This is a genomic window from Paraburkholderia sp. IMGN_8, from assembly GCF_038050405.1.
In the GTDB taxonomy this organism is placed as follows: Bacteria; Pseudomonadota; Gammaproteobacteria; order Burkholderiales; family Burkholderiaceae; genus Paraburkholderia.
On sequence record NZ_CP150900.1, the window covers coordinates 963,559 to 1,194,244 of the forward strand.

Consider the following 230,686-nt stretch of genomic DNA (forward strand, 5'->3'; position numbering starts at 1 on the left):
CGTCTATCAGGCGCAAGCGGGCGACTTGCCGCCCAACTTCAATTACCGGCAGATGGAAATCGGTACAGCGGCGCCGTTCGCCGCCGCCGCGCTCGGGGTGTGTGGACCGGCGTATACGATCTCGACCGCCTGCACGTCGAGCGCGAAGGCCTTCGTATCGGCGCGCCGGCTGTTGCAATTGCAGCTATGCGATGCGGTGGTGGTGGGCGGTGTCGATTCGTTGTGCGAGCTGACGGTGCAGGGCTTTGCTTCGCTCGAGTCGACCAGCGCGGTGCGCACCAATCCGATGAGCCGCAATCGCTGCGGGATCAATATTGGCGAAGGCGCCGCCGTGTTCCTGATGAGCCGGGACGAAGCCGCGGTGAGACTCGCGGGCGCCGGTGAATCGAGCGACGCGCATCATATTTCCTCACCGGACCCGCGCGGCGTCGGCGGCGAACTCGCGTTGCGCGAGGCGCTGGCTGATGCGGGCGTCGCGCCTTCAGCGATCGGCTATGTGAATCTGCACGCCACCGCCACGCGCAAGAACGACGCAATGGAAGCCAACCTGATGGCGCGTGTCTTCGCCGACGGCGTCGCGACCAGCGGCACCAAGCCGCTGACCGGTCATCAACTCGGCGCAGCGGGGGCGACCGAACTCGGCTTCGCATGGCTGACGCTGGCGCGCGAAGGTGCGGCCTTGCCGCGTCATCTGTGGGACGGCGAAGCCGATCCGGCGCTGCCCGCGCTCGATCTCGTCGTTAGCGAACGGTTTTTGCCGCGCGGCGCAGGCGCGCAGTATGTGATGAGCAATTCGTTTGCCTTCGGCGGCAGCAATGTCAGCTTGATCCTCGGCCGGTGATGCGCGCAATGACTCAGACGCTCTCGATCCAGGACCTCGTGCGGCGACCGATCGAAACGATCCTGCCGCATCGCGGCACCATGTTGCTGATCGACGCGGTGAGCACATTCAGCGAAGAGGCGCTGACCGCGCTCGCCACCGTGCGTGCCGACGCGTGGTATGCGGATGCCGACGGCGCGATGCCCGCATGGATCGGCATCGAACTGATGGCGCAGGCGATCGCCGCGCATGTCGCGCTGCTGGCGATGCGCGCGGGCGGCGGCGCGCGTCCGGGCGTGCTGCTCGGCTCGCGCAGCTACAAAGCGCTCATGCCGGCCTTCACAAGCGGCGCGCAATTGCGGATCGGTGTGACAGAATTGCTGCGCAGCGAAGAAGGCCACGGCGCCTACGAATGCACCATCCACCACGGCGAGGTGTGTTGCGCTGAAGCGGTCGTCAAGGTGTTTCAACCGCCCGATTTTCGGTCATTCATCGAAGGGAGTTTCAGTTCATGAGCCGGCGTGTTCTCGTTACCGGCGCAAGCCGCGGCATCGGCCGCGCGATTGCGTACAAGTTGGCCGCCGACGGTTTCGCGGTGTCCGTGCACTGCCGCACGGGCCGCAGCGAAGCCGAAGCGGTCGCGACGGGCATCGCCGCGCAAGGCGGCGCGGCGCGCGTGCTGCAATTCGACGTGCGCGAGCGCGCGGTGTGCCGCGAAGTGCTCGAAGCGGATGTTGCCGCGAACGGGCCGTATTACGGCATCGTGTGCAGCGCCGGCGTGACCCGCGACGCCGCCTTCCCGGCGCTCACCGAAGAAGACTGGGACATCGTGATCGAAACCGGTCTCGACTCGTTCTACAACGTCGTCCATCCGTTGACCATGCCGATGGTGCGTGCGAAGAAGGGCGGGCGCATCGTCACGATCGCGTCGGTGTCCGGCGTGACCGGCAATCGCGGCCAGGTCAACTACAGCGCCGCGAAGGCCGGCCTGATCGGCGCGACCAAGGCGCTCGCCGTCGAACTGGCGACGCGCAATATCACCGTCAATTGCGTCGCGCCCGGTTTGATCGAAACCGGCATGCTCGACGACGTGCCGCTCGAACACGCATTGAGGACGGTACCGATGAACCGCGTCGGCCAGCCTGCCGAAGTGGCGTCCGTGGTCAGCTTCCTGATGTCGGATGCGGCCTCGTACGTCACGCGCCAGGTGATCGGCGTCAACGGCGGGATGGTGTGATGAAACGCGTCGTCATTACCGGCATGGGCGGCGTCACGGCGTTCGGCGACCGCTGGGACGAAATCGAAGCGCGCCTGAAGAGCGGCGTGAACGCGGTGCGGCGCATGCCCGAGTGGGATTACTTCGAGTCGCTGCATACGCGGCTCGCGTGCCCGCTGCCGGGCTTCACGACACCCGCGCATTATCCGCGCAAGAAAACGCGCTCGATGGGGCCGGTGTCGCTGTACGCGGTGCGCGCGAGCGAACTGGCGTTGGCGGACGCCGGCCTCGCCGACGATGAGCGCATCAAGGACGGCTGCATGGGCGTTGCGTACGGTTCGTCGTCGGGATCGATCCAGCCGATTCGCGCGTTCGGCACAATGCTCGAAACGGGCTCGATGAGCGATGTCACGTCGAACAGCTACGTACAGATGATGCCGCACACCACGGCGGTCAACGTCGGCCTGTTCTGGGATCTCAAAGGGCGCATCGTGCCGACCTCGTGTGCGTGCGCATCGGGCAGCCAGGCGATCGGCTACGCGTTTGAGGCGATTCAGGCGGGCAAGCAGACGTTGATGCTGGCGGGCGGCGCGGAGGAATTGTCGGGCCCGGCGGTCGCCGTGTTCGACACGCTGTACGCGACCAGCACGCGCAACGACGAGCCGCATCTGACGCCGCGTCCGTTCGATGCCGCCCGCGACGGTCTCGTGGTCGGCGAAGGCGCGGCTACGCTGGTGCTCGAAGAATACGAACACGCTGTGGCGCGCGGCGCGCGAATTCACGCGGAAATCGTCGGCTTCGGCTGCAACTCGGACGGCGCGCACATGACACAGCCGACCGCCGAAACCATGGCGCTCGCGATGCAACTCGCGCTCAGCGATGCGCAATTGCAGCCGCAGGCGATCGCCTATGTGAACGCCCACGGCACCTCTACGGATCGCGGCGACGTCGCCGAAAGCCATGCGACCGCGCAAACGTTCGGCGAACGCATGCCGATCAGTTCGTTGAAGAGCTACGTCGGCCATACGCTCGGCGCGTGCGGCGCGCTCGAAGCGTGGTGGACCATCGAGATGATGAAGCGCAACTGGTATGCGCCGACGTTGAATCTGACCGACGTCGATCCGGCCTGTGCGCCGCTCGACTACATCGTCGGCAGCGGACGCACAATCGACGCCGAACACGTGATGAGCAACAACTTCGCGTTCGGCGGCATCAACACGTCGCTGATTTTCAGGCGCGTCCGATGAGCGTGGCGCTGCAACGCGTGGTTGTCACCGGCATGGGCATCGTGTCGTGTCTCGGCAATACGCTCGACGAAGTGTCCGCCGCGTTGCGCGCGGGCCGCTCACGCATCGAACGGATCGACGCGTGGCGCGAGCGCGGTTTCGCGACCCAGGTGGCGGGCGTGGCGTCGGTGGCGCACGAGCCGCCGTTCGAGCGTAAGTTCGAACGCTTCATGGGCGATACGGCGCGCTTCGCGTGCCACGCCGCCCGCAAGGCGATCGACGACGCCGGGCTCGACGCGGCCGCGTTGCGCTCGCCGCTCGCGGGCGCGGTGATCGGTTCGGGCGTCGGCTCTCTGGCGAGCTACGATGCGGCGCTCGCGATCGTCGCCGCGCGCGGCGTCGATAAAGTGCCGCCCTATGCGGTGCCGCAGGCGATGAGCAGCACCGCGTCGGCGAATGTCGCCCAGGTGTTCGGGCTCGAGGGCGCGAGCTATTCGCCCTCGTCCGCGTGCACGAGCTCGGCGCTCGCGATCGGCCAGGCCATGCAGTTGATCCAGACCGGCCGCCAGCAGATCGTGCTGGCCGGCGGCGGCGAAGCGCTGCACGACAACGTGACGCTGCTGTTCGACGCGATGGGTGCGTTGTCGCGGCGTTTCAACGACACGCCGCAGCATGCGTCGCGTCCCTACGATTCGGCGCGCGACGGCTTCGTGATCGCATCGGGCGGCGGCGTGCTGTTGCTCGAGTCGCTCGATCACGCGTTGGCGCGCGGCGCGCGCATTTACGCGGAGCTGACCGGTTTCGGCGACAGCACCGACGGGGCCGGCATGGTCACGCCTCATGCGGCCGGCATCGCTCGCGCGATGCGTGGCGCGTTGAAAGAAGCCGGCAAGCGCCCCGATTACATCAACACGCATGCACCGTCCACGCCGCTTGGCGACGTCGAAGAACTACACGCGTTGAGCGCGGTATTCGGCAGCGACGTGCCGCCGTTTTCTTCGACCAAAGGCCTGAGCGGTCATCCACTGGGGGCATGCGGTGCGCACGAGGCGATCTATACCTTGCTGATGATGCGCGACGGTTTCATCGCCGGGACGGCGGGTATCGAGACGCCGGATGCGAGCCTTGGCGAAATGCCGCTGGTGCGTACATCGCGCGACGCGCGCATCGACACGGCCATGTCGGTTTCATTCGGGTTCGGCGGCAGTTGCGCGAGCCTGGTGTTCGACGCCTGGAAGGGCCTGAAGTGACCATCAAGCGACTCATGACAGGCGGTGCATGCCACCGCCTGAGCACGTCTATTCGGTCTTCATCGCCGCGACATTGACCAGCGTTTCGCGGCGCTTGCCAGGTTGCGGATGGGACAGGCCGATGCGTTCGAGCAGGCCGAAGTCTTTCGCGCGGCTCCACCAGAGATAGGGGAGCGAGACGTTGCGCGGGCCGAACCCGAAACCGGCGCCGCGGATCATGTCGAGGTAGCCGTCAGCGCTCTTTTGCACCTGCATCGGGTGGCGAAACAGCAGGCGGATCACCCATGACTTGATATACGCGTCGGTGGATTCGGCGAACAGCAGGACGCCGCCCGGTTTGAGCACGCGGCGAAACTCGGCGAGCGCGCGGTCCTGCTCGACGAGATGATGGAAGGTTTGATGGCAGAACACGATGTCGGCGCAGGCATCGGGCAGCGGCAGTGTCGCGCAGTCGGCGTGCAGCAGCTCGATATCCGCGACTTTATCGCGGCAGGCATTGGCGGCGTTGGCAGCGAGTTTCAGCGACGGCTCGTGAAAATCGACGCCGACAATGCGGCGCGGCCTGAACGCATCGGCGAGCAGGCGGAATGCAATGCCTTGCCCGCAGCCGACGTCGACGATCACCGGCGCGGTAGGCAACGGCGCATCGATCAGGCGTTTGAGATCGTTGATGGCGACCCGCAGTACATGATGTTCCCAGGTATGGGTGCGCAGGAACCATATCCCGAATGCCGTTTCCGGCACGAAAGGCACGCTGGATGTTTCGGATGGCGACACGCTGGGCTCTCCGGCGGAATATTGTTTTGTTCTTGCAGCGACACGCGTGATTGTAACTAGAAGTAAGCCTGCAGCGTAACGCCGTTACGAGCAAGCAAACGATTGAGGCAAATTTGAGTACATATTCGTCAAAGCGCACCGCCGTCGACGTGGCGATTATCGGCGCGGGTCCGGCGGGCGCCGTTGCGGCGGCCTTATTGCGCAAAGCGGGCCGCTCGGTGCTGGTATTGGAGCGCCAGCATTTCCCGCGCTTTTCGATCGGCGAAAGTTTGTTGCCGCAAAGCATGGCGTACCTCGAAGAGGCCGGCATGCTGCAAGCGGTGGTCGAAGCCGGCTTCCAGTACAAGAACGGCGCGCATTTCGTCTACCGGGATCAATCGTCGGCGTTCGATTTCCGCGACAAACATTCGCAGGGTTGGGGCACCACGTATCAGGTCGAGCGCGCGGTGTTCGACGATCTGCTGATTCGCTGCGCGGCCGGGCAGGGCGCCGATGTGCGTTTCGGCCACACGGTCCGGGCGCTGCAAACGGGTGACAGGCCGGTGCTCGACGTGCTCGACGAAGCGCAGAACGCGTATGAAGTCGAGGCGCGCTTCGTGTTCGATGCGAGCGGTTTCGGCCGTGTGCTGCCGCGTTTGCTGAACCTCGAAGCGCCGACCCGGATGCCGACACGCGCGGCAATTTTCACGCACGTGCGTGACGGTATTCCGACGGGCGCAACCGATCGCAACAAGATTTGCGTGGCCACGCATCCCGAGCGTCGCGACGTGTGGTTCTGGATGATTCCGCTCGCGGGCGGGCGCTCGTCGGTCGGCTGTGTGGCCGAAGCGAGTTTTCTCGAGGTGCCGGAAGCGGAGCGCGAGGAGAAACTGCGCGCGCTGATCCAGCAGGAGCCGACGCTTGGGGCGTTGATCGGCCGTGCGCCGTTTCTGATGCCGGTGCGCCACATCGGCGGTTACGCGGCGAACGTCGAGCGTTTGCATGGGCCGGGCTATGCGCTGCTTGGCAACGCGGGCGAGTTTCTCGATCCAGTGTTCTCGTCCGGTGTGACAATTGCGCTGCGCTCGGCGCATCTGGCGGTGCAGACGTTGAACCGGCAACTTGACGGCGAGCAGGTCGACTGGTCAGGCGCTTACGATGTGCCGTTGCGCAAGGGCATCGATACGTTCCGCGCGTTCGTCGAACGCTGGTACACCGGCGAGTTGCAGGACATCATCTTTTACCCGGATCAGATGCCTTCGATTCGGCGGATGATCAGCGCCGTGCTGGCAGGTTACGCGTGGGACGAGACGAATCCCTATGTCGCCGATCCGGTACGGCGGCTGAACGCGTTGCATGAGGTTTGCATGCAGCCGCGATCGAGCGGCGTGGCATGAGCAAAAAAAACGGCGCTTCGTTTCCGAAGCGCCGTTTTTTATTCATTGCCTGAATCGAATCAGGCCGCGATTTGCGCCGCACGCGGCGCATGCCGGCGCACGTCGTCGCGACGATGCACGCGCTTGCCCGCTGCGTACGTTTCGTAGATCGCGCGATCGTCGCCGAGCAGCGCGAACGCGAACAGCAGTTCTTCGAGCGACTCGGTGCGCGCGGTGCGGCGCGCGAGCAGCGGCGTCGCTTGCGGATCGAGCACGACGAAGTCCGCTTCCGAGTTCGCCTTCAACGTGCCGACCTTGTCCGCCAGATCGAGTGCTTCGGCCGCGCCTGCGGTGGCGAGATAGAACATCCGTGTGGCCGTCAGATGATGGCCGGTCAGACGCGCGACCTTGTGCGCCTCGTTCATCGTTTGCAGCATCGAGAACGACGTGCCGCCGCCGACGTCGGTGGCGAGCGCGATCGGCATGCCGGCTTCGTCGGCCTTGTCGAAGTCGAACAGGCCGCTGCCCAGGAACAGGTTCGAGGTCGGGCAGTGAGATGCCACCGTGCCGGTTTGCGCCATGCGCTTGCGGTCTTCCTCATCGAGGTAGATGCAGTGGCCGTACACCGCGCGGCGGCGCAGCAGGCCGTAATGATCGTAGATGTCCAGATAGCTGCGGTGGCCGGGAAAGAGATCGGCGACCCATTTCACTTCGTCGGTGTTTTCCGCAACGTGGCTCTGGATGAAGATGTCCGGATGCTTGCCAGCCAGCACGCTGCACGCTTCAAGTTGCGCTTCGGTCGAGGTCGGCGCGAAACGCGGCGTGAGCGCGTACATCTGGCGGCCGCGGTTGTGCCAGCGGCCGATCAGTTCGGCGCTGTCGTCATAGCCCGATTGCGCGGTATCGCGCAGAAACTCGGGGCAGTTGCGGTCCATCAGCACCTTGCCGGCCACCATCCGCAGATTGCGCGCTTCGCTTTCGGTAAAGAGCGCATCGGCCGATTCCTTGTGGACCGTGCAATACACCAGCGCGGTAGTCGTGCCGCATGCCAGCAGTTCTTCGACGAAAAAGCTTGCCGTGTCCCGCGCGTAGGCCGGATCGGTGAAGCGGCGCTCGGTCGGAAACGTGTACGTGTCGAGCCACGGCAAGAGCCCCGGCGCCGGCGACGCGATCATGTCGGTCTGCGGATAGTGGATGTGCGTATCGATGAAGCCCGGCACGATCAGCTTGTCGCGCAGCTCCTGCACCTGGGTGCCGGGCGCGAGTTGCGGCGCGAGAGCCGCATAGGCGCCGGCCGCGACGACATGGCCGTCTTCGACGATCAGCAGGCCGTCCTCGTTGAAGACTGCCGCATTGGACGATTGCGCGGGATCGCCGTTGAAAGTCAGCAGTTGCGCGCGGAATGCTGATTGTGCCGATTGAGTCATGGGAAAAACCGTCTCCGTTTTTGTGGGGAGCTAAACAGCGCAGACGGCGGCTTCACCTCAGGTTCTGAAGCGAACCTATGCCGCCGCCGGCTGCCTTTGTCCGGCCCGTCAGTGCGGGCCGCCTGGATGCCAGTGCGCGTCGAGCTTCGCGATCAGTTCGCTGCGTTCCTCGGGCGTGACGAACGACGCTTCGAAGCTGTTGCGGATGATCGTGTAGACCTCGGCATCGTTGAGCTTCAACGCGTCGATGGTGGCGAAATAGTTGGCGTTCACGTAGCCGCCGAAGTAGGCCGGATCGTCGGAATTCACCGTGACGGCGACGCCGCGATCGAGCAGGTCCTTCAGCGTGTGCTTGGTCATGTCGTCGAACACGCAGAGCTTCAGGTTCGACAACGGACACACGGTCAGCGCGACGCGTGTGTCGGCGAGGCGCGTGACCAGCGCCGGATCTTCAATGCTGCGCACGCCGTGGTCGACGCGATCCACTTTCAGCAGATCGAGCGCTTCGTAGATATACGACGGCGGACCTTCCTCGCCCGCATGCGCGACCAGCTTCAGACCGAGCGCGCGCGCCCTGGCGAACACGCGCTCGAACTTCGAAGGCGGATGACCGCGTTCCGACGAATCCAGCCCGACGCCGATCAGACGATGCCTGTATTGCTCGAACAACGGCAATGCTTCTTCGAACGTGGCGAGCGCATCTTCCTCAGACAGATGGCGCAGGAAACACAGAATCAGCTTGCTCGTCATGCCGCGCTTTTCCGCGTCGGCCAACGCGCGTTCGATGCCCGCCACCACGGTGGCAATCGGCACGCCGCGTTCGGTGTGCGTCTGCGGGTCGAAGAAGATTTCGCTGTGAATCACGTTATCGGCGAGGCATCGTTCGACATACGCCGTCGTCATGTCGTAGAAATCCTGCTCGTGCAGCAGCACGCTCGCGCCGGCGTAATAGATGTCGAGAAACGATTGCAGATCGGTGAACGCATACGCGGCACGCAAGGCTTCGATCGAGTCGTAGGCGAGCTTCACGCCGTTGCGTTCGGCGAGCGCGAAGATCAGCTCGGGTTCGAGCGAGCCTTCGATATGGATGTGCAACTCGGCCTTCGGTGCGAGCGCTGTTTTCTCGGCAAGTGGCGTAGCGGTAGTGGTAGTCATAAGCGATTCTTCTGGAGTTCGTTGGAGTCGTTCGCGCCGGAATGCAATAAGCCTCAGGTCAGAGCGGTCAGGCCGTCTGCGCCGCATGCGTGCGCGCGTTCGCCTCGACTGCCTGCAGCACCTGCGCGGCCGCCGAGATCGCGATGATCTCCGGTGACTTGTCGACGATGCCGTCGACGCCGAGCGGGCACTTCATCCGCGCGATCTGCGACGGATCGATGCCGCGCGCGGCGAGCCGATGCTCGAACTGCTTGCGCTTGCTGTGCGAACCGATCATGCCGAAGAACGCGAAGTCGCCGCGCCGCAGGATACGCTCGGCCAACTCGAGATCGAGCGCATGGTTGTGCGTCATCACGATGAAGTACGTGTTCGGCACGGCCTGGTCGATGGCTTCGTCCGGGGCGTCGTTCGGATCGATCTGCACGTTCGGCGCATGCAGCGTTTGCGGGGGCGGAAACTGCGCGTCGCGTTCATCGACCCAGCGCACGCGGCAGGGCAGTGTGGCGAGCACGCGAACCAGCGCCGCGCCCACGTGACCGGCGCCGAACAGCACGACGGGGAAGTCGCCTGGCGCGATGGTCTCGGTGAGCAGCGCGCTGCTGTCGTCGAAGCCGGCGCCGTCCCACAGCAGACAGTCGGCGGCATCGACGCCCGGCTCGGGGTCGGACAGCATCACCGCATCCGGTGCGGGGCCGAATGATACGCTACGTACCGTCGAAAGACCTGCGGCCACGCGTTTCGCGAGCGACGTGATCCAGCCGAGGTCGCCGATGTCGAGGCGCTCGAACGCGAGAATCACCGCGCCGCCGCAGCATTGACCGAGGCTGGGCCCAAGCGCGAAGCGTTCGAGGCGGCGCATATGCGGCGAGCGCATGCCGTCGCGCAGCACCTGGCGTGCCGTCTCGATGGCTTTCCATTCGAGGTGTCCGCCGCCAATCGTGTGCTTGGCCGAATCGCGCGTGACGATCATCTTGGTGCCGGCTTCGCGGGGCGCCGAACCTTCGACGCGCGCGACCGTCACCAGCACGGCGGCGTCGCCGTGCGCGAGCAGTTGTTGCAGATCGGGTAGCCAGGCTTGCATCCGGCGGTTCTCCATACGTGGCCACGCGGGGTGTCCGTGCGGCCGGTTGAGTGTGGCGTGAAGCGTTCGTGTCGCTTCAGGCCGTTGCTTGTTGCTTTGCTCACGTGCTTAAACAGTTGTGTCGGTGGTGGCCGGTTCGGTTGCTGCCGCGGTAGTCGTAGGCGGTTGCAATGCGTCCAGCGCGTCGAGAATCGCTTCCGGCGTGGCGGGCGCGCGTAGCGGCGGCGCGTTGTCCGCGTCCGGCACCGCGGCCGCAACCGCGTCGCGAATCGCGAGAAACACCGAAAACGGCAGCAGCAGAGGCGGCTCGCCCACGGCCTTCGAACGGAACACGGTCGGCTCGGCGTTCTGATTGCGATACAACTGCACGTGGAACGCCGCAGGCGTATCGCTCACGGCAGGAATCTTGTACGTCGACGGCGCGTGCGTCATCAGGCGGCCATCGCGGCTCCACCACAATTCTTCGGTGGTGAGCCAGCCCATGCCCTGAATAAAACCGCCTTCCACCTGACCGATATCGATCGCCGGATTGATCGATTGACCGGCGTCGTGCAGTACGTCTGCGCGCATCAGTTTCCATTCGCCGGTCAGCGTGTCGATCACGACTTCTGACACCGCCGCGCCGTAGGCAAAGTAATAAAACGGGTGACCGGTCAGCGTTTTCGCATCCCAATGCACTTTCGGCGTCGTATAGAAACCGTCGGACCACAACTGCACGCGCGCCAGATACGCGGCGCCCACCAGTTGTTCGAACGGCATCGCACCGCCGTTCACCGACACTTCGCCGTTGGCAAACTCAACCGCGTCCGCGGTGCCGCCGAGTTGCTTCGCGGCCAGTTCGGCGAGACGTCCGCGAATGGTGCGCGCGGCGGCTTCGGCAGCTTTGCCGTTCAGGTCGCTGCCGGTGGAGGCGGCGGTCGCCGAGGTATTCGCGACCTTCGACGTATCGGTCGCCGTCACGCGCACACGCGAGAGCGGCAAGCCGAGTTCGCTCGCCACCACTTGTGCGACCTTCGTGTTGAGCCCCTGGCCCATCTCGGTGCCGCCGTGATTGACGAGCACCGAACCGTCTTTATACACATGCACCAGCGCGCCGGCCTGATTCAGAAACGGCACGTTGAACGAGATGCCGAACTTCACCGGCGAGAACGCGATGCCGCGTTTGAGCACTGGACTCTTCGCGTTGAACGCGGCGATCGCATCGCGGCGCGCGCGATAGTCGCTGGTTTCAAGCAGTTTGTCCGTAAGCGGTGCAATGATGTTGTCTTCGACGGGTTGTCCGTACGGCGTCGTATTGCGTTCGCCGATACCGTAGTAATTCGCAAGCCGCACGTCGAGCGGATCGCACTTCAATTGACGCGCGATGCTGTCGAGCATCACTTCCATCACCAGCGCACCTTGCGGTCCGCCGAAGCCGCGAAACGCGGTGTTCGATTGCGTATTGGTCTTGCAGCACAACGCGACGATATCGACGTCGGACAGGTAGTACGCGTTGTCGAAGTGGCAGACCGCGCGGGTCGCGACCGCGCCGGACAGATCGGCGGAATATCCCGCTCGCAAAGCGATTTCGACGCGCGCGCCGAGAATCCGTCCGCTAGCGTCGAAACCGGCTTCGTACTCGTAGACCGCGTCGTGCCGCTTGCCGGTGATCATGAAATCGTCGTCGCGGTCGGCGCGCAGTTTGACCGGACGGCGCAGCAGTTTCGCCGCCAGCGATGCGACGCACGCGAACAGCGCGGATTGCGATTCCTTGCCGCCGAAGCCGCCGCCCATCCGCCGGCATTCGCACACGACGTTATGCGCCGGCCAGCCGAGCATATGCGCGACCACCTGCTGCATTTCGCTCGGATGCTGCGTCGAACTGTAGACGAGCATGCCGTCCATTTCTTTGGGCACCGCGTACGCGACCTGGCCTTCGAGATAAAACTGTTCCTGGCCGCCTACTTCAAAGGTGCCGCTGATTCGATGCGGCGCGGCGGCGATTTTCGCGTCGGGCTCGCCGCGTTTCAGATGCAGCGGCGGCAGCACGAATTGCTTGTTGGCTTTCGCTTCGGCGGGCGTGAGGATGGCTTCGAGCGGCTCGTAACGAATCACGTCGTCGCTCCTGGCGAGCGCGGCGGCGCGGCGCGCGAGGTCGTGGCTTTCGGCGATCACCGCGAACACCGGCTGACCGAGGTACAGCACTTCGTCGACGGCGAGAATCGGGTCGTCGTGCAGCACCGGGCCGCAATTGTTCTCGCCGGGGATGTCTTCGGCGGTCAGCACGGCGATCACGCCCGGTGCTTTCTTCACCGCCTCCAGATCGATCGATACGATCCGCGCATGCGCATGGCGCGAAAGCCCAAGCGCCGCGTGCAGCGTACCTTGCAGTTCGGGGACGTCGTCGGTGTAGGTGGCCTCGCCGCTCACGTGCAGCGCGGCGGATTCATGCGGCAGCGACGCGCCGATCGCCGTCTCGCTGTCGTCAGCGGCGGCGTGCTTTTCAGCGTGCTTCTCAACGTGTTCGACGAAAGCATCGGTCCGGTTCATCACGACGACTCCTTCGCGACGGCCGCGTCCGGCACGCCGCCTTCGAACGCGAACGCATTCACGTCGAAGAGGGCGAGCGGCGCGTCATCGCGCGTTTCGAGGTGGAAGCGCCACAACAGGTTGCGCGCCACCTTCAGTCGATAGGCGCTCGAGGCGCGCATGTCGGTCAGCGGCTGATAATCGGCGACGAGTGCGTTCATCGCTTGCCGCGCGGTGCTTTCGTTCCACGTCGCGCCATTCAGCACGGCTTCGGTTTGTGCGGCGCGCCTGGGCGTCGCGGCCATGCCGCCGAACGCGATGCGCGCTTGCGCGATCACGCCGTTTTCGCCGATGTGCAGCGCGAACGCGGCGCACACCGACGAGATGTCCTGATCGTAGCGCTTCGAGACCTTGTACGTGCGGAAGCGCAAATCGCGCGCCGGACGCGGCACGCGCAGCGCCGCGACGAATTCGCCGGCCGCGAGCGCGCTCTTCTGATAGCCGAGATAGAACGCGTCGAGCGGCAGGGTGCGGGTTTTCGGGCCGTGCCGCAGCACGACTTCGGCGCCGAGCGCGAGCAGCGCCGGCATCGAGTCGCCGATCGGCGAGCCGTTTGCGACGTTGCCGCCGAGCGTGCCGGCATTGCGGATCGGCAGCGACGCAAAGCGCGTCCACAGTTCGGCCAGTTCCGGGTAATCGACGGCGAGCGCCGCGTAGCCATCCTCGAGCGTGACAGCGGCGCCGATCGTCAGCGTTTGCGCGTCGCGCTCGATCGTTTTCAATTCGGCAACGTTGCCGATGTACAGAATGTCGCCGAGATCGCGGAACTGCTTGGTGACCCACAGGCCGACGTCGGTGCTGCCCGCCAGCAGGCGTGCGTGAGGATGAGCGGCACGCAGTGTGGCGAACGCATCGAGCGTGACCGGCGCGTGGAAGGTGGGTGTGCCGAAGGCGGCGCCGCGCGTATCGGGCGCGGTGTATTCGAAGGTGTCGCGGCGCTGGATCGCGCGCAATTTTTCCACGACGGCTGCCCGGTCCAGCGCGACGCGCGGATATTGCGAATAGTCGAACATCTTCTGCGTCGCGTCGACGATCGGCCGGTAGCCGGTGCAGCGGCACAGATTGCCGGACAAAGCGGCGTTGATTTCATCGCGGGTGGGCAAGCCCGCGGCGGCCGGCTGGTTCTCGTACAGCGCCCACATCGACATCACGAAGCCGGGCGTGCAGAAACCGCATTGCGAGCCGTGGCAATCGACCATGGCCTGTTGCACGGGGTGGAGGATGCCATCGGCGGCGCGCAGGTCTTCGACGGTGAAGAGGGCTTTGCCATCCAGCGTTGGCAGGAACTGGATGCACGCGTTGACCGCTTTCAGCGCGAGGCCGCCTTGCGTGTCCAGCTCGCCGACCACGACGGTGCAGGCGCCGCAGTCGCCTTCCGCGCAGCCTTCCTTGGTGCCGGTGCAATGCAAATCCTCGCGCAGGTGCTGAAGCACGGTGCGCGACGCGGGGACGCCCGCGACCTCACGGACGGACCCCTGGTGATAAAAACGGATGGTTTGCGTTGTCATGGCGAATCCGAAAGACATTGCGGACCGGGCGCGCGTTACGCATGGGGTCGTGCCAAAACCGGCCTCGCGCACGTAGATCGCCATCCATATCCGAAGATATCACCACCTTGTCCCGAAAATATTTCCCGTTTCGCATGAAGCTTATTCGGCAGCGGTCATGAAATAAGTACGATTCGTGACAAGCCGGGGAGTTGCGTGAGGCGGGGCGGATGGCGCAAAGCCATGCGGGGCGGGGTGCGGCGGGGGAATGGAGTTGCCGGGAGGGCTTTGCCGGCCTTCGACCCGCCGCGAACGGGACGGTGCAAAGGCCGGTGCGAATCCAAAGAATCAGGCGATCCGGCCGCGATTGCGGTACAGGCTCAGCGCCAGCGGTACGAAAGCCACCACAAACGCGACCAGCGACCACGCCGGCAGTGAAAGACCGAGAATCGGCGGATACGGTGTTTCGCACAGTCCGGCGACCTTGAACACGCCCGGCAGCCACTGTGCGGGCGGCAAGCTGTCGACCAGCGGTTGCAGCGCGTCGAAGCCGCAGCTGAAGCCCGGATTCGCCTGAACATACACATGCCGCGCGGCGGTTACGATGCCGGCCAGCGCCGACAGCGCTGCCAGCACCTCCAGCAGACGCACGCCGCGCCAGCTATTGAAGCGCGCGCCGAGGAACGCAAAAATCGCGATCAGCAAGAAGAAGTAACGCTGGATGATGCACAGCGGACACGGGTCTTCATGCTTGAAGTACTGCAGATACAGTGCACCGGCCACCAGCCCGATGCAGATCAGGCCAAGCAGAACCAGCAGGGAGCGCTCGCGGCGCAGCATTGCATTGTCGTTATTCATGGATCGTGTGGCTGTCGATGGACGGAAAAAGTCGAGAAAGGGCGGGTGCCCGCGATTCTAGCGCGAACCTCCGCCCTGACGCTTATCGCACTTTTACGCCGTCATCCCGATCAGCGGATCGCGTTGAGCACTGCTTCGGCGCCGCGGCCGATGGCCAGTAAGGCGTCGTCGGCGTGCGGCGCGCCTGCCAGCATCAGGCCGACCGGCGCGTCGCCGCGCAGATGGCAGGGCAGCGACAGCGCGCAGGTATCGAGGAAATTGAAGACGCTCGGGTTGCGCAGGATCAGCGCATTGGTGCGGCCAAAGGCGTCGTCGTCGTGTGCCAGATCGGCCACGCGCGGCGGCACGACCGGCACGGTCGGCGCGACAACCGCGTCGAAACGCTGCCACAGCGTGCGCGCGGCTTCATCGAGCAGCGCCTGGCGTTCGGCGAGCAGGTCCAGATAGTCCGCAGCGCTGGCGGGCTGGCCCTTCAGAATACGGACCAGCACGCGCGGATCGTATTGTTCGCGGTGTTTCTCCAGCAGCGGACGGTGCCATGCGTACGCTTCGATCGGCGCAAAGCCGAAGCGGTTGATCTCGGGCAAACGGTCGAGCGGCGCGAAACGCACTTCGGTGACGATCGCACCGGCCGCTTCCAGATGCTTGAGCGCCGTGTCGATCGCCGCGGCGACTGCCGGTTCTACCCCGTCAGTGACGAAATGGGTGAGCACGCCAAGGCGCACGCCTTCGAGCGGCCGGGCCGCCGGGATGCGCGGCTCGAGGCCGGCCAGCATCCGGTCGACCAGCGCGCAGCACGCCACCGACACGCCGATCGGCCCGAACGAATCGAGCGTCGGCGAAAGCGGCACGCCGCCATGCTTCGGGATGCGCCCGGCGGTCGGCTTGAAGCCGGTCAGGCCGCACAACGCGGCCGGAATGCGGATCGAGCCGCCGGTATCCGTGCCGAGCGCGACCGCGGCCATGCCGTCCGCCACCGAGGCCGCCGCACCGGACGACGAGCCGCCCGAAATCCGCTCGTCGCCTTTCACGCCGCGCTGGTAAGGCGACAGCGGGTGGCCGTAATGCGGGTTCAGGCCCAGTCCGGAAAACGCGAACTCGCTCATATTGGTCCGCCCGACGATCACCGCGCCCGCCCGTTTCAAACGCGCGACGGCGACCGCATCCGCAGTGGCGGCGGGGGCGTCGGCCAGCACGACCGAACCGGCGCGCGTCACCTGCCCCTGAATATCGAACAGGTCTTTGACCGACACCGGAATCCCGGCGAGCGGCGAGAGCACCGTGCCGGCGGCGCGTAGGCGGTCGTGCGCATCGGCGGCGGCGCGGGCGCTGTCGGCATCGACGTGCATGAAGGCAACCGCGCCCTGGCCGGCGGGATCGGCGATCCGTTCGAGCGCGGTTTCGACGAGCGCGCGGCTCGTGGTGCGGCCGGCGGCGAGATCGGCGGCAAGCTGGGCAAGCGGCGGGAAGGGCGTGAATTCAGTGGCCATGATGGTCGTCCGGATCCGGTTAATTCGGTTACATACGGTTGAACAGGGTCGCGCGGAACGCTTCGATATGCTTTTGCACCGATTGGCGGGCGCCTTCTGCATCGCGTTCGCGCAACAGGCGAAACAGTTCGAGATGTTCTTCGTGGACGTCTTCGAGATGATGCGGCTCGGACAGCGAAATGAACCAGAAGCGCAGCGAGCGTTCGTGCAGCCCGCGCAGAATGTCGGCCAGCACCGGATTACGCGAGGCCGCCGAAATCGCCAGATGAAACGCTCGGTCGATATCCATCATGCCTTCGATATCGTGCGCCGCGGCGCAGACCGCCGAGCGCTCCAGCAAGGCCTGCATCGCATCGTAATCGTGCTGCTGCGCGTGGCGCGCGGCCAGTTCGACGCAGTAGCTTTCGTTCACCAGCCGCACGTCGATGATCGCCAGCACGTCGTCGAGCGAGACCGGGCGCACCATGATGCCCTTGCGCGGCATGATGGTCAGCATGCCTTCGTGCACCAGCCGGTGCAATGCCTGATGAACGGGCGTGCGGCCGATGCCGGTCAGCGCCATTAATTCCGCTTCGTTGAGCACCTCGCTCGGCCGCAGGCGCATCGTGATGATCTCGCGCTTGACGAACGCATAGGCCTGTTCAGCGAGGCTCGCGCCGGCGGTCTCGCGGGTGGGGCTGGAAGGGCGGGCAGTCTGCAGAAGCGTCATGTAAAGAGAGAGCGGGCAATGTCGCACGCATTGTAGAACAAGGTTTTGCGCGGACGGCGCGAGTGTGCGTGGATCATGAGTGGACCACGTGCGCCGCCGTTGCATGTCAGGCGCTGCTCGCCGTGACCGCCGCCGCATGCTGCACCTTGACGCGCGGCATCATCAGCGTGACCAGCCCGCCGACGATCAGCGCCCCCGCGATCAGCACCAGCCCGAAGGTCACGCTATGCGTCGCATCCTTGACGATGCCGAGCACATACGGGCTCACATAGCCGGCGAGGTTCGCAATCGAGTTGATCACCGCGATACCCGCGACCGCCGCAGTGCCTTGCAGGAACGTCGTCGACATCGACCAGAAGATGCCGAAGCCCGCCAGAATGCCGATATACGCGATCGACAAACCGGTGACGGCCAGCGGAATCGAGTTCGTCACCGAGGCGCTGCCGAGCAGTCCCACCGCGCCGATGAAGCAGCACACCGCGTAATGCCAGCGGCGTTCGCCCGTGATATCCGACGAGCGGCCGATCAGGATCATGCCGATGCCCGCCGCCAGATAGGGAATCGCGGTGACAAAGCCATTGGTGACGAGGTTCGTGACGCCGAGATCCTTGACAATCTGCGGCAGCCAGAACGAGAAACCCGCGTTGCCGGTGACGAGGCAGAAGTAGATCAGCGTCAGCAGCCAGAAGCGGCCCGAGCGCAATGCGACCGCCAGACTATGCTCGGCGCCGGCCGCCGCCGCGGCGGTGTTTTCGCGCGAGAGGCGGTTGAGGATCACACGCTTTTCGTCGTCGGTGAGCCAGGCGGCTTCGGCAGGCGTGTTGCGCAGCACGGCCAAAGCCCAGAAACCGGCGAGGATCGACGGAATGCCTTCGATCAGGAACATCCATTGCCAGCCGCGCAAGCCGTGCGCTTCATGCAACGCCGACATCAGGAAACCGGACAACGGCGCGCCGATGATCCCCGCTACCGGAATCGCCGCCATGAACACGGCGACCATCCGCGCGCGCCGGTCGGACGGAAACCAGAAGGTCAGATACAGCACCACGCCCGGCACCAGCCCGGCTTCGGCGACGCCGAGGAAGAAGCGCAGCACGTAGAACATCGTTTCCGAGCGCACGAACATCATCAGGCACGACAGCAGGCCCCACAGCATCGTGATGCGGGCGATGGTGGCGCGCGCGCCGAACTTCTTCAGCAGCAGATTGCTCGGCACTTCGAACACGAAATAGCCGAAGAAAAAGATCCCCGCGCCGAGTCCGTACGCCGCGTTCGATAGCCCAAGATCGCCGGTGAACTGCAGCTTCGCGTAACCGATGTTGACGCGGTCCAGGTACGACAGCACGTAGACGAGAAACAGGAACGGCATGATGCGCCAGGTGATCTTGCGCAAGGCGCCGGCCTCGAGCCACGCGTCGGAAGACGCGTCGGCGGTAGCGGATAGCGAAGGGGTGCTCATGGGTGCCTCATTCGACGATGGGTAGCGCTCGCACGCGATAGGCGTGGCGCAGCGTGCGGTTCAGGATGGGGTCGTGGAGTTCGAGTTCGAGCGCGTCGCCGTCGGCCATCCCGACGATACCGCCTTGCACCGCCAGCGTGCCGCAGAACATCGCGGCGCCTTGTGCGAGGGGCGCGCGCTCCAGCAGATCGGCGGCCGGCAGCAGCGATGCGACGCTGCCTTGCTGATAGACGCGCCGCTCGCCGTTCGCAATGGCATACGCGCGCAATTCCAGTTGATCCCAATGTCCGGCGACGTCATCGAAACGCCATGCGTCGCGGGCGACCGGCTTCGGGCAGACCTGCTTGGATACGGTGACGCCATAGGCCTCGACTTCGCGGTCGGTGTGGTCGGAGCCGACGGTGACGAGCAGTCCCGCGTTCGAGCGCACCAACACGCACTCCGCTTCGCCGCTGGACTTCACGCCGACCACGTCGATCTGTTCGGCTTGCGTCAACAGTTCGGCGCCGAGGCGGTAGAAGCATGGTGTGGTCGATGGCCGTTTCACGCCGAGTTCGGCCAGTTCGGCGATGTGATGCTCGATGGCGGCCTGGTCACGCCCGGCCCAACCGGCGATGGTCAGACGATTGACTTCGACAATATCGGCGCTACTGCCGCCGGATCGGTCTACAACATTGAAGGACACCCGCTGCATCACCCGACTCCCAAGAAAATATTCTACAAATATTATTGTGATATTTCACAGGCGTCCAGCGTGTCAAAAACATTCTGCGTGGGTGATTCCCTGTGATTCCCCGCGGTCCTTTTGCATGCCAATCCACGGTCCTCCCGGCGTTTGCGCGTTTTCGGCGCGTCGCTTGGGTGCGGTACACTGCGGTCTTTCTGACATTACTTTTTGTAAGGAACGCATTCATGCATCACGGCATCGGCTTTATTCAGGATCTGGCGGTCGTGATGGCGCTCGCCGGCGTCGTCACCGTGCTGTTCCATCGCCTGAAACAGCCGGTGGTGCTGGGCTACATCGCCGCGGGAGTGATCCTCGGACCGTACACGCCGCCGTTCCAGCTGATCCACGACGAGCAGACCATCCAGACGCTCGGTGAATTGGGCGTGGTATTCCTGATGTTTTCGCTCGGGCTCGAATTCAGTCTGCGCAAGCTTTTCAAGGTCGGCGCGACGGCGATCGTCGCGGCGCTCTCCGAAATCGTGCTGATGCTGTGGATCGGCTACGAAATCGGCAGCGCGTTTGGCTGGAGTTCGATGGATTCGCTGTTTCTCGGCGCGATTCTGGCGATCTCGTCGACCACCATCATCGTCAAGGCACTCTCGGAGCTCGGGTTGAAACGCGAGAGCTTCGCGCAACTGGTGTTCGGGATTCTGATCGTCGAGGACATTCTGGCCATCGCGATGCTGGTGCTGCTGTCCGGCATCGCGCAGACTGGGCAGCTCAGCGCGGGTGTGGCCGTGGTCACGCTCGGCAAGCTGCTGCTGTTCATGACGGTGTCGCTGGTGGTCGGCATTCTGGTGGTGCCGCGTGCGCTCAATTACGTGGCGCGCGCGAGGAGTGACGAAATGCTGCTGGTGTCGGTGCTCGGCTTCTGCTTCGGCTTTTGTCTGCTGGTGGTGAAGCTCAATTACAGCATTGCACTCGGCGCGTTTCTGATCGGCGCGATCATGGCCGAATCGCGCCATCTGCACCGGATCGAGCATTTGATCGCGCCGTTGCGCGACGCGTTCTCGGCGATCTTCTTCGTGACGATCGGCTTGATGCTCAACCCGGCCGTGCTGGTCGACTATGCGTGGCCGATCGCGGTGATTACGGTGGCGGTGATCGTCGGCAAGATCGTCTCGTGCGGGCTGGGCACCTTTCTGGCCGGCAAGGACGGACGCACGGCGATGCGGGTCGGCATGACCGTCTCGCAGATCGGCGAGTTCTCGTTCATCATCGCCTCGCTCGGACTGACGCTGAAAGTGACGAGCGCGTTTCTGTATCCGATCGCGGTCGCCGTTTCCGCATTGACCACGCTCTTCACGCCGTACCTGATTCGCGCCGCCGACCCGCTGACCCAGCGCATTGGCCGCGCGATGCCGCGCACGTTTGCCAACGTGTTCGGCATGTACGGGCAGTGGCTGCGCAGCTTGAGCACCGGGAGCGGCGAGCCGACGCTGTTCAGCATGACGCGGCGGATCATCCTGCAGATTGCGGTGAATCTCGCGCTGGTCGCGGCGATTTTTCTGATCGTGTCGTATAGCGCGCCTTACACCGGCAACCTGCTCGCGCATTGGCTGACCTCCGAGCCGATGCAGCGCGTCGTGCTGTGGAGCATCGCGCTAATCGTTTCGATGCCGTTTCTGGTGGCCGTCTATCGCAAGACCAAGTCGCTTGCGTTGCTGCTCGCCGAGGTGAGCGTGCAGCCCGCGATAGCGGGGCGCTTCACAAGTGCGATCCGCTACGCGATTTCCGACCTCGTCCCGGTGGTTTCGATGGTCGGCGTGTTTCTGCTGGTCGCGGCGCTATCGAGCAGCATCCTGCCGCCGACCGGCCTGCTGACCGCAGTGCTGATCTGCGCCGCACTGCTGCTGGCGCTGCTCTGGCGCTGGTGCGTGAAAATCCATGCGGCGATGCAGATCGCGTTGCGCGAGACCTTCGACGAACAGCCGGATCCCTAAGTCGGACTTGCGCCGTGGCGCCGAACAATGTGAGCAATTGTGTGCAGGTTTGCCGGGCGTGCCCCGCTGGCGGATAATCAGGGCATATTCATTCGTTCGCGTGGAAGGCGCCTGTCTGACTGTCATGAGCGAAAACAAACCTGACAATGCCGGCAAGCCCGGCACCCCCCCGTCGCCATCGGCGTCGCCGTCCGGCGAAACGCCGAGCGCGTCGAAACCCGACATCACGCTGGATGAGCCAGCGGCCTCACTGCCTATCTCCCACGAAGATTCCATCCAATCTCCAATCAAGGACGTGGTGAAGCCGCATGAGACTTCGACCGACGATCCCGATAGCGCGTCAGCAGTCACCCGCGCCGATCCGCAAACGGCGCGGCAACGTGACGCGGCTGAAGCGCGCAGCTCGGCCGCGGCTTCAACGGCGCAACAGGAGGCCGCCGTCCATGAGCGCGAAGCACGCGACGTGCGATATGCCGCTGTGCGTCCCACTACGCTTGTGGGCAGTGAGCCGATTACTGGAGAAGTGACCGTGCCGGCGGATGAGGTCGCCGCGGCGGAAAAGGCGACAGCCTCGTCCGCGCGCCGGGCAGGCTCGCCGCCGCCCGGGTTCGGCGCCGCGCCCGACTTCACCGCGTCGAATCCACCGCCGCCGAACGCTTTGCCGCCGTCGCCGCCGCGTTACCTGAAGCACAACGATTCGGCGTGGACCGTGTTCGGCCGCATCGTCGCGGCGCGCGCGCGTCAATTGTTCGATCGCGCGGGTCAGCGGATCACGCAGCGCACGCTGCGCATCGGCGTGTCGGCGCGTATCTTCCATCCGGAGCCGGGTGCGAAGGGGCTGCGCGGCAAGACGCTGCAATACCTCGAGGAGTCGATTGCGCACTGGGTGATGTCGCGCGATGTGCTGGTGTTCATGATTCCGACGGTCGGGCACCAAGGCATGCTGCACCCGAGCAATATCCGTTTGCGCGACTATGCGAAACATCTCGACGGCCTGCTGCTGCAAGGCGGCGCGGACGTCTCGCCGCAGTCGTACGCTGAAGCCGCGACCAGCCACGAGTGGCCGGGCGACCGGGTGCGCGACATGTACGAACTCGAACTGCTGCACGAGTTCATCGAGTCGGGCAAGCCGGTGCTCGGCGTTTGCCGCGGCTGTCAGCTAATCAACGTGGCGTTCGGCGGCACCTTGTACCAGGACATCGCCACCGAAGTGCCGACTGCCGGCGCGCACGTCAACGAAAACTACGATCAGCATCGGCACGGCATTCACTTCCCGGACGGCTCGACGCTGACGAATATGTTTCCGGGCCAACGCGACGCGATCGTCAACTCGATCCACCACCAGGCGGTCAAGACACTGGGTCGCGATCTGAATATCGAGGCGGTATCGGCGTCGGACGGCATCATCGAAGCCGTGCGCTATCGGCGCGCACCGTTCGTGATGGGCGTGCAGTGGCACCCGGAGTTTCATCGCGCGGGCGGCGCTGAGTTGCTCGATTGCACGCCGTTGCTCGATACGTTCCTGCGGGTAGCGCGCGAAACGCGTTTTTAAAGCCGCGCTGTTAAAGCCGATACACGCGAGGCGCCGCTCTGTTGTTGGGCGCGGCCCCTCGTGCAGCGGTGTTCGTTTCGCTTCTTTCTCGCTGACTTCTCGGACATCTCGCCGGCAGACGTTCGATTTTCCGGTCACTCGCGTCCGCTTTAATAAGATAGTCAGGTATGCGAGATAACGCGCGAATCAATCTATTGCGTTATCTCCAAAATGCGGTTCACGATTGGCGTTGGATTCGTGCGAATTCAACGTGGACGGTGCGCATTCTCAGGAGTCGGATCGTTGCGTTTTTGGTCTGGATGAAAGCGTTTATTGCGCGATTGATGGATTCACTTGGCCAAATCGTTCGCTATCGATTTATCTCGATTTAAAGTGCGGCCACGCGACACTTGAATGCTTCGCTTAACGGCTAATCCGCGCGATAATCCACGGCTATTTTGGATTCGCATGGAGCACGCACGTATGAAGTACCCCTTAATAGTACGTCGCACCATGCTGCTCGCGACCTCGTGTGCGCTGTTGCAGCATGGTGGCCTCGTGCTGGCAGCGTCGAACGGTGAAGCCGCGCCTTTGGTCGACACTCGGCCGGCCATGAATACGCTCACGCCGCAGCCGGTCGCCGCCGTGCTGCGCAGCGCGGCATCGGGCGTACCTGCATCGGGCATACCGGCTTCGGGCATACCGGCATCGGGCGCGTCGGCCACGGCCGGCGATGCACAAGGCAACGTCGCCGAATTGATGCAGATGATTCACGATGCGAAGCTGAGTGAACTGCGCACCACCTATAACGGCAGTTATGGCGCGAGTCTGCTTTTCTATCCGCAGGAGATGACGTATTACGTCGCGTTATTTCAGGATAAGCATTTCTGGCGTGTGATCAATTCGCAAGACGTGGCACGAGCCGAGGCGGTTTACGCCGGCTTTGTCAAGCAAACCGAGCAACTCGCGGATGTGGAGATTCGCCGCACGCAATTGCAGGCGCAGAAGGCTTATATCGAGGACGTCATCGCACTGTCTGAAGATCGCGCGAAACGGCTGCAGGCCGATCTCGACGTCGCTCGTACGCAGCAGGCCAAGGTCAACGACTATCAACGGCAAACGCAGGGTGAAGCGGCGGCGCTGTACGCGGAAAAGGAACGGGCACAAGCGCAGTTGCGTCAGGTGCAAGGCGAGGTGATGCAGTTGCAGCGGCAGACCGAGTTGGGGTTGCCGGCGCAGAAGTAGGCGAGAAGCGCATAAAAAAGCCCGGCAACAGAATTGCCGGGCTTTTTACGCCGCGATCTTGAGATCGCGGAGCGCTTACTTCGCGAATGGATCGGTAACGTCGGTTACGCGACGTTGCGACAGATGGTTCATCCAGTCGGTCCCGCTGAGTCCGGTCTCGCTGGCCGCCGGAGCAGGGCGCGAAGGCGGCGCGATATGGCAAAGGTGTGTGCCGGATCGCATTGTTCTGGACAACGATCAAACCCGGCGCGCTCGTTTTATCGATCCAACCGGTACACATAGCGCAGCGCAGTTATATCCACGCCGCCCATCTGATCCGGTTCAGCGCCGACGAACTGCCAGCCTTGACGTTCATAAAAGCCGATCGCCGCCGTATTGCCTTCGAGCACGTACAGGTAAAGCTGCGTTTCGCCTTGCGCGCGCGCCCAGTCTTTGGCAGCGCGCATCAGCAGTTTGCCCACGCCGATGCCCTGATGTTCCGGTAGCGTATGCAGGTTATCGAGCAGCACGCCCCACGCCGACTCCGGTTGCTGTTCGACGCACACAAAGCCGATCGGCTCGCCAGCGAGTTCAGCGATCAGCACGCTGCGGCGCTCGCCGCCCGGCGCGCTCAGACGCGCTTCCCAATAGGCGGCGCGCTCTCCGTTGACTTCGCCGTCCAGAAACGCATCAGGCAGCAGACCCCGGTAAGTGGCCTGCCAACTGGTGCTGTGGATCGAAGCAATCAGCGCGGCGTCCGCGAGGGTCGCGGGGCGCAACGAAATAGCGTGGGTGGGCTGCATCGGGATGGTAGTCAACGGAAGTGCTCAGTTGCTAAGTGTACTGCGCGGGTCGGAAGGCGGAGCCTGTAATGAAAATGTATGAAATACGCGACAGCACCGGGAACGGAAACATTATGTGCAGCGGGCTCCGTATGTTTCACAACGTTTACCCTGATACGGCGCAATGCATTCGATATAAAATGCAGCGCCCCCGGCGCGTCTCATTTTTGCCGCGGCGGCCGCTTGCCGACCGCAGTGAATCGTTTCAACTGCCTGATCGCCGCTGGTCCCTGTGGCGACAGGCTCATCAGAGAGTGTCATGTCTACTGCGTCACCAGCCACCCTATCTTCGTCCCGAGAATCCAAGGTCAAGACAGTTTTCCGCGTCGTCAGCGGCAACTTTCTTGAAATGTACGACTTCATGGTCTACGGATATTACGCGTCCGCGATCGCCAAGACCTACTTCCCGAGCGGCAACGAGTTCGCCTCGCTGATGCTTTCCCTGTCCGTGTTCGGCGCGGGCTTCCTGATGCGCCCGCTGGGCGCAATCGTGCTCGGCGCGTACATCGACCATCACGGCCGGCGTAAAGGCCTGATCCTCACACTCGGCCTGATGGCGCTCGGCACGCTCACGGTCGCGTCGATTCCAGGTTACGCGACGATCGGTGTGCTCGCGCCGGTGCTCGTGCTCGGCGGCCGGTTGTTGCAGGGCTTCTCCGCCGGGGTCGAACTGGGCGGCGTCTCGGTGTATCTGTCGGAGATCGCTACCAAGGGCAACAAGGGCTTTTATTGCGCCTGGCAGTCGGGCAGCCAGCAGGTCGCCGTGGTGTTCGCCGCGCTGATCGGCGTGGCACTCAACAAATTTTTGCCGGCTGACCAGATGACTGCCTGGGGCTGGCGCGTGCCGTTCCTGATCGGCTGCCTGATCGTGCCGTTCCTGTTCCTGATCCGCCGTTCGCTGCAGGAAACCGAGGAGTTCGCGGCGCGCAAGCATCATCCGGGCATGGGCGAGATCATGAAGACGATGGCCGCGAACTGGGGCATCGTGCTGGGCGGCATGGGCATGGTGATCATGACCACCGTATCGTTCTACATGATCACCGCGTACACGCCGACCTTCGGCAAGGAAGTGCTGAAGCTGTCGTCGATCGATACGCTGGTCGTCACCGTCTGTATCGGCCTGTCGAATCTGGTCTGGCTGCCGCTCGCGGGCGCGCTGTCGGACCGCATCGGCCGCCGTCCGGTGTTGCTGGCGTTCACGATTCTGACGATCCTCACCGCCTATCCGGCGTTGCAATGGCTGGTCGCGGAACCGTCGTTTGCGCGCTTGCTGGCGGTCGAATTGTGGCTGTCGTTCCTGTACGGCAGCTATAACGGCGCGATGGTGGTGGCGCTGACCGAAGTGATGCCGGTCGAGGTGCGCACCGCCGGCTTCTCGCTGGCCTACAGTCTCGCGACGACGATCGGCGGCTTCACGCCGGCCATTTCGACGCTGCTGATTCACACCACCAACAATAAGGCCGCGCCTGGCCTGTTCCTCGGCGTTGCGGCGATCTGCGGCTTGATCGCAACGCTGGCGTTGTATCGCACGCCGGAGTCGCGTAATCAGTACCGGACTGCGTAGCGGCTGCTTGCCTTAGGCCGGTAGAAAAAAACAGAAACCCCGCACTCGTGAGAGCGCGGGGTTTTTTGTCGGGTGTTGCAACGGCGGCGTGTTTTGACCAGCCGCAGCACGCAGGCCGTTAGCCCAGACGCAATTCGTTAGCCACCGCCTCGACCACGTCGCCCCATACGCCTGGCTGCGGCTGGCGCAACAGTGTCGTGCCCGGATACCACGGGCTGAGCGTTTCGCCGACGAACCAGCGCCAATCCGCCGAGAACGGCAGCATCAGCCACAGCGGCTTCTTCAGCGCGCCGGCCAGGTGAGCGATCGACGTATCGATCGACACCACCGCGTCGAGCCGCTCGATGATCGCCGCGGTGTCCGCAAAGTCGCCGATCCGCTCGTCGAAGCGATGAATCGATGTGGCACGCGGATGCGCGTCGAGCGCGGCGCGTTCGTCGGCGCTCAGTGCAGGTTGCAACACGATCCAGTCGATCCCGTCGAGTGTGAAGAGCGGGTCGAGCGCGGCAAGCGGCATCGAACGGCTTTCGTTTTGCTGGATGCGTCCCGACCACGCGATGCCGATCTTGCGTTTCGCGTGGCCGCCGAGCGAGCCGCGCCATTTGCGGCGATAAGCCGGCGGCGCGCTAAGGTAGGGCGTGCGGAAGGGAAGTGTGTCGTAGGTCGTGCCGAGCGCGAGCGGCAAGCTCAGCAACGGACATTGCAGATCCGCGGCCGGGCGCGGTGCGCCCTGGGCGATCAGCGTCACGCGCCAGGCTTGCGCGGCCGGCGCAAGCAGCGGCAGCAACTGCGGCTGCACTTCGAGCACGACGCGCGCCGCGCGTTGCGCGGCCAGCGGCACGAAGCGCACGAACTGCAAGGTATCGCCGAAACCCTGTTCGGCGTGCACGAACAGCGTGCGTTGCTCGATCGGTTCGCCGTGCCAGCGCGGCAGCGTCTGCATGACCGGTTGCGCCATTGTTTGCAGCCGCCATTCGTATTCAGGCAGTCCACGCGCGAAATCACGCAGCGTGAGCCACGCAAGCGCGCGGTTCATGTGCGCGGAGGCGAGGTCGGGGCGCAAGCGCAGCGCCTGATCGAATGCGCGTACAGCCGCGGCGTGTGCACCCAGTGCCTGGTGCGCGGTGCCCAGGCTCAGCCACGCGAGCGCGAATTGGGGATCGAGCCCGACCGCGCGCTCGAGATACGGTAGCGCCTGCGCATGGCGGCCCAATGCCGCGAGCGCGTTGCCGAGGCCGAAGATCGCGGGCGGCAGGTTCGGCTGGAAGGCGAGCGCCGCCTGGAACGAGGTGACCGCTTCCGCGTGGCGGCCGGTGGCGTCGAGCGTATTGGCGAGGTTGAAATGCGCGGCGACGAAGCGCGGCTCGGCGGCCAGCGCGGCGCGAAAGCACGGGATCGCTTCATCCGCGCGGCCGAGCGCGTTCAGCGACATGCCCATGTTGTTGAACGCGCCCGCATGCCCGGGGCGCAATTCGAGCGCGCGCTGGAACGACGCGATCGCTTCCGTGTGACGTCCGAGTGCATGCAACGCATTGCCGAGGTTGTTATGCGACGACGCGTCCTCCGGCTGCAGGCGCAACGATTTCTCGAATGCGTCGGCGGCGTCTTCGTGGCGGCCCGCCGCCGCGTACGCGTTGCCGAGGTTGTAGTGCGCCATCGGGAAGGAAGGCGCGAGCGTCAGCGCATTGCGAAATTGCTCGATCGCGTCGTCCAGTTTGCCGAGCGCCTTCAGCGCGTTGCCGAGGTTCAGTTGCAGCGCGGCGTCTTCCGGGCGCAGGTTCACCGCGCGCCGCACGAGCTCGGCAGCTACGGCGTGCTGGCCCTGCTGGTGGCGCAGTACGCCCAGCAGGTGCAACGCATCGACGTGCGCGGGATTGCCGTCGAGCGTCGCGCGATAGCCGCGCTCGGCGTCGTCGAGCCGGCCGTCACGATGCGCCGCGAAAGCGCGGTCAAATACAGGTTGCATGACGGAGGGATGGTCTTTCGGGTGAGGCGAACGCCGCATTTTCCCACACTCGCCGACGCTGCCCCGGATTTGACCTCGCGCGTCAACATCTATAACATGTGAATACATGTTCATATGTACGTTGACGTACCGCTCGCTATGGCTTCCATCACACTGCCTTTCAGCTTAGAAGACCGTTCGGTAGACACCATCGTGCCGCTGGCCGATCTGTTCCGCTTGCTGGGAGACCCAACGCGCCTGCGCATCGTGCTCGCGTGCGTCGACGAGCGGCGCGCGGTCGGTGCGATTGCCGAGGCGCTGGGCTTGTCGCCGTCGCTGGTGAGCCACCATCTGCGCCTGTTGCGCGCGGCGCGTATCGTGCGCGCGGAGCGCCAGGGCAAGCAGGTGTTCTATCTCGCCGCAGACCGTCACATCAGCGCGATGCTGGCCGGCATGCTCGAGCATGTGGCCGAACCGCTCGCCGAATTACCTCTGGATCCGTCATGAAGAAAACCACCACTCCGAACCCGGCCGCCGAAGAGCGCGACGACGACCACGTACCGGTGTGGCTCGATGGGGCACTTGATGGGGGCGATAGCGAAGATGCGCGAATCGATGGCGAGGCCGGTGCCGACCCCGCTCATGCCGGACATGAGCACGAACACGGTCATGAGCACGGCGCGGCCCGCGCACATCCGGCCGATTCACAGGGGGCGGGCGATCACGCGGAGCCTGGCCATCAGCACAGCCACGGCGGTGAAAGCCACGCCGGTCACCACCACAGTCACTCCGGCCACCATCACCACGCTCACGCACCTGTCGAAGGCCACGGCCGCGCCTTCGCGCTCGCCGTCGCGCTGAACGTCGCGATCGTGGTGATTCAGGGCATCTACGGCGTGATCGCGCATTCCACCGCGCTGCTCGCCGACGCCGGCCACAATCTCTCCGACGTGCTCGGCCTGCTGCTTGCCTGGGGCGCCGTATGGCTCACCACGCGTCGGCCGTCAGCTCGCTATACGTTCGGCTACGGCGGCTCGTCCATCCTCGCGTCGCTCATCAATGCCGGACTGCTGCTGTTCGCGTGCGGCGTGATCGTCGCCGAGGCGGTCGGGCGATTGATGAACCCGGCGCCGGTCGCGGGGCTCACCGTGTTCGTCGTCGCGACGGTCGGCATCGTTGTTAACGGTATCTCCGCGTGGCTTTTCATGCGCGGCCAGAAGGAAGACCTGAACATTCGCGGCGCCTTTCTGCATATGGCGGCGGACGCAGGCATCTCGGCGGCGGTCGCGATCAGCGGTCTGGTGATTCTCTACACCAACTGGACGTGGCTCGATCCGGTGATGAGCCTGCTCGTGGTCGCTGTGGTCGTGTACGGCACCTGGGGCCTGCTGCGTGATTCGGTGCGGCTCGCGCTCGACGGGGTGCCGGCCGGCGTCGATCTGCAACACATCCACGAGTATCTCGCCGGCCAGCCGGGCGTCACCGAGGTACACGACCTGCACGTCTGGGCGCTGTCGACCACCGGCAATGCGCTCAGCGCGCATCTGGTGATGCCGGGGGGACATCCCGGCGACGAGTCGCTCGACGGCATGGTCGTCACGCTGCGCGAACGTTTTTCGATGCAGCATGCGACGCTGCAAGTCGACCTCGGCACCACCGAGCACCGCTGCGCGATGGATCATCCGCCGCACGCGCACTAAAGCCCCGCGGCATCGGCGCCGGCGCCGCGATTGATGCAGCGCACCGTCGATTGGCGTACGGGCGGCGTACACTAGAACGCACTGCTGCCTCCGGAGTTCCGCATGGACGCTGCTCGAAGCGACGCGTCGCCGGTGCTGATCGTCGGCGCGGGTCCGACCGGACTCGCCGCGGCCATGAGTCTGGCGCGTGCGCACATCCCCGTGCGTCTGATCGACAAGGCGATGCGGCCGAACCCGCACTCGCGGGCCATCGGCATTCAGGCGCGCACGCTCGAACTGTTCGAGCAGCATCGGCTGATCGAGCCGTTTCTCGAGCTCGGTCATCGGGCGCGAATCGCCAATCTCTTTTCAAATGGGCAGCGCCTCGCGCGGCTCGATTTCGATCCGCTGCACACGCGCTATCCCTATCTGCTGTTTCTCGATCAGGCGATCACCGAACGTCTGCTGACCGAGCATCTGGCGACGTTCGGCGTGACGATCGAACGGGGCGTCGAGCTGACGATATTCTCGCAAGGCGTGACCGGCATTCAGGCGACGCTGCGTCGCGCGGACGGTCACACGGAGACCCTGCATCCGTCGTACATGATCGCCGCCGACGGCGCGCATAGCGTGATCCGTCACCGGCTCGGTTTGAACTTTACCGGCAAGACTTTCGAGCAAAGTTTCCTGCTCGCCGACTTGCACGCTGAAACCGATTGGCCCGAAGACGAGTTCCATATCTTCGCTTCAAGCGAAGGTCTGGTCGCGCTGTTTCCGATGGGCCACGGCCGCCATCGTCTGATTGCCGATCATCCGGCCGAGCCCGCCGCTACCGCTGCGCCCGCCACGCCCGCAGTGCTCGGCGAGCCGCCGCTCAACATCGTGCCTCCGCCGCCGCTCGACGAATGCCGGGCGTTGATCGCGCGGCGCGTCAATCACCGGGTCGAGGTGTCGGACCTGGCGTGGTCGTCGTACTTCCATCTGAACAGCCGGATGGTGGAGAAGCTGCGCGTCGGGCGCGTATTCCTTGCCGGCGACGCCGCCCATGTGCACAGCCCGGCCGGCGCGCAAGGGATGAACACGGGCATTCAGGAAGCCTTCAACCTCGGCTGGAAGATCGCGCGGGTGCTCAACGGCGCGGCGCCGGACCGCCTGCTCGATACCTACCATCTGGAGCGCTATCCGATCGAGCGTGACGTGCTGCGGCAAACCGGCTTCATCACCCAGATGGCCGAAGCCGATCACGGACCGCTGAAGCTGCTGCGCGAGCGGGTGATGCCGGTGCTGGCCGCGCTCGGTCCGCTACGCGATGCGGCGCGTCTGACGATCAGCGAATTGTCGATCCAGTATCGGCGCAGTCCGCTGACGTTCGAGCGCGTACTCGACGGCGGGCCGCGCGCCGGCGAACGGGCGCCGGATGCGCTGGTGCATGTGGTAGACGGGCCGCTGGGGCGCGCGCCCGGCGTCGGCTGCATTTTCGATCTGCACGACCCGGCGTTCTTTTCGCTGTTCCTGCTGGTGCCGCCGGTCCCCGCCGACGAAACGCCGCTCGATCCGGCCGCCAAACACGAGCCGCCGCCGGATGCGGAACTGGAGCGGCTTGTCGCCGAGGTCGAGAAATTGTTGCCGGGCGCAGTGCGTATCTGGCGCGTGACGGATACGACGGGTGAGGGTGGCCCGCCGCTGGCCGAATCGTATGGCCGCACGCGGCCATCGTTCTATCTGGTGCGGCCGGACGGCTACGTCAGTGCACGCGGCCGCACCGGCTCGGATTTGCAAGGCTTGCTGCGGCACTGCGAGGCGTGGTTTACCGTCGGCGGAGTAGTACCGGAGCAGGCGGCCCTTTGAGCCGGCCGGCTCTGTCGCGCAACGACCGGTAAAGCCGCCGGGACCGCCTTGTGCGTTGCCTTACGCCTTACGCTTACGCGAAAGAAGAAGCCGCCGGCATCAGTTGATCGCGATGTTTGACGAGCGCCTCTCTGACGATGTCCGACATCGCGATGCCGTTCGCATCCGGTTGGTCGAGCGTCGCCAGCAACGCGCGCCGCATGCGCGGCTCCCAGAAGCGGTGAATATGATCGGCGATGCCGGCCAGCGCCTCTTCGCGGTCCGGCATCGACTCGAAGAACTCGCCGATCCGGTTCGCCATGTCGATCAGGTTCTGGTCATCCATGGCTTGCCTCACTTACCCGACGTTGCATTGGCCAACTCACGCTGCTTCAGCAGATCGAGCTGCTCGGTGTTGAAGCGCGAATACTCCTGCTGCCACTGCGACGGCTGTTCGACCGGCATCACCTGCACCGCGGTAACCTTGTATTCCGGGCAGTTGGTGGCCCAGTCCGAGCTATCGGTGGTGATCACGTTCGCACCCGATTCGGGGAAGTGGAACGTCGTGTAGACGACACCCGGCTGCATCCGCTCGGTCACCTTCGCGCGCAACACGGTCTGGCCCGCGCGCGATTCGATGCCGACCCAGTCGTCGGTCTTGATGCCGCGTTCTTCCGCGTCGTGCGGATGCAGTTCCAGACGGTCTTCGTCGTGCCAGCGCGAGTTTTCGGTGCGGCGCGTCTGCGCGCCGACGTTGTACTGCGACAGGATGCGGCCCGTGGTGAGCAGCAGCGGGAACTTGCGCGTGACCTTTTCAGGCGTTGCGATGAACTTCGTAATCACGAACTTGCCCTTGCCGCGCACGAAGGTGTCGATGTGCATGGTCGGCGTGCCGTCGGGCGCGTTCTCGTTGCAGGGCCACTGGATGCTGCCGAGCTCGTCGAGCTTTTTGTACGAAACGCCGTGGAAGGTCGGCGTGAGACGGGCGATCTCGTCCATGATTTCGGACGGGTGCGCATAGTCCATCTCATAGCCGAGCGCGCGCGCGAGCAGCACCGTGACTTCCCAGTCGGCGTAGCCCGGCACCGGCGGCATCACCTTGCGCACGCGCGAGATGCGGCGTTCCGCGTTGGTGAAGGTGCCGTCCTTTTCGAGGAACGACGAACCCGGCAACAGCACGTGCGCATACTTCGCGGTCTCGTTGAGGAAAATGTCCTGCACGACGATGCATTCCATCGACGACAGCGCCGCCGACACATGATGTGTGTTCGGATCGGACTGCACGATATCCTCGCCCTGGCAGTACAGGCCCTTGAAGGTGCCATGCACCGCGGCGTCGAACATGTTGGGAATGCGCAGGCCCGGTTCCGGTTGCAACGTGACGTTCCATGCTTCTTCGAACAGCGCGCGCGTGATCGGATCGCTGATGTGACGATAGCCGGGCAGTTCGTGCGGGAACGAGCCCATGTCGCACGAACCCTGCACGTTGTTCTGGCCGCGCAGCGGATTCACGCCGACGCCTTCGCGCCCGATGTTGCCGGTCGCCATCGCGAGGTTGGCGATGCCCATCACCATCGTCGAACCTTGCGCGTGCTCGGTGACGCCGAGGCCGTAGTAGATCGCGGCGTTGTGGCCGGTGGCGTAAATGCGGGCGGCGGCGCGCACTTCTTCGGCCGGCACGCCGGTGAGCTCCGCGGTGGCTTCCGGCGCATTTTCAGGCAGCGCGACGAATGCCCGCCATTGCTCGAACGCACGCGTTTCGCAGCGCCCGGCGATGAAGGCTTCGTCGAGCAGGCCTTCGGTGACGATCACATGCGCGAGCGCGTTGATGATCGCGACGTTGGTGCCCGGACGCAGTTGCAGATGATGCGACGCCTTCACGTGCGGCGTATCGACGATATCGATGCGGCGCGGATCGACCACGATCAGCTTCGCGCCTTCGCGTATGCGGCGCTTCATCCGCGAGCCGAACACCGGATGGCCGTCGGTCGGATTCGCGCCGATCACCATGATCACGTCGGCTTTATCGACTGACGCGAAAGTCTGCGTGCCGGCCGATTCGCCGAGCGTCGTCTTCAGGCCGTAGCCGGTCGGCGAGTGGCACACGCGCGCGCAGGTGTCGACGTTGTTGTTGCCGAACGCGGCGCGCACGAGCTTCTGCACGAGATACGTTTCTTCGTTCGTGCAACGCGACGACGTAATGCCGCCGATCGAATCGCGGCCGTGCTTCGCCTGGATGCGGCGGAACTCCGAGGCCGCGTAACTGAGCGCTTCTTCCCAGCTGACTTCGCGCCACGGATCGGTGATCTTCGCGCGGATCATCGGCCTGGTGATGCGGTCCTTGTGGGTCGCGTAACCCCATGCGAAGCGGCCCTTCACGCAGGCGTGGCCTTCGTTGGCCCGGCCGTTCTTGTGCGGCACCATCCGCACGACCTGGTTGCCCTTCATCTCCGCCTTGAACGAGCAGCCGACGCCGCAATACGCGCACGTCGTGACCACCGAATGCTCGGACTGGCCGAGCATGATGACGGATTTTTCCTGCAAGGTCGCGGTCGGGCACGCGGCGACGCACGCGCCGCACGACACGCACTCCGATTCCATGAACGGCTGGTTTTCGCTGGCCGCGACGCGCGACTCGAAGCCGCGCCCGGCGATGGTCAGCGCGAACGTGCCTTGTGTCTCTTCACAGGCGCGCACGCAGCGATTGCAGACGATGCACTTCGACGGGTCGTATGTGAAGTACGGATTCGATTCGTCCTTCTTGTCCTTCAGGTGATTTGCGCCATCGAAGCCGTAGCGCACTTCGCGCAAGCCGGTCACGCCCGCCATGTCCTGCAGTTCACAGTCGCCGTTGGCGGGGCAGGTCAGGCAGTCGAGCGGGTGATCGGAGATGTACAGCTCCATCACGTTGCGCCGCAGCGATTGCAGGCGATCGGTTTGCGTGCGCACTTTCATGCCGGCTTCGACCGGCGTCGTGCACGAGGCCGGATAGCCGCGCTTGCCTTCGATTTCGACCAGGCACAAGCGGCATGAACCGAACGGTTCGAGCGAGTCGGTCGCGCAAAGCTTCGGCACGTTCACGCCGGCTTCCACGGCGGCGCGCATCACCGACGTGCCGGCCGGCACCGTCACCGCCTGGCCGTCGATTTCGAGCGTGACGTCGATGTCGGCATGACGGAGCGGCGTGCCGTAGTCGGTGTCGTCGAAGAACGAGCGGGGCGCGCGTTGTTGTTGTGTCTGCAGTGCTTGCGATTTGCACGCGCAGTTGCCGGAACCGCAGCCACCGGCAGGGGAGTTGGGCACGTCGGACATATGAGGCTCCTGGGTCAGGCCGCGGCCGCTTTGGGCGCGTGATCGAGGCCGAAATCTTCGGGGAAATGGTCGAGCGCGGACAGCACCGGGAACGGCGTCATGCCGCCCATCGCGCACAGCGAGCCGGACACCATCGTGTCGCACAGGTCACGCAGCAGCTGCACTTGCCGCGTCGAGGTGTCGCCGTTGCGAATCCGTCCGATGACTTCGACGCCGCGCGTCGAGCCGATCCGGCACGGCGTGCATTTGCCGCACGATTCCAGCGCGCAGAAGTGCATCGCATACTGCGCGAGTTCGGCGAGATTCGAGGTGTCGTCATGCACGACGATGCCGCCGTGGCCGACCACCGCGCCGACGGCCGCATACGCCTCGTAGTCCATCGGAATGTCCCACTGGCTTTCCGGCAGATAGGTGCCAAGCGGACCGCCGACTTGCGCGGCGCGCGCCGGCCGCCCGCTTGCCGTGCCGCCGCCGTAGTCGTAGAGCAGTTCGCGCAGCGTCACGCCGAACGCGAGCTCGACGAGGCCGCCTTGCTTCACATTGCCCGCGAGCTGGAACGGCAGCGTGCCGCGCGAGCGGCCCATGCCGAAGTCCTTGTAGAACGCGGCGCCGCGCGCGAAGATGATCGGCACCGTTGCGAGCGTGATGACGTTGTTGATCACGGTCGGCTGGCCGAACAAGCCGACCAGCGCCGGCACCGGCGGCTTCGCGCGGACGATGCCGCGCTTGCCTTCGAGCGATTCGAGCAGCGCGGTTTCCTCGCCGCATACGTAGGCGCCCGCGCCTTTCGCGACGAACAGCTCGAAGCGGTGCGCCGAGCCGAGCACGCTGTCGCCGAGCCAGCCCGCGGCGCGCGCCTTGGCGATCGCGGCTTCGAGCGTCGCGATCGAGTGCGGATACTCGCTGCGCACGTAGATATAGCCGACCGTCGCGCCGGTCACGACGCCCGCGATGATCATTCCTTCGATCAGCACGTACGGATCGCTCTCCATCACGAGGCGGTCGGAGAAGGTGCCGGAATCGCCTTCGTCCGCATTGCAGACGATGTATTTCTGCGCCGCTTGCGCGCCGCGCACCGTGCGCCATTTGATGCCGGCCGGGAACGCCGCGCCGCCGCGGCCGCGCAGGCCCGATTCGATCAAGGCTTCGCAGGCGGCGTCGCCGTCGGTGTTCAGGGCTCGCTGCAAGCCTTCGAGGCCGCCGTGCGCGACGTAGTCGTCGATGGACAGCGGATCGGTGATGCCGATGCGCGCGAAGGTCAGACGCTGCTGTTTCTTCAGATACGGAATCTCATCGACAACGCCCGCGCGGCGCGCATGCTCGCCGCCTTCGATGAAACCGGCGTCGAACAGCGAGGCGATGTCGGTCTCTTCCACATTCGCATAGCCGATGCGGCCTTCGGCCGTTGCGACTTCGACAAGCGGTTCGAGCCACAACAGGCCGCGCGAACCGTTGCGGACCAATTCGATTTCAATACCGCGGCGCGCGGCTTCGGTTTCGATCGCCTGCGCCAGTGCGTCCGCGCCGAGCGCGAGCGCCGACGAATCACGGGGAACGTAAACGCGCGTCATGCCGTTACCTCCACGCATTTACTGGCGGCGGCGAAGAGCGCGTCGAACTTTTGCGGCGTGACTTTCGCGTGCAGCGTGCCGTTGAGCATCATTGCCGGCGAGAGCGCACATTGGCCGAGGCAATACACCGATTCCAGTTCCACCGTCGCGTCATGCCGATGCTCCGCATCGAAACGGCAGCTGGTGTGCGCCTCGATATGTTGCGCGAGCGCTTCGGTGCCCATGCTGCGGCACGCCTCCGCGCGGCACAACTGCACCGTGACGGGCGCGGCGGGCTGCGTGCGGAAGTAGTGGTAGTAGGTGATGACGCCGTGGACTTCCGCGCGCGACAGGTTCATTGCGCGCGCGAGCGGCGCAACCGTGTCTGGCGGCACGTAGCCGAGTTCATCCTGAATCGCGTGCAGTACCGCAAGCAGCGACATGCCCGGCTGGGCGTGACGTTGCACGAGTTGATCCGGCGCGATGGCGAGGGAATCGTCCAAGTGGGGGCTCCTCCAAAGTCATATATGCACTTGTCATTCATAATGAGTGCACCTATGCTTTGTATATTAGATACGGGATAGCGGAACAATAGGCGTGTGAAACGCCTCGTGCAATAGGAAAGAGAAGATCATATATGATCAGGATCGAGTGCCAGGCGCAGCTGGTCGTGAGAGGTCCGGACGGCCGTGAGGCAAGCCTGTCGGACGTGGTGCCGCTGCTTGCGCTGGTGGACGAGTCCGGCAGCATCGCGCAGGCGGCGACGCTTAAGGGTTTGTCCTACCGGCACGCGTGGGGTTTGCTGCGCAGCATCGAGGAGCGTTTGGGCGGTCCGTTGATCGCGAAGGAGCGTGGCCGCGGCTCGGTGCTGTCCGAACTCGGGCAAGCGGTGCTGCGTGCGCAGCGTCTGTGCGGCGAGCGGCTGGACGGCAATATGCAGGCGCTCGCCAGCGAGGTCGCGAGCGATCTGAACCGCTGGCTGGCACCACCCGCCGACGACGTGCGGATTCACGCGTCGCACGGCTATGCCGTCGCTGCGCTGGTGACGGCGCTGGTCGCGAACGATCTGCCGGTCGACATCAAGTACCGCGATAGCGCGGACGCTGTCAGTGCACTGGCGCGTAGCGAATGCGATCTGGCCGGTTTCCATTTGCCGCTCGGCGAGTTTCGCGCGGCGTGCGCCGACACATATCGACGCTGGCTCGATCCGCAACGCCACGTGCTCGTCCATCTGACGCGGCGCAAGCAGGGCCTGTTTCTCGGTAAGGGCAATCCGAAACGAATCAGTGGTCTGAGCGATCTCGCGCGCGGCGATATCCGCTTCGTCAATCGTCAGCCCGGTTCCGGTACGCGGATGCTGCTCGATCTTGCGTTGAGGCAAGTCGGCGTAGATCCGGATCGGGTCAACGGCTATGCGTCGACGGAGCTGACGCATTCGGCGATCGCCGCGTTTGTGGCGAGCGGCATGGCGGACGTGGGCTTCGGCGTCGAGCCGGCGGCGCATCACTTCGGGCTCGACTTCATTCCGATCGTCGACGAAGACTATTACTTCGCCTGCGACCGCGCGCGGCTGGAGCGCGCGCCGCTCGCGACGGTGATCGAACTGCTGCGCGGCGATGCATTTCGCCACAGCGTCGAACAGCTCGAAGGCTACGATCCGCACGACTGCGGCAAGCTGCTCGATCTCGATGTGGGGCTCGGCGAAGCAGCGCTGTAAGCGGCTGTAAACATCAAGGTGCCTTTGGCGCTGCGTGGGGCGTCCGTTTGGGATACTCTCTCAACTTCCGCTTCCGCCTTAACCGCGCGCTGTGCCGCGCCGAATCCGATATGAAAGTTCTTCTTCACGCGTGTGCTGCCGTTGCGACGGCAGGGGTGCTTCTCGCCACCGTTTCCGTTGCTTTCGCACAGAATGCGCCTGGCGTGCCGGGTGGCATCCTGCAAGACGAGTTCCGTCTTGCCGAACATCCGCAAATGCCGTTTGCTGCGTCAGCGCCTTCGGATAAATATCAGTCTGGCAAAAAATCAGCCATGCGCAAGCGGGGCGATTTGGGCGATCCGAACGGCTGCAATCTGCAGTGTCCTAAAGACTAGTGAGTGGACAAATAAGCAGACGAACAAGCGTTTTCGTTTTTGCTTTCGTTCGCGCGACGCCGGCGTTCTGCCGGCGTCTTCGTTTGGTGTTCCTTGCGTGGCGGCTATCGGTTAGGGCTTCGCCGTATGCCACATGTCCTTGAAGCCGTCCCCTTTCATGTCTCCCGCCTGCTTGTCGGCTGCGTAGCGATACAGCGGATGGCCTTTGTACGCCCATTGCTGTTTGCCGTCGGCGGAAGGGATTAGCGTCCAGTCGCCTGACGGCTTGTCCGAAGGGCTCGCTACCGCAGCAGGCCAGTAGCTCATGCAGCCGCCGGTGCAGGCGCTCGCGCCGGGCGTGGTGTCTTTGTCGAAGGTGTAGAGCGTCATGCCGTCCGCGGTAACGAAACGGCCATCGACGACTTTCGGCGCCTCGGCGAAAGCAGCTTGTTGCAGCGCGAGCAGCGTGAGCGTGGAGAGGCAGAAGAGAGTCTTGCGCATGATGTCGGCTCCTGATTTTGGTGTTGGTCTCGCGCGGCACATGGCGTGCAGGCGCGCGTGGCGAATAAACGATTGAATGTGTGCGTTTATTCCATTCGCGGCCTGGTTCGCCGCGCTGATGCTTGCCAGCAAAAAGACACGCTCGATGAAGCATTGAGCGGGCCTTCTGTTTTATAGGCGTTTTCCGTGCGCCGCGCTGTGCCTGGTGCGGTACCGAGGTGAACCTCGCGCACGCCGTTTGCCGGATGCTGGCATCTGCGCGAGCCTGCGAATCGGACCTGGTGCGCCAGGAAAACGTTGCCGGAGTTTGTATGCTGGATCACTGACGTGAGCCAAATTTACTCAATAAACGGCGCCGCGATGCTATGCTGAGGCGCAAAACCGGCAGGTACCGTTTTCAAAGAATACCTAATTAACCCGGAGTTAGGCATGCTGAGAAAGGTAGTCGATCGCGCAAAACAGATCCGGCGCAGCGAGGGGTTCAAGCATTCCGTGGCCATGCCCAGCCGAATGTCGCTCCATGCCAAACAGCGTTTGAACAAGGGCGTATTTGCAATCGAGATTCGGGAGAATTCCGGTTTTTTCTCCGCGATGCAGATGGTCCTGTTTATTCTGATGTATTGCGACGAAAAAAATCTGACTCCGCGCATTTCAGCCCGCGGGGGAATATATGGTGACCCCGAAGGAAAATTGGACTGGTTCTCAGCTTTCTTCGAGACGGTGCGGACGCCGTCGGGCGCAACGCCGACGCAAAATGTGAGGACGTCGACGGTTCGCGATCTGGTTCAGTTGGGCTTTCGCCAACGGTATGAACACCGGCTTCAACTCAAGAGCGCGAGCGAACTCTTTCACGCGCATTATCGACCGGCCGCGCACATCTTCGCCGAGGTCAACTCCATCTGTGAACGGCTCGAGATCGGCGCATCAACCCTCGGCGCGCATTTCAGAGGCACGGATAAGAACCTGGAAGCCATGCCGGTTTCATGGGGAAACTTTTGCCGGCTGGTGGAATCGACGCTTGCGGAAAATCCGCATTTAACCAGCATCTTCGTATCGAGCGACGAACAGGCGTTTATCGACTATTTCGTCGCGTGGCCATTCAGCAAACCAATCAAGGTAGCGCCCGCAAAATTACTCGCAAACGGCAGCACACCCATTCATTTCAGCGGCTATCCAGGACTTGAAATCGGCCGTGAGGCGCTGGTTTCCAGCCTGCTGCTTTCGAGTTGCGGGTTTCTCGTGAAAACGCCGTCTTATTTGTCCGCATGGTCCAAAATATTCAATCCGTCACTTCCGGTGAGGCTCGCGTCGCCCCCGCGTCCGGATGCGTTCTGGTTTCCCGACAGTCGGCTCTGGATCGAACAGGATGAGCAGAGCAGGGTCCTGTTTGATGGGCAGTAGGTCGAACATCGGCGGGTCGAGCGCACTCTGGCGGTCGATCGTGATGCATGGGAATGACGGGCAGCAAAAAACCCCGCGAAGCGTCGGCCTGGCGGGGTTTTTTGTAAAACATTGCAGCCACTTGCAAGGTGTTTGGTGGAGGCGGCGGGAATCGAACCCGCGTCCAGAAGCACTCTACGACTAGTTCTACATACTTAGTTCTGTCTTTTGATTTAACCACCACGACGCGGACGAACACGCTGCGTGACGGCGATTCACTAGATTTTCGACCCGGGCGTCGTGACGCCGCCAAGGCTTAACTGACGTATATGACCTCTGTCGGTATTGCTACCGGTCTTGCGACTCTAACCCGTCAGTGAGCCAGGCAGAGGACGGCGGCCCTTAGGCTGCCAGTGCGAACGTTTCGTCGTTTGCAGTTACGTTTTTCCCATTGATTAACGAGGTGACGGGTCCTCGGTATGCCCTAGCCGCTTCGCAACCCCTGTCGAAACCAGGTCGCCCCCGCGGTTCGTTGCCCAAAATTCTGGGCCAACGTAGATTTTACAATAGTTTGACAGCGACGTCTTTGCTGATTGCCTGGCCGATCGCGGATTGCTGTGCTGCTGCGGCGGCGGTGTATCAGGCAAGGTTCAGCCGATCTCGCGCAGCAGCTTCTGCAATTCAGCCGGCGACTGCACAACGTGCTGTGCATGCCATTGCGTCGGCGGGATATCGTTGCCGCAGTAGCCGTACGCAGCGGCCACCGTCTTCATGCCGGCCGCGAAGCCCGCCTGCACGTCGCGCAGGTCGTCGCCGACATAGATAATGCGTTCCGGCGCCAGATCCAGCTCGCGCGCGGCGTGCAGCAACGGCGCGGGATGCGGCTTCGAATGCGGTGTCGTATCGCCGCTCACCACGCAGCCTGCGCGTTCTTCGAGGCCCAGTTGCGCCACCAGCGGCTCAGTCAGCCGGGCCGCCTTGTTTGTCACGATGCCCCAGCGCACGCCGCGTTCGTCGAGCTCGTCGAGCAATTCGGGGATGCCGGGAAACAGGGTGGTCTCGATGCACAAGTCCGCTTCGTAATTGGCGAGAAACTCCTCGCGCATCGACGTGAACTCGTGGTTGTCGGGGCCGATGCCGAAGGCGCCGCCGATCAGTCCGCGCGCGCCCGCGGAGGCGAGTGGCCGCAGGTCTTCGAGCGGCACCATCTCGAGGCCGCGGTCGTGGCGCATTTTGTTGACGGCGGCGGCGAGATCGGGCGCCGTGTCGGCCAGGGTGCCGTCAAGGTCGAACAACACAGCCTGGAAAAGGCCGAGGTCGGCGTCGTCATCTTCGCGTTGGGGCAGGGGCGTGGGATCGCTCATTGATTGGAAAGAGGTCGGGGCGGATCAGACGTCGCGGCGGCAAGCGAGAATATAGTTCACGCTCGTGTCGGCGGACAGCGCGAAATGCTTGCTGAGCGGGTTGTACACGATACCTTTGATGTCGACCGTACGCAGGTCGGCGGCGCGCACGAAGCCCGCCAATTCCGAAGGACGGATGAAGCGCGCGTAGTCGTGGGTGCCCTTGGGCAGCATCCGCGCGATATATTCGGCGCCGATCACCGCGAACAGGTAAGACTTCACGTTGCGGTTCAGCGTGGAGAAAAACACCCAGCCACCGGGTTTCACCAATGTCTTGCAGGCGGCGACGATGGCGGCCGGTTCGGGCACGTGCTCGAGCATTTCCATGCAGGTCACGACGTCGTATGTGCCCGGTTCGCGGGTGGCGAGCGCCTCGGCGGCGATTTCCTCGTAACTAACGGTTACACCACTTTCAAGGCTGTGAAGATCTGCCACGCCGAGCGCCTGGCTCGACAGGTCGATTCCCTTCACATGCGCGCCCAGTCCCGCCATCGATTCCGACAGAATGCCGCCGCCGCAGCCGATATCCAGAACGCGTTTGCCGGCCAGATGCGCATGCGTGTCGATCCAGCTAAGGCGGATTGGGTTGAGTTCGTGCAGCGGCTTGAATTCGGCGTTGGGGTCCCACCAACGATGCGCGAGATCGCTAAATTTCTGCAGTTCGTGGGGATCGGCATTGGTCATGGGGAAGCTGCCTCGATGAGAGCGGTGAGCGGGCGCTCGAGGATAAACCCTGAGTATATAGGCCGGCGGACGGGGCGGCAAAATGCCGCGCCGCGCTGCGCGGCCAGCTAGAGCATTCGATTCCATTGCATTGCGCTTTTCGTCGTGCGACGCAGGCGGGAGCCGTGCAACGCAAAGAACAACGGCATAAAAAAAGCCCCGCCGAAGCGGGGCTTTGATACTGCGGTAATTTGTAGCTTACTGCTTCGAAGTACCGACAACTTCGACTTCCACGCGACGATCCGGTGCGAGGCAGGCGACGAGTTGCTTGTGGTTCTTCTGGTTGCAGCCGGTCGTGACCGGGTTACGCTTGCCCTTGCCTTCCGTGTAGATGCGGTTGGCTTCGATGCCCTTGCTGACCAGGTACGACTTCACAGCTTGAGCGCGGCGCAGCGACAGACGGTCGTTGTACTTGTCCGAACCGATGCGGTCCGTGTAACCCGTTGCAACGATAACTTCCAGGTTCAGGCCTTGGACCTTCGATGCGAGGTCGTCCAGCTTTTCCTTGCCAGCCGGCTTCAGGACAGCCTTGTCGAAGTCGAACAGCGCATCAGCTTGATACGTAATCTTTTGGCTCGTGATAGCCGGTGCAGCAGGTGCGACCGGAGCCGGCGGCGTCGGAGCCTGGGCAACCAGGGCGCCATCACACTTAGCGTTGGCCGTTGCCGGCGTCCAGAATGCATCGCGCCAGCAAAGCTCGTTCGTGCCGTTCATCCACACGTATTCGCCGGTGCCATTCACCCAGTTGTCGTTCGTAGCTTGTCGCGACGCCGGCACCGATTGCGCCATGGCGGATGCAGCCATAACTGCGGTAGCTGCAATGAACGCGAGCTTTGAAAGTTTATTCATATTTCTCCTCTCGAAATTGAGATTACCGCAGGTTTACTGCGAGCCTGTTGACGAAGACAAGTCATACATTGCTCGAAGTATAACATCGGTGTAGAACAAAAAACGTGCTGTGTAGACTTCGAGCAGTGTCTAACTCTTTGTGCGTTGGCATTTTGCCATATCGTTCCCTTCCAACGATAAAAAAATCTGCCCCCGATCAAATCGCCCTCCAATTGTGGTGCATGCGCAACAGAAGCAATCCCCGGAAGGCGCCGCCAGTCATGGCTGAGCGGCGGATTGGCCCATGCACAAATCGGGCCTGCCCCGGCTCGATAGCAGGTCGCCCAGGTGCCTTTCGCGTGCGCCTGCTAATAGGTATACGTACCCTCGTCGGGGACGGATGCGCGGCATGTTAGAATCGCGTGATGCGTTGCGCCTGCAATGCTTACGCGAAGGCGCGGTGTTGTCGTCGTCTTCGCACGTAAAAGATACGGATAATGGATCAATTCGCCAAAGAGACTTTGCCAATCTCCCTAGAGGAGGAAATGCGCCGTTCGTATCTCGATTACGCGATGAGCGTGATTGTGGGGCGTGCGCTTCCCGATGTTCGCGATGGCCTGAAGCCGGTGCACCGGCGCGTGCTGTACGCGATGCACGAACTGAACAACGACTGGAACCGGGCTTACAAGAAGTCGGCGCGTATTGTCGGCGATGTCATCGGTAAATATCACCCGCACGGCGACACGGCTGTCTACGACACGATCGTCCGGATGGCGCAGGATTTCTCGCTGCGCTACATGCTGGTGGACGGTCAGGGCAACTTCGGCTCGGTCGACGGCGACAATGCCGCGGCCATGCGGTACACCGAAATCCGCATGGCGAAGATCGGCCACGAACTGCTGGCCGACATCGACAAGGAAACGGTCGACTTCACGCCGAACTACGACGGCAGCGAAAACGAGCCGGCCATTCTGCCGGCGCGCATTCCCAATCTGCTGATCAATGGCTCGTCCGGTATTGCAGTCGGCATGGCGACCAATATCCCGCCGCACAATCTCAACGAAGTCGTCGATGCGTGTCAGCATCTGCTGAAAAACCCGGAAGCGACGATCGACGAGCTGATCGAGATCGTCCCGGCGCCCGATTTCCCGACCGCCGGCATCATCTACGGCGTGGCCGGCGTGCGCGATGGCTATCGCACCGGCCGTGGCCGCGTGGTGATGCGCGCGCTCACGCACTTCGAGGAAATCGACCGCGGCCAGCGCATGGCGATCATCGTGGACGAGTTGCCGTATCAGGTGAACAAGCGCTCGCTGCTGGAGCGTATCGCCGAACTGGTCAACGAGAAGAAGCTCGAAGGCATCTCCGATATCCGCGACGAATCCGACAAGAGCGGTATGCGCGTCGTGATCGAACTCAAGCGCGGCGAGGTGCCTGAGGTCATTCTCAACAATCTGTATAAGGCGACCCAGCTTCAGGATACCTTCGGCATGAACATGGTCGCGCTGGTCGACGGCCAGCCGAAGCTGCTCAACCTGAAGGAAATGCTGTCGTGCTTCCTGTCGCATCGCCGGGAAGTGCTGACGCGGCGCACTGTATACGAACTGCGCAAGGCGCGTGAACGCGGTCATGTGCTCGAAGGTCTGGCGGTCGCACTCGCCAACATCGACGATTTCATCGCGATCATCAAGGCCGCGCCGACTCCGCCGATTGCCAAGCAGGAATTGATGGCGCGTCCGTGGGATTCGTCGCTGGTGCGGGAGATGTTGGCGCGCGCGGAGACGGAAAACGCCTCGGCCGGCGGCCGCGAAGCGTATCGCCCTGATGGTTTGAATCCGGCGTTCGGCATGCAGGCCGACGGCCTCTACCGCTTGTCCGACACCCAGGCTCAGGAAATTTTGCAGATGCGTCTGCAACGCCTGACCGGTCTGGAGCAGGACAAGATCATCGGTGAGTATCGCGAAGTGATGGCGCAAATCGCCGACCTGCTGGACATTCTGGCCCGCCCGGAGCGCATTACCGCGATCATCGTCGACGAACTGACGTCGATCAAGGCCGAATTCGGCGACGCGCGCCGCTCGAAGATCGAGCTGAACGCGACCGAGCTGAATACCGAAGACCTGATCACGCCGCAAGAGATGGTTGTGACCATGTCGCACACCGGCTATGTGAAATCGCAGCCGTTGTCCGAATATCGCGCACAAAAGCGCGGCGGTCGCGGCAAACAGGCGACTTCCATGAAGGAAGACGACTGGATCGACACGCTCTTCATCGCGAACACGCACGATCACATCTTGTGCTTCTCGAACCGCGGCCGCGTGTATTGGGTCAAGGTTTATGAAGTGCCGCAAGGTTCGCGGAACTCTCGTGGCCGTCCGATCGTCAATATGTTCCCGTTGCAGGACGGCGAGAAGATCACGGTCGTGTTGCCGGTCAAGGAATTCTCGGCCGACAAGTTCGTGTTCATGGCCACCGCGTTAGGAACGGTAAAGAAGACGCCGCTGGAAGCCTTCAGCCGGCCGTTGCGCAAGGGTATTATTGCGGTCGGTCTGGATGACGGCGATTATCTGATCGGCGCCGCCATCACTGACGGCCAGCATGACGTGATGTTGTTTTCGGATTCGGGCAAGGCAGTGCGCTTCGACGAGAACGACGTGCGTCCGATGGGCCGCGAGGCGCGCGGTGTGCGCGGTATGCAGCTTGAAGACGGTCAGAACGTCATTGCGCTGCTGGTGGCTGGCGACGAGCAGCAGTCGGTGCTCACCGCAACCGAAAACGGCTTCGGCAAGCGCACGCCGATCACTGAGTACACGCGCCACGGTCGCGGTACGAAGGGGATGATCGCGATCCAGACATCGGAGCGTAACGGCAAGGTGGTCGCCGCCACGCTGGTGGATCCGGAAGCGCAGATCATGCTGATCACCAATACGGGCGTGCTGATCCGCACGCGCGTGTCGGAAATTCGAGAAATGGGGCGCGCAACCCAAGGTGTTACACTCATCAGCCTTGACGAAGGGACCAAGCTTTCAGGTCTGCAACAGGTTGCTGAGGCGGAAGCGGATGTGGATGTCGAAGGTGACGCCGAAGGTCCCGCTGAAAGCGACAACGGCGGTGAAGACGGTGGTGCAGCCTGATCCGCGTCGGCGGCTCTCAGTCTCAGTTATTGGGTGAAAGCTGCGCAGGGAAAAAATGGCGTATCGGGCCGATACGTATCCCGCGCAGCTGGCAGTTCAAGTTAATTTCTCTTAGGGAGTAATGATGCAAAAACGATTCAAACAACTGATGTTGCTGGCTGCACTCGTGCCGACCTTTGCTATGGCTCAAGCGCTTCAGGGCCAGGCTCCGGCGGCTCCGGCTGCTGCCGCGGCACCGGTTGATCCGGCCAAGCAGGCTGCCATCAAGGACCTGCTGGACGCAATCGACGCACAGAAGCTCGTCGGCGCCATCGGCAACAGCGCGCAAATGCAAGCCAAGCAACTGGTTCCGGCCATCCTGTCGGACGCTCTGAGCGAAAACAAGACGATGACGGACAAGCAGAAGCAGGCTTCCGTCCCGACGCTGCAAAAGAACGCAGTGCCGAAGCTGGTTGACGGCGCGGGCCAGGTGTTCGCAACGGACGGTTTCCGTCAAGACGCAATGCAAGCTCAGTACGACGCATACGCGAAGTACTACAGCACGTCGGAAATCAAGGACCTGACCACGTTCTACAAGAGCCCGACCGGCCGCAAGTTCATCCAGGTGCAAGACCAGGTTGGCCGCGACGTCGTGAACGGCTTGATGCAAAAGTACATGCCGCAATCGATCAAGGCAACGCGTGACCAGGCCGACAAGGAAGTCGCGTCGGTCAAGCCGGCTAAGTAAGCTCAGGTCGAAAGGCTGCGCTGACATCGCGCTAGCCGCCGGTCGGCACGCTTCACAGCGTCCGGGTTTGGCGGGTTGGCGGTGACAATGCGATAATGGTCGTTTGCGCACGCGCGCAGACGGCCATTTTCTTTTTGGGTGCGAAATCGTCGTCAAACTCGCGTTGTCAGATTCGCGATGCCACCTTCTCGATGTTGAGCTTCGCGGTTGCCAACTTCGCCGATTTTTACGCGATTTACGTTTTTCGCGCCTGCTTCCGGGGACCCCACGATGCGCGTCTTTAATTTCTCCGCCGGCCCTGCGGCCATGCCAGAAGAAGTGCTGCGCCAGGCAGCCGACGAGATGCTCGATTGGCAAGGCAGCGGCATGAGCGTGATGGAAATGAGCCATCGCGGCAAAGAGTTCATGTCGATCCACGAGGAAGCACTCGTCGATTTGCGCGAGTTACTCTCGGTGCCGGCCAGCCACCGTATCCTGTTCCTGCAAGGCGGCGGTTTGGGCGAAAACGCGATCGTGCCGATGAATCTGCTCGGCGCGAAACCGCGTGCCGACTTTGTCGTAACGGGTTCGTGGTCGCAGAAGTCGTTCAAAGAAGCGCAAAAGTACGGCACCGTGCATCTGGCGGCGAGCGGCCAGACGGCGGACGGCTTCACGCGCGCGCCGGCGCGCTCCGAATGGCAACTGTCGGACGATCCGGCTTACGTGCATCTGTGCACCAACGAGACGATCCACGGTGTCGAGACCTTCGAAATCCCCGATATGGGCGATATTCCGCTGGTCGCGGACGTGTCGTCGCACATCCTGTCGCGCCCGATGGACATCGCCAAATACGGCGTGCTGTACGGCGGCGCGCAGAAGAACATCGGCATGGCGGGCGTGACGGTCGTGATCGTGCGCGAAGATATGCTGGATCGCGCGCAGTCGATCTGCCCGTCGGCGTTCGAATGGAAGACCGTCGCCGAGAACAATTCGATGTACAACACGCCGCCCACCTACGCGATCTACGTCGCCGGGCTGGTGTTCAAGTGGTTGAAGAAGCAGGGCGGCCTTGCCGCGATGGAAGCGCGTAACCTCGAAAAGTCGAAGCTGTTGTACGACGCGATCGATTCGAGCCGCTTCTATCTGAACAAGGTCGAGCGTGGCTCGCGCTCGCGGATGAACGTACCGTTTTTCCTCGTCGACGAGTCGCGCAACGAAGATTTCCTGGCCGGCGCGAAAGCGCGGGGAATGGTGCAGCTAAAGGGCCACAAGTCCGTCGGCGGCATGCGGGCGTCGATTTATAACGCCGTCCCGCTCGAAGGCGTCAAAGCGCTTGTCGAATACATGAAGGAATTCGAACAGCGCAGCGCCTGATGTTTCAGACATTCAGGCGCGCGCATCCTTTCCAGTAGTTTCCCGGCAGGGCCGTTTTCACGCATGGACGACGAACTCAATACCCGACTCAAACCCCTTCGCGAGCGCATCGACGCGCTCGACGCGCAGCTGATCGCGCTGCTCAATCAGCGGGCGGCGGTCGCGCTCGAAGTGGGCGAGGTCAAGAAGTATTTCAACGCGCCGGTGTTCCGCCCTGAGCGCGAACAGCAGGTGATCGCGCGCTTGCAAGACATGAGCGAAGGGCCGCTCGCGAGCGAACATATCAGCGCGATCTGGCGCGAGATCATGGCCGCGAGCCGCGCGCTCGAAAAACCCATCAAGGCCGCGTATCTCGGCCCGGTCGGCACCTATAGCGAGCAGGCGATGCACGAGTACTTCGGTCAGTCGATCGAAGGCCTGCCGTGTCCGTCGATCGACGAAGTGTTTCGCGCGGTCGAAGCAGGCGCCGCGGAATTCGGCGTCGTGCCGGTCGAGAATTCGACCGAAGGCGCAGTGTCGCGCACGCTCGATCTGCTGCTGCAAACGCAGCTCACGATCGGCGGCGAACTGGCGCTGCCGATTCACCACAACCTGTTGACCCTGAACGGCGGCCTCACCGGCGTGACGCGCGTGTGCGCGCATGCGCAGGCGCTCGCTCAATGCCAGCGCTGGCTTTCCACGAACGCGCCGCATCTGGAGCGCCAGGCGGTGTCGAGCAACGCGGAAGCAGCACGCATGGCTGCGGACGATCCGACAGTCGCGGCCATCGCCGGCGATCGCGCCGCGACGCACTACGGTTTGCAGGTCGCATACGCGCTGATCCAGGACGATCCGCATAACCGCACGCGCTTCGTGATGATCGGCAGGGAGCGGACCGGCGTCAGCGGGCACGACCAGACGTCGCTGATCGTTTCGGTGGCGAACGAGCCGGGCGCGGTATTCAAGCTGCTCGAGCCACTCGCGCGCCACAGCGTATCGATGACGCGTTTCGAATCGCGTCCGGCGCGCGTCGGCACGTGGGAGTACTACTTCTACATCGACGTCGAGGGCCATCGCGACGATCCGGCGGTCGCCGCCGCGCTCGCCGAACTCGGCCAGAAGGCCGAGTTCCTGAAGATCCTCGGCTCGTATCCGCGCGCCCGCTAATGCCTCGCTAGTGGCACTCGAGCGCGCCAGCTGCGCATTCATTTACTAAATAGTCGTTCGGAGATTTCATGACAACGTCCTTCGGTCCTTCTTATGTGCGCGCGATTGCGCCTTACATCGCCGGCAAACCGATTTCGGAAGTCGCACGCGAGTTCGGCCTCGACGAAGCGACCATCGTGAAGCTGGCGTCGAATGAAAATCCGCTTGGCATGCCGGAGTCGGCGCAGCGCGCCATGGCGCAGGCCGCCACCGAACTCGGCCGCTATCCGGACGCGAATGCGTTCGAACTGAAGGCCGCGTTGAGCGAGCGCTACGGTGTGCCGGCTGACTGGGTCACGCTTGGCAACGGCAGCAACGATATCCTCGAAATCGCCGCGCACGCGTTGGTGGAGAAGGGTCAGTCGATCGTATACGCGCAGTATTCGTTCGCCGTGTACGCACTGGCCACGCAAGGCGTGGGCGCACGCGCGATCGTCGTGCCGGCCGTCAAGTACGGCCACGACCTCGACGCGATGCTCGCCGCGATTACCGACGATACGCGCCTGATCTTCGTCGCGAACCCGAACAACCCGACCGGCACGTTCATCGAAGGCCCGAAACTCGAAGCGTTTCTCGACAAGGTGCCGCGTAGCGTGGTCGTCGTGCTGGATGAGGCATACACCGAATATCTGCCGGAAGAAAAGCGCTACGACTCGATCGCGTGGGTGCGCCGTTATCCGAATCTGCTGGTGTCGCGCACATTCTCGAAGGCGTTTGGTCTGGCCGGCTTGCGCGTCGGTTTCGCGATCGCCCAGCCCGAATTGACCGATTTGCTGAACCGTCTGCGTCAGCCGTTCAACGTGAACACGCTGGCGCAAGCGGCGGCGATCGCGGCGCTGAACGACAAGGCGTTTCTGGAAAAGAGCGCCGCGTTGAATGCGCAAGGCTACCGTCGCCTGACCGAAGCATTCGACAAGCTCGGCCTCGAATATGTGCCGTCGGACGGCAACTTCGTACTGGTGCGTGTCGGCAACGACGACGCAGCCGGCAATCGCGTCAACCTCGAATTGTTGAAGCAGGGCGTGATCGTCCGACCGGTCGGCAATTACGGTTTGCCGCAATGGCTGCGCATCACGATCGGCCTGCCGGAAGAAAACGAAGCGTTCCTCGCGGCGCTTGAAAAGACGCTCGCCACCGCTTAAGCGGTAGACCTTGACCCGCGCGCCTGGATCGATCTGTGGCGCGCTTTTTTCTGTGATCGACGTGGCCGCGTTCTCTTTTAACAAGCTGGTGATTTTCGGTGTCGGCCTGATCGGCGGATCGCTCGCGCGCGCGTTGCGAGAGCGCGGCGAGGCGGCAGGCGCGCGCACGGTGATCGGTGTCGGGCGTTCGCCCGCGTCGACCGAGCGTGCGCTGGTGTTGGGTGTAATCGACGGTACTGCGGCGCTAAATGACGATGCTGCATTGCGCGCAGCATTGTCCGGCGCGGATCTCGTGCTGCTTGCCGCGCCAGTCGCGCAGACTCAGTCGCTGCTCGAACGAATCGCGCTGTTTCTCGACGCGGACACGATCGTCACGGACGCAGGCAGCACCAAATCCGACGTGGTCGCCGCCGCCCGAGCGGCGCTCGGTGCGCGGATCGGCCAATTCGTTCCGGGCCATCCGATTGCCGGGCGTGAGTCGAGCGGGGTGGATGCCGCCTTGCCCGACCTGTATGTGAACCGCAACGTCGTGTTGTGCGCGCTGCCGGAGAACGCGCCCGAGGCCGTCGCGCGGGTTGCCGCGATGTGGGCTGCCACCGGCGCCGCTGTGCACGAGATGACGCCGGAGCAGCATGACCGCGTGTTCGCGTCGGTCAGCCATTTGCCGCACGTGTTGTCGTTCGCGCTGGTCGAGCAGATTCTCAACTCGCCTGACGCTGCGCTGAAATTTTCATTTGCTGCCGGCGGCTTCCGCGATTTCACGCGGATCGCAGCGTCGAGCCCGGAAATGTGGCGCGACGTGTGCGTCGCGAATCGCGTCGCGCTGCTCGACGAACTCGATGCTTACACGACGGTGCTTGCGCGCTTGCGGGCGGCGATCGAGGCAGCCGACGGCGCCGCGCTCGAAGCCGTGTTCGCGCGCTCGCGTGTCGCGCGCACCGAGTGGCAGGAGCAGCGCGGTGCGGCTGTCGCGCCCAGCGACGCCTCGAAATAACCGGAAACTGGACTCAATCATGGAATTCCTCGATCTCGGACCATTTTCCCGTGCGTCCGGCACGGTTCGCCTGCCAGGCTCGAAGAGCATTTCGAACCGGGTGCTGCTGCTCGCAGCGCTCGCCGAAGGCGAAACGACCATTACGAATCTGCTCGATTCGGACGACACGCGCGTGATGCTCGACGCGCTCGAAAAGCTCGGCGTGCGCCTGAAGCGCGACGGCGACACCTGCGTCGTAACCGGCACGCGTGGCGCGTTCACCGCTCGTACCGCCGACCTGTTCCTCGGCAACGCGGGCACGGCGGTGCGCCCGTTGACGGCGGCGCTCGCGGTCAATGGCGGCGACTATCGCGTGCACGGCGTGCCGCGCATGCACGAGCGGCCGATCGGCGATCTGGTCGACGGCCTGCGTCAGATCGGCGCGAAGATCGACTACGAAGCGAATGAAGGCTATCCGCCGCTGCGGATTCGCCCAGCGCAGATTTCTGCGGACGCGCCGATCCGCGTGCGCGGCGACGTGTCGAGCCAGTTCCTCACCTCGCTGTTGATGACGCTGCCGCTGTTGCGCACCGAAAGCGGCGTAACGACCGTGCAGGTTGACGGCGAACTGATCTCGAAGCCGTACATCGAGATCACGATCAAGCTGATGGAGCGCTTCGGCATCAAGGTCGAGCGCAACGGCTGGCATCAATTCGTGGTGCCGGCCGGCCAGCGCTATCAGTCGCCGGGCACGATCATGGTGGAAGGCGATGCGTCGTCGGCGTCGTATTTTCTGGCGGCCGGCGCGCTCGGCGGCGGGCCGCTGCGGGTGGAAGGTGTCGGCCGGGCCAGCATCCAGGGCGACGTCGGTTTTGCCGATGCGCTGATCAAGATGGGTGCGAACCTGCAGATGGGCGACGACTGGATCGAAGTGCGCGGCGTCGGCCATGACAGCGGCAAGCTCGAGCCGATCGACATGGACTTCAACCTGATTCCCGACGCAGCGATGACCATCGCCGTCGCCGCGCTGTTCGCCGACGGCACGACCACGTTGCGCAACATTGCCAGCTGGCGCGTGAAGGAAACCGACCGGATCGCCGCGATGGCAACGGAACTGCGCAAGGTCGGCGCGAAGGTGCAGGAGGGCGAGGATTTCCTCGTCGTCACGCCGCCTGAAAAATTGATTCCGAACGCCTCGATCGACACTTACGACGATCACCGCATGGCGATGTGCTTCTCGTTGGTGAGTCTCGGCGGCGTGCCGATCCGGATCAACGACCCCAAATGCGTCGGCAAGACGTTCCCCGATTATTTCGAGCGCTTTATCGCGCTCGCTCAACCCTGATTCGTCCCCGAATCGACTGACGTGCGACTTTTTCGATGAAACCGACCCGTCCCTTTCACCAGACGCCCGTCATTACGATCGACGGCCCGAGTGCCTCCGGCAAAGGCACCGTGGCCGCGCTGGTTGCCGCGAGCCTCGGTTTTCACTTGCTGGATAGCGGCGCGCTGTACCGGCTCGCCGCGCTCGCCAGCATGCGCTACGACATTGCGCCGGACGATGCCGATGCGCTCGCAGCACTGATCGACGACCTGCACATCACGTTTCGCGAGGGCCTCGCGCAGCTTGACGGCGTCGACGTATCCGCCGAGATTCGCGCGGAGGAGGTCGGCAGTCGCGCCTCGGCGATCGCCGTGCACGCGCCCGTGCGCGCCGCGCTGGTGGCGCGTCAGCGGGCTTTCCGCAAGGAACCGGGGCTGGTCGCCGACGGCCGCGACATGGGCACTGTGATCTTCCAGGACGCGATTCTGAAGGTGTTCCTCACGGCCAGCGTCGAGGCCCGTGCCGCGCGCCGGCATAAGCAATTGATCCAAAAAGGATTTTCTGCTAATATACATGACTTGCTCCGGGATTTGCGTGAGCGCGATGAGCGTGACAGTCAGCGCGCAGCCGCGCCGCTCAAGCCCGCGGCAGATGCAAAGCTGCTTGATACCTCCGCATTGTCGGTCGACCAGGCGGTCGAACAGGTGGTGCAGTGGTATGAAGCTTTAGTCCCGCATGCTTGATGAATGTACGAATTGTGCATAAGCCGCGGGCGCAGTAGAAGTAGTGTTGTCAGTAGGTGCTCCGCGTGTGTCGTGGAGCGTGTATTAACCCCTTAACCCCGCGTGGCATTCGCATTCTTGGCCGTTGCTGACCGTCCGGCCAGCCGGGCACCGCGAGAACCGTGCAAATTTTGATTTTTATGTCCGACCTGCAAACCTCTACCCCGAATACCGAATCTTTTGCGGCTCTGTTCGAAGAGTCGCTGACCAAGCAAGACATGCGCGCCGGCGAAGTGATCTCCGCCGAAGTCGTGCGTGTTGACCACAACTTCGTGGTCGTCAACGCTGGTCTCAAGTCCGAAGCCTACATCCCGCTCGAAGAGTTCCTGAACGACGCGGGCGAGGTAGAAGTGCAGGCGGGCGACTTCGTTTCCGTCGCGATCGACGCGCTGGAAAACGGCTATGGCGACACCATCCTGTCGCGCGACAAGGCGAAGCGTCTGGCTTCGTGGCTGTCGCTGGAAAAGGCGCTCGACAACAACGAACTCGTGACCGGCACGATCACGGGCAAGGTCAAGGGCGGCATGACCGTCATGGTCAACGGCATCCGCGCGTTCCTGCCGGGTTCGCTGGTTGACACGCGTCCGGTCAAGGACACGACCCCGTACGAAGGCAAGACCCTCGAATTCCGCGTCATCAAGCTCGACCGCAAGCGTAACAACGTCGTGCTGTCGCGCCGCGCTGTGATCGAAGCGACCCAGGGCGAAGAGCGCGCAAAGCTGCTCGAAACGCTGAAGGAAGGCGCGATCGTCGAAGGCGTGGTGAAGAACATCACCGATTACGGCGCATTCGTGGACCTCGGCGGTATCGACGGCCTGCTGCACATCACCGACATCGCATGGCGTCGTGTGCGTCACCCGAGCGAAGTGTTGTCGGTTGGCCAGGAAGTCACCGCGAAGATTCTCAAGTTCGATCAAGAGAAGAACCGCGTTTCGCTGGGCATCAAGCAACTGGGCGACGATCCGTGGGAAGGCATTTCCCGCCGCTACCCGTCGGGCACGCGCCTGTTCGGTAAGGTCACCAACATCACCGACTACGGCGCATTCGTCGAAGTGGAATCGGGCATCGAAGGCCTCGTCCACGTGTCGGAAATGGACTGGACGAACAAGAACGTTGCACCGTCGAAGGTTGTTCAGCTGGGCGACGAAGTCGAAGTCATGGTTCTTGAAATCGACGAAGACCGTCGCCGTATCAGCCTCGGCATGAAGCAATGCAAGCCGAACCCGTGGGACGACTTCAGCCGCAACTTCAAGAAGGGCGACAAGCTGCAAGGCGCAATCAAGTCGATCACCGACTTCGGCGTCTTCATCGGTCTGCCGGGCGGCATCGACGGTCTGGTTCACCTGTCGGACCTGTCGTGGAGCGAAACGGGCGAAGAAGCGGTTCGCAAGTACAAGAAGGGCGACGAAGTGGAAGCAATCGTTCTCGGCATCGACGTCGAGAAGGAACGCATTTCGCTGGGCATCAAGCAGCTCGAAGGCGACCCGTTCAGCAACTTCGTTGCAATGAACGACAAGGGCGCGATCGTCGACGGCGTGGTCAAGACGGTGGACGCGAAGGGTGCGGTGGTTCAGCTGTCGGCGGAAGTCGAAGGCTACCTGCGCGCTTCGGAAATCGCCCAGGACCGCGTGGAAGATGCTCGCAACGTGCTGAAGGAAGGCGACAAGGTCAACGCGATGATCATCAACATCGATCGCAAGTCGCGCGGCATCAACCTGTCGATCAAGGCCAAGGACTCGGCCGAACAGCAGGAAGCGATTCGTGGCCTCGCGTCGGACAACAGCTCGGCTGCAACCGGCACGACGAACCTCGGCGCGCTGTTGAAGGCCAAGCTCGACGGCCAGAACCAGTAAGCTCTGAGAGGTCTGCTGCAGTATGACCAAATCGGAATTGGTCGCCCAGCTGGCTACGCGATTTCCGCAACTTGTCCTCAAGGATGCGGATTTCGCGGTGAAGACGATGCTTGATGCGATGTCGGAGGCGCTTGCCAACGGTCATCGCATCGAAATTCGCGGCTTCGGCAGCTTCGGCCTCAATCGTCGTCCTTCCCGCGTCGGTCGTAATCCGAAGTCGGGCGAGAAGGTGCTGGTACCCGAGAAGTACGTACCGCACTTCAAGCCTGGCAAGGAATTGCGCGAGCGGGTCGATCGGCGTGCGGGCGAGCCGTTGAAGGCCGAAGAGCCGGATGACGATCTGTAAAACCTCGCTGTGCGGTTCGTAGCGTGGCATCGGTAGCGTCAGCGGCCAAAGCCAGACGGCAAAAGACCAGAAAAAGCGCCTTCGGGCGCTTTTTTTTTCCGTACTGCGTTTGTACGCTGGATACGGCATGTAGAGGCGCGTGGCGCATCCTGAAATCAAACGCACTGGCCAATACATTCGCCGGCGGCAAAATAAAACTCGCGTAAGTCCGCAATCAGCCAGTTCCTGCCCAGCCGCGAGGGCTTCAATTACAATACGGGTCACTTCGGCGCGGGCAACACCGTGGCGCGACGCGTCATCAAGCCGGCGTCACCCCGCAACTGCCGTCAAGAGACCTATTCATGAAATTTATCGTCTGGCTGATCCGTGTACTGGTGTTCGTGCTGCTGCTGGTGCTCGCGCTCTCCAATACGCAACCTGCTACGCTGAATTTCCTCGCTGGCTACGCCTGGTCGGCTCCGTTGATCCTGATCGGCCTTGCCTTCTTTGTGGCTGGGCTGCTGGCCGGGCTGGTGTCGTGGATGCCGGCCATGGTGCGCTTGCGCATGGAGAACGGCCGGCTCAAGCGCGAGTTGCGGGTAGCGCGCGAAACTCCGGTGGTGGTCGAACAACCGCCGATGCCGCCGCTGATCTAAGTTTTCTTCCGCCTCGCGTGCTGACCGTGCGCGCGGCTTTCCGTTTTTGCCTTCCCGCTCGTTTGCATTAATCGCATGGATCTAGACTTCTGGTGGCTGCTTGCCGTACCCGTCGCTTTCGCGTTCGGCTGGATGGCCGCGCGCTACGACCTCAAGACGCTGCTGTCTGAAAGCGCCAACCTCCCGCGTTCGTATTTCCGTGGCCTGAATTTCCTGCTCAATGAGCAGCCGGATCAGGCGATCGATGCGTTCATCGAAGTGGTCAAGCTCGACCCCGAAACGGTCGAGTTGCACTTCGCGTTGGGCAATCTGTTCCGGCGCCGCGGCGAGACCGACCGCGCGATTCGCGTGCATCAGAACCTGCTGAGCCGAGCCGATCTGCCTGTCACCGAGCGCGATCACGCGCTGTACGAATTAGGCCAGGACTTCCTGAAGGCGGGCTTGCTCGATCGCGCGGAGGAAACCTTCCGCGCGCTCGAAACGGGCGACTATGCGTTGGGCGCGCAACGCGCGCTGCTGACGATCTACGAAATCGAGAAAGACTGGGTCAAGTCGATCGACACCGCGCGCCATCTGGAAACGATGGGCGCTGAATCGCTCGATAAGGAAATCGCGCAATTCCATTGCGAACTGGCCCAGGAAGCGCTGCAACAGAAGAACCCGGATGAAGCGCGCCGTCAGCTTGGTTTTGCGTTGAAAGCCAACCCGACTAACGTGCGCGCCACGATCCTGTTCGGCGACGTCGATGCGGCAGGCGATGCGCAAGAGGCCGCCATTACCCAATGGCGGCGCGTCGAGGAACAGAATCCGGCGTATCTGCCGCTCGTCGCCGAAAAGCTGATGAAGGCCTACGAAACGCTCGGCCGCCCGCAAGAGGGTGCCGATCTGCTGACCACGTGGGTGGATCGCTATCCGTCGAACGATCTGCTCGACGTCGCGTATCAGCACGTCGCGGTGTTGCGCGGTCCCGACGCCGCGCATGCACTGGCGCGTTCGCAGATGCAGAAGTCACCTAATCTGGCAGGTATGACGCGTCTTCTGGAAGCGCAGCAAGCCGTCGCGGAAGAGCCGCGGCGCAGCGAGCTCGAACTGATGCGCACGCTGATCCGTCAGCGCACCAAAAATCTGCCACGGTATACGTGCCAGAATTGCGGTTTTCGGGCGCGGCTTTTCTATTGGCAGTGCCCGGGTTGCAGCGGTTGGGAAACCTATGCGCCGCGTCGCGTCGAACCGATCGCGGCGTCGAATTGACGCCACTGCGACCGCGCCGGCACCGGCCGCGCGGCTGCCTCGCCACGCGGATGGCAACAGCGCATGCGTGGGCGGACCTCGCAACGTGTTCATAACCGGCTTCATCACCGGGAATCATCACCGGAACCCTCTACCGGAAAGCGTATGAAAATCACCATTATCGGCACAGGCTATGTCGGCCTCGTCACTGGCGCGTGTCTCGCCGAAATCGGCCACGACGTCTTCTGTCTCGACGTCGATCCGCGCAAGATCGAAATCCTCAACAACGGCGGCGTGCCGATTCACGAGCCGGGTTTGCAGGAGATCATCGCTCGCACGCGCGCGGCTCGCCGCATCACGTTTTCGACGGATATCGAAGCGAGCGTCGCGCACGGCGACGTGCAGTTCATCGCCGTCGGCACGCCGCCCGACGAAGACGGCTCGGCCGATCTGCAATACGTGCTTGAAGCTGCGCGCAGTATCGGCCGCACAATGAACGGCTTCAAGGTGATCGTCGACAAATCGACGGTGCCGGTCGGCACCGCGCAGCGCGTGCGCGCGGTGGTCGAAGAGGAACTGGCCCGGCGTGGTCTCGCCAACAGCGAGAAGCACCGCTTCTCGGTAGTCTCCAATCCTGAGTTTCTGAAAGAAGGCGCAGCGGTGGACGATTTCATGCGCCCCGATCGCATCGTGATCGGCAGCGACGAAGACGAAGCCGGCCTGCGCGCGCGCGAACTGATGAAGCGTCTGTACGCGCCGTTCAACCGCAATCACGAACGCACGCTGTATATGGACGTGCGCTCGGCCGAGTTCACGAAATACGCAGCCAATGCGATGCTCGCCACGCGCATTTCGTTCATGAACGAGATGTCGAATCTGGCGGATCGCGTCGGCGCGGATATTGAAGCAGTGCGTCGCGGTATCGGTTCGGATCCGCGTATCGGCTATCACTTCCTGTATGCCGGTTGCGGCTACGGCGGATCGTGCTTCCCGAAGGACGTGCAGGCGCTGATTCGTACCGCGAGTGAAAGCGGCCACAACCTGCGCATCCTCGAAGCCGTCGAGGAAGTGAACTACAAGCAGAAGGACGTGCTTGTGCGCAAGATCACGCACAAGCTCGGCGAAGATCTGAGCGGCCGCACCTTCGCCGTTTGGGGGCTCGCGTTCAAGCCGAATACCGACGACATGCGCGAAGCGCCGAGCCGCCGCGTGATCGCCGAGTTGCTGGCGCGCGGCGCGCAGGTGCGCGCGTACGATCCGGTCGCTGTGACCGAAGCGCGCCGCGTGTTCGCGATCGATTTGCACGAAGCGCCGGAGCAGCTCACGCGTCTGCATTTCGCCAGCACCCAGGACGAAACGCTCACCGGCGCCGACGCGCTTGTGATCGTCACCGAATGGAAGGAATTCAAGAGCCCGGATTTCGTGCATCTGAAATCGGTGCTGAAGTCACCGCTGATTTTCGACGGCCGTAACCTGTACGAACCGGACGCGATGACCGAGCTCGGCTTCGACTATCACTCGATTGGACGACCTTATGCCCAACCCTTCGAACTTCCGGCCGATGCCGCAAACCATGCCTGAGGCCGCTCAGTCCAGGTCCACGGCCGAGCTCACCGTGGTACCGCGTGCGCAGCTCGGCGCCGCGCGTGTGCTGGTGGTCGGCGATGTGATGCTCGATCGCTACTGGTTCGGCGATGTGAACCGCATCTCGCCGGAAGCGCCGGTGCCGGTCGTGCACGTGCAGCGCCAGGAAGACCGGCTCGGTGGCGCCGCAAACGTGGCACGCAATGCGGTTGCGCTGGGCGCGCAAGCGGGTTTGTTGTGTGTAGTCGGCCATGACGAACCCGGCGAGCGTATCGTGCAGTTGCTCAGCGAAAGCGGTGTGACGCCGCATCTCGAACGTGACCCCGCGCTGCTCACCACGATCAAGTTGCGCGTACTGTCGCGTCAGCAACAGCTGCTGCGTGTCGACTTCGAAAACACGCCGACGCACGAAGTGCTGCTCGCGGGTCTCGCCCGTTTCGACGACTTGCTGCCGTCGCATGACGTGATCCTGATGTCGGACTACGCGAAGGGCGGCCTCACGCACGTTACGCAGATGATCGCGAAGGCGCATGCGGCGGGCAAGCCGGTGCTGGTCGATCCGAAGGGCGACGACTGGGAGCGCTATCGCGGGGCGACGCTGATCACGCCGAATCGCGCCGAGTTGCGCGAAGTGGTCGGCCAATGGAAATCCGAAGAAGATCTGATCGCGCGCGTGACCAGACTGCGCGCCGATCTCGACTTCAAGGCGCTGCTGTTGACGCGTTCGGAAGAGGGTATGACGCTCTTCTCCGACGACGGCATCCTGCACGCTTCGGCCGTAGCACGCGAAGTGTATGATGTATCGGGCGCGGGCGACACCGTGATCGCCACACTCGCCGCGATGCTCGGCGCGGGCCTGACGCTGGTCGAGGCGGTTGGGCTCGCGAACCGCGCGGCCGGCATCGTGGTCGGCAAACTCGGCACTGCTACCGTCGACTACGACGAACTCTTTCATTGATGCGGCCCGCCCGGCCTCCAGTTTTACGCCCGGTTGCGGCGCGAAACAGGTGAGCCGCGGGGCGTCAACTGAACCTGTCAATTGGAGTTAACGCTTTAGCGCTTACTCCGATCCCATGCAAAGCTCACTAGCGCAGGACCATCATGACCCTCATCGTCACCGGCGCGGCCGGCTTTATCGGCAGCAATCTCGTGAAGGCGCTCAACGATCGCGGCGAGCAACGCATCATCGCGGTCGACAACCTCACGCGCGCGGACAAATTCAAGAATCTCGTCGACTGCGAAATCGACGACTATCTCGACAAGACCGAATTCGTCGAACGCTTCAGGCGCGGCGACTTCGGCAAGGTGCGCGCGATTTTCCACGAAGGCGCCTGCTCGGACACGATGGAAACCGACGGCCGCTACATGATGGACAATAACTTCCGCTATAGCCGCGACGTGCTCGACGTGTGTCTCGCGCAGAACATTCAGTTTCTGTATGCGTCTTCGGCGGCGACGTATGGCGGTTCGAGCCGTTTCGTCGAAGAGCGCGAAGTCGAGCAGCCGCTGAACGTATACGGCTATTCGAAGTTCCTGTTCGACCAGGTGATCCGCCGCGTGCTGCCTACCGCGAAGAGCCAGATCGCGGGCTTCCGTTACTTCAACGTGTACGGTCCGCGCGAAACGCATAAGGCGCGCATGGCGTCGGTGGCATTCCACAACTTCAACCAGTTCCGCGCCGAAGGCAAGGTCAAGCTGTTCGGCGAGTACAACGGTTATGCCGCGGGCGAACAGACGCGCGATTTCGTTTCCGTCGAAGACGTGGCGAAGGTCAACCTGTTCTTCTTCGACAACCCGGACAAGTCGGGCATCTTCAACCTGGGCAGCGGCCGCGCGCAGCCATTCAACGACATCGCGAGCACGGTGGTCAACACGCTGCGCTCGCTGAACAACGAAGCGCCGTTGTCGCTCGCTGATCAGGTGCAGCGCGGGCTGATCGAATACATTCCGTTCCCCGATGCATTGCGTGGCAAGTACCAATGCTTCACGCAAGCGGACCAGTCGAAGCTGCGCTCGGCGGGCTACGACGCGCCGTTTTTGAGCGTGCAGGAAGGCGTCGATCGTTACGTACGTTGGCTATTCGGCCAGGTGTAAATCTTTCGCATCCCTCTTTAAACTGGAATCTCCCGGTTGGTGATGGTCGCCAACCGGTTGTACGAGGGAGATTCCATATGTTTCGAAAAACTCTGGTTACCGCGGCCATGCTCGCCGCTTTCGGCCACGCGTATGCGGCGGTCGACGTCAACACGGCTAACGAGGATGCGCTGCGCGGCATCAAGGGCATCGGTGCTGCCAAAGCGAAAGCCATTCTCGAAGAGCGTTCAGCGCATGGTCCATTCAAGGACCCGGCCGATCTCGGCAAGCGCGTCAAAGGCATGGGCGGGCATACCGTCGAGCGCCTGCAGGCGGAGGGTCTCGCTGTCGGTCCGGCTGGCGCGGCTGCTGGCGCGCAGGCTGCGGCGCCTCTCCAGACCAAAGGCGCGGCCGTTGCGGGCAATACGCAAAAGAGCGATGCCACTGTCGCGGTGAAGAAATAGCCTGACGCGGGCCTTGCGCGCGGGGCGGGTCATCTGCGCGCAGCGTCTGCTAACGTAGTTTCCCTTTATGGTCGGAGTTGGCAGGAACACTCCTTCAGCTGTCATGCAGATGACTGGCTCCCGCGGTTCTCAGCCGCGGGCTTTTTGCGTGGTTCTCTGCGCTGTTTTTGCGTGCCCGACGAGCGTCGAATGAGCGCGATGCACCAGCCGCCCGGCATCGCTGCATCCATGCGGGCAGAAGGGCCGCGCGGCAGCCGCGCACACGGTGGTTTAGAATTGATGGATTAAAGACTCCACGCATCGACAGCACTAGAACCGATATGGCTTACAAAACGATTGAAGACACGATCGGCAATACGCCGCTCGTGCAACTCGTCCGCCTCCCTGACGACGATATCCGCAACCGCAACAATGTGATCCTCGCGAAACTCGAGGGCAACAACCCTGCGGGTTCGGTGAAAGACCGTCCGGCGCTGTCGATGATCAAGAAAGCGGAAGCGCGCGGCCGCATCAAACCGGGTGACACGCTGATCGAACCGACCAGCGGCAACACCGGCATCGCGTTGGCGATGGCAGCGGCGATCCGCGGCTACAAGATGGTGCTGATCATGCCGGAAGATCTGTCGGTGGAGCGGCGTCAGAGCATGGCCGCCTACGGCGCGCAGATCGTGCTGACGCCGGTGACGGGCGGCATGGAATACGCCCGTGATCTCGCCGAGCAGATGCAGCGCGAAGGCAAGGGCATCATCCTCGACCAGTTCGCGAACCCGGACAATCCGGCCGCGCACGTCGAAGGAACCGGGCCGGAAATCTGGCGAGACACCGAAGGGCGCATCACGCACTTCGTGTCGTCGATGGGCACCACCGGCACGATCATGGGCGTGTCGGCGTATTTGAAGGAAAAGAATCAGGCGATCGAAATCATCGGTGCGCAACCGGAGGAGGGCTCGCGCATTCCCGGCATCCGCAAGTGGCCGGAAGCGTATCTGCCGAAGATTTTCGATCGCAGCCGCGTGGACCGCGTCGAGAACGTGAGTCAGGCCGCAGCCGAAGCGATGGCGCGGCGTATGGCGTCGGTTGAAGGGATCTTCGCCGGCATTTCGTCAGGCGGGGCGTGCGAAGTGGCGCTGCGGGTCGCGCGCCAGGTCGAAAACGCGACGATCGTGTTTATCGTCTGCGATCGCGGCGACCGTTACCTGTCGACCGGTGTGTTTCCGGCTTGAGCGCGCGTAGCTGGCGTTAAGTCGTTTTAGCCATAAAAAAGCGCCGGTCCAGCCGGCGCTTTTTGTTTCACTTTTTCCAGGTGTCGCGGCGCAGCTTACTGCGAAGCCGCACTTGGCGCCGCCGCATTGTTGCCGTTCACCGCATCGCTTGTCGCCATCTGCGCTTTGACCCGCTCGCCTAACTGATAAACCGCGAGCGCATAAAAGAAGCTGCGGTTATAGCGCGTCAATACATAGAAGTTCTTCAAGCCCAGCATGTACTCGGTGCCCCGCCCCGGCGAGGGCAGATCGACCACCGTCACCGGCGTACCCGCTTCCGACGCGATGTCGATCCCCGGCTCGTTCACAAGCAGCCCGGCGCGCAGCAGTTGCTGCAACGGCCAGTGCGGTTCCGGCTGACCGTCGGCGGCGGCTTGTGCAACGCCGAGGCTGCCCGCGTCCGTGCCGATCTTCCACACCACGGGCCGGCCGTTTTCCCAACCGTTCTGACGCAGATAGTTCGCCACGCTGCCGATCGCATCCGCCTGGCTCGTGCGCAGATCGATCTGCTTGTTGCCGTCGTAGCTCACCGCGTATTGCACGATGCTGCTCGGCAGGAATTGCGGAATGCCGATCGCGCCGGTGTACGAGCCGAGTACCGTGGTCGGATCGATCTGCGATTCGCGCGTCCACACCAGATAGTCTTCGAGATTCTTGCGGAAGGTCGCCTGGCGATCCGCGCGATTGGCGGTGTTCGGGTAGTCGAAGCTGAGCGTGGTCAGCGCGTCGAGCACGCGGAAGTTGCCCATGAAGCGGCCGTAGATCGTCTCCACACCGATAATGCCGACGACCACCTCCGGCGGCACGCCGAACTCTTCATAAGCACGTTGCAGCGTTGCCTGGTTGGCGCGCCAGAAGCGCACGCCGGCGTTGATGCGAATCTGGTCGAGAAAGCGCGACTGATACACGCGCCAGTTCTTGACCGACGGCGAGGGCGACGGCGTGACGAGCTTGACCGCGGTCGCCGAATAGCTCACGCGTGCGAACAGCGCGTGCAGCGCGGCCTGGTCGAAGTCGTAGCGCGCTGACATGTCGTTGATGAACGCATCGACATTCGGATTATTCGCATAGCGCTGCGGGATGATTTCTTCTTCGAAGGTTTGCTCCTGCGGCACCGCCTGTTGCGGCTGGCTTTGCGTGACCTGCAGCGGCGGCTTTGGCGCGGTGCTTTGCGCCATTGCCGGACTGGCTGCTGTGAACACGCACCATGCGACGGACAGTGCGGTGGCGACGCGCGTTGTGCGTAGCCGGTTTCGTGCAGACAGAGCAAGCTTGACGGTCATAGTGAGCTAGGGCGCAGTGCAAAAAAGACAGGGGAAAAACGGATCGGGGCAGTATACCCGACGCCTTCTGCAAAACTGCGCCCAGCACGCGTCACAGCCGCATCGTGTGGTAACTTGACGATAGTTGGCGCGCCGAGGGCGCGCGCCCTTGGACGGAGACACGCCGCGCACGCCTCGAAGGCGCCGCGCCGCAGAAGAGAATCATGGCAACAGGCTTTTATACTCACGCCGACTGTCTGCTGCACGATATGGGGCAATGGCATCCCGAATGCCCGGCGCGCCTGCAGGCAATCGAAGATCAACTGATCGCAAGCCGCATCGACTCGCTGATCGAACGCGAGTCGCCGCCGCTGGCTGACGAAGCCTCGTTATTGCGCGTGCATACCCAGGCGCACATCGATTACATCCGCAGCCGCTCGCCCGCCGAAGGCCTTGCCGAAATCGACCCCGACACGTCGATGAACCCGCACACCTTGCAGGCCGCGTTGCGTGCCGCGGGCGCCGCGGTAGCCGCCACCGACGCCGTCATCGAAGGCCGTTACGACAACGCGTTTTGCAGCGTGCGCCCGCCCGGCCACCATGCCGAGCCGGCGCGTGCGATGGGCTTCTGTTTCTTCAACAACGTTGCGATTGCCGCACGCCATGCGCTCGACGTGCACGGCATGCAGCGCGTCGCGATCGTCGACTTCGACGTCCATCACGGCAACGGCACCGAGGCCGCATTCTCGGGCGATTCGCGCGTGCTGATGTGCAGCATCTTCCAGCATCCGTTCTACCCGTTCACCGGCGCCGACAATCAGGCGCCCAACATGTGCAACGTGCCGATGCCGGCGCGTTCGAAGGGCATGGCGGTGCGCGAGGCGGTCGATATGCTGTGGCTGCCGCGTCTGCACGAATTCAAGCCGGAGATGATCTTCATCTCGGCCGGCTTCGACGCGCATCGCGAGGACGATCTCGGCAACATGGGCCTCGTCGAGGACGACTACGCGTGGATCACCGATCAGGTGCGCGGGATCGCGAACCGCTATGCGCGCGGGCGTATCGTCAGTTGCCTGGAAGGCGGGTACAACCTGTCGGCGCTCGGGCGCAGCGTGGTCGCGCATGTGCGCGCGCTGGCCGGGATCTGAGGCGCGGCGCGAAAGCGAACTTCAATGAGGAGTAAGCCATGAATGCGGATGTTCGCAACGCTTCACTGCTGCAGATCGAACACGACGCTTATGGTGTGGCGGGCGTCGTGCTGGTGACGATGAACCGGCCGGACGCGTTCAATGCGCTGTCGGAGGCCTTGCTCGACGAACTGCAGACCGTATTGGCGGAACTCGCGCAATCCGAAGCACGGGTGGTCGTCATCGCCGGTGCTGGCCGCGCCTTCTGCGCAGGGCACGATCTGAAGGAAATGCGCGCGGCGCCATCGCTTGCGTATTACCAGGCATTGTTCGCACGCTGTACGAAGCTGATGCTGACGATTCAGCGCTTACCGCAACCGGTCATCGCGCGCGTGCACGGCATTGCCACGGCAGCCGGTTGCCAGCTTGTCGCAATGTGCGATCTCGCGATCGCCGCCGATACGGCGCGGTTTGCCGTCTCGGGCGTCAACCTGGGCCTGTTTTGCGCGACGCCTTCGGTGCCGCTGTCGCGCAACCTGTCGCGCAAAGCGGCGCTCGAAATGCTGCTGACTGGCGATTTCATCGACGCACCTGAGGCGAAGCGTCAGGGGCTTGTGAACCGCGTCGTGCCGGCGGACGCGCTCGACGCCGAGGTCGCGAAGCTCGCCACCAGCATCTGCGCGAAACAGGTCGAAGCAGTCAGCGCCGGCAAGGGCCTGTTCTACCGTCAGCTCGAAATGGGCATTGAAGCGGCTTATCAGCTCGCTGGCCAGACAATGGCCTGCAACATGATGGACGACTCCGCGCTCGAAGGCGTGCAGGCATTCATCGACAAACGGCCGCCCGACTGGCAGCGCTAGGCGCGCGCCGCCGTTCGTGCCGGGCCTTCGCCGGAGCGCTCAGACTTTAGAAGCCCGCGCCTCGATCCACGCAATCAACTCTCCGATCACGCGGTCGCGGTCCAGATCGTTCATTGTCTCGTGATAGCTGTCCTCGTACAGCGTGAGCGTCTTGTCCGGCGAGCCGGCGTGCTGGCCGAAATCGCGGCTGCCATCGGGTTCGGTGAGCTTGTCCGCGGTGCCGTGGTACACCAGCAGCGGCACACGCAAGCCCGCGCGGCCGCGTTCGATGCGCGCCATCGCCTGCAGAAGCTCCGCGCCGGTGCGCGCGGGGATCGCACCGTGATGAACCAGCGGGTCATTGCGATTGGCGTTCACCACTGATGGAAGGCGCGACAGCAAAGCCGCGTCGATCTTCATTGCCGGGAAGCTCGGCCAGAGGCGGCTGATCACCTGGCTCAGCTTGAGCATCCAGCGCGGCACGTCGTGGCCGGGCGCGAGTGCGGGGCTCGACAGGATCAGACCGCTCAGTCGCCGGCCAGTCGCGTCAAGGCGCTCGATCGCGTAGAGCGCGGCCACTGCGCCGCCCATGCTGTGCCCCATCAGGAAGAGCGGGGCGCAACTCTGCGCCGCGGCGTCGAGCAAGGCTTGCGCATCCAGCAGATAGTCGTCGAAACGCCTCACGTAGGCGCGTTTGCCGGGCGCATGCCCATGCCCGCGCAAATCGATCGCGACCAGTTCGATGCCGGCCGCATTCAGACGCGCGGCCAGCGCGGCGTAGCGCCCCGCGTGCTCCACGAGCCCGTGCACCAGCGCAACCGTGGCGCGCAGCGGCGCGGTTGCGGCCCAGCGATATAAGGGCAGTTCGAAGCCGTCGCTCGTCGTGACTGTCGCGAGCAGCGGGGCGCCGCTGCGGATGCCTTTGGCGGGACGCGCATTGCCGGGTTGGGTTGTCTCCATAGCCGCCATTTGTCCTGTTTTTGATCCGCCCGATCATAGTCGCAGCGGTTGAGCGTACGCGAGAATTGCTTACCGGGTGCGCCTCTAATTCTCTTTGGTTATGAAAAGATCGTAATTGATTATTAAAGGGTATGTCGACGCTGCGGTAGAATTGCGGGCTCAAATCCCAATAAAAGCAACGGCGGCCGCTTGTCGGGAGCGCGAAACGCTCGCTGGCAAACTCCGCCGTTTCGTTTTTCCATGATCGAAATACGCAATATTTCTCAGCGCTTCGCGGGGCCCCGGGGCTGGGTCGAGGCGCTGCACAACGTCAATCTGTCGATTCCGGCGGGTGAGGTGTTCGGCATTATCGGCCGCAGCGGCGCGGGCAAGAGTACGCTCGTGCGCACCCTCAACCTGCTGACGCGCCCGACCGAAGGCAACATCGTCGTCAACGGCCGCGATCTGACGACGCTGCCCGCCGCGCAATTGCGCGAGGCGCGCCGCGAGATCGGCATGATCTTCCAGCACTTCAACCTGCTGTCGTCGCGCACGGTGTTCGACAACGTCGCGTTGCCGCTCGAACTGGCCGGCATGAAGCGCGACGAGATCGAGGCGAACGTGCTGCCTTTGCTCGATCTGGTCGGGTTGTCGGCGCAGAAGGATCGCTATCCGGCGCAGATCAGCGGCGGGCAGAAGCAGCGCGTCGGCATCGCGCGTGCGCTGGCGAGCAAACCGAAGGTGTTGCTCTCCGACGAGGCAACCTCCGCGCTCGATCCCGAGACGACCCGCGCGATTCTCGATCTGCTCAAGCGCATCAATCGCGAGCTCAACCTCACCGTCGTGCTGATCACGCACCAGATGGACGTGATCAAGCAGGTCTGCGACCGCGTCGCGGTGCTGGACGCGGGCCGTGTCGTCGAGCAGGGCAAGGTCATCGACGTGTTCCTGCAACCGCATCACGAAGTCACGCGCGCGCTGATCGGCGACGTGATCGCGCAAGAGCTGCCGCCCGCGATGAAAGCGCGCGTCGCAGAGCGCCTGAAGACCGGCAGCGGCCACTTGCTGCGTCTCGCATTTACTGGCTCGGGCGTCGATCAGCCGATTCTGTCCGAGACGATTCGCCGCTATGAACTCGACTTCAACATCCTGCATGGCCAGATCGACGAGATCCAGGGGCAGGCGTTCGGCTCGCTCGCCGTGCTCGCGGGCGGCGAACCGACCAAAGTCGCACAGGCGCTGACGTATCTGCGTGAACAGGGTGTGGTGGTAGAGGAGCTGTCATATGTTGAGTGAAATGTTCGATATGTTCGTCCAGTCGTTCTGGGAAACGCTCGTGATGGTGGGCATTTCCGGACTGGTCGGCGCGGCGGTCGGTTTGCCGCTCGGCGTGCTGTTGTATTTGACGGACCATCAGGGCGTGTTGCAGAACATCGCCGTGAACCGCGTAATGGGCGTGGTCGTCAACGCCGTGCGTTCGACGCCGTTCATCATCTTGCTGGTCGCGGTGATTCCGTTTACGCGGCTGGTGGTGGGTTCGTCGATCGGTACCGCCGCGGCCGTGGTGCCGCTGACGATCGCCGCCGCGCCGTTCATCGCGCGTCTGGTCGAGACCGCTTTGCGTGAAGTCGATCGCGGTCTGATCGAAGCCGCGCAGGCGATGGGCGCGACCACCAGTCAGATCGTCTTCAAGGTGCTGTTGCCGGAGTCGTTGCCGGGCGTGGTGGCCGGTTTGACGATTACATTCGTGTCGCTGGTTGGCTATTCGGCGATGGCCGGTGCGATCGGCGGCGGCGGGCTCGGCGATCTGGGCATCCGTTATGGATATCAGCGTTTCTTGCCGGAAGTGATGTTGACGGTCGTGGTGATTCTGATCGTCTTCGTACAACTGGTGCAGTCGTTCGGGGATTGGCTCGTACGTCGTTTGAGTCACAAGTAAACAAGGGTCATCGGAACCCCTCGAGAAAACGCCGGGCCGCCCCAAGTTTTCCGCTCCGCGGGGAGTCCTCCGCCCCGAAGGAAGTCCCCTTGGGGGATTGGGGGATCGCCCCCTCGCGGGGCCTGGCGCGAAGCGGCAGGTCTGGGGACGCTCTCAACAGAATCAATAAATTCGGAAAAGGTCGATCATGCAACGTCGTTTCATTCTCAAGCTGGCCGCCACGCTCGGCGCCGCGTCGCTGTTCGCTGTTGCTTCGGCTGCTCAGGCGGACGATTCGATCAAGGTCGGCGTGACCGGCGGTCCGCACGCGCAGATCATGGAAGTCGTGAAGACGGTCGCGGCGAAGAACGGTCTGAACATCAAGATCGTCGAGTTCTCCGACTACGTGCAGCCGAACGCGGCACTGGCCGGCGGCGACCTGGATGCCAACAGCTACCAGCATGACCCGTACTTGCAGGCGCAGGTGAAGGATCGCGGCTACAAGCTGATCCGCGTCGCCGACACGGTCACATACCCGATGGGCATCTATTCGAAGAAGGTGAAGTCGCTGGCCGAGTTGCAGCCGGGCGCGAAGATCGCCGTGCCGAACGATCCGACCAATGGCGGCCGCGCACTGTTGCTGCTGCAAAAGCAGGGTCTGCTAAAACTGAAGGCGGATGCCGGCCTGAAGGCGACGCCGCTCGACATCGTCGACAACCCGAAGAAGCTGAAGATCGTCGAACTCGACGCCGCGCAAATCCCGCGCTCGCTGAACGACGTGGACGCCGCCGCGATCAACACCAACTTCGCGATGGAAGCGGGCCTGAAGCCGAAGCAGGACGCCATCGCGATCGAGGACCCGAAGGGCCCGTACGTGAACATCATCGCGATCCGCGAAGCCGACCGGAACAAGCCGTGGGTCGCCAAGCTGGTCGCGGCGTATCACTCGCCGGAAGTGAAGCAGTTTGTCGAAAGCAAATTCGGCGGGTCGGTGATCGCCGCCTGGTGATCTGACGGCCATTCGACGTAGCAAGACATGGCGGCAAAGCAAAATTAGAGTCGTAAGTCTTAACCCGGGGTTGCCGCCCGGGTTTTTTAGAGATTAAAATAGAACGATCGTTCGATATTGCCGTCACGCCGCTGAGGAGCGATATCCTCCTGCTAAAGCGCCCGCGACGCGGCTGCCGTAAGGGCAGTCGCTATAATGTTCGTTGGGTTGACGTATTCGTAACTTTGGAGCGTGTGCATGAAAATCCTGGTGCCAGTCAAGAGAGTGGTCGATTACAACGTGAAAGTCCGGGTCAAGTCGGACGGCACGGGCGTCGACATCGCGAACGTGAAGATGTCGATGAATCCGTTCGACGAAATCGCGGTTGAAGAAGCCGTTCGTCTGAAGGAAGCGGGCGTGGCGACCGAAGTGATCGCCGTGTCGGCAGGCGTGACGCAATCGCAGGAAACGCTGCGCACGGCGCTGGCGATCGGCGCGGACCGCGCGATCCTGATCGAATCGAACGAAGAGCTGCAGCCGCTGGCGGTCGCCAAGCTGCTGAAGGCGCTGGTCGACAGGGAACAGCCGCAGCTGATCATCCTCGGCAAGCAGGCCATCGACGACGATTCGAACCAGACCGGCCAGATGCTCGCCGCGTTGGCTGGCCTGCCGCAAGCGACGTTTGCTTCCAGGGTCGTGGTGGCTGACGGTAAGGCGACGGTGTCGCGTGAAGTTGACGGTGGCGCGGAAACGCTGTCTTTGAACCTGCCCGCCGTGGTCACGACCGACCTGCGTCTGAACGAGCCGCGCTATGTGACGCTGCCGAACATCATGAAGGCGAAGAAGAAGCCGCTGGAAACGATCAAGCCGGAAGACCTGGGCGTTGACGTGACGCCGCGCCTGAAGACGCTGAAAGTCGCCGAGCCGCCGAAGCGCTCCGCCGGTGTGATGGTGCCGGATGTGAAGACGCTGGTCGAGAAGCTGAAGACCGAAGCCAAGGTGCTGTGAGGGAGACAGAGCAAATGACGAATCTGGTAATTGCTGAACACGACAACGCGTCGATCAAGGCCGCGACGCTGAACACGATTGCAGCCGCGCAGAAGATTGGCGGTGATATTCACGTGCTGGTGGCGGGTCACAACGCGCAAGCGGCGGCCGATGCTGCGGCGAAGATTGCAGGTGTTTCGAAGGTGCTGCTCGCTGACGCGCCGCAACTCGAAGCGGGCCTCGCAGAAAACGTCGAAGCGACGGTGCTGAACATTGCGAAGGACTATTCGCACATCCTCGCGCCGGCCACCGCCTACGGCAAGAACATCGCGCCGCGTATCGCCGCGAAGCTGGACGTCGCCCAGATCAGCGACATCACGGCAGTGGACAGCGCCGACACGTTCGAGCGCCCGATCTACGCAGGTAACGCCATCGCAACGGTTCAATCCGCTGATCCGATCAAGGTCATCACGGTTCGTTCGACCGGCTTCGACCCGGTTGCGGCCGTTGGTGGCAGCGCATCGGTCGAGAAGATCGAAGCGGCAGCCGACAGCGGCCTGTCGCAATTCGTGAGCCGTGAAGTGACGAAGCTGGACCGTCCGGAACTGACCTCGGCGAAGATCATCGTGTCGGGTGGCCGGGGGCTCGGCAACGGCGAGAACTACACCAAGGTTCTGGAGCCGCTGGCGGACAAGCTGGGCGCAGCGCTCGGCGCATCGCGCGCGGCAGTGGACGCGGGCTTCGTGCCGAACGACTATCAGGTGGGCCAGACCGGCAAGATCGTCGCGCCGCAACTGTATGTTGCAGTCGGCATCTCGGGTGCGATCCAGCATCTGGCCGGCATGAAGGACTCGAAGGTGATCGTGGCGATCAACAAGGACCCGGAAGCGCCGATTTTCAGCGTCGCCGATTATGGTCTGGTGGGCGACCTGTTCACGGTCGTGCCGGAACTCGTTAGCGAGCTCGGCTAACCACCGCGGCGTCCTGTAAAAAGGCGTCTGGCAGCGAATGAAGGGCGCAGGACCTATCAAGTCCAGCGCCCTTTTTATATCAAGGCAGGAGGAGAACTGACATGTATAACGCGCCCATCAAGGACATGCTGTTCGCGATGAAAGAGCTGGCCGGTCTCGAAGAGATCGCTAAATTGCCCGGCTTCGAAGACGCGAATCTCGACACGGCTCAAGCCGTCCTCGAAGAGTCGGCGAAACTGTGCGGCGAAGTGCTGGCGCCGCTGAACGTCGAAGGCGACCGCAACCCGAGCAGTTGGAAGGATGGCGTGGTGACAGCGACGCCCGGGTTCAAGGACGCGTTCCGCCAGTTCGCGGAAGGCGGCTGGCAAGGCGTGCAACACCCGGTCGACTATGAGGGCCAGGGGCTGCCGAAGCTGATCGCCACGCCGTGCGTCGAGATGCTCAATGCGTCGAACCTGTCGTTCGCGCTGTGTCCGCTGCTGACCGACGGCGCGATCGAAGCGCTGCTCACCGCCGGCACTGAAGCGCAAAAACAAACCTATGTGCCCAAGCTGATTTCCGGCGAGTGGACCGGCACGATGAACCTGACCGAGCCGCAGGCCGGCTCCGATCTCGCGCTGGTGCGCACGCGCGCCGAGCCGCAAGGAGACGGTTCGTTCAAGCTGTTCGGCACGAAGATTTTCATCACGTGGGGCGAGCACGATATGGCGAAGAACATTGCCCATCTCGTGCTGGCGCGCACGCCGAACGCGCCGGAAGGCGTGAAGGGCATTTCGCTTTTCATCGTGCCGAAGTTTCTCGTCAACGAAGACGGCTCGCTCGGTGAGCGCAATGACGTGCATTGCGTGTCGATCGAGCACAAGCTCGGCATCAAGGCGAGCCCGACCGCGGTGCTGCAATTCGGCGATCACGGCGGCGCGATCGGTCACCTGATCGGCGAAGAAAATCGCGGCCTCGAATACATGTTCATCATGATGAACGCGGCACGTTTCGCCGTGGGCATGCAGGGCGTCGGCGTGTCGGACCGCGCGTATCAGAAGGCCGTCGCGTACGCGAAGGATCGCGTGCAGAGCCGTCCAGTGGATGGCTCCGCGAAGCAATCTGTTGCGATCATTCAGCACCCGGACGTGCGCCGCATGCTGTCGACGATGCGTGGCCTGACCGAAGCGTCGCGTGCATTGGCCTACGTTGCCGCCGCCCACTGCGATATCGCGCATCGTCATCCGGACGAAGCAAAACGCGCCGAGCATCAGGCGATCTACGAATACCTCGTGCCGATCGTGAAGGGGTGGAGCACAGAGTTGTCGATCGACGTGACGAGTCTTGGCGTGCAGGTGCACGGCGGCATGGGTTTCATCGAGGAAACGGGCGCTGCGCAGTACTACCGCGACGCGCGCATCCTGCCGATCTACGAAGGCACGACCGCGATCCAGGCGAATGATCTGATCGGCCGCAAGACGGTGCGAGACGGTGGCGCGGTGGCGAAGTCGCTGCTGGCTGACGTAGCTGAAACCGTCGACGCGCTCGGCGCACAGCAAGGCCCTGCGTTTGAATCGATGAAGAAGTATCTGGCGCAAGGACATCGGTCGCTGAGCGCCGCGGTCGATTTCGTTGTCGCTCACACGAAATCGGATCCCAATGCGGTGTTCGCCGGCGGCGTGCCGTATCTGAAGCTCGCGGGCATCGTGCTGGGCGGTTGGCAGATGGCGCGCGCGTTGCTCGTGGCTGCTGAAAAGCGCGCCGAAGATCCGTCGTTCTACGGCGCTAAGATCGCCACCGCGCAGTTCTATGCCGAGCACGTGTTACCGCAAGCGTCGGCACTTGAAGCTTCTATCGTTAGCGCTAAGGGCGGCGAGGGTGTGCTGGCGTTGTCGGAAGATCAGTTCTGATGCTTCACCTATCTCGAGCGACGTAGCGAAAGCTCGGGCGTAAAAAAACAAACGGCGCCTTGTGAGGCGCCGTTTGTTTTTGTCAGGCTGGTCCGTCTGCAATAACAATCCTGCGCAGACCGGCTCAACCGCTCGCGAAGCGTTAAAGCTTAAGCATAAGCCGGACGATGCGCTTCGGCGCTCTCGCCGAGATAGCGGTGCGCCGACAGGTCGTCCGCCTTGATCGCCGGTTGCTTGCCCGACATCACGTCGGCCAGCAACTGACCCGAGCCGCACGACATCGTCCAGCCGAGCGTGCCGTGGCCCGTGTTCAGGAACAGGTTCGGCACGGGCGTGCGGCCGACGATCGGCGTGCCGTCCGGCGTCATCGGGCGCAGGCCGGTCCAGAAGGTGGCCTTCGACGTATCGCCGCCGCCCGGGAACAGATCGTTCACGCAGAGCTCAAGCGTTTCGCGGCGCGCCTGGCGCAACGACTTGTCGAAGCCGACGATCTCCGCCATGCCGCCGACGCGAATCCGGTCGTCGAAACGCGTGATCGCGATCTTGTAGGTTTCGTCGAGCACGGTCGACACCGGCGCCGCCGCCGCGTTGACGATCGGCGCGGTGATCGAATAACCCTTGAGCGGATAGACCGGAATCTTCACGAGGCCGGACAGGAATTGGGTCGAGTACGAACCGAGCGCGACGACGAACGAATCCGCGCGCACCAGTTCGCTACCGCATTGCACGCCGGCGATGCGGTCGCCCGCCATCGCGAGTGCATCGATCGGCGTGTTGTAGCGGAATTTGACGCCCAGTCGCTCGGCCAGCGCGGCGAGGCGCGTGGTGAACATCTGGCAGTCGCCGGTTTCGTCGCCCGGCAGACGCAGGCCGCCCGTCAGCTTGTGCGAGACCGCGGCGAGCGCCGGTTCGGCTTGAGCGAGTTCGGCGGCCGACAGCAGTTCGTACGGCACATTGGCGTCTTTCAGCACCGCGATATCTTTCGCGGCGCCGTCGAATTGTTGTTGCGTGCGGAACACCTGCAACGTGCCGCCGGTGCGGCCTTCGTACTGGATACCGGTGTCGGCGCGCAGCGCCTGCAGACAATCGCGGCTGTATTCGGCAAGGCGGACCATGCGGCCCTTGTTCACCGCATAACGCGACTCCGTGCAGTTCTGCAGCATCTGCCACATCCACTGCAGCTGGAATTGCGTGCCGTCGAGGCGGATCGCCAGCGGGGCATGCTTCTGGAACATCCACTTGACCGCCTTCAGCGGCACGCCAGGCGCCGCCCACGGTGATGCATACCCCGGTGAAATCTGGCCGGCGTTGGCAAAACTGGTTTCGAGCGCCGGGCCGGCCTCGCGATCGATCACGGTCACGTCATGACCCGCACGCGCCAGATAATAAGCACTCGTCACCCCGACGACGCCACTGCCCAAAACGACGACTCGCATAGTTGCTCCGAAAAGATTTGAGGGCGGTGTGTTCGTCGATTCGTTTGGATTCGTTCGATTCACGAGGTGTAATGCGGTTCGCCCAGTGTTAACCGCTATACTATTAACAGTCAGGTAGGTTTTGTTATTGTATTTTCAGGATTTTCAGAAAAAACATCATGCGTACACAGCGCCACCCGGTTCGCGCCCTCGACAAACTCGATCACAGGATCCTGCGGCTGCTGCAGGAGGACGGCCGCATGGCGATGAAAGACCTCGCCGAGCAGGTCGGGCTGTCGGTAACGCCGTGCATTGAGCGTGTCAAGCGCATGGAGCGTGACGGCGTGATCACCGGCTATCACGCGCGCGTGAATCCGGCGGAATTGGGCGCGGCGTTGCTGGTGTTCGTCGAAATCACGCTCGATCACAAAAGCGGCAACATGTTCGACCAGTTCCGCCGCGAGGTGCAGAAGATCCCAGAGGTGCTGGAGTGCCACCTCGTCTCGGGCGATTTCGACTATCTGATCAAGGCGCGTATCGGCGAAATGGCCGACTACCGGAAGCTGCTGGGCGACATCCTGCTGCAACTGCCCGGCGCGGTGCAGTCGAAGAGCTATGTGGTGATGGAAGAGATCAAGGAAACGCTGACCATCGCGGTCGGTGATCAAGCGGCGCGGTAGGGTGAGGCTGGGCTCGACAAACGGCGTAAACACTGTATATTTATACAGGTGTTCTGCGACGTTTTTGTTTGCCGTCTTTGTTTTTGCCCGCTCGAGCCGTGACCCATCCCGACACCGAATTTCCGATCGCTCCGCCCGCGCCTCGCAAAGGGCGCGGTGCGGTGACGAACCTGCAGGGCCGCTATGAAGTCGACCAGCGCGAAGCGGTGGACGACGGCTGGCTGCCGTCCAGCGAGGATGACGAGGGGTCGAAGGTCTTGCGTACCCAGGTATTCGAAGAGCAGGCCAAGACCATTCTCACCCGCAATGCGTCGCCGGATATCCCGTTTAGCGTGTCGCTGAATCCGTATCGCGGCTGTGAACACGGCTGTATATATTGTTTCGCGCGGCCCACGCATAGTTATTTAGGTCTGTCGCCCGGGCTCGATTTCGAAAGCCGTATCTATGCGAAGGTCAATGCGCCGGAATTGCTCGAGCGCGAACTGTCGAAGAAGTCCTATGTGCCGGAGCCGATTGCTCTAGGCGTTAATACAGACGCATGGCAGCCCACCGAACGCGACTTGCGCCTCACGCGGCGGGTGATCGAGGTGCTCAGCGAGCGCGGCCAACCGTTTGCGGCGATCACCAAATCATCGCTGATCGAGCGCGATATCGATCTGCTCGCGCCGATGGCGGCGCGCGGGCAGTTCATGGCGGCGATCACGATCACCACGCTGGACGCGGACGTCGCCCGCACGCTCGAACCGCGAGCGGCCACGCCGTCGCGCCGCCTGCGCACGATTCGTACTTTGAGCGAGGCAGGGATTCCGGTGGGCGTGAGCATCGCGCCGGTGATTCCGTTCGTCACCGAACCGGACATGGAGCGCGTGCTGGAAGCCTGTGCGGAGGCTGGAGCAAGCAATGCGAGCTATATCGTGCTGCGCTTGCCGTGGGAAGTCGCGCCGCTATTCAAGGATTGGCTTGCGGCGCATTTTCCCGATCGTGCGGATCGGGTGATGAGTCGCGTGCGCGATATGCGGGGCGGGAAGGACTACGACTCGTCGTTCGCGCATCGAATGAAGGGCGAGGGCTTGTGGGCGGATCTGCTCAAGCAGCGGTTCCACAAAGCGGTGCGCCGTCTTGGTCTGAACGAGCGAGATCGTGGGATCCTGGATATGTCGCACTTTCGCCGTATGGAGCCGTCGCGCCCGGCCCACCCGGCGCGCGACGATCCGCAACTCGATCTTTTTTAGCGCAGCGGCGCCGCGTTATTGCGACAGCGCTTTGGCCGCTTGCACCTGGCTTTCGAAGTATGTCTGGAACAAGATTGCGAGGCCCGTCATCAGCAGGAACGCGCCGATCAGCAGCGAAAAGATCACGACGAAAATGACCGTCCAGCCAGAGCGGCTCTTGCGCTGGGTTTGCGCGTTGAACTGCGCGTCCCATTTTTCGTCAGGACGCAGGCCATAGACGATCGCGGCGAGAAACGCCGCAAGCAGCGAAACTGCACCGGGAAATGCCAGCACCCAGCCGAGCATCGAGGTCCGCTCGCTTGCCACCACCAGCATGGCGCCCGGAATGCCGATCAGTGTGCCGATCAGATGTGCCCAGCCGTAGATGTCGCGCAGTCCATAGAGATAGAAGCGATGTGCGCCGAGGCTGCCGAAGAAGAACGCCAGCGCGGCTGTAATCGTCTTGGATCTGAAGCGCGGGGAAGTCGAAGCAAGGGTGGACATGTAGGCAAGAGCAGAGTGACAGGCGGTCGAAAGGAGCGGCGCGCTGGTGGACGCGGACCGACGCGCATTCTACGCCCGCCGCGCGTCGGCGGTCACGCGACGTGCGGCCACATCCGCGGCGCGGGTGATTGGTCGGCGCCTATTGGTGCCTGCTTCGGCGCTTGTCTGCCCGGCGAGGAGGTCAGGGCACGGCTCACGGTGCTTTATACGTAACGCGATAGACCGCGCCCGCGTAATCGTCGCTGATCAGAAGCGACCCGTCTGGCATCGGCAGTACGTCAACAGGGCGGCCCCAGACTGCTTCGCCTGGTTGAAGCCAGCCTTCGGCAAATACTTCCTGGCGCGCGTTGCTGCCGTCCGGACTGGTGATCACCCGCACGACGCGGTAACCGACCTTCGTGCTGCGATTCCACGAACCGTGCTCGGCGATGAAAATATTGTCGCGATAAGCGGCCGGAAACATTGGACCGCTGTAAAACCGCATGCCGAGCGAAGCGACGTGGGCGCCGAGTTTGACCACTGGCGGGGTAAATGAGCTGCACGGGTGGTCTTTGCCGAATTCGGGGTCGGGCGTGTCGCCGCCGTGGCAGAACGGAAAGCCGAAATCCATGCCGGCGCGCGGCGCGTGGTTCAGCTTGTCGTCCGGCACGTCGTCGCCCATCAGGTCGCGGCCGTTGTCGGTGAACCACAGCTCGTGTGTGACCGGGTGCCACGCGAAGCCGACCGTATTGCGTACGCCGCGCGCTACCACCTCATAATGGCTGCCGTCCGGGTCCATTCGTCCGATCATTGCGAAGCGATTGCGATCTTTCAGGCAGACGTTGCAGGGTGCGCCTTGCGGCACGTACAGTTTGCCGTCGGGCCCGAAAGCGATGAATTTCCAGCCATGATGAGTCTCTGTAGGCAATTTGTCGGTGACGACGACCGGCGTCGGCGGATCGTTCAGGTGGGTATCGATTGCGTCGAAGCGTAGAATTTTCGACACCGCGGACACATACAGCGCGCCGTCCCGCCACGCGACGCCTGCCGGCGTCTGCAGCCCGGAAGCGATCACATGGCGAGCCGTTACGCGCCCGTTCTGCAATTCGAGCGCGTAGACATGGCCGTCGAGGCTACCTATATAGAGCGTGCCCTTCGGCGAGAGCGCCATCCCTCGCGCGCTCGGCACAGCGTCCGACAATACCTCGATGTGGAAGCCGGGCGGCAGTTTGATGCGCTCGACCGGCAACGCGGCCAGCGCCGGCAGGGCGGTGGCGGCAAACCACAGCGCTGCCACGGTGCGTAGGGATCGCACGCTCGCGGCGCGTGTGAAGCCGGTCGGCGGAGCTAATAGGGTAAAAACGGCAAAAGGGGTGAACAGCGCAAACAGCGCAAGCGCAGCGAACAAAAACGCAGGCAGTAGCAGGAGTTCCACGGGCGTTCCGTCAGGTAATTCGGGCGTTTCCACGTTGCCTGGCGCGCCCGTCTGTATGGCCGGCGCAACCCCGCCGCTCAGTTTATCCCGGTAAGTGTTTGTTATGGCGTCGGTTTCCCGCTATAATCGCGTGTTTCAGTCGTTCCGCACCCCGGTTTTCAAGGATTCTAATATGGTCATCATCCGCTTGGCTCGTGGCGGCTCCAAGAAGCGCCCGTTCTACAACATCGTCGCAACTGATTCGCGTAACCGTCGTGACGGCCGCTTCATCGAGCGCGTTGGCTTCTACAACCCCGTCGCTACCAAGGGTGAGTCGCTGCGTATCGCTCAAGACCGCCTGACGTACTGGCAAGGCGTTGGCGCACAACTGTCGCCGACCGTCGAGCGTCTCGTGAAAGAAGCGCAAAAGGCGCAGCCGGCTGCTTAATGGTAGCTAGCGTGCGTATCGTCGTCGGTTCGGCCGGCGGCTCGCGCAGCTTGCGTGAGCAGTCCGATGCGCGAGTTATTTTGCAGTTCGTGCTGAAGCAGGCGTCGAAGTTGGCAGCGAGGTTCTCTTATGTCTGAGCGTGATTCCGGCAGTTCAGGTCGCGCCAGGACGGCACCGCGCGCGAAGACGTCTGATCAGGCGCCATTCGGTGCATTCGTCCGCAAGTCGGTCGAACGGGCCGAGGGCAAGGCGAAAGCCAATGTTGCAAGCGCCGGTTCCAACGCAGCAGAAATGCGCGCGGAAACAGCGGAAAGCTGGCCGGCCGATGCGATCGAGGTCGGCGCAATCGTCGACGCTTATGGCCTCAAAGGCTGGGTCAAGGTAGTCGCGCATGCGGATGCCGGCCACGGCGGCGATGCGTTGCTGAGCGCGAAGCGCTGGTGGCTCATGAAAGGCCACGAGCGCAAGTCGGCGCCGTCTCTGCAGGCGAAAAAGCATAGCGACAGTGTGGTTGCACATCTGGGTGGCGTCGCTGACCGCGATGTGGCGCTGGCACTGCGTGGCTCCCGCGTCTATATCAGCCGCAGCGAATTCCCAGTCCTCGAGGCCGACGAATTCTATTGGGTCGACCTGCTCGGTCTGGATGTGGTGAACGTTGCCGGGGTCGCACTCGGCAAGGTTGCAGACATGATCGACAACGGCGCGCACTCGGTGTTGCGCATCGAATACCCGGCCACCGATAAAAGCGGTAAGCCGGTCACCGGCGAGCGTTTGATCCCGTTCGTCGGCGTCTTTGTCAAAACGGTGGATCAGGCGGCGAAGCAGATCATCGTCGACTGGGAAGCCGATTACTAAATGAGTCGCTGACCGGAGAGAGCGATGCAGTTCGATGTCGTTACGCTCTTTCCTGATATGTTTCGTGCGCTGACCGACTGGGGTATCACCAGCCGTGCGGCGAAGCAGGAGCGCTACGGGTTGCGTACGTGGAATCCACGTGATTTCACTACGGATAACTACCGCACAATCGACGATCGCCCGTACGGCGGCGGCCCCGGCATGGTGATGCTGGCCAAGCCACTGGAAGACGCGATCGGCGCGGCGAAAGCGGCGCAGGCGGAGCAGGGCATCGGCGCCTCGCGCGTCGTGATGATGTCACCGCAAGGCGCTACGCTGAATCACGATCGTGTCATGCAGTTTGCTGCCGAGCCCGGACTGATTCTGTTGTGCGGGCGCTATGAAGCGATCGATCAGCGTTTGCTCGACCGCGCCGTCGACGAAGAAGTCAGCCTCGGCGACTTCGTGCTGTCAGGCGGCGAGTTGCCTGCCATGGCGTTGATGGACGCCGTCGTGCGCCAGTTGCCCGGCGTGTTGAACGACTCGCAATCGGCGGTGCAGGACAGTTTCGTCGACGGGCTGCTGGATTGCCCGCATTACACGCGCCCTGAAGAATATGCTGGCGTGCGTGTGCCCGATGTGCTGCTCGGCGGCCATCATGCGGAAATCGAAGCGTGGCGCCGACGTGAAGCCTTGCGCAACACGTTGAACAAACGGCCCGATCTGATCGTGAAGGCCAGAAAGAACAAGATGTTGAGCCGTGCCGACGAGGCATGGCTTGCGAGTCTCGCGAAGGAAGAGTCGAAGGCGTAAAGCCTTGGTCTTTCGAGCGGACATAGGCGGCGCCGCACATGCGTGTACGGCGCCTGATGTGAACCCATCCTCTATCGGGGCCGTAGCCGCAAGGCAGGTACGAACGCCGACAAGATGGACTTAGGAGTCAGTGATGAATCTGATTGCAAAACTCGAGCAGGAAGAAATCGCGCGCGCCCTCGGCGAGAAGACCATCCCCGAATTCGCCCCCGGCGACACGGTGATCGTCAGCGTGAATGTGGTTGAAGGTACGCGTAAGCGTGTTCAGGCCTACGAAGGCGTCGTGATCGCCAAGCGTAACCGTGGTCTGAATTCGTCGTTCATCGTCCGCAAGATCTCGTCGGGCGAAGGCGTCGAGCGTACGTTCCAGACGTACTCGCCGCTGCTGGCAAGCATCGTCGTGAAGCGTCGTGGCGATGTGCGTCGTGCGAAGCTGTACTACCTGCGCGACCGTTCGGGCAAGTCGGCCCGGATCAAGGAAAAGCTGGTCTCGAAAGACCGCGCTGCTTCCCAAGCGTAAATGCCGTAAGAAAAAGCACCCCTCGCGGGTGCTTTTTTGTTTGCCAGGTCAAAATAGAGGCATGTCCCCTATCCGCTCGTTCCGAGAGACCCGTTGACCCGCCCTGTCTTTGAGCCTGAAACTTTGCCTGTCGAAGCGACGGGCGCCGATCTGCCACCGGTGGCTGCCGGGCGTCTGACGCCCGATGGCCTGCGCGCGCGGTTCGAGCAGCGTCTCTCCTGGACGCCCGAGCCGGTTATCGAAGTGCCCTGGCGCGATATTCATGCCGATCCGCGAGTCGCCGCGGTACTGGTGCCGTTGGTAGTCCGCGATAACGGCTTGACCGTGCTGCTGACGCAGCGCGCCGACCATCTGAACGATCACGCGGGCCAGGTGAGTTTTCCAGGCGGCCGCCACGAACCATTCGATGCCGACGCCATCGCCACCGCGCTGCGCGAAGCACAGGAAGAGGTCGGTCTCGATCCTTCGCGCGTCGAGATTCTCGGTGCGTTGCCTGACTATCTGACGGGCACCGGTTTTCGCGTGACGCCTGTGATTGGCCTCGTGCATCCGCCGTTCACTTTGAAAGCCGATTCGTTCGAAGTGGCCGAAGTCTTCGAAGTACCGCTTGGTTTTCTGATGGACCCCGCGCATCACGAAGAGCGCGTGTTCCGTTGGGAAGGCGGCGAGCGCCGCTTTTTCGCGATGCCGTATCCGCGTACGGCATCGGCGGATCTTGAGAATCAGGCGGGTGGCCATCATTTCATCTGGGGCGCGACAGCCGCGATGCTGCGCAACTTCTATCGTTTCCTCGCGGCTTGATTCACGCCTGAGCCGCACTAGGGGCTGTGCAGTTGTTGGCTGTTTGTCAACGTCTGCGCTCAGTCTCATCCGACCCTGTGCTATCGTTATAAAATAATCGTAAAAACTCGAAAAGCACGGCGCATCGCATGACTTTTTTCTCCGTATTGCTGGCTTTGATCATCGAACAGGTGCGCGCGCTGTCGCCGAACAATCCGGCGTCGGCGTTGCTTCAATACCATGCGGAGTCTGCGGCGCACGGATTCGATGCCGGCAAGCCCAAGCATGGCTTGCTCGCATGGCTGGTGGTGGTGGTGCCGTGGACGCTGGCCGTCGCGCTCGTCTACTACGTGCTGTACCACATTCACTTTGCGCTGGCGTTCCTGTGGAACGTTGCGGTTCTCTACTTCACGCTCGGCTTCCGGCAGTTCAGCCACTACTTCACCGATATCCACCTCGCGTTGAATAACGACGATGTGCCGCGCGCGCGTGAAATTCTCAACGAATGGACCGGCCTCGATACGGTTGATATGCCGGTCAGCGAGATCGTGCGTCATACGCTGATCCATGCAGTCGTCGCATCACATCGGCATGTGTTCGGTGTGTTCTTCTGGTTCCTGATTCCGGTTGGGCCGGCGGGCGCGGTGCTGTATCGGATCGCCGAATATCTGGCGCGCACGTGGGCACGGCCGGTCGAGGACCGTACCGTCGCGTTTTCGAGCTTTGCGCAGCGGGCGTTCTTCGTGATCGACTGGGTGCCTTCGCGGCTGACGTCGCTTGGTTTTGCGATCGTCGGCAATTTCGAAGACGCGATTTATGCATGGCGCAACCACGCGCGTCAGTGGCCGGATGTGAACGACGGTGTGTTGCTCGCCGCGGGCAGCGGGGCGCTGGGTGCGCGTCTGAGCGGCCCGCTGGCCGAGCCGTCGAGTCTCGATGCGCTCGCCACCGGCGACGGCGGCCCGATGCAGGTCGGCGACGACTGCACGCCGCGCACGCTGCAATCTGCAGTCGGCTTGGTGTGGCGCGCGGTGGTGCTGTGGATGATCTTGCTGTTGATGCTGACGATCGCGGTGTGGCTCGCTTGAGCGCAAGCCAACGCTCGCGCTGCCGCAAAAAGAAAGGCCGGGCAAAAGCCCGGCCTTTCTTTTTGTCACCTCGGTAACTCTGCTTCACCCATCTAACGGGTCGCGCGCCGTCCCACATTGCCAGCACACCGTGAACTGCGCTTCGAGCGTCTCGCCACAATGACCGCAGCGCCAGGTTGGCGAACCCGCCGCCGGTCCATGCGAAGCTGCTTCGATCAACTGCCGGGCCAGCGCCTCATCGCGCTCGTCGACGAGCCACAACTCCGGCGCGCACTGATCCGCTGGGATATCGCCGAGCGCACCGTTCAGATAACGGTTGTGCAACTCGCAGGCGATGCCCGCCGCCGCCAGCACGTTGACCCAATGCTGTCCGATGATCAGATTCGGCGCGCGCATCAATTTCATTTCAGCGCACGATCTGATTGGCTTCGTGCACGAGTTGCGCGTAAAGCGCATGCCGTTCGCGCCGGATGCGGCCATCGGCGACCGCTTCAAGAATCGCGCAGCCCGGCTCGTGCAAGTGATGGCAGTTGTAGAAGCGGCAGTTCGCCAGCAGCGGACGAAACTCGAGAAACGCGCGTTCGAGCCGGCCTTCGGTCAGGTGATGCAGGCCGAATTCCTGGAAACCCGGCGAGTCGATCAACGCGCCGCCATCGCCGTCTGGACCGTCCGGCAACGGATAGAGCCGCGTGAAGGTCGTGGTATGACGCCCGCTGTTCAACGCGGTCGAAATTTCGCGGGTCGCGACTTCGGCGTCTGGAATCAGTAGATTCACCAGCGTCGATTTGCCCATCCCGGACTGGCCGAGCAGCAGCGTGGAGTGGCCATGCAGATGCTCGATCAAAGCGGCACGGGCGGCGTCAGGCTGCGTCTTGATCGACACTTCGACCACTGTATAGCCCAGCGCGCGATAGCGTTCGAGCCGCGCCCGCGCGCCTTCCAGTTCCGCGACAACATCGATCTTGTTCAGCACGATCAACGGCTTCAGTTCGTTCGCTTCGGCGGCGACTAGGGCGCGGCCGAGCAGGTCTTCGCTGAAATGCGGTTCGGTCGCGAGCACGATCAGCAACTGATCGAGATTCGCGGCGAATAGCTTCGACTTGTACTGATCCGAGCGATACAGCAGATTGCGCCGTTCGCCGATCTCGACGATCACGCCTTGGTCCGCCGAGGTCGGCTCGTAGATCACGCGATCGCCGACTGCCACTTCGCTGCGCTTGCCGCGCGGGAAGCATTGAAGCATCGCGCCGCCGTCTTCGGGGGCGACCAGGTAGTGTCGCCCGTGGGCGGCGACCACCAGGCCGCCTACACGCGTGCTGGACGGCGCGCGCGGCGCTTTCGGGGAGCGGCCGCTCATGCGTGCCGCAGCAGACGGTCGATCCGCTGCGACGCCGGCGGATGCGAATAGTAGAACGCGGTGTAAAGCGGATCCGGCGTCAGGGTGGACGCGTTGTCCTCGTACAGCTTCACGAGCGCGTTGACGAGATCTTGCGCATCGGTTTGCGTCGCGGCGAAGGCGTCGGCTTCGAACTCGTGCTTGCGCGAGCTGAGGCTGCCGAGCGGCGTGACGAAGAACACGAACACCGGCAGGGCGAGGAAGAACAGCACCAGCGCAAGGCCGCTATTGCCGCCGATCAGCGACGGCCGCACGCCCAGCCCTTCGTAGAACCAGACGCTTTCGTTGAGCCAGCCGAGCAGGGCGAGCGTCACGAGGCTGAGCGCAAACGTCACGAGCATCCGCTTGATCACGTGACGGCGCTTGAAGTGCCCGAGTTCGTGCGCGAGCACCGCTTCGATCTCGTTGCCAGACAGGCGCGCCAGCAGCGTATCGAAGAACACGATCCGCTTGGCCGCGCCGAAGCCGGTGAAATACGCGTTGCCGTGCGCCGAACGGCGGCTGCCGTCCATGACGAACAGGCCCTTCGCGGCGAAACCGCAGCGCTGCATCAGCGCTTCGATACGGCTTTTCAGCGCTTCGTCCTTGAGCGGCTCGAACTTGTTGAAAAGCGGCGCGATAAAGGTCGGATACAGCACCAGCACGAGCATCTGGAACGCGACCCACACGATCCACGTCCACAGCCACCACAGGCTGCCGGCCTGGTTCATCAGCCACAGCACGACAAACAGCAGCGGCAGGCCGAACGCGGCGCCGAGCAGCACGCCTTTGATGCGGTCGAGGAAGAAAATGCCCTTGCTCATCCGGTTGAAGCCGAAGCGTTGCTCGATCACGAACTGACGGTAGTAGTCGAACGGCAGGTCGATTACGCTGGTGATCGCGATCACCGAGGCGACCAGCGCGATCTGGCCGGCGTAGCCGCGGCCGAGCCAGTCGGAGATCGCCAGGTCGAGCGCCTGCACGCCGCCAAGCAGCGTCAGGCCGATCAGCACGGCGGCGCTGACGACGATCTCGATCATCGTCAGTCGCGTGCGTTCGACGGTGTAGTCCGCGGCGCGCTGGTGCGCGGTGAGCGCGATGGTGCCGGCAAACTGGCTCGGCACCTGCTCGCGGTGGCCGGCGACGAAGCGGATCTGCCGCGACGCGAGCCACAGTTTGGTGCCGACCATCGCCACGACGGCGACGACGAACAGAACGGTGAAGTACAGGGTAGGCATCCGGGGATTCCGTGGTATCTATGCGAGAATTATATGTTTCTTCCCGCCTGCCGGCGGGGACACTCTCAAACCAATCTCAAACGAACATTCGCCGTGGCGCCAGTGCTTCCAGCAAGCCTGTTGCCCGGCCATCAAGGTTGCTTTCATGACTGACATCCTCGCTTCCACCGAACAGCCGCCGCTCGTGCGCAGCGACATGAACCTCATCTGGCTGGACATGGAAATGACCGGGCTCGAACCCGACACCGACCGCATCATCGAAATCGCGGTGGTGGTGACGAATTCGACGCTCGACAGGATGGTCGAAGGTCCCGTGCTGGCGATTCATCAGGCCGACGAGACGCTCGCCAAAATGGACCAGTGGAACCAGAACACGCATGGCCGCTCGGGCCTGATCGACCGCGTGAAGGCGTCGACCGTCAGCGAGGCCGACGCTACCGAACAGATTCGCGATTTTCTGAGCGTCTATGTACCGCCGGGCAAATCGCCGATGTGCGGCAACTCGATCTGCCAGGACCGCCGTTTCATGGCGCGCTGGATGCCGGACCTCGAGCGCTTCTTCCACTACCGCAATCTCGACGTCAGCACCTTGAAGGAACTGTGCCGCCGCTGGCAGCCGGCCATCTACAAGGGCTTCCAGAAGCGCGCGATGCACACCGCGCTGGCCGACATTCATGAATCGATCGACGAACTGAAGTACTACCGCGAGCACTTCCTGATTCCGTCGGCGCCGGAAGCACCGGCCCCCGAAGCGCCGGCAGTGGAATAAATCGTCTGCGGTTTCGGATTCAATCCTGCCGGGGTGCGCGCTGCGCGTTCTTCGGCCGGAACGCCTTCACCACGTCGGCGTTGGTTTCCACGTACGGGCCGCCGATCAGGTCGATGCAATAGGGCACCGCGGCGAAAATGCCCGGCACTTTCACCGTGCCGCTTTCGCCGTCGCGCAGACCTTCCAGCGTTTCCCTGATCGACTTCGGCTGACCCGGCAAGTTGACGATCAGCGCCGCGTGCTCCGCCGTTTCGCGGATCACCGCCACCTGGCGCGACAGAATCGCCGTCGGCACGAAATTCAGGCTGATCTGCCGCATTTGCTCACCGAAACCCGGCATTTCCTTCGTGGCCACCGCCAAAGTCGCTTCGGGCGTCACGTCGCGGCGCGACGGGCCGGTGCCGCCGGTCGTCAGCACCAGATCGCAGCCCACTTCGTCCACTAGTTCGATCAGCGTCGCGGAAATGGTCGGCGCGTCGTCCTGAATCAGGCGCGTGACGACCTGCCACGGCGAGGTCAGCGCCGCGCCGAGCCACTCCTGCAAGGCCGGAATGCCTTTGTCCTCGTAGACGCCGGTGGATGCGCGGTCGCTGATCGACACGAGGCCGATCAGGATTTCGTCGGGGTGCTGATGCGTCGGCTTATGCGTCGCGGTCGTCATCGTCGTCTTCCAGGCCTTCTTCAGCGTCGGAATCGGTGTCGGCGGACGGGCCGTCCGCATTCTTGATCCACTGGAACAGCTCGCGGAAGTAGCGCGGCGGCTTGCTTTGCTGCGCTTCCTTGCGGGCGTTGCGGATCAGCGTGCGGCCCTGCTGCGGGTCGGCGTTGGGGTGCTGGCGGATGAACTCGGTCAGCGCGGCGTCGTCGGCGAGCAGTTTTTCGCGGGTGCGCTCGATCCAGTGCAGCTTGGCGGTTTCCGCCTTGTTGACGCCGTTGTAAGTGTCGAGCGCGGTGCGCAGCGCGGCGGTTTCCTCGTCGAGGAGCGAGCGCATTACGCGGCCGACGTACTGCACCTGGCGGCGCTTGCCTTCGTGGTCGGTGATGCGGCGTGCTTCGCGCACCGCGTCGTCGAGCTTTTCGGGCATCGGCATGCGCTTGAGCGCGTCTTTCGGCAGCGCGATCAGCGCTGAGCCGAGTTCCTGCAACTCGTGCATTTCGCGCTTGAGCTGGGACTTGCTGGGACGGTCGTAGCCGTTCTCGTCGACTTCGGGCTCGACGGGTTCAATGGGTTGAATGCGGGTTTTGCGTGTCATACCGATATTGTAGCGTGCCGCGCCCGCCGAACCCGAGGTGCTGCCGTGCACAAGGCATCGCACGTTGCGAAGCCGCGGCCATCCGCAGTCCAGCGAATGCCAGGTACGGCGTCGCGTACCTTGCTATGATCGCGGGATGCGTCACTACGTAAATGAGCACGCAGGTGCGCAGCATGTGCGAACACACAGGGCCGCTCGGCCCCGAACAGGACGGCAACGACAATGGCAGCAGACATGGACGTCAAGCAGCGCTTTTTTCCGCACACCCAGGATGAACTGAAGGAAATCGCCTCGGACATCCTTCGTCACGCGAAGTCGCTCGGCGGCACCGACGCCGCGACCGAAATCTCCGAAGGCGACGGCCTGTCCGTCTCCGTGCGGCGCGGCGAAGTCGAGACGATCGAACATAACCGCGACAAGATGGTCGGCGTGACGGTGTTCATCGGCAACAAGCGCGGCAACGCGAGTACTTCGGACTTTTCGTCGCAAGCCTTGAAGGACACGGTCGCGGCGGCGTACAACATCGCGCGCTTTACCGCCGAAGACGACTGCGCGGGTCTCGCCGAAGCCGAGTTGCTCGAAACCGCGCCGCGCGATCTCGATCTGTATCACCCGTGGAACCTTTCTGCCGACGAGGCGGTGGAAATCGCCCGTCGCGCGGAAGATGCCGCATTCGCGACCGATCCGCAGATCAGGAACTCGGAAGGCGCGAGCGTCTCGGCGCAGCACTCGCAGTTCGTGCTGGCCACCTCGCGCGGTTTCCTCGCGGGCTATCCGTATTCGCGCCACTACATCGCGTGCGCACCGATCGCCGGCAGCGCCCGCAACATGCAGCGCGACGACTGGTACACGTCGACCCGCAGCGCGGATGAGCTCGCCGATCCGGAAGCGGTCGGCCGTTACGCGGCGCAACGCGCGCTGGCGCGCATCGGTGCGCGCGGTCTCGACACCCGCAAGGTGCCGGTGCTGTTCGAAGCGCCGCTCGCCGCCGGTATTCTCGGCGCGTTCGTGCAGGCGACCAGTGGCGGCGCGTTGTACCGCAAGACCTCGTTCCTCGTCGACAGCCTCGGCAAGCCGGTGTTCGCGCCGCACGTGCAGGTGGTCGAAGATCCGCACGTCGCGCGTGCGATGGGCAGCGCGCCGTTCGACGAAGAGGGCGTGCGCACCAAACAGCGCCCGGTGGTGAAAGACGGCGTGGTGCAAGGCTATTTCCTGTCCACCTACTCGGCGCGCAAGCTCGGCATGCAGACCACCGGCAACGCAGGCGGTTCGCACAACCTGTCGCTGCGCAGCTCGAACACGCGTCCTGAAGACGACTTCGAGGAAATGCTGAGGAAGCTCGGCACGGGCCTGTTGCTGACCGAGCTGATGGGGCAGGGCGTGAACTACGTGACGGGCGACTATTCGCGCGGCGCGTCGGGCTTCTGGGTCGAGAACGGCAAAATCCAGTATCCGGTCGAGGAAATCACGGTGGCGAGCACATTGCAGGAAATGTTCCGCCATATCGTCGCGATCGGTGCGGATACGATTACGCGCGGCACCAAGCAGACCGGTTCGGTGCTGATCGAACGGATGACGATCGCTGGGCAGTAAGCGCCGGTTTTAGCCGCTGGTTTTAACCGCGGGCTCCACAAACAAAACGCCACGCAAGCCATCGCGTGGCGTTTTCTCATCCGTGTGCGAGTCGTGCTCGATGCGTCAAACGCTGGCCAACAACCTCAAGCGCCCTTGCGCCGATAGGTGACGAACGCGTAATCGAAATCGTTCGGTGCGTGCGCGCGATGCGTTTCGTGCGCAACTTCTTCCCATTCGTTTTCGTCGAGTTCGGGGAAAGTGGCGTCGCCCTCGAAGTCCGCCGAAATCTCGGTGATGATCAGCTTGTCCGCCTGACGCAGACCCTCGGTATATAACTGCGCGCCGCCGATCAGAAACGCTTCCGGCGCCTGATCCTGCGCGGCCAGCTTGAGCGCGTCTTTCAGGGTGGTTGCGGTATCGCAGCCCTGAAAACGCCGCGTGGCATCCCGTGTCACGACGATGTTGCGGCGTCCCGGCAGCGGCCGGCCGATCGATTCATGCGTCTTACGGCCCATGATGATGGGCGCGCCCATCGTGGTGCGCTTGAAGAACGCGAGGTCTTCGGGAAGTCGCCAGGGCAACTGGTTGTCGCGGCCGATCACGCCGTTATTGGCGCGAGCGACGATCAGGGTGAGCGTCGTCATCGAATGGAAAGGGGAACGTAACCGGACTGATTCTACCTGACGCGCAAGCCGGGTCCGCTGCTTCTGCCGGACTGCGAGCAGCAACGCCGCGCCGGGAGGCGGACGAACCCTGACCGGCGCGGCGTCATTCCTGCGTGGGCTCGTCGGGCGCGCTCATCTCGCGCAACCCGTGGTGGCCCATCAAGCGGTACAGCGTGACGCGCGAAATATTCAGATCCACCGCCGCCTCGTTCAGGCGGTGACGATGGCGCAGCAGCGCCGCTTCGATCGCGCGCTTCTCGGCGGCATCGCGCGCTTGCGACAGGCTCATGGTCTGCTGCTCGGTGAAGTGGGCGAGGTCGAGGTCGTTTGCGGAAATCAGCTTGTCCTCCGCCATCACGATCGCGCGGCGCACGCGGTTGATCAGTTCGCGCACATTGCCCGGCCAGTTGTAGTTGTACATCGCTTCGATCGCCGACGGCGCGAAGCCGCGAATCTTGCGCGCACTGTCGACCTTGAACTTGCGCAGAATGTGGTGCGCGAGGATTTCGATGTCTTTGCCGCGCGCGCGCAACGGCGGTTCGTCGACGCGCAACACGCACAGACGGTGGAACAGGTCGGCGCGGAACTGTCCGTCGCGCATCGCGTTTTCCAGATCGACGTGCGTGGCCGAAATGATCCGCACGTCGACCGGAATCGACTCGCGGCCGCCGAGCCGCTCGATCTTGCCTTCCTGCAGGAAGCGCAACAGGCTCGCCTGGCTTTCGAGCGGCAGATCGCCGATTTCGTCGAGCAGCAGCGTGCCGCCGTCCGCCGCTTCGACCCGGCCGATCTTGCGCTGATTGGCGCCCGTGAATGCGCCGCGCTCGTAGCCGAATAGTTCGGACTGCAACAGATGGTGCGGGATCGCGCCGCAATTGATCGCGATGAACGGTGCCTTGCGGCGCGGCGAGCGTTCGTGGATCGCCAGCGCGGTGAGCTCCTTGCCGGTGCCCGACTCGCCGGAGATGAACACGCTCGCATCGGTGTTCGCTACCTTGCGGATGGTGCGAAAGAGCTGCTGCATCGCTTCGCAGGTGCCGACCATTTCGTCGTCGCCTGACTCGGCGACGGGCAGGGTGAGTTCCGGCTCGCACAACGTCACCATGCCGAACGCGTGGCTCACCAGATAGTCGATTGTTGCGTTCGCCACTGGCATCTTCACGTAGTCGAAACAGTAGTGGCGCACGAGCCGCCGCACCTCCGGATCGGTCAGGCGTTCGCTGGTGGCGAGCGCGACCCAGCCGACCTGCTGCTGGCGCAAACTCGCTTCGAGTCCGCCGAGATCGCGTAGCGGAAAGCTCGCCAGATCGGCGATGCCGGCACACGCCACGTCCGGTTTCACGAGCCTGCTGAGCTCGTGCGCCGAACGCGCCACGGCGACGTGCCAGCCACGGCTTTTCAGATGCGCGGTGAGGGTTTCGTCCGGCGTACGTGCGACGTACAGCAGCATGCGTTCCGTTTGTGCACGGGCAGCCGTCGCGCCGGCAATCGCCGTAACCGCAGTAGCCGGCGTAACCGGTGCAACAGCGGCACGGTTCGTCACGGCTTCGACAGGACGGCCCACAGGCATGTCCTTCGGCAGGGCAAGCGTCATATGCGATCCCGCTCCCGCTCCGGCACCCGGCGTCACACTAGTCAGATGAGGTGATTCACGCACGTTCGACCTCGTATCGTTGACACGTCAGAAGGTATAGGGAAACCGCAGGCCGACCACGAAGTTCGGCGCATCGGGCGTCAAGCCGACCGACACCGAGCCGTTGATGGTCAAGTGCTTGTTCACGACGTGGTTCAGGCCAAAATTCAGCGCCGCGGCTGTGGTTTCGCTGCCCGGCACTTTTTCGTATGAGCCGCCCGGTGCACGGGTCTTCGATTCGGGTTCCAGCGCCATCGTGTACGAGATGCTGGCCGAGTCCTTATCGGAGAACGCCAGCGCTACGCCGCCCCCGAACTGCACGATGTCGCCGAGCTTGACTGTCGCCGGCTGGGTTTGCCCCTGCACCGATGAAATGTCCGCAAACGACCGCGCGACGTTGTAGGTGTACGAAAGACTGCCGAACAGCACCACCGGGTCATAGGTTTTCAACAGCGAGACGCCGGCCGTAATGTTCCAGAAGCCGGTGCCGGTGGGCAGCTTGGTGGGCGCAACGAGGTTGGTGTTGTTGCTGTCGAGCTGCACCAGCTTCTCGCCGAACGGCGACGTGCCGGTCGGCGCCTTGACGCGCAGACTGCCCACTACGTCAGGCAGGCTGTTGGTCTCTTTCAGGAACTGGTAGTAGATCCCGAAGTTGACGTCGCCGATATTGCTGCCGTTCAGCGACGCGTCCGACAGCGTATTCGCTGCGCCGCCCGCCCCGCCGACGATAAAGTTGCTATGCCGGTAGATGTACGGCACGTCCACGTCGATACTGATGCGGTCGGTCAGGCCGTAGCGCGTATCGAGATCGGCCATCACCTGGTGCGATTTGGTCTCGCCCAGGTTGATGTTGCCGAGGAAAATCGCGTCGAGCGCGAGGAAGCCCGACAGCTGCAACTGGCGGCGATCGTAGTAAGTGTCGCTGATGCCCCAGTCCATCGTCAGCTTGTGATCGAAGAGCGGCGCATGTTCGCGCTGCACGACCGCTTGCTCGGCTTGCGTGCGCACCGGTTCGGCGGCCTTCTGGGTCTGGCCGATCGCGCCGCTGCCGTCGGTGGCGGCCGGCAAGCCACCCGCGGTATTGCCCTCGGGTACCGGCGGATAGACCGGCACGCCGGTCGCCGTGCCGGTGTTGCCGCCCGTCGCGGGCGTGCCCGGATTGATCTGCGCGAGCGGCGGCAGCGGCATGGGCAGGCCGTCGGCGCCGGGTTGCTCGGCCACGGCTTCGCTGCCCGCGGGCGCACCGTAGCCCGGCGCGCCGCGGCCGCGTTGCGCCATTTCGAGGTTGGTAACCTGTCGTTCGAGTGAGCGAATCTGCCGCTGCTGCTCGTCGACCACACGCATCAGCGTGTTCAGCCGTTCTTCAACCGACTGCCCGGCGAGTGCTTGCGCCCCCGCCCCTTGCGACAGTGCGAATAACATGACGGCGGCCGGAATGGCCGCGAGTGCCATTCGCGGCACCTTTGTCGATCTCATGTTGTTCATTTTGTGTTCCCCCGGTGTTCCGGTAGCGCGCCGCCTGTCTGCTGGCATTGCGCCGCCGTATCAGTACTGCATTTGCTGCAATAGCGGGTGGCGGCCCGCATCGTTATCTCCTGCCGTTTTGCAGGGCTTGTAGTACGCCAAGCTGACGGATCATTGCGGCCGACATTTGCTGCGTCTGCAAATGCAACTGCAACTGGTTGGCGACTTGCTGGTTATTGCCTGCAATCTGGAGCAACTGGGCGATTTGCCCGTTGCTCGTCGTGATGGTCTGGGTGGCGAGCCCTGCGGGTGTTTGCAGCGCGACGCTTACGCCGTTGCTGCCGAAGGAAATGCCGGCTTTGATCGAGCCGGCCGAATTGCCGGCCGCCGCTGACGGTGCGTTGGCGGTGCTTGCCGGCGACACGGCGTTATTGTTGAAATCGATGAGTGCCGAGTTGGCGCCGATGTTTCGATCGCCTGCCACTTGGGTCACTTGCGAGACGCCGTTGACCGATATGCTCTGTCCGCCGCTCGCTTGAGCATTGGGATTGGCCCCCGAGTTGGCTCCTGCATTGCCGAAGCCGCCGTCGGTCACGCGCGCAAGCGTGTTGACGGTGCTGGCTAACTGGCCGGCCGCGTTCTGCACGGCAGTCAGCGTGCCTTGGGCGAGGGCGTTCGCGCCGTTGGGCAGTTGCCATTGCGAAATCACATTCAGAACGAAGCCGGAAATCATGGTGCCGCCGGCATATTTGCCGGTCTGATTGGCGAGGACCTCGTCGTCCACCATCTGCACCTTGATAGCGGCGGAGTCGATATCGCGCGACGCGAGAAATTCGGGCACCGGTGGCAAGCCGGCGCTTTGTGACGCGTAGGCGCTGCTGGTCAGGCCGCACATTATGGTGCAGATCGCCAGGCCTAACTGTGAGAGACGCTTCATGGTTGGGTCAGAACAGGTCTGCCTTGATCAAGCCGTACTCGACAAAGGGCGTCGCCGCGGTGCCGTTGGCAAGCGCGCTTGCGCGCAGCTTGAGAGCGAGCGACTCGTTGTCCTGCAACAGCGGTGAATCCTCCCTGAAGGGTTTGCCGAGGACTGCGAACACAAGGCCGTTCCAGGTCCTGGCGAAGTCCTCACCGAGCACGATGCGATTGCCGAGCGCCGGGTCCGCAATGAACACGCGGCCATCCTGGACATGCTTGACGATCACGAAATGCTCATACCCGTCGATGTTCATCAGAACCATCACGGGGATTTGAAGGTGTTGGAGCGCTTCGGCGTTGACCCGGAAGCCGCGGCCGCGCAAGCCGATGGTCTCGACGAATTTCTTCATGTCGAGCATCGAGAAGCCGTTCTTGACAACGACTTCGGGCGTGGAGAACACCATCATCCGGCGGATCAGTTCGGTTTCCGGAATATCGATGCCGTAGCCGAACTTGAGGAGGGTCGCGAGCGCCGCTGCACCACAGCTGTAGTCGAATTGCTGATTGACGATGTGGTTGTAACGGATGTCCTTCATCGAACGAACCGTCTTGGTCAGCGGAACGCCCGCCAGCGTGGACGTGTCGATGCTCGCCTGCGCGTAGCCATTGCCCGCGCCTAGAGCACACCCTGCCAGCGCCACGGCGAACCGTAGCGCCGGGAACCCCTTGAACCCGGACATGCTGGTCTCCTGCTTTTATTGGCGCCGGCGGCCGCAAGGCCGCCGGCGCTACCCTCCCCGATACGCCTGCTTATCTGCTCACGTTCAACGCCGCGATCGCCAAGCCGTTGTGCTGCAGGTTGCCCGCGCCGCCGGCGATGTTCACGCCGATGTTGCCGCTCGAGTATTGCAGCGTGTTGTTGCCCAGCATCGCGGTGCCTTCGAACGAGCCGTTAAAGCTCAGGTTAGCCATCTGGCTGCTCTGGTCGGTCGCAACCATCGCGACATCCGACGAGTGATACGCCTCGACGGTTGTCGTGGAAGCGGCAAGGCTGTTGTTCTGTGCATTGCCGATGCCGGCTGCCACGTTCACGCCGATGTTGCCTGACGCGCCTTGCAACGAATTGTCGCCAATCGATGCGTTGACCATGAAGTTGTTGATCTTGGCAGTACCGGCCGACGTCTGGGAGTTGAAGACTTGCGCATTGCCGAACACGTTGCCCACATCGACCGATGCGAGCGATGCGTCGTTGCTTTGCGCGTTGTCGACCCCTTCCGCGATGTTGATACCGACGTTGCCCGATACGCCGTTACCGACACCGGTGCCCGTGGTCGCCGTCAGGTGGCCGGCTTTTTGCGTGTTGATGTGTTCCGTGACCCTGCCGGTCACATCCACGTCGGTTTTGTTCAGATAGGCGTCGACGCCCCATGCGGCGGAAACGCTGTCGGTCTCGGTCGACGAATGGTTGCTATAGCCGCCTTCCTGTTCGGCAAAGGCGTGGTAGCCCGAACCCTGGTCGGCATGGAAGTTCCAGGCCGCGCCCTGACCCGAGCCGGACGCCGCTTCGAATTCGCCGGACAGGTTTTTCGAGTTGCTGTAGCTGGACGCGTGGTAGCCGGCAGAGTAGCCGCCTTGTGCGTGGAACGAGCCTTGCCCGTGACTCGGATCGTTGTCGACGGAATAGTTGTAGCTGCCGCCGATCTGGCCGCCGGCCGAGATATGGCCGCCCTGGTTCTGGCTGCTGTGGCTGAAGCTGCCTTCGATTGCCGCGCTCTTCTGGCTGTACTCATAGCCGCCGCCCGAAATCGAGCTGCTTTGATGGCCATACGCGTAGCCGGACGTTTCGCCGAATCCTTCGGAGAACGACGAGGACGACGAACTCGAGCGCGTGGCCGTCGCGAACGCAGTGCCGCCGCCCTTGACCGAATCGTAGCTATTGTTGATGGTGGTCGTGATGTGGCCCGACGTGTAGGTCTGTGCGTTCGGGTTGAGCGTCGCGTTCGTCATCACGTTTTGCGTGTTGTTGACGACGGCGCCGGCCGTGCCCGAGACCTGCACGCAGCCAAACAGCGTGACAAAGCCTTCGATGCCGACTTCTTCTCCGACCAGCGTGGCGTTGAAGATGAACGGGTTGTACGAGACATCGAACCCCTGTGCGAATACGCTGCCCGATGCTGCTGCGAGTACGGCTGCGGCGATAAGAGTGCGCTTCATGATTTCGCTCCGATACTTTAAGTGTGGTCAGTTAAAAAGAGTGCCCGCCGGGGGACGGAGCACAAAACTGTTTGCCGTGGCGTTACCGGCGCCGGCTGTCTGGTTGATCTGTACGATCCCATTGACGTTCCTGAAGGCATCGCTGGAGATGTTTGCCTCGCGTACGCTATGAACCGCGATGGATTGACCCGGACCTCCGTTTTTCGGGGCCGTCGCGGATAGCTCTCCATCCGAGACGATCTCGACTCCGAGCGCCGCGGTACCCAGCTGGGCGCTGTTGCGCTGCAGATTTCCTGCTCCGGCGGACTGGTTCACCAGCACCGCACCGGATGAATTCGAAAATGCATTGGCCTCGATCGACGCACGCGCGTTCGTGACCCTTGCCGCCACCGAGGCGCTTTGCACGCTGGCGTTGTCGTTGGCGACCGCGTTGCCGGTCGAGATCGTGATCTGATTGAGCTGCGCGTTATTGACACCGGCGGTTTCATTGACCGTGAGCGCGCCGGTGACGCCGGCTGCCGCACCGTTGCCGATCGTCGAGTCGGCGCCGATCCTGGGCACCGATTGCGCGTGGGCCGCGCCGGCTACGAGCGCCGCACCGCTCAGGCAGGCGAGCAGGGCCGCGCGCAGCCGCAGAGATTGGGCCGGATTCATTTCAGACCCCCGAGCGTGCCGCTCAGAGCGTTCGACAGCGGTGCCAACGCGCCCGTCACCGATGTGGTGATGGTGCCGCCGATGCCCGGAGCCGGCATGCCGATGGTGCCGGCGTTCAGCGCGACGTTGTTGCCGGTCGCCTTGCCGCTCAAAATCTGTGCGACTGCCTGCATGCCGCTGCTGCCGAGCACGCCGCCGTCGGCGACGCCGCTCGAGCCATGCGCATTCGTCAGATCTGTATCGCCGACTACCTGGGCCATGGCCGGATTGAATGAGGTGGCCGGGAAGGTGGTGGCTTGCACCGCGACCGGATCCTGGCTCTTCGGCACCGGCACGAAAGCGTCGCGCGGGGTGATCGTGCGCTCGACGATGATGTCGCCCGGGTTGGTGACCTGTTGCGCGGCGGCATCGACGCTGAAACCGGCGGTGAGCAGGACGACGACGGCTGCCAATGTGGCCGGCAGCAGGGCAGGTAGCGCCGCCACCGGGCTGCATGCGCGCGACGTCTGGGTTGGGGGGATCATGTCCGTCCTTGCTTTGTCGAATGAGCGGTCGGGAACGCGCCGGCCGCTGAATTGCGTTGCTGGTTTTGTCCGGCTACTTTCTTTGGTAACTGGCGACGTTGCCTTGCGCAGCACGCGCGGCGTCGATCGGAATCGGCAGCGGCGAGGGTGGGGCGATCTCGTCCCAGAGCGTCACGCTGTTGCCGCCGCTGTTGCCGTTGCCGCCCATCAGCTGCGGCGTCGCCGCCACCATCACCATGCCGACCGCGCCGCCGCGTTGCCGCGACAGCACCTGGTCGTCGAGCGAAATATCGTTCACGGATGTAGCATCGGCCGGAACATTCAGTACCTCGCCGGCAAGCTGACGGCTTTCAAGCACCGTAGCGGCGATGGCAGCCGTTGCGTCCGGCGAGCCCGCCGCTGCGGGCATCGTGCTCGCGAGGGTGACGGGGCCGGCATCGGCGGTATCGGGCGTATTGACGGATTGAGCTAGTACGGATTCCTGGGCATTGACGCCTGCGGGCAGTGCAATAAGCGCCCCAGCGGTGCAAAGCGCTGCGCAAAGTGCGGCGCAAGGCGCAATTCGGCTCATCTCGATGCGGAAAGCGAGGCGCATGATGTGTCTCCTTGGTGCATGGCATTTAGCGAAACGTGTGCCATGGGTCGCAATCCATTGATGCGTCAGGATGCGACCCGCAAACCGTGGAGTAACAATTGAGAAATCGAACCAAAACGTTTCAGTGCTGAAACGGCAGGCAGAAAATACCTGTGATTCGTAAATCGCATAGGTACGTACTACCTCGGGGTGAACGCCAGGAAAAGCGCTTCCACAGGCTTTTATTCGTAAGCTTAATACCTGTGTATTACCCGCTCAGCCTTGTGGGGTAAGGAGTCCCCGATTAAATTCGCATAATTGTTTTCCAGGCGGCGCGCGTATAGTAAGCTCTCGAAAAAGAGCTATACATTTAAAAAAGCCCGCTAACGGGCCGTCTCAAACACACACGCCGCTTTCTTGGGGATCAGCTGTCCGCACGGAATGGAATGGCCGTTCGGTTTTTGCGATTCGCGAATCCCGGATGAGTCAGCGTGTCTGAACCTGGGTTCAGGTGCGTGCGTCATCCTTAACGTTCGTTGACGAGAGGATCTGAATAATGGAACCCGCAACGCGGCAACTAATTTACGTTTCACGCGATCCGAGCGCGGAACTGAATACTTGCTTTCATCAGCGCGGCTGGCATGTCGAAGTCGTTGGGTCCGCACGCGATGTGCGCCGCGCCGTTCGCGCCGGAATGGCAGCGGGCGGACTGCTCGATCTGTCCAGCCATTTTCAGTCACACGAAATCGCCGCATTCGAGTCTTGCCTGACCATGCCGAACGTCGGCTGGGTCGCGGCCACCATGCCGGGACAACTGCAGGACGCCGCCTTGCGCCGGCTTGTGCGCGACTATTGTTTCGACTATGTAACGGTGCCGTATTCGGGCGACAGAATCGTCGATTCGGTCGGTCACGCGTACGGCATGATCTCGCTGGGCGAACCGGCTTCGAACGACGGGTCGCAAGGCGCCGAAGGCGAAATGGTCGGCTCGTGCGATGCAATGCTCGCGCTGTTCCGCTCAATCCGCAAAGTGGCGATGACCGACGCGCCGGTGTTTATCTCGGGCGAATCGGGCACTGGCAAGGAATTGACCGCGGTAGCGATCCACGAACGCTCGGCGCGCCGCAGCGCGCCTTTCGTGCCGATCAATTGCGGCGCGATTCCGCCGCATCTATTGCAATCCGAACTGTTCGGCTATGAGCGCGGCGCGTTTACCGGCGCCAATCAGCGCAAGATCGGCCGCGTGGAAGCGGCCAACGGTGGCACGCTGTTTCTCGACGAAATCGGCGACTTGCCGCTCGAAAGCCAGGCGAGCCTGTTGCGTTTCTTGCAGGAACGCAAGGTGGAGCGGCTAGGCGGCCATGGTTCGATCGACGTCGACGTGCGCATCATTTCGGCCACTCACGTGGATATGACCGCCGCGATGATCGAAGGGCGGTTCCGTTCCGACCTGTATCACCGCCTGTGCGTGCTGCAAATCGATGAGCCGCCGCTGCGCGCACGTGGCAAGGATATCGAATTGCTTGCGCGGCACATGCTGGAACGTTTCAAGAAAGATGCAAGCCGCCGTTTGCGCGGCTTCGCGCCCGATGCGATCGCGGCGCTGCATAACTACGGCTGGCCGGGCAATGTGCGCGAATTGATCAACCGGGTGCGGCGCGCGATCGTGATGTCGGAAGGGCGCGCGATCACGGCACGCGATCTGGAACTGGCAGAGTATGTCGAGATCGTGCCCGTATCGCTCGCGCAGGCGCGCGAAGCGGCCGAGCGTCAGGCGATCGAGTTGGCGCTGCTGCGTCATCGCGGGCGTCTGGGCGATGCCGCGCAGGAACTGGGCATCTCGCGCGTGACCTTGTACCGCCTGCTCTGCGCACACGGCATGCGCCATATGGAAGGCGAGCCGCTGGTCACGCCGCACGGCGAATTGCCGGCTTCGGTGCCGCATCTCTGACAGGGCCGCGCAAGTCCCGCTCGCCGGGCTTTGCCACCGGCATTTCCGCTTTCCGCAAGCCGCGACCGGGCGCGGCCCGGCTACGCTTGTTAAAATCGGGTTTTCCGCTCATCTCCGCGGCGCGCTTACGCGCCGGCTGAAGGAACCCGCATGAAACAATACCTCGACCTCGTCCGCACGATTCTCGACACCGGCACGTGGCAGGAGAACCGCACCGGCATCCGCACCATCAGCATGCCGGGCGCGATGTTGCGCTTCGACCTCCAGCAGGGCTTCCCCGCGGTCACGACCAAGAAGCTGGCGTTCAAGTCGGCGGTGGGCGAGCTGGTCGGATTTCTGCGCGCGTCGCGCAGCGCGGCGGATTTTCGCGATCTCGGCTGCAAGGTGTGGGACGCCAATGCCAACCAGAATCCGCAATGGCTCGCGAATCCGTATCGCGAAGGCCCGGACGACCTCGGCGACGTGTACGGCGTGCAGTGGCGCCAATGGCCCGCCTACAAGGTACTGGACGCCACCGCGAGCGCGCAGCTGGCCGACGCCACCGCGCGCGGCTTTCAGGTGGTCACCGAATTCGACGAAAACGGCAGCCGCAAAGTGCTGCTGTACAAAGCGATCGACCAGTTGCGCCAGTGTCTCGACACGATCATGCAGAATCCCGCCGACCGGCGCATCCTGTTTCATGCGTGGAACCCCGCTGTGCTGGACCAGATCGCGTTGCCGGCTTGCCATCTGCTTTATCAGTTCCTGCCGAACGTGGCGCGCCGTGAAATTTCGCTGTGTCTGTACATTCGCAGCAACGATGTCGGGCTCGGCACGCCGTTCAATCTGACCGAAGGCGCCGCTTTGCTGCATCTGGTTGGCCGGTTGACGGGCTATACGCCGCGCTGGTTTACCTACTTCATCGGCGATGCGCACATCTACGAGAATCAGCTCGATATGTTGCAGCAACAGCTCACGCGCGAGCCGTACGAGAGCCCGGCCTTCGCGATCGCGGACCGGGTGCCGGACTACGCGCAAACCGGCGTGTACGCGCCGGAATGGCTCGAGAAGATCGAGCCGTCGGATTTCTCGCTGGTCGGTTACCGCCATCACGAGCCGCTGACGGCGCCGATGGCGATCTAAGCGTCTGCCGCCTGTCGCAAAGAAAAACCCCCGCGATGTGAATCGCGGGGGTTTTTTCTTGCTGCCGTCAAACGATGAGGTTCGACCGCGCTTAGCCCTTGTGATGCTCGTCACGGTTGCCGCCACCCGAATGCTGCTGCACCTGCTGCGGCGCCGGTTGCGGGTGCGGTTGCTGCTGCACCTGCTGCGGACGCGGCTGCGGCTGTGGCGCCGGCTGCGGATGGAATTCCGGACGCGGTTGCTGCTGCACCTGTTGCACCGGCTGCGGACGCGGTTGCTGCACCGGTTGAGGGCGCGGCTGCGGCGCCGGTTGCGGATGGAACTCCTGACGCGGTTGGGGCTGCTGCACCTGTTGTACCGGTTGCGGACGGAACTCCTGTTGCCGCGGCGCTTGCGGCTGGGCGTGGACTTCCGGCGGGCGCGGTGCCTGCGGCTGCGGCTGACGCTGTACCTGCTGCGGTTGCGGTTGCGACTGTGGACGGACTTCCGGCTGGCGCGCTTGCTGTGCAACTGCAGGGTTGTCCGCTGGGCGCGGCTGGCCGTGCTGTTGCTGGGTCGTCATGGCAGGGTTCTCCGGCGGACGCGGCGCGCCACGCTGTTGCATCCCCGCGTTAGCTTGCGCGCCGGGTTGCGGCGCGAAACCCGGCTGTCCTGCCTGCTGCTGCGGGCCGCCATGCTGCTGCGCCTGCTGAGCCATCGGCGTGTGCGGCTGCGTCCATGCCGGCTCGTGACGCACGTTCGGCACGTTCGCGCCGGGCTGCTGGGCGGCTGGCAGGTTCGCTTGACCCGGCATCCCGTGTTGCTGCTGCTGCTGCTGCGCAAAGCCGTTCGGATTGCCGCCGCCCGCTTGCGGCGGACGCGGCACGCCGTTGGACGGATGAATGGCCTGGCCGGGTTGTGGCCGCTCATTAGCCATTTGCGGCGGCATGCCAGGCCGCGCTTGCGCTTCGCCGCCATGCTGCGGCTGACCGTTGAACGGCGCCTCACCCGGCCGCTGTCCAGCCTGTTGCATTGCGTTAGGCGCGCCCGGCGTACCAGGTGTACCGGGCACACCCGGCGCACCCGGCGCCGCGCCCGGCGTCCGGCCGGCGATATGCGACTGCACGACCCGCACGTTCTGCACCGGCATCACGCCCGGACCGCCCGCGAAGTGCGCCGGCACGGAAGTCCGCACGATCGGCTCACCCGCGCCCGGCACCCGTCCGCCGCTCTGCGCAAAACGTTGCGCGAGGTTATCGTGGTACGCCGCCGGTATCGCCGGATTGCGCGTCGCCACTACCGCGCGCGACGCCACTTCAGCAGGCGGCCGGTAGTTCGCATTACGCAGCCCCGGCCCGAAGCTTTGCCGCACCGGCGCGATCCCCGGGGCCCCCGGATTGATCTGCGCGTTGCGCCATTGCTGCGGATCGACCTTCTGCGCAAAGCGCGCAACCGGCTGACCGTGCACGAAAGCGGTCGCCGGCACCGCGGTCACGGCACCCGGCGCGCGATAGTTGATGTACGTGTTGTGAATGTTGTTCACATTCACGTTCGTCACGTTGACGTTGTGGTTGTAGTTGTTGACGATCGTCGTCTGATTGACGCGATCGTAGTAACGCGGGCTCCAGTGATCGTGATCGCCCCAGTGCGGATGCCACGGCTCGCCTGGGCCGAGCGGGAACCATGCGCAGCCGGCCGCAACCGCGCCGCCGATCGCGAGGCTCACGCCCCAGTTGACTCCGTCGCCACGGCCGCCCACGAAGGCGACCAACGCCGGCGCGTACACGGGCGGTTCGCTGACCACGATCGGGCCCGGCACCCATGCCCACTCGTCGTCTTCATAGGCCCAGCGGCCATAGTGGTAGGGCGCGAAGCCCCACGGTGCGTCGTCGACCCAGGTCCAGCCCCACGGCGCCTGCCATACCCAGTGACCGTCGTGATACGGCGCCCAGCCGGCGGGCGTTGCACGCGGCACCCACACCTCGCCGTATTGCGGACTGCTGCGCCACGTGCCGTTGGCATCGAGATCCTGGTAGCCCGGGATCTCGCGCGACACGTAGCGCGCCGACACCGAGCGGTCTTCCGCGGCGTTGCGGCTCGCGGCCCATTGATCGAAGCCGTCGAGTCCGGGCGCGCCGTTGTCGGCGACCTGTTGCAGGTTGGTGCCGGCAAAGCTGATTTGCTGGCCGGCGGCGATCGGCACCTGGCCGCTGTCGCCGTACACGGTTGCGTTGCCGCTGCGTACGGTGACGGTGGTGGTGCTGCCGTCCGGCGCGACGTCGACGCGATAGTCGCCGGGGCCGTTCAGGCCGAGCGCCAGATTCGGTGTGTCGATTTCATACGACGAGCCCGGTGCGAGTTCGCGCACCCGGGCCGACAACGTACCCTGCGCGACTTTCAGTTGCGCGCTGTTGTCGTCGAGATTCAGCAGGTTGAGGCTCGTGGACTGGCCGAGGCGTACCGCGGTCGAGCCGATGTGCAATTCGGAGCGCGCGTTCTGGTCGTTCCACAACTGGTCGCCGGTCGTGAGCGGGCGATTGATCTGCGCATACGACCAGTCGGTCGCGCCGGCCGGTTCGGTGGTTACGGTGCCGGCCGTGTAGTTCAGCCGCGCGACGCGTCCGGGCGGATCGGTGTTCTGGCTGGCAGCCACCTGTGCCGCGGCACCCGGCGGCGCCTGCTGGATTTCCTGCGCGAGCGTGGCTTGCGCCGCGAACATGAAGGCGGCGGCAGCGATCAGCGTGTAGCCGGTGACGCGCGGCGTGGAATGGGGGTGTGCGGTGACTGTTCTCATGAGTTATCTCCAGCGGACGCCGCATTTTGCTGCATCCGTGAATTAACTCTACCCGTCCGGTTTGTTTCAAGGCCCCCAGTTTTGTAAGGCCACCTCACCAGCGTGTAACAAAAGGTCTCAATGCCTTTATTTGTAAGGCAACTGAGGCATTTCTGTAATTGAAACGAGCTCGATATGCTGCTTTAGGCGGCCAAAAACGCATCGAAATGCCGATGACCGGCTGGTGTGATGCGCAAAATGCGCGGCCGCTCCGTACGCTCGACCCAGCCGTGGGCCGACCACGAGTCGAGCAGCGCCGCGCCGAGTGCACCGCCCAGATGCGGACGCCGCTCGCTCCAGTCGGGGCAGGTGCAGGCAAAGCGGCGCCGACGGGTCCGTTGGGCGCCTATGTCGATACCCCATTCGGCGAAGCGGGCGGCGCCCTCGGCGGTCGCCTCGAGCGACGTGCCGTGCAGCGTCAACAAGCCACGCTCGACCAGCCGTTCGAACACGCGCACCGACAATTCGCCCGCCATATGGTCGTAGCAGGTGCGCGCATAGCGCATGTCGACCGGCACGGTCCGAATCGGGCGCGGCACGGGCCGCTGCTGCGCGCTGACTTGCGCGACATTGGCGAGCGCTTCGATCGACGCCGCGATATCCGGCGACGCGATCCGGAAATAGCGATGCCGGCCGCGCACTTCGAGCGCGAGCAGGCCGCCGTCGGTCAAGCGCGCAAGATGGGCGCTGGCCGCCGACGGCGACAGTCCGGCGATCATCGTCAGCTCGCCGGCCGGGCGGGCGCTGCCGTCCATCAGCGCCCATAGCATCGCGGCGCGGCCCGGGTCGCCGAGCAACGCGCCGATCCGGCTCAAGCCCGGAAAGTGATTCTGTTCATCTGCGAGGGGGGCGGGCATCGGGTGTCTCCGGTGGGCGGCGCGGGCACGGCGCCATGTAGTCCACTGTATCTGTCTGCGGTATTCGATGTTTCAGCTTAGCGTGAATGATGGAATGCAGCAGCTACGAAAAGACGGTGGGCGCGGGCAGCCAGGGCGGCCTGCTGAGCGGCGCCGGGCCGCCAGGCTAGAATCGAAGCCTGTCTTTGCAGGAACACGCTGTCATGAAACTTCTTCTTGCTTTCGTTGCCGCGGCCTTGCTGCTCAGTGCGTGCGCGCAGGGCGGTTCGGGTTCGCCGGGTGCGGGTTCGGGCAGCATCACCATGTACGGCACCATCGACGAAGGCGTCACCTTCCATAAGTAAGCGCTACGGCCGCGATCGCGGTTTGCGGTTTGCGGCGGGTCATGGGGATGGCTGGCTGGAATTGATGCATCATTGTCATTTCTGCCACCACCGGCCGTGTGACGATTCAGGCATCGCCACTTCCGCCGCCCGAGGCTCGACCGATGCCGCCATCCGCTGCCACTTTTTTCGCCGCTGACGCCGGCTCCCGTCATTCCGATCCGCACGGCCGGCGCGCCGCGCGCGTGCTGGCGGTTTGCCAGGCGCTGTACACCTCATCCGTTTCAATCGATCTGACCTTGACCGGCCTCGTCGGCTATACGCTCGCCGACGACAAGGCGTTCGCGACGCTGCCGTTTTCGCTGATCACCGTCGCCGCCGCGCTGACCACGATCTTCGCGTCGTTCCTGATGGCGCGTATTGGCCGGCGCGCGGGCTTCATGCTTGGCGCGGGCGTCGGCGCGCTGGGCGGCATGGTTTCGGTGTGGGCGATCTTTCATCACAGTTTCTGGGCGTTCTGCGCCGGTACGGCAACGGTCGGCGTGTTTCAGGCGTTCGCGCAGTACTACCGGCTGGCGGCCGCCGATGCCGTCGGCATCGACGGTAAAAGCCGTGCGATTTCGACGGTGCTCACCGGCGGCGTGGTGGCCGCCGTCTGCGGGCCGCTGCTGGCGGCGTGGAGTAAGGACTGGCTTGCGCCAGTCGCGTTCGCAGGCTCCTATGCGCTCGTCACCGGCTTCGGCCTTGCGTCGATTGTGTTGCTGGCGCTGCTATATCGCGACGCCGCGCCGTCCGTGAGTGCGACGATGACTCACGAGCCCGCGCGGCCGCTCCGCGAGATCGTCCGTCAGCCGATCTTCGCCGCAGCGCTCGCCAACAATGCGCTCGGCTACGCGGTCATGATGTTCGTGATGACCGCGACGCCGATTGCCGCGGTCGCGTGTGGCCACACGATCGGCGACGGCGCGGCGATCATTCAATGGCATCTGGTCGGCATGTTCGCGCCGTCGCTGTTTTCCGCGCGACTGATCAAGCGCTTCGGCGTGCTGCCGGTGATCGGCGCGGGGATCGCGCTGTCGGCGCTGTGCGGGGTGTTCGCGTTGCGTTCGACCGATCTGCCGCACTTCTATGTGGCACTCGCGTGCCTCGGCGTGGGCTGGAATTTCATGTTTGTCGGCGGCACGACGCTGCTCGCCCAATCGTATCGTCCGTCCGAGCGCGCCAAGACGCAGGCGACCAGCGAATTCACGACCTTTGCGTTTTCCGCGCTGGGTTCGCTATCCGCCGGGCAATTGCTCGCGCACTTCGGCTGGGCGACGATCAACGCGGCGATTTTTCCGCTACTGGGTCTGGCGGCGCTCGCGACGCTTGGGTATGCGTGGTCGTGTAAGCGCTCGGCGGCGGTGCTTTCATGATGCCCGTTCGCCACATTGTCTTTGCGGTCGCGCCTGAGCTCGTGCTGCTCGACGCGAGCGGACCGCTCGAAGCGTTCTGCCGCGCCGAACTGACCGTTGCCGCAGCCGTCTCTGCCGAATCGGGCGGCAAGCCCGCGGCGCCGGTGGCCTACCGCACCACCGTCGCGTCGATCGACGGCGGCGTGCTGCAAACCTTTCCCGGCTTGCCGGTCGTCACCGAGCGCCTCGACTCGCTCGACGACCAGGTTATCGACACGCTGATCGTCCCCGGCATCCCGATCGACGAACACAGCACCTTGCAACCGGAACTCGTCGCGTGGATCAAGCGCCGCGCGCCGCAGGTGCGCCGCGTCTGCTCGGTGTGCACCGGCGCCTTCTATCTCGCGGCAGCGGGCCTGCTCGACGGCCGCCGCGCGACCACCCATTGGCGCAACGCGGCAAACCTCGCGCGCCGCTTCCCCAAAGTTCACGTCGATGCCGATCCGATCTTCATTCGCGACGAGCGTGAAAGCACGGATCAGGGTGTGGGCGGCGTGATCTGGACGTCGGCGGGCGTCACGGCAGGCATCGATCTGGCTCTCGCGCTGATCGAAGAAGACGTGGGCCATGCGGTCGCGATGCAGGCGGCGCGGCGTCTCGTCGTGTTCATGAAGCGGCCTGGCGGCCAGTCGCAATTCAGCGCGGCGCTGGCGGCGCAGGCATCGGCGGGCGGCCCGTTCGAGGCGCTGCATAGCTGGATGGCGGCGCATTTGCGCGATGATCTGTCGGTCGAGCGGCTGGCCGATCTCGCGCAGATGAGTCCGCGCACTTTCGCGCGGCGCTACGTCGACGAGGTCGGCCGCACGCCGGCCAAAACCGTGTCAGCGCTGCGGCTGGAGGCGGCCTCGCAAGCGCTGGCGGAGTCGCGCCGGCCGCTCAAGCGGATCGCGCTCGACTGTGGCTTCGGCAGCGAACAGAACTTGCGGCGCGCGTTTGTGCGGCGTTTCGGCGTGCTGCCGCTCGATTACCGGGAGCGCTTTGCGTCGGTGGTCGTGCCGCCGCGCGCGCAGGCTTCGGCGGCGATGCGAACGACGAGTTGAGCGGCGATGCGGGTGACGATTCAGGCCGCAACGTGAGCCGGATCAGGCGAAAGCTGACCGAAAGCATCGCGTCGAAGAGGCAGGACCCAAAGCAGCCACCCACGCGCAGCAAGTCCGCCCATCTCGCGACGAAGTCAATATTGCGCTCGTATAATCGGCTCCTTTCAATGCATCCGATTGACCGGAGTCAAGATGAGCACCCCTGCCTTAGCGCCGTTGGACCGTTCCGAAACCACCTTCCGCTTTCTCGCCGAGCCCAGCTCGGTTAACTTCGGCGGCAAGGTGCACGGCGGCGCCTTGATGAAGTGGATCGACGAGACTGCGTATGCGTGCTCGGCGGTGTGGTCGGGGCGCTATTGCGTGACGGTCAGCGTCGGCAACATCCGGTTTCGCCGACCGATTCTGGTCGGCAATCTGGTCGAACTGCGCGCCCGGGTTGTCGCGACGGGCCGCACCAGCATGCATATCCACGTGTCCGTGCAAGCGGGCGATCCGAAGGGCGGCGAGCTGCTGCAAACCACGGATTGCCTCGTCGTCATGGTCGCCGTCAACGAAAACGGCCACCCCGTGCCGGTGCCCGCGTTCGTGCCGGAGACAGATGAACAGAAGCGTCTGGCGAAGTACGCGATGGACGTGAAGGAAGCGCTCGACGCGATCGTCGAACTCAAGCCGGAAGAAGTGGCACAGGGGAAGGTTTAAGCGTCGCTTCGGATATCACAGGCATTACAGGCGTCACGGGCAGGCCGCGCGATGAGTCTGTTCGCGCAGCCCGCCAGCAAGCTCACAGCGGCATTCGACTCGATCAGGCCGCCGGGTGCCCGACCATATCTTTCGGCCGCACCCATTCGTCGAACTGCTGCTCGGTGACGAAGCCGAGCGCAAGCGCCGCCGCCTTCAGCGTCGTGCCTTCCTTGTGCGCTTTCTTTGCAATCTTCGCGGCTTTGTCGTAGCCGATGTGCGGATTGAGCGCCGTCACCAGCATCAGCGATTCGTTAAGCAAAGTATCGATACGCTCGCGATTCGGCTCGATCCCCACCGCGCAGTTGTCGTTGAAACTGTGTGCGCCGTCGGCAAGCAAACGGATCGATTGCAGCACGTTGTGCGCGATCATCGGCCTGAATACGTTCAACTCGAAGTTGCCGCTCGCGCCGCCGATATTCACCGCGACGTCGTTGCCGAACACTTGCGCGCATAGCATCGTCAATGCTTCGGACTGGGTCGGATTGACCTTGCCAGGCATGATCGAGCTGCCCGGTTCGTTCTCCGGAATCGACAGCTCGCCGAGGCCGCAACGCGGGCCGCTCGAGAGCCAGCGGATATCGTTGGCGATCTTGTTCAGGCTCGTGGCCACCGTTTTCAACGCGCCGTGCGCGAACACCAGCGCGTCGGCTGCGGCCATCACTTCGAATTTGTTCGCCGCCGATATGAACGGCACGCCGGTCAGCCTGGCGATCGCTGCGGCGACCTTGTCCGCGAACTGCGGATGCGCGTTCAAACCGGTGCCGACCGCCGTGCCGCCCTGCGCGAGTTCGTACAGATGCGGCAATGCCGATTCGACATGACGGATGCCCTGATCGAGTTGCGCGACATACCCTGAAAACTCCTGGCCGAGCGTGAGCGGCGTCGCGTCCTGCAAGTGGGTGCGGCCGATCTTGACGATGTCGGCGAACGCGTTCGCTTTACCGTCGAGCGTGTCGCGCAGGACTTTAAGCGCGGGCAGCAGATGTTTGACGATTCCATAGGCGGCGGCCACGTGCATGGCGGTTGGAAACACGTCGTTCGACGACTGGCCGCGATTCACGTCGTCGTTCGGATGCACTTTGCGCGCTTCGCCGCGCTCGCCGCCGAGCAGCTCACTCGCGCGATTCGCGATCACCTCGTTGAGGTTCATGTTGGTCTGCGTGCCGGAGCCGGTTTGCCAGACCGCGAGCGGGAATTCGTCCGGATGCTTGCCGTCGATGATTTCGTCGGCGGCCTGCATGATCGCCTTTGCTTTGCTCTCGTCGAGCACGCCGAGGTCCAGGTTCACTTCGGCGGCGGCGCGCTTGATCACGGCCAGAGCGGTGATCAGTTCGGGGGATTGCTTCTCGGTCGAAATGCGGAAATTCTGCAACGAGCGCTGCGTTTGTGCGCCCCAAAGCCGAGCGTTTGGTACGGCGATTTCGCCGAACGTGTCGCGCTCCAATCGTACGTCTTCAGTCATGGTTCAACTCCGCTTCTCAAAGTTGTGCGTTGACAGGCAATAAGGAGAATAGTCCCGTTGGCGCATTCCCGTAAAAACCCGCTGTGGTGCTGCGTTGTTTGGTTTTGGTTTTGATGCTGCGGCACGATGGGGGCTTCCTTGTTTGCCTTCGCGGCGCTCTATTTGTTTGTGTGCCTGCGGCGTTGGCCTTTCCTTGATTTCTTAGTCGTCTATTAGCGTCGCCCCTGTGCGGGGCAGGCACTTACTTTCTTTGCCGCCGCAAAGAAAGTAAGCAAAGAAAGCGGCTTCACACCGCTAATTCTTAAGCGGGTCCCTCGGCTTGGAGGAGGTAGTGGAGCATCTGGAATCAGTGTTCTCGCACATTTTGCGTGAGTGACAAGGCAGTCATACTTCCGGCGGCGCTGCGCGCGCCGTAGCGGTACTTCCCAACACCGATGGGGCGTGTGCGCCTTCGGCATCATCCTTCCCGCCTCGCACTGCGTGCTCGCGGGAACTGTCTGCAAGGGAAACCAGTGACTTCGTTTGCGGGCGGTGGGGGCCATCGGCTTCGCCTCGGCGAAGTACGCGAATGTGCGAGTGTGGGCCATCTGACGGAGCGAGGAGCCGGTGCGACAGTGAGGATTGGCGTTGCAACGGTGGGTCACCGCGCCAGACAAAACGCGAGCGCCTCGGCGAGGCATGGGGGGACGCAAGGGCGAGCCACCGCGCCGCGCAAAACGTTGACGCGAAATTGGCGAGCGGTTTGATGAAGTACCGCGTCGGCGCGCGCAGCGCCGCCGGAAGAATGACTGCCTTGTCACCAGCGCCGAATGTGCGAGAACACCGATTCCAGATGCTCCACTGCCTCCTCCAAGCCAGGGGACCCGCTTAAGGGTTAGCGGTGTGAAGCCGCTTTCTTTGCTTACTTTCTTTGCGGCGGCGCCCCGAAGGAAGTCCACTTGGTGGGCAAAGAAAGTAAGTGCCTGCCCCGCACAGGGGCGAAGCTAATAGACCACTAACAAATCAAGGAAAGGCCAACACCGCAGGCACACAGACACAACCCGCCGGGAGGGCAAAAAAACCTTCCCCCATCACCCGCATTCAGCGTTCAACCTCCCAGAGCGGAAATAAACGGATAACGCGGGCAAGCACGACGGGTGGCTCCCTGGTTCTGTTAGCTCACGCAGACTGGGCGGGCGGCGCGGCAGGCGTGGCCGGCACGCGCCGCAAGCTCAGCTTGTGAAAGCGCAGCGTCATCAATAGCGCGACACTGGCGAGGCCCGCCGCGAGTCCCCACCACAGGCCGCGTGCGCCGAGGCCGAAGTGAAACGCCAGCGTGTAGCCGGTCGGAAAGCCGATCACCCAATAACCGAACGACGCGGCGATCATCGGCACGCGCGTGTCCTTCAAGCCGCGCAGGCAGCCGGAGCCGACCGTCTGCATGCCGTCGACGATCTGGAAGATCGCAGCCACGCCGAGCAGCGAACTGGCAAGTGCGACCGTCGCGGCGTTGGCCGGGTCGTCGAGATGCAGATACAGGCCGACGATCCAGTGCGGCGCTGCGATCAGCACGATGCCCGACAGCGTCATGAAGCCGACGCCGAGCGCCAGCGCGACAAAACCCGCATGCCGCGCGGCGAGCGGCTGGCCGGCGCCGGACCAGAAACCGACCCGCACATTGGCCGCCTGGCCGATCGCGAGCGGCACCATGAAGGCCACGGAGGCAACGTTCAACGCGATCTGATGCGCGGCCAGTTGCGATTCGCCGAGCAACCCGACCATCAAGCCGGTTGCGAGGAACAACGTCGATTCGACACCGTAGGTGATCGCCACCGGCCAGCCGATGCCGAATAGTTCGCCCATCAACGGCACGTTCGGCCGCGTCGCGACGACGAAATGTTTATAGCGTGGCCGCAGATGCAGCAGCGCCATCAACACCAGCGCGCTCAGCCAGACCGTGATCGTGGTGGCCGCCGCCGAGCCAAGAAAGCCGAGGCGCGGCAGGCCATAGGCGCCGTGGATCAGCCCGTAGTTGAGAAAGCCGTTCACGAATACGCTCGCGAGCGACACCCCCAGCAGCCGCCTGGCCGCGCCGATCGCAGGCAGGAACGAGCGCATCAAGCCGACGCCGATCAGACTGCCGAGCGAGCCCCAGCGCAGGACCGCCGCGTATTCGCCGACGTTGTGCGCGAGCAGCGCGGGCTCGCCGAACGCCAGCAGGATCGGCTTGGCGAACGACAGCAGGAAGAACGCCGGCACCGACAACAGCACCGACAGTACGAAGCCGGTCCAGTAGATATGCGGTACGCGGCCCTCGTCCTGCGCGCCGCGCGCGTGCGACACGCTCACGCTGACCGAGGTCAGCACGCCTTGCAGCAGTGTGACCACGACAAAGAAGAGGTTGGCGCCGAGGCCGCCGGCGGCGAGCGCGTCGGGACCGAGCGAGCCGAGCAGGATCGTGTCGGTCACGCCCATCGCCATTTGCGAGAGCTGTGCGATGGCGAGCGGTGCGGCGAGACGGGCGGTGTCGGCGGCGTGACGGGTCAGGGTCGGCGGCCGGGCGGCCACCCGGGAGAAGCCGGATTGATTCATTGAGCGCTTAACGGCGGAAGTGGCGACGGACCGACGGTGAGCGCGACCGGGGCGATGACCGCGGCGCCACACGGGATGGTCACCGGGCGCGCAGGGTCGCTGTCAGCTAACTGTTTGTCTGTCGAAACCCACAGCTTATTGCCTGAGCGCGGCAATGTCGATGGAGCAGGCACGATTTTGGTGCGCACGCGGACTCCGGATTCTCGGGGTGCCGCGCTCCCCACGCATCAAGCTTCGTGCACCGCGATCCGCGTATCGCCGAGCAGCACCACCTGACCCGCGCGAATTTTGCAGGTTTTACGCGTTTCGACCCGGCCGTCGACGGTCACCGCGCCATCCGCGACCATCATTTTTGCCGAGCCGCCGCTGTCCGCAAGGCCCGTTATCTTCAGGAGACTGTGCAGTTCGACGTAGTCGCCGGTCAGTGTGAAATCGAGGTTGGGCATGGCGTTTGCGCCTTCAGGCAAAGGGTTCGCATCATAAGCCAGAAGCTTGCCCTGGATCGAAGTCCATGCGCACATCCAGTCGCGCGCAGGCAATTGCAAGCAGATGTTATGCACCTGTCAGAAAATGAAACGTTCCGTAACACTGGGTGTTTTTCACGAACTTCACTCTGAAAGGGCAGGTCTGTAGAAAAACCTGCTGGATTTTTCCCGCATTTTTCCAGTGGCCAGCAGACCGGGCGAGGCATGCATCGACGCGTCACGCCAGACACGACGCCCGTGTCCTGACAACCTTAGAGAGGAATAATCATGACCCAGATTCGTACGCTCCTGATCGGTACCGCCCTCACTGCCTTTGCCGCGACCGCCGCTGTCGCGCAAACCGCCGCGCAACCGGCCGCCGGCATGTCCGGCCAGGCACAGGTCCAGACCCAAGGCGCCGATCTCGCGCCCGCAGCGCCTGCCGCGCAGGGCGTGCAGCCGGCAACGCCGGCGCCCACCCGTGTGACGGCGCCGGGTTCGACCGATCCGCTGGTTCAGAAGCGCGACGCCGATGCGCAGGCTAATGCCGAATACCGGGCGCAGAAGAAGTCGTCGAAGGCCGAGCTGAAGGAACAGCAAAAGGCTGCCAGGTCGCAATACAACCAACAGGTGCGTAATGCCAAGATCAACCAGAAGGCGGACAAGCAGGCCGCCAACAACGAAATGAAGATGAACATGCAAGGCCAGGCAGCCGATCAGGATAACGGCGCAGATGTGAAGCACTAACGAAGCGCCAGGCACGCTGTGCTGAGGCTCTGACGGTCTGGCGCCGCGCCTCAAGAAGACGCTTGCGCCGCAGAAGCGATAGGCATCAGTCGAAGGGGGCGAGCGTCTTGTACCCTCGCTGCAAAAAATGGTCCGGTGCGCGCCCGCGCCCGGGCCATTTTTTTGCGCCGTCCCTTGCGTTCTAGCGCGGCGCCGCGGCCGAGGAGTAGCCGCAAAAAAAGGGTCGCTTGCCGGCCTGGGTTGTATGGATATACAGTATGCGTCGCCTGTTCTTTAACTGGTTTCACGCCACCACACCTGCGCCCAATCCACTGTGCCCACCGTCGCCGAATCCCCGCCGCCGTTCGATGCCGCCGCCTGGCTGGCCAAGCTCAACGACGCGCAACGCGAAGCAGTCGAGTACGGCGCCGGCACGCCCAACGAGCCGCCGGGCGCGTTGCTGGTGATAGCGGGCGCGGGCTCGGGCAAGACCAATACGCTGGCGCACCGGGTCGCCAATCTGGTGGTCAAGGGCGCCGATCCGCGCCGCATCCTCCTGCTGACGTTCTCACGCCGCGCCGCGCTCGAAATGACCCGCCGCGTTACGCGCATCGCCGGTGCGGCGCTTGGCACGCGCGCCGCGCTGGCGCAGGGGCTGACGTGGTCCGGCACCTTTCACAGCGTCGGCGCGCGGCTGTTGCGCGAGTACGCGGATCTGATCGGCCTCGCGCCGGCCTTCACGATCAACGACCGCGAGGATTCAGCCGACCTGATGAATCTCGTGCGCCACGAACTCGGCTTGTCGGCGAAAGAGCGGCGCTTCCCGGCGAAGGGCACGTGCTTCGCGATCTACTCGCGCGTCGTGAACACCGGCGCGTCGCTCAGCGACGTGCTCAACCACGCGTTTGCCTGGTGCCGGGAGTGGGAAGCCGATCTGCGCATGCTGTTCGCCGCCTACGTCGATGCCAAGCAGAAGCAGAGCGTGCTCGACTACGACGATTTGCTGCTCTACTGGTCGCATATGGCCGCCGAGCCGTCGATCGCGGCGGATCTGTCGGCGCGCTTCGATCACGTGCTGGTCGACGAGTATCAGGACACCAACCGCTTGCAGGCGTCGATCCTGCTCGCCTTGAAGCCCGATGGCCGCGGGCTGACGGTGGTCGGCGACGACGCCCAGTCGATCTATTCGTTTCGCGGCGCGACGGTACGCAACATTCTCGATTTCCCCGCGCACTTCAATCCGCCCGCCAAACAGGTCACGCTCGAGCGCAATTACCGTTCGACCGGGCCGATTCTGGCGGCGTCGAACGCGGTGATCGAACTCGCCAGCGAGCGCTACACGAAGAATCTTTGGACCGACAAGGCCTCGGCTCAGCGCCCGCGTCTGGTGACGGTCGCCGACGAAGCGGATCAGGCCCGCTACATCGTCGAACAGGTGCTCGAAGCGCGCGAGCAGGGCATGAAGCTCAAGACGCAGGCGGTGCTGTTTCGTGCCGCGCATCACAGCGCCGCGCTCGAAATCGAACTGACCCGGCGTAATATTCCGTTCGTGAAATTCGGCGGCCTGAAGTTTCTCGATTCGGTGCACGTCAAGGATGTGCTGGCGGTGCTGCGCTGGGCGGAGAATCCGCGCGACCGCGTCGCTGGTTTTCGCGTCGTGCAATTGCTGCCGGGCGTCGGGCCGGCCACTGCGGCGAAGGTGCTCGACGAGGTTGTCGCGCGCGCCGGCGCCGGCAATCCGGTGGATACCGCCGGCGGTGCGCTGGCTGCGTTCGCGCCGCCCGCTCGCGCGCAGGAAGACTGGCATTCGTTCGTGAAGCTCATGTCGAGCGTGTACGGTCGGCAGACACCCTGGCCGGCCGAGTTCGACATGGTGCGGCGCTGGTACGAGCCGCATCTCGAGCGCAACCACGAGGACGCGGCGATCCGTCACGCGGACGTGTTGCAGATGGAAAGCATCGCGGGCACGTACCCGTCGCGCGAACGCTTTCTGACCGAATTGACGCTCGATCCGCCCGATGCCACCAGCGACGAATCCGGCGTGCCGCTGATCGACGAGGACTACCTGATCCTGTCGACAATCCATTCGGCGAAGGGGCAGGAGTGGCGCAACGTGTTCGTGCTGAACGGCGTCGACGGTTGCATTCCGTCCGATCTCGGCACCGGCAGCGAAGAGGAAATCGACGAGGAGCGTCGCCTGTTATACGTGGCGATGACGCGCGCGAAGGAAGACCTGCATATCGTCGTGCCGCAGCGTTTTTACGTGCACAACCAGACGCATATGGGTGACCGTCATGTGTGGGCATCGCGTACACGCTTTATTCCGGCGCATTTGATGCCGCTGTTCGACGCCTACGCATGGCCGCGTGTGCCGGTGCCGAGCGCGCCGACAGCGGCGGGGCTGGCCGCGGCTGCGCAGGCGAAGATCGAGATTGGGGCGAAACTCAGGAAGATGTGGGACTGACGCGGTTCGGCGGCGTTCGAAGCCGCACGTTGTGCGGCCTCCCGGCTGCTAAAGCCACTCCGGCCACCCTGGCGGCCGTTAGCGCGACTGCCTTTGCTGCTGCTGTTGCGGCGCCGGATGCGGCGGCACGAAGAAATTGCGCAGCCATGCGGCGAGGCGCGAGAACACGTCGTACGGCTCTTCGACGAAGATTTCCGGCTTCAGCAAACGCAGATACTCCATGATCTGCTGCGCTTCCTGCTTCTGGAACGAGCCGTGTGAAATGCCCAGGCGCAGCAGCCCGCGCAGTTCGCCGAGCTTTTCGCGCGCAGTGCTGCCCACGCTCGTTTCGCACGCCACCTTGGCTTCGTACACGCGCTGCCGCAGCGATTCCACCAGCCGCCAGGCCGGCGTCTGCATGATTTCCTCGAGCGCCTGAATGTCCTGCGCGGCGCTCTTGATCTGCGCCGCCAGCGGATCGATCAGCACGGCGTCGCCTTCCGCTTCCTTGACGATCGCGGCCGCCCAGTCGCGGCACTGCTTTGCCAGCTCTTCCGGCGTCCATTCCGAACGTGCCGCAAAGCCGAAGCCGAACTCGCCCGCCTGCCGCATCAGGATCGCGACGACGTCCGGGAATTCCTTGTCGAGCGTGCGTTTTGCCCACGCGTACTGTCCACCCTGCAACATCCGCTGCACCGCGTGTTCGGTCAGCGGCACCATATTGTCGAGCAGCTTGGCGCGCAAAAAGTCCTCAAACGACGGCGTCGCGAACTGCGGATCGAGCTTTAGCGACACCCGCAGAAAAGCGTCGAAGTCCTTGCGCAGCGTCGCAATGGTCTCGTCTTTGAGTGTGAGGGTGATTTGACCCATGTGTTATCCCGTTTGGTCCTGCCGCGCTGCATCGTCATGCCGTCCGTTCGCACACGGACCCCGTGAGACGCGACGCCAATGCCGGCGCGGTTGATTCCTGCCTGTTGCCGCGTAACCAGCGGGACGCATCCCGACGAGCGGACCTCGACTTTATAACGGCGGATTCAGGGAAAACTTAAGGGTGCGGGGACGATCGGCGGCGGCTTTAGAGGGATGCGTCGCTACCGCGCGCGGGGCGCTGGCGCCTATGCCGCCTTCGACGCCCTGTGCGCTTATTTAAGCACGACGCACTGCCAGACAAAAAAGACCGTCAGGCCGACTGCGATGGTCAGAAGCGGCCGCCGCGTCAGCGCGCTGACGATGATGGCGGCCAGCGCCCCGACCAGTTGCGGATTGCGCCAGGTCAACTCGGCGCCGTTGGCGTGCGGCGAGACGGCCATCGGCACGATGATCGCCGTCAGCACGGTGACCGGCACGAAACCGAGCGCGGTGCGCAGGAGCGGCGGAAACACCAGCCGGTCGCCGAGCACGAAGACGGCGGCGCGGATCACCCACGTGATGACCGCCATACCGAGGATCAGAACGACGTAGTTCATTGCGACGCCTCCGCGGTTTCCTGCGAGGCTCCTTGCGAGATTTTCCGCGGGACTTCCCGCGAGGTTTCGCGCGGATTTTCGCGATTACCCCGCGTGCCTCGCACAAGTCGCGGCGCCGACAGCAAGACACCGATTGCCACGCCCGCGAACACCGCGCCGAGCAAGCCGAGCTTGTACGGCCACGCTTGCCAGAAGAAGGCCAGCGTGCCGGCAGTAACGGCCGCCGCGATATAGCGCAGCGCGACGAGTTGCGGCACGACGATTGCGATGAAAGTGGCGACCATCGCGAAATCGAGCCCGAGCGATTGCAAGCCCGGAAAGGCCGCGCCGAACAGCAGGCCGGCGACGGTCCAGAGCTGCCAGTTCAGATACATGGCCAGACCCGCGCCAAAGAAATAGTGCGGGCCGACCGTGCCCGGCGTGCGATGCCGGTAGTGCTCCCACGCGACCGCAAAGACTTCGTCGGTGAGCAGCGCGCCGAGCGCCCAGCGCCAGCGTACCGGCAGATGCGCGACGTGCGGCGCGAGCGTCGCGCTGTACAGTACATGACGCAAATTGACGACCAGGGTGGTCGCCCAGATCACCGCAAAGCTGGCGTGGCCGGCGATCAGGCCGAGCGCGATGAACTGGGCGGAGCCGGCAAACACGACCAGCGACATCAACTGGCCATGCCATAGATGTAGCGGGCCGGATGCGACCAGTGTGCCGAAGATCACGCCGAACGGCGCCGCGCCGACCATCATCGGGATGATGTCGCGCGCGCCGGCGGAGAATTCTTTTAAGTGGCCTGCGCTCGAGGGCTGGCCTGGGTTGGGATGGGTCAATCTTGCCTCCTTGATTCGGGAAGCATAGCGAGCGGTTCCGATCCGGGCTTGTACGTTCTTGCGGTAAGGCAGTCAGAAGCGAAGACGCACGGTAGGGGAGCCAGAAGCGCGTCCAAAGCTAACGGTGGCTACGCGGGTCGACGGCATGGCAAACCAGCTGTGACAGGCATTTCGCCGCGCCAGCCGGTGTTGCCTCAAGTTCCCTGCCAGCGTCCGGGCGGCACGCCGAACATGCGCCGGAAATGCCGCGTGAAATGGCTCTGGTCCGTGAAGCCGCTGGCCGCGGCGACATCCGTGACGGAAACGCCGGCGCGCAACGGCGCCAGCGCACGTTGCAAGCGCACCTGGTTGCGCCACGCATGCGGCGGCAGGCCGGTAGTCTGCGCAAAAAGGCGCGCCGCGTGAAATGGCGAGAGTCCCGCCGCCTGCGCGACTTCGGCGAGTGTGACCGGTACCGCAAGGTCGCCGGTCAAGCACTCTTTCATGGTCGCCACGCGGGCGTCGTCCGTAGCGACGCGCGACGGTTCCGGCTGCGTTTGCGAGTAGCGGACCAGCAGCGTGGACAAAGCGTCGAGCATCGCGGCTTCGGCGGCAAGCGGATCGTCGCCGGCCTCCAGCAAACGATGTGCGCGCGCCAGCCGCTGCGCCAGATCGGGATCGCGGATCACGCCCGGCGCAAACCACGGCAAGGCTTGCGGCCGGCCGGCAACTTCATTGGCGAGCGCGTGAATGAACTCGACCGGCGCGTACATCACGCGATATCGCCAGCCCGCCTCGACCGCCTTCGAACCGGTGTGCAACTCGCCAGGATTGATGATCGGCACGCTGCCCGCTTCGGCGACATAATCCGCGCCGCGATATCGATAGCCCTCGGCACCCGCGACGATCACCGGAATCGTGTATGCGTCGTGCCAATGCGGCGTGAACTCGTGATCGTGATATTCGGCCGTGAGCAGGTCCGCGCCGGGCAAAAGCGGCGTGCGCCAGTAGCGTGCGGAATCCTGGAAGCGATGGGCGGTCATGATCGAAGTCCAACGGGACCAGTCAGTTTAGCGCGCTGTGGCCGCTGCCGGTGCGTTTGCCAATGCGTCCGCCCGGTGCGCTTTGCCGTAGAGCGGCGATCACTTCAGCGGAATCGTGGTGCCGGCCGGCATCGGCACGGCGGTCACGCTGTTTTTCGCGCTGCCGGTAGCGATACGATCGCTGTAGGTCAGATAGACAAGCGTATTGCGCTTCGCGTCGACCACGCGCACCACGTGCAGCGACTTGAAAATCAGCGACATGCTCACGGAGAACACATCGGATTGCTGCTTCACGGGTCCGGTAAAGCGAATCGTGCCGACCTGCCGGCAGGCGATCGACGCTTCGGTCGGATCTTCGGCGATGCCAAGCGTGCCCTTGATGCCGCCGGTGCGCGCCCGCGACACATAGCAGGTCACGCCGGTCACGACCGGGTCGTCATAGGCTTCGACGACCACGCGATCTGAGCCCGTCACGCGAAAGTTGGTATTGACGCTGCCGACTTCTTCGCTGTGTGCGAGCGGCAATAACAGGGCGCAGGCGGTGGCCGCAAGCGAGACACGCAACAAGGTGGATTTCATCGGATTGCCAGGAATGAACGCGAGAGTTAGGTGCGCGGGCTAGACACGAGACGCGCACGGAGAAACGCCATCGTATAACGGCGTGCCGGTCAGAGGGCGGGGGCGAACGATATAGGCCGTTCGCCGCCCTTGCATCAAGACTTAAGCGAGTAACCGTCCTCCCGGGACATTCGATCCGGCGAACCAAAATAAAAAGGCCCGCACGGATGCGGGCCTTCGAAATTTTGGCTCCTCGACCTGGGCTCGAACCAGGGACCTACGGATTAACAGTCCGGCGCTCTACCGACTGAGCTATCGAGGAACAGCAGTACAACTTGATCTACATAAAAAAGCCCGTCTTGGTTAACGGGCTTTTGCAATTCTTGGCTCCTCGACCTGGGCTCGAACCAGGGACCTACGGATTAACAGTCCGGCGCTCTACCGACTGAGCTATCGAGGAACAGAACAACAACAGCAGAGAAGCGAAATTGTAGGAGGTGACAAAGCGCCTGTCAATACCCTGCGTTCATCTCGATTTGATTCGAATGCAACGGCGGGGGGACGGGCCGCGCCGCTCAGCGTGCGAGCAGGGCGAGCTTTTCCTTCACGTCCTTGAATTCGTCGGCTTCCGGCAGTGGCGCCTTGGTCTTGGTGATGCTCGGCCAGTTCTTCGCCAGATCGGCATTCAGCTCGATGAAATTCTGCTGGTCGCCCGGCACGTCTTCTTCGGCATAAATGGCGTTCACCGGGCATTCGGCAACGCACACAGCGCAGTCGATGCATTCGTCGGGGTCAATCGCGAGGAAGTTGGGACCTTCGCGAAAGCAGTCCACCGGGCACACATCGACGCAGTCGGTATAGCGGCACTTGATGCAGCTTTCGGTCACAACGTGAGTCATTCAAGCAGCTCCTGCATGCGGAATCAGGGAAGGCGGAAACGCCAAAAGCGATATTGTAACGTAACGTCAAGAGGCGCATACGGCATCGAGCAATGGCGTTTATATGTTTTCGTGATTAGTTTATGGCGTCCGGCGCAACGGCCCGCCGGCGCGCTGAATCCGGGCGCATTCGGGTAACATGCGTCAGGTCGGTGCGCACGGGGTGCGCCGCACGGGCGTGGGGTTGAGTCAGGCCTTCCGTTTTTTCTGCAGTCCAGTTCGCACCATCATGATTATTACTTCGTTGCTCGATACCGATCTGTACAAGTTCACGATGATGCAAGTGGTGTTGCATCACTTTCCCGCGGCGAACGTGGAGTATCGGTTCCGCTGCCGCACGCCGAACGTCGACCTCGTACCGTATATCGGCGAGATTCGCGATGAAGTGAGCAAGCTCTGCGAACTGCGCTTTACCGACGACGAGCTCGATTACCTGCGGCGCATGCGCTTCATCAAGGGTGACTTCATCGAGTTTCTCGCGCTGTTTCATCTGAACGAGAAATACATTTCGATCGAACCGTCGCCGAAGGGTAATGGTGAAATCGACATCGAGATCAAGGGGCCGTGGCTGCACACGATCCTGTTCGAGATCCCGATGCTCGCGATCGTCAACGAGGTCTATTTCCGCAACACGCAGCAAAAGCCAGACTACAGCGAAGGGCGTGGCCGTCTCGTCGAAAAGATCAAGCTGCTGGGCGCGCGCCCGGAATTCGCCGACTGCAAGATCGCCGACTACGGCACGCGCCGCCGCTTCTCCAAGCAGTGGCACGAAGAAGTGATCCTCACGCTGAAAGACGGTTTGGGCGAGCAATTCGCCGGTACCAGCAACGTCTTCTATGCGATGAAGCACGGCCTCACGCCGCTCGGCACGATGGCGCATGAATACCTGCAGGCGTGCCAGGCACTTGGACCGCGGCTGCGCGATTCGCAGACCTTCGGCTTCGAAATGTGGGCGAAGGAGTATCGCGGCGACCTGGGGATTGCGCTCTCGGACGTGTACGGTATGCAGGCCTTTCTGCGCGACTTCGACATGTACTTCTGCAAGCTGTTCGACGGCGCGCGCCACGATTCCGGCGATCCGTTCGACTGGGGCGAGCGCCTGCTCAAGCACTACGAGGCGAACCGGTGCGACCCGCGCACCAAGATCCTCGTGTTCTCCGACGCGCTCGACATTCCTAAGGTGTTGCAACTGTACGAGCGTTTTCGTGGCCGCTGCAAGCTGGCATTCGGCGTAGGAACCAATCTTACCAACGACCTTGGCTATAACCCTTTGCAGATCGTCATCAAGATGGTCCGTTGCAATGGTCAGCCGGTGGCCAAGCTGTCGGATTCGCCGGGCAAGAACATGTGCGACGACAAGGCGTATCTCGCGTATTTGCGTCAGGTGTTCGGCATTGCGCAGCCTGACGAAGAGGCCGCGAAGTAACACGGCTAACAGCGTGACTAACGCATGCGATACGCTGGGATTGGCCGCTCGGCCAGGGTGTTCGCGCGCAGGGCGGCCGGTATAATCCTCGTCACATCGCACGGCTGTCGACACGAGGATCTCGCATATGGACACATCGATTGCCCGCCGCAACATCCTGGCGCGTATCCGCGCGGCGCAAGGGCGTGAGCCTGAACCGTCTGCGTCCGAGCGCGAGGCGGCCGCCGATTATCTCGCGCGGCATCCGCAAGGCCCGCGTCCGGAGATGCCGGCCGATCTGACCGAGCGCTTCATCGAAGAAGCGCAGAAGATGGCGACCACCGTCGATACGGTCGAAACACTGAGCGAGGTGCCCGCCGCCGCGCATCGCTACCTCACGCAACACGCATTGCCCACGCAGGCGATTGCATGGCAAACGCTGCAAGACCTGCTATGGACCGAAGCCGGTCTCACCGTCGAATTTCGCAAGCCGAAAGACGGCGACGTGGTCGGCCTCACCGGCTGCTTCTGTGCAACCGCCGAGACCGGCACGCTGGTCCTGTTGTCCGGGCCGCAAACCTATGCTTCGGCAGGTTTGCTGCCCGAAACGCACATTGCGATCGTGCCGGCTTCGCGGATCGTCTCAGGACATGAAGAGGCGTTCAACCTGATTCGCAGCGAGCGCGGCGAACTGCCGCGTGCGGTCAATTTCGTCTCGGGGCCGTCGCGCACCGGCGATATCGAACAGACCATCGTGCTCGGTGCGCATGGACCTTATCGGGTGCATGTGATCGTCGTACGTGGCGCCTGAGCGGCGCGAGCGTCGGCGTCTCACGCTTCACTGTCGTTGCGCGCGCGGCCGCCATCAATAACAAGGACTTGCTGATATGAAACGACATGCCGTGTGGGCGAGCATGGTGCTCGCCGCTGCACTGGCGCTGGCGGGGTGGCCTCAACTGGCGTCGGCGGCTACGCTCGACGGCGCGACGTTGTCGGCGCTGTGGGGTTTGCCGTTTGCCGGCGTGCTGCTGTCGATCGCGGTGTTTCCGCTGATCGTGCCGGCCTTCTGGCATCACCATTTCGGCAAGATCGCGGCGGCGTGGGCGCTGGTGTTTCTGGTGCCGTTTGCGCTGACGTTCGGCGCGGGCGTCGCATTTGGCACGCTGGTGCACGCGCTTCTCGAAGAATACGTGCCGTTCATCGTGCTGCTGGCCGCGCTCTACACGGTGGCGGGCGGTATCTGCGTGCGCGGCAATCTGCATGGCACGCCGCGTTTGAACACGGCGATTCTCGCGCTCGGCACCGTGCTCGCCAGCATCATGGGCACGACCGGCGCGGCGATGCTGCTGATCCGCCCATTGCTGCGCGCCAACGACAACCGCAAGCACGTCGTGCACGTGGTGGTGTTCTTCATCTTTCTGGTGGCGAACGCGGGCGGCTCGCTATCGCCGCTCGGCGACCCGCCGCTCTTTCTCGGCTTCCTGCAGGGCGTCAGCTTCTTCTGGACCACCACGCATCTGGCGTTGCCAATGCTGTTCGTTTGCGCCGTGCTGCTCGTGGCGTTCTATGCGCTCGACTCGTACTATTTTCATCGGGTCGAGGAAGAGCGTTCACGCTTTCTCGACCCGACGCCTGATTCGCCGCCTCTCGGCATAGACGGCAAGGTCAATTTCCTGCTTCTCGCCGCGGTGATCGCGTTGGTGCTGATGAGCGGGCTCTGGAAGCCGGGCGTCGAGTTCGACGTGTTCGGCACGCACGTCGCCTTGCAGAATGCCGTGCGCGACGCCGCGCTGATCGGCATCACCTTGCTCTCGCTGGCGTTGACACCGCGTGCGGCGCGCGCGGGCAATGACTTCAATTGGGCGCCGATCAAAGAGGTCGCCAAACTGTTCGCCGGCATCTTCGTGACGATCGCGCCGGTCATCACGATTTTGCGTGCCGGCGAGGCGGGCGCGTTCGCGGGCATCGTCCATCTGCTCAACGATTCCGCCGGCCAGCCACACGACGCGATGTACTTCTGGGCGACCGGCCTGCTATCGTCGTTTCTCGACAATGCGCCGACCTACCTGGTGTTCTTCAACCTGGCCGGCGGCGACGCGCAGACGTTGATGACCACCGGCGCCACGACGCTCGCGGCGATTTCGGCCGGCGCGGTGTTCATGGGTGCGAACAGCTATATCGGCAACGCGCCGAACTTCATGGTGAAAGCGATTGCGGAATCGCGCGGCGTTCGCATGCCGAGTTTTTTTGCGTATCTTGGCTGGTCCGGCGCGGTGCTGATGCCGCTCTTTCTCGTCACCGGCTGGCTGTTTTTCTGACGTTGTTTTTGACGCCGAGGCAATTGAACTCGACGCGCTATTCGGAGAATTGCAATGCAGAAGATCCTTGTCGCCCGTCCGATCTTTCCCGATGTGATCGAACGGCTCAAACAGTATTTCGACGTCGACTGGAACCAGGGCGACGTGTTGTCCGCCGACGAGTTGACGCGCCGTCTCGCGGATAAAGACGGCGCGCTGACTGCAGGCGATCCGGTCGGCCCGGCAGAACTCGCTGCGGCGCCGCGTCTGCGGGCGGTGTCGAACATGGCGGTGGGCTACAACAACTTCGACATGGCGGCGTTCAACGCGGCCAACGTGCTCGGCACCAACACGCCGGACGTGCTGAACGAATCGACCGCCGATTTCGGCTGGGCGCTGATGATGGCGGCGGCGCGCCGCATCGCCGAATCGGAACACTGGTTGCGCGCGGGCAAATGGCAGAAGTGGGCGTACGACGGCTTTCTCGGCACGGATCTGTACGGCTCGACGCTCGGCGTGGTCGGTATGGGCCGGATCGGCCAGGCGCTGGCCCGTCGCGCGAAAGGCTTCAACATGCAGGTGATCTACCACAACCGTTCGCGTGTCGCGCCGGAGATCGAAGCGGAGTTGAGCGCGGAATACGTGTCCAAGCAAGACCTGCTGCGGCGCGCCGATCACGTGGTGCTCGTATTGCCCTATACGAAGGAAAACCATCACACCATCGGCGCGGCCGAACTCGCGCAGATGAAGCCGACTGCAACGCTCACCAACATCGCGCGCGGCGGCATTGTCGACGACGCGGCGCTGGTCGAGGCGCTACGCACCAGGCAGATTGCTGCGGCTGGTCTGGATGTCTATGAAGGCGAGCCGAATCTGAATCCCGCTTTGCTGACCGTGCCGAATGTCGTGCTGACGCCGCACATTGCCAGCGCGACCGAAGCGACGCGCCGCGCCATGGCGAACCTCGCCGCCGACAACCTGATCGCGGCGCTGGGTGAGGGCCCGCGCGCCGGACGTCCGCCGAATCCGATCAACCCCGAGGTGATCGGCAAGGCGCGTTCATGACAATGATTCTGGCGGCGGCCGTGGCAGTGCTGGCGGTCGCATTGGTCATCGCGTTGGCGTTGCTGATGCGCGGCAATAGCCGCGCTGATGAAAATGAGCAGTTCGAGGTGCTCGGCGAGCGCATCGACGCCGCGGCAGCAACGCAGTCGCACGCTTACGAGCGGCTCGAACGGCAACTGCGCAATGACATCACCGAGACGGCGCGCGTGTCGCGTACCGAGTTGGGCAGCGGCTTCGCGCAGTTTCAACAAACGCTGGCGTCGCAGTTCAGCAGTATGACGACGGTGCAAGGCAGCAAGATCGACGGCTTCGCGCAGCAGCTCGACGCGGTGCGTCACAGCCTGCAACAGCAGGCGCAACAGGCGCGCGACGAACAAGGCCGAACGCTCAAGCAGTTCGGCGAGACACTGACCTTGCAATTGGGTCAGCTCACGGAGGCAAACGATCGCCGCTTCGCCGAAGTGCGCGCCACCATCGAGCAGCGGCTGAAAGACATCGAGGCGAACAATTCGACCAAGCTCGAAGAAATGCGCCGCACCGTCGACGAAAAGTTGCACGCAACGCTGGAGCAGCGCCTCGGCGAATCGTTCAAGCAGGTGTCCGACCGGTTGGAGCAGGTGCATCGCGGCCTGGGTGAAATGCAGACGCTGGCTGCCGGCGTCGGCGATCTGAAGAAGGTGCTGACCAACGTCAAGACGCGCGGCACATGGGGCGAGGTGCAGCTCGAAGCGTTGCTCGAACAACTGCTCACCGCGGATCAATACGCGAAGAATGTCGCGACCGTGCCGAAGAGCGCCGATCGCGTCGAATTCGCGATCAAGTTGCCGGGCCGCGCTGAGACGGGCGGCGCGGCCACGCCGGTCTGGTTGCCGATCGACGCCAAGTTCCCACGCGAAGACTACGAGCGCTTGATCGAAGCGCAGGAACGCGCCGATCCGGTCGCGGTGGAGGATGCGTCGCGCGCGCTCGAAGCACGGATTCGCGCCGAGGCGCGCACGATTGCGGAGAAGTATGTGTCGCCGCCGCACACCACCGATTTCGCGCTGCTGTTCCTGCCAACCGAAGGCCTATACGCGGAAATCCTGCGGCGGCCGGGCCTGACCGACCTGCTGCAACGCGACTATCGCGTGACGATTGCCGGTCCGACCACGCTGACCGCGTTGCTCAACAGCTTGCAGATGGGCTTCCGCACGCTCGCGATCGAGAAGCGTTCGAGCGAGGTGTGGCAGGTGCTCGGCGCGGTCAAGACGGAGTTCGGCAAATTCGGCGACGTGCTGGCAAAGACCAAGGCGCAGCTGGAAACCGTCACCCGTTCGATTGAAGCCGCGGAAACGCGTACCCGTGCGATGAACCGCAAGCTGCGCGACGTCGAGGCGTTGCCGGGTGAAGAGGCGAGCGGGGTGCTCGGCGATGCGCTGTCAGGCGTGGATCCCGACGAGCAGTAGAGTGGCTTGGTTCAGTGACTTAGTTCGAGGCAGTGCCGGTGCCTGCCGCAGAGGTGGCGGCCAATTGTTCGAGCGCATCGCCCGCCAGCCGTACGACGCGCCAATCCGGCATGACCATCGCACCCATCTTCTCGTAGAAGCTGATGGCCTGCTGGTTCCAGTCGAGCACGGTCCATTCAAAGCGTCCGCACTGCCGCTCGACTGCCAGCGCTGCCAGCCGGGCGAGCAGCGCAGTGCCGAGGCCGCTGCCGCGTTGGCTCGGTTGCACGTAGAGGTCCTCGAGATACAGGCCACGCTTGCCGACGAAACTCGAGTAATTGTGGAAGAACAGCGCATAGCCGACGATGCGTCCTTCGTCTTCCGCAACCAGCGCTTCGATCGATGGCCGCACGCCGAATAGCGCATCGCGCAGACCGTCTTCGGTCGCGACAAATACGTGCGTGAGGCTTTCGAATTCTGCCAGCTCGTACGTCAGCGCGAAGATCGCGCCGGCGTCCGCTGGCGTCGCGCTGCGAATCGTCGCGGTCATTACGCTTCTTCCGGCGCGTCGGTCAGCTGGATTTCAATGCCACCGAAGCGCGATGCGACCCAGTTGTACGCGTGGCACGCAATCCACAACAGGATGAAACCGAGGATCGCGTTCAGCAGCAGCGCGCTGAACACCGTGCTCAGTTCAACCTTGCCGTAGCGCACGAACGCGACCAGCACGCCGAGCAGCACGATCGGCACCGAGAACGTCAGGTACACGAGGATGAGTGCTTTGGCCGTCTGTCCCGGTGCAATGAACGAGATCTGTTTTTTCATGTATGTCAAACCCGTATGTCGTAGTAGTGGTGGGTAATGTGGCTAATGCGAGGCAAATCAGGCGTTAGATAAGACCATCGAACAGCATGATATCGACGCGTTCACCCTCGGCAATATCCGCTTCGTCGTGCCCAAGTACGATGAAACAATTCGCTTCGCTCATCGAGCTCAGCACGCCGGAGCTTTGCGAGCCGGTCGGCGTGACGTGCCATTGACCGTTCGCGCCCTGTTCGGCCACGCCGCGCTGGTATTCAGTGCGGCCCGCGCGTTTACGGATTGCCCGGCGGCTCGCAGCATGAATGAGCGGCAGCGCTTGCGGCGTCGCGCCGGACATCCGCAGCAGCGCCTCGCGCACGATTTGATAGAACGTCACCATGACCGCGACCGGATTGCCCGGTAAGCCGAAGAATAGCGCAGGCAGCCCGAGACCCGGATGCGCGCCGGACCAGACGCGGCCGAAAGCGAGCGGCCGGCCCGGACGCATCGCCAGACTCCAGAAGGCGACATCGCCGAATGTCTGCAGCAACTGCTTGGTGAAATCCGCTTCGCCGACCGAGACGCCGCCGGAGGTCAGCACCACGTCCGCGCTGGCAGCGGCGCTGCGTAACGCGGCTTCGAGCGCGGCAGGCTGGTCGCGCACCACGCCCAGATCGAGCGTGTCCACGTTCAGGCGCCGGAGCATCGCATACAGCGTGTAGCGATTGCTGTCGTACACCGAGCCCGGGTCGAGCGGCTCGCCGAGCGAGCGCAATTCGTCGCCGGTCGAGAAGAAGGCGACACGCAAACGCCGCCGCACGCTGAGCTCGCCGATACCGAGCGACGCCAGCAAGCCGAGATCCGATGCGCGCATGATACGGCCGGCTCGCAGCGCCGCATGACCGCGAGCAAGGTCTTCACCTGCGAGGCGCCGGTTGGCGCCGGCTGACAGGGCGTTCGCAGCGAAACGGATGGTCGCGGTGCCGCTGCCGCGCTCGACGAGCTCCTGCGGCACGACGGTATCGCAATCGGCCGGCATGCAGGCGCCTGTCATCACGTGCACGCATTGCGCCGCCTCGACGCGGCCCGCGAACGGATGGCCCGCCAAGGCCTTGCCAACGATGGTCAGGTCGACCGTGGACGCACCGGTTGCCAGCGCCGCGCGGTTGAACGCGTAGCCGTCCATTGCCGAGTTGTCGTGCGCGGGGACGTTGATCGGCGACACGATGTCGGCGGCCAGCACGCGGTCGAGTGCGTCGCGCAGCGGCACGCGTTCGATTGCCGTGACCGGCGTGGCCCACTCGCGGACGATCGCCTGGGCGGCCGAAACGGGTAGCGCGTGGGGATCGTACTGCGCGACGCAGCGGGAAAATTCGTTAAGCGTAGTCATGAAGAGCTAGACGTCGCGACCGGAGGCGGGACCGGTATTTGCCATACGGCCGGAGCAGGATTTCAACCGGGGCCTCAACAACGTTCGAGGTCGGCGAGTTCTTGTAACGAATTGATATTGTAAAACGCGCGCTCGTCGGTAAAGGCGACTTCCACCGTCTTGTGGCGCGCGTACCACGCGCGAACCTTCCGTTCACCGGCTTCCAGAAAGGCCGACAGGTCGTCGGCCAGACTCGTGCGCAACAACGCGAACACCGGATGGAGCGAGACGTTGCCCTCGGCATCCGCGGTGGTGACGGTGGCCAGGTCGGCCTGGTTGGTGTCGAGGGCGTGCGCGAGGCGGGCGGCGAGGTCGGCGGGCAACCCCGGCGTGTCGCACGGTGCGCTCAGAACATACGGAGTGTTGGCCGCGCGCAACCCGGCGAGCAGGCCTGCCAGGGGTCCCGGAAAGCCGGGCAGGGTATCGGCAACGACCTTGGCGCCGAACGCTGCACCGAGTGCGGTGTAGGCGTCGGCGTGGCGATTGGCGCTGATGAGCAGGGCGCCAGTCTGCGGCGCGATTCGTTTCAGCACATGAGAAGCGAGCGGCTCGCCGTGCAGCAGTTGCAGCCCCTTGTCGACGCCGCCCATACGCATGCCGCGTCCGCCCGCGAGGACCAGACCGGTGATGTGTTCGCGCGCTGGACTCATGCGTCCGGCCGCTTAGCCGCCGATGTACGACATTTCGACACGGCGGCCATCCTGCGCGTGCGCCTCTGCTGTATTACTGCCGCGCAATTCCGAATAGCGGTCGGTGCGGCCTTGCCAGATTTCGGCGACGGCGGTGGCGATAGCCGCATCGCTCGCGCCGCCGCGCAACAGTGCGCGCAGATCATGGCCCGACGACGCGAACAGGCACAGATACAGCTTGCCCTCAGTCGACAGCCGCGCTCGCGTGCAACTGCCGCAAAACGCGCGCGTGACACTCGAAATCACGCCGATCTCGCCGCCACCGTCCACGTAACCCCAGCGCTGTGCGGTCTCGCCGGCGCTATGCGCTTCGAGCGGCACGAGTGGGAAATACTCGGCGACACGCGTCACGACGTCGGCGGACGGCAGCACTTCAGCCATGTTCCAGCCATTTGACGTGCCGACGTCCATGTATTCGATAAAGCGCAGCACCGCGCCGGAGCCTTTGAAGTGGCGCGCCATCGGCACGATTTCGCTGTCGTTGGTGCCGCGCTTGACGACCATGTTGATCTTGATCGGCGCAAGCCCGACTGTCTGGGCTGCGGCGATGCCGTCCAGCACGTCGCCGACTGCGAAGTCGGCGTCGTTCATGCGGCGAAACAGGTTGTCGTCCAGTGCGTCGAGGCTGACCGTGACACGGGTCAAGCCGGCATCTTTCAGGCTGCGCGCCTTGCGTTCCAGTAGCGAGCCGTTGGTGGTCAGCGTCAGATCGAGCGGGCGACCCTCTGGCGTGGTCAGTTGCGCGAGCCGCTCGATCAGGAATTCCAGATTCTTGCGCAGCAGCGGCTCGCCGCCTGTCAGCCGGATTTTCTCAACGCCATGTGCGACGAAGAGCCGCGTCAGGCGCTCGATTTCCTCGAAGCTCAACAGCGCGCTATGCGGCAAAAAGGCATAGTCCTTGTCGAACACCGCGCGCGGCATACAGTAGACGCAGCGGAAATTGCAGCGATCCGTCACCGAGATGCGCAGGTCACGCAGCGGGCGCGCCAGCGTGTCGTGCAGTACACCGCTGGGCGCTTGCGCAGGGCCGGAGATGACCGGCACCGCACTGAAATCGGCAACAGGGATGATGCGTCGGGACATGAATTGCTTCGATTGGAGCTTGGTTTGGAACCTGGATCTTCATTCTAGCGGAAATGCATTGAGCCGCCGCCGCACCCCGGGCGCTCTTCGGGTATACCGGGGCGGACATAAAGCGTCCAATGCATGGTGTTCCGGCCCCATAAACAAAAAGCCCGCCGGTTAGGGCGGGCCTTTCGCATGGCGACGGGCAGCTTACTGCGAGTGCTTACCTGTTTCCACTTGTTGCATCGGCGCGCTGTCGAGCGGCGGCAACGGTTTGCGCTCGCGCACGACGCGAGCCGGCTTGGTGGTTTGCGCAGCAGCTTCTTGCGCGGCCCGCAGCTTGTTGGCGTCCGTGTTCACCCAAACGAGGCCGGCCTGTTCCAGCACCGGTTGCAGGGACTCCTCGGATACATAGCTCTTGCGCGGCGCTTGCGGCGCTGCGGCAACAGGCGCAGGCTCAACGACTGCCGGCTCTGCTGCCGGTGCAACCGCTGCAACGACCGGCTGCGGCTCTACGATCTCCGCTTGCGGCGCCGGCTGAACTGCCGGTGCTTCGACTGCTTCGACGACAGCAGCCGGGGCCGGTGCAACGACCGGCGCCGGTGCGGCTTGAGCCTCGACGACCGGAGCCGCGACCGGCGCTTCAACGCGGGTTTCGACCGGCGCTGCAACGGGCGCGTCAACATGGGCCGGTTCGACCAGCGAAACGGTCTCGCTGGCGACTTGCGTGGCCTGCGCTGCTTCGACAGGCGCGACAGCCGCCGCCTGCACAACCGGCTCGACTGCAGCCGATGCCACCGGCGCTTCAGCGACCGGCGCAACCGTTTCCGCCTTCGCAGCCGCCTCGACGGCCGGAGCCGGCGTTTCAGTTGCAGCGTGCAGCTCGGTGACGACAGCGGTTTCAGTCGCTACAGCCGCGACCGCCACTTCCGCCGGGGTCACTGCCTTCACTTCATTGACCTCGACCTTGCGCTCGACCAGTTGATGCGGCGTACGTACCGGCGCTTCGTCGGCCACGTTGCCGCCTTCGGCTTCCGCGACGTCCGCAGCCAGATTGCCGTTCACGCCATCTTCTTCACGCTCGCGACGGCCACCGCGACGGCCGCGACGGCGGCGACGGCGCTCTTCACCTTCACGCGCCACCGCTTCCTGATCGACCGGCGCACCGTTTTCGCCCAACGCGGCCTGGTTTTGCGCCAGTTCTTCCGCCGCTTGCGCTTCGTTTTGCGTCAGTGCATCAGCGGTTTCCGGTTGCTGCTTGCGGCGCTCGCCGCGTTCACCACGCTCACGGCGTTCGCCACGTTCCTGACGTTCGCCACGCGCTGCGCTTTCCACGGTTTCGGCACGCTCAATGCCGCGATTGTCACGGCTTTCGCGACCCTCGCGGCCTTCACGCGGCTCGCGGCTCTCGCGCGGTTCGCGGCCTTCACGTGCTTCGCGCGGCTCACGATTACCACGCGGTTCACGGCCTTCGCGTGTCTCACGACCTTCACGCGGTTCGCGTTCTTCGCGACGCTGCGACGGCTGCTGACCTTGAGCCTGACGGCCACCCGTCGCGCCTTCGCCGCGGCCCGCTGCATCGCGGCCGCCTGCGCCGCCACGGCGATTGCGGTTGCGATCGCCGCCGCGTTCGCCGGTGCGCTCACCGCGCTCCGTGCGTTCGCCGCGCTGCGGACGTGCCTGCTTTTCGGTCGTAGCCGGTACGACAGGCGCCGGCGCTGCCGGCTGCATGCCGAACAGATTCTTCAACCAGCCGATGAAGCCGCCGCCAGCCGGCGTGACCGCCACCGGAGCCGGGGTTGTTGCCGGACGAACCGGTGCGCTCGGCGCCGGTTTTTCAGGCGTGATGCCCTTGACCGCCGCTTCCTGCTTCGGCTTCACTTCTTCGGTGCGCTTGCTGTAACCGGTTTCCGATTCCAGTTCGCGGGCCGCTTCTTCGGCCATCTTCCACGATGCACGCGGTTCGTCGAGGCGCGCGTCGTCGTGACGCAGGCGCTCGAGCTTGTAATGCGGCGTGTCGAGGTGCTTGTTCGGGATCAGAACGACGTTGACCTTGAAACGCGATTCGATCTTGTTGATTTCCGCGCGCTTTTCGTTCAACAGGAAGGCGGTCACTTCGACCGGCACCTGGCAGTGGATCGCCGCGGTGTTTTCCTTCATCGCTTCTTCCTGAATGATCCGCAGCACTTGCAGCGCGGACGATTCTGTATCGCGGATGTGGCCCGTGCCGTTGCAGCGCGGGCAGGTCACGTGGCTGCCTTCCGACAGAGCCGGACGCAGACGTTGACGCGACAGTTCCATCAGGCCGAAACGCGAGATCTTGCCCATCTGGACGCGCGCACGGTCGTGCTTCAAAGCGTCTTTCAGGCGCTGTTCGACTTCGCGCTGGCTCTTGGCCGATTCCATGTCGATGAAGTCGATCACGATCAGACCGCCCAGGTCGCGCAGGCGCAACTGGCGGGCCACTTCGTCAGCGGCTTCGAGGTTGGTGCGTGCAGCCGTTTCCTCGATGTCGGCGCCCTTGGTGGCGCGCGCCGAGTTCACGTCGATCGCGACCAGTGCTTCCGTGTGGTCGATCACGATGGCGCCGCCGGATGGCAGCGGAACCGTGCGCGAGTACGCGGTTTCGATCTGGTGCTCGATCTGGAAGCGCGAGAACAGCGGCACGTCGTCGTGGTAGCGCTTCACCTTGCCGACGTTGTCCGGCATCACGATATCCATGAAGGCGCGGGCCTGGTCATGGATTTCAGTGGTGTCGATCAGGATTTCGCCGATGTCCGGCTGGAAATAGTCGCGAATCGCGCGGATCACCAGGCTCGATTCGAGATAAATCAGCATCGGCTGGCCGGCCGAACCGCTTTGCGACGCCGCTTCGATCGCGCGCCACAGTTGCATCAGGTAGTTCAGGTCCCACTGCAGCTCTTCGGCGGAACGGCCGATGCCGGCCGTGCGCGCGATGATGCTCATGCCTTCCGGCAGTTGCAGTTGCGCCATGGTTTCGCGCAATTCCTGACGGTCGTCGCCTTCGATCCGGCGCGACACGCCGCCGCCGCGCGGGTTGTTCGGCATCAAAACGAGATACCGGCCTGCCAGCGAAATGAAAGTGGTGAGGGCCGCGCCCTTGTTGCCGCGCTCTTCCTTTTCGACCTGAACGATCAGTTCCTGACCTTCTTTCAGGGCGTCCTGGATGCGCGCGGAGCGCATGTCGACGCCGTCACGGAAATACTGGCGGGCGACTTCCTTGAACGGCAGAAAACCGTGGCGATCTTCGCCGTAGTTGACGAAACAGGCTTCGAGCGACGGCTCGATGCGGGTAATGATGCCCTTGTAAATATTGCCTTTGCGCTGTTCGCGCCCGGCGGTTTCGATGTCGATATCGATGAGTTTTTGCCCATCGACGATGGCGACGCGCAGTTCTTCCTGCTGCGTCGCATTAAACAACATGCGTTTCATTGAACGGCTCCAGAGCGGCTTTGCCTGCCCCTGGCTGCGCGGTTGTCAGTCGCGAGAGCGTAGAGGGCAGCGGCATGCCGCGCTTTATTGTGTTTTCACAAGCACGCTGGAGCGGGAAAAATGGCGGGAGAATTGCCTGAGAGGGCCCGGTCCGATCAAAAGGACACGGTGCCGCAGGGCACATGCGAACACGGCTTCAAATAACGGCCCGACACGCCGCGGGTTCTGCCGGCAGACCTTCATACGCCTTCATCCACTCGCGCCGGTGCGCCAACTGGGCGCGTGACCGGAGGGTCGAAGGCTGCGGTCGTGCCGCAGCGAGAAGTTCGCGCAGGAGGCGCGTCTTTTCTCGCCGGGGGTGTCTCGCCTCATTTTGACGTCGCCATGTCTTGTACTTTCTACAAGACGCCTCGGGCGCACGCCGTATTTTCGCAACCGGCAGCTTCGGACAACAAGCGTCAGACCGCCCGACACCGAAGCTGAAAGTTAAATTCTTTTTTACCAAAATTCCGTTACCGTCGAAGCCGACCTTGACCGAACGCGCCTGTGGGCGCCGTCCCTGCCGGGCACTGACTTCGTGCGTGCAACTTGTTGCATCTCATTTTCAGGGTGAGCAACCAGACCCCGGCGCAAGTAAAATAACGGTTTATCGCTTGCACCTGCGCAATCCGCCCGAATTCCGGACACTGCGCCGGCCGCCGCAGACTGCTGGGCAAATTATATTCAGAATGAAAGAGTTAGGCAAAATATCCCAGAAATCGGTCGCAAGTGACCAGGTCTCGATCATCGAGATCGACGACAGTGCGGCCGGACAGCGCATTGATAACTTCCTGTTGCGCGTCTGTAAGGGCGTGCCGAAAAGCCATATTTACCGTATCCTGCGCAGCGGGGAAGTGCGGGTAAATAAGGGCCGGGTCGATGCGCAGCATCGTCTCGAACTCGGCGATCTGGTGCGCGTGCCGCCGATCCGCGTCGCTCAACCGAACGAAGCGATCGCTCAGACACCGGTGCCGGCCGCCCATTTCAAGATTATTTTTGAAGATGAGCACCTGCTCGTCATCGACAAACCGGCCGGCGTCGCGGTCCATGGCGGCAGCGGGGTCGCGTTCGGCGTGATCGAGCAGATGCGCGAAGCGCGGCCGCAGGCGAAATTCCTCGAATTGGTGCACCGGCTCGACCGCGAGACCTCCGGCATCCTGATGCTGGCGAAGAAGCGCGCCGCGCTGGTCGGCCTGCATGAGCAGATTCGCGAGAACAAGATGGATAAGCGCTACTATGCGTGCGTCCACGGCGAATGGGCGAGCGACTGGGGCCGCCGCCGGGCGGTCAAGGAACCGCTGCACAAGTATCTGACCGCCGACGGCGAACGGCGTGTGCGCGTGCAGCCGGACGGACTGGCTTCGCATACGGTATTCAATCTGATCGACCGCTGGCCGGAGTACGCGCTGCTCGAAGCGGAACTGAAGACCGGCCGCACGCATCAGATTCGCGTCCATTTGCAGCATCTGGAACTGCCGATCGTCGGCGATGCCAAATACGGCGACTTCGCGCTGAACAAGGCGCTGGCGCGTGCCAACGCGAAGCCGGGCCTCAAGCGCATGTTCCTGCATGCGTACCGGCTCAAGCTGACGCACCCGGCAACCGGTGCGCCGCTGCAGTTCGAGGCGCCGTTGCCGGCCGAATGCCGCAGTTTCATCGCGCAGCTCAACGAATTACGAAATGGGTCACACCCGGAGACGACACCGCATGGCTAGAGAGCAGTTTGATCTGATCGTCTTCGATTGGGACGGGACGCTGATGGATTCGACCGCGCACATTACGCGCAGCATCCAGGCGGCGTGCCGCGACCTCGGCCTGCCGGTGCCCGCCGACGAGGCCGCCAGTTATGTTATCGGACTCGGCCTGCGCGACGCCCTGCAAATCGCCGCGCCGACGCTTGATCCAGCCGACTACCCGCGTCTGGCCGAGCGCTACCGCTTCCACTATTTAGTGAAGGATCAGACCACCGAACTGTTCGCCGGCGTGCGCGAGATGCTGCAGGAATTGCGCGATCAGGGTTATCTGCTGGCGGTGGCAACGGGCAAAAGCCGCGTTGGTCTGAACCGTGCGCTCGACCAGTCGCGTCTGACGAGCCTGTTCGACGGCACCCGCTGTGCGGACGAGACGTTCTCGAAGCCCCATCCGGCCATGCTGCACGAACTCACGCGCGAACTGGGGCAGGATCTCGCGCGCACCGTGATGGTCGGCGATACGACGCACGATCTGCAGATGGCGATCAATGCGGGTGTCGCCGGCATTGGCGTGACATATGGCGCGCATCCGGCGGGCTCGTTGACCGCGCTGGCGCCGAAATTCGTCGCTTCGAGCGTTGGCGCGCTGTCCGGCTGGCTGCGCGAGAACGCATGAGTGGGCGCATGAGTGAGCACATGAACGAGCGCCTGTGCGGCGCGGCCGTGGAACCGGTGCGGATTTGCGCGGCCGGGGAACTGATCGACGGCGGCGCCGGCGTGCGGCACGCGGCTACCCTCGGCGGCTCGGAAGTGGTGGTGTTTTTTGTTCGCTATGATGGCCGTGCGTACGGCTATCTGAACCGCTGTGCCCACGTGCCGATGGAACTGGACTGGGCCGAGGGGCGGTTCTTCGAGTCCTCCGGTTTATACTTGATGTGCGCCACGCACGGCGCGATTTACGCGCCGGATACGGGTAAATGTGTCGGTGGTCCATGCCGTGGCGGCAGGCTGCGCCCCGTTCAGGTGGACGAGCGGGATACGCCCGAAGGCCGCGCCGTATTCTGGCTGCCGGACGGCGAACTGCGCCCGGTTGGTCTCTGACCTTTCTTCTTCGATTTTTCCACTTCAACGCATGTCCGACAACTTGACTCCCGAACCGAAAGAACCGTCCCTGACAGGCCGCTCCCGCACGCCTGCCGATGAGCCGGGCTGGGAGCGCGCAGCGCTCGAGCGCATCGCGCTCGCGGCCATTAACGAACAGCGCGCGGCGCGGCGGTGGAAAATCTTCTTCCGCTTTCTGTTCCTGATCGTATTTCTGCTGGCGTTGTGGGCCGCATTCGATTTCTCCGGCGACAAGGTCGCGGCCACCGGCCGCCATACGGCAGTGATTACGCTTAACGGCGAGATCGCCGCCGATACGAACGCGAACGCTGAAGATATCAACACGGCGCTGCAAAGCGCGTTCGACGACTCCGGTACCGCCGGTGTGATCCTGCGTTGCAATAGCCCCGGTGGCAGCCCGGTGCAGGCGGGCATTATCTATAACGAGATTCACCGTTTTCGGGCCAAGTACCCGTCGATTCCGTTGTACGTCGTGGTCGGCGATATGTGCGCATCAGGCGGCTATTACGCGGCCGCGGCCGCCGACAAGATCTACGTGGACAAGGCGAGCATCGTCGGTTCGATTGGCGTGCTGATGGACAGTTTTGGTTTTACCGGCCTGATGGACAAACTGGGCGTACAGCGCCGCTTGCACACGTCGGGTGAGAACAAGGGCTTTTTCGATCCTTTCTCGCCGGAAACGCCGAAGATGGACGAACATGCGCAAGACATGCTCGACCAGATCCACGCGCAGTTCATCGAGGCGGTTCGTCAAGGCCGTGGCAAACGGCTGCACGAAACGCCGGATATGTTCTCCGGCCTGTTCTGGACTGGCCAGAAGAGTGTGGAACTCGGTCTGGCCGACGGTTTCGGCGATGCGGATTACGTCGCGCGCGACATCATCAAGGCGCCGGATATCGTCGATTACACGGTGAAGGAGAGCATTACGGAGCGTGTTGCGCGCAAGTTCGGCGCGGCGGTCGGCAGTGGCGCCGTGCGCGCGATGGCGCTTGGCGGGAAGTTTAATTTGCGTTGATTGGTTGCAAAAAGCCCCGCGTGGTCGTTGCTCGACCGCGCGGGGCTTTTTCGTTCCGCGAGGCGGGGATCAGACGGCGAGTATCAGGAAAATCGCTGGCCGTTTGTGCAGATCGATAGCCGGTTTCTTCTTCCAGTCGGCCACAGTGCGGCTCGCGATGGTCTCCGTTTCCAGTGTCAGATCCACTGCGACGCACACTAGCGTCGATGGCGCGCAGGTCGCCAGCAACGTGTCGAGCAACGCGCGATTCCGATAAGGCGTCTCGATAAAAATCTGCGTCTGCCTGGCCTTGCGCGATTGCTGTTCCAGATCCCGTAGGCGCTTGGCCCGTTCGGTGGCGTCCACCGGCAGATAGCCGTGGAAAGCAAAGCTCTGGCCATTCAGGCCGGAAGCCATCAACGCCAGCAATATTGAACTCGGTCCGACAAACGGCACGACCTTGACGCCGCGCTCATGTGCGCGGCGCACCAGCAGGGCGCCCGGATCGGCGACCGCGGGGCAACCGGCTTCGGATACCAGGCCGGCGTCGGTGCCGGCCAGCAACGGCGCGAGCAGTTTATCGATCTCGCCCGCCGGTGTGTTGACGTTAAGTTCGCGAATCTCGATTTCCTGGATCGGCCGTTCGGTGCCGACTTTTTTCAGAAATGCACGCGTGGTTTTCGCGTTTTCGCCGATGTAATAGTGCAGCGAGGCCGCACGGGCGCGTACTGGCGCGGGCAGGACGGCGTCGAGCGCGTCGGCATCGCCTTCACCTAGCGTATTGGGGATCAGATACAGTGTGCCGCTCATTGCGCCCCCAATAGTGGATACCCAGCCGCCAACAGCATGCGCGACAGGGCGATCAACGGCAGCCCGACCAGCGCGGTCGGATCGTCCGAGTGGATGGCCTCGAGCAACGCGATGCCGAGGCCTTCGGATTTGGCGCTGCCCGCGACGTCGTAGGGCGTTTCGGCGCGCAGATAGGCTTCCAGTGCTGCGTCCGGCAGATTGCGGAACAGCACGCGCGTAATCACGTCGACGGATTGCGCCGTGCCCGAGCGGCTGTCGAACAGGCACAATGCACTATGAAACAGCACTTCGCGGCCGCGCATCGCCTGCAACTGGGCGAGCGCCTTGTCATGCGAGCCGGGCTTGCCGATCTGCAGGCCGTCATAAGTGGCGACCTGATCGGAACCGATCACGAGCACGGGTTCACCGGCGCCGAGGCCTGCGGCCACCGCGCGGGCTTTCGCTTCGGCGAGCCGCAGCGCGGTCACTTCCGGCGTTTCGCCGATAAGGCGCGTCTCGTCGATCGCGGGCACGACGACATCGAACGGCGTGCGCAGGCGCTCGAGCAACTCGCGGCGATAAGGCGAACTCGACGCCAGAATCAGGCGTGGCGGGCGATTGGGGGAGTCTGGCATGGTCGACCAACGGCTAGAGAGGCGGGGCGTACGGGCTTGCGCGGGCAGCGCGCGCGTACGGGCTTAAGTGTTTGACTCGAAAAGACAAAACGGATATGATTTCGGGCTTTTCATCGGTATGCTATTGCGCAAGCGGATCCCTTAAAGGATTTCGCGGGCTGCAGTACAGATCGATTTATCCCCGGCGAAATCCTTGCCGACGCAGGAGCGCACATGACTCAACATCCTGGCAACCCTGCTGGTCTGACCGACCCGCATGAGCTCGATCTATTCGAATTTGCGCGGAGTGGGCGTCAGGCCGCGGGTGTCGTGCGCGTCTCGCAACTGCCGCGCATGTTAAACGAAGTCCCGGCAGAAGCGCCAGACCGCGATACCGCGTTCACCTGGCAAGCCGAAGGGGCGACGCAGCCGGAATTGCAGGACGACGGCACCGAGGGTCCGCAGCCTTATCTGAGGCTCGCGATTCACGGCGCTGCATGGCTCGAATGTCAGCGGTGCATGGCGCCGTATTCGCAGGCGTTCAACGTCGACGCAACTTACCGGATCGTCAACACTGAGGCGGAAGCCGAAGAGTTTCCGCTCGACGAGGATGAAGTCGAAGTGATCGTGGGCTCGCGCCAGTTCGATCTCGTCGGCTTGATCGAAGAAGAGTTGCTGCTTTCCTTGCCGCTCGTGCCCAAGCACGAGGTTTGTCCCGAAGTGCACGAGAGTCTCGTCTCTGGCGTGGCAGGTACAGAGGGCGAGGGCGACGAGGGCGCACCGGATGAAGCTGGTGAGGGCGGCGAGCCCGAGCGGCCCAATCCGTTTGCGGCGCTCGAAAGTCTCAAGCGCGGTGAGCCGGACGACAAGAAGCGCTGAACAGTTGCATGGGAGCGCGATGCGGGCGCATTGGCCATCCGGTCAGTGGCGATTGCGGTATCGGGCTGTGTTAGAATTCGGAAAATTTTTAGGAGTTAGTCATGGCAGTTCAACAAAATAAGAAGTCGCCGTCGAAGCGCGGCATGCACCGTTCGCACGATTTCCTGACGGCGGCGCCGCTGGCCGTGGAACCGAGCACGGGCGAAGTGCATCTGCGTCACCACGTTAGCCCGAACGGCTACTATCGCGGCAAGAAAGTCGTCAAGACGAAGAACGACTAATCGTTTCACTGCGTTGCGCCCCTTGGCGTTTCGCGTGACGATCGGCTCGCTTGACATTTTCCCGGCTCGGCAAAAAGGCGGCATTCAATTGCCGCTTTTTTGTGTCGATCGCAGTTGGCGCTATAGCGCTTACAGCGATCCCATGCAGGGCGCCTGAAATTCGTCGCACTCCATGACAGTAAAGCTCACGATAGATTGCATGGGAGGCGACCACGGCCCGTCCGTGACCGTTCCCGCTGCCGTCAACTTCGTTCGTTCGCATCCCGATGCTGAGCTGCTGCTCGTCGGCATTGAAAGTGCGATTCGTGCGCAGCTGAAGAAGTTGAAGGCTCAGACTTTGCCGGCGCTGACCGTCGTACCCGCTTCCGAGATCGTCGCCATGGACGATCCGGTCGAAGTCGCGCTACGCAAGAAAAAAGATTCGTCCATGCGCGTGGCGCTGAACCGTGTCAAGGAAGGCGAGGCGCAAGCCTGCATTTCCGCCGGCAACACCGGCGCGCTGATGGCGGTCTCGCGGTACGTGCTGAAAACGCTGTCGGGCATCGAACGCCCGGCCATCGCGTCCGCACTGCCCAATCCCAATGGCTATACGATGATGCTCGACCTGGGCGCCAACGTCGATTGCGAACCGCAGCATCTGCTGCAGTTCGCGGAGATGGGGCACGCGCTCGTGTCCGCGCTCGAAGGCCGCGAGCGGCCTACCATCGGCCTGCTCAACATCGGCGAAGAAGTCATCAAGGGTAACGACACCATCAAACGTGCCGGCGAACTGCTGCGCGCGAGTACACTTAACTTTCACGGCAACGTTGAAGGCAACGACATTTTCAAGGGCACGGTCGACGTGATCGTCTGCGACGGTTTTGTCGGTAATGTTGCGCTGAAGACGTCAGAAGGCCTCGCGCAGATGCTCTCCAACATCATAAGGGACGAGTTCGGCCGTTCGTGGCTCACCAAGGTGATGGCGGTGCTCGCCTTGCCGGTATTGATGCGCTTCAAGAAACGCGTCGATCATCGGCAATATAACGGCGCGGCGCTGCTCGGCCTGCGCGGACTGGTGATCAAAAGCCACGGTTCGGCGGATGCCTACGCGTTTGAGTGGGCTATCAAACGCGGGTATGATGCCGTCAAAAACGGCGTGCTGGAGCGCCTTGCGCGAGCGATGGAAGAGAACGCGGGTTCTCTCGAACAGGCAGCGCGCGACGCAAGCGGCGCGGGTCACGCAAGCCCGCTCGCAGGCCAGCCGGCCGAGCCCTACGCTGCGCAATCCTCGAAGGCATAATGGCTCAATCGACAATTTATTCCCGCGTGCTGGGCACCGGCAGCTATCTGCCGCCCGGGCGCGTCACCAATCAGGATCTGGCTGATCGTCTCGCCAGGCAGGGCGTCGAGACGAGCGACGAATGGATCGTCGCCCGCACGGGCATCCATGCGCGCCACTTCGCCGAACCTGATGTCACTACCAGCGATCTGGCGTTGATCGCTTCGCAACGCGCGATCGAAGCGGCCGATATCGATCCGCAATCCATCGATCTGATCATCGTTGCAACCTCCACGCCGGACTTCGTGTTTCCGAGTACCGCGTGCCTGTTGCAGAACAAGCTCGGCATCAAGAACAACGGCGCGGCGTTCGACGTGCAGGCCGTCTGTTCCGGCTTTGCTTACGCGGTGGCGATGGCGGACAGCCTGATTCGCGGCGGCCAGCATCGCACAGCGCTCGTGATCGGCGCAGAAACCTTCTCACGCATTCTCGATTTCAATGACCGCACCACCTGCGTGCTGTTCGGCGACGGCGCGGGCGCGGTGATCCTGTCGGCGTCCGAAGAACCGGGCGTGCTGGCAAGCGCATTGCACGCCGACGGCAGCCATTCGAACATTTTGTGCACGCCGGGCAATGTGAACGGCGGCGTGGTCGCCGGCAGCGCATTCCTGCATATGGACGGGCAAGCCGTGTTCAAGCTCGCCGTCAACGTGCTCGAAAAGGTCGCGGTCGAAGCACTCGCGAAGGCCGATCTGTCGGCCGGGCAGATCGACTGGCTGATCCCGCACCAGGCCAATATCCGCATCATGCAGAGCACCTGCCGCAAGCTCGGTTTGCCGCAGGAGCGCATGGTCGTCACAGTGGGTGAGCACGGCAATACGTCGGCTGCGTCCATTCCGCTCGCATTTGACGTCGCGGTGCGCGACGGCCGCATCAAGCGCGGCCAGAACGTGCTGATCGAAGGCGTCGGCGGCGGCTTCACGTGGGGCGCCTCGGTTATCCGCTACTGATAGCGCATAGCCGCCAGGAGCGGCGACGGTACAACGGGCGCTGCTTGCGGCGCTCGAGCGCGCTGGAGAGTGGTCGAAAGCGCGCCACCCACATCTGACTACATCGAATTTGGGGACGATATGAAATTTGCGTTCGTTTTTCCTGGGCAAGGCTCGCAGTCGGTCGGCATGCTCAATGCATTGGCCGATCATGCTGTCGTGCGTGAGACGGTTCAGGAAGCGTCCGACGCGCTCAATCAGGACCTCGCCAAGTTGATCGCCGAAGGCCCTGTCGAAGATCTGAACCTCACCACCAACACCCAGCCGGTCATGCTGACCGCCGCGTACGCGATCTATCGCGCGTGGCAGGCAACGGGCGGCCCGAAGCCGGCGGTCGTCGCCGGTCATAGCCTCGGCGAATACACCGCGCTGGTCGCGGCCGGCGCGCTCGCGTTTCGCGATGCCGTGCCACTTGTGCGTTTTCGCGCGCAGGCGATGCAAACGGCGGTGCCGGTAGGCGTTGGCGGCATGGCCGCGATTCTCGGCCTGGACGACGACACCGTGCGCGCGGTTTGCGCGGAAGCGTCGGTTGCGGGTGTCGTCGAAGCGGTGAATTTCAATGCGCCGGCGCAAGTCGTGATCGCCGGCCACAAGGCCGCGGTCGAAAAGGCTTGCGAAGTCGCAAAGGCGAAGGGCGCGAAGCGCGCGTTGCCGCTGCCGGTGTCGGCGCCGTTCCACTCGTCGCTGCTCAAGCCCGCGTCAGATCAATTGCGCGAATACCTGGCTAGCGTCGACGTGCAGGTGCCTTCCATTCCGGTGATCAACAACGTCGATGTTGCCGTGGTCAACGAACCCGCGCGGATCAAGGATGCGCTGGTGCGTCAGGCGGCCGGCGCGGTGCGCTGGGTCGAAAGCGTACAGGCGATGGCGGGGCAGGGCGTCACGCACGTGATCGAATGCGGGCCGGGCAAGGTCCTCGCGGGTTTGACCAAGCGTATCGACGGCAATCTGATCGGTGCCTCGGTGTTCGATCCGGCTTCGCTCGAAGAAGTGCTCAAGCTCGTGACGACGGCGTGAGGGCCGCGTGATAGGCATCAAGGCGCGGCATCAGGACGCGGCACCAAGTGTCGTTTCAAGAATCAATCAACCCTCCGAAGGGCATCCGGACTGACAGATGGAAAAGACTCTCGATAAGCAGATCGCAATCGTGACGGGCGCCTCGCGCGGCATCGGCCGTGCGATCGCGCTGGAACTGGCGCGCCAGGGCGCGACAGTGATCGGCACGGCGACCAGCGAAAGCGGTGCAACCGCGATCACTGAAGCGTTTGGCGCGGCAGGCGTGACCGGCCGCGGCGCGGTGCTCAACGTCAACGACGCTGCCGCAGCGGAAGCGCTGATCGACGGCACGGTGAAGGAATTCGGCGCGCTGCACGTGCTCGTGAACAACGCCGGCATCACGCAAGACCAACTGGCCATGCGCATGAAGGACGACGACTGGGACGCGGTGATCGACACCAACCTCAAGTCGGTGTTTCGTCTGTCGCGCGCCGTGCTTCGTCCGATGATGAAGGCGAAGGGCGGCCGCATCATCAATATCACGTCGGTGGTCGGCTCGGCCGGCAACCCGGGGCAGGTCAACTACGCCGCCGCGAAAGCGGGCGTGGCGGGTATGACGCGGGCGCTCGCGCGTGAGATCGGCAGCCGCGGCATCACCGTCAATTGCGTCGCGCCGGGCTTCATCGATACCGACATGACCAAGACCCTGCCGGAAGAGCAGCAGACGGCGCTGAAGACGCAGATTCCGCTCGGCCGCCTCGGCAGCCCGGAAGATATCGCGCACGCCGTCGCGTTCCTCGCGTCGCCGCACGCGGGTTATATCACCGGCACGACACTGCATGTGAACGGCGGAATGTACATGTCGTAACCAAATTCGGTTACTATCCGCGCCTTGATGCGTTTGCAAAAGCGTAAGACGCATGCCTTGACAGCAACCCGATGCGCCGCTTTTTTGCCGGGTCAAACCTGATAAAATGCGCGCACCTGTATTTTTGAACTTCTTTTCCCTTGGAGGGGTAATGGACAATATCGAACAGCGCGTCAAGAAGATCGTCGCAGAACAACTGGGCGTTGCCGAAGCGGAAATCAAGAACGAAGCTTCGTTCGTGAACGACCTCGGCGCTGACTCGCTCGACACCGTCGAACTCGTGATGGCCCTCGAAGACGAATTCGGCATGGAAATTCCGGATGAAGAAGCCGAGAAGATCACGACCGTTCAGCAAGCGATCGACTACGCTCGCGCGAACGTCAAGGCCTAACGTCATTCGCGCCTGCGTTTCTGCGTTGGCGGCGTATGACGCCCTGCCGTGTCGATTGCCGACGCCAGCGGGGCTGGCGCTTTTTGCCGTGCAGGAGCCAGCGATGTTGACAGCGCAGTTGTCCGCGCGATTGCCGACTTAACAGCCACAGGGCACACAGGGCAAGTTCCTGTGGCCGCTGTGGCTTTTGCTTTTGTCATCTATGAAAAAGGGGTTACCGTGAGCCGCCGTCGTGTTGTTGTTACAGGCCTGGGGCTGATTTCGCCTGTTGGCAATAATGTTGCCGACGGCTGGGCCAATCTGGTCGCGGGCAAGTCGGGTATTGCCAATATCACGAAGTTCGATGCATCGAACTTCTCGACTCGCTTCGCCGGCGAGGTGAAGGGCTTCAATATCGAGGACTACATCCCCGGTAAAGAAGCGCGCCACATGGATACGTTCATCCATTACGGCGTCGCGGCCGGCATCCAGGCGATGCAGGACAGTGGCCTCGAAGTCACCGATGAGAATTCGGAGCGCATCGGCGTGGTGGTCGGTTCCGGCATCGGCGGCTTGCCGATGATCGAAGCGACGCAAACCGAGCTTCTCAATCGCGGCCCGCGCCGTATTTCGCCGTTCTTCGTGCCTGCATCGATCATCAACATGATCGCCGGCCATCTGTCGATCAAGTTCGGCATCAAGGGTCCGAATCTCGCCATCGTTACCGCGTGTACGACGGGTTTGCATTGTATCGGCGAGGCTTCGCGCCTGATCGAATACGGCGACGCCGACGTGATGATCGCTGGCGGCGCCGAATCGACCGTGTCGCCGCTCGGTGTCGGCGGTTTTGCGGCGGCGCGTGCGCTGTCGCAACGCAATGACGATCCGGCCACGGCGAGCCGTCCGTGGGACAAGGATCGCGATGGTTTCGTGCTGGGCGAGGGCGCCGGTGTCATGGTGCTCGAAGAGTACGAACACGCGAAGGCGCGCGGCGCGAAGATTTACGCCGAAGTCGCGGGCTATGGGATGAGCGGGGACGCCTATCACATGACCGCTCCGCTGGAAGATGGCGACGGCGCGCGCCGCTGCATGCTGGCCGCCATGAAGAACGCGGGCATCAATTCAGATCAGGTGAACTACCTGAACGCGCATGGCACGTCCACGCCGCTCGGCGACCTGGCCGAAACCACCGGCATCAAGCGCGCTTTTGGCGACCACGCCAAAGACATGGTCGTGAATTCGACCAAGTCGATGACGGGTCACCTGCTGGGCGGCGCCGGCGGTCTGGAGTCCGTGTTTACGGTGCTGGCCGTGCATCATCAGGTGTCGCCGCCGACGATCAACATCTTCAATCAGGATCCGGCCTGCGATCTCGATTACTGCGCGAACACGGCGCGGGAGATGAAGATCGACGTCGCGCTGAAGAACTCGTTCGGGTTCGGTGGCACGAACGGCACGCTGGTTTTCAAGCGCGCCTGAGCGCTTGACCGCTTGGTGACGCGCCAGTCGACGACGCCGGCTCAGCCGGCGGCTTCCCTCGAACCGGCAACGCCCGACGGAGCGTCGCAACGGATTACGTTGCGGCGCTCCGTCGCCATGCGCGCCGCGTTGGGGCTTTTCGTCCTGATCGCCACATTGGCTGTCTATACCTGCTTTGCGTCGCATCTGGGCGCCTGGCAGGCTCTTCCGTTGACGTTCGCCGTATTGGCGTTGCTGACGCTGTGCGCGGCGAAGCACGAGCGTGCGCAGCCTGTCGCGCTCAAACTCGGGCCGGACGGGTTGTCGGCGTGGGGGCGTGCAGGGAATCTGCTGGCACAGGGCCGCATTGCCGGCTGTTCGCAATGGAGCGACCGCTTGCTTGTTCTGGCCCTCGCGCCGGATCATGGGTGCTCCCGCACGCTATTGGTCGCCGCCGACGCATTCCCTGAGCCGGTCTTCCGGGAACTGGCCGTGCTGGGCCGGCGCGGCGCAGGCGCGTGACTGTAACGACTGTAACCGCGGTTACCGTAGTAACGTGCCGCAATGGTGGGGACGCTACAATGGTGCCCCGCCATGCGCCCTATAGTTAACGGATTTATCAGGTGAGCGAAAAAGAAATTGATCAGGTGCTGGTCGAGCGCGTCCAGAAGGGCGACAAGGCCGCGTTCGAGCTTCTGGTCTCCAAATACCACCGCAAGATTCTCCGGCTGATCTCGCGCCTCGTGCGCGACCCCGCCGAAGTGGAAGACGTCGCCCAGGACGCCTTTATCAAGGCGTACCGGGCATTGCCGCAATTTCGCGGGGAATCGGCGTTTTATACGTGGTTGTACCGGATTGCGGTCAATACGGCAAAGAACTACCTTGCGACCCAAGGGCGGCGCGCACCGACTTCGACCGAAGCAGATGCTGAAGAAGCTGAAACTTTCTCGGACGCTGACCAACTAAGGGATATCAACACGCCTGAGTCGATGTTGATGAGCAAGCAGATCGCTGAGACGGTCAATGCTGCGATGGCGGTTTTACCGGAAGAGTTGCGCACCGCCATTACTCTTCGTGAAATAGAAGGTTTGAGCTACGAGGAAATCGCTGAGATGATGGGTTGCCCAATTGGCACAGTCAGATCACGAATTTTCCGCGCTCGCGAAGCCATTGCGGCAAAATTGCGTCCGTTGCTTGACACACCTGAAGGCAAGCGCTGGTAATCGACCAGCCGGCAGGACGGGAGCACGGGTGCAATATCTGGATTAGCGGTGTCACTACGGGGTGTTTGTAAGATGGGGAGCATCATGGGGTCGGTCTCGATGCAATCGCAAGCCAGCTCGCGCAGCGAGCGTCTGTCCGCTTTTGTCGACGGTGAGCTGTTCGGCGAAGAGCATCCGAACAAGTTTCTTTCCGAGCTGGACGGCGAAGATCGTGCCGCCTGGTCGAGCTATCACCTGATCGGCGACGCGCTGCGTTCCGACGATCTGGCGGTCAGCCCGGCGGCGAGCAGCGCGTTCCTGAGCGGTTTCGCCGCGCGCTTCGAAAATGAGCCGCACGTGCTCGCGCCTGCCGCGATGCCGGTCGCGCGCCGTCTGCTGGCGTTGCGCCGCCGTGTCGTGCCGGCATTTGCCGTCGCGGCCGCCGCTGCCACGCTCACCTGGATCGTCGTGCCGCAACTGCAAGGCGTGCCGGGCATGACGCAGGTCGCATCGGTCCAGTCGCACGGCGATTCGCTGCAGCGCGTGGCAATGGCTTCGGTGCCCGCCGCTACCGTTGTGCCGGTTGCACAAGACGCCAATATCATTCGTGACGCGAGTCTCGATCAGTATCTGGAGGCCCATCAGCAATTCGCGCAACAACCGGTCATGCCGGGTTCGATGCCGCTGATTCGCGCTGCCGCCGTCTCTACGCAAGGCCAATAGTTTGATGCAGACTCCGCGGTTGAATAAAACGACTATCTGGGGGCGGCTGCCGGCTTTTCTGTTCTGCGCAGCTGTGTTGTTGTCCGCTACGCCGCGGGTCTTTGCACAAACCGACGATCCGCTCGTCGCCCGTCGCACGGCCGCGGATCTGCTCGACCGGATCCATCAGGCCGCGCAGCAGCAGAATTACGAGGGCGCCTTCGTCTATCAGCGCGGCAATTACGTTCAGACGTCGCGGATCGTGCACTACGCGACCCGCACGGACGGCGAATACGAGCAACTCGAAAGCCTCGACGGCAAGCCGCGCAAAATGCTGCGTCACAACGAAGAGCTCTACACATTCGTGCCGGAGCGGCATCTGTGCGTGGTCGAGAAGCGCCAGAACAAAGACTCGTTCCCGGCGTTGCTGGCGGTCAGTGGCGAGCAGGTGCTGGCGGTGTACGAGCCGAAGCTGCTCGGCGACGACCGCGTCGCGGGCGTCGACAGCCAGGTGATCGAACTCGATCCGAAAGACGCCTATCGCTTCGCGTACAAACTGTGGGCCGACAAGAAGACCGGCTTGCTGCTGCGTGCGCAGACGCTCGACCCGAATGGCCAGGTGCTCGAGCAATTGTCGTTTTCTCAGGTTCGCGTCGGTGTGCCGGTCGACAAGTCCGCCATCGTCAACGGTATTCGTAATACGGCGGGTTGGACCGTCGTGCGTCCGCCGGTCGAGCCTGTCGATATGCAAGCGCAAGGTTGGCAGATCACGCCGACGGTGCCCGGCTTCCGCAAGATCCGCGAACTACGCCGCCCAATGGCTGCGCGCGAGGCCGGTCAGCCTACCATTCCGGTCGACCAGGCGGTGTTCTCGGACGGTCTCGCGGCCATTTCGGTATTCGTCGAGCCGGTCGAAAATAACACCCGCAAGGAAGGCGCAGGCAGTAGCGGCGCGACGCACGTGCTGGTCAAGCGGCGCGGCGACTTCTGGATTACTCTGCTTGGTGAAGTGCCCCAGACCACATTGCAGCAATTTGCGTCTGCCATAGAATACAAAGCTCCGAAGTAATCTTCCGAATCCCTCGAATCCCTCGGCTTGGTACGATATGACGACTTTCTCGGTGCGCAAATTCCTCGCGGCCGCGGTGGTAGTGGCGTGTTTGCCGCTTTTGCCGCATACGGCGTCGGCGGCTCCCGCCGCCAATCTGCCCGACTTCACCGATCTGGTCGACAAAGTCGGCCCGGCCGTCGTCAACATTCGCACCACTACGCGCGTGTCGAGCGGCGGCGCGCGCGGCGGTCTGCCTCCGGGCATGGACGACGGCGACATGTCGGAGTTTTTCCGTCGCTTCTTCGGCATCCCTTTGCCGCAATCGCCTCAATCGCCTGGTTCGCCGCGTGGCGGCGATAACGGTGGCAGCGGCGGCAGCCAGGACACACCGGATAGCAATGATGCCGAACAGAACAGCGGCGTCGGCTCCGGTTTCATCCTGTCGGCGGACGGCTACGTGATGACCAACGCGCACGTCGTCGACGACGCGGACACCATTTACGTCACCCTGACCGACAAGCGCGAATTCAAGGCGAAGCTCATTGGTGTCGACGACCGGACCGACGTTGCCGTCGTCAAGATCAGCGCGGCCAATCTGCCGACCATCACGATCGGCGACTCCAACAAGGTCCGCGTAGGCGAGTGGGTGGTCGCGATCGGCTCGCCGTTCGGTCTCGAGAACACCGTGACCGCCGGTATCGTCAGCGCCAAGGGGCGCGATACGGGCGATTACCTGCCGTTCATCCAGACCGACGTGGCCGTCAATCCGGGCAATTCGGGTGGTCCGCTGATCAATATGCAAGGCGAAGTGATCGGCATCAACTCGCAGATCTACAGCCGTACAGGCGGGTTCATGGGTATTTCGTTCGCGATTCCGATCGACGAAGCGATGCGCGTGGCCGACCAGTTGAAGGCCTCGGGCAAGGTCGTACGCGGCCGGATTGCCGTGGCGATCGGCGAAGTGACGAAGGACGTGGCCGATTCGCTCGGTTTGCCAAAGGCGCAGGGTGCGCTCGTGAGCAGCGTCGAACCGGGCGGTCCGGCTGATAAGGCCGGCGTGCAGCCGGGCGACATCATCCTGAAGTTCAACGGTCACTCGGTCGACACTGCAACGGACTTGCCGCGCATGGTCGGCGACACGAAGCCGGGCACCAAATCGACGATTACGATCTGGCGCAAGGGTCAGACGCGCGATCTGCCGGTCACGATTGCAGAGATGCAGCCGGACAAGATCACCAAGGCGGATCAGAAGAAGGCGCCGGTGCCTAAACAGCGTGCGACGAACATGCTGGGTCTCGCGGTCAGCGATATTCCCGCCGATCAGCTGAAGGCGCTGAAACTGCGCAACGGCGTGCAGATCGATGCGGTTGACGGTCCGGCGGTGCGCGTGGGGCTGCAAAAGGGCGACATCGTACTGCGTGTCGGCGACACGGATATCACGAGCGCGAAGCAGTTCGACGATGTGGTCTCGCACCTCGATCCGCAGAAAATGGTTGCGCTGCTGGTTCGCCGCGGCGAGAACACGCAGTTCGTGCCGATTCGCCCGCGCAGCGGCGGCGCGAAATAAAAGTGGCGCCGCCGCTTACGCTCTACGGGCGCGCGTGGTGCCACTTGTGCGACGACATGCGCGCCGCACTCGAGCCGCTGCTGGCCGAATTCGGCGTGCAGGTAGAGGTGGTCGACGTCGACGCCGATCCCTTGCTGGAAGCGCGTTACAACGAGTTGGTGCCGGTTTTGGTCTGCGACGGCGTTGAGCTGTGTCACTATCACCTGGACGCGGCGCGGGTTCGTAACGCGCTCGCCGCACGCGCTGCATGTATTGCGGCGGCGCCTTAGGCGCCTTGGATGCATAAACGCGCGCGCTTTTCACCTCAAGTTTTACACCTCTCCTGAGCCGTCTTTTCCGCCCGGACCTCGCAAGATGCGCCGGGCGATAGCCTTTTCGGCTAAAATAGACAGGTTTTTCACCTACTTACAAGGCGTGCTCCGCTATTGTCCGAGCGCGCCTTTTTCGCTTGATCGGCACTGAATGGATCATATTCGTAACTTTTCGATCATTGCGCACATCGACCATGGCAAGTCGACGCTCGCCGATCGCATCATCCAGATCTGCGGCGGCTTGTCCGACCGCGAGATGGAAGCTCAAGTGCTCGACTCGATGGATCTCGAGCGCGAGCGCGGCATCACCATCAAGGCACAAACCGCCGCACTGACGTATAAGGCCCGTGACGGGCAGATCTACAACCTGAACATGATCGACACGCCGGGTCACGTCGACTTCTCGTACGAAGTCAGCCGCTCGCTGTCCGCGTGTGAAGGCGCGTTGCTGGTCGTCGACGCAAGCCAGGGCGTGGAAGCACAAACCGTCGCCAACTGCTACACGGCGATCGAGCTCGGCGTCGACGTGATTCCGGTGCTCAACAAGATCGACTTGCCGGCTGCGAACCCGGAAAACGCGATTTCCGAAATCGAAGACGTGATCGGCATCGACGCAACCGACGCCACGCATTGCAGCGCGAAGACCGGCCTCGGCGTGGAAGACGTGCTCGAAGCGCTGATTGCCAAGGTGCCGCCGCCCAAGGGCGATCCGGAAGCACCGCTGCAAGCGCTGATCATCGACTCGTGGTTCGACAACTACGTGGGTGTCGTGATGCTGGTGCGTATCGTCAATGGCACGGTGCGTCCGAAAGACAAGATCCGCATGATGGCGACCGGCGCACAGTACCCGGTCGAGCATATCGGCGTATTCACGCCGAAGTCGAAGAACCTCGAATCGCTGTCCGCTGGGCAGGTGGGCTTCATCATCGCCGGCATCAAGGAATTGGCCGCCGCGAAGGTGGGTGACACCGTCACGCTGGTGAATCGTCCCGCTACCGAGCCGCTGCCGGGCTTCAAGGAAGTGAAGCCGCAGGTGTTCGCCGGTCTCTATCCGGTCGAAGCGAACCAGTACGACGCGCTGCGTGACTCGCTGGAAAAGCTGAAGCTGAACGACGCCTCGCTGCAGTACGAGCCTGAAGTCTCGCAGGCGCTCGGCTTCGGTTTCCGTTGCGGCTTCCTCGGTCTGCTGCACATGGAGATCGTGCAGGAGCGTCTTGAACGCGAGTTCGACATGGATCTGATCACCACGGCGCCGACCGTGGTGTACGAGGTCCTGCAGCGCGACGGCACGACCATCATGGTCGAGAATCCGGCCAAGATGCCGGAGCCCTCGAAGATCGAAGAAGTGCGCGAGCCGATCGTCACCGTCAATCTGTACATGCCGCAAGACTACGTCGGCTCGGTGATCACGCTGTGCACGCAAAAGCGCGGCACGCAGATCAACATGCAATATCACGGTCGTCAGGTGCAATTGACCTACGAAATTCCGATGGGCGAAGTCGTGCTCGATTTCTTCGATCGTCTGAAGTCGATCTCGCGCGGCTACGCGTCGATGGATTACGAGTTCAAGGAGTATCGCGCGGCTGATGTCGTGAAGGTCGACATGCTGATCAACGGCGACAAGGTGGATGCATTGTCCGTGATCGTGCACCGTTCGCAAAGCCAGTATCGCGGCCGCGAAGTGGCGGCGAAAATGCGTGAGCTGATTCCGCGTCAAATGTACGACGTTGCGATTCAGGCCACCATCGGCTCGAACATTATTGCGCGCGAAAACATTAAAGCGTTGCGTAAGAACGTGCTGGCAAAATGCTACGGCGGCGATATTAGCCGTAAGAAGAAACTGCTCGAGAAGCAAAAGGCAGGCAAGAAGCGAATGAAGCAGGTCGGATCGGTCGAGATTCCACAAGAGGCTTTCCTCGCGATCCTGCGTGTCGAAGACAAATAAGACGAACATCGGAACCCTATGAATTTTGCGCTGATTCTTTTTGTGCTCGTCATTTTGACGGGCGTCGCATGGGTCGCAGACAAACTGGTTTTTATGCCGCAACGGCGGCTCGCGGCGGAATCTGCGGTCGCTGAGTTCGACCGTCAGCAAGCACGTATCGGCGAGCGTTTCGCCGACGAAAACGCGGCACAAACGCGCGCCCGTCTGCGTGACGACAAGCTGCGTCAACCGTGGTGGCTCGAGTATTCGGCGAGCTTCTTCCCGGTGATTCTGGTGGTGTTCGTGGTGCGCTCGTTTGTGGTCGAGCCGTTCAAGATTCCGTCGGGTTCGATGGTGCCGACGCTGCTGGTGGGCGACTTCATCCTCGTCAATAAATTCGACTACGGCATCCGTCTGCCGATCAGCAATACGAAGATCACTGAAGGCCGTCCGCTCGAACGCGGCGACGTGGTGGTGTTCCGCTACCCGAAAGACGAATCGGTCGACTACATCAAGCGCGTGATCGGTCTGCCGGGCGACACCGTCGCCTATCAGGACAAGCAACTGACGATCAACGGCAAGCCGGTGCCGGAAACGCCGCTGCCTGATTACCTCGACGAAGAGCGCCTCGGTTACGCGAAGCAGTTCGAAGAAGATCTTGGTGACCGCAAGAATGCGATTCTGAACAATCCGGCCGTGCCGCCGTTCATCGTCGGCGCGGAAGATTATCCGTATCGCGATAACTGCACGTACAACGCACGGGGCGTGATCTGCAAAGTGCCGCCGGGCAATTACTTCATGATGGGCGACAACCGCGATAACAGCGCCGATAGCCGTTACTGGGGTTTTGCGCCGGACAAGAATATCGTCGGCCGCGCGTTTTTCATCTGGATGAACTTCAGCAATCTGAAACGCATCGGCTCATTCAACTGAGCGCGTATGCATTGATTGCTCGACACGCCGCGCAGATGCCACGCATCGGCCGCGGCGTGTTATCACGCTACTTTAAGAACCTGCGGTAACGTCGCTTCACTACGCTTTTTCCGCTGGCCGTCCCGCGTTTTCGCCGGGGCAGGCGCCCGCGTTATACTCTGCCCATGCCCCTATCTCCGTTGGAAAGCCGTTTGCGCTACGAATTTCGCAATGCGGAATTGTTGCGCCAGGCTTTAACGCACCGCAGTCATAGCGCCACGCATAACGAACGGCTCGAGTTTCTCGGCGACTCCGTTCTGAATTGCGCGGTGGCTGCGCTTTTGTTCCAACGTTTCGGCAAGCTGGACGAAGGCGATCTGTCGCGCGTCCGTGCCAATCTGGTCAAACAGCAATCGCTTTACGAAATTGCTCAGGCCCTGAATATTTCAGAAGGCCTGCGCCTCGGCGAGGGCGAACTGCGCAGCGGCGGCTTCCGGCGGCCCTCAATCCTTGCTGACACGCTCGAAGCGGTGTTGGGTGCAGTGTTCCTCGACGGTGGCTTCGATGCCGCCCAAACGGTCATTAAGCGCCTCTATGTGCCGATTCTCGATCACATCGACCCGCGCACGCTTGGCAAAGACGCGAAGACCCTATTGCAGGAATATTTACAGGGTCACAAGATCGCGTTGCCCACCTACACGGTCGTTGCAACTCATGGTGCGGCGCACAATCAGCAGTTCGAAGTCGAATGCACGGTGCCGAAACTGGATGTGAAAGTGTCCGGTTCGGGTGCAAGCCGTCGCGCGGCCGAACAGGCCGCGGCCAAGAAGGCGCTCGACGAAGTGATGGCCGCGGCGCCTGCCGTGGTCGCCAAGCCGAAGCGTTCGAAGGGTGCCCGTGCGGCGAAGCATGCCGAGCCGGAGATCGTGCCCGGCGTGACCGGTGTGCAGACCGCGCTCGATTTGCGCAGCCCGGATCGCAAGAATGAACGTGGGGTGGGGCGCGGTGAGAGCCGTGCCGCTGCAGCAGCGGCAGCTGAATCCACAGCTGAGCGGCCCACGCTGACGGCCACGCCCGCGCCCGCACCGCTGGCGGTGATTCGCGCGGCGCACGTCGAGTACAGCGGGCAGGACAGATCCGAGCGCGCCGACAAGGCGGAAAAGGCGGATAAAGCGGTCGCCCACGCGAGCGAAAAGTCTGCTGATAAGGCCGCGGCGGATAAACCCGCCGAGAAATTAGACGCAAAACCGGCGGATGCAAAACCCGCCGACGCCAAGCCTGAAAGCGCCACCGTCCGCAGCGCCGACAAACACCGCAGCCGCGAAACCACACCCGGCGCAGCCGTGCCCACGCCCAGTGCGCCGGCACCAACCGACCACGAACCCGGTGTAGCCGACGCGGTGCAAACGCGCGTCGCCGACGCGGGCCATTGATTGCCATCGGCGCGCGGCTTCCGCGTGTCGATCTGAACTTGCCGTAGCCCGAATATGAACGCTCCCACTCCCACTGGTTTTCGCTGCGGCATGGTCGCGATCGTCGGCCGCCCGAACGTAGGCAAGTCCACGCTGATGAACGCGCTGGTCGGCCAGAAAGTCAGTATCACGTCGCGCAAGGCGCAGACTACGCGTCACCGCATCACCGGCATTCACACGCTCGAAGACGCGCAGTACATCTTCGTCGATACGCCGGGGTTCCAGACCAAGCACAGCGGCGCGCTAAACCGTTCGCTCAACCGCGCGGTCACGTCCACACTGACTTCGGTCGACGCGATCCTGTTCGTGATCGAGGCCGGCCGCTTCGGCGTGGACGATCAGAAGGTGCTCGACCTGATCCCGCCGTCGGTGCCCACGCTGCTGATCGCGAACAAGCTCGATCGCGTGTCGGATAAGGATTCGCTGTTCCCGTTCATGCAGCAGGTGAGCGCGCTGCGCCAGTTCAACGAGATCGTGCCGCTGTCGGCGAAAAATCCGGACGACATCAAGCGTTTGATGGCGACCGTCAAGCCGTTCCTGCCGGAAGGCGCGCCGATCTACGGCGAAGACGACCTGACCGATCGCAGCGAGCGCTTCCTTGCCGCCGAAATCCTGCGCGAAAAGGTGTTCCGCTGGACCGGCGACGAACTGCCGTACACGAGCACCGTACTGATCGACAAGTTCGAAACCGAAGGGCGTCTGCGCCGCATTTTCGCGACCATCATGGTCGAGCGCGATACGCACAAGGCGATGATCATCGGCCAGAAGGGCGCGAAGCTGAAGCAGATTAGCACCGAAGCGCGCCTCGACATGGAAAAGCTGTTCGACGGCCCGGTGTATCTGGAAACCTTTATCAAGGTGAAGAGTGGCTGGGCCGACAATGAAGCCGGACTCCGTGCGTATGGGTACGAATGACGCATGGATGACGCTGAATTCCGACGCTGACCCGGACGAACCGGAGCCGGCCGCGCCGGCGCGTGAGCCGTCCAAACCCGCCCGCACCGCCAAAAAATCTTCCTCGAGCGCTAAAGGCGCTCAGGGCGCCGAAGGCGAGCCGCGCAAAGCGCCGGCACGCCGTGCCCCCCGCACCTCCGCGTCCGAGTACCGGATCGCGGAGCAACCCGCTTTTGTCCTGCACAGCTATCCGTATCGAGAGACCAGTCTGATCATCGACGTGCTCTCGCGCGATCACGGCCGTCTCGCGCTCGTCGCGAAGGGCGCGAAGCGTCCCCACTCCGCACTGCGCGGCGTGCTGCAGACCTTCCAGCCGCTCGCGTTGTCGTGGTCGGGCAAATCCGAAGTGCGCACGCTGACCGGCGCCGAATGGGTCGGCGGCATGTTGCCGCTGGCCGGCGACGCGCTGCTCTGCGGCTTCTACGTCAATGAACTGTTGGTCAAATTCTGCGCGCGCGAAGATCCGCATCCGCAACTGTTCCATCACTACGTCGTCACCATGACGCGTCTCGCGCACGATGAGCCGCCCGTGCAGGTGCTGCGTTCGTTCGAGCGCGTGCTGTTGCGCGAAACCGGTTACGCGATGGCGCTCGACCGCACTGTCGCGCGTAAAGCCGTGCAAGCGGACGGTCGCTACGTGTTCGATCCGGAGCGTGGCGTACGCGAGGCCTCCGACGATCTGCCCGTGCAATGGCCGGTGGTTTCCGGACAAACCTTGCTCGATATGGAGCAGGACGATTACCATCGAGCGCAGACGGTGGCGCAAAGCAAAACGCTGATGCGCTTTCTGCTCAACACCTACCTTGGCGGCACGCCGCTCGCGACGCGCCAGATCCTGATCGACTTGCAGAACTTATGAGCTTCTTTCTTACGTCGTCGAATGTGATTGACCTGGGCGTGAACATCGATCACGTCGCCACGCTGCGCAACGCGCGCGGCACGACTTATCCCGATCCGATCCGCGCCGCGTTGCAGGCCGAAGAGGCCGGCGCCGATGTGATCACGCTGCACTTGCGTGAAGACCGCCGCCATATCGTCGACGCCGACGTGCGCGCGCTGCGTCCGCTGCTCAAGACGCGGATGAATCTGGAATGCGCGGTTACGCAAGAGATGCTCGACATCGCGTGCGAAGTGCAGCCTCACGACGTTTGCCTCGTGCCGGAAAAGCGCCAGGAACTGACGACCGAAGGCGGCCTCGACGTCGCCGGCCAGTTCGAAGCCGTGCGCGCCGCGTGCAAGCAGCTCGCCGCCGTGAACTCGCGCGTGTCGCTGTTCATCGATCCGGACGAAACGCAGATCCGCGCCGCGCACGAAGCCGGCGCGCCGGTGATCGAGCTGCACACGGGCCGTTACGCCGAAGCGCACGATCCCGCAGAACAGCAACGCGAATACGAGCGGGTGGTGCGCGCCGTCGAATTCGGCGCAACGCTCGGCATCAAGGTGAATGCGGGCCACGGTCTGCACTACACCAACGTCCAGCAGATCGCCGCGATCGAAGGCATCGTCGAGCTGAATATCGGCCACGCGATCGTCGCGCATGCGATCTTCGCCGGCTGGGACAACGCAGTGCGCGAGATGAAGGCGATCATGGTCGCCGCGCGTCTCGCCGCACGCGCTTAACGCCGCGGCGCCGCGCATGGCGATCTACGGTATCGGCACGGACATCGTTCAGGTCAGCCGCGTGGCCGCGGTGATGACGCGCACCAATGGCCGCTTCGCCGAGAAGGTGCTCGGCCCGGACGAACTGCGCATCTATCACGCGCGCCAGGCCCGTTCGGCGGCGCGTGGTTTAGCGTTTCTCGCCACGCGTTTCTCGGCCAAAGAAGCGTTCTCGAAGGCGATTGGCCTGGGCATGCACTGGCCGATGACCTGGCGCGCGCTGCAAACGCTCAACAAGCCGAGCGGCGAGCCGATGGTGGTGGCTTCCGGCGAACTGGCCGAATGGCTCGACGCGCGCGGAATCACGGCACGCGTGACGATCAGCGACGAACGCGACTACGCGGTGTCGTTCGTGATCGCGGAAACAGTGCAAGCGGAGGACGCAACGAGCGCGCCGGATTCTGACGTCCGTTAAATACTTTGAACGCGGCGCACGCCGGCCGCGTTTCTCTTTGTCCTAGCTTTTCTTCTAGCGGAATTCGATGAAAACCATTCCCGGACCGGTGATGCTCGACGTGGTCGGCACAACGCTGAACGACGACGACAAGCGCCGCCTTGCCCATCCGATGACCGGCGGCGTGATCCTGTTCGCGCGCCACTACGAAAGCCGCGCGCAACTGATCGCGCTGATCGATTCGATCCGCGCGATTCGCGAAGATCTGCTGATCGCTGTCGATCACGAAGGCGGCCGCGTGCAGCGCTTTCGCACCGACGGCTTCACCGTGCTGCCGGCAATGGGCAAGCTCGGCGCGTTGTGGGACAGCGACGTGCTGCATGCCACCAAAGTGACGACGGCGGTCGGTTATATCCTCGCCACGGAGTTGCGCGCGTGCGGCATCGATATGAGTTTCACGCCGGTGCTCGATCTGAACTATGGCCAGTCGCAGGTGATCGGCGATCGCTCGTTTCATCGCGATCCGCGCGTCGTGACCTTGCTGGCGAAGAGTCTCAATCACGGTCTCGCGCTGGCGGGCATGAGCAATTGCGGCAAGCACTTCCCTGGGCATGGCTTCGCGCATGCGGACTCGCACGTCGCCATGCCGGTCGACGATCGAACGCTGGACGAGATCCTGCGCGACGACGTGGCGCCGTATGACTGGCTCGATTTGTCGCTCGGTTCGGTGCTTCCGGCGCACGTGGTCTACCCGCAAGTCGACTCGAAGCCAGCCGGTTTCTCGCGCGTCTGGCTGCAGGACATTTTGCGTAAGAAGCTGCGCTTCGAAGGCGCGATTTTCAGCGACGATTTGTCGATGGAAGCCGCGCGTCAAGGCGGTACGTTGACTGAAGGCGCGAGCGCCGCATTGCAGGCCGGTTGCGACATGGTGCTGATCTGCAATCAGCCGGACGAAGCGGAGAAGGTGCTCGACGCGCTGCGCTTCACGCCGTCGAAGGAATCGCAGCGGCGTCTCGCGCGCATGCGGCCGCGCGGCAAGGCGCTCAAGTGGAGCAAGCTGGTGGCCGATCCGCAATATCTGCAAGCGCAGGCATTGCTGCGTAGCGCGTTTGCCTAAATTTATATAATGAGCTGAGCGGAAACAGAGTCAGACAAAAAACGGCGCCTTCGAGGCGCCGTTTTCTATTCAAGTTTTTCAAGCTCTCCGGCGAGACCGGCAGAATTCAGTTCAACCGCATCCGTTGCAGCTTGTTGTAAAGCGTCTTCGGACTGATCCCCAGCAGCGACGCCGCGCGATGGCGCGTACCGCCGACCGCATCGAGCGTCGCGCGAATCAGCATTTCCTCGACGTCGGCGAGCGGTGTGCCGACCGTCACCTGCACGCGGCTGCCGCTCAGATCGCGGCCGTTGACCGAACCGGCTTCGTCGGCGCGCAACGATTCCAGCACATCGCCCGACGCGTGATAAGCACGCCGCACGCGGTCCTGCAATTCGCGCACATTGCCCGGCCATTCATAGGCGAGACACTCGCGCAGGAAATTCGGTCCGACCTGCTTGGCGACTTCCACGGTGCCGCGCGCGGTCGCTTCCTGATTCAACTCGTCGACGACGGCTTGCGCGATCAGCGCCGCGTCGTCGGCGCGTTCGCGCAGCGGCGGCAGCGTCACCGCAGCGGCTTCGAGGCGCAACGCGAGGTCTGCGTGCAGGCTGCCGTCGGCGACTGCCGCACGCGGCATCTTGCGCGTCGACGCGATCAGCCGGAAGTCCGTCACCACCTGATGCGTACCGCCGACCCGCATGAAGGTTTGCGAATCGAGCGCGCGGAGCAGCGCTTCCTGTTGTGCACGCGGCAGTTCGGCGATTTCGTCGATGAACAGCGTGCCGCCGCTCGCCTGCTCGAACAGACCCGGCTCGCGCTGCTCTGCGCCACCGCTGAATGCACCATGCTCGTGGCCGAACATCAGGCTGTCGAGCGAACGGTGCGCTGCGACGCTGGTCGCGGCACGGCAATCGAACGTCACGAACGGGCCTTTGCGGCGCCGGCTCATGTCGTGCAGCGTGCGCGCGGCGACCTGCTTGCCGGTGCCGGTTTCGCCGGCGATCAGCACGGCGGCTTCGGTCGGCGCGATATGTTCGATCGTGTCGTACACGTGCTGAATCGCACCGCTTCTGCCAAGCATCGCGCCGAAACGCCCAAGCTGACGCAGCGAAGCGCGCAGCGTCTGTACTTCCTCGGTCAGTTCGTACGGACGCGGAATCCGCGCGAGCAGGCTGCGCAGGCGCGGAATGTTGACCGGTTTGAGCAGGTAGTCCCAGATACCGTGCCGTAAGCCCTCGATCGCGCTCTCGACCGTCGCATTGCCGGTCATCACGATCACGGGCAAGGCGCCACCGGGCGGATGCGCGGGCAGGTGCTGCAGCAGATCGAGCCCGCTGCCGTCCGGCAGATTCAGGTCGACCAGCACGACGTCGGGAATGAAGCGCGTCAGCGCGGCCCGGGCCTCGGCGATCGTAGTCGCGGTGTCGACGGAGAAGCCGTCGGCAGCGAGGATGGCGGACAGGCCTGACAGGCTATTGGGATCGTCTTCAACAATCAGTGCATGTGGCATAGCGAGCGCAATTTTTAGATGGACGGAATACCCGCTTCGCACAGCCGATACTCCGGCGTGCGGCACAGGCGCGATGGCTGGCCGGTACTGTCGGTCGAACGGTCGGTCGAACGCCGCGCCGCGCGAGCAGTGTCTGCCAGGGCGGCACAATTGCGGCCGACCGGCGGGCATGGGCGTGGCGTGATACGTGCGACGGCGATTCGACTCATGTAGTTTTGGTCCTTTGCAATTTGGTCAGGTGCCTGGCTTTCGACAACGCATGGGCAGGGCGCCTGTACTTCTTTCATTCGGCCGGTCAGATATCCCGGCTTTTGTCGTTATTCATACCGCATCTCCGGAGTTGAGGAAAATAAATCCGGGTAGGTCTGTAACTCCAAGGTAGCAGGGACTGTGCCACAGTCATTTACTTAAGCTTATCAATGGTCTGAGGGATGCGAGGCGGGAAGACGAGATCAGCGAACAGGCATTTTCGAGAAGGTTACCGGTAAAGTTTTCCTCAACCATACACGGCGGCGCAAAAAAGAAAAAGCGCCCAAAGTGGGCGCTTTTTTTTGTCGCATTTTTTTATCGCCACGCCGGCGTGGCGCCGGCGCAGGATTCAGCCGTCTGACCGCGTTCAGGCGCGGCTGCGGTACTCGTGCGTACGCGTGTCGATTTCGATCTTGTCGCCGATGTTGCAGAAGAGCGGCACTTGCAATTCGAAACCGGTGTTCAGCTTGGCGTTCTTCAACACCTTGCCCGACGACGTATCGCCCTTGACAGCCGGTTCCGTGTAGATGATTTCGCGGACCAACGTGGTCGGCAGTTCGACCGAAATGGCTTTCTCGTTGTAGAACACGACTTCGCAAGCCATGCCGTCTTCGAGGTAATGAAGGGCGTCGCCCATCATTTCGCCTTCGACTTCGAACTGGTTGTAGTCAGCGTCCATGAACACGTACATCGGGTCAGCGAAGTACGAGTACGTCACTTCCTTGCGTTCCAGCACGACGACGTCGAACTTGTCGTCTGCCTTGTACACGCTTTCCATACCTGCGCCGGTCAGCAGGTTTTTGAATTTCATCTTCACGACGGCGGAGTTGCGGCCCGATTTGTTGTATTCGGCCTTTTGCACGACCATCGCGTCTGCGCCGATCATCACTACGTTGCCGGTGCGGAGTTCCTGTGCGGTCTTCATAAAACAGTCCTGTACGAAATAAGTAGCTTCAACTTTTGCTCAACGGCATACGGCGCAAGCGGCTTCGGCGTTTCTCGCACTTCGGCGCCGCGCCCGTTAGGAGCGGCTGGGCCGGGAGTAGTGCGTGAAGCGTGGCCGGCTTGCCGCGGTTGCCCGCGGCGGTTCTTCTATCCTGCAATCCGTTACCTGCTTTTACCCTGTGCGGGCGTGCACACGAGTGGCGCCGATACGCAGCATGCGTCCCTTTTTGACATTTCTGCCGCTTCTCTGTCACTCATCTGCCGCTCAATTAGCCAGCCAAGTGCAGATGATGCATCGTCCGATGCCGGAGTTCGCCGGGTTTTGCTGCTGCGATCGGGCCGAGCTTGCGTCGTCGGCCGTTGGATAACCGCTTATTTTAACTGACTTTTTGCGAACAAGGCCAGATTTCCGGCGAGGTCGCCCACCTGCGCCAATTCACGCGCCCATTCGGCCGCGCGTTGCTTCAGGACGGCACGGTGGCGCTGGAAATCCGCCCAGTCCGGCTGACCGGCGCCGTTCCATGCGTGCCAGAAGCGCGCGAGCGCGTTGCGCGCGTCGGCGGGCAGGGTGCGGGCGTAATGGGCGAGCGCGGCGTCGAGCTTCGGCAGATGGGCGTCGTCGGCTTGCGGGTAGATGTGCCACACGAAAGGCTTCGCGGCCCATTGTGCGCGCACGAACGAATCCTCGCCGCGGACGAAATTAACGTCGCTGGCCCATAGCAGCGCGTCGTAGCCGGCTTGCTCGGTAAAAGCAAGCGCGCGTGCGGTGAGGCTGCCACGCTCGGCGTGCGCGCCGGCGGCAAACGACGGCAGCCCGAAAAAGTGCGCGACCGCGCCCGAGATACGGCCTTCCGGCACCAGCAGCACGACCGGTTCGGCGCTATCTCGCCATTGTTCGAGCAGGCTGTCGACGGCGGGGTTCTCATAGGCGAACAGGGAGACGACTGTGGCCGCGGCGGGTGGCGGCGCACAGCCGGTGGCTGTCAGCCACCAGGCTTCGCGGGCGGGTTGCGATGCATCGAAGGCCGCCCGCGTGGCGTCGAGATGCCGTTCCTTCAGCACGCCGCCGGTGCCGGGGCCCAGTCCCGGGAAAAAGAACGTTTTCGTCAGTGGGTAGCGTGGATGCGGCGATGGCCGCAGATGAAAATCCGCGACCCAATCTTCCGCGCTCAGGTATTCGAGGTTGAGCCACACCGGCGTGTTCTCGCGCCGCGCCATCGCGGCGACGTAGATCGGCGGCAGCTCGCATGCGAACGCCTCGATCACGACATCGGCCACGTCGAGCGTCTCGCCTGCGTGCGTCGGCGCGTGCCAGTGTTCGATGACAATGCCGCTGATCACCTGGCGCGCGCGATCGAGCGAGAGCGACGGGCAGAGCTTGTGAAACGCGTGCAGGTCGTCGACGAACACGCGCACTTGCCAGCCGTGCTCGCTCGCCAGTTGACGCGCGAGGCGCCAGCACACGCCGATGTCGCCGAAATTGTCGATCACCGCGCAAAAGATATCGCAGGCGATCGCAGTCGGCGCGGTGGTCGATTGTTCGGGAAGGGACGTAGCGGAGGACATGGTGGCCTGGGTCGCGGGTTCGAACGGGCGAGCGCGCGGTTCGCGGTTTAGTCGTGCGGTTTAATCGTGCGATCGAGCAGCGCGGCTGGCTTCGGCCATCGGCTTATGCCGAAGCGTTGCGCCATTCGATGCAGCGGGGTTCGAACGCACGCGGAATGTTCTAAACTGGCGATTCTAAAGCACTCGTCCGCGGTTCCGCGCCTAAGTGACCACTAAGTGGCCACTAAGTGACCCCTAAGCACGCAGCACCCGGACCAAGGCTTCGCGACACTGTCCCATCCAACCGATTCTGCATGACCGAACCCGAAGTCACCGACGCTTTCGAGCCGAAAAAAGTGCTCGCCCAATTGCCGCATCTGCCCGGCGTCTATCGCTATTACGATACGCACGGCGCGGTGCTCTACGTGGGCAAGGCACGCGACCTCAAAAAGCGCGTCTCGAGCTACTTCACGAAGACGCAACTGTCGCCGCGCATCGCGATGATGGTGACGCGCATTGCGCGCATCGAGACCACAGTGACGCGCTCCGAGGCCGAAGCGCTGCTGCTCGAAAACAATCTGATCAAGGCGCTGACGCCGCGCTACAACATCCTGTTTCGCGACGACAAGTCGTATCCGTATCTGAAGCTAACCGGCCATCAGTTTCCGCGCATGGCGTATTACCGCGGCTCGGTGGATCGCAAGAATCAGTACTTCGGACCCTTCCCGAGCGCGTGGGCAGTGCGCGAGAGCATCCAGATCCTGCAACGCGTATTCCAGCTGCGCACATGCGAAGACTCGGTGTTCAACAACCGCACGCGGCCCTGTCTGCTGCATCAGATCGGCCGCTGCACGGCGCCGTGCGTCCGAGCGATCAGCGAAGAGGATTACGCACGCGATGTGACCAATGCGTCGCGCTTCCTGCTCGGTCGGCAGGGCGAGGTGATGAACGAGCTCGAGCAGAAAATGCACGCATTCGCGAGCGAGTTGAAGTTCGAGCAGGCGGCGGCGGTGCGTAACCAGATGAGTTCGCTGTCGACGGTGTTGCATCAGCAGGCGATCGAAGTCGGCAGCAATAGCGACGTCGATATTCTCGCGGTGGTCGCGCTCGGCGGACGCGTGTGCGTGAATCTCGCGATGGTGCGCGGTGGGCGGCACCTGGGCGACAAGGCGTACTTTCCGGCGCATGTGGAAAGCGCGTTGACTGCGGACGAGGGCGGTCTCGAAACAGGCGCCGAAATACTGGCCGTTGCCGCCGGCGGCGCGGGCTCGACGTCGGACGAGGCGCAAGCCGGCGCTGAAACCCGCGCGGTTGATTCTTCAGACGCCGCCGACGCCCTCGCTATCGCGCAAGAGATGCCGTCGGAAGATGATGAAGAAGATACAGTCGTGCAAGCCGGCGTCGACGCGGACGACGCAGATCTTCCCTCGAAGCCACGCAAAGGCCGCGCCGCCGGCGGCATCGAATCCGAAGTTCTCGAAGCATTCATCGCGCAGCATTACCTGGGCAATCGCGTGCCGCCGGTGCTGGTGGTCAGCCACGCGCCGGCCACGCGCGAGCTGGTCGATGTGCTGATCGAGCAGGCCGGCCACAAGGTGACTGTGTTGCGCCAGCCGCAAGGTCAACGGCGAGCATGGCTCGCGATGGCCGAGCAGAACGCACGGCTCGCGCTCGCACGCCTGCTGTCGGAACAAGGTTCGCAGCAGGCCCGCACGCGCGCGCTCACGGACACGCTCGGCGTGGAGTGCGACGATCTCGCGCATTTGCGTATCGAATGCTTCGACATCAGCCACACGATGGGCGAGGCGACGCAGGCGTCGTGCGTGGTGTATCACCACCACAAGATGCAGTCCTCCGAGTACCGGCGCTACAACATCGCCGGCATCACACCCGGCGACGACTACGCGGCGATGCGTCAGGTGCTCACCCGCCGCTACGAAAAGATGGTCGCGCAAGCCGCCGCGAATGCCGCCGACGAAGCGGCCGAGTTGCCAACCGACGCGACAGGCGACCCGGCGGCCGGCGACCCGGCGCTCATGCCCGATGCAGCCGAGCCGGTCGCGGCAGGCGGCATCTTGCCGACCATCGTGCTGATCGACGGCGGCAAGGGCCAGGTCGAAATCGCGCGCCAGGTGTTCACGGAACTGGGTCTCGATACGGGCATGCTGGTCGGCGTCGCGAAAGGCGAGGGGCGCAAAGTCGGTCTCGAGACACTGATTTTCGCGGACGGCCGCGCGCCGCTCGAACTCGGTAAGGAGAGCGCGGCGCTGATGCTGGTCGCGCAAATCCGCGACGAGGCGCATCGCTTTGCCATCACTGGCATGCGCGCGAAGCGCGCCAGGACGCGGCAGACCTCGCGGCTAGAAGAACTCGAAGGCGTGGGCGCGAAGCGCCGTCAGCGGCTGCTCGCGCGCTTCGGCGGACTGCGAGGCGTGGTCGCGGCAAGTGTCGAAGATCTCGCGAGCGTCGAGGGGATTTCGCAGGCGCTCGCCGAGCAAATCTATCGGCAATTGCACTGATCCTGATGCGGTTGGCTGCCCATAAAGCCGCCGCGAAGCAGCACGACGGCGGCGCGCGTGGCAAGCCCAGCGCGCCGCTTTGCTTGTGGCAGGCCTTGTGACACGGCACAATTGCATCTCCCTTGTCAGACGCTGCGCCTGCCCATGCCGTTTAACTTTCCGATTTTCCTGACTTGGCTGCGAATCGTCCTGATTCCGCTCGTCGTCGGGGTGTTTTATCTGCCCGACATGATGATGAGCCTTGCGCACCGCAATATGGCGGCCGCGACGATCTTCATTCTGGCGGCCCTGACTGACTGGTTCGACGGCTTCCTGGCGCGCAAATGGAATCAGACCTCGGCATTCGGCGCTTTTCTCGATCCCGTCGCCGACAAGCTGATGGTGACCGCCGCGCTGCTGGTGCTGGTGCAACTCGCGCGGATCGACTCGGCGATCGCGCTGGTGATCGTCGGACGAGAAATCGCAATCTCGGCGCTGCGCGAATGGATGGCGCAGATCGGCGCGTCGAAGAGCGTCGCGGTGAATTCGCTCGGCAAGTTCAAGACCGCGTGCCAGATGGTCGCGATTCCGATGCTGCTGTTCTACGGTCCGCTGCCGTTCGGCGGCGTCTCTGTCGACACGCGTGTGTGGGGGCTGTGGCTGATCTATCTGGCCGCCTTCCTGACGATCTGGTCGATGCTCTACTACATGAAGCTCGCGTGGCCGCAGATTCGCGAGCGGGGCGGTGCTACCTGAGTGAATGGCGACGGATCAGCAATCGAACGGCAACCGGAGCGTGAGTGAAATCTGTTCAGTTAAAGACATTCGCAAAAGGGGTTGACACGTTTCGGTCGTTTCTCCATAATCTCGTTTCTCCGATGCACGCAGTTCGAAACGTCGGTGGCAGCAAGGTAGTAGTTGCAGTAAGTAGGCGGTAGTTAAGTAGTAATACGCGGGAGTAGCTCAGTTGGTAGAGCGCAACCTTGCCAAGGTTGAGGTCGCGAGTTCGAGCCTCGTCTCCCGCTCCAGTTTTCGAAGCAACGCATTGTTTGGCGAAGTAAAAATGCAAGGCGTTGTGAAGCAGTACCATGCGGGAGTAGCTCAGTTGGTAGAGCGCAACCTTGCCAAGGTTGAGGTCGCGAGTTCGAGCCTCGTCTCCCGCTCCACACATTAGGGGAAGCAACGCTTCCCTTTTTGTTTGGTGGCCCGGTTGTCCCGGTCGGCCACCAGACTAACCTGAGAATCTGTAGCTAGGTTCCAGTCCGCTTGCGGCGCGATAGCAAAGCGGTTATGCAGCGGCCTGCAAAGCCGTTTAGGCCGGTTCGACTCCGGCTCGCGCCTCCAGTAGTTGATGAAAAGAAAAGCCCCGACTTGTCGGGGCTTTTCTTTTTTGTGCGCCCAGCATGGGCGCACTCTAGTGGGTGCAAGTCCCACCGCAAGTTGATCACAGCGAGCGAAGCGAAGCGCAGCTGCGTGAGGGTGACCGAGCGTGGGGAGGAAGCGCGGAGCGAAACTGCGAGCCGATGAACAAGAACCGGATAGAAGGCGTTACCGACCAGGGCGAGCGGGCAAGAAGCCGCAAAGCTCTCGTGATCAAGGGGCGGTGACGTAGTCCGTCCTGAACAATTCGTTTTGCCGACCACCGGCGTTACGGCGATGGGACCGCAGCATTGCGGCGGTTAAGCATGGCAGCCAGAATAAAGACGCAAAGAAGCCGTAGCTTCCTCAGGATCATCCGGAGGTTGTGGCCAGCGCCGCACAGCACCGCGTGCATCGCGTCGCCCAGCGCACCTTTGAGCCAGTTCCGATCGAGTTTTCCGTCTGTCTTCATGTGACCGATGGCTGGCTCGATTGCGCTGCGCCGTCTGATCATCGCGCGTAGTCCGCGTGTGATACCCCGCCGCAGGCCCGGGTGGTAGATCTTCACGCCGTCGACGGCGACACCCTTGTATCCACGGTCGACGATGGCGACTTCCGGCGTGACGTCGCTCAGGATTGCCGCCTGCTCCAGCGCTTCAGCCAGCGTATGACCGTCATACGGATTGCCCGGCATCGAGCGCATGCCAACTACCAGTCCTTCCCTGTGAGTCGTCGTGATCGACACCTTCACGCCGAATTCGTATGGCTTGCGCGCCTTGCCTTTGGCCAGACACTCGACTTCCGGCGCATGCAGCGCGTACAGCTTGTTCTTGTCCTTCGGCTTCTGCGCCAGGATGCGCTTCGTGCGGCCAATCAGCTCCATCAATGCAGCACGGCCGGGGTCTGCCACCTGGGCGACCTGTCGCTCCACATCGCGCATCACCCGTCCAACGCGTGAACGCAGCGTGCGCAGTGCTTTCCTCATGCGCTTGTACTGCTTCGCGTGAGCGTAGCGGCCAATCTGCAGCCCCAGACGCGGCGCCTCGCGGTTGTAGTTCTGCCGCAGCTTCAGGCCATGCCGCGCGGCCGCCTTCACCAGATGTTCGCGACACCGCTCGAGCAGGCGTGAATCGGTTGGATGGGAGATCGCCTTTTCCATCACCGTGGTGTCGACGATCACCCGCTTCACGCTCGCGGCCTTGATCACACCGGCACGTTTGGCCGCCTCGATCGTCTCGGCCAGCAGCTCTTCAACGCCGGCTTCGCCCAGTCGTTTGCGCCAGCGCGTCAGGCTCGACGGGTCGATCGGCGGTTCGGTCTGCAAATAGGTCTCACCGGTGAACACCTGCCAGTACGGGTTCTCCACCCATTGCCAGACGACCTCTTCGTCGGACAGATCGAATGTGTGCTGCAAATACAGCAGCCCCGCAATCAGGCGCGGCGAGCTCGCCGGTCGACCTTTGCCCGACACGAAGCTCTCGCTCATTAACGCGCCCAGCCGCTCCCAGTTGATCAGCTCGGCCAACCGCACCAGCGGATGCTTCAGGTTGATCTGTTCGCGCAGCGGATGCCGGAAGAAATCTTGTTCCGGCATAGGTGTCTTCGGGCCCATCTGCACCTCGTCGAAAAATGCAGGATTCTCGCGTTAATGTGCCAGGTTCCTGCAAATCTCACAACACCATTTCGGCCTAAAAGCTCCGTCGCACGAGGCTCTCCGGGTTATTCAGGGCGGACGACGTAGATCCGGCGGTTGTGCAGTGAAGGATCTGGTGACGGCGTGGCCTGTGATCCGTGAACAACTGCTGAAGGGGACGTACCGGCCCAGTCCGGTACGTCGGGTGACGATTCCGAAACCGGACGGTGGCGAGCGCGAGCTTGGCATCACGACGGTGACTTCATAGCGCACACCTTACAGTTTAGCTTCGCAAAGATGGTTCTTGAAGTGCACGGAATTGCGGATTTGATCGTGGAGATTGCTGCGCTGCTGGGCATTAATGGTGATCCACCAAGGGCCGCGGCCGTCGATCTGACGGGCGGCGATCTTCCCCTGCTTGATCCAGTAGTGAACGAAATGGATGCTCACGCCGAGCTCGCCGGCGAGTTGCTTGACGGTGACTTCGTCGAGCCGTTGCAGGCGAGCGGCAGGTATGGCGTAGCGATAACGAATCCACTTGACCATGGTTGCTGTGAACGGCTTGCCCCTGGAGCTCGGAACACCTTGCGTGTTTAACGTCTGGGCAATCTGTTCGTCCGGCAGGGTATGCGACAGCGCTCGAACACGCTCGACAGTTTCGGCAGGATAGCGCAAGCGATCGGCGATGGGGACGCACCGCGTGACCGTGACGTCGCTGCAGGTGCCACCGTGCCAGCGGATATGCAAAACGACCTGCCGCAACGCGCGTAGGTCCTCGACGGTGATGTCGGCGATGAGCAGTCGCAGCATGCGCTTGCGATCCTTCGTCTCGGTGGTGGGTGCGCGCCACAGGCGCGGCAGGTCGCGCGCCAAGGCCAGGACCTTGCTTCGTTGCTCCGCCGTCAGGACGCGAGTCTTCTGTGCCTGGAACTTCGCCGCCTCGGCCCTGACCTCGTCGACGCGAGTCAGAGCCTCGTTCCATCGGCGTTCGAGGCTGGCGGCCACGAGACGGTTGGCGGGATCGACCTCCTCATAGCGGCGCTCGGCCAGGGCACACTCGTATTCGGCGCGCTCGATGCGCATTTGCCACTGGCGCATTACGGCCTGGTCGCGCTGCTCGAGTTCATCGACGGCGGCCAAGGCCAGCTCGAGTTCCGCGGGCTTCAGTGCCTTGAACATCTCCTCGCAGATCGCCTCGTCCAGCGAGTCTGTGCGGACGCTGAAGCAGCTCACGCTGGCCAGCGCCTCACGATGCGCCCAGTTGCACTCGTAGATTGGATAGAGGCCGCCGTTGCCACGATAGCGTACGGTCAGCGCGCGGCCGCAACTGCCGCAGATCAGCAGCCCTTGCAGCAGGGCAAGACCCTCGCGTGCGGCGCCGCTGAGCACGGTGCCCTCGCCGTTTGTACGGTTGCGCGCGAGGCGTTGCTGGTTCTGCTCGAATTCCTCCACGGTGATGTAGCCCTCGTGGTGGTCAGGCAAGTGGACACGCCAGTCCGGCGTGGGCATGGCCCGCATGTTCTTGCGCACCTCGCCGTCGGCGGTGATGCTCTTGGTGTACTGGTAGCGGCCGAAGACATAGGTGCCGGCGTACGAGGGATTCTTCAGCAGCCCAAGTACGCGCGAATGCGTCAGTCGGCCCCAGATGAGCTTGCCGGCCCAGGCGCCGCCGTAGGCACGCCTGGGAAAGCGAAGTCCGGACTGCGCAAAGCGCCTGACTACGGCATAGGCACTACCCGTTTCGCGAAACAACGTGAACACTAGCTGAACAGCCCCGCGAACTTCATCATCGGCATCGGGGACAATGCGGCCCTGGTCATCGTAGCAAAAACCCACGGGCAACGGGAACCGCAGTTCACCCTTGCGTGCCTTGTTCAGCTTGCCGCCCTGGAGGCGCCCGCGCAGGAAATGCAGCTCGGCCTGCGCCATCGTGCCCTTGAGCCCCAGGAGCAACCCATCGTTGAAGTCGCCAGGGTCGTACATGCCATCCGCATCGATGACCAACGTGTGGGTCAACGCGCACAGTTCGAGCAGGCGGTGCCAGTCCAGATTCGAGCGCGCCAGGCGCGACACCTCCAGTGCAAACACCGCGCCCACCTGGCCCATCGCCACATCCGATACCAGGGTCTTGAAGTCCTCGCGCCCGCTCGTCTGCGCACCCGATTGGCCCAGATCCCGGTCCAGCACGCGCACCGATCTCTGCGGCCAGCCCAGGGCCAAGGCCTTGTCCCGCAAGGCGTATTGTCGTTCGGTGCTCTCCTGGTTGTGCCGTACCTGCGCCAGGGTCGACTGGCGCACATAGATGTACGCCGGCTTGTTCAAGTGTGCGTCGGTGATCAGGGTGCTCATCGGTGGTCTCCATGGTCACGAGTGCGGAATCGTTGTCGACCAGGGCGATGAGCATGTTCGCGAGCAAGGTGGCGCCGTCGCGTATGTCGAAGTGGGCAGTGAGCGAAGCGGAGGGCTGGCTCACCGCTGTGCCTCACAGCGGCTGCCGCCGGCGCAACAGCTCGTGGTTGATTTGCGAGATCTCTTCCAGAATCTCGCGCACGCGAGCGTAGTTGGCTAGGTATTCGCTGACCACGGCAAGCTCTGCCTGGGGAACGTACTCCATATGCGGCGACTCGCCAGGGTGGCTGACCGACAGGTAAAACTTGGGCCCATGCCCCGGGCCGTTGGCGCATCGGCAGCGCGGGTTGCCACAGCGTTTGTAGCGCTCGATCAATGAACCGCGCAGCACCGTCTCCAGCGGCGGCAGCTTGCGCAGCAGCTGTTTGCGGCGACGCCTGAGTGAGGCGGGGGAGAGTTCTGTCATCTGGGGCGGACCACACAAATAACTGGTCCGAAGATAGTACATGAAAGGTCACCTGGCAAGTCCTCATCGAGAATGCCCCGAGAGCAGCTCAATCAACTCGATCAGGTCGCACAGCGTATCCAGGTTCAGCCGCCTCGGCGTGCCGAGCCGCTCATAGGCTTCAGGCGTTGCGCGATCGGTCCACTGCACGGGCACAGCAAAGCTCCCGCGGGAGGCTTCGCGCAGGATTAGCGTGTCAATGCCGCCGACACGCCGCTGCTTGAGGACTCGAAAGCGTTGCCCCCTGAGCGGATGGAACGGGTGTCGAATCTCTACCCATCCCGATGCTTCGTTGGGGGACTGTGCTGTTCGGATTGACCGTGACGACGGTGACGGACCGGCTGATCCAGCAGGCACTGCTGCAGGTGCTGCAGCCAGTTCTGGACCCGACCTTCAGCGAGCACAGCTACGGCTTCCGGCCCGGACGGCGTGCACATGACGCGGTACTTGCCGCGCAGTCGTACGTGCAGTCGGGACGGCGGGTCGTGGTGGACGTTGATCTGGAGAAGTTCTTTGACCGGGTCAACCACGACATCCTGATCGACCGTGTGCAGAAACGCATTGGCGACACCGGCGTGATCCGGCTGATCCGGGCGTATCTGAACAGCGGCATCATGGATGGCGGGGTGGTCCAGCAGCGGGATCAGGGCACGCCGCAGGGCGGGCCGCTATCCCCACTGCTGGCCAACGTGCTGCTCGATGAGGTGGACAGGGAACTGGAGCGGCGCGGTCATTGCTTCGTGCGCTATCCCGACGATGCGAATGTTTATGTTCGTAGCCGTCGCGCGGGCGAGCGGGTGATGGCGCTGCTGCGACGCCTGTACGGGCGACTGCAGCTGAAGGTCAACGAGACCAAAAGCGCAGTGGCCAGTGTGTTTGGTCGCAAGTTTCTGGGCTATAGCCTGTGGGTGGCTGCGGGCGGTGCGGTCAAGCGCAAGGTGGCGGCCAAACCGCTGCTGGCGTTCAAGCATCGCATTCGTGAACTGACCCGTCGTTCTGGCGGGCGCAGCATGCCCGAAGTGGTGGAACGGTTACGGTCTTATGTGCAGGGCTGGAAGGCGTACTTCCGTCTGGCGCAAACGCCTCGTGTCTGGCTGGAACTGGACAAGTGGCTGCGTCACCGGTTGCGTGCGATCCAGCTTGAACACTGGCGCCGTGGCACCACCATCTACCGGGAACAGCGCTGGGTGCACCCGATGACGTTGCGCGACAGGTGGCGGCCAACAGCCGCTGCTGGTGGCGCAATAGTGACCGGTTACTCAAGAGCGTGTTGACCATCGCCTACTTCGACCGGCTGGGTGTACCCCGACTCTCATAACCTCAACTTCCCGAACCGCCCGGTGCGGACCCGCATGCCGGGTGGTGTGGCAGGGGTACGGCCTCATGGCCGTCCCCTATGCCGATCTACATCTTTCCATGTGTGGAAATGTGCTGTCCAAAGCGGTACAAAGCCCTCTCTAACCACTCGAAAAAAACGCGAAACCACTCGCATACTGGCTCATTGGCCGTTTGCGTCAGTTTCGCGACGGGGTTATGTCTACAAAAAGAATGCGTCCGTCCGGGACGTGGGAATACATCATCCGGCGCAAAGGCACTCTGCCAAAGCCACTTTCTCTGACCGTCGATACAGAGGAGGAGGGCGACGCGTACGTCAGGAGGCTTGAGCAGATGCTCGACGCCGGCATATATCCGGACGACCTCGTTACTCGCCGTAGCGATCTGGTGACGGTTGACGATGTAATCCGCTCTTACATGACCAAGGTATCGCTGCCCGATTCGAATGTCTCATTGCTCAACACGCTGATAGGCCGATGGACGGGGCAGGCATTGACGGGCATCGACTATTAGTGGGCTGAGAGCTGAGTCAAGAGCATGAAGCGCAAAGACGTGATGGCGCCGTCGACCATCCGTCATTGCGTCGCTCGCACGATGCTTCGATTGCGGCGAGCGATCCGGCACGCCGGCACTGGCGACCAATCTATTGCGCTTTCCAATACGTTCGTTGAGCACCTGGACTGGAAAACGTGTGTGGACCCATATGATCGAACCCGCACGCTGTTTTTTCTGGATCCGCCGTATTGGAAGACGGAAGGCTCCGGCGTCCCGTTCCCCTATGAAGAATTCGTTGCCATGGCGGCCCGGTTGCGCAGCTTGAAAGGTAAAGCAATCACCAGCCTGAACGATCATCTGGCGATTCGGCAGGCATTCGAGGATTTTCACATTGAGACGATCGACATCAAAGTACACAGTGGGCGGTGGCGGCAGGGAGACGTCTCGCAGGGAAGTGATTATTTTTAGCTGGGATGATGCTGCGCAACCGTCCGGGCTCTTTTAACCGCGACGTCGGAGCTCTCGATTGAGGGCCCCGATCATCGAAGGCAAGTCCCATAGTTACCTCGGATGCCGGCGACGCTCACGAACCCAGAATCAGTCGGACCACGAGAAGCGGCGAGGAAGGATTGAGCGGCGTTGGCTGCATGCCCTGAATGGGCGAACTATCGCCTGAACCCTCACGGCAGCAAGGACAAATAGGAGAAGCCCAGAATTTACAGTGACCGATAGAGATGCGGCATCTTAAAGATCTCGGAAGCTAGGGATAGTGTTCAAAACACGCTCGGCGACACCGACCTGACAACGTAAGTATCGCCAAGTGAAATCAATGAGACGAAACGTGCGAATTCCGTGTTCTATTCAGCATAGATGGAGTCGCGCGGTCTGTGCTTCGGCTCGTCTGAGCCGAATCCGGACGCACTCATACCACGAATTCCTGCAGAATTCGGCGGCGTACCATCCAAAGATTGCTCAAGGCGAACAGCGTTTGCAATTGCTGCGTGTTCTTCGCCAATCCACGATAACGCACCTTGAGATGGCCGAACTGGCGCTTGATAACGCGAAACGGATGCTCCACCTTGGCACGAATACGTGCCTTCAGCCTTTCGCGTTCGTCAAGCAGTTGGCCCAGCGGTGTGTCCTTGTTCAAGGCACGACGCTTACCTGGACGCATGGCGATGTGCCAGTTGACCTTGACGTCTTGCATTTCCTCGCGCTTTTGCACGCCTTGGTAACCCGCATCGCCAAACACCTCGCGTTCGTCACCATGCACGAGCGCATGCGCTTGCGTCACATCGTTGACGTTGGCAGCCGTCCCCACTACCGTGTGCACGAGACCCGAGTCGGCGTCCACGCCGATATGACACTTCATGCCAAAGTGCCATTCATTTCCCTTCTTGGTCTGATGCATTTCGGGATCGCGCTCACCGCCCTTGTTCTTGGTCGAACTCGGCGCGGCAATCAGTGTGGCATCAACCGCCGTCCCTTCCTTAAGCATGTAGCCCTTCGCACTGAGCTGGGCGTTGACGGTCACCAGAAATTGCTCGGCCAACCGGTGTTGTTCCAGCAGATGCCGAAAGCGCAGGATACTGACCCGATCCGGCAATCGGCTCATGCCGCCCAGCTCGGCAAATTCGCGATACAGCGGTACGTCGTACAGCGCCTCTTCCATCGCGACATCGCTCAGGCCAAACCATTGTTGCAGGAAGTGGATGCGCAACATTGCTTCAATCGGAAATGGCCGGCGACCCGTCGCCTTGGTCGGCGCGTGCGGTTCTATCAGCGCCACGAATTCGTTCCATGGCACCACGCGCTCCATCTCATCCAGGAGCGCGCGCTTGCGCGTGCGCCGGTTCGTCAGGTCAAGATTCAGGTCGGTCTGTTTCATGCGCTCATTGTGCCAGGCAACCTCAGTCCTGAACATTCCACGTTGACTGAGTTTTGAACACCATCCCTAGGCTTGCAATAAATTTAGATAGTTCTTGGGTAAATATTTCGGCTTCTTCCGATTCCGGATTGTGCCCAGCATTCTGGATGATTTTGATTTGAGCATTCGGAATGAGTCTTGCGATTTCGAAGCTTTCTTCCGGGAGTGAAACGATATCATGTGAGCCGACCAGAACAAGCGTCGGAACCCTTATCTCAGAGATCCAAGGGCGTGAATCAAAATTCAGCATGGCAGCGCATTGACCATGATAGCCCTGCTCTGTTTGATAATGAGGGTTTTCGAGGTGTGCTCTCATAATGGCTTGGTACATGCCCGGCCGAGAAAGATGTTTGGATCCGAATGCCCACGGAATAATGCTTTCGGCCAAGAGATGTCGTGGCTCATCTAATTTATAAAGCGATTTTCTTACTTGTGAGAAATGCGAAAATGCCGTATTGATCTTGAAGAATGAGCTGCTAATCACGCCTGCCCGGATTTTTCAGGAAAGTTTCGCATAATATGCTGCGCGATGCATCCGCCCAATGAATGGCCCACAATTATGGGATATTTTATGGACAGATGCTCCATAAGGTTCAGAACATCTTGTGCCATCTGTTCCACGGAGTAGTCCCCTAGTGGCGCGTCGCTCTGTCCGGTCCCCCTATTATCGAGTGTGATTGTGTGGTATTTCTCCGACAAAACCGGCAGGACGGCTCGCCAAGCATTGTGGTCTGCAATTAGTCCATTTATTAAAATGACTGGCTGTCCTTTTCCGTGTGTTTCGTAATATATTCTGCAATCGTTGGAGATAAAGGAAGGCATTTTAAATTTCTAGTCCTGTATTGTAATGAATTTGGTCGGTTGAAAATAATGGATCATCGACGGTTAATTGGTCATATAGGATATCTGCCTGTATTGAATTGGAAAACACTGTTTATATTGATGACTAACTGGATAGTTAACAATTTGTTGGGTGATTGTAATCTTGTGGGCGGGCGCTGTCTAGCCTATTGGTGGGAGCGAAAGTTTTTTGGCATGAATATGCCATTTGCATATGGACGTCTTGAAAAACCTTCTAGGCTGCGAATCGCACTATCGCGAGAGGCACACGTATAATACTCAAACCTCCTCCCTTTCAGTATTCCTAAGATATGCAGGTGATCGTCGTCGGTTCTGGAAAACTCGCAACCGAGCTGCTGAACTCGCACAAGCTGGACAGTAGCTATGAAGTAAAACCGTGGTTCGACAAGGAACGCATTGATGTCAAGTCAGTTGTGGTCCATGCAGGATCGGGCCGAGAACTTGCTCGCGTGGCCGATTTCTGTCAGATTACGGCGTCGCCACTTATCGAGTTGTCCACAGGTTCTGAGATAGGGGAAAAGTCGCACAGCTTTCCGGTTGTCCTATGCTCGAACGCCAATATCCTGATGCTCAAGTTTATGTGCATGCTGGAGATGAGTGGCCATCTTTTCCGAGATTGCCAAATCAGCTTGGTCGAGTCGCACCAGGGAACAAAAACCTCAGTGCCGGGCACTGCTGTCGAAATCGCTCAGTCCATAGGCTTTCCGACTAACGGAATTCGTTCTGTGCGAGATCCAGACGTCCAACGAAATGAGCTCCAGATTCCTGACGGCCAGCTTGCTCGTCATGCGTATCATCGGATCACCATAGAGGACGGCGAATGCAGCCTCCACTTGGAATCCCGAGTCTACGGTTCGTCACCCTACGCGGATGGTGTGTCGCGAATTATTGAGACAATTAATCGCCGCAATCTTGAAAATCGGCTTTATTCGACTATGGAACTTGTGCGCAATGGTTGGCTATAAGCACCCAAATGACCGGGGGCTAACGCGAATCGTTGAGCAGATATTGGGCCGGCTACTGCAAGCTCTTCGTTAGTTGTCTGCGCAATGCATCAGCTATCTGCTGCAAGATGTCCGTAGCAATACCTGCGCATCAAGAGGGCCGATCACCGAATATCCGGACCCAGCCGCGCGGTCGACAACGATCACGGCTGCGCAGCGTGCTTGAGTTATGTCGCGGACGGTGTTGCATGCAGCATCAAACAGTCCCGCTGATTCACCACCCGGTACGACATTCGGTTCGAAGTTGTCGCTTATAGTCTCTTGTGTACAGTTGATAACTTCCTGGTGAATTTAACCAGAGTCGGGAGCTAAGCCGATGAAACGAGCATTCGCCCGCAGCAGCTCGTACTGTCATCGCTGTCGGCTTCTGCATCCGTGGCATAGTCCATCCTACATCCAGATATATCGCTGGATCGTGATCCTGACCAACACCTAATGACGCTGATCGACGAATTTTTGCCCCGTTACGATTTCCGGGAGCAACACGCCACGCTCATACACGCGCCAGCAAACGTCATTCTGGATTGCGTCACCCGCCAACGGGCGCAGGACGACCCAATCGTGCGGCTGGCCATCAGTTTGCGGGAGCTGCCATCGCGGCTCATGAATCGGTCGCACCGACGCCTCCTGGATTTCGGCGATTTCACGTTTCTCGGCCGCGACGGAGACCGCGGACTGGCGTTCGGGTTGACCGGCGCCTTCTGGCAGCCGGATTACGGTTTGCTCGACATCGGGTCGCCCGGAGCGTTCAAGGCGAATGACAGGACGGATGTCTGCCAGCTTGTCATGGGCTTCGCAGTCGAAACCACCTCGTCCGGCAGATCTGTCTTGAGTACCGAGACTCGCGTGTTTTGTCCGACTCCGGCAGTTCGTCGCAGATTTGCCCCTTACTGGTACGTCATCCTTCCGGTCAGTGGTCACATCCGGCAGCGTATGCTTGCCCGGATTCGGCAACAGGCCGAAAGTCTGGCTGGAGCACGGTGAGACTGGACCGGCACAAGGCAGCGATAAAATCCGACGTGTCGGGGCTTTTCTTTTTTCTACGCCTCATCGCTCATCGTGCCTCTCGCCTTCATCGCGCTTCCCGTTCAAGGTCGCCGGTCACGGCATTGCCTTGCACGTGTCCGCACGCTTTGCTGCTCACGCCGCTATAGTGCGCAGACGCCCAAGCCCGGCACTCCGACACCGACATGCGCATCCACGATACTGAACGCCGCTCTTTCTACCTGCGCGTGATCTACGCTTTATGCCTCGTCGGCGCCACCTGGACGCACCTGCAAGTGGCCTTGGCCCACGGCCTCTGGTGGGACTACGGCGGCGTCGCGTCCGGCACGCGAATCTACTGGACCTCGCTGCTGTTCATCGATCCATTGACGGCGCTGCTCCTGCTGCTAATCCCGCGAGCCGGACTGATCCTCTGCGTGGCTGTCATCGTGACGGACGTGGTGCACAATTCGTGGTTCGCACTACATCATCCGATCCGGATCGACCTGTACCTTTCGCAGATCGTGTTTCTGCTGTTCGTTGCACTCACGGTGCGTACAGCGTGGCGTGGCGCCGTTCGCCGACGCACCGCGCCGCGCATTGCCGATTGAATTGTCCAACTGTCCAATCGCCTGCTTGCCCGCCAATACCGAGACCGCATGTATCTACAACTCACCGGCACCGACGTACGCCTGCTTGGCTCGATGCATCTATTCCCTGCAACGAACCGCCGGACGCCGCCATGGATTGCCGAGGCCTATGACTGGGCCGAGGAACTGGTCTTCGAATCCGATCCGCCGACCATCCTGCCGTTTCTGAAAGCGCATTCGCGAAGCGATGCGGATCAACTGCGTCCTTTGCTCTCCGCCGACGTCTGGAATCAGCTCCAGGCCGTATGGCCCGTCGACGGCCCGCTGGCGCCGCTCACCGATTTGCGGCCGTGGGCCGCGCTGATTGTCGCGCCGACGCTGTTTCAGCAGGTCGTCGAAGGCGTCGAGCCGCGCATGCTGCGTTCGGCGATCGTGCAAGGCAAACCGTATCGGTATCTCGAGACTGCGGAGGAAGTGGCGGCGTCGCTCGAGTCGATTCCGCTGGAAGCCGTCTCAGCCGCGCTCGGCTTGCTGATCTCCGATCCGAAGGAGCCGCAACGCACGCTCGAACGCATGCACGCGGCCTGGCTGCATGGCGATCTGCAAGCCGTGCACGAGATCGCGATCGAGTCACCGATGTTCAACCTGCCCGGCATTCGCCACGCGATTCTCGATGCGCGCAATCACGCGTGGGCGGCGCGTGTGACGGCAATGCTCGAGCGGCCGGAGCGGACGCTGGTGGTCGTCGGCGCGCTGCATTTGTGCGGTCCAGGAAATCTGATCGAGCGTCTCGCGCGCCCCGTCGAGCCTGTTTTCCTCGGCGCATAGTGAGTTTGCTACGGGCGGGCGCACGAGCCGAACGTGGCGAAAAGCACACGGAATACACGCGACGTGTGAGAACCGGGCGCGCTCCGGCCGTGGCGGCTGAGCGCCACCGAAGCCAGGCCGCGCGTGCAAGCGATGCACCGCGTAATTCCGCGAGATTGGCGCGGCGTAGCCTGACCCACGAGATTTGCGCGGCATAGCCTAAGCCCGCCTGGCGCGGCATAATTCCGCATCGCCGCCGCCGCCCCGGTGCGCCCCCTTTTTGAAGCCTTTTCATGACCGAACCGCAGCACACCGCCGCCACGCCGCTGGCGCAACTCGAATGGCACTGGAAAGCCTTCGACGACCTTACCACCGCCGAGGTCTATGCAATGCTGGCCGCTCGCAGCGCGGTGTTCGTCGTCGAGCAGAACTGCCTTTATGCCGATATCGACGGGCTCGACACGGAGGCCTGGCACCTGTTCGCCTTCGGTCCCGGCGAGCGCCGTCCGCCGCTGGCAGGTTATCTCCGCGTGCTGCTGCCGGACGCGGGAGATACCGATATCCGCATCGGCCGCGTATTGACGACGGCGGAGTTCCGCGGCATCGGACTCGGCAACGCGATGCTCGAACGCGCGCTGGCTCACATCCGCGCGCAGTGGCCCGGCACGCCGATCCGTTTGCATGCGCAGGCGCATCTGCAGGCTTTCTATGGCGCTTTCGGCTTTGCGCCAATCTCGGACATTCACGAAGAGGACGGCATCCCGCACGTGTGGATGCGTTCGCTCTAAGCTTCGACGAAGCCCGGCGCAGGCGCGCCGGCCGCATTCAACGCTTTGAACGTTTCAGCGTCAGCGTCGCGCGCTCGCGGCCACCGAGGGAGCTTGCGTCAGGCGTGGCGCGCCGGCGCCGCGTTCGCCACGCAGGCGTCCGCGCGCCGATAGCCGCATCCAGTGACGCAATGCCAGCAGGGCGCCGATTACGCTCATCATCGAACCCGGAATCCACAGCAGCAGTCCGCCGATCTGCTGATCGCGCATCGGGCTCAGCCACGTGAAGGCGCGTCCGCAGATCGAATAGATCGGATACAACTCGCGCGGCGAAAAGAAAATGAATGCGCCGAGGATGATCTGCGGCGGAATCGCGGCGATCACCACCAGCACGCGCTTGCCGGGCGACAGCCGCGCCGGCGGCGCCGGGCGCGGATCGAGCACGAGCCACCAGAACAGCAGGCCGTCGATCACCATGCTCCAGTTCATCACGCGGTAGAGCCGCCAGTCGAGCATCGCCACGAAATGAATCGGCGACATCAGCCAGAAATAAATCAGCCCAACGAACAATGTGACTGCAACCACCGGATGCATCACCACGTCGAGCACTTTGCGCACCACGCGGGTTTGCAACGCGGGCCGCACGAAGCCTTGGCGCCAGCTGAACGGAATGCCCGCACGCAATGCGGCGCCCGGATACGACAGCGCGATGAAGAAGGGCCCAAGATGATGCAGCACCAGATGCTGCGCGCGATGCATGAAGAACTCATGCTCGAAGAAGTAATCGAGCCGCGTATGCAGCGCGACATACAACGCGGCCAGCCCGAGCCAGAAGGAAATGCGCCGGGCGATCGATACCTTCGCCTTGCGTGCGCCACGCACAAACAGGATCGCGGGCACCAGCAATGCGATCACGACGGTCGGCGAGAACTCCCAGGGATCGAGCCAGTAGAGCAGGTTCATCGTGCGTCGTTGTGGTTGTTACTTGGTCTGTGCGGGCGATTTGACGGTGAACGGCGTGTCGAGCGTTTCGCCGTCGGAGAACTTCAGCGTCAGATGCACGGTGTCGCCCGGCTTCACCGTGTGCTTCGCGTCTTCGAGCATCACGTGGTAGCCGCCCGGCGCAATCGCGACCTGGCCGTGCGCGGGCACCGTCAGCTTGTCGACCATCACCATCTTTTGCGTCGAGCCGTTCGACACGGTTTGATGCAGCATCGCGTCGCCATAGTCGTTACTGGAAATATCGACGAGGTCGATCGGCTTGTCGCTCGCGTTCACCAGCGTCACGTAGCCCGCGGCGGGCAGATTGTTCGGCAGCCAGCGAACCCACGCCTCCCTGGCGCTGATCGCTTGAGCGCCGCCCGCTTGCGCGCCTGGGGCGAAACCGAACGAAAGGGCGAGGGCACAACTCAATGCGGCAAACGTCTTGATCTTGATCGACATGGGTGGACTCGGGAAAGGTCAGGAGCGGTCTTCAATGATACGGCGCAGGTCCTGCGCGATCGCGTCGGGCGTGTCGTAATCGGTGGCCAGCAGGCGCGCATGGCCTTGCGGGTCGAACACGTAGACGGCGGAGCTATGCGTGACTTCATAGTTGTCGTTGGGGTCGCGCTTTTCCATCTGATAGGCGACCCGGTAACGCTTGGCGAGCGATTCGATTTGCCAGTCGGTGCCGGTCAGCCCTTCGGCGTGTTGCGAGTCGAAGGCGCCGACGTAATCGTGCAATGCCTTGGCCGTGTCGCGCGCCGGATCGACGGTGATGAACAGGATGCGCGCTTTTTGCGCGTCCGGGCCCAGCTTGCCCAGCACCTGCATCAGACGGGCCATGGTCTCGGGACAGACATCCGGACAATGCGTGTAGCCGAAGTAGACGAGCGACGTGCGGCCTTTGAATGAATCGCCGGTGACGGGGCGCCCTTCGTCGCCGGTCAGCGAGAAATCCAGATCCGGCAAGTGGCCGGTCACGTCGGTCAACTGCCACGGCTCGGCGCGATGCGTGCAGCCGGCTAGCGTAGCCAGCGCGCCCACCATGACGGTCAGCGCGAACAGGCGCCTGGACCACGCCCGGCGTGGTGATGCAAGGTTCGGTTGCTGGCGTCGAGATGAGATGTTCGGGAACAAAGCAGGGTTCAATGACTCGATTGAAGGGTGACACATGAGGTGGCACACGAGCCGATACCTCAGCGGACACAGTGCGCTTCGCACAAAGCGCGCGGCCCTTCATAGTGTGCAAATATGGCCGTAACCGGAGTGGTCTGCGTGGCTGCGACTGTATCGCAAATTAGCCGGCGGCGTGGCGCAGCGCCCGTTGGCGCGCGGCTTGCGAGGCAATTTGACGCAGGCGGCTGAAAGCTGGATGAAGCCGGATTGTTCTCTTTTTGAACGCAATCCACGCTGGCGTCGGCTCGCACGCCGCGGCCGGGCTTGTGTCCTGGCTTACTTTCTCGAAAAATGGTTGGATGCGCGGTAAGATGCGCACACTTTTCCGGCCGCAGAAGGCTGAAAGGCAAAACTAACCGATGCAAGCACTTCCGGCAGTTCTGTCTCCGAGCGAGACGGCATTTTTCTTCGACTTCGACGGCACGCTCGTCGAACTCGCGCCCACGCCGGACGGCGTGCTGGTGCAACCCGAGGTCATCGTTCTGTTGACCGAGTTGCGGCGTCTGACGAATGGCGCAGTGGCGATCGTGTCGGGTCGCGGCATCGATAGTATCGACGCTTTTCTTGGCATGCCCGATCTGCCGATCGCCGGTCTGCACGGCGCCGAGCGGCGCGACGCGAATGGCGACACGCAGCGTATCGGCTTTCACGACGAGCGCCTGTTGCGCATGGAGCAGGTGCTCGCGCAGGTCGTCAACTCGAATCCCGGCATGCTGCTCGAGATCAAGGGCGCGGCGCTCGCGCTGCACTATCGCAATGCGCCGGATCGCGAGCCGGCGGCGCGTGCGGCAACCGAGCGGCTGGTCGCCGATTACGCCGGCTCCTATGTATTGCAGCCCGGCAAAATGGTCTATGAGATCAAGCCGAAAGACGTCGACAAAGGCCGCGCGCTGCGCGCGTTTCTCGACGAGCCGCCGTTCGTCGGCCGTTTTCCGGTATTTGCCGGCGACGATCTGACCGACGAGAAAGGCTTTGCTGTCGTCAATGAGCGCGGCGGCCTGTCGATCAAGGTCGGTGCGGGCGATACGATGGCGCATACGCGCCTCGAGTCGGTGGCGGCATTGCTCGAATGGCTGGCGTCGATTGTCGCGGCGGTGCGCGGAGCATGATGACCGCGCTGCATCGCTCAACGTACATAACGTATTTCAAGTACTGCATCGGGAATCGCGCTTCATGAGCCGACTGATCATCGTATCGAACCGGGTCGCGCCGATCTCGGAGGGAGGGCCGGCGGCAGGGGGCCTGGCGGTCGGCGTGTACGACGCGCTGAAGGAAACCGGCGGCATGTGGTTCGGCTGGAGCGGCGACGTGCTCAGCTCGGGCCAGCCGCAGATCAAGGTCGAAGAGCGCGGGCCGGTGACCTTCGCGACTATCGCGCTGATGCGCCGCGACTACGACCAGTACTACCGCGGTTTCTCGAACGCGACGCTGTGGCCCGCGTTCCACTATCGCGCCGATCTGCTGCAATACGATCGGCACGATTTCGAGGGCTATTGCCGCGTCAATGCATGGCTCGCGCAGCAACTCGTGCCACTGTTGCGCGAGGACGATGTGATCTGGGTCCACGACTATCACCTGATTCCGTTTGCGCAAGCGTTGCGCGCGGCCGGCGTGAAGAATCGCATCGGGTTTTTTCTGCATATTCCGTTTCCGGCTTCACAGGTCCTGCTTGCGGTGCCGCCGCATCGCGAACTGGTCGAAGCGTTGTGTTCGTTCGATCTGCTCGGGTTCCAGACCGCACCGGATCTGCGCGCGTTCTGCGACTACATCGTCAACGAGGCGAACGGCACGATCGATGTATCAACTACGGGCCCGCTGACCATCCACGCGTTCGGCCGCACGCTGCGTGCGGCGGCTTACCCGATCGGTGTCTATCCGGACGAGATCGCCGAGCTCGCGAAAGCGGGCGAGCGCGGCAAACCGGTGCGCACGATGAAGGCGACGCTGCATTCGCGCAAGCTGATCATGAGCGTGGACCGGCTCGATTATTCGAAGGGGCTGGTCGAGCGTTTCCGCGCGTTCGAGCGGCTGCTCGAACATGCGACGGCGCAGCGCAACAAGGTTTCGTTCCTGCAAATCGCCCCGCCGACGCGTGCCGACATGAACGCGTACCAGGACATCCGCCTGCAGCTCGAAGGCGAGTCGGGCCGTATCAACGGCCGCTTTGCCGAGCTGGACTGGACGCCGATTCTCTACATCCATAAGCAGTACGAGCGCTCGGTGCTGGCCGCGCTGTTTCGCACCGCGCACGTCGGCTACGTTACGCCGTTGCGCGATGGCATGAACCTCGTCGCCAAGGAGTACGTGTCGGCGCAGGATCCCGAAAATCCCGGCGTGCTGGTGCTGTCGCGCTTTGCCGGCGCGGCGCAGGAGCTGGACGGCGCGCTGATCGTCAATCCGGTCGATATCGACGGCATGGCCGACGCGCTGGCCAGGGCGCTGCAGATGCCGCTCGCGGAACGCCAGGCGCGTCACCGCGACATGATGGTGCAGTTGCGCGAGAACAATGTGTCGGTGTGGCGCGATAACTTCATGCGCGATCTGCAGAGCGTCGATGGTGCAAAGAGCACCAGGAGCGTGAAAGCGCGTGCAGCTTCGGGCAAGCGGGCAGCGCGCGAAACATTGGCCGAATAGGCCGCTATAAAGGCCGTTCGCGGCTGGTCCGGAAAACAAAAAAGCCGCTCGAAAGCGGCTTTTTGGTTGCTTTTTGATTGCTTCTTTCTGGGTAGCGCCGGGCGCTACGCACTTCAAGCCACGTGCTGTTCGTCGACCTTCTTGCCGCCGACATGCAGCGTGGTGCCCTTGCCATATTGCTTCGAAAGCAGGTCGCGATATAAGCCCGGACGCGAGCGCAGTTCTTCTGGACTGCCGTCATCAATAACTTTGCCCGTGCTCATCACAATGATCCGGTCGAAGTTGTTCAGCGTCGACAGCCGGTGCGCGATCGCAATTACCGTGCGACCCACCATCAGCCGGTCGAGCGCCTTCTGGATCGCTTCCTCCGACGCGCTGTCGAGTGCCGAGGTGGCTTCGTCGAGCAAGAGGATCGGCGCGTTCTTCAGAATCGCCCGTGCAATCGCGATCCGCTGACGCTGACCGCCGGACAGCTTTACACCGCGATCGCCGACGATCGTATCGAAACCTTCCGGCATCGCCTCGATGAAATCCGTGCAGCGCGCCTCGCGCGCGGCGGCGAGCACTTCTTCGCGGGTCGCCTCAGGCCGGCCGTACGCGATATTCTCGTACACCGTGCGATGGAACAGCGAGATATCCTGCGGCACCAGTGCGATCGCGTGGCGCAGGCTGTCCTGGGTGATCGCGGCGATGTCCTGGCCGTCGATCCTGATCGCGCCGCCTTGCGTTTCGTAGAAGCGCTGCAGCAGCGCGAGCACGGTGGATTTGCCCGCGCCCGACTTGCCGATCAGGCCGACCCGTTGGCCCGGTTCGATATGCAGATCGAAGTGATCGAGAATCGGCCGGCGGTGCGGATAGGCGAACGTCACGCCTTCGAAATGGACCCGGCCGCCTTGCGGCACGAGCTCGGTCGCGTCGCCGCGGTCCGGCATGCCGTGCGGTTCGAGCAGCGTGCGCACCGCTTCCGCGAGCCGCGCGACGTGCTGCGTCACGTCGACGAGCGCCACGGCCAGATCGCGCGTGCCGTGCAGGATCGTGAAGCCGAGCGAGCTGACCAGCACGATGTCGCCGGAGGTCGCCTTGCCTTGATCCCACAGCCACAGCGCCCAGCCCAGCAAGCCGGCCGACAGCAGCGCGGTGATCACCGCGTGCAGCAGGCGCAGCTTTTCCAGATACAGCAGGCTCTGCTGGCGGGCATCCATTTCCGCTTTGACCGTCGCGCCGAAACGCTGCTGTTCGCGAAACGTCATGCCGAAGGCGCGCACGAGGCCCATGTTGCTGATTACGTCGACCAGCTCGCCGTCCACCGACGCCGCTTTGGTCGCGAAGTGGTGATGCCGTGCCGAACCGCGGCCGGCAAGTTTGTAAAGCACGACCGACAGAATTGCCGAGCACAGCATCAGGCCGGCTGCCATCAGCGGATTCACCGCGATGATCATCACGATCGCGCCGAGCACCGCTATACAGGGCGGCAGCACGTTCCACGCGGTGGTGTTCTCGGCGGTGTAAACCGCGTTCGAGGTTGCCGTGATGCGGCTCGCGAGCATGCCGGGCTGTTTCTCGGCGTAGTAGGTGGGCGAATGGCCGCTCAGATACTGGAACAGGTCGCGCCGCAAGTCGCCGGTAACAGCAACGAAGGTATGCGCGGCGACCCAGCCGCCGACCCGCCACAGCAGGTTGTCGGCGGCGATCAAACCGACGAGGATGGCAAATGCCCCCCACAGCGGGCCGGGATGATGCCGGCCTTCGCCGAGCACGTCGATCAGATGTTTGATCGCGTATTGCGAAGCGAGCGCACAGCCGACGGCCGCGATCACGCTGCACAGGACGATCGCATGCGCGAGCGGGTGGCGGCGGATAAAGCGGAAGAGAAACGCAAGCGGCCGATGCGCATAGCTCGCGAGCTTTGCGTTGTGGGCATTACGCTGGGCGACGGTTGAGTGTTCCAATTGATCGTGAGGTCGGAGTGTTTCAGGTTGTGCATGCAAGGCACGGGCCACGGCAAGTTGCTCGCCGCGAAGCCGATGCTTCGCATTGTAAACATGCAAAAGCGATTGCGCCCTGTGTATCCGGCGCGTTGACGCGACTGATTTCGCGATAGACATCCGCGACCTACCATTGCTCGACCAGCCGACGGGGCGCTGGTTCACGCAGGCTGCGGAATATTTCGGGATATAATTACAAATTGCATTCAATTTTGCCGGTGCGTTTCTTCAACGGATGCCGGCAAAGTTCGCGGTGGCTCTGCATGCGCCGCGTTCGATCTGCGCGCCGCGAGCCAGTCGCTAATGTAGAACTGTCTTAGAAAACAAGGGTTTGCAAAGTGTTTCGCGTTTGTAACAACGTAAAGACTTTGAAATGTTGTGCTGCAGCGCAAATTCCGGCACCGATAATGCAGCCTCTGTTGGCCCAGCGAAATATCTGACAGTTTGTCAACGTAGGTGTTGCGTGTGCGTTTACCGGCACATGCGCAGACGGTGACGACATCGATCTGGGCTCACTACCCAAGCGATCCATCGCAGGATTTCTCGAAAGAAACAGGCCCGTGCCGGGATCAACCGGCAAGACTGCCCTGGCGAGCAAGCGAGTCGCTTTTAACCAAACGCAGTACTTTTGCCTGATTTTTTACGAGGAGTTCTCCATTATGCGAATCGCTCAAATCGCTCCGTTGCACGAGGCGGTTCCTCCCAAGCTGTATGGCGGCACGGAACGTGTGGTGTCCTACCTGACCGAAGCACTGGTCGAACAGGGCCATGACGTGACGCTTTTTGCGAGCGGCGATTCGCAGACCTCGGCGAAACTCGAAGCTTTCTGGCCGCAGGCGCTACGCCTCGACCCGACGATTCGCGACGTGATGGCGCCGCACATGCTGCTTCTCGAAGAAGTGCGCCGCCGTGCGGATGAATTCGACGTGCTGCATTTCCACATCGATTACTACCCGTTCTCGCTGTTCGCCCGTCAGCCGGTGCCGTTCCTGACCACGCTGCATGGCCGTCTCGATCTGCCGGAATTGCAACCCATCTTCAATACGTTCAGCGACGTGCCGGTGGTGTCGATTTCGGACAACCAGCGCATCCCGCTGCAACAGGCGAACTGGCTGCAAACCGTCTATCACGGTCTGCCGGAAAACCTGCTCACGCCGATCAAGGACGTCGAGCCGGGCTACCTCGCGTTCCTCGGCCGCATCTCGCCGGAAAAGCGCCTGGACACGGCGATCCGTATCGCTGAACAGGCTGGCATGAAGATCAAGGTTGCTGCCAAGCTCGACAAGGCTGACCGCGCGTATTACGACGAAGTGATCAAGCCGCTGATGGCGCTGCCGCACGTCGAATACATCGGCGAAATCAGCGAAGCCGAAAAAACCGAATTCCTCGGCAATGCGCACGCGCTGCTGTTCCCGATCGACTGGCCGGAGCCCTTCGGTCTGGTGATGATCGAGGCAATGGCTTGCGGTACGCCGGTGATCGCGTTCAATCGCGGTTCGGTGCCGGAAGTGATCGAAAACGGCGTGTCGGGCTTTGTCGTCGAAGACGAAATCAGCGCGGTCGCTGCCGTGAAGCGTCTGCACACGCTGCCGCGCGCCACGGTGCGCAAGGCGTTCGAATCGCGCTTCTCGTCGAAGGTGATGGCGCAGAACTACGTCGCCACTTACGAGGAGCTGCTGCGTCAGAAGCACCGTACGGTGCTGCGCGAAGTCAACGCCGGCTAATACCTGGTTGGTCAAGGCGTGGTAAAAACACGGTAAAAAGCAGTAGAAGCCGGCTTGCGGAGTGCTTCCGCCAGCTGCCAGCAACGCCCCGCGTGCGTCATGCCCGCGGGGCGTTGTTGCATGCGCGCCGCGTTTTTTCGCGCCAGCGGCAGAAAGTACGGTTTTCGGGCCGGCAAGCGTGAGTCTCCCTCCGTAATATCCCTATAATGGCCGAGCCGCAAATTTGGCTGCGGCGCGCTGACGAAAAGGAGGATGCCTTGGCGAGAACGAAAGAGACGCGTGCGAACGCGGCGCCCGGCGCCGGAACGATTTTCGCGTTGCGCGCCATCGGTCTCGTGCTTCTGACTCGCTGGCTTTTTTCGATGGCGCAGATGGATCTGGGCGCCTCGCTGGCGGCGATGGTGTCGTCGCCGTGGGCGTGCATCAATCTTGTCTTCCTGTTCCTGCTGATTTTTCTGCCGGGCGCCCGCGCGTTGGCCGAGCGGCCGTTTCATCCGTTGCCGCAATGGCTGCGGCAGGCGCTGCGTCTGTTTGCTTTCCTCGGGTTCCTGTTCGCAGCGTGGTCGGTCGGCGCCTTTGCGGCAAGCGCGGGTTGGCGGCGCGCCGCGCAAGCGGTGGCGGCCACCAATGGCTGGCTACTGGCCGCGCCGGCGTTGTACGCGGCCGTCATGTGGATCTGCCGGCCGCGCGCGCTGTGGCGCACCAATATTGCCGCACGACGCTTCGCAATTGGCCGCTACGCGGTCGCGCTCGATCCGGCGACGCGTACCGTGGTCGTGTGGGCCGAGCGTCGTAAGGTCGGTCAGTACGATGCACGTGAGTTGTCCGTGCGTTGGCCGGCAGGGCAGGGTATGACGAGCCCGCCGACGCCAACGCCTGCAGTGGCTTTCGGCGGCACTGTCGGTGAGCCGGGCGTGACTTCGGCGCCGGTTAGGGCGGCTGCTACGGCTTCGCTTGCTCGCGACGGCTTCGGCCGGCGGCCGAAAATCGAATTGCTATGGGATTCGCCGGCTGCGGCGGGTCACAACCGGCAAACCGTGTTCCGCGCCGCGCTCGCTACTGAAGGCGATCGGGTCGCCGCTCGGGCGCTCGATATGTCGTTGCGGCAAGTTTGAATCGGGCAGTTCGAGCAAATCGACGGCGCCTGCGGTCCGAAGCATGCATAGCGTAGAAAGCCCATACTGAGCATCAATGAGGCAACGCCGCCCGGCGCGTCCAGCGCGAATGCGGGCGAGTGAGAAATACATCGATCGTGTCGCGTCCTTTTACAGGAGTCGCTATGCTGGTTCGCTGGTTGTTTGCCGCCGTTCACCTGCTTGCTTATGGCTTTGCGCTCGCGTCGATTCTCCGGCGCACCTGGGCGCTGCGCCGCGCCACTGTCCCTGCCGCGTTACGGTCCGTTTTCCGTGCCGACACTGGGTGGGGCATCTCGGCACTGTTCCTGATCGTAACCGGTTTGATGCGCGCCTTCGGCGGCTTCGAAAAGGGCGCCGACTACTATCTTCATGAGCCGCTGTTTCACGTCAAGATGACGCTGCTCGTGCTGATTCTCATCCTCGAAGTCCCGCCGATGCTCGCCCTAATGCGTTGGCGTGCCGCACTTCGCAAAGGCAGTCCGCCGGATCTGCGGCGAGCGCGCAGGTTCGCCCATATCAGCGTGATCCAGACGGTGTTGCTGATCGCGATGGTGTTCGCCGCATCGGGGATGGCGCGCGGCATCGGGTTGCCGGTGGGCGTGGTCTAATCTCGGGCACGCTTGTTGTTAGAGCATTAGTGGATGAGGATGCAGATACGACCGACGCGAGTCTCAAAGCGGGAGCGCCGGCGTGCAAAGCGTGTCGTAGCCTGCTGCTCACCGGCGCCTCCGTCTCGCACAACTAAAGCAATTTACTTCCCCACCAGCAACGTCGAATCGTCCGTCCGATTTGCCTTCGCGCCAGTGGTTTTGTGCATGACCTCCGAATCGGCCAGTCCCTTGATCAGCTCCAGCGCCTGACGTTCGAACAAGCGGCGGTACAGGCCGTTCTCGAGCTTGATCAGCGTCTCGTGGTCGCCTTCCTCGATGATCTTGCCCTTGTCCAGCACCAGCAGCCTGTCGAGCGCTCGCACAGTGGAAAGACGGTGCGCCACCACCAGCGTCGTGCGGCCCGTCATCAGCCGCTCCATCGCCTGCTGGATCAGTACTTCGCTTTCGCTGTCGAGGCTCGACGTCGCTTCGTCCAGAATCAGGATCGGCGCGTCAGCAAGGAACGCCCGCGCGATAGCGACCCGCTGACGTTCGCCGCCCGAGAGTTTGATGCCACGCTCACCCACCAGCGTGTCGTACCCGTCGGGCAGCGCCGCGATGAAGCCATGAGCGCTGGCGAGCCTTGCCGCGCGTTCGATCTCGGCACGGCTCGCGCCGGGCCGCGCATACGCGATGTTCTCGGCAAGCGACCGATGAAACAGCACGGGCTCCTGCTGAACGATTGCAATCTGGCTGCGCAACGATGCTTGCTGCACACGGGCGATGTCCTGGCCGTCGATCGTGATCCGGCCTTCCGAGATGTCGTATAGCCGCTGGATCAGCTTGATGAACGTCGTCTTGCCGGACCCTGAATGCCCGACCAGCCCCACGCGTTCGCCCGGGGCAATGCGCACGGAGAAATCGTCATAGAGCGGCGTCGCGTTCGCGCCATAGTGGAAGGCGACATGTTCGAAGCGGATCTCGCCCCGGCCGATCGAGATCGGACCCGCGCCGGGTCGGTCTTCGATGCCGAGCGGTTGGCTCTCCAGCGACACCAGTTCTTCCATGTCGTTGACCGAGCGCTGAAGGTTGCGGATATGCATGCCCACTTCGCGCAGATAGCCCTGCAGCATGAAGAACATCGTTAGCGCGAACGTGATGTCGCCGACGCTTGCCTCGCCACGCGCCCACAGCAGCAGCGCCGCGCCGAGGATCGCGGATTGAATTGCCACCAGCATGCCGCCCTGTACGCCGCCATTGATCGTGCCGCGCATCCACGTGCGGCGCGTGCGATGACGCCATTTGCCGATCACACGGGCAAGCAGGCGTTCTTCGCGGTCTTCGGCGCCGAATGCCTTCACCACGCCGTTGCAACTGACCGCATCGGCGAGCGCGCCGCCCATGCGCGTATCCCATGCGTTCGCAAGGCGCGCGGCGGGCGCGACGAAGCCGAGCGACAGCGCAACCGTCACCGCGATATACAAGACAGAGCCGACACCGACGACCGCGCCCATCAAGGGCCAGCGCATGCCCAGCAACACCGTCGCGCCGACCAGCATGACCAGCGACGGGAACAGTGCGATCAGCAGCGTGTCGTTGAGCAAATCGAGCGCCCACATACCGCGCGTGATTTTGCGCACCGTGGATCCGGCGAAGCTGTTGGCGTGCCAGTCGGTCGAAAAGCGCTGCACCCGATGAAACGCATTCGCGGCGATCTCGCTCATCATCTTGAGCGTCAGCTTGATGATGTTGAAGAAAACGCCCTGACGAAGCAGGGTGGCGCCGAGCCCGAGTGCGCTCAGCACGCAGAAGTCCGTGAGCGCCGCGTGCCAGACGTTGTCGTTGCCGGCCGAGCCTGACGCGATCGCGTCGACGAGCCGCCCGGCGAACATCGGCGTGAGCACGTCGGCCAATGCCGAGAACAGCACCAGCACCGTAATGGCGAAGATGCGCCAAGGCTGCCGGACCCAGTGACGGAAGGTGAAGCCGAGGACGTCCTTGAAGGCTTGTCCGCGAAAGTCGAGTTTTTTTCTGGTCATTTGCCACGACCCGGTGGCGCATGAGCGCACCGAGGTTCCAGTCAGAAGCGAAAGGACGAGACAGTCGGAGGGCGCCAGAAAGTACTGGCAAAAAGACTGCGGACTGTCTGGGAATTGCGCGGGAGCCTGTTCAGGCAGAACCGCGTGTGCGGCGATTTAACGTCGCGAGAATGGCCACGAGACGACCATGCCAGGGACGGCGATATGCACTGCGAACATGTGACGCCTCCCTGTAGTCGATGAGGTGAAGAGGATGTAAGACGGGGCGAGTGCCCGAAAGCTGACTATAGCAGCACTCTTAAGCGGTCGCAATCGTACGAAGATTCGCTGTTGACTTCGAACTGGGACAGTGCTCTCGCGTTGCTATGTGCTGACGTGATCACCGCGGCATAGGATGCGAAATCCCGCAAAAAGAAAAGGGCTCACGTATTTCTACGTAAGCCCTTTATTCTTCGGTGATCGACACACCAAGATTCTGGTGGGTAGTACTGGGATCGAACCAGTGACCCCTGCCGTGTGAAGGCAGTGCTCTACCGCTGAGCTAACCACCCGAAGAGAGCCGAATTATGTCAGGGATTTACCCACTCGTAAAGTACTTTTTAAGTAGTTTGCTCATCCGCGGCCGGCGCGGGTTCCAGCCTCCACACGCTCTTACCCTTGACCGCCTTGTCGAGGCCGTCGAGCACGGCCTGATGCGCGGCGAGTTCGTCGTCGCTGGCGGCGATCACCACCAGCTCCAGCGAGTCGAGCGCGACGCGCGGCGCGTGCGCATCGCCGCCGGCGTGCGCGTCGCCGAGCATGTCGATGACGAGGCTTTCCTGGCCACGCGTCATCGCCAGATAGACTTCCGCGAGCAGTTCCGAGTCGAGCAGGGCGCCGTGCAGCGTACGGTGCGCATTGCTGATGCCGAAGCGGTCGCACAGCGCATCGAGTGAATTGCGCTTGCCCGGGAACATCTGCTTGGCGCGCGCCAGCGTGTCGATGATCTCGCCGCAGTAGGTGCTGACCGGCGGCAAACCGAGCAGCGCGAATTCGACGTCGAGAAAGCCGATGTCGAACGGCGCGTTGTGAATGATCAGGTCCGCGCCTTGAATGAAGTCGCGAAACTGGTCGGCGATCTCGGCGAACTTCGGTTTGTCGCTGAGGAACTCAGTGGTCAGCCCGTGGACGGCCAATGCGCCTGGATCGCTGTCGCGTTCCGGGTTGATGTAGAAGTGCAGGTTGTTGCCTGTGAGCCGGCGGTTCAGCAGTTCGACGCAACCGAGTTCGAGAATCCGGTCGCCGGTGCGTGGATTCAGGCCGGTGGTCTCGGTATCGAGGATGAGTTGACGCATGTCGGATTAGCCTGCGCGAAAAAAATCAGCAAAAAAGAAGGGCGCGCGTGCGTGTGGCGCCGCGGGCATCGAGGCGGGCATCACATCTCTGCAAGTGACGCGACGCCGCGATTGGCCAGTTGATCGGCGCGCTCGTTTTCCGGGTGGCCGTTGTGACCGCGCACCCAGCGCCATTCGATTTCGTGTTGCGCGACCAGCGCATCGAGCCGCTTCCACAGATCGGCGTTCTTCACCGGCGTTTTCGCCGCGGTCATCCAGCCTTTCTTTTTCCAGCCGTGAATCCACTCGCTGATGCCTTTCTGCACGTATTGCGAGTCGGTGTGCACGACCGCTTTGCATGGGCGCTTCAGCGCTTCGAGCGCGGCGATCACGCCCATCAGTTCCATGCGGTTGTTGGTGGTATTGGCTTCGCCGCCGAACAGCTCTTTTTCCTGGTCGCCGAAGCGCAGCAGCGCGCCCCAGCCGCCGGGGCCAGGGTTGCCCTTGCAGGCGCCGTCGGTATAAATGTCGATGAGATCGGAAGTCATTGGGTGTGGTTACGTGTGTTCGGTGTGGCGGCGGGCGCGAGGCCCGCGGCGAGGACGGGTTTTTTCACTTTCAGCGGGCCGACGAGGCGCATGCCGCGCACGCGCTTGATCGCCTTGATCATGTATGTAGCGCCGAAAATCGGCCACCAGCGGTCGCCAGCGGCTTCCATGAAGCCGTAGCGCGAGAGCCACTGATCGCTCGCAAGCGGCGGACGATAACAGCCGAAGCGCCCGCGTTCAAGGTCGAAGCCAAGCAGCTTGATCCAGTCTTTCAGGCGCGTGAACGCAATCAGATCGACTGCAGCGGGTACGAACGGCCGGCCGGTCATCTTGCCGACCGACTGCCGCGCGCCCCACAGCGACAGCGAATTGAAGCCGAGAATGATCAGTTGCCCTTCGGGCATCAGCACGCGCTCGGCTTCGCGCAATAGCCGGTGCGGGTCACTGGTGAATTCCAGCGTGTGCGGCATCACGATCAGATCGACGCTTTGTGCTTCGAACGGCAAGTCGAGCAGATCGCACCACACAGCGCTGCGCCCGGCCGGCGCGGGCAAACCTTGCGGGGCGCCGCTGCCAAAGCCGTTGCGCCCTACGCCGCGCGGAAAAGTGTAGGGCGCGCTGGCGCCGCTCGCGGCGTCGAGCACAAGGCCGCGGCACGGCATGCGGTTTTCGCGCAAGGCATCGAGCTGCGGCAGGCCGAGTTGCAGCGCATGGTAACCGAACACGTCCGACACCACCCGGTCGAGCTGGGTTTGTTCCCAGTCGAGCACGTAGCGTCCGGGGGGCGAATCGGTCCACGCGGGCCAGTCTATAATCGATCGGTCAGTCATATCAAAGAATGCGTCGCCTATGAATGCGCTCGAGTACGTACCGGTCCCGGCGTTTGAAGACAATTACATCTGGCTCGTGTCCGACGGGCACCATGCGGTGGTCGTCGATCCGGGTGAGGCCGCGCCCATTCGCGCTTATCTGGCGAAAAGGGGGTGGCAGCTGAGCGCTATTTTACTCACCCACCATCATCAAGACCACGTCGGCGGGGTGGCCGATCTGCTGAACGGCCAGGTGGTGCCCGTGTACGGCCCCGCCGGTGAAGCGATCGAGCATCTCACGCATCGTCTCAAAAATGGCGATCGCGTGAATATTGAGGCGCCCGCGCTCGAATTCAGCGTACTCGAGGTGCCGGGGCATACGAGCGGTCACATTGCGTATTTTCAGGCCGCCGACCCGCGCGGCACGCCGCACGTGTTTTGCGGCGACACGCTGTTCGCCTGCGGCTGCGGCCGGCTGTTCGAAGGTACGCCTGCGCAGATGCTTGCGTCGCTGGATTCGCTGGCCGCGCTGCCCGGCGCCACCGAGGTCCACTGCGCTCACGAGTACACGCTATCGAACATTCGCTTCGCGCTGGCGTGCGAGCCGGGCAACGCCGAACTGCAAGCCTGGCGTGACGAAGCGAGCGCACTGCGGGCGCGTCACGTGCCGACGCTGCCGACCACCATCGCCCACGAGCGCGCGGTGAACCCGTTTTTGCGCGCCGGCCATCCGGCCATTCAAACGACCTTGCAGGAGCAGTTGCACGAAAAAGTGTCCGATCGGTTGACGGCATTCACGCTAATGCGCGAATGGAAAAACCGCTTCCGTTAACCAGTTTGGCATCAGGGTGTTCCTCACGCGAAGAATCGCGAAAATTCGCCAAGCCTAAGATTTGCTTGGTTTTTTCGTCATTTACCGATTGACGTAAACGTTGCCGTTTCGTACTATCGGCTGCAAATTCCAGCCCTTGTGGAAGCCGAGACGTTCATGCGATTTATCTTAAGTGCGTTGTTGGTTCTGACGCTCGCCGCCTGCGCGAGTCAGGGACCAGCGACGAATAGCCCGACCACCGCAACAAACCCCGCCAGTCAGGAAGCCGTAGCCGACGCCCTTCGCAAGACAGCCACCGCTAAAGAGACCATCAACGTCGACCAAGGCTCGGTCACTCAACTGACAAGCGCGGACGCCGATCTTTGGGGCCGTATTCGCCGTGGTTTTCAAATGCCGGATCTGCAAACCGACCTCGTCGACATGCAGGTCAACTGGTACGCGCAGCGCCCCGACTACGTGCAGCGCATGACGGAGCGGTCGCAGAAATACCTGTATCACATTGTCGAAGAGCTCGAGGCGCGCCATATGCCGACCGAGCTCGCGCTGCTGCCGTTCATCGAATCGGCGTATAGCCCGCAAGCGTTGTCGGTGGCGAAGGCGGCCGGCATGTGGCAGTTCATGCCGGGCACCGGCCGCACCTACAACCTCAAGCAGAACATGTGGCAGGACGAGCGTCGCGACGTGCTGGCCTCGACCAGCGCCGCGCTCGATTATCTGTCGCGTCTGCATGACATGTTCGGGGACTGGCAACTGGCGCTCGCCGCGTACAACTGGGGTGAGGGCAACGTACAGCGCGCGATCGCGCGCAACGAAGCGGCGGGTCTGCCCACCGACTACCTCAGCCTGCGCATGCCGAACGAGACGCGTAACTACGTGCCGAAGCTGCAGGCAGTAAAGAACATCGTGACGAACCCGCAGATGTACGGGCTCGCGCTGCCGTCGATTCCGAACCACCCGTATTTCGTGACGGTGACCACCTCGCACGATATCGACGTGGAAATGGCGGCGAAACTCGCGAATCTTTCTCTCGATGAATTCCGTTCGCTGAATCCGTCGTTCAGAAAGCCGGTGATTCTCGGCGCGACACAGCCGCAAATTCTGCTGCCGTTCGACAACGCCAGCGCCTTCGAGCGCAATCTGAAAGCCTACTCCGGTTCGCTGTCATCCTGGACCACCTACACGGTCACGGAGCGTTCCGCGCCGGCGGCAATTGCGCAAAAGATCGGCGTCGATGCCGACACGTTGATGGAAGTGAACAAGATTCCGGCCGGCATGCGGTTGAAGCCTGGCTCGACGATCGTCGTGCCGCGCGGCTCGGACGACGACGAGGACATCAGCGCGGACGTCGCCGAAAGCGCCGTGCTGGCAATGGAGCCCGACGTCCCCGATACCCGCAAGATGCTGATCCGCGTGCGCCGCAATCAGACGATGGCGGCCATCGCCGTGCGCTACGGCGTCTCGATCGGCCAGCTGAAGGCATGGAATCGTACGCATCGCGATCAGGTCTCGCGTGGCCAGGTAATCGTTCTGCACGTGCCGGTCGGCAAGGCGATGCCGAGCGAACCCGGTCCGGAACGCATCTCCACCGACGTGCAAGGCGGCGGTGTCGAGAAGATCGGCACCCGTGTCGCAGACACGAAGAACGATTCACGCTACGATAGGAAGAAGGGTCGTGGCCGCTCCAGCGTAGTGAAAGTATCGGAACCGGTAGGCAAAGCCAGCAAGCCGACAGCGTCCGGCGCCAGCAAGGGCAAAGTGACGAAGGTGTCGGCTTCCACGTCCGGCAAGGCGTCGAAGGCCGCGGCAGACAGCCGCCCGAAGACCGCGGCCAACGCGAAGAAGGGAAAGTAGACCAAAAAGCGGCTCCCACGGGAGTGACCACATGCGCTGCGGGGGCAGCGCGTGAATTGCGCTCCGATCACACCGTGTTGTTTCCAGCGCCGTCACCAGTGGTGACGGCGTTTTTCATTCTGCAGACTATTGCGAGTGAACCCGGCTCACGCCTGCTCGCCATCTCGGATTTGGAGGGAGGGGCAGTTTCAAGCTATAATTTCAAGGTTTGAGCTTATCAACCCGCACCCTAGCGCCTACCTCTCCCATACCGTTCATCCGCCGCGCGCCGCCAACGTAGCAAAGGGCCCCGCACCCAGCCGATCCGTCCATACGATGGACCCATCGCGCCCCTTGCAACCTTGGCAGCAGACCGCGAGCGAGCCTGCGCGCGCATCTTCGCCGATGCGCCTTGCTGCGGCTCGCAGTCGGATAGACAGGTCGGCAACAGGGTGTTCCCCAAGGAGTCTCCCGTGTTGCCGTCATTTTCTCCCGCTCTGCTCGCGCTCGCCGACGGCACGGTCTTTCGTGGTTACTCGATCGGCGCCCCCGGGCATACGATCGGCGAAGTCGTGTTCAACACTGCTATCACCGGCTATCAGGAAATCCTGACTGACCCGAGCTACGCGCGCCAGATCGTGACCCTCACGTATCCGCACATCGGTAACGTCGGTGTGAATGCCGAAGACGTCGAAGCCACCAAAGTCCATGCCGCTGGCCTGATCATTCGCGATCTGCCGGTTCTCGCGTCGAACTTCCGCATGGAGCGCACGCTCCCGCAATACCTGCAGGACGAAGGCGTGGTCGCCATCGCCGGCCTCGATACCCGCAAGCTGACCCGCGTTCTGCGCGACAAGGGCGCGCAGAACGGCGCCATTCTGGCCGGCTCTGATGACGAAGCGAAGGCAATCGAACTCGCGCGCTCGTTCCCGGGTTTGTCGGGCATGGACCTCGCGAAGGTCGTGTCGACGAAAGAAACCTACGAATGGACCCAGACCGAATGGCGTCTGGGCACCGGCTACGGCAATCAGAGCGCACCGAAGTACCGCGTGGTCGCATTCGATTACGGCGTTAAATACAACATCCTGCGCATGCTGGCTGAACGTGGCTGCCACGTCACCGTGCTGCCCGCACAAGCCAGCGCGGCCGACGCGCTCGCGCTTAACCCCGACGGCATCTTCCTGTCGAATGGCCCGGGCGACCCGGAACCGTGCGACTACGCGATCGCGGCTACCAGGGAACTGATCGAGCGCGGCATCCCGACCTTCGGCATCTGCCTTGGCCACCAGATCATGGGCCTCGCGGTCGGTGCAAAGACCATGAAGATGAAGACGGGCCACCACGGCGCGAACCATCCGGTGAAGGATCTCGGCGACGGCCGCGTGGTCATCACGTCGCAGAATCACGGCTTCGCGGTCGATGCCGACACGCTGCCGGCCAACGCCCGCGTCACGCACATTTCGCTGTTCGACGGCACGCTGCAAGGCTTCGCGCTGACCGACAAGCCGGCCTTCTGCTTCCAGGGTCACCCGGAAGCGTCGCCCGGCCCGCATGACATCGCCTATCTGTTCGACCGCTTCACCGCGTTGATGGACGCGAAGAAGGGCGACAAGACCGCAGCGGCATAAGCATGGGTGCGGCTCTGCTCGCCATGCGCGAGCAGAGCCGCCAGGAACAGAGCGCGCGCAACGTAGAAATGACGCGCGCCGACGGAAAGAATTCAGGAATACATTAGCGAGAGCGTTATGCCCAAGCGGACAGACATCAAGAGCATCCTCATCATCGGCGCGGGTCCGATCATCATCGGCCAGGCGTGTGAGTTCGATTACTCGGGCGCGCAGGCATGCAAGGCGCTACGTGAGGAAGGCTACAAGGTCATTCTCGTCAACAGCAATCCGGCGACGATCATGACCGACCCGAACACGGCCGACGTGACCTACATCGAGCCGATCACGTGGGAAGTGGTTGAGCGCATCATCGCCAAGGAGCGCCCGGACGCGATCCTGCCGACGATGGGCGGCCAGACCGCGCTGAACTGCGCGCTGGATCTCCACGCGCACGGCGTGCTGGACAAGTACAAGGTCGAGCTGATCGGCGCGTCGCCGGAAGCGATCGACAAGGCGGAAGATCGCCAGAAGTTCAAGGACGCGATGACCAGGATCGGCCTCGGTTCGGCCAAGTCGGGCACCGCGCATTCGATGGAAGAAGCGCTGCAGGTGCAGGCGCGTATTGCCGGGGAAACCGGCAGCGGCGGTTATCCGGTCGTGATCCGTCCGTCGTTCACGCTGGGCGGCTCGGGTGGTGGCATCGCCTACAACCGCGACGAATTCGAAGAGATCTGCAAGCGCGGTCTCGATCTGTCGCCCACGCGCGAATTGCTGATCGAAGAATCGCTGCTCGGCTGGAAAGAGTACGAGATGGAAGTGGTCCGCGATAAGAAGGACAACTGCATCATCGTCTGCTCGATCGAAAACCTGGACCCGATGGGCATCCACACCGGCGACTCGATCACCGTCGCGCCGGCGCAAACGCTCACCGATAAGGAATATCAGATCCTGCGTAACGCGTCGCTCGCGGTGCTGCGCGAGATCGGCGTCGATACCGGCGGGTCGAACGTGCAGTTCTCGATCAATCCGAAAGACGGCCGGATGATCGTGATCGAAATGAATCCGCGTGTGTCGCGTTCGTCGGCGCTGGCGTCGAAGGCCACCGGCTTCCCGATCGCCAAGGTCGCGGCGAAGCTCGCCGTCGGCTACACGCTCGACGAGCTGAAGAACGAAATCACCGGCGGCCAGACTCCGGCCTCGTTCGAACCGACGATCGACTACGTCGTCACGAAGATCCCGCGTTTCGCGTTCGAAAAATTCCGCGAAGCCGATTCGCGTCTGACCACGCAGATGAAGTCGGTCGGCGAAGTGATGGCAATTGGCCGCACCTTTCAGGAGTCGTTCCAGAAGGCGCTGCGCGGTCTGGAAGTCGGCGTCGACGGTCTGGATGAAAAGACCGATAACCGCGACGAGATCATCCGCGAGATCGGCGAAGCCGGTCCGGATCGCATCTGGTATGTCGGCGACGCGTTCCGTGTCGGCATGACGGCGCAGGAAATCTTCGAAGAGACTGCGATCGATCCGTGGTTCCTCGCGCAGATCGAACAGATCATCCTGAAGGAAAAGGCGCTGCAAGGCCGCACGCTGGCAAGCCTCTCCTATGACGAACTGCGTTACCTGAAGCAAAGCGGTTTCTCGGATCGCCGCCTCGCCAAACTGCTCGGCGCGAAGCCGGCGGAAGTGCGTCAACGTCGTATCGAGTTGAACGTGCGCCCGGTGTACAAGCGCGTCGACACCTGCGCCGCGGAGTTCGCAACGAAAACCGCGTACATGTACTCCACGTACGAAGACGAGTGCGAAGCGAACCCGACCAGCAACAAGAAGATCATGGTGCTGGGCGGCGGTCCGAACCGGATCGGCCAGGGTATCGAGTTCGACTACTGCTGCGTGCACGCTGCGCTTGCGATGCGCGAAGACGGCTACGAAACGATCATGGTCAACTGCAACCCTGAAACCGTTTCGACCGACTACGACACATCCGATCGTTTGTACTTCGAATCGCTGACGCTCGAAGACGTGCTCGAAATCGTCGACAAGGAAAAGCCGGTTGGCGTGATCGTTCAGTATGGCGGTCAAACGCCGCTGAAGCTCGCGCTCGATCTCGAAGCGAACGGTGTGCCGATCATCGGTACGTCGCCGGACATGATCGACGCCGCAGAAGACCGCGAGCGTTTCCAGAAGCTGCTGCAGGACCTCGGTCTGCGTCAGCCGCCGAACCGCACCGCGCGCGCCGAAGACGAAGCGCTGAAGCTTGCCGACGAAATCGGCTATCCGCTGGTGGTGCGTCCGTCGTATGTGCTCGGCGGCCGCGCGATGGAAATTGTCCACGAGCCGCGCGACCTCGAGCGCTATATGCGCGAGGCCGTGAAGGTGTCGAACGATTCGCCGGTGCTGCTCGACCGCTTCCTGAACGACGCGATCGAATGCGACGTGGATTGCATCTCCGATGGCGAAGCCGTCTTCATCGGCGGCGTGATGGAGCACATCGAACAGGCGGGTGTGCACTCAGGCGACTCCGCTTGCTCGCTGCCGCCGTACTCGCTGTCGAAGGAAACCGTTGCCGAGCTGAAGCGCCAGACCGGTGCAATGGCGAAGGCATTGAACGTGATCGGCCTGATGAACGTGCAATTCGCGATCCAGCAAGTGCCGCAGCCGGACGGTTCGAAAGAGGACGTGATCTACGTGCTCGAAGTGAACCCGCGTGCATCGCGTACGGTGCCGTACGTGTCAAAGGCGACCAGCCTGCCGCTCGCGAAGATCGCAGCACGTGCGATGGTCGGCCAGAAGCTCGCCGCGCAGGGCGTGACCAAGGAAATCGATCCGCCGTACTTCAGCGTGAAGGAAGCGGTGTTCCCGTTCGTCAAGTTCCCGGCAGTCGATCCGGTGCTCGGACCGGAAATGCGTTCGACCGGCGAAGTGATGGGCGTGGGCGAGACTTTCGGCGAAGCGCTGTTTAAATCGCAGCTTGCTGCAGGTTCGCGTCTGCCGGAGTCGGGCACGGTGCTGTTGACCGTGATGGACGCCGACAAGCCGAAGGCCGTCGAAGTCGCGCACATGTTGCACGAGCTCGGTTATCCGATCGTCGCGACCAAGGGTACGGCTGCCGCGATCGAAGCGGCGGGCGTGCCGGTCAAGGTCGTCAACAAGGTGAAGGACGGTCGTCCGCACATCGTCGACATGATCAAGAACGGCGAGATTGCGCTGGTCTTCACGACGGTCGACGAAACCCGTGCCGCGATCGCCGATTCGCGTTCGATTCGCATGAGCGCGCAGGCGAACAAGGTCACGTACTACACGACGATGTCCGGCGCACGGGCCGCAGTGGAAGGTTTGCGCTATTTGAAGGACCTGGAAGTCTATGATTTACAAGGTCTTCACGCTCGCCTAAACTAAGGCTCGAATACCTGTCCAGGATGTAAGTGCCGCGGTTAAGCGGCGTTTCGCAGGTGCTTTGGGCCCGGGTTTTCCCCGGTGCTCCGGCCCTCGCGAAATGCACTTAACCGCGGTGATTTTTTTTACGGATGTTTTTTGCATAGAGTTGTTTATGAGCACTGTTCCATTGACGAAGCGCGGCGCGGAAATGTTGCGCGATGAACTGCAGCGCCTTAAATCGGTTGAGCGTCCCTCGGTGATCAATTCGATCGCGGAAGCGCGTGCCCAGGGCGATCTGTCGGAAAACGCGGAATACGACGCTGCGAAGGAAAAGCAAGGCTTCATCGAGGGCCGTATTGCCGAAATCGAATCGAAGCTGGCGGGTGCGCAGGTCATCGACCCGTCCAAGGTGGACGCGGACGGCCGCGTGGTGTTCGGCGCGACGCTCGACCTCGAAGACCTCGATTCGGGTGCAAAGGTCAAATACCAGATCGTCGGCGACGACGAAGCGGACATCGACCACGGCCTGATCTCGATCAGCTCGCCGATCGCGCGCGCCTTGATCGGCAAGTCGGAAGGCGACGTTGCATCGGTGCAGGCACCGGGCGGCGTGCGCGAATACGAAATCATCGCGGTTAGCTACGTTTGAAGGCGGCTCCGGTGTCCTTGATGCCGCATCGACTGTTCCGTCTGTTGACGGTGGTCTGGGTCGGTAGTCTGTTGACTATCGGCTATGCCGTCGCGCCCGTACTGTTCACATCGCTCGACCGGATGACGGCGGGCGCAGTCGCGGCGCAACTGTTTCGCATCGAAGGCGTGCTGGGCGCGGTGTGCGGCATCTTGCTGCTGGGGTTGGCCAATGTGCTGATTCGCCGCGGGAGCGATGCCTATCGCCGTTTGCGCTGGCTGATCGCCGGAATGCTGGTGTGCGTGCTGGTCGGTTACTTCGCGTTGCAGCCGTTCATGAATGCCATGCGCGTTGCCGCGCTCGAAGCGGGCAGCGATGTCGGGCATTCGGCTTATGCGGCGCGCTTCGGCATCCTGCATGGTGTGTCGAGTCTGTTCTATCTGATCGAAAGCCTGCTGGGCGTGGCGCTGGTGTGGAAGCTGCCGGCAAGCGTCGGCTTAACGGCGGCGGAGCAGGGTGCTCGTGGTACTGCGGGGAAAGCAGCCGGCTGAGTGGAGTGCGGCTCCGGCTTACCTTACTTAAGGGATTTGCCCAGGCAGCACACGCCAAGGTGCGGGACCTCGCCCACACCATCATCATTCGCTTACTTCGACGACTGATACGAGCGCTTCGCGCTGGTCTGGCGTTTCTTGGCCCGCTTGATGTTGCCGCCTTGGGTCACGCGTTCATTGCCGCGCACCACGACAGCTTTCGCCTTCGGCTTACGCATCGGGATCTCGCTGGGCTTCACGACCGTCACCACGCGAGGCGCGCGGCCTTTACCCGGTTTGGCGTCGACAGCTGCTTCGCGGGCGCTCGGCAGGGCGCCGCGCCTGGTTTTCACGGCCGGTTGCGATGCTTCCGGCTTCCAGATCACCAGCAGCTTGCCGATATGCTGAATTGGCGCGGCGTTCAGCTTGTCGCAGATTTGTTCGTAGATGGCGATGCGCTCTTCGCGTTCGTCGCCGAACACGCGGATTTTGATCAGCTGATGAGCGCCAAGGTGGACCTTGATTTCGGCGAGCACAGCGTCGGTCAACCCTTCGGCGCCGACGAGCACGACCGGTTTGAGCGCATGTGCCTGGGAGCGCAATTCGGCGCGTTGATCGGAAGAGACTTTAAGGGCTGGCATGGAAAGTGGGAGACTCGACTAAAATGGCGGCACCTGCATTTCCGATGGATTCGGCCAATTGCGCAGGGCGGCGCGTCAGAACAACAGAATCGCGGATGACCGCCAGTTTTGGCGGTGCCCGCGCGAATTAACCGCGTATTATCCCCTAAAGCGCAACATAACGCAGCAAGAGTTCAACGTTTAATGGCAAAAAACAAGTTCAACACGGCGTGGTTGCACGATCACATCAACGACCCGTACGTAAAAATGGCGCAGCGGGAGGGCTATCGCGCCCGCGCAGCCTACAAGCTCAAGGAAATCGATGAGCAGGACAAGCTGATCCGGCCAGGCCAGGTGATCGTCGACCTCGGCTCGGTGCCGGGCAGCTGGAGCCAGTACGTCCGCAACAAACTGGCCAAGGGCTCGCAGCGCGACGCGGAACGCGAGGGCGGCATCGACGGCACAATCATCGCGCTGGACATCCTGCCGATGGAGCCGATCGCCGACGTCCACTTCATCCAGGGCGACTTCCGCGAAGATACTGTTCTCGCCCAACTCGAAGAATTAGTCGGAGAGCGTCAGGTTGATCTTGTAATTTCGGATATGGCGCCCAACCTGTCGGGAGTGGCGGTGGCGGATGCCGCGCGAATCGAGCATCTATGCGATCTCGCGCTGGAATTCTCGCAGAATCACCTGAAGCCGGATGGTGCCCTTTTAGTCAAATGTTTTCACGGCAGCGGTTACAGCCAGATTGTCGAAAAGTTCAAGCATCAGTTCAAGGTGGTGGCGGCCCGCAAGCCGAAAGCGTCGCGGGACAAATCGTCAGAAACGTTTATTTTGGGTAAGCATCTGAAGCGGCCTGCATAAAAAGGGGCGCAGCAGCATAGAGTTCCGCATGAGCCGATAAAGGCCCGGTGGCGCCGGAAAACGGCGCTACGACTGCCCACTACGCTATTTCTGTGGTAGTGAAACCTTATGGCAGGGGTCTGCGGACTGGATTAGAATGCTTTCGTGGTGCCGCAAGGCAAATGTAGGCGCCCGTCTAAGTGAAGGAGTGGTGCTTTGAACAACAATATGTTTTCGAAGGCAGCAGTGTGGCTGGTTATCGCACTGGTGCTGTTTACGGTGTTCAAGCAGTTCGACAAGCCCCGTGTCCAGGAAGGCGTTTCCTATTCGCAGTTCATGGACGACGCAAAGAACGGCAAAGTCAAGACTGTCATCGTTCAGGGGCGGAACCTCACGGTCACTCCAGCAGACGGCCAGAAGTACCAGATCGTGTCGCCGGGCGACATCTGGATGGTCGGCGATCTGATGAAGTATGGCGTTCAGGTGAGCGGCAAGGCTGATGACGAACCGAATGCGCTGGTGTCCGCGCTGTACTACCTCGGGCCGACGATCCTGATCATCGGTTTCTGGTTCTACATGATGCGACAGATGCAGGGGGGCGGGAAAGGCGGTGCGTTCTCGTTCGGTAAATCCCGTGCACGTCTGATCGACGAAAACAACAACGCAATCAATTTCACCGACGTCGCCGGTTGCGACGAAGCCAAGGAAGAAGTTTCCGAACTGGTCGACTTCCTGCGCGATCCGCAGAAGTTCCAGAAGCTGGGTGGCCGTATTCCCCGCGGCGTGCTGCTGGTCGGCCCGCCGGGAACCGGTAAGACGCTGCTGGCTCGTGCCATTGCCGGCGAAGCGAAGGTGCCGTTCTTCAGCATCTCGGGTTCGGACTTCGTCGAAATGTTCGTCGGTGTCGGCGCGGCTCGTGTGCGCGACATGTTCGAACAGGCGAAGAAGCATGCGCCGTGTATCGTGTTCATCGACGAAATCGACGCGGTCGGCCGTCATCGCGGCGCCGGCATGGGCGGCGGTAACGACGAACGCGAACAGACCTTGAATCAGATGCTGGTCGAGATGGACGGCTTCGAGGCGAACTCGGGTGTGATCGTGATCGCTGCAACGAACCGTTCGGACGTGCTCGACAAGGCGCTGCTGCGTCCGGGCCGTTTCGACCGTCAGGTGTATGTCGGTCTGCCGGACATCCGCGGCCGCGAGCACATCATGAAGGTTCACTTGCGCAAGGTGCCGATTTCGAACGACGTGGACGCTGCGGTCATCGCACGCGGCACGCCGGGCTTCTCGGGCGCCGATCTGGCGAACCTCGTGAACGAAGCAGCGCTGTTCGCGGCTCGCCGCGGCAAGCGCATCGTCGAAATGGTCGATTTCGAAGACGCGAAAGACAAGATCTTCATGGGCCCGGAGCGCAAGTCGGCCGTGATCCGCGAAGAATCGAAGCGTGCCACCGCGTATCACGAGTCGGGTCACGCCGTGATCGCCAAGCTGTTGCCGAAGGCCGATCCGGTGCACAAGGTCACGATCATTCCGCGTGGCCGTGCGCTGGGCGTCACGTGGCAGTTGCCGGAGCATGACAACGAAACGTATTCGAAAGACTACCTGCTGGATCGCCTGGCGATCCTGTTCGGTGGCCGTGTCGCGGAAGAGCTGTTCCTGAACCTGATCAGCACCGGCGCATCGGACGACTTCAACAAGGCAACGGCTACGGCCCGCGCCATGGTGGCTCGCTTCGGTATGACGGACGCGCTCGGACCGATGGTCTACGTCGACGACGAAAACGACGCTACGCCGTTTGGCCGCGGCTTCACGCGGACCATTTCGGAAGCGACGCAGCAGAAGGTCGATGCGGAAATCCGCCGCGTGCTGGATGAACAGTACACTCTCGCGAAGCGCTTGCTGGACGAGAACCGCGACAAGGTCGAAGCCATGACCGCCGCGCTGATGGAGTGGGAAACGATCGACGCCGATCAGATCAACGACATCATGGCAGGCCGTCCGCCGCGCTCGCCGAAGAGCTCGACGCCGTCGGCAAGCGACGCATCGTCGGGCGGCAGCCCGGGCACCGAGGTCAAGCCGGGCAGCGCGACCGCGCCGGCCTGATAGGCGACAAGAGGAAAGTGCGGGCCGGTGTGATTCACACCGGCCCGTTTTGCATTTATCCGTTTTATATGAATGACCGCTACGTGTCGAAAGTCGAATTCCCTTCTCTTCCCATTCCCGAGCCGCTGCAGTGCGGCCGCTTCAAACTGACCTTTGAGCGCCCCCTGGTGATGGGCATCCTGAACGTCACGCCCGATTCCTTCTCCGACGGTGGCAAGTACGCAATGCGCGGCGACGCGCTGCGCCAGGCCGAGCGCATGCTACTCGATGGCGCGGACATCATCGACATCGGTGGCGAGTCGACCCGCCCCGGAGCGCCGCCGGTGCCGCTCGACGAAGAACTGGAGCGGGTCATCCCGCTGGTCGAGCAACTGCGCGGCGCGAATATGCCGCTGTCGGTCGATACGTACAAGCCGGAAGTCATGCGTCACGCACTGGCAGCGGGTGCCGATCTGATCAACGACATCTGGGGCTTCCGGATGCCCGGCGCGATCGACGCCGTGCGCGACAGTCAATGCGGTCTGTGCGTGATGCATATGCTCGGTGAGCCGCAGACCATGCAGCTCGGCGAGCCAGCCTATGGCGATGTGGTCGCCGAGGTCCGCAGCTTTCTCGAAGAGCGCGTAGCGACGCTGATGCAAGCGGGCGTCGCCCGTGCGCGGATCAGCGTCGATCCGGGTTTTGGCTTCGGCAAGGCGGTGGTCGAACATAATTACGCGATGCTCGCGCATCTGCCGGACACAGCGCCGCGTGCGGAACCGCCGTTCCCGATCCTTGCAGGTATGTCGCGCAAGTCGATGGTCGGCGCGGTGGTCGGGCGTCCGGCGCCTGAGCGTGTCGCGGGCAGCATAGCCGCAGCGGTGTGCGCTGCCGAACGCGGCGCCGCAATCCTGCGCGTGCATGATGTCGCGCAAACAATAGATGCATTGAAAGTATGGGCAGCCATGCGCGACGCGGCGAATCGCAGCCGCGCGCGTGGCTGAGCCCAAAAGCCAAGGAGGAACATAAAAGATGGCACGTCGTTATTTCGGAACGGACGGGATTCGGGGCAAGGTCGGCGAAGGGCCCATCACGCCGGAATTTGTATTGCGGCTCGGCTATGCGGCCGGCAAGGTGCTCGCGGGCGCGGACCGCTGGGCCAGGACGGGCGCGCGACCCACGGTGCTGATCGGCAAAGACACCCGCGTCTCGGGTTATATGCTCGAAGCCGCGCTCGAATCGGGATTTTCCGCCGCCGGTGTCGACGTGATGCTGGCCGGCCCGATGCCGACGCCGGGCATCGCCTATCTGACGCGCGCGCTGCGGCTCGCCGCGGGCGTGGTGATCAGCGCGTCGCACAACCCGTACTACGACAACGGCATCAAGTTCTTTTCCGCCGACGGCAACAAGTTGCCGGATGAGGTGGAATTGCAGATCGAAGAGCAACTCGATCTGCCGCTCGCGTGCGCGGCCTCCGAGCAGCTCGGCAAGGCCCGGCGGCTGGATGACGCAGCTGGCCGCTACATCGAGTTTTGCAAGAGCACCTTTCCGGCTGCGTTTGACCTGCGCGGCCTGAAGCTGGTCGTCGATTGCGCACACGGCGCCGCGTATGACATCGCGCCGCACGTGTTCCATGAACTCGGCGCCGAGGTGATCCCGATCGGCGTCGCGCCGAATGGCTTCAATATCAACGACGGTGTCGGCGCGACCGCACCGGACGCGCTGGTGCGCGCCGTGCGGGCGAACCACGCGGACCTCGGCATCGCACTCGACGGCGACGCCGACCGCTTGCAAGTCGTGGACGCGGCCGGCCGTCTGTATAACGGCGACGAGCTGCTGTACGTGCTGGTGAAGGACCGGATCATGACCGACGGCAAGGTGGAAGGCGCGGTCGGCACCTTGATGACCAATATGGCGGTCGAAGTCGCGTTGCAGGAAGCCGGCGTGAAGTTCGTCCGCGCGGCAGTGGGCGACCGCTACGTGCTCGAGCAGTTGCGCGAGCACGGCTGGCAGCTGGGTGCAGAAGGCTCCGGCCATATTCTCTCCCTTGACCGCCATTCGACCGGTGACGGTATCGTGTCGGCGCTGCTCGTGCTGGCGGCGATGAAGCGCAGCGACAAAAAGCTCGCCGAATTGCTCGACGGCGTCACGCTGTTCCCGCAGAAGCTGATCAACGTCCGGATACAGCCGGGCGCGGACTGGAAGGGTAGCGACGCGATCCGTCGCGCGATCAGTCACGCCGAGGGTGCGCTGAATGGTCGCGGCCGCGTGCTGATCCGTGCATCGGGCACTGAGCCGGTGCTGCGTGTGATGGTCGAGGCGGAACACGTCAACGACGCGGTCCACCATGCCGAAGTGATCGCCAACGCCGTGAAGCTGGCTACGGCTTAAGCGAACACTTCCATCAGGTAGCGTCGGTAAGGGACGACAACCCGCTCGTCCTTCGCCGGTGCCCGGCAAGCCCGAAAATCACACGCCACATGCCGCTCGCTATACGCAAACGTTCGCGCCCCATCTTTTTCGCCTAATCTCTATAGCTACGGCAGTAGCGTCGTAAAAGTCCAGATTCAACCGCCGAAACGCCTTTCAGCGTAGTAATCAGACTGTCACATACGTTTCACGGTTAGTCACGTTACTGTCACAAAGAGACCCTAAGCTTCGCGGTGTTCGTGTTACTTGCTCACACCGCTCACACCCTTGGAGGTCTCATGAAATTGATGCAAACCGTGTTCGCTGGCGTCGCTGGCGCGCTTTTCGCGATCGCAGCGCAAGCCGCAGACATCACCGGCGCGGGCAGCACCTTCGCAGCACCGATCTACACGAAGTGGGCCGACGCCTATCAGAAATCCGGCGGCGGTAAGGTTAACTACCAGGGTATCGGTTCGTCGGGCGGTATCAAGCAGATCGTCGCCAAGACGGTCGACTTCGCCGGTTCGGACGCTCCGATGAAGGACGAGGAGCTCGCCAAGGAAGGCCTGTTCCAGTTCCCGACGGTGGTCGGCGGCGTGGTGCCGGTCGTCAACGTGCCGGGCGTGAAGCCGGCTGAACTGACGCTGTCGGGCGAAGTGCTGGGCGACATCTATCTGGGCAAGATCAAGAAGTGGAACGATCCGGCGATCGTTGCGTTGAACCCGAAGGTCAAGCTGCCGGATACCGACATCGCTGTGGTTCGCCGCGCCGATGGTTCGGGTACCAGCTTCATCTGGACGAACTACCTGTCGAAGGTCAACGCAGACTGGAAGTCGAAGGTTGGTGAAGGTTCGACGGTCAACTGGCCGACGGGTACGGGCGGCAAGGGCAACGACGGCGTCGCAGCCTTCGTGCAACGTCTGCCGGGCGCAATCGGCTACGTGGAATGGGCGTACGCGAAGCAGAACCACATGACGTACGTGGCGCTGAAGAATTCGACGGGCACGGTAGTCGAGCCGAAGACGGAAACGTTCAAGGCAGCGGCAGCGGGCGCGGACTGGTCGAAGTCGTTCTACCAGATTCTGACGAACGAACCGGGCAAGAACGCATGGCCGATCGTCGGCGCAACGTTCGTGCTGCTGCACACGACGCAAGAAAAGGCTCCGCAAGGCGCCGAAACGCTGAAGTTCTTCGACTGGGCATTCAAGAACGGCACGCAAGCTGCAAACGATCTGGACTACATCTCGCTGCCGGATTCGGTTGTGTCGGAAATCCGTACGCAATGGAAGTCGAAGGTGAAGGACGCTTCGGGCAAGGCGCTCGCCGAGTAAGCCTGGCTTTAAGCATCACGTAACACGTTGGCCGTCCTCATGTGAGGACGGCCATCGGCATTACCGGCCGCACGACACATGTCATACGGCAACTGGAAACAGGTCCATCAGGCTCTCATGTCCGACATCCATTTAGCGTCTGGCGCGACCAGGTCGACACCTCCCGGTAGCTCGGCGCAGCAAAAAGCGCCCAGCCGCGCCGGCGACATTATTTTTGGCGGCCTCGCGCGCCTCGCTGCCATCGTTACACTGCTGCTGCTCGGCGGCATCATCGTCTCGCTGATCTTCGCGTCCATGCCGTCGATCAAGCAATTCGGTCTCAGTTTCCTGTGGACCGCCGACTGGGATCCACCCAGCAAGCAATTCGGCGCACTGGTGCCGATCTACGGCACGATCGCCACTTCGATCATTGCACTCATCATCGCGGTGCCGGTCAGCTTCGGCATCGCGCTCTTCCTCACCGAACTCTCACCCGCGTGGCTGCGCCGGCCGCTCGGTATCGCGATCGAGCTGCTCGCCGCGATTCCGTCGATCGTTTACGGCATGTGGGGCCTGCTGGTGTTCGCGCCGATCTTCGCGACGTGGTTCGAAAAGCCGCTCGGCGCGGTCCTCGGCGGCATTCCCTTCGTCGGTGCGTTGTTTCAGGGCGCGCCGATCGGTATCGGCATCCTCTGCGCGGGTGTGATTCTCGCGATCATGATCATTCCGTACATCGCCTCGGTGATGCGCGACGTGTTCGAAGTCACGCCGGTGCTGCTGAAAGAATCGGCGTATGGCATCGGTTGCACGACCTGGGAAGTGATGTGGAAGATCGTATTGCCCTTCACGAAGAGCGGTGTGATCGGCGGCGTGATGCTCGGCCTCGGCCGCGCGCTTGGTGAAACGATGGCCGTCACCTTCGTGATCGGCAACACCAATCTGCTCGACAACGTGTCGCTGTTTTCGCCGGGCAATAGCATTACCTCGGCGCTCGCCAACGAATTCGCCGAAGCGGATCCGGGCTTGCATACGTCGGCGTTGATGGAACTTGGCCTGATTCTGTTTGTGATTACGTTCGTTGTGCTGGCGATCTCGAAGGTCATGCTGCTTCGCCTCGAAAAAGGGGAGGGCGCGAAATGAGTCAGCCCACTTTGAAAATGCCGGGTTCGAACGACGCCGCCGCACTCGAAGCGATGCGCGTGCGTCTGCAAGGCCGCCGTCGCATGAAGAACGCCGTTGCGCTGACACTGTCGCTCGGGGCGATGGCGTTCGGCCTGGTGTGGCTCGTGTGGATTCTCTATACGACGCTGCGTCTGGGTATCGGCGGCTTGTCGGTGGAGTTGTTCACGCAATCGACGCCGCCGCCGAACACCGATGGCGGTGGTCTCGCCAACGCGATTATCGGCAGCCTGATGCTGGTCGGACTCGCGACTTTCGTCGGCACGCCGATCGGCATCCTCGCCGGCGTGTATCTGGCTGAGTACGGTCAGAAGGGCTGGCTCGCGAGCGTCACGCGGTTTATCAACGACATTCTGTTGTCGGCGCCGTCGATTGTCGTGGGCCTCTTTGTCTACGCTCTGGTCGTCGCGAAGATGGGTCACTTTAGCGGCTGGGCAGGCGTGTTCGCGCTTGCGCTGTTGCAGATTCCGATCGTGATCCGCACCACCGAGAACATGCTGAAGCTGGTGCCGAATGCGCTGCGTGAAGCCGCTTTCGCGATCGGCACGCCGAAGTGGAAGATGGTGCTGTCGATCACGCTGAAGGCGTCGACTGCCGGCGTCGTCACTGGCGTGCTGCTCGGCGTCGCACGGATTGCCGGCGAAACGGCGCCGCTGCTCTTCACGGCGCTGTCGAACCAGTTTTTCTCGTTCGACATGGGCCAGCCGGTCGCGAACCTGCCGGTCACGATCTACAAGTTCGCGATGAGCCCGTTTGCGCAATGGCAATCGCTCGCGTGGGCCGGCGTTTTCCTGATCACGCTCGCGGTGCTGGGACTGAACATCCTCGCGCGCACGATCTTTTCGAATAAGTAAGGGCGGAGTGTAATCCGATGAATATGGCAGAAACTCAACTCAATCCGATGGGGCGCCCCACCGCGCCCGCCGGTTTCGATCCCGCCCAAAGCGGCCAGGCGCAAACGCCGTCGCGTCCGAAGATCGAGGTCAACGACCTCAATTTCTTCTACGGCAAGTATCACGCGCTGAAAAACATCAATCTGCACATTCCCGAAGGCAAGGTGACCGCGTTCATCGGCCCGTCGGGCTGCGGCAAGTCCACGCTGCTGCGCACCTTCAACAAGATGTACGCGCTCTATCCGGAGCAACGCGCCGAAGGCGAGATCCTGATGGACGGCGAAAACCTGCTGACCTCCAAGCGCGATATTTCGCTGCTGCGCGCGCGGATCGGCATGGTGTTCCAGAAACCGACCCCGTTCCCGATGTCGATTTACGACAACATCGCGTTCGGCGTGAAGATGTTCGAAACGCTGCCGCGCTCGGAAATGGACGACCGCGTTGAATGGGCGTTGACCAAGGCCGCGCTGTGGAACGAAGTGAAGGACAAGCTGGGCCAGAGCGGCTACGGATTGTCGGGCGGCCAGCAGCAGCGCCTGTGTATCGCACGCGGCATCGCGATCCGTCCTGAAGTGCTGTTGCTCGACGAACCGTGCTCCGCACTCGACCCGATCTCGACGGGTCGAATCGAAGAACTGATCGCCGAATTGAAGAGCGATTACACGGTGGTGATCGTGACCCATAACATGCAGCAGGCGGCGCGCTGTTCGGACTACACTGCCTATATGTACCTCGGCGAATTGATCGAATTCGGCGACACCGAAAAGATTTTCATCAAGCCGGTCCGCAAGGAAACCGAGGATTACATCACCGGCCGCTTCGGCTAAGCCGACGAGCAAAAATACCGGAGTACGACATGTCCGATAAACACCTGTCCAGCCAGTTCGATGCCGACCTGAATCTCGTTTCGTCGAAGGTCCTCGAAATGGGCGGTCTCGTCGAATCGCAGATCGTCAACGCGATGATCGCGCTCAACAACTTCGACCTCGATGTCGCCGAACAGGTGATCGCAGCCGAAGAACGCCTGAACACGATGGAAGTCGAAATCGACGAAGAGTGCAGCAACATCATCGCGCGCCGCCAGCCGGCCGCGCGTGACCTGCGCCTCCTGATCGCGATTTCGAAGACCATCACGAATCTCGAGCGCGCCGGCGATGAAGCCGAAAAGATCGCCAAGCGCACCAAGCGTTTGATGGAAGACGGCGCGTCGCGCACCATCAATATCGCCGAGATCAAGTTGTCGGGCGAAATGGCCGTGTCGATTCTGCGTCGCGCACTCGACGCGTTCGCCCGTCTCGATACGGTGGCCGCCGCGCAGATCGTACGCGACGACAAGGCGATCGACGAGGAATTCCGCGCGTTCGTGCGCAAGCTGATTTCGTACATGACTGAAGATCCGCGCTCGATTTCGGTGGGCCTCGACTTCCTGTTCATCGCCAAGGCGATCGAGCGGATCGGCGACCACGCGAAGAACATCGCTGAATTCATCATCTACATCGTCAAGGGCACGGACGTGCGCCACAAGTCGCGCGACGCGCTCGAGCGCGAAGCCCTCAGTTAACTCAGCATAAAGGTCAAAGAGGTGCCGATGCCCAGCAGCATTCTCGTCATTGAAGATGAGCCCGCCATTTCCGAACTGATTTCGGTCAATCTTCAACACGCCGGACACTGCCCGATTCGCGCGTACAACGCGGAGCAGGCGCAGAACCTGATCAGCGATGTGTTGCCCGACCTCGTCCTGCTCGACTGGATGTTGCCGGGTAAGTCTGGCATCGCGTTCGCACGCGATCTGCGTAACAACGAACGCACCAAGCACATTCCGATCATCATGCTGACCGCGCGTGGCGACGAGCAGGACAAGGTGCTTGGCCTCGAAATCGGCGCCGACGACTACGTCACCAAGCCGTTCTCGCCGAAGGAGCTGATGGCGCGCATCAAGGCGGTGTTGCGCCGCCGCGCGCCGCAGTTGACCGAAGACGTCGTTGCGATCAACGGTCTGAAACTCGATCCGGCGACGCACCGGGTGGCCGCGCATGCCGAAGGCAGCGAGATCAAGCTCGATCTCGGCCCGACCGAGTTCCGTCTGCTGCACTTTTTCATGACCCATCCGGAGCGTGTGCACAGCCGTACGCAACTGCTCGATCAGGTGTGGGGCGATCATGTGTTCGTCGAAGAACGCACGGTGGACGTGCACATCAAGCGTCTGCGCGCGGCGCTCAAGCCGGCCGGGTGCGATGCTATGATTGAGACGGTGCGCGGCAGCGGTTACCGGCTCGCGAAGAGCGCTTAACTTCTTCGGTGGCGCCGAAAGCGTTGAAGGCGCAGGTAATGGCGCTTACACCACCTAAGTCACGCACGTGACGAATAGGCGTCGCGGTCCCGGATCACGGCGCGTACGGTTTTCTCTTCGATCGCTAGAACATGAACATCATCTGGGCGCGCTCCCTCGTGTCGGTCGTGCTGCTGGCTGTTCTGTGCGCGGTGGTCGGCGCACTGGTGAACGTCAAGGCAGGACTGGCCCTCGCGATCGTTTTGCTGCTCGCGCAGAGCATCTTCAGCACCTTTCACAAGCAGCGCTTATGGCGCCTGCTCGACGCGCCGGTCTATGGCGAAGTGCCGAGCGCTCCCGGCATCTGGGGCGAAATCTATTACCGTCTGCATAAGCTCGCGAAGCGCTGGCATGCACAGGTGCGGCAGGTCGAGCAGCAGCACTCGCGTTTCATCCAGGCGATCCAGGCGTCGCCGAACGGTGTCGCGATGCTCGACGATCACGACCAGATCGAGTGGTGCAACGCGATCTCCGAAGTCCATTTCGGACTCGACGCGAAACGCGATCTGCGCCAGCACATCACCCATCTGGTGCGCCAGCCCGACTTCGTCCGCTATCTGAATTCGCACCGGTACGAAGAAATGCTGATCATGCGCGGGATGGGCGACAAGCGCCAGAACGTCCTGTCGGTGCAGGTGTTTCCGTACGGCGAGAATCGCAAGCTGGTGCTCTCGCAAGACATCACGGAACTGGAGCGTACGGACGCGATGCGCCGTGACTTCGTCGCCAACGTCTCGCATGAACTGAAGACGCCGCTCACCGTGCTATCGGGCTTTCTGGAGACGATGCGCGAGTTGCCGTTGAGCGAAGCCGAACGCTCGCGCTACCTCGAACTGATGGAGCAGCAGGCGTCGCGCATGCGTCACATCGTCAACGATCTGCTGGTGCTGGCCAAACTGGAAGGCGACAACAAGCCGCCAAGCGATCAGATGATCGATATGCGCGCGGTGTTGCGGCATCTGCAGGAGGACGCGGAGAGTCTGTCGAGCGACCATCACAAGATTGTGTTCGACACCGACGAAGGGCTCACGGTCACCGGCGTCGAAACAGAAATTCTCAGCGCGTTGGGCAACCTCGTGATCAACGCAATCCGCTACACACCGGATGGCGGCGCGATTCAGGTGAGCTGGCAAGCGAGCGGCGGCAGTGCGGTGTTTTCGGTCACCGATAGCGGCCTGGGGATTCCGGCTGCGGACATTCCACGGCTGACTGAGCGCTTCTATCGCGTCGACCGTAGCCGTTCGCGCGATACCGGCGGTACGGGTCTCGGGCTCGCGATCGTCAAGCATGTGCTGCAACGGCACGATGCACTGCTCGAGGTGAAGAGTGAAGAGGGGCGTGGCAGCACGTTCGCCGTGCGCTTCCCGGTGTATCGCACGGCACGCAGGCACCCGGCGCCGGTTTGACGACGTTGACCGGCAAAAAAAAGCCCGCCTGGAAACAAGGCGGGCTTTTTTACGGGCCTGGTTCGCTTGCTGATTCGCTCACGAACAGAATTTGGTCAGCAAACTCATTTGCGCATTGCGCGACGACTTGCCGGGCCGCCGCCGGCGATAATGGCCGTCGCTTTGCATCAGCCACGCGGACTGGTTGTCGCCGAGAAACGCCGACAAGCCTTCAGCAATCACGCGCCGTTTCAAACGACGGTTGTTGACCGGGAACGCCACTTCGACGCGACGGTAGAAGTTGCGGTCCATCCAGTCGGCGCTGGACAGATACACCTGTTCCTTGCCGCCGTCGTAGAAGTAGAAGATGCGATGATGTTCCAGAAAGCGCCCGACAATCGAGCGTACCGTAATGTTCTCCGACAGGCCAGGCACGCCGGGCTGCAACGAACACACGCCGCGCACGATCAGATCGATCTTCACGCCCGCCTTCGACGCTTCGTACAACTCGCCGATCACGGTCGGCTCGAGCAGCGCATTCATCTTCGCGACGATGCGCGCTTTCTTGCCGGCGCGCGCATGCTCGGCTTCCGCGCGGATCGCTTCGACCAGTTTCGGGTGCAGCGTGAACGGCGATTGCCACAACTCGTGCAGCCGCAATTCGCCGCCAATGCCAGTCAGTTGCTGGAATACGTGATGGACGTCTTCGCAGATTTTCTGATCGGCGGTCAGCACGGCGAAGTCGGTGTAAAGCCGTGCGGTGCGCGGGTGATAGTTGCCGGTGCCGAGGTGAACATAACGCTTGAGCGACGTCTTGCCGCCCACCGATACGCGCCGCACGATCAGCATCATCTTCGCGTGGCACTTATGGCCCACCACGCCGTAGACGACGTGCGCACCCACCGCTTCGAGTTGCGACGCCCAGTTGATGTTGGTTTCTTCGTCGAAGCGCGCGAGCAGTTCGACCACCACCGTGACTTCCTTGCCGTTGCGGGCGGCTTGCATCAGCGCGTCCATGAGCGGCGAATCGGTGCCGGTACGATAGATCGTCTGCTTGATTGCCACCACGTTCGGATCTTTGGCCGCCTGCAACAGCAGTTCGAGCACAGGCTGAAAGCTCTCGTACGGATGATGCAGCAGCACGTCTTCCTGATCGATCACGTCGAACAGACTGGCGCTGTTGGCGATCCGCGGCGGTATGGCGGGGATGTGCGGCACGAACTTCAGGTCGGGCCGGTCCACCATCTCCGGCAATTGCATCAGCCGTACCAGATTGACGGGGCCGTTGGCGTAGTAACAATCCTTGTCCGACAGACTGCTTTCGTCGAGCAGACGCCGCACGACGTGCGTGGGCGTTTCCGCCGACACTTCCAGCCGCACCGCATTGCCCAGGTGCCGCGCCGGCAATTCGCCCTGCAACGCGACACGCAGATTGGTGATTTCGTCTTCGTCGACGAATAGTTCGCTATTGCGTGTGATGCGAAACTGATTGCAGCTACGCACCACCAGATTCGGAAACAGTTCGCCCACAAAGCGTTGCAATAGCGAGCTGAGCAGCACGAAGCCATGCGGATAGCCCGACAGCTCCTGCGGCATCCGCACGAGGCGCGGCAACGCTCGCGGCGCCTGGACGATGCCCATCATCGCCTGGCGGCCGAAGGCATCCTTGCCTTCCAGTTCGACGACGAAGTTCAGGCTCTTGTTGAGCACGCGCGGGAAGGGATGCGCCGGGTCGAGTCCGATCGGCGTGAGCACCGGCAGCAGTTCGTCGAAGAAGTAGTTGCGCGCCCATTCGGTCTGCGCTTCGTTCCACGCTTCGGTGCCGTGAAAGTAGATGCCTTCTGCTTCGAGCGCGGTGAACACGGTGTCGTGCAGCATCGTGTACTGACGATGAACGAGCCTCTGCGCGCGTTCGACCACGAGGTCGTACACGTGCTGCAGCGACATGCCGTCGGGCGACAGCCCACCCGGATTGTCGCGCATCTGTTCCTGCAATCCGGCCATCCGGACTTCGAAGAATTCGTCGAGGTTGCTACTGGTGATGCAGATGAAGCGCAGGCGTTCGAGCAAAGGGACGGCGGGGTCGGCAGCTTGTGCCAACACACGCTCGTTGAAACCCAGAATGCCCAGCTCGCGATTCAATAAGGGGTAGCGGATGGACATCGGCAGCGAGAATGGAGTGTCGGGAAGAGAGGCGGAAAGTCGCTCGGAAATTCTCACAGTATGATTACGTAGTTATGACATTCTCGATGTCTCAAATTCTACGCTGTATTCTTCACGTGTCGTCAATATGACGCAGTGTATATGGGACCATGGCGCACACCCAACACTGCGAGGTGACAACGTGAGGTCCGGTACGCTTAAAATGGCGTCTTTGAACAGCGCGGCCGGCTACAAGACGCATACGGCGTCTTCTGCATCCTCGGCTGCCGCGCTCGCGCGTATGGAGTCCGCTCAATCGATGGTCAATACTCCACAACTCCTTGCTGCCGTCGATCTCGGCTCCAACAGCTTCCGGCTGATCGTGGGCCGGGTCGAGGAAACCGACGCTGGCAGCCAGATTTATCAGGTCGACGCGTTGCGCGAACCGGTGCGCCTTGCCGCCGGCCTGTCGCGCGACAAGATGCTCGATCGCGCGTCGCAAGTGCGCGGCTGGGATGCGCTGAAGCGCTTCGGTGAACGGCTGCGCGATTTTCATCCCGATCATGTTCGCGCGGTCGCCACCAACACGCTACGCATCGCCAAGAACGCCAACGAGTTTCTCGGCGAGGCGCAAGCCGCGCTTGGCTTCCCAATTGAAGTGATCGCCGGCCGGGAGGAAGCGCGTCTGATCTATGCCGGCGCCGCACACTCGGTGCCCGCGAGCTCGGGCAAGCGGCTGGTGGTCGATATCGGCGGCGGCTCGACGGAATTCATCATCGGTTCGCACTACACGCCGATCAAGATGGAAAGCCTGTATATCGGCTGCGTGAGCCATAGCCGCGCGTTCTTTCCGGCGGGCAATGTCGACGAATACACGATGCGCCAGGCCGAACTCGCCGCGAGCCGCGAAATCCAGATCATTTCCGCCGAGTACAAAAAAACCGGCTGGGAGCAGGCGATCGGCTCGTCGGGCACTGCGCGCGCGCTGGCCGAACTGGTCGAGGCGAACGGCTTCAACGATCCGGGCATCACGCACGGCATATCGCGCGGCGGGCTCGAACGGCTCAAGCGCGCGTTGATCAAGGCGGAGAACGTCAATCGCCTGAAGCTTGTCGCGTTGAAAGCCGATCGGATTCCGGTGCTGGCGGGCGGTCTGTCGATCATGCTGGCGGTGTTCGATGAACTCGGCGTCGATTACGTCGATACAACGGACGGCGCGTTGCGTCTGGGCGTGCTGTACGACCTGCTGGGCCGCGCGCAGCACGAAGACATGCGTACGGTGACCGCCGGCGGCTTCATGCGGCGCTATGGCGTCGATCGGGCGCAGGCGGGACGTATCGGCGATCTGGCGGTGAGTTTCTACGATCAGTTCTCGGAGCCGGATGACGAGCGTCGCGTGGAAAACCGGATGTTCCTCGGTTGGGCCGCCGCTTTGCATGAAATCGGTTTGTCGATTTCGCACAGCGCGTATCACAAGCATTCGGCCTATATCGCGAGCAATGCGGACATGCCGGGTTTTTCGCGCACCGATCAGGCGCGGCTCGCCGCGCTGGTGCTCGGCCACGCGGGTAAGCTCGGCAAGCTGTCGCAAACGCGCGAAGTGGAATGGCCGCTGTTGTTCTGCTTGAGGCTCGCGGCGTTGCTGTGCCGCCGGCGTGCCGATGTCGGTTTGCCCGGCATTGCGGTCGCTCAGGCGAACGGCGGCTACGAAGTGCGCTTGCCGAACGAATGGGTTGCGAACAATCCGCTCACGGATTACAGCCTGATTCAGGAGGCTGCGGAGTGGGAGAAGGTTGGCATCCCGTATCGCGTGGTCTACACGGACGAGTAAACAGCGGTGGTTGAAAAAAAAGCCCGGCAGAATTCGCCGGGCTTTTTTTATTCGCATCGCAGATGCGTCGAGCGTCTCCGGGTCAATCAACGCGGCAGCGTATCGCCCAAAAAGTGCCTTGCATAACGTGCATTGATTTCGGAAAGACGGAGCAGCGTCAGAAAGTCCGCCGTGTTGAAGTCGGGATCCCAGGCCGGTGCGCCGCAAATTTTCGCGCCAAGACGCAGATAGCCCTTCACCAGCGGCGGCGGTGCGACGTCCGCGCCTGTTTGCAGTTCGTCGACCGGCAGCGGGGTATGCGGAAACGCGCGATATTCCGGCGTCGTCAGCGCGTTGTCGCGCAGCGAGCAATACAGATTCGCCGCGTAGTGACCGCCGTCGACCATCGCGACGCTCGCGCAGCCGAGCATCGTTTCATAGCCGTTGTGCTTCATGTACGCGGCGAGGCCCGCCCACAGCGACATGATCACCGAGCCGCTGCGGTAGTCCGGGTGCACGCACGAACGGCCGACTTCGACCATCTTGGCGCGCAGGTGCGTGAGACGCGATACGTCGAACTCGCTTTCCGCATACAGACGGCCGATACGCGCGGCCTGATGCGGCGGCAACGCGCGATATGTACCGACAACTTTCAGCGTGTCGAGATCGCGCACCAGCAGATGATCGCAATACGAATCGAACGAATCGACGTCGAGACCGGCGGGGCCCGTCAGGCGGGCACCCATTTCATCGGCGAACACCCGGTAGCGCAGCCGCTGGGCCTCGCGCAGTTCTTCATCGGTGCGTGCCCATGTGACTTGCAGGCGATGCTGGGCGGTGACCGTTTCTTCGGCGCGCGGCAGACGGCGCAACTCGAAGATCGAAGCGAGGGGCAGGGTGGGCGTCGGCAGTTCTCGCATGTGGCGTCCTGGTCGAAAAAAGGGAGATTTCTTTTTTCGCCAATGTAGTAACGCCTGGTGACGATCGCATGGCAAAGCCGTGACGATTGGATGACTGCCCGTAAGCTGTGGGCTCGCAGCTTGTCATGTCACGCGGATGTGTTGTGCCGGCGCGACCGTGTGTGGCAGCGCCGGGGTGGCGTTCGAGGCCGCGCCGCGCAGGCTCAGATCAAATCGGGACTCATCGCCGCGCGCAGTACGGCTTGTTCGTCGCCGTTGCGTTCACGGTTGGAGATCCACCAGACGCCTGCCTTCTTCAGCGGCCAGCTCGCTTCGCTGTTGGCGAGCAGCAGGGCTGCGACGTGGCCGAGGGTCGGCTGGTGGCCGACGATCACAACGGTTTGGGCGATGCCTTCGGGCCAGCCGGCGGCGGTGAGCACATCGTTGGCGCTGGCGTTGGGGGCGAGCTCACGCACCACGCGATACTGGTCGCTCAAGGTTTCGGCGGTCTGGATGGTGCGCACCGCGGGGCTCGCGAGAACCACCGCGTCCTCGGGCAGGCGGGCGCGCAGCCATTTGGCCACGTTCTGTGCCTGTTTGCGGCCCTTAGTGGTCAGCGCGCGGGCGAGATCGCTCGGGGCGAAATCTTCGGCTTCGGCGTGACGCCAGAGGATCAGATTCATGCGTGTCTCCTTGACTCTGGTTGCGGCGGGGAAAGCAGCGCCGGTGGTTCGATCACTGTCGCATGCGGACTTGCGATGCCGCAAGGCAATGGCCCGGGCGGGTTGTATAAGCGAGAGCGTATATCGAAGAAGTCCGCAGGACTTCGCCACACGTCAAACGCTGCCCGACGGGGCGCTCGAACGTCTAGGCAGACGCTCCAAATGCCGCAAAATGCCGCCCAAAAGCAAAAACCCGCGAAGCCGGAGGCGACGCGGGTTTCGTCATGCTTTCGTGGTCGGAGCGATAGGATTCGAACCTACGACCCTCTGATCCCAAATCAGATGCGCTACCAGGCTGCGCTACGCTCCGACGAATCCGAGATTCTACGTGGCATTCGGTGCCAGAGTCAATGGTGAATTGCGTCGGGCTGATAAAGGAGCGCAAAGGCGCATGTCCGCATGCCTATGTATGCGTGTCATCAACGGCAACCCGATCACGATAATCGACACGACGCCGGTCGCGCCGAAGGGCATCGCGTGGCGACGCCGGCGAGACCGTATCAATGCGCGGTCGCGGTGTTTGTTTGCTGTCTGTTGGAGAGATTGAAACCCGTGCGCCACAACAGCGCTGCGGCGTGCATGAGCGCGCGACGGTCGACGGCCGGCAGATCGTCGCGGCGGTTAAGACAGTCGGCGAGCGCGAGGATCGCACTGTCGACCGTCAGCGCGTCGCCTTCGTGAAGCGCGACGTGCCGGATTTCCCAAACGATCTTATCGAGGCTGCTGCCGTTCATCCTGCTCATGGCTACCCCATCCCTTGCGCGTCGCTGTCAGTGTTCTTTCGAGTGTGCGAGCGCAGTGTATCGATGGCTTAATAGGCGGAATGTGCACAAGGGCACAAACGCACGAGCGGGCGGTTCTTCCTCAATGCCGGCGATGCATCCAGTCCGGCAGGTGCTGATGAGTCAGCCAGTGGTGCAGCATGCCTTCGCCGTCGTGTTCGCGCCGGTAGGTTCTCATTTCGAAAATCGACAAGGCGAGCAGCACGAGTAGACCAATTCCGAGTCCGACCAGACCCGCGATCGATTCAGCGTCCATGGCAGTCTCCTTTGATGATGCAGCCATGCCTCCATAGTAGGACACGTATAACGAAATGGGAGGGGGTGGCTGTGTGCCGGGGAGCCGTGGATTACGCTTTGCAGGTAGACTCTTGGCGCTTTGCTGCCGCTATGTTCATTCTGTCTTGAGAGTCTATGAATCGCGTTCTACTGATTGCGCTGTTGCTGGCTGCCGGCCTGACCGGCTGTGCCGATAATCCATCCGATCATCATGGCGGGCCACCGCCGAAAGATCCGGCCGACTATCACGGTGTGCCAACCGACGACCGGCCGCCTTCGATGATGCCCGCGCCCGCCGCGCCTTGATGGGTTGTGGTCGGCGTGACGCGACCTGTTTGACAGGCCGCGTCGGAAGCCGCGCTGCGCCGTCCGGCCGGGCTCGCTGCTTCAACGAGAAAAAGGAAAGACGAAGCACCGGCGCGGGCACGCCGGCGCTTCTGACCCGCGCAGACTGTTCGCGCGGAGAGCGCGGGCTGCAAGCATTCTAGGGCGAGCGGTGTGCCGCATATGTATGCGCTTGTTTCAACCCGTAACCGCATACTGCACAAACGTTAAATGGGCACCCTTGGCACCTTGGGCAGGGCGCGCACGACGCCCGGCAAAAAGCGCGCGAGCGTCACGCCGCGCGCGGCCATGAAGATCAGCATCGCGGCCCATAAGCCGTGATTGCCGTACAGCGTCAGCAACGCCCACGACGCCGCGACGAACACCGCAAACGACACCACCATCGACATCATCAATTCACGCGTGCGGGTCGCGCCGATGAACACGCCGTCGAGCAGAAAGCCCCATACGGAAATCACAGGCGACAGCGCGGCCCACGGCAAGTAGGTTTCAGCAGTGGCGCGCACCGCAACCTGATCGGTCAGGCGTTCGACGATCCACGCCCCCGCGCCCCAGTACACCAGCGAGAAACCGACGGCACCGAGCGCGGACCACAGCGCCGTCACCTTGACCGCCTGACGGAGCGCGTGCCGGTCGCGTGCGCCGATCGCGGCGCCGGCCAGCGCTTCGGCGGCGTGCGCGAAGCCATCGAGTCCATAGGCCATGAAGGTCTGAAAATTGAGCAGCAGCGCGTTGGCGGCGAGCGTGGCGTCGCCCTGTCTCGCGCCGAGATGCGCGAACCAGCCGAACGATGCAAGCAGACACAGCGTGCGCACGAAGATCTCGCGATTCAACGCCACCAGACGCTTAATCGCCGCCGCGTCGAACAATGCGGCGCGGTTCAGCGCGGGCAGGCCGCGCGGCCGCCCGTGCCACAACAAAGCGGCACCGAGCACGAAGCCGAGCGCGTCGGCCGTGGCCGTGGCCGCGCCGATGCCGGCTACGCCCCAATCGAACACGTACACATACAGCAGCACTGCCACGATGTTCACGCTGTTGATGAACACTTGCGACAGCAGCGCGAGCCGCACCCGCTGCGTGCCGAGCAGCCAGCCGAGCACGACGTAGTTGGCGAGGGCGAGCGGCGCGGCCCAAATGCGCGCGTGGCAGTAGATCTGTGCGTGACGCTGTACCGCGTCGCTGCCGCCGAACGCGCGCAACGCGTAGCCGATCAGCGGTGCTTGCAGCAGGAGCAGCGCCGCGCCGATCGCCGTCGCCAGCAACAGCGCGCGCACGACGTTGTTGCGCAACTCGGCCTGGTCGCCCGCGCCATGTGCTTGTGCGACGAGCCCCGTGGTGCCCATGCGCAGGAAGCCGAAGCCCCAGAACACGAAGTTGAAGAACAGGCCGCCGAGCGCGACGCCGCCGAGATACGACGCGCCGTCAAGATGTCCGGCGACCGCCGTATCGACCGCGCCGAGGATCGGTTGTGTCAGATTGGCGAGTACGATCGGAAACGCCAGCGTCAGCACGCGCCGATGCCAGTGTATTGGCACAGCGGGCACGGCGGGCGCTGCCGCGCCGGGCGCGGTCTCGCTCAACTGCGTTCCTGCACACAGACCCACGGCGACACGACCACCGCCCACAGGTCGGGATCGCGCGCGGCGAAATCGGCGGCGGTCTCTGCCTGGACGCGTTCGACGAGGCCGGACGACAGCCATTGCGTGACTTGCGTGGTGTCGTCGCTGGCGATTGCTTCGGCGACGCTGACCAGATCGAGGTCGCGCGCGACGCGCAGCAGCATGCCGCGCGCAAAAAAGCGTTCGAGTTCGGTCCAGCCGATTTTGGCGGTTTCCGCGAGCAGCTTGGCGTACAGCGGGCTATGGGAGGCGTCGTTGGAAGTCATTGTGGGCGGGGTTTCTGACGGGCCGTTACTATAAACCATCGGCGACGACCGCCACGGCGGCGCGCGTTCCGGTACGCTTAAGTCCTTTCGATTTTTATTCTCCAACTTCATGTCACAGGATTCAACGGCGCCGGTTTCGGGCGCGCAAGCTCACGTGGTAACCGACGCGACGCTCACGCGAGCCGACGTGGAGCGCCTCGTCGCGCTCAGCAAGGAGCCACTGCATTTCACCGACTGCGATTTCGAAGGCGCCGATCTGTCGCGGCTCGATCTGCGCGGCGCCGAGTTTCATCGCTGCACGATCATCGAGACTTCGTTTTTCGGCGCGACGTTGTCGCATAGCCGCTGGGTCCGGTGCCGCGGCCGCGAGGCGGATTTTGCGTCGGCTGATCTGGTCGATGCGGCGTTCCAGTCGAGCGATCTGAACAACACCAGCTGGCGGCGCGCGAAGCTCGCATCGGCGTCGTTTCACAGATGCAAGCTGACCGGAGCGAATTTCGAAGGTTGCGCGGCACTGGGCTTGAGCTTTGTTGAGACCTTGCTGGTGGGGGCGCATTTACGCGGGCTGTCGTTTCGCAAGGCGACGCTGCAACAACTCGATTTCTCCGACGCCGATCTCGCCGGGGTCGATTTTCGCGAAGCGGTTTTCGACGGCGGCAGTCTGAAGGACGCGCATCTGAAGGGCGCGCGCTTTGAGGGCGCCGACCTGCGCGAGGCCGATCTGAGCGGCGTGCGGCTCGTCGATGCCGCGCTCTTCAAGGGCGCGACGATTTCACATCAGCAGGCGGCCGTGCTGGTGACCGAACTCGGTTTGCGAGTCATGTAAGCGACGGTTGTTTTAAGCCGGCCGATTTTAGCCGTTGGGCCGGCTTGAACGAATGACCGGTAATGCTTATGATGCATTTCATCGAATGAATAAAAATGCCTGATTGGCCACTGCGGGATTTGTCAGCGGATTTAAAAATTTAAATATCTTCGCTATTCTCGAATTTATGGGATGGGGCGGCGGTTTATTTGCGCAGCCTGAATATCGATTAATAGTTCCGTATGGTGCGTTGGCGCACAAAGGCACGCCACGTGCAGGGCGCCGGAATCATGGCCGGCCGGGTTAGTTTGAATCGGCCAAACGCCTTTCGTCAGAGTTATTGAGGTGCCTCGGGCGAATGTTTGCTGCGTATGGCTTTGCCGGCCGATTGAAGATTTTCGTCTGCTCATTTAATGGCGTTTTGTGTCGAGACATTTGACGCATTTATTCATCTTATTTTATTGATTTCTGAATCACGTAATGCGGACTCCGTACGCCGCATCACATTGCATGCGAAATTAATAGATTGCGCGAGTATAGGCGGATTGTTAGATTTCCTTCTGGCGCATGGTGAACCGGTCCTTTGCCGATATGCGCCGAACCCCCGTTAGCCCGGCTTCGTGCCGGGCTTTTTTTATCCGCGCGTCACTATCGATTCGCACGCGGTGCGCGGCCGGCTGCTGTCACTGTTTGCAGCGCACTACCATCGACCGGTTCTTCACGTTCGCACCGAAGATCCCGCCGATCGAGCCACCCGAGGTGGCACCGTTGTCGACGTCCTTCGAAACGACGTCGTAGCCGTAGTTGCCGCAGACTTCGCCGGCGCGCTTGTAGCACTCGGCCCAGCTCGAGCTCGCGTCGCTGCCGCTGCAGTTGATCGCGAAGCCGGTGTCGCCGCTGGGCAGATAAGTCATCGTGGTGGTGCTGGAGCAGCCGCTGAGGCTGCCGAGCGTCAGCACGCCGAGGCCAACCGCCGCGGCCATGGCCACCGACGCAAATGCGCTCTTCATTGCAAATTCCTTACAAATAACAAGGACGACGTGGCGGTTGGCCACGTCGCGTATCAGATTGAGCGTTTTATAGCATGCTGGGTTCCGCGGGCCTCGATTGCAGTCCGCTGTGCCCGGCGCCGCTAACGCGTGGATAACGGGCCGCGAACGACCCGCTAATGGCCCGCCAGGACCCGCTAGCGAGCGGGTAGTGAGCGAGAGGGATCGATCGAGCGGCCCTGATAGCGCAACTCGAAGTGCAGCATCACGCGGTCGGTGTCGGTGTCGCCCATCTCGGCGATCTTCTCACTGCGCGCGACCGTCTGACCTTCCTTCACCAGCAGCACACGGTTGTGCGCGTA

210 protein-coding genes, 7 tRNA genes, 1 other RNA gene and 3 pseudogenes (2 of these 221 running past the window's edge) are annotated in these 230,686 nt (G+C 62.7%); 129 read left to right on the forward strand and 92 right to left on the reverse strand.

Going from position 1 to position 230,686, the window contains the following annotated elements:
• The 5 genes in view from WN982_RS04680 to WN982_RS04700 are tightly spaced (each overlapping or abutting the next) and all read left to right on the forward strand, a layout consistent with a single transcriptional unit that may run on beyond the window.
• Positions 1-841, forward strand: partial view of a beta-ketoacyl-[acyl-carrier-protein] synthase family protein gene (locus WN982_RS04680; RefSeq protein WP_341314608.1) — the 3' portion only. The gene continues 344 nt to the left of window position 1, outside the view; only the last 841 of its 1,185 coding nucleotides appear in the window; the start codon falls outside the window, past its left edge; it ends in the stop codon at positions 839-841.
• On the forward strand, positions 841-1,335 hold the full coding sequence (locus WN982_RS04685; RefSeq protein ID WP_341314609.1) for a hotdog family protein: 495 nt from the start codon (positions 841-843) through the stop codon (positions 1,333-1,335). The genes WN982_RS04680 and WN982_RS04685 overlap by 1 nt, the downstream gene beginning before the upstream one ends.
• Entirely contained in the window at positions 1,332-2,057 is a 726-nt protein-coding gene (locus WN982_RS04690; protein WP_341314610.1) for a 3-ketoacyl-ACP reductase FabG2, read from the forward strand. Before WN982_RS04685 ends, WN982_RS04690 begins: the two co-directional genes overlap by 4 nt.
• Positions 2,057-3,283 (forward strand): beta-ketoacyl-ACP synthase, encoded by a 1,227-nt coding sequence (locus WN982_RS04695; protein WP_341314611.1) that lies wholly within the window; start codon positions 2,057-2,059, stop codon positions 3,281-3,283. Before WN982_RS04690 ends, WN982_RS04695 begins: the two co-directional genes overlap by 1 nt.
• Positions 3,280-4,512 carry a beta-ketoacyl synthase N-terminal-like domain-containing protein gene (locus WN982_RS04700; protein WP_341314612.1) on the forward strand — a complete coding sequence of 411 codons (1,233 nt, stop codon included), beginning with the start codon at positions 3,280-3,282 and terminating at the stop codon, positions 4,510-4,512. The genes WN982_RS04695 and WN982_RS04700 overlap by 4 nt, the downstream gene beginning before the upstream one ends.
• 48 nt (positions 4,513-4,560) lie before the next feature.
• Here the strand turns inward: WN982_RS04700 and WN982_RS04705 are convergent, their stop codons facing one another.
• The gene (locus tag WN982_RS04705) at positions 4,561-5,289 is read right to left on the reverse strand and encodes a class I SAM-dependent methyltransferase (protein ID WP_341314613.1); all 729 of its coding nucleotides are present in this window, start codon (positions 5,287-5,289) and stop codon (positions 4,561-4,563) included.
• A 113-nt stretch (positions 5,290-5,402) separates the two neighbouring features.
• Here WN982_RS04705 and WN982_RS04710 point away from each other — a divergent pair, with 113 nt between their 5' ends.
• Positions 5,403-6,665, forward strand: a complete 1,263-nt coding sequence (locus tag WN982_RS04710; protein WP_341314614.1) for an NAD(P)/FAD-dependent oxidoreductase — start codon at positions 5,403-5,405, stop codon at positions 6,663-6,665.
• A gap of 59 nt (positions 6,666-6,724) precedes the next feature.
• Here WN982_RS04710 and guaD read toward each other — a convergent pair whose 3' ends face one another.
• The 10 genes from guaD to WN982_RS04760 all read right to left on the reverse strand — a co-directional run bounded on the left by guaD (position 6,725) and on the right by WN982_RS04760 (position 19,572).
• Positions 6,725-8,071 carry a guanine deaminase gene (gene guaD, locus WN982_RS04715; protein ID WP_341314615.1) on the reverse strand — a complete coding sequence of 449 codons (1,347 nt, stop codon included), beginning with the start codon at positions 8,069-8,071 and terminating at the stop codon, positions 6,725-6,727.
• Between the two features lie 108 nt (positions 8,072-8,179).
• Positions 8,180-9,226 (reverse strand): adenosine deaminase, encoded by a 1,047-nt coding sequence (locus tag WN982_RS04720; protein WP_341314616.1) that lies wholly within the window; start codon positions 9,224-9,226, stop codon positions 8,180-8,182.
• A gap of 67 nt (positions 9,227-9,293) precedes the next feature.
• On the reverse strand, positions 9,294-10,307 hold the full coding sequence (xdhC, locus tag WN982_RS04725) for a xanthine dehydrogenase accessory protein XdhC (RefSeq protein ID WP_341314617.1): 1,014 nt from the start codon (positions 10,305-10,307) through the stop codon (positions 9,294-9,296).
• Between the two features lie 108 nt (positions 10,308-10,415).
• Entirely contained in the window at positions 10,416-12,836 is a 2,421-nt protein-coding gene (gene xdhB / locus WN982_RS04730; RefSeq protein ID WP_341314618.1) for a xanthine dehydrogenase molybdopterin binding subunit, read from the reverse strand.
• Complete coding sequence (xdhA, locus tag WN982_RS04735; RefSeq protein ID WP_341314619.1) at positions 12,836-14,383, reverse strand: xanthine dehydrogenase small subunit; 1,548 nt, start codon at positions 14,381-14,383, stop codon at positions 12,836-12,838. The genes xdhB and xdhA overlap by 1 nt, the downstream gene beginning before the upstream one ends.
• A gap of 327 nt (positions 14,384-14,710) precedes the next feature.
• Positions 14,711-15,220 carry a disulfide bond formation protein B gene (locus tag WN982_RS04740; RefSeq protein ID WP_341314620.1) on the reverse strand — a complete coding sequence of 170 codons (510 nt, stop codon included), beginning with the start codon at positions 15,218-15,220 and terminating at the stop codon, positions 14,711-14,713.
• A 110-nt stretch (positions 15,221-15,330) separates the two neighbouring features.
• Positions 15,331-16,710 (reverse strand): amidase, encoded by a 1,380-nt coding sequence (locus tag WN982_RS04745; protein ID WP_341314621.1) that lies wholly within the window; start codon positions 16,708-16,710, stop codon positions 15,331-15,333.
• 28 nt (positions 16,711-16,738) lie between these two features.
• Positions 16,739-17,419, reverse strand: coding sequence for a GntR family transcriptional regulator (locus WN982_RS04750; protein WP_341314622.1), 681 nt, complete (start codon positions 17,417-17,419; stop codon positions 16,739-16,741).
• 106 nt (positions 17,420-17,525) lie between these two features.
• Positions 17,526-18,878: an MFS transporter gene (locus tag WN982_RS04755; protein WP_341314623.1), complete on the reverse strand. Its 1,353-nt coding sequence runs from the start codon at positions 18,876-18,878 to the stop codon at positions 17,526-17,528.
• 7 nt (positions 18,879-18,885) lie between these two features.
• Positions 18,886-19,572 carry a DUF2848 domain-containing protein gene (locus tag WN982_RS04760; protein WP_341314624.1) on the reverse strand — a complete coding sequence of 229 codons (687 nt, stop codon included), beginning with the start codon at positions 19,570-19,572 and terminating at the stop codon, positions 18,886-18,888.
• Between the two features lie 218 nt (positions 19,573-19,790).
• On the opposite strand from WN982_RS04760, the gene WN982_RS04765 reads away from it, so the two are divergent.
• From WN982_RS04765 to WN982_RS04775, 3 genes are all read left to right on the forward strand, one after another.
• Positions 19,791-21,548, forward strand: coding sequence for a cation:proton antiporter (locus WN982_RS04765; RefSeq protein ID WP_341314625.1), 1,758 nt, complete (start codon positions 19,791-19,793; stop codon positions 21,546-21,548).
• Positions 21,549-21,672: 124 nt separating this feature from the next.
• Positions 21,673-23,100, forward strand: coding sequence for a type 1 glutamine amidotransferase (locus tag WN982_RS04770; RefSeq protein ID WP_341314626.1), 1,428 nt, complete (start codon positions 21,673-21,675; stop codon positions 23,098-23,100).
• 462 nt (positions 23,101-23,562) lie between these two features.
• A complete protein-coding gene (locus WN982_RS04775) occupies positions 23,563-24,324 on the forward strand; it encodes a DUF2968 domain-containing protein (protein ID WP_341314627.1) in 762 nt (253 codons plus the stop codon).
• A gap of 257 nt (positions 24,325-24,581) precedes the next feature.
• On the opposite strand, the gene WN982_RS04780 is transcribed toward WN982_RS04775, so the two are convergent.
• Positions 24,582-25,106 (reverse strand): GNAT family N-acetyltransferase, encoded by a 525-nt coding sequence (locus tag WN982_RS04780; protein ID WP_341315717.1) that lies wholly within the window; start codon positions 25,104-25,106, stop codon positions 24,582-24,584.
• 298 nt (positions 25,107-25,404) lie between these two features.
• Here WN982_RS04780 and WN982_RS04785 point away from each other — a divergent pair, with 298 nt between their 5' ends.
• Positions 25,405-26,709: an MFS transporter gene (locus WN982_RS04785; protein ID WP_341314628.1), complete on the forward strand. Its 1,305-nt coding sequence runs from the start codon at positions 25,405-25,407 to the stop codon at positions 26,707-26,709.
• A 118-nt stretch (positions 26,710-26,827) separates the two neighbouring features.
• Here the strand turns inward: WN982_RS04785 and WN982_RS04790 are convergent, their stop codons facing one another.
• On the reverse strand, positions 26,828-28,675 hold the full coding sequence (locus tag WN982_RS04790) for a tetratricopeptide repeat protein (RefSeq protein ID WP_341314629.1): 1,848 nt from the start codon (positions 28,673-28,675) through the stop codon (positions 26,828-26,830).
• 138 nt (positions 28,676-28,813) lie between these two features.
• On the opposite strand from WN982_RS04790, the gene WN982_RS04795 reads away from it, so the two are divergent.
• The 3 genes from WN982_RS04795 to WN982_RS04805 all read left to right on the forward strand — a co-directional run bounded on the left by WN982_RS04795 (position 28,814) and on the right by WN982_RS04805 (position 32,181).
• The gene (locus tag WN982_RS04795) at positions 28,814-29,161 is read left to right on the forward strand and encodes a metalloregulator ArsR/SmtB family transcription factor (protein WP_341314630.1); all 348 of its coding nucleotides are present in this window, start codon (positions 28,814-28,816) and stop codon (positions 29,159-29,161) included.
• Entirely contained in the window at positions 29,158-30,354 is a 1,197-nt protein-coding gene (locus tag WN982_RS04800; protein ID WP_341314631.1) for a cation diffusion facilitator family transporter, read from the forward strand. Before WN982_RS04795 ends, WN982_RS04800 begins: the two co-directional genes overlap by 4 nt.
• A gap of 102 nt (positions 30,355-30,456) precedes the next feature.
• Complete coding sequence (locus WN982_RS04805; protein ID WP_341314632.1) at positions 30,457-32,181, forward strand: FAD-dependent monooxygenase; 1,725 nt, start codon at positions 30,457-30,459, stop codon at positions 32,179-32,181.
• 73 nt (positions 32,182-32,254) lie between these two features.
• Here WN982_RS04805 and WN982_RS04810 read toward each other — a convergent pair whose 3' ends face one another.
• Genes WN982_RS04810 through WN982_RS04825 form a run of 4 tightly spaced genes read right to left on the reverse strand, consistent with a single transcriptional unit; the run spans position 32,255 to position 37,525 of the window.
• Positions 32,255-32,506, reverse strand: coding sequence for a formate dehydrogenase subunit delta (locus WN982_RS04810; protein WP_341314633.1), 252 nt, complete (start codon positions 32,504-32,506; stop codon positions 32,255-32,257).
• A gap of 8 nt (positions 32,507-32,514) precedes the next feature.
• Entirely contained in the window at positions 32,515-35,472 is a 2,958-nt protein-coding gene (gene fdhF, locus WN982_RS04815) for a formate dehydrogenase subunit alpha (protein ID WP_341314634.1), read from the reverse strand.
• A 14-nt stretch (positions 35,473-35,486) separates the two neighbouring features.
• Positions 35,487-37,043 carry an NADH-ubiquinone oxidoreductase-F iron-sulfur binding region domain-containing protein gene (locus WN982_RS04820; protein WP_341314635.1) on the reverse strand — a complete coding sequence of 519 codons (1,557 nt, stop codon included), beginning with the start codon at positions 37,041-37,043 and terminating at the stop codon, positions 35,487-35,489.
• On the reverse strand, positions 37,040-37,525 hold the full coding sequence (locus tag WN982_RS04825; RefSeq protein ID WP_341314636.1) for an NAD(P)H-dependent oxidoreductase subunit E: 486 nt from the start codon (positions 37,523-37,525) through the stop codon (positions 37,040-37,042). The genes WN982_RS04820 and WN982_RS04825 overlap by 4 nt, the downstream gene beginning before the upstream one ends.
• A 134-nt stretch (positions 37,526-37,659) precedes the next feature.
• Here WN982_RS04825 and WN982_RS04830 point away from each other — a divergent pair, with 134 nt between their 5' ends.
• Entirely contained in the window at positions 37,660-38,739 is a 1,080-nt protein-coding gene (locus WN982_RS04830; RefSeq protein WP_341314637.1) for a substrate-binding domain-containing protein, read from the forward strand.
• A 110-nt stretch (positions 38,740-38,849) separates the two neighbouring features.
• Positions 38,850-39,113 (forward strand): hypothetical protein, encoded by a 264-nt coding sequence (locus WN982_RS04835; RefSeq protein ID WP_341314638.1) that lies wholly within the window; start codon positions 38,850-38,852, stop codon positions 39,111-39,113.
• A gap of 111 nt (positions 39,114-39,224) precedes the next feature.
• Here the strand turns inward: WN982_RS04835 and WN982_RS04840 are convergent, their stop codons facing one another.
• Positions 39,225-39,593, reverse strand: coding sequence for a hypothetical protein (locus WN982_RS04840; RefSeq protein ID WP_341314639.1), 369 nt, complete (start codon positions 39,591-39,593; stop codon positions 39,225-39,227).
• A gap of 429 nt (positions 39,594-40,022) precedes the next feature.
• Between WN982_RS04840 and WN982_RS04845 the strand changes: the two genes are divergently transcribed.
• Complete coding sequence (locus WN982_RS04845; RefSeq protein WP_341314640.1) at positions 40,023-40,994, forward strand: hypothetical protein; 972 nt, start codon at positions 40,023-40,025, stop codon at positions 40,992-40,994.
• A 133-nt stretch (positions 40,995-41,127) separates the two neighbouring features.
• On the opposite strand, the gene ssrA is transcribed toward WN982_RS04845, so the two are convergent.
• The 4 genes from ssrA to ompA all read right to left on the reverse strand — a co-directional run bounded on the left by ssrA (position 41,128) and on the right by ompA (position 43,948).
• Positions 41,128-41,497, reverse strand: a transfer-messenger RNA (tmRNA) gene (ssrA, locus tag WN982_RS04850).
• 126 nt (positions 41,498-41,623) lie between these two features.
• A complete protein-coding gene (locus WN982_RS04855; RefSeq protein WP_341314641.1) occupies positions 41,624-42,337 on the reverse strand; it encodes an HAD-IA family hydrolase in 714 nt (237 codons plus the stop codon).
• Between the two features lie 24 nt (positions 42,338-42,361).
• Positions 42,362-43,060 carry a bifunctional 2-polyprenyl-6-hydroxyphenol methylase/3-demethylubiquinol 3-O-methyltransferase UbiG gene (ubiG, locus tag WN982_RS04860; protein WP_341314642.1) on the reverse strand — a complete coding sequence of 233 codons (699 nt, stop codon included), beginning with the start codon at positions 43,058-43,060 and terminating at the stop codon, positions 42,362-42,364.
• Between the two features lie 237 nt (positions 43,061-43,297).
• Positions 43,298-43,948, reverse strand: coding sequence for an outer membrane protein OmpA (gene ompA / locus WN982_RS04865; protein WP_341314643.1), 651 nt, complete (start codon positions 43,946-43,948; stop codon positions 43,298-43,300).
• 476 nt (positions 43,949-44,424) lie between these two features.
• Here ompA and gyrA point away from each other — a divergent pair, with 476 nt between their 5' ends.
• From gyrA to cysM, 17 genes are all read left to right on the forward strand, one after another.
• Positions 44,425-47,061, forward strand: a complete 2,637-nt coding sequence (gyrA, locus tag WN982_RS04870; protein ID WP_341314644.1) for a DNA gyrase subunit A — start codon at positions 44,425-44,427, stop codon at positions 47,059-47,061.
• Positions 47,062-47,185: 124 nt separating this feature from the next.
• Positions 47,186-47,788 carry a DUF2059 domain-containing protein gene (locus WN982_RS04875; RefSeq protein WP_341314645.1) on the forward strand — a complete coding sequence of 201 codons (603 nt, stop codon included), beginning with the start codon at positions 47,186-47,188 and terminating at the stop codon, positions 47,786-47,788.
• A 270-nt stretch (positions 47,789-48,058) separates the two neighbouring features.
• A complete protein-coding gene (serC, locus tag WN982_RS04880) occupies positions 48,059-49,141 on the forward strand; it encodes a 3-phosphoserine/phosphohydroxythreonine transaminase (protein WP_341314646.1) in 1,083 nt (360 codons plus the stop codon).
• A 63-nt stretch (positions 49,142-49,204) separates the two neighbouring features.
• Positions 49,205-50,287, forward strand: coding sequence for a prephenate dehydratase (gene pheA, locus WN982_RS04885; RefSeq protein WP_341314647.1), 1,083 nt, complete (start codon positions 49,205-49,207; stop codon positions 50,285-50,287).
• A 68-nt stretch (positions 50,288-50,355) separates the two neighbouring features.
• A complete protein-coding gene (hisC, locus tag WN982_RS04890; protein WP_341314648.1) occupies positions 50,356-51,468 on the forward strand; it encodes a histidinol-phosphate transaminase in 1,113 nt (370 codons plus the stop codon).
• Positions 51,469-51,520: 52 nt separating this feature from the next.
• Positions 51,521-52,462, forward strand: a complete 942-nt coding sequence (locus tag WN982_RS04895; protein ID WP_341314649.1) for a prephenate dehydrogenase/arogenate dehydrogenase family protein — start codon at positions 51,521-51,523, stop codon at positions 52,460-52,462.
• Between the two features lie 19 nt (positions 52,463-52,481).
• On the forward strand, positions 52,482-53,786 hold the full coding sequence (aroA, locus tag WN982_RS04900) for a 3-phosphoshikimate 1-carboxyvinyltransferase (protein ID WP_341314650.1): 1,305 nt from the start codon (positions 52,482-52,484) through the stop codon (positions 53,784-53,786).
• A gap of 35 nt (positions 53,787-53,821) precedes the next feature.
• The gene (gene cmk, locus WN982_RS04905; RefSeq protein ID WP_341314651.1) at positions 53,822-54,508 is read left to right on the forward strand and encodes a (d)CMP kinase; all 687 of its coding nucleotides are present in this window, start codon (positions 53,822-53,824) and stop codon (positions 54,506-54,508) included.
• A gap of 161 nt (positions 54,509-54,669) precedes the next feature.
• On the forward strand, positions 54,670-56,400 hold the full coding sequence (gene rpsA, locus WN982_RS04910) for a 30S ribosomal protein S1 (RefSeq protein ID WP_341314652.1): 1,731 nt from the start codon (positions 54,670-54,672) through the stop codon (positions 56,398-56,400).
• A gap of 22 nt (positions 56,401-56,422) precedes the next feature.
• The gene (locus WN982_RS04915) at positions 56,423-56,746 is read left to right on the forward strand and encodes an integration host factor subunit beta (protein WP_007180889.1); all 324 of its coding nucleotides are present in this window, start codon (positions 56,423-56,425) and stop codon (positions 56,744-56,746) included.
• Positions 56,747-57,087: 341 nt separating this feature from the next.
• Complete coding sequence (locus WN982_RS04920; protein WP_341314653.1) at positions 57,088-57,381, forward strand: LapA family protein; 294 nt, start codon at positions 57,088-57,090, stop codon at positions 57,379-57,381.
• A gap of 75 nt (positions 57,382-57,456) precedes the next feature.
• Positions 57,457-58,632, forward strand: a complete 1,176-nt coding sequence (lapB, locus tag WN982_RS04925) for a lipopolysaccharide assembly protein LapB (RefSeq protein WP_341314654.1) — start codon at positions 57,457-57,459, stop codon at positions 58,630-58,632.
• A 144-nt stretch (positions 58,633-58,776) separates the two neighbouring features.
• Positions 58,777-60,192: a UDP-glucose/GDP-mannose dehydrogenase family protein gene (locus WN982_RS04930; protein ID WP_341314655.1), complete on the forward strand. Its 1,416-nt coding sequence runs from the start codon at positions 58,777-58,779 to the stop codon at positions 60,190-60,192.
• Positions 60,146-61,153 (forward strand): D-glycero-beta-D-manno-heptose-7-phosphate kinase, encoded by a 1,008-nt coding sequence (rfaE1, locus tag WN982_RS04935; RefSeq protein ID WP_341314656.1) that lies wholly within the window; start codon positions 60,146-60,148, stop codon positions 61,151-61,153. Before WN982_RS04930 ends, rfaE1 begins: the two co-directional genes overlap by 47 nt.
• Before the next feature lie 143 nt (positions 61,154-61,296).
• A complete protein-coding gene (gene rfaD, locus WN982_RS04940; RefSeq protein ID WP_341314657.1) occupies positions 61,297-62,289 on the forward strand; it encodes an ADP-glyceromanno-heptose 6-epimerase in 993 nt (330 codons plus the stop codon).
• A gap of 77 nt (positions 62,290-62,366) precedes the next feature.
• On the forward strand, positions 62,367-62,732 hold the full coding sequence (locus WN982_RS04945) for a helix-hairpin-helix domain-containing protein (protein ID WP_341314658.1): 366 nt from the start codon (positions 62,367-62,369) through the stop codon (positions 62,730-62,732).
• 320 nt (positions 62,733-63,052) lie between these two features.
• Complete coding sequence (gene cysM, locus WN982_RS04950; protein WP_341314659.1) at positions 63,053-63,955, forward strand: cysteine synthase CysM; 903 nt, start codon at positions 63,053-63,055, stop codon at positions 63,953-63,955.
• Positions 63,956-64,050: 95 nt separating this feature from the next.
• On the opposite strand, the gene mltB is transcribed toward cysM, so the two are convergent.
• Positions 64,051-65,277 carry a lytic murein transglycosylase B gene (gene mltB / locus WN982_RS04955; RefSeq protein ID WP_341314660.1) on the reverse strand — a complete coding sequence of 409 codons (1,227 nt, stop codon included), beginning with the start codon at positions 65,275-65,277 and terminating at the stop codon, positions 64,051-64,053.
• A gap of 203 nt (positions 65,278-65,480) precedes the next feature.
• Between mltB and WN982_RS04960 the strand changes: the two genes are divergently transcribed.
• Positions 65,481-66,404, forward strand: a complete 924-nt coding sequence (locus WN982_RS04960) for a histone deacetylase family protein (protein WP_341314661.1) — start codon at positions 65,481-65,483, stop codon at positions 66,402-66,404.
• Positions 66,405-66,442: 38 nt separating this feature from the next.
• Positions 66,443-67,243, forward strand: coding sequence for an enoyl-CoA hydratase (locus WN982_RS04965; protein ID WP_341314662.1), 801 nt, complete (start codon positions 66,443-66,445; stop codon positions 67,241-67,243).
• Between the two features lie 39 nt (positions 67,244-67,282).
• On the opposite strand, the gene WN982_RS04970 is transcribed toward WN982_RS04965, so the two are convergent.
• A complete protein-coding gene (locus WN982_RS04970; RefSeq protein WP_341314663.1) occupies positions 67,283-68,182 on the reverse strand; it encodes a lysophospholipase in 900 nt (299 codons plus the stop codon).
• Between the two features lie 240 nt (positions 68,183-68,422).
• Here WN982_RS04970 and WN982_RS04975 point away from each other — a divergent pair, with 240 nt between their 5' ends.
• The 6 genes from WN982_RS04975 (at position 68,423) to WN982_RS05000 (ending at position 74,914) form a co-directional block, all read left to right on the forward strand.
• The gene (locus tag WN982_RS04975) at positions 68,423-69,457 is read left to right on the forward strand and encodes a methionine ABC transporter ATP-binding protein (protein ID WP_341314664.1); all 1,035 of its coding nucleotides are present in this window, start codon (positions 68,423-68,425) and stop codon (positions 69,455-69,457) included.
• On the forward strand, positions 69,447-70,100 hold the full coding sequence (locus WN982_RS04980; RefSeq protein ID WP_341314665.1) for a methionine ABC transporter permease: 654 nt from the start codon (positions 69,447-69,449) through the stop codon (positions 70,098-70,100). Before WN982_RS04975 ends, WN982_RS04980 begins: the two co-directional genes overlap by 11 nt.
• A 187-nt stretch (positions 70,101-70,287) precedes the next feature.
• Complete coding sequence (locus WN982_RS04985) at positions 70,288-71,088, forward strand: MetQ/NlpA family ABC transporter substrate-binding protein (protein WP_341314666.1); 801 nt, start codon at positions 70,288-70,290, stop codon at positions 71,086-71,088.
• A 237-nt stretch (positions 71,089-71,325) separates the two neighbouring features.
• Entirely contained in the window at positions 71,326-72,075 is a 750-nt protein-coding gene (locus tag WN982_RS04990; RefSeq protein ID WP_341314667.1) for an electron transfer flavoprotein subunit beta/FixA family protein, read from the forward strand.
• 14 nt (positions 72,076-72,089) lie between these two features.
• On the forward strand, positions 72,090-73,025 hold the full coding sequence (locus tag WN982_RS04995; protein WP_341314668.1) for an FAD-binding protein: 936 nt from the start codon (positions 72,090-72,092) through the stop codon (positions 73,023-73,025).
• A gap of 101 nt (positions 73,026-73,126) precedes the next feature.
• A complete protein-coding gene (locus WN982_RS05000; RefSeq protein ID WP_341314669.1) occupies positions 73,127-74,914 on the forward strand; it encodes an acyl-CoA dehydrogenase in 1,788 nt (595 codons plus the stop codon).
• Positions 74,915-75,063: 149 nt separating this feature from the next.
• Here WN982_RS05000 and WN982_RS05005 read toward each other — a convergent pair whose 3' ends face one another.
• Positions 75,064-76,350, reverse strand: coding sequence for a D-amino acid dehydrogenase (locus tag WN982_RS05005; RefSeq protein WP_341314670.1), 1,287 nt, complete (start codon positions 76,348-76,350; stop codon positions 75,064-75,066).
• Between the two features lie 158 nt (positions 76,351-76,508).
• On the opposite strand from WN982_RS05005, the gene WN982_RS05010 reads away from it, so the two are divergent.
• Together WN982_RS05010 and WN982_RS05015 are read left to right on the forward strand one after the other, a co-directional pair.
• Entirely contained in the window at positions 76,509-77,009 is a 501-nt protein-coding gene (locus WN982_RS05010; protein ID WP_341314671.1) for an Lrp/AsnC ligand binding domain-containing protein, read from the forward strand.
• 98 nt (positions 77,010-77,107) lie between these two features.
• A complete protein-coding gene (locus WN982_RS05015; protein ID WP_341314672.1) occupies positions 77,108-78,241 on the forward strand; it encodes a PA0069 family radical SAM protein in 1,134 nt (377 codons plus the stop codon).
• Between the two features lie 15 nt (positions 78,242-78,256).
• Here the strand turns inward: WN982_RS05015 and WN982_RS05020 are convergent, their stop codons facing one another.
• Complete coding sequence (locus tag WN982_RS05020) at positions 78,257-78,724, reverse strand: NINE protein (RefSeq protein WP_341314673.1); 468 nt, start codon at positions 78,722-78,724, stop codon at positions 78,257-78,259.
• Between the two features lie 193 nt (positions 78,725-78,917).
• The gene (locus WN982_RS05025) at positions 78,918-80,018 is read right to left on the reverse strand and encodes a PQQ-dependent sugar dehydrogenase (RefSeq protein WP_341315718.1); all 1,101 of its coding nucleotides are present in this window, start codon (positions 80,016-80,018) and stop codon (positions 78,918-78,920) included.
• A 292-nt stretch (positions 80,019-80,310) separates the two neighbouring features.
• On the opposite strand from WN982_RS05025, the gene rpsP reads away from it, so the two are divergent.
• The 6 genes from rpsP (at position 80,311) to WN982_RS05055 (ending at position 84,600) form a co-directional block, all read left to right on the forward strand.
• Positions 80,311-80,565 (forward strand): 30S ribosomal protein S16, encoded by a 255-nt coding sequence (gene rpsP / locus WN982_RS05030; protein WP_006050280.1) that lies wholly within the window; start codon positions 80,311-80,313, stop codon positions 80,563-80,565.
• A gap of 129 nt (positions 80,566-80,694) precedes the next feature.
• A complete protein-coding gene (gene rimM / locus WN982_RS05035) occupies positions 80,695-81,420 on the forward strand; it encodes a ribosome maturation factor RimM (RefSeq protein ID WP_341314674.1) in 726 nt (241 codons plus the stop codon).
• A 24-nt stretch (positions 81,421-81,444) separates the two neighbouring features.
• On the forward strand, positions 81,445-82,212 hold the full coding sequence (gene trmD / locus WN982_RS05040) for a tRNA (guanosine(37)-N1)-methyltransferase TrmD (RefSeq protein WP_341314675.1): 768 nt from the start codon (positions 81,445-81,447) through the stop codon (positions 82,210-82,212).
• Between the two features lie 133 nt (positions 82,213-82,345).
• Entirely contained in the window at positions 82,346-82,732 is a 387-nt protein-coding gene (rplS, locus tag WN982_RS05045) for a 50S ribosomal protein L19 (protein ID WP_020069334.1), read from the forward strand.
• A 93-nt stretch (positions 82,733-82,825) separates the two neighbouring features.
• Positions 82,826-83,533 carry a CoA pyrophosphatase gene (locus tag WN982_RS05050; RefSeq protein WP_341314676.1) on the forward strand — a complete coding sequence of 236 codons (708 nt, stop codon included), beginning with the start codon at positions 82,826-82,828 and terminating at the stop codon, positions 83,531-83,533.
• A 128-nt stretch (positions 83,534-83,661) separates the two neighbouring features.
• A complete protein-coding gene (locus WN982_RS05055; protein ID WP_341314677.1) occupies positions 83,662-84,600 on the forward strand; it encodes a CobD/CbiB family protein in 939 nt (312 codons plus the stop codon).
• Positions 84,601-84,684: 84 nt separating this feature from the next.
• Here the strand turns inward: WN982_RS05055 and WN982_RS05060 are convergent, their stop codons facing one another.
• The 3 genes from WN982_RS05060 to WN982_RS05070 are packed head-to-tail and all read right to left on the reverse strand — an operon-like array spanning position 84,685 to position 87,213.
• Positions 84,685-85,005, reverse strand: coding sequence for a DUF2007 domain-containing protein (locus tag WN982_RS05060; RefSeq protein WP_341314678.1), 321 nt, complete (start codon positions 85,003-85,005; stop codon positions 84,685-84,687).
• Position 85,006: 1 nt separating this feature from the next.
• A complete protein-coding gene (rsgA, locus tag WN982_RS05065) occupies positions 85,007-85,957 on the reverse strand; it encodes a ribosome small subunit-dependent GTPase A (protein ID WP_341314679.1) in 951 nt (316 codons plus the stop codon).
• The gene (locus WN982_RS05070) at positions 85,954-87,213 is read right to left on the reverse strand and encodes a M48 family metallopeptidase (protein WP_341314680.1); all 1,260 of its coding nucleotides are present in this window, start codon (positions 87,211-87,213) and stop codon (positions 85,954-85,956) included. The genes rsgA and WN982_RS05070 overlap by 4 nt, the downstream gene beginning before the upstream one ends.
• 145 nt (positions 87,214-87,358) lie before the next feature.
• On the opposite strand from WN982_RS05070, the gene orn reads away from it, so the two are divergent.
• A complete protein-coding gene (orn, locus tag WN982_RS05075; RefSeq protein ID WP_341314681.1) occupies positions 87,359-87,982 on the forward strand; it encodes an oligoribonuclease in 624 nt (207 codons plus the stop codon).
• Between the two features lie 19 nt (positions 87,983-88,001).
• Here the strand turns inward: orn and mog are convergent, their stop codons facing one another.
• Positions 88,002-88,643, reverse strand: a complete 642-nt coding sequence (mog, locus tag WN982_RS05080; protein WP_341314682.1) for a molybdopterin adenylyltransferase — start codon at positions 88,641-88,643, stop codon at positions 88,002-88,004.
• Positions 88,624-89,235 (reverse strand): ribosome biogenesis factor YjgA, encoded by a 612-nt coding sequence (gene yjgA / locus WN982_RS05085; RefSeq protein WP_341315719.1) that lies wholly within the window; start codon positions 89,233-89,235, stop codon positions 88,624-88,626. Before yjgA ends, mog begins: the two co-directional genes overlap by 20 nt.
• 222 nt (positions 89,236-89,457) lie before the next feature.
• On the opposite strand from yjgA, the gene pmbA reads away from it, so the two are divergent.
• Positions 89,458-90,828: a metalloprotease PmbA gene (gene pmbA / locus WN982_RS05090; protein WP_341314683.1), complete on the forward strand. Its 1,371-nt coding sequence runs from the start codon at positions 89,458-89,460 to the stop codon at positions 90,826-90,828.
• Between the two features lie 125 nt (positions 90,829-90,953).
• Here the strand turns inward: pmbA and WN982_RS05095 are convergent, their stop codons facing one another.
• From WN982_RS05095 to WN982_RS05135, 9 genes are all read right to left on the reverse strand, one after another.
• Positions 90,954-91,454, reverse strand: coding sequence for a dihydrofolate reductase (locus WN982_RS05095; protein WP_341314684.1), 501 nt, complete (start codon positions 91,452-91,454; stop codon positions 90,954-90,956).
• 124 nt (positions 91,455-91,578) lie between these two features.
• Positions 91,579-92,925 carry a sigma-54 dependent transcriptional regulator gene (locus WN982_RS05100; RefSeq protein ID WP_341315720.1) on the reverse strand — a complete coding sequence of 449 codons (1,347 nt, stop codon included), beginning with the start codon at positions 92,923-92,925 and terminating at the stop codon, positions 91,579-91,581.
• A 231-nt stretch (positions 92,926-93,156) separates the two neighbouring features.
• Positions 93,157-94,593: a hypothetical protein gene (locus WN982_RS05105; protein WP_341314685.1), complete on the reverse strand. Its 1,437-nt coding sequence runs from the start codon at positions 94,591-94,593 to the stop codon at positions 93,157-93,159.
• 103 nt (positions 94,594-94,696) lie between these two features.
• Positions 94,697-95,509 (reverse strand): peptidase C39, encoded by an 813-nt coding sequence (locus WN982_RS05110; RefSeq protein WP_341314686.1) that lies wholly within the window; start codon positions 95,507-95,509, stop codon positions 94,697-94,699.
• Between the two features lie 7 nt (positions 95,510-95,516).
• Positions 95,517-96,230 (reverse strand): C39 family peptidase, encoded by a 714-nt coding sequence (locus tag WN982_RS05115; RefSeq protein ID WP_341314687.1) that lies wholly within the window; start codon positions 96,228-96,230, stop codon positions 95,517-95,519.
• A 70-nt stretch (positions 96,231-96,300) separates the two neighbouring features.
• Positions 96,301-97,704, reverse strand: coding sequence for a hypothetical protein (locus tag WN982_RS05120; RefSeq protein ID WP_341314688.1), 1,404 nt, complete (start codon positions 97,702-97,704; stop codon positions 96,301-96,303).
• 27 nt (positions 97,705-97,731) lie between these two features.
• Positions 97,732-98,358, reverse strand: coding sequence for a hypothetical protein (locus WN982_RS05125; protein ID WP_341314689.1), 627 nt, complete (start codon positions 98,356-98,358; stop codon positions 97,732-97,734).
• The gene (locus WN982_RS05130) at positions 98,355-98,882 is read right to left on the reverse strand and encodes a hypothetical protein (protein ID WP_341314690.1); all 528 of its coding nucleotides are present in this window, start codon (positions 98,880-98,882) and stop codon (positions 98,355-98,357) included. Before WN982_RS05130 ends, WN982_RS05125 begins: the two co-directional genes overlap by 4 nt.
• Positions 98,883-98,955: 73 nt before the next feature.
• Positions 98,956-99,477, reverse strand: a complete 522-nt coding sequence (locus WN982_RS05135) for a hypothetical protein (protein WP_341314691.1) — start codon at positions 99,475-99,477, stop codon at positions 98,956-98,958.
• Between the two features lie 535 nt (positions 99,478-100,012).
• Here WN982_RS05135 and WN982_RS05140 point away from each other — a divergent pair.
• A complete protein-coding gene (locus WN982_RS05140; RefSeq protein WP_341314692.1) occupies positions 100,013-101,407 on the forward strand; it encodes a sigma-54 dependent transcriptional regulator in 1,395 nt (464 codons plus the stop codon).
• 150 nt (positions 101,408-101,557) lie between these two features.
• A complete protein-coding gene (locus tag WN982_RS05145) occupies positions 101,558-102,529 on the forward strand; it encodes a thymidylate synthase (RefSeq protein ID WP_341314693.1) in 972 nt (323 codons plus the stop codon).
• A gap of 91 nt (positions 102,530-102,620) precedes the next feature.
• Here WN982_RS05145 and WN982_RS05150 read toward each other — a convergent pair whose 3' ends face one another.
• Positions 102,621-105,302, reverse strand: coding sequence for a DUF6600 domain-containing protein (locus WN982_RS05150; RefSeq protein WP_341314694.1), 2,682 nt, complete (start codon positions 105,300-105,302; stop codon positions 102,621-102,623).
• 182 nt (positions 105,303-105,484) lie between these two features.
• A complete protein-coding gene (locus WN982_RS05155; RefSeq protein ID WP_341314695.1) occupies positions 105,485-106,198 on the reverse strand; it encodes a helix-turn-helix transcriptional regulator in 714 nt (237 codons plus the stop codon).
• A gap of 203 nt (positions 106,199-106,401) precedes the next feature.
• Here WN982_RS05155 and WN982_RS05160 point away from each other — a divergent pair, with 203 nt between their 5' ends.
• From WN982_RS05160 to WN982_RS05175, 4 genes are all read left to right on the forward strand, one after another.
• Positions 106,402-106,542, forward strand: coding sequence for a hypothetical protein (locus WN982_RS05160; protein ID WP_341314696.1), 141 nt, complete (start codon positions 106,402-106,404; stop codon positions 106,540-106,542).
• A gap of 143 nt (positions 106,543-106,685) precedes the next feature.
• Positions 106,686-107,936, forward strand: coding sequence for an MFS transporter (locus WN982_RS05165; RefSeq protein WP_341314697.1), 1,251 nt, complete (start codon positions 106,686-106,688; stop codon positions 107,934-107,936).
• On the forward strand, positions 107,936-109,015 hold the full coding sequence (locus WN982_RS05170; RefSeq protein ID WP_341315721.1) for a helix-turn-helix domain-containing protein: 1,080 nt from the start codon (positions 107,936-107,938) through the stop codon (positions 109,013-109,015). Before WN982_RS05165 ends, WN982_RS05170 begins: the two co-directional genes overlap by 1 nt.
• A 192-nt stretch (positions 109,016-109,207) precedes the next feature.
• Positions 109,208-109,714, forward strand: coding sequence for an acyl-CoA thioesterase (locus tag WN982_RS05175; RefSeq protein WP_028199238.1), 507 nt, complete (start codon positions 109,208-109,210; stop codon positions 109,712-109,714).
• Between the two features lie 103 nt (positions 109,715-109,817).
• Here WN982_RS05175 and fumC read toward each other — a convergent pair whose 3' ends face one another.
• The 3 genes from fumC to WN982_RS05190 all read right to left on the reverse strand — a co-directional run bounded on the left by fumC (position 109,818) and on the right by WN982_RS05190 (position 114,235).
• Positions 109,818-111,218 carry a class II fumarate hydratase gene (gene fumC, locus WN982_RS05180; protein WP_341314698.1) on the reverse strand — a complete coding sequence of 467 codons (1,401 nt, stop codon included), beginning with the start codon at positions 111,216-111,218 and terminating at the stop codon, positions 109,818-109,820.
• 1,158 nt (positions 111,219-112,376) lie between these two features.
• A complete protein-coding gene (locus WN982_RS05185) occupies positions 112,377-113,789 on the reverse strand; it encodes an MATE family efflux transporter (protein ID WP_341314699.1) in 1,413 nt (470 codons plus the stop codon).
• A gap of 227 nt (positions 113,790-114,016) precedes the next feature.
• Positions 114,017-114,235 (reverse strand): RNA-binding S4 domain-containing protein, encoded by a 219-nt coding sequence (locus WN982_RS05190; protein ID WP_200621409.1) that lies wholly within the window; start codon positions 114,233-114,235, stop codon positions 114,017-114,019.
• A 306-nt stretch (positions 114,236-114,541) separates the two neighbouring features.
• Here WN982_RS05190 and WN982_RS05195 point away from each other — a divergent pair, with 306 nt between their 5' ends.
• Positions 114,542-115,000 (forward strand): hypothetical protein, encoded by a 459-nt coding sequence (locus WN982_RS05195; protein WP_341314700.1) that lies wholly within the window; start codon positions 114,542-114,544, stop codon positions 114,998-115,000.
• A gap of 313 nt (positions 115,001-115,313) precedes the next feature.
• Positions 115,314-117,443, forward strand: coding sequence for an ATP-dependent helicase (locus WN982_RS05200; RefSeq protein ID WP_341314701.1), 2,130 nt, complete (start codon positions 115,314-115,316; stop codon positions 117,441-117,443).
• Positions 117,444-117,521: 78 nt separating this feature from the next.
• Here the strand turns inward: WN982_RS05200 and WN982_RS05205 are convergent, their stop codons facing one another.
• The 8 genes from WN982_RS05205 to fdxA all read right to left on the reverse strand — a co-directional run bounded on the left by WN982_RS05205 (position 117,522) and on the right by fdxA (position 122,191).
• Positions 117,522-118,292 (reverse strand): DUF4088 family protein, encoded by a 771-nt coding sequence (locus WN982_RS05205; protein ID WP_341314702.1) that lies wholly within the window; start codon positions 118,290-118,292, stop codon positions 117,522-117,524.
• A gap of 272 nt (positions 118,293-118,564) precedes the next feature.
• Complete coding sequence (locus WN982_RS05210) at positions 118,565-118,888, reverse strand: AzlD domain-containing protein (protein WP_341314703.1); 324 nt, start codon at positions 118,886-118,888, stop codon at positions 118,565-118,567.
• A complete protein-coding gene (locus WN982_RS05215) occupies positions 118,885-119,712 on the reverse strand; it encodes an AzlC family ABC transporter permease (RefSeq protein WP_341314704.1) in 828 nt (275 codons plus the stop codon). Before WN982_RS05215 ends, WN982_RS05210 begins: the two co-directional genes overlap by 4 nt.
• Before the next feature lie 194 nt (positions 119,713-119,906).
• Positions 119,907-120,734 (reverse strand): AraC family transcriptional regulator, encoded by an 828-nt coding sequence (locus WN982_RS05220; RefSeq protein ID WP_341314705.1) that lies wholly within the window; start codon positions 120,732-120,734, stop codon positions 119,907-119,909.
• 99 nt (positions 120,735-120,833) lie between these two features.
• Positions 120,834-121,313: a CreA family protein gene (locus WN982_RS05225; RefSeq protein ID WP_341314706.1), complete on the reverse strand. Its 480-nt coding sequence runs from the start codon at positions 121,311-121,313 to the stop codon at positions 120,834-120,836.
• 225 nt (positions 121,314-121,538) lie between these two features.
• Positions 121,539-121,614: transfer RNA gene (locus WN982_RS05230), tRNA-Asn, on the reverse strand.
• Between the two features lie 62 nt (positions 121,615-121,676).
• Positions 121,677-121,752 (reverse strand) — tRNA-Asn (locus WN982_RS05235).
• Positions 121,753-121,867: 115 nt separating this feature from the next.
• Positions 121,868-122,191, reverse strand: coding sequence for a ferredoxin FdxA (fdxA, locus tag WN982_RS05240; RefSeq protein ID WP_020069367.1), 324 nt, complete (start codon positions 122,189-122,191; stop codon positions 121,868-121,870).
• Between the two features lie 268 nt (positions 122,192-122,459).
• On the opposite strand from fdxA, the gene pncB reads away from it, so the two are divergent.
• From pncB to rmuC, 5 genes are all read left to right on the forward strand, one after another.
• Positions 122,460-123,656, forward strand: a complete 1,197-nt coding sequence (gene pncB / locus WN982_RS05245) for a nicotinate phosphoribosyltransferase (protein ID WP_341314707.1) — start codon at positions 122,460-122,462, stop codon at positions 123,654-123,656.
• A gap of 127 nt (positions 123,657-123,783) precedes the next feature.
• A complete protein-coding gene (locus WN982_RS05250) occupies positions 123,784-124,446 on the forward strand; it encodes a lactate utilization protein C (RefSeq protein WP_341314708.1) in 663 nt (220 codons plus the stop codon).
• 76 nt (positions 124,447-124,522) lie between these two features.
• Positions 124,523-125,953, forward strand: coding sequence for a sodium:proton antiporter (locus tag WN982_RS05255; protein WP_341314709.1), 1,431 nt, complete (start codon positions 124,523-124,525; stop codon positions 125,951-125,953).
• A gap of 54 nt (positions 125,954-126,007) precedes the next feature.
• Positions 126,008-126,997, forward strand: a complete 990-nt coding sequence (locus tag WN982_RS05260; RefSeq protein WP_341314710.1) for a D-glycerate dehydrogenase — start codon at positions 126,008-126,010, stop codon at positions 126,995-126,997.
• A complete protein-coding gene (gene rmuC / locus WN982_RS05265) occupies positions 126,994-128,442 on the forward strand; it encodes a DNA recombination protein RmuC (protein ID WP_341314711.1) in 1,449 nt (482 codons plus the stop codon). The genes WN982_RS05260 and rmuC overlap by 4 nt, the downstream gene beginning before the upstream one ends.
• Before the next feature lie 19 nt (positions 128,443-128,461).
• Here the strand turns inward: rmuC and WN982_RS05270 are convergent, their stop codons facing one another.
• The 6 genes from WN982_RS05270 to WN982_RS05295 form a co-directional block, all read right to left on the reverse strand.
• Complete coding sequence (locus WN982_RS05270) at positions 128,462-128,971, reverse strand: GNAT family N-acetyltransferase (protein WP_341314712.1); 510 nt, start codon at positions 128,969-128,971, stop codon at positions 128,462-128,464.
• Complete coding sequence (locus WN982_RS05275; protein WP_341314713.1) at positions 128,971-129,246, reverse strand: hypothetical protein; 276 nt, start codon at positions 129,244-129,246, stop codon at positions 128,971-128,973. Before WN982_RS05275 ends, WN982_RS05270 begins: the two co-directional genes overlap by 1 nt.
• Before the next feature lie 64 nt (positions 129,247-129,310).
• Positions 129,311-130,612 (reverse strand): gephyrin-like molybdotransferase Glp, encoded by a 1,302-nt coding sequence (glp, locus tag WN982_RS05280; protein ID WP_341314714.1) that lies wholly within the window; start codon positions 130,610-130,612, stop codon positions 129,311-129,313.
• A 74-nt stretch (positions 130,613-130,686) separates the two neighbouring features.
• Positions 130,687-131,301, reverse strand: coding sequence for a molybdenum cofactor guanylyltransferase MobA (mobA, locus tag WN982_RS05285; protein ID WP_341314715.1), 615 nt, complete (start codon positions 131,299-131,301; stop codon positions 130,687-130,689).
• A 12-nt stretch (positions 131,302-131,313) separates the two neighbouring features.
• Complete coding sequence (gene moaA, locus WN982_RS05290; protein WP_341314716.1) at positions 131,314-132,423, reverse strand: GTP 3',8-cyclase MoaA; 1,110 nt, start codon at positions 132,421-132,423, stop codon at positions 131,314-131,316.
• Between the two features lie 192 nt (positions 132,424-132,615).
• Positions 132,616-135,858, reverse strand: a complete 3,243-nt coding sequence (locus tag WN982_RS05295; RefSeq protein ID WP_341314717.1) for an Rne/Rng family ribonuclease — start codon at positions 135,856-135,858, stop codon at positions 132,616-132,618.
• Positions 135,859-136,586: 728 nt separating this feature from the next.
• Here WN982_RS05295 and WN982_RS05300 point away from each other — a divergent pair.
• From WN982_RS05300 to WN982_RS05315, 4 genes are read left to right on the forward strand one after another with little or no spacing between them, the layout of a single operon-like run.
• A complete protein-coding gene (locus WN982_RS05300) occupies positions 136,587-137,612 on the forward strand; it encodes an RluA family pseudouridine synthase (RefSeq protein ID WP_341314718.1) in 1,026 nt (341 codons plus the stop codon).
• The gene (locus tag WN982_RS05305; RefSeq protein WP_341314719.1) at positions 137,605-138,264 is read left to right on the forward strand and encodes an HAD-IIIA family hydrolase; all 660 of its coding nucleotides are present in this window, start codon (positions 137,605-137,607) and stop codon (positions 138,262-138,264) included. Before WN982_RS05300 ends, WN982_RS05305 begins: the two co-directional genes overlap by 8 nt.
• A gap of 20 nt (positions 138,265-138,284) precedes the next feature.
• On the forward strand, positions 138,285-138,689 hold the full coding sequence (locus tag WN982_RS05310) for a Rieske 2Fe-2S domain-containing protein (protein WP_341314720.1): 405 nt from the start codon (positions 138,285-138,287) through the stop codon (positions 138,687-138,689).
• A gap of 31 nt (positions 138,690-138,720) precedes the next feature.
• A complete protein-coding gene (locus tag WN982_RS05315; RefSeq protein ID WP_341314721.1) occupies positions 138,721-139,725 on the forward strand; it encodes a S49 family peptidase in 1,005 nt (334 codons plus the stop codon).
• Between the two features lie 69 nt (positions 139,726-139,794).
• On the opposite strand, the gene WN982_RS05320 is transcribed toward WN982_RS05315, so the two are convergent.
• Positions 139,795-140,514 (reverse strand): SAM-dependent methyltransferase, encoded by a 720-nt coding sequence (locus WN982_RS05320; protein ID WP_341314722.1) that lies wholly within the window; start codon positions 140,512-140,514, stop codon positions 139,795-139,797.
• Complete coding sequence (locus WN982_RS05325) at positions 140,511-141,128, reverse strand: Maf-like protein (protein ID WP_341314723.1); 618 nt, start codon at positions 141,126-141,128, stop codon at positions 140,511-140,513. The genes WN982_RS05320 and WN982_RS05325 overlap by 4 nt, the downstream gene beginning before the upstream one ends.
• 213 nt (positions 141,129-141,341) lie before the next feature.
• On the opposite strand from WN982_RS05325, the gene WN982_RS05330 reads away from it, so the two are divergent.
• The 22 genes from WN982_RS05330 (at position 141,342) to nagZ (ending at position 161,531) form a co-directional block, all read left to right on the forward strand.
• A complete protein-coding gene (locus WN982_RS05330; protein ID WP_341314724.1) occupies positions 141,342-141,986 on the forward strand; it encodes a DUF177 domain-containing protein in 645 nt (214 codons plus the stop codon).
• A 101-nt stretch (positions 141,987-142,087) separates the two neighbouring features.
• Entirely contained in the window at positions 142,088-142,267 is a 180-nt protein-coding gene (gene rpmF / locus WN982_RS05335) for a 50S ribosomal protein L32 (RefSeq protein WP_006051932.1), read from the forward strand.
• A 172-nt stretch (positions 142,268-142,439) separates the two neighbouring features.
• Entirely contained in the window at positions 142,440-143,546 is a 1,107-nt protein-coding gene (plsX, locus tag WN982_RS05340; RefSeq protein WP_341314725.1) for a phosphate acyltransferase PlsX, read from the forward strand.
• A complete protein-coding gene (locus tag WN982_RS05345; protein ID WP_341314726.1) occupies positions 143,546-144,535 on the forward strand; it encodes a beta-ketoacyl-ACP synthase III in 990 nt (329 codons plus the stop codon). The genes plsX and WN982_RS05345 overlap by 1 nt, the downstream gene beginning before the upstream one ends.
• 120 nt (positions 144,536-144,655) lie before the next feature.
• Positions 144,656-145,591, forward strand: a complete 936-nt coding sequence (gene fabD / locus WN982_RS05350) for an ACP S-malonyltransferase (protein WP_341314727.1) — start codon at positions 144,656-144,658, stop codon at positions 145,589-145,591.
• Between the two features lie 97 nt (positions 145,592-145,688).
• Positions 145,689-146,438: a 3-oxoacyl-ACP reductase FabG gene (gene fabG, locus WN982_RS05355; RefSeq protein WP_341314728.1), complete on the forward strand. Its 750-nt coding sequence runs from the start codon at positions 145,689-145,691 to the stop codon at positions 146,436-146,438.
• A 151-nt stretch (positions 146,439-146,589) separates the two neighbouring features.
• Entirely contained in the window at positions 146,590-146,829 is a 240-nt protein-coding gene (acpP, locus tag WN982_RS05360) for an acyl carrier protein (protein WP_004197638.1), read from the forward strand.
• 219 nt (positions 146,830-147,048) lie between these two features.
• The gene (gene fabF, locus WN982_RS05365) at positions 147,049-148,287 is read left to right on the forward strand and encodes a beta-ketoacyl-ACP synthase II (RefSeq protein WP_341314729.1); all 1,239 of its coding nucleotides are present in this window, start codon (positions 147,049-147,051) and stop codon (positions 148,285-148,287) included.
• 117 nt (positions 148,288-148,404) lie between these two features.
• Entirely contained in the window at positions 148,405-148,788 is a 384-nt protein-coding gene (locus WN982_RS05370; RefSeq protein ID WP_341315722.1) for a hypothetical protein, read from the forward strand.
• A 101-nt stretch (positions 148,789-148,889) separates the two neighbouring features.
• Complete coding sequence (rpoE, locus tag WN982_RS05375) at positions 148,890-149,489, forward strand: RNA polymerase sigma factor RpoE (protein ID WP_006051939.1); 600 nt, start codon at positions 148,890-148,892, stop codon at positions 149,487-149,489.
• A gap of 84 nt (positions 149,490-149,573) precedes the next feature.
• Positions 149,574-150,191 (forward strand): RseA family anti-sigma factor, encoded by a 618-nt coding sequence (locus tag WN982_RS05380; RefSeq protein WP_341314730.1) that lies wholly within the window; start codon positions 149,574-149,576, stop codon positions 150,189-150,191.
• A 4-nt stretch (positions 150,192-150,195) separates the two neighbouring features.
• Positions 150,196-151,239, forward strand: coding sequence for a MucB/RseB C-terminal domain-containing protein (locus WN982_RS05385; protein ID WP_341314731.1), 1,044 nt, complete (start codon positions 150,196-150,198; stop codon positions 151,237-151,239).
• Between the two features lie 37 nt (positions 151,240-151,276).
• The gene (locus WN982_RS05390; protein WP_341314732.1) at positions 151,277-152,788 is read left to right on the forward strand and encodes a DegQ family serine endoprotease; all 1,512 of its coding nucleotides are present in this window, start codon (positions 151,277-151,279) and stop codon (positions 152,786-152,788) included.
• A 56-nt stretch (positions 152,789-152,844) separates the two neighbouring features.
• Positions 152,845-153,057: a glutaredoxin family protein gene (locus tag WN982_RS05395; protein ID WP_341315723.1), complete on the forward strand. Its 213-nt coding sequence runs from the start codon at positions 152,845-152,847 to the stop codon at positions 153,055-153,057.
• Positions 153,058-153,250: 193 nt separating this feature from the next.
• Positions 153,251-155,044, forward strand: coding sequence for a translation elongation factor 4 (gene lepA / locus WN982_RS05400; RefSeq protein ID WP_341314733.1), 1,794 nt, complete (start codon positions 153,251-153,253; stop codon positions 155,042-155,044).
• An 18-nt stretch (positions 155,045-155,062) separates the two neighbouring features.
• A complete protein-coding gene (lepB, locus tag WN982_RS05405; RefSeq protein WP_341314734.1) occupies positions 155,063-155,956 on the forward strand; it encodes a signal peptidase I in 894 nt (297 codons plus the stop codon).
• Positions 155,957-156,120: 164 nt separating this feature from the next.
• Positions 156,121-157,368, forward strand: a complete 1,248-nt coding sequence (rnc, locus tag WN982_RS05410; RefSeq protein WP_341314735.1) for a ribonuclease III — start codon at positions 156,121-156,123, stop codon at positions 157,366-157,368.
• Positions 157,369-157,422: 54 nt separating this feature from the next.
• Complete coding sequence (era, locus tag WN982_RS05415) at positions 157,423-158,322, forward strand: GTPase Era (protein ID WP_341314736.1); 900 nt, start codon at positions 157,423-157,425, stop codon at positions 158,320-158,322.
• Complete coding sequence (gene recO, locus WN982_RS05420) at positions 158,309-159,220, forward strand: DNA repair protein RecO (RefSeq protein ID WP_341314737.1); 912 nt, start codon at positions 158,309-158,311, stop codon at positions 159,218-159,220. The genes era and recO overlap by 14 nt, the downstream gene beginning before the upstream one ends.
• Positions 159,217-159,981, forward strand: coding sequence for a pyridoxine 5'-phosphate synthase (gene pdxJ, locus WN982_RS05425; RefSeq protein WP_341314738.1), 765 nt, complete (start codon positions 159,217-159,219; stop codon positions 159,979-159,981). The genes recO and pdxJ overlap by 4 nt, the downstream gene beginning before the upstream one ends.
• Before the next feature lie 16 nt (positions 159,982-159,997).
• Entirely contained in the window at positions 159,998-160,435 is a 438-nt protein-coding gene (gene acpS, locus WN982_RS05430) for a holo-ACP synthase (protein WP_341314739.1), read from the forward strand.
• A 67-nt stretch (positions 160,436-160,502) separates the two neighbouring features.
• On the forward strand, positions 160,503-161,531 hold the full coding sequence (gene nagZ, locus WN982_RS05435; RefSeq protein ID WP_341314740.1) for a beta-N-acetylhexosaminidase: 1,029 nt from the start codon (positions 160,503-160,505) through the stop codon (positions 161,529-161,531).
• Positions 161,532-161,637: 106 nt separating this feature from the next.
• Here nagZ and WN982_RS05440 read toward each other — a convergent pair whose 3' ends face one another.
• The 4 genes from WN982_RS05440 to earP all read right to left on the reverse strand — a co-directional run bounded on the left by WN982_RS05440 (position 161,638) and on the right by earP (position 165,783).
• Positions 161,638-163,023: a sigma-54 dependent transcriptional regulator gene (locus WN982_RS05440; RefSeq protein ID WP_341314741.1), complete on the reverse strand. Its 1,386-nt coding sequence runs from the start codon at positions 163,021-163,023 to the stop codon at positions 161,638-161,640.
• A 14-nt stretch (positions 163,024-163,037) separates the two neighbouring features.
• Positions 163,038-163,232: a hypothetical protein gene (locus WN982_RS05445; RefSeq protein ID WP_341314742.1), complete on the reverse strand. Its 195-nt coding sequence runs from the start codon at positions 163,230-163,232 to the stop codon at positions 163,038-163,040.
• Between the two features lie 407 nt (positions 163,233-163,639).
• The gene (gene efp / locus WN982_RS05450; RefSeq protein ID WP_012433870.1) at positions 163,640-164,197 is read right to left on the reverse strand and encodes an elongation factor P; all 558 of its coding nucleotides are present in this window, start codon (positions 164,195-164,197) and stop codon (positions 163,640-163,642) included.
• A gap of 392 nt (positions 164,198-164,589) precedes the next feature.
• Complete coding sequence (gene earP / locus WN982_RS05455) at positions 164,590-165,783, reverse strand: elongation factor P maturation arginine rhamnosyltransferase EarP (RefSeq protein WP_341314743.1); 1,194 nt, start codon at positions 165,781-165,783, stop codon at positions 164,590-164,592.
• Between the two features lie 293 nt (positions 165,784-166,076).
• Here earP and uvrC point away from each other — a divergent pair, with 293 nt between their 5' ends.
• From uvrC to WN982_RS05480, 5 genes are all read left to right on the forward strand, one after another.
• Positions 166,077-168,281 carry an excinuclease ABC subunit UvrC gene (uvrC, locus tag WN982_RS05460; RefSeq protein ID WP_341314744.1) on the forward strand — a complete coding sequence of 735 codons (2,205 nt, stop codon included), beginning with the start codon at positions 166,077-166,079 and terminating at the stop codon, positions 168,279-168,281.
• A gap of 144 nt (positions 168,282-168,425) precedes the next feature.
• On the forward strand, positions 168,426-169,016 hold the full coding sequence (gene pgsA / locus WN982_RS05465; RefSeq protein WP_341314745.1) for a CDP-diacylglycerol--glycerol-3-phosphate 3-phosphatidyltransferase: 591 nt from the start codon (positions 168,426-168,428) through the stop codon (positions 169,014-169,016).
• A 196-nt stretch (positions 169,017-169,212) separates the two neighbouring features.
• Positions 169,213-169,288 (forward strand) — tRNA-Gly (locus WN982_RS05470).
• A 62-nt stretch (positions 169,289-169,350) separates the two neighbouring features.
• Positions 169,351-169,426, forward strand: a tRNA-Gly gene (locus tag WN982_RS05475).
• A gap of 104 nt (positions 169,427-169,530) precedes the next feature.
• Positions 169,531-169,604 (forward strand) — tRNA-Cys (locus tag WN982_RS05480).
• Between the two features lie 304 nt (positions 169,605-169,908).
• Here the strand turns inward: WN982_RS05480 and WN982_RS05485 are convergent.
• Positions 169,909-171,231 (reverse strand): IS5 family transposase, encoded by a 1,323-nt coding sequence (locus WN982_RS05485; protein WP_341312674.1) that lies wholly within the window; start codon positions 171,229-171,231, stop codon positions 169,909-169,911.
• A 148-nt stretch (positions 171,232-171,379) separates the two neighbouring features.
• On the opposite strand from WN982_RS05485, the pseudogene WN982_RS41090 reads away from it, so the two are divergent.
• A pseudogene (locus WN982_RS41090) lies at positions 171,380-171,514 on the forward strand (group II intron reverse transcriptase/maturase); the annotation flags it as partial.
• Positions 171,515-171,528: 14 nt separating this feature from the next.
• Here the strand turns inward: WN982_RS41090 and WN982_RS05490 are convergent.
• From WN982_RS05490 to WN982_RS05500, 3 genes are all read right to left on the reverse strand, one after another.
• Positions 171,529-173,601 (reverse strand): recombinase family protein, encoded by a 2,073-nt coding sequence (locus tag WN982_RS05490; protein WP_341314746.1) that lies wholly within the window; start codon positions 173,599-173,601, stop codon positions 171,529-171,531.
• Positions 173,602-173,734: 133 nt separating this feature from the next.
• The gene (locus tag WN982_RS05495) at positions 173,735-174,067 is read right to left on the reverse strand and encodes a DUF6788 family protein (RefSeq protein WP_341314747.1); all 333 of its coding nucleotides are present in this window, start codon (positions 174,065-174,067) and stop codon (positions 173,735-173,737) included.
• Positions 174,068-174,130: 63 nt separating this feature from the next.
• On the reverse strand, positions 174,131-174,463 hold the full coding sequence (locus WN982_RS05500; RefSeq protein ID WP_341314748.1) for a DUF5372 family protein: 333 nt from the start codon (positions 174,461-174,463) through the stop codon (positions 174,131-174,133).
• Here WN982_RS05500 and WN982_RS05505 point away from each other — a divergent pair.
• The 3 genes and pseudogenes from WN982_RS05505 to WN982_RS05515 form a co-directional block, all read left to right on the forward strand.
• Positions 174,433-175,424: pseudogene (locus tag WN982_RS05505) on the forward strand (group II intron reverse transcriptase/maturase); the annotation flags it as partial. The gene WN982_RS05500 and the pseudogene WN982_RS05505 overlap by 31 nt on opposite strands.
• 215 nt (positions 175,425-175,639) lie before the next feature.
• The gene (locus tag WN982_RS05510; protein ID WP_341314749.1) at positions 175,640-175,954 is read left to right on the forward strand and encodes a hypothetical protein; all 315 of its coding nucleotides are present in this window, start codon (positions 175,640-175,642) and stop codon (positions 175,952-175,954) included.
• 132 nt (positions 175,955-176,086) lie between these two features.
• Positions 176,087-176,441, forward strand: a pseudogene (locus WN982_RS05515) (DNA adenine methylase); the annotation flags it as partial.
• A 417-nt stretch (positions 176,442-176,858) separates the two neighbouring features.
• Here WN982_RS05515 and WN982_RS05520 read toward each other — a convergent pair.
• Positions 176,859-177,824 carry an IS5 family transposase gene (locus WN982_RS05520; protein ID WP_341314750.1) on the reverse strand — a complete coding sequence of 322 codons (966 nt, stop codon included), beginning with the start codon at positions 177,822-177,824 and terminating at the stop codon, positions 176,859-176,861.
• A 22-nt stretch (positions 177,825-177,846) separates the two neighbouring features.
• On the reverse strand, positions 177,847-178,251 hold the full coding sequence (locus WN982_RS05525) for a hypothetical protein (protein ID WP_341314751.1): 405 nt from the start codon (positions 178,249-178,251) through the stop codon (positions 177,847-177,849).
• Positions 178,252-179,014: 763 nt separating this feature from the next.
• Between WN982_RS05525 and WN982_RS05530 the strand changes: the two genes are divergently transcribed.
• The 5 genes from WN982_RS05530 to WN982_RS05550 all read left to right on the forward strand — a co-directional run bounded on the left by WN982_RS05530 (position 179,015) and on the right by WN982_RS05550 (position 182,897).
• Complete coding sequence (locus WN982_RS05530) at positions 179,015-179,689, forward strand: dihydrodipicolinate reductase (RefSeq protein WP_341314752.1); 675 nt, start codon at positions 179,015-179,017, stop codon at positions 179,687-179,689.
• Between the two features lie 474 nt (positions 179,690-180,163).
• Positions 180,164-180,712 (forward strand): hypothetical protein, encoded by a 549-nt coding sequence (locus WN982_RS05535; RefSeq protein ID WP_341314753.1) that lies wholly within the window; start codon positions 180,164-180,166, stop codon positions 180,710-180,712.
• 206 nt (positions 180,713-180,918) lie between these two features.
• Positions 180,919-181,323 (forward strand): hypothetical protein, encoded by a 405-nt coding sequence (locus WN982_RS05540; protein WP_341314754.1) that lies wholly within the window; start codon positions 180,919-180,921, stop codon positions 181,321-181,323.
• A gap of 48 nt (positions 181,324-181,371) precedes the next feature.
• Complete coding sequence (locus tag WN982_RS05545; protein WP_341314755.1) at positions 181,372-182,130, forward strand: TraB/GumN family protein; 759 nt, start codon at positions 181,372-181,374, stop codon at positions 182,128-182,130.
• A gap of 272 nt (positions 182,131-182,402) precedes the next feature.
• Positions 182,403-182,897 carry a GNAT family N-acetyltransferase gene (locus tag WN982_RS05550; protein WP_341314756.1) on the forward strand — a complete coding sequence of 165 codons (495 nt, stop codon included), beginning with the start codon at positions 182,403-182,405 and terminating at the stop codon, positions 182,895-182,897.
• 60 nt (positions 182,898-182,957) lie between these two features.
• Here WN982_RS05550 and WN982_RS05555 read toward each other — a convergent pair whose 3' ends face one another.
• From WN982_RS05555 to WN982_RS05565, 3 genes are read right to left on the reverse strand one after another with little or no spacing between them, the layout of a single operon-like run.
• Entirely contained in the window at positions 182,958-183,839 is an 882-nt protein-coding gene (locus WN982_RS05555) for a cytochrome c oxidase assembly protein (protein ID WP_341314757.1), read from the reverse strand.
• An 18-nt stretch (positions 183,840-183,857) separates the two neighbouring features.
• Positions 183,858-184,319: a copper chaperone PCu(A)C gene (locus WN982_RS05560; protein WP_341314758.1), complete on the reverse strand. Its 462-nt coding sequence runs from the start codon at positions 184,317-184,319 to the stop codon at positions 183,858-183,860.
• A gap of 18 nt (positions 184,320-184,337) precedes the next feature.
• A complete protein-coding gene (locus WN982_RS05565) occupies positions 184,338-184,907 on the reverse strand; it encodes an SCO family protein (RefSeq protein WP_341315724.1) in 570 nt (189 codons plus the stop codon).
• A gap of 488 nt (positions 184,908-185,395) precedes the next feature.
• Between WN982_RS05565 and otsB the strand changes: the two genes are divergently transcribed.
• Both otsB and otsA read left to right on the forward strand, forming a co-directional pair.
• Positions 185,396-186,145, forward strand: coding sequence for a trehalose-phosphatase (otsB, locus tag WN982_RS05570; RefSeq protein ID WP_341314759.1), 750 nt, complete (start codon positions 185,396-185,398; stop codon positions 186,143-186,145).
• A 64-nt stretch (positions 186,146-186,209) separates the two neighbouring features.
• Entirely contained in the window at positions 186,210-187,670 is a 1,461-nt protein-coding gene (gene otsA / locus WN982_RS05575; protein WP_341314760.1) for an alpha,alpha-trehalose-phosphate synthase (UDP-forming), read from the forward strand.
• A gap of 113 nt (positions 187,671-187,783) precedes the next feature.
• Here otsA and WN982_RS05580 read toward each other — a convergent pair whose 3' ends face one another.
• The gene (locus tag WN982_RS05580; protein ID WP_341314761.1) at positions 187,784-189,619 is read right to left on the reverse strand and encodes an ABC transporter ATP-binding protein; all 1,836 of its coding nucleotides are present in this window, start codon (positions 189,617-189,619) and stop codon (positions 187,784-187,786) included.
• A 695-nt stretch (positions 189,620-190,314) separates the two neighbouring features.
• Between WN982_RS05580 and WN982_RS05585 the strand changes: the two genes are divergently transcribed.
• From WN982_RS05585 to WN982_RS05595, 3 genes are all read left to right on the forward strand, one after another.
• Positions 190,315-191,379, forward strand: coding sequence for a glycosyltransferase family 4 protein (locus WN982_RS05585; RefSeq protein WP_341314762.1), 1,065 nt, complete (start codon positions 190,315-190,317; stop codon positions 191,377-191,379).
• Between the two features lie 257 nt (positions 191,380-191,636).
• Positions 191,637-192,494, forward strand: coding sequence for a hypothetical protein (locus WN982_RS05590; protein ID WP_341314763.1), 858 nt, complete (start codon positions 191,637-191,639; stop codon positions 192,492-192,494).
• 164 nt (positions 192,495-192,658) lie between these two features.
• Complete coding sequence (locus WN982_RS05595; protein WP_341314764.1) at positions 192,659-193,123, forward strand: DUF2214 family protein; 465 nt, start codon at positions 192,659-192,661, stop codon at positions 193,121-193,123.
• A gap of 143 nt (positions 193,124-193,266) precedes the next feature.
• Here WN982_RS05595 and WN982_RS05600 read toward each other — a convergent pair whose 3' ends face one another.
• The 5 genes from WN982_RS05600 to WN982_RS05620 form a co-directional block, all read right to left on the reverse strand.
• Entirely contained in the window at positions 193,267-195,144 is a 1,878-nt protein-coding gene (locus WN982_RS05600) for an ABC transporter ATP-binding protein (protein ID WP_341314765.1), read from the reverse strand.
• 476 nt (positions 195,145-195,620) lie between these two features.
• Positions 195,621-195,695: transfer RNA gene (locus WN982_RS05605), tRNA-Val, on the reverse strand.
• Between the two features lie 48 nt (positions 195,696-195,743).
• Entirely contained in the window at positions 195,744-196,478 is a 735-nt protein-coding gene (dnaQ, locus tag WN982_RS05610) for a DNA polymerase III subunit epsilon (RefSeq protein ID WP_341314766.1), read from the reverse strand.
• A gap of 80 nt (positions 196,479-196,558) precedes the next feature.
• The gene (gene rnhA, locus WN982_RS05615; RefSeq protein WP_341314767.1) at positions 196,559-197,005 is read right to left on the reverse strand and encodes a ribonuclease HI; all 447 of its coding nucleotides are present in this window, start codon (positions 197,003-197,005) and stop codon (positions 196,559-196,561) included.
• Positions 197,002-197,835: a class I SAM-dependent methyltransferase gene (locus tag WN982_RS05620; protein WP_341314768.1), complete on the reverse strand. Its 834-nt coding sequence runs from the start codon at positions 197,833-197,835 to the stop codon at positions 197,002-197,004. Before WN982_RS05620 ends, rnhA begins: the two co-directional genes overlap by 4 nt.
• 19 nt (positions 197,836-197,854) lie before the next feature.
• On the opposite strand from WN982_RS05620, the gene gloB reads away from it, so the two are divergent.
• The 6 genes from gloB (at position 197,855) to WN982_RS05650 (ending at position 206,634) form a co-directional block, all read left to right on the forward strand.
• Positions 197,855-198,646, forward strand: a complete 792-nt coding sequence (gene gloB, locus WN982_RS05625) for a hydroxyacylglutathione hydrolase (protein WP_341314769.1) — start codon at positions 197,855-197,857, stop codon at positions 198,644-198,646.
• A gap of 156 nt (positions 198,647-198,802) precedes the next feature.
• A complete protein-coding gene (locus WN982_RS05630) occupies positions 198,803-200,497 on the forward strand; it encodes a transglycosylase SLT domain-containing protein (protein WP_341314770.1) in 1,695 nt (564 codons plus the stop codon).
• 452 nt (positions 200,498-200,949) lie between these two features.
• Positions 200,950-202,104 (forward strand): glutamine-hydrolyzing carbamoyl-phosphate synthase small subunit, encoded by a 1,155-nt coding sequence (gene carA, locus WN982_RS05635; RefSeq protein ID WP_341314771.1) that lies wholly within the window; start codon positions 200,950-200,952, stop codon positions 202,102-202,104.
• Positions 202,105-202,221: 117 nt separating this feature from the next.
• Complete coding sequence (carB, locus tag WN982_RS05640) at positions 202,222-205,476, forward strand: carbamoyl-phosphate synthase large subunit (protein ID WP_341314772.1); 3,255 nt, start codon at positions 202,222-202,224, stop codon at positions 205,474-205,476.
• A 151-nt stretch (positions 205,477-205,627) separates the two neighbouring features.
• A complete protein-coding gene (gene greA, locus WN982_RS05645; protein WP_341314773.1) occupies positions 205,628-206,104 on the forward strand; it encodes a transcription elongation factor GreA in 477 nt (158 codons plus the stop codon).
• A 20-nt stretch (positions 206,105-206,124) separates the two neighbouring features.
• Entirely contained in the window at positions 206,125-206,634 is a 510-nt protein-coding gene (locus WN982_RS05650) for a DUF4149 domain-containing protein (RefSeq protein ID WP_341314774.1), read from the forward strand.
• A gap of 92 nt (positions 206,635-206,726) precedes the next feature.
• On the opposite strand, the gene WN982_RS05655 is transcribed toward WN982_RS05650, so the two are convergent.
• The gene (locus tag WN982_RS05655; RefSeq protein ID WP_341314775.1) at positions 206,727-207,254 is read right to left on the reverse strand and encodes a YhbY family RNA-binding protein; all 528 of its coding nucleotides are present in this window, start codon (positions 207,252-207,254) and stop codon (positions 206,727-206,729) included.
• Positions 207,255-207,437: 183 nt separating this feature from the next.
• Between WN982_RS05655 and WN982_RS05660 the strand changes: the two genes are divergently transcribed.
• The 11 genes from WN982_RS05660 to phoR all read left to right on the forward strand — a co-directional run bounded on the left by WN982_RS05660 (position 207,438) and on the right by phoR (position 219,690).
• Positions 207,438-208,100, forward strand: a complete 663-nt coding sequence (locus WN982_RS05660; RefSeq protein ID WP_341314776.1) for an RlmE family RNA methyltransferase — start codon at positions 207,438-207,440, stop codon at positions 208,098-208,100.
• Between the two features lie 195 nt (positions 208,101-208,295).
• On the forward strand, positions 208,296-210,185 hold the full coding sequence (gene ftsH / locus WN982_RS05665; protein ID WP_341314777.1) for an ATP-dependent zinc metalloprotease FtsH: 1,890 nt from the start codon (positions 208,296-208,298) through the stop codon (positions 210,183-210,185).
• Between the two features lie 68 nt (positions 210,186-210,253).
• Positions 210,254-211,168: a dihydropteroate synthase gene (gene folP, locus WN982_RS05670; protein ID WP_341314778.1), complete on the forward strand. Its 915-nt coding sequence runs from the start codon at positions 210,254-210,256 to the stop codon at positions 211,166-211,168.
• Between the two features lie 28 nt (positions 211,169-211,196).
• The gene (glmM, locus tag WN982_RS05675) at positions 211,197-212,555 is read left to right on the forward strand and encodes a phosphoglucosamine mutase (RefSeq protein WP_341314779.1); all 1,359 of its coding nucleotides are present in this window, start codon (positions 211,197-211,199) and stop codon (positions 212,553-212,555) included.
• Positions 212,556-212,872: 317 nt separating this feature from the next.
• The gene (gene pstS, locus WN982_RS05680; RefSeq protein WP_341314780.1) at positions 212,873-213,904 is read left to right on the forward strand and encodes a phosphate ABC transporter substrate-binding protein PstS; all 1,032 of its coding nucleotides are present in this window, start codon (positions 212,873-212,875) and stop codon (positions 213,902-213,904) included.
• A 117-nt stretch (positions 213,905-214,021) separates the two neighbouring features.
• Positions 214,022-215,023, forward strand: a complete 1,002-nt coding sequence (gene pstC, locus WN982_RS05685) for a phosphate ABC transporter permease PstC (RefSeq protein ID WP_341314781.1) — start codon at positions 214,022-214,024, stop codon at positions 215,021-215,023.
• Positions 215,020-215,916, forward strand: a complete 897-nt coding sequence (pstA, locus tag WN982_RS05690) for a phosphate ABC transporter permease PstA (protein WP_341314782.1) — start codon at positions 215,020-215,022, stop codon at positions 215,914-215,916. Before pstC ends, pstA begins: the two co-directional genes overlap by 4 nt.
• 17 nt (positions 215,917-215,933) lie before the next feature.
• The gene (gene pstB, locus WN982_RS05695; RefSeq protein WP_341314783.1) at positions 215,934-216,782 is read left to right on the forward strand and encodes a phosphate ABC transporter ATP-binding protein PstB; all 849 of its coding nucleotides are present in this window, start codon (positions 215,934-215,936) and stop codon (positions 216,780-216,782) included.
• 29 nt (positions 216,783-216,811) lie between these two features.
• The gene (gene phoU, locus WN982_RS05700) at positions 216,812-217,516 is read left to right on the forward strand and encodes a phosphate signaling complex protein PhoU (protein WP_028199154.1); all 705 of its coding nucleotides are present in this window, start codon (positions 216,812-216,814) and stop codon (positions 217,514-217,516) included.
• A gap of 27 nt (positions 217,517-217,543) precedes the next feature.
• The gene (gene phoB, locus WN982_RS05705; protein WP_006051991.1) at positions 217,544-218,245 is read left to right on the forward strand and encodes a phosphate regulon transcriptional regulator PhoB; all 702 of its coding nucleotides are present in this window, start codon (positions 217,544-217,546) and stop codon (positions 218,243-218,245) included.
• A 131-nt stretch (positions 218,246-218,376) separates the two neighbouring features.
• On the forward strand, positions 218,377-219,690 hold the full coding sequence (gene phoR / locus WN982_RS05710; RefSeq protein WP_341314784.1) for a phosphate regulon sensor histidine kinase PhoR: 1,314 nt from the start codon (positions 218,377-218,379) through the stop codon (positions 219,688-219,690).
• 78 nt (positions 219,691-219,768) lie between these two features.
• Here phoR and ppk1 read toward each other — a convergent pair whose 3' ends face one another.
• Positions 219,769-221,832, reverse strand: coding sequence for a polyphosphate kinase 1 (gene ppk1, locus WN982_RS05715; protein ID WP_341314785.1), 2,064 nt, complete (start codon positions 221,830-221,832; stop codon positions 219,769-219,771).
• 202 nt (positions 221,833-222,034) lie between these two features.
• Here ppk1 and ppx point away from each other — a divergent pair, with 202 nt between their 5' ends.
• The gene (gene ppx, locus WN982_RS05720) at positions 222,035-223,642 is read left to right on the forward strand and encodes an exopolyphosphatase (protein ID WP_341314786.1); all 1,608 of its coding nucleotides are present in this window, start codon (positions 222,035-222,037) and stop codon (positions 223,640-223,642) included.
• Positions 223,643-223,728: 86 nt separating this feature from the next.
• Here the strand turns inward: ppx and WN982_RS05725 are convergent, their stop codons facing one another.
• The 5 genes from WN982_RS05725 to WN982_RS05745 form a co-directional block, all read right to left on the reverse strand.
• A complete protein-coding gene (locus WN982_RS05725) occupies positions 223,729-224,541 on the reverse strand; it encodes a GNAT family N-acyltransferase (protein WP_341314787.1) in 813 nt (270 codons plus the stop codon).
• 203 nt (positions 224,542-224,744) lie between these two features.
• Entirely contained in the window at positions 224,745-225,203 is a 459-nt protein-coding gene (gene sixA, locus WN982_RS05730) for a phosphohistidine phosphatase SixA (protein WP_341314788.1), read from the reverse strand.
• A gap of 272 nt (positions 225,204-225,475) precedes the next feature.
• A tRNA-Pro gene (locus WN982_RS05735) sits at positions 225,476-225,552 on the reverse strand.
• A 190-nt stretch (positions 225,553-225,742) separates the two neighbouring features.
• Positions 225,743-225,985 (reverse strand): hypothetical protein, encoded by a 243-nt coding sequence (locus WN982_RS05740; protein WP_341314789.1) that lies wholly within the window; start codon positions 225,983-225,985, stop codon positions 225,743-225,745.
• A gap of 121 nt (positions 225,986-226,106) precedes the next feature.
• The gene (locus tag WN982_RS05745) at positions 226,107-226,280 is read right to left on the reverse strand and encodes a hypothetical protein (RefSeq protein ID WP_341314790.1); all 174 of its coding nucleotides are present in this window, start codon (positions 226,278-226,280) and stop codon (positions 226,107-226,109) included.
• 155 nt (positions 226,281-226,435) lie between these two features.
• Here WN982_RS05745 and WN982_RS05750 point away from each other — a divergent pair, with 155 nt between their 5' ends.
• Positions 226,436-226,606: a hypothetical protein gene (locus WN982_RS05750; protein ID WP_341314791.1), complete on the forward strand. Its 171-nt coding sequence runs from the start codon at positions 226,436-226,438 to the stop codon at positions 226,604-226,606.
• Positions 226,607-226,851: 245 nt separating this feature from the next.
• Here the strand turns inward: WN982_RS05750 and WN982_RS05755 are convergent, their stop codons facing one another.
• Positions 226,852-228,225 carry an MATE family efflux transporter gene (locus WN982_RS05755; protein WP_341314792.1) on the reverse strand — a complete coding sequence of 458 codons (1,374 nt, stop codon included), beginning with the start codon at positions 228,223-228,225 and terminating at the stop codon, positions 226,852-226,854.
• On the reverse strand, positions 228,222-228,530 hold the full coding sequence (locus WN982_RS05760) for a DUF2288 domain-containing protein (protein WP_341314793.1): 309 nt from the start codon (positions 228,528-228,530) through the stop codon (positions 228,222-228,224). Before WN982_RS05760 ends, WN982_RS05755 begins: the two co-directional genes overlap by 4 nt.
• 109 nt (positions 228,531-228,639) lie before the next feature.
• Here WN982_RS05760 and WN982_RS05765 point away from each other — a divergent pair, with 109 nt between their 5' ends.
• Positions 228,640-229,356 (forward strand): pentapeptide repeat-containing protein, encoded by a 717-nt coding sequence (locus tag WN982_RS05765; RefSeq protein ID WP_341314794.1) that lies wholly within the window; start codon positions 228,640-228,642, stop codon positions 229,354-229,356.
• Between the two features lie 662 nt (positions 229,357-230,018).
• On the opposite strand, the gene WN982_RS05770 is transcribed toward WN982_RS05765, so the two are convergent.
• Together WN982_RS05770 and WN982_RS05775 are read right to left on the reverse strand one after the other, a co-directional pair.
• Positions 230,019-230,345, reverse strand: a complete 327-nt coding sequence (locus WN982_RS05770) for a hypothetical protein (protein WP_341314795.1) — start codon at positions 230,343-230,345, stop codon at positions 230,019-230,021.
• 176 nt (positions 230,346-230,521) lie between these two features.
• Positions 230,522-230,686: the 3' portion of a peptidoglycan DD-metalloendopeptidase family protein gene (locus WN982_RS05775; protein ID WP_341314796.1), read on the reverse strand. It continues 552 nt past the right edge of the window; 165 of the gene's 717 nt are visible here — the last part of the coding sequence; the start codon falls outside the window, past its right edge; it ends in the stop codon at positions 230,522-230,524.

Coding starts and splice junctions, on each gene's coding strand:
- WN982_RS05485 (WP_341312674.1), bottom strand. CDS start 171,231: ATGGGCCCGAAGACACCTATGCCGGAACAAGATTTCTTCCGGCATCCG.
- WN982_RS04690 (WP_341314610.1), top strand. CDS start 1,332: ATGAGCCGGCGTGTTCTCGTTACCGGCGCAAGCCGCGGCATCGGCCGC.
- otsA (WP_341314760.1), top strand. CDS start 186,210: ATGAGCCGACTGATCATCGTATCGAACCGGGTCGCGCCGATCTCGGAG.
- WN982_RS04745 (WP_341314621.1), bottom strand. CDS start 16,710: ATGGCCACTGAATTCACGCCCTTCCCGCCGCTTGCCCAGCTTGCCGCC.
- WN982_RS05540 (WP_341314754.1), top strand. CDS start 180,919: ATGCGCATCCACGATACTGAACGCCGCTCTTTCTACCTGCGCGTGATC.
- WN982_RS05055 (WP_341314677.1), top strand. CDS start 83,662: ATGACTTTTTTCTCCGTATTGCTGGCTTTGATCATCGAACAGGTGCGC.
- mog (WP_341314682.1), bottom strand. CDS start 88,643: ATGACGACCGCGACGCATAAGCCGACGCATCAGCACCCCGACGAAATC.
- rfaD (WP_341314657.1), top strand. CDS start 61,297: ATGACCCTCATCGTCACCGGCGCGGCCGGCTTTATCGGCAGCAATCTC.
- WN982_RS05130 (WP_341314690.1), bottom strand. CDS start 98,882: ATGATCCCCCCAACCCAGACGTCGCGCGCATGCAGCCCGGTGGCGGCG.
- WN982_RS05585 (WP_341314762.1), top strand. CDS start 190,315: ATGCGAATCGCTCAAATCGCTCCGTTGCACGAGGCGGTTCCTCCCAAG.
- WN982_RS05385 (WP_341314731.1), top strand. CDS start 150,196: ATGCAGACTCCGCGGTTGAATAAAACGACTATCTGGGGGCGGCTGCCG.
- pmbA (WP_341314683.1), top strand. CDS start 89,458: ATGGCAGCAGACATGGACGTCAAGCAGCGCTTTTTTCCGCACACCCAG.
- greA (WP_341314773.1), top strand. CDS start 205,628: ATGAGCACTGTTCCATTGACGAAGCGCGGCGCGGAAATGTTGCGCGAT.
- orn (WP_341314681.1), top strand. CDS start 87,359: ATGACTGACATCCTCGCTTCCACCGAACAGCCGCCGCTCGTGCGCAGC.
- WN982_RS05305 (WP_341314719.1), top strand. CDS start 137,605: ATGGCTAGAGAGCAGTTTGATCTGATCGTCTTCGATTGGGACGGGACG.
- WN982_RS05150 (WP_341314694.1), bottom strand. CDS start 105,302: ATGAGAACAGTCACCGCACACCCCCATTCCACGCCGCGCGTCACCGGC.
- WN982_RS05250 (WP_341314708.1), top strand. CDS start 123,784: ATGGACACATCGATTGCCCGCCGCAACATCCTGGCGCGTATCCGCGCG.
- WN982_RS05005 (WP_341314670.1), bottom strand. CDS start 76,350: ATGCGAGTCGTCGTTTTGGGCAGTGGCGTCGTCGGGGTGACGAGTGCT.
- WN982_RS04765 (WP_341314625.1), top strand. CDS start 19,791: ATGCATCACGGCATCGGCTTTATTCAGGATCTGGCGGTCGTGATGGCG.
- WN982_RS04800 (WP_341314631.1), top strand. CDS start 29,158: ATGAAGAAAACCACCACTCCGAACCCGGCCGCCGAAGAGCGCGACGAC.
- WN982_RS05760 (WP_341314793.1), bottom strand. CDS start 228,530: ATGACTTCCAACGACGCCTCCCATAGCCCGCTGTACGCCAAGCTGCTC.
- gloB (WP_341314769.1), top strand. CDS start 197,855: ATGAATGCGCTCGAGTACGTACCGGTCCCGGCGTTTGAAGACAATTAC.
- WN982_RS04830 (WP_341314637.1), top strand. CDS start 37,660: ATGATCAGGATCGAGTGCCAGGCGCAGCTGGTCGTGAGAGGTCCGGAC.
- fdxA (WP_020069367.1), bottom strand. CDS start 122,191: ATGACTCACGTTGTGACCGAAAGCTGCATCAAGTGCCGCTATACCGAC.
- WN982_RS04810 (WP_341314633.1), bottom strand. CDS start 32,506: ATGGATGACCAGAACCTGATCGACATGGCGAACCGGATCGGCGAGTTC.
- WN982_RS05510 (WP_341314749.1), top strand. CDS start 175,640: ATGTCTACAAAAAGAATGCGTCCGTCCGGGACGTGGGAATACATCATC.
- WN982_RS05600 (WP_341314765.1), bottom strand. CDS start 195,144: ATGACCAGAAAAAAACTCGACTTTCGCGGACAAGCCTTCAAGGACGTC.
- WN982_RS04785 (WP_341314628.1), top strand. CDS start 25,405: ATGTCTACTGCGTCACCAGCCACCCTATCTTCGTCCCGAGAATCCAAG.
- serC (WP_341314646.1), top strand. CDS start 48,059: ATGCGCGTCTTTAATTTCTCCGCCGGCCCTGCGGCCATGCCAGAAGAA.
- fabD (WP_341314727.1), top strand. CDS start 144,656: ATGAAATTTGCGTTCGTTTTTCCTGGGCAAGGCTCGCAGTCGGTCGGC.
- WN982_RS04845 (WP_341314640.1), top strand. CDS start 40,023: ATGCTGAGAAAGGTAGTCGATCGCGCAAAACAGATCCGGCGCAGCGAG.
- glmM (WP_341314779.1), top strand. CDS start 211,197: ATGGCACGTCGTTATTTCGGAACGGACGGGATTCGGGGCAAGGTCGGC.
- hisC (WP_341314648.1), top strand. CDS start 50,356: ATGACAACGTCCTTCGGTCCTTCTTATGTGCGCGCGATTGCGCCTTAC.
- rmuC (WP_341314711.1), top strand. CDS start 126,994: ATGACAATGATTCTGGCGGCGGCCGTGGCAGTGCTGGCGGTCGCATTG.
- WN982_RS04780 (WP_341315717.1), bottom strand. CDS start 25,106: ATGCAGCCCACCCACGCTATTTCGTTGCGCCCCGCGACCCTCGCGGAC.
- pstA (WP_341314782.1), top strand. CDS start 215,020: ATGAGTCAGCCCACTTTGAAAATGCCGGGTTCGAACGACGCCGCCGCA.
- WN982_RS04750 (WP_341314622.1), bottom strand. CDS start 17,419: ATGACGCTTCTGCAGACTGCCCGCCCTTCCAGCCCCACCCGCGAGACC.
- WN982_RS04795 (WP_341314630.1), top strand. CDS start 28,814: ATGGCTTCCATCACACTGCCTTTCAGCTTAGAAGACCGTTCGGTAGAC.
- xdhC (WP_341314617.1), bottom strand. CDS start 10,307: ATGCAAGCCTGGCTACCCGATCTGCAACAACTGCTCGCGCACGGCGAC.
- WN982_RS05555 (WP_341314757.1), bottom strand. CDS start 183,839: ATGAACCTGCTCTACTGGCTCGATCCCTGGGAGTTCTCGCCGACCGTC.
- cmk (WP_341314651.1), top strand. CDS start 53,822: ATGAAACCGACCCGTCCCTTTCACCAGACGCCCGTCATTACGATCGAC.
- WN982_RS04770 (WP_341314626.1), top strand. CDS start 21,673: ATGAGCGAAAACAAACCTGACAATGCCGGCAAGCCCGGCACCCCCCCG.
- rpsP (WP_006050280.1), top strand. CDS start 80,311: ATGGTCATCATCCGCTTGGCTCGTGGCGGCTCCAAGAAGCGCCCGTTC.
- rimM (WP_341314674.1), top strand. CDS start 80,695: ATGTCTGAGCGTGATTCCGGCAGTTCAGGTCGCGCCAGGACGGCACCG.
- WN982_RS04820 (WP_341314635.1), bottom strand. CDS start 37,043: ATGACGCGCGTTTACGTTCCCCGTGATTCGTCGGCGCTCGCGCTCGGC.
- WN982_RS05060 (WP_341314678.1), bottom strand. CDS start 85,005: ATGAAATTGATGCGCGCGCCGAATCTGATCATCGGACAGCATTGGGTC.
- WN982_RS05225 (WP_341314706.1), bottom strand. CDS start 121,313: ATGAAATCCACCTTGTTGCGTGTCTCGCTTGCGGCCACCGCCTGCGCC.
- cysM (WP_341314659.1), top strand. CDS start 63,053: ATGGCTTACAAAACGATTGAAGACACGATCGGCAATACGCCGCTCGTG.
- WN982_RS04975 (WP_341314664.1), top strand. CDS start 68,423: ATGATCGAAATACGCAATATTTCTCAGCGCTTCGCGGGGCCCCGGGGC.
- WN982_RS05380 (WP_341314730.1), top strand. CDS start 149,574: ATGGGGTCGGTCTCGATGCAATCGCAAGCCAGCTCGCGCAGCGAGCGT.
- WN982_RS04835 (WP_341314638.1), top strand. CDS start 38,850: ATGAAAGTTCTTCTTCACGCGTGTGCTGCCGTTGCGACGGCAGGGGTG.
- mobA (WP_341314715.1), bottom strand. CDS start 131,301: ATGAGTCCAGCGCGCGAACACATCACCGGTCTGGTCCTCGCGGGCGGA.
- WN982_RS05195 (WP_341314700.1), top strand. CDS start 114,542: ATGACCCAGATTCGTACGCTCCTGATCGGTACCGCCCTCACTGCCTTT.
- WN982_RS04980 (WP_341314665.1), top strand. CDS start 69,447: ATGTTGAGTGAAATGTTCGATATGTTCGTCCAGTCGTTCTGGGAAACG.
- moaA (WP_341314716.1), bottom strand. CDS start 132,423: ATGTCCCGACGCATCATCCCTGTTGCCGATTTCAGTGCGGTGCCGGTC.
- acpP (WP_004197638.1), top strand. CDS start 146,590: ATGGACAATATCGAACAGCGCGTCAAGAAGATCGTCGCAGAACAACTG.
- mltB (WP_341314660.1), bottom strand. CDS start 65,277: ATGACCGTCAAGCTTGCTCTGTCTGCACGAAACCGGCTACGCACAACG.
- WN982_RS04740 (WP_341314620.1), bottom strand. CDS start 15,220: ATGAATAACGACAATGCAATGCTGCGCCGCGAGCGCTCCCTGCTGGTT.
- WN982_RS05330 (WP_341314724.1), top strand. CDS start 141,342: ATGACTCAACATCCTGGCAACCCTGCTGGTCTGACCGACCCGCATGAG.
- recO (WP_341314737.1), top strand. CDS start 158,309: ATGGGTACGAATGACGCATGGATGACGCTGAATTCCGACGCTGACCCG.
- WN982_RS05390 (WP_341314732.1), top strand. CDS start 151,277: ATGACGACTTTCTCGGTGCGCAAATTCCTCGCGGCCGCGGTGGTAGTG.
- WN982_RS05210 (WP_341314703.1), bottom strand. CDS start 118,888: ATGAACTACGTCGTTCTGATCCTCGGTATGGCGGTCATCACGTGGGTG.
- WN982_RS05120 (WP_341314688.1), bottom strand. CDS start 97,704: ATGAAGCGCACTCTTATCGCCGCAGCCGTACTCGCAGCAGCATCGGGC.
- xdhB (WP_341314618.1), bottom strand. CDS start 12,836: ATGAACCGGACCGATGCTTTCGTCGAACACGTTGAGAAGCACGCTGAA.
- WN982_RS05105 (WP_341314685.1), bottom strand. CDS start 94,593: ATGAACAACATGAGATCGACAAAGGTGCCGCGAATGGCACTCGCGGCC.
- WN982_RS05620 (WP_341314768.1), bottom strand. CDS start 197,835: ATGACTGACCGATCGATTATAGACTGGCCCGCGTGGACCGATTCGCCC.
- phoB (WP_006051991.1), top strand. CDS start 217,544: ATGCCCAGCAGCATTCTCGTCATTGAAGATGAGCCCGCCATTTCCGAA.
- rplS (WP_020069334.1), top strand. CDS start 82,346: ATGAATCTGATTGCAAAACTCGAGCAGGAAGAAATCGCGCGCGCCCTC.
- WN982_RS05145 (WP_341314693.1), top strand. CDS start 101,558: ATGAAACAATACCTCGACCTCGTCCGCACGATTCTCGACACCGGCACG.
- lapB (WP_341314654.1), top strand. CDS start 57,457: ATGGATCTAGACTTCTGGTGGCTGCTTGCCGTACCCGTCGCTTTCGCG.
- WN982_RS04775 (WP_341314627.1), top strand. CDS start 23,563: ATGAAGTACCCCTTAATAGTACGTCGCACCATGCTGCTCGCGACCTCG.
- WN982_RS05125 (WP_341314689.1), bottom strand. CDS start 98,358: ATGAATCCGGCCCAATCTCTGCGGCTGCGCGCGGCCCTGCTCGCCTGC.
- WN982_RS05220 (WP_341314705.1), bottom strand. CDS start 120,734: ATGACCGCCCATCGCTTCCAGGATTCCGCACGCTACTGGCGCACGCCG.
- uvrC (WP_341314744.1), top strand. CDS start 166,077: ATGACCGAACCCGAAGTCACCGACGCTTTCGAGCCGAAAAAAGTGCTC.
- WN982_RS05535 (WP_341314753.1), top strand. CDS start 180,164: ATGACGCTGATCGACGAATTTTTGCCCCGTTACGATTTCCGGGAGCAA.
- WN982_RS04920 (WP_341314653.1), top strand. CDS start 57,088: ATGAAATTTATCGTCTGGCTGATCCGTGTACTGGTGTTCGTGCTGCTG.
- WN982_RS05185 (WP_341314699.1), bottom strand. CDS start 113,789: ATGAATCAATCCGGCTTCTCCCGGGTGGCCGCCCGGCCGCCGACCCTG.
- WN982_RS05545 (WP_341314755.1), top strand. CDS start 181,372: ATGTATCTACAACTCACCGGCACCGACGTACGCCTGCTTGGCTCGATG.
- WN982_RS05275 (WP_341314713.1), bottom strand. CDS start 129,246: ATGAAAAAACAGATCTCGTTCATTGCACCGGGACAGACGGCCAAAGCA.
- phoR (WP_341314784.1), top strand. CDS start 218,377: ATGAACATCATCTGGGCGCGCTCCCTCGTGTCGGTCGTGCTGCTGGCT.
- fdhF (WP_341314634.1), bottom strand. CDS start 35,472: ATGTCCGACGTGCCCAACTCCCCTGCCGGTGGCTGCGGTTCCGGCAAC.
- WN982_RS05000 (WP_341314669.1), top strand. CDS start 73,127: ATGTATAACGCGCCCATCAAGGACATGCTGTTCGCGATGAAAGAGCTG.
- WN982_RS05765 (WP_341314794.1), top strand. CDS start 228,640: ATGTCACAGGATTCAACGGCGCCGGTTTCGGGCGCGCAAGCTCACGTG.
- WN982_RS05595 (WP_341314764.1), top strand. CDS start 192,659: ATGCTGGTTCGCTGGTTGTTTGCCGCCGTTCACCTGCTTGCTTATGGC.
- WN982_RS05770 (WP_341314795.1), bottom strand. CDS start 230,345: ATGAAGAGCGCATTTGCGTCGGTGGCCATGGCCGCGGCGGTTGGCCTC.
- WN982_RS05650 (WP_341314774.1), top strand. CDS start 206,125: ATGCCGCATCGACTGTTCCGTCTGTTGACGGTGGTCTGGGTCGGTAGT.
- WN982_RS05560 (WP_341314758.1), bottom strand. CDS start 184,319: ATGTCGATCAAGATCAAGACGTTTGCCGCATTGAGTTGTGCCCTCGCC.
- WN982_RS04960 (WP_341314661.1), top strand. CDS start 65,481: ATGGCAACAGGCTTTTATACTCACGCCGACTGTCTGCTGCACGATATG.
- WN982_RS04930 (WP_341314655.1), top strand. CDS start 58,777: ATGAAAATCACCATTATCGGCACAGGCTATGTCGGCCTCGTCACTGGC.
- WN982_RS05315 (WP_341314721.1), top strand. CDS start 138,721: ATGTCCGACAACTTGACTCCCGAACCGAAAGAACCGTCCCTGACAGGC.
- carB (WP_341314772.1), top strand. CDS start 202,222: ATGCCCAAGCGGACAGACATCAAGAGCATCCTCATCATCGGCGCGGGT.
- WN982_RS04945 (WP_341314658.1), top strand. CDS start 62,367: ATGTTTCGAAAAACTCTGGTTACCGCGGCCATGCTCGCCGCTTTCGGC.
- folP (WP_341314778.1), top strand. CDS start 210,254: ATGAATGACCGCTACGTGTCGAAAGTCGAATTCCCTTCTCTTCCCATT.
- phoU (WP_028199154.1), top strand. CDS start 216,812: ATGTCCGATAAACACCTGTCCAGCCAGTTCGATGCCGACCTGAATCTC.
- ubiG (WP_341314642.1), bottom strand. CDS start 43,060: ATGACCAATGCCGATCCCCACGAACTGCAGAAATTTAGCGATCTCGCG.
- WN982_RS05530 (WP_341314752.1), top strand. CDS start 179,015: ATGCAGGTGATCGTCGTCGGTTCTGGAAAACTCGCAACCGAGCTGCTG.
- earP (WP_341314743.1), bottom strand. CDS start 165,783: ATGTCCTCCGCTACGTCCCTTCCCGAACAATCGACCACCGCGCCGACT.
- WN982_RS05725 (WP_341314787.1), bottom strand. CDS start 224,541: ATGCGAGAACTGCCGACGCCCACCCTGCCCCTCGCTTCGATCTTCGAG.
- WN982_RS04700 (WP_341314612.1), top strand. CDS start 3,280: ATGAGCGTGGCGCTGCAACGCGTGGTTGTCACCGGCATGGGCATCGTG.
- WN982_RS04855 (WP_341314641.1), bottom strand. CDS start 42,337: ATGAGCGATCCCACGCCCCTGCCCCAACGCGAAGATGACGACGCCGAC.
- WN982_RS05495 (WP_341314747.1), bottom strand. CDS start 174,067: ATGACAGAACTCTCCCCCGCCTCACTCAGGCGTCGCCGCAAACAGCTG.
- WN982_RS05740 (WP_341314789.1), bottom strand. CDS start 225,985: ATGAGCAGGATGAACGGCAGCAGCCTCGATAAGATCGTTTGGGAAATC.
- pstB (WP_341314783.1), top strand. CDS start 215,934: ATGAATATGGCAGAAACTCAACTCAATCCGATGGGGCGCCCCACCGCG.
- rpmF (WP_006051932.1), top strand. CDS start 142,088: ATGGCAGTTCAACAAAATAAGAAGTCGCCGTCGAAGCGCGGCATGCAC.
- WN982_RS05270 (WP_341314712.1), bottom strand. CDS start 128,971: ATGACCGCGACGATTCGCAGCGCGACGCCAGCGGACGCCGGCGCGATC.
- WN982_RS05110 (WP_341314686.1), bottom strand. CDS start 95,509: ATGAAGCGTCTCTCACAGTTAGGCCTGGCGATCTGCACCATAATGTGC.
- WN982_RS05260 (WP_341314710.1), top strand. CDS start 126,008: ATGCAGAAGATCCTTGTCGCCCGTCCGATCTTTCCCGATGTGATCGAA.
- WN982_RS05310 (WP_341314720.1), top strand. CDS start 138,285: ATGAACGAGCGCCTGTGCGGCGCGGCCGTGGAACCGGTGCGGATTTGC.
- rnc (WP_341314735.1), top strand. CDS start 156,121: ATGCCCCTATCTCCGTTGGAAAGCCGTTTGCGCTACGAATTTCGCAAT.
- WN982_RS04760 (WP_341314624.1), bottom strand. CDS start 19,572: ATGCAGCGGGTGTCCTTCAATGTTGTAGACCGATCCGGCGGCAGTAGC.
- ppx (WP_341314786.1), top strand. CDS start 222,035: ATGGCGTCTTTGAACAGCGCGGCCGGCTACAAGACGCATACGGCGTCT.
- guaD (WP_341314615.1), bottom strand. CDS start 8,071: ATGACTCAATCGGCACAATCAGCATTCCGCGCGCAACTGCTGACTTTC.
- WN982_RS05520 (WP_341314750.1), bottom strand. CDS start 177,824: ATGAAACAGACCGACCTGAATCTTGACCTGACGAACCGGCGCACGCGC.
- WN982_RS05565 (WP_341315724.1), bottom strand. CDS start 184,907: ATGGTGGGCGCGCTGGCTACGCTAGCCGGCTGCACGCATCGCGCCGAG.
- WN982_RS04790 (WP_341314629.1), bottom strand. CDS start 28,675: ATGCAACCTGTATTTGACCGCGCTTTCGCGGCGCATCGTGACGGCCGG.
- WN982_RS05325 (WP_341314723.1), bottom strand. CDS start 141,128: ATGCCAGACTCCCCCAATCGCCCGCCACGCCTGATTCTGGCGTCGAGT.
- WN982_RS05295 (WP_341314717.1), bottom strand. CDS start 135,858: ATGAAACGCATGTTGTTTAATGCGACGCAGCAGGAAGAACTGCGCGTC.
- acpS (WP_341314739.1), top strand. CDS start 159,998: ATGGCGATCTACGGTATCGGCACGGACATCGTTCAGGTCAGCCGCGTG.
- rsgA (WP_341314679.1), bottom strand. CDS start 85,957: ATGAGCGGCCGCTCCCCGAAAGCGCCGCGCGCGCCGTCCAGCACGCGT.
- WN982_RS04985 (WP_341314666.1), top strand. CDS start 70,288: ATGCAACGTCGTTTCATTCTCAAGCTGGCCGCCACGCTCGGCGCCGCG.
- WN982_RS05165 (WP_341314697.1), top strand. CDS start 106,686: ATGCCGCCATCCGCTGCCACTTTTTTCGCCGCTGACGCCGGCTCCCGT.
- pncB (WP_341314707.1), top strand. CDS start 122,460: ATGATTATTACTTCGTTGCTCGATACCGATCTGTACAAGTTCACGATG.
- WN982_RS05155 (WP_341314695.1), bottom strand. CDS start 106,198: ATGCCCGCCCCCCTCGCAGATGAACAGAATCACTTTCCGGGCTTGAGC.
- WN982_RS04695 (WP_341314611.1), top strand. CDS start 2,057: ATGAAACGCGTCGTCATTACCGGCATGGGCGGCGTCACGGCGTTCGGC.
- WN982_RS05010 (WP_341314671.1), top strand. CDS start 76,509: ATGCGTACACAGCGCCACCCGGTTCGCGCCCTCGACAAACTCGATCAC.
- WN982_RS05095 (WP_341314684.1), bottom strand. CDS start 91,454: ATGACGACGCTCACCCTGATCGTCGCTCGCGCCAATAACGGCGTGATC.
- WN982_RS05190 (WP_200621409.1), bottom strand. CDS start 114,235: ATGCCCAACCTCGATTTCACACTGACCGGCGACTACGTCGAACTGCAC.
- WN982_RS04990 (WP_341314667.1), top strand. CDS start 71,326: ATGAAAATCCTGGTGCCAGTCAAGAGAGTGGTCGATTACAACGTGAAA.
- WN982_RS05660 (WP_341314776.1), top strand. CDS start 207,438: ATGGCAAAAAACAAGTTCAACACGGCGTGGTTGCACGATCACATCAAC.
- WN982_RS04805 (WP_341314632.1), top strand. CDS start 30,457: ATGGACGCTGCTCGAAGCGACGCGTCGCCGGTGCTGATCGTCGGCGCG.
- otsB (WP_341314759.1), top strand. CDS start 185,396: ATGCAAGCACTTCCGGCAGTTCTGTCTCCGAGCGAGACGGCATTTTTC.
- WN982_RS05300 (WP_341314718.1), top strand. CDS start 136,587: ATGAAAGAGTTAGGCAAAATATCCCAGAAATCGGTCGCAAGTGACCAG.
- fabG (WP_341314728.1), top strand. CDS start 145,689: ATGGAAAAGACTCTCGATAAGCAGATCGCAATCGTGACGGGCGCCTCG.
- pgsA (WP_341314745.1), top strand. CDS start 168,426: ATGCCGTTTAACTTTCCGATTTTCCTGACTTGGCTGCGAATCGTCCTG.
- WN982_RS05655 (WP_341314775.1), bottom strand. CDS start 207,254: ATGCCAGCCCTTAAAGTCTCTTCCGATCAACGCGCCGAATTGCGCTCC.
- ppk1 (WP_341314785.1), bottom strand. CDS start 221,832: ATGTCCATCCGCTACCCCTTATTGAATCGCGAGCTGGGCATTCTGGGT.
- WN982_RS05160 (WP_341314696.1), top strand. CDS start 106,402: ATGAAACTTCTTCTTGCTTTCGTTGCCGCGGCCTTGCTGCTCAGTGCG.
- WN982_RS04685 (WP_341314609.1), top strand. CDS start 841: ATGCGCGCAATGACTCAGACGCTCTCGATCCAGGACCTCGTGCGGCGA.
- WN982_RS05020 (WP_341314673.1), bottom strand. CDS start 78,724: ATGTCCACCCTTGCTTCGACTTCCCCGCGCTTCAGATCCAAGACGATT.
- WN982_RS04965 (WP_341314662.1), top strand. CDS start 66,443: ATGAATGCGGATGTTCGCAACGCTTCACTGCTGCAGATCGAACACGAC.
- WN982_RS05440 (WP_341314741.1), bottom strand. CDS start 163,023: ATGCCACATGCACTGATTGTTGAAGACGATCCCAATAGCCTGTCAGGC.
- WN982_RS04970 (WP_341314663.1), bottom strand. CDS start 68,182: ATGGAGACAACCCAACCCGGCAATGCGCGTCCCGCCAAAGGCATCCGC.
- sixA (WP_341314788.1), bottom strand. CDS start 225,203: ATGAATCTGATCCTCTGGCGTCACGCCGAAGCCGAAGATTTCGCCCCG.
- WN982_RS05140 (WP_341314692.1), top strand. CDS start 100,013: ATGGAACCCGCAACGCGGCAACTAATTTACGTTTCACGCGATCCGAGC.
- pdxJ (WP_341314738.1), top strand. CDS start 159,217: ATGAGCTTCTTTCTTACGTCGTCGAATGTGATTGACCTGGGCGTGAAC.
- yjgA (WP_341315719.1), bottom strand. CDS start 89,235: ATGACACGCAAAACCCGCATTCAACCCATTGAACCCGTCGAGCCCGAA.
- glp (WP_341314714.1), bottom strand. CDS start 130,612: ATGACTACGCTTAACGAATTTTCCCGCTGCGTCGCGCAGTACGATCCC.
- WN982_RS05490 (WP_341314746.1), bottom strand. CDS start 173,601: ATGAGCACCCTGATCACCGACGCACACTTGAACAAGCCGGCGTACATC.
- WN982_RS05255 (WP_341314709.1), top strand. CDS start 124,523: ATGAAACGACATGCCGTGTGGGCGAGCATGGTGCTCGCCGCTGCACTG.
- WN982_RS05445 (WP_341314742.1), bottom strand. CDS start 163,232: ATGAGTCGAATCGCCGTCGCACGTATCACGCCACGCCCATGCCCGCCG.
- WN982_RS05070 (WP_341314680.1), bottom strand. CDS start 87,213: ATGCCTACCCTGTACTTCACCGTTCTGTTCGTCGTCGCCGTCGTGGCG.
- lepA (WP_341314733.1), top strand. CDS start 153,251: ATGGATCATATTCGTAACTTTTCGATCATTGCGCACATCGACCATGGC.
- rfaE1 (WP_341314656.1), top strand. CDS start 60,146: ATGCCCAACCCTTCGAACTTCCGGCCGATGCCGCAAACCATGCCTGAG.
- WN982_RS05175 (WP_028199238.1), top strand. CDS start 109,208: ATGAGCACCCCTGCCTTAGCGCCGTTGGACCGTTCCGAAACCACCTTC.
- rnhA (WP_341314767.1), bottom strand. CDS start 197,005: ATGACTTCCGATCTCATCGACATTTATACCGACGGCGCCTGCAAGGGC.
- WN982_RS05205 (WP_341314702.1), bottom strand. CDS start 118,292: ATGGGTCAAATCACCCTCACACTCAAAGACGAGACCATTGCGACGCTG.
- WN982_RS05170 (WP_341315721.1), top strand. CDS start 107,936: ATGCCCGTTCGCCACATTGTCTTTGCGGTCGCGCCTGAGCTCGTGCTG.
- WN982_RS05135 (WP_341314691.1), bottom strand. CDS start 99,477: ATGCGCCTCGCTTTCCGCATCGAGATGAGCCGAATTGCGCCTTGCGCC.
- pstC (WP_341314781.1), top strand. CDS start 214,022: ATGTCCGACATCCATTTAGCGTCTGGCGCGACCAGGTCGACACCTCCC.
- WN982_RS04755 (WP_341314623.1), bottom strand. CDS start 18,878: ATGAGCACCCCTTCGCTATCCGCTACCGCCGACGCGTCTTCCGACGCG.
- WN982_RS04875 (WP_341314645.1), top strand. CDS start 47,186: ATGCAAAAACGATTCAAACAACTGATGTTGCTGGCTGCACTCGTGCCG.
- WN982_RS05745 (WP_341314790.1), bottom strand. CDS start 226,280: ATGGACGCTGAATCGATCGCGGGTCTGGTCGGACTCGGAATTGGTCTA.
- efp (WP_012433870.1), bottom strand. CDS start 164,197: ATGAAGACCGCACAGGAACTCCGCACCGGCAACGTAGTGATGATCGGC.
- xdhA (WP_341314619.1), bottom strand. CDS start 14,383: ATGACAACGCAAACCATCCGTTTTTATCACCAGGGGTCCGTCCGTGAG.
- fumC (WP_341314698.1), bottom strand. CDS start 111,218: ATGACTGAAGACGTACGATTGGAGCGCGACACGTTCGGCGAAATCGCC.
- era (WP_341314736.1), top strand. CDS start 157,423: ATGAACGCTCCCACTCCCACTGGTTTTCGCTGCGGCATGGTCGCGATC.
- WN982_RS05115 (WP_341314687.1), bottom strand. CDS start 96,230: ATGTCCGGGTTCAAGGGGTTCCCGGCGCTACGGTTCGCCGTGGCGCTG.
- pstS (WP_341314780.1), top strand. CDS start 212,873: ATGAAATTGATGCAAACCGTGTTCGCTGGCGTCGCTGGCGCGCTTTTC.
- dnaQ (WP_341314766.1), bottom strand. CDS start 196,478: ATGCGTCAACTCATCCTCGATACCGAGACCACCGGCCTGAATCCACGC.
- WN982_RS05550 (WP_341314756.1), top strand. CDS start 182,403: ATGACCGAACCGCAGCACACCGCCGCCACGCCGCTGGCGCAACTCGAA.
- aroA (WP_341314650.1), top strand. CDS start 52,482: ATGGAATTCCTCGATCTCGGACCATTTTCCCGTGCGTCCGGCACGGTT.
- WN982_RS05630 (WP_341314770.1), top strand. CDS start 198,803: ATGCGATTTATCTTAAGTGCGTTGTTGGTTCTGACGCTCGCCGCCTGC.
- lepB (WP_341314734.1), top strand. CDS start 155,063: ATGAATTTTGCGCTGATTCTTTTTGTGCTCGTCATTTTGACGGGCGTC.
- plsX (WP_341314725.1), top strand. CDS start 142,440: ATGACAGTAAAGCTCACGATAGATTGCATGGGAGGCGACCACGGCCCG.
- trmD (WP_341314675.1), top strand. CDS start 81,445: ATGCAGTTCGATGTCGTTACGCTCTTTCCTGATATGTTTCGTGCGCTG.
- WN982_RS05395 (WP_341315723.1), top strand. CDS start 152,845: ATGCGCGCCGCACTCGAGCCGCTGCTGGCCGAATTCGGCGTGCAGGTA.
- WN982_RS04915 (WP_007180889.1), top strand. CDS start 56,423: ATGACCAAATCGGAATTGGTCGCCCAGCTGGCTACGCGATTTCCGCAA.
- WN982_RS05370 (WP_341315722.1), top strand. CDS start 148,405: ATGCGCGCCGCGTTGGGGCTTTTCGTCCTGATCGCCACATTGGCTGTC.
- nagZ (WP_341314740.1), top strand. CDS start 160,503: ATGAAAACCATTCCCGGACCGGTGATGCTCGACGTGGTCGGCACAACG.
- pheA (WP_341314647.1), top strand. CDS start 49,205: ATGGACGACGAACTCAATACCCGACTCAAACCCCTTCGCGAGCGCATC.
- WN982_RS05750 (WP_341314791.1), top strand. CDS start 226,436: ATGAATCGCGTTCTACTGATTGCGCTGTTGCTGGCTGCCGGCCTGACC.
- gyrA (WP_341314644.1), top strand. CDS start 44,425: ATGGATCAATTCGCCAAAGAGACTTTGCCAATCTCCCTAGAGGAGGAA.
- WN982_RS04840 (WP_341314639.1), bottom strand. CDS start 39,593: ATGCGCAAGACTCTCTTCTGCCTCTCCACGCTCACGCTGCTCGCGCTG.
- WN982_RS05345 (WP_341314726.1), top strand. CDS start 143,546: ATGGCTCAATCGACAATTTATTCCCGCGTGCTGGGCACCGGCAGCTAT.
- ompA (WP_341314643.1), bottom strand. CDS start 43,948: ATGAATAAACTTTCAAAGCTCGCGTTCATTGCAGCTACCGCAGTTATG.
- WN982_RS05320 (WP_341314722.1), bottom strand. CDS start 140,514: ATGAGCGGCACACTGTATCTGATCCCCAATACGCTAGGTGAAGGCGAT.
- WN982_RS04995 (WP_341314668.1), top strand. CDS start 72,090: ATGACGAATCTGGTAATTGCTGAACACGACAACGCGTCGATCAAGGCC.
- WN982_RS04720 (WP_341314616.1), bottom strand. CDS start 9,226: ATGACTACCACTACCGCTACGCCACTTGCCGAGAAAACAGCGCTCGCA.
- WN982_RS05100 (WP_341315720.1), bottom strand. CDS start 92,925: ATGCTGCTGTACGTCGCACGTACGCCGGACGAAACCCTCACCGCGCAT.